This is a genomic window from Streptomyces sp. BA2 (assembly GCF_009769735.1).
Taxonomy (GTDB): domain Bacteria; phylum Actinomycetota; class Actinomycetes; order Streptomycetales; family Streptomycetaceae; genus Streptomyces.
Genome location: NZ_WSRO01000002.1, coordinates 5,443,007 through 5,671,726, shown reverse-complemented (window position 1 = coordinate 5,671,726; position 228,720 = coordinate 5,443,007). Strand labels below are relative to the sequence as shown.

General features: G+C 69.6%; 209 protein-coding genes, 4 tRNA genes, 5 pseudogenes and 1 riboswitch (2 of these 219 only partly in view). Of the genes and pseudogenes, 63 read left to right on the top strand and 155 right to left on the bottom strand.

Going from position 1 to position 228,720, the window contains the following annotated elements; genetic code table 11:
* Positions 1-317: the 5' portion of a phosphoribosylglycinamide formyltransferase gene (gene purN / locus E5671_RS28440; RefSeq protein ID WP_160506740.1), read on the bottom strand. 313 nt of this gene lie to the left of the window's left edge; 317 of the gene's 630 nt are visible here — the first part of the coding sequence; it begins with the start codon at positions 315-317; its stop codon lies off the left edge, out of view.
* A 266-nt stretch (positions 318-583) separates the two neighbouring features.
* On the opposite strand from purN, the gene E5671_RS28435 reads away from it, so the two are divergent.
* Positions 584-1,402, top strand: a complete 819-nt coding sequence (locus tag E5671_RS28435) for a hypothetical protein (protein WP_160506739.1) — start codon at positions 584-586, stop codon at positions 1,400-1,402.
* 593 nt (positions 1,403-1,995) lie between these two features.
* On the opposite strand, the gene E5671_RS28430 is transcribed toward E5671_RS28435, so the two are convergent.
* Positions 1,996-3,600 (bottom strand): cell division protein PerM, encoded by a 1,605-nt coding sequence (locus E5671_RS28430; protein WP_160506738.1) that lies wholly within the window; start codon positions 3,598-3,600, stop codon positions 1,996-1,998.
* Between the two features lie 150 nt (positions 3,601-3,750).
* Between E5671_RS28430 and E5671_RS28425 the strand changes: the two genes are divergently transcribed.
* Complete coding sequence (locus tag E5671_RS28425) at positions 3,751-4,977, top strand: helix-turn-helix domain-containing protein (protein WP_160506737.1); 1,227 nt, start codon at positions 3,751-3,753, stop codon at positions 4,975-4,977.
* 110 nt (positions 4,978-5,087) lie between these two features.
* On the opposite strand, the gene sucD is transcribed toward E5671_RS28425, so the two are convergent.
* The 7 genes from sucD to E5671_RS28390 all read right to left on the bottom strand — a co-directional run bounded on the left by sucD (position 5,088) and on the right by E5671_RS28390 (position 14,788).
* Positions 5,088-5,972 (bottom strand): succinate--CoA ligase subunit alpha, encoded by an 885-nt coding sequence (gene sucD / locus E5671_RS28420; protein ID WP_160506736.1) that lies wholly within the window; start codon positions 5,970-5,972, stop codon positions 5,088-5,090.
* Positions 5,973-5,994: 22 nt separating this feature from the next.
* Positions 5,995-7,173 (bottom strand): ADP-forming succinate--CoA ligase subunit beta, encoded by a 1,179-nt coding sequence (gene sucC, locus E5671_RS28415; protein ID WP_160506735.1) that lies wholly within the window; start codon positions 7,171-7,173, stop codon positions 5,995-5,997.
* A 394-nt stretch (positions 7,174-7,567) separates the two neighbouring features.
* Positions 7,568-8,542: a hypothetical protein gene (locus E5671_RS28410; RefSeq protein ID WP_160506734.1), complete on the bottom strand. Its 975-nt coding sequence runs from the start codon at positions 8,540-8,542 to the stop codon at positions 7,568-7,570.
* A gap of 112 nt (positions 8,543-8,654) precedes the next feature.
* A complete protein-coding gene (locus E5671_RS28405; protein ID WP_160506733.1) occupies positions 8,655-9,635 on the bottom strand; it encodes a hypothetical protein in 981 nt (326 codons plus the stop codon).
* A 153-nt stretch (positions 9,636-9,788) separates the two neighbouring features.
* A complete protein-coding gene (locus E5671_RS28400; RefSeq protein WP_202121287.1) occupies positions 9,789-11,018 on the bottom strand; it encodes a vWA domain-containing protein in 1,230 nt (409 codons plus the stop codon).
* Entirely contained in the window at positions 11,018-13,492 is a 2,475-nt protein-coding gene (locus E5671_RS28395) for a DUF5682 family protein (RefSeq protein WP_160506732.1), read from the bottom strand. The genes E5671_RS28400 and E5671_RS28395 overlap by 1 nt, the downstream gene beginning before the upstream one ends.
* Positions 13,493-13,576: 84 nt before the next feature.
* On the bottom strand, positions 13,577-14,788 hold the full coding sequence (locus tag E5671_RS28390) for an ATP-binding protein (RefSeq protein ID WP_237330255.1): 1,212 nt from the start codon (positions 14,786-14,788) through the stop codon (positions 13,577-13,579).
* Positions 14,789-14,943: 155 nt separating this feature from the next.
* Here E5671_RS28390 and E5671_RS28385 point away from each other — a divergent pair, with 155 nt between their 5' ends.
* Complete coding sequence (locus E5671_RS28385) at positions 14,944-16,326, top strand: SWIM zinc finger family protein (protein WP_160506731.1); 1,383 nt, start codon at positions 14,944-14,946, stop codon at positions 16,324-16,326.
* Positions 16,327-16,575: 249 nt separating this feature from the next.
* Positions 16,576-18,252 (top strand): DUF5691 domain-containing protein, encoded by a 1,677-nt coding sequence (locus E5671_RS28380; protein ID WP_160506730.1) that lies wholly within the window; start codon positions 16,576-16,578, stop codon positions 18,250-18,252.
* A gap of 65 nt (positions 18,253-18,317) precedes the next feature.
* Here the strand turns inward: E5671_RS28380 and E5671_RS28375 are convergent, their stop codons facing one another.
* Positions 18,318-18,734: a cobalamin B12-binding domain-containing protein gene (locus tag E5671_RS28375; RefSeq protein WP_160506729.1), complete on the bottom strand. Its 417-nt coding sequence runs from the start codon at positions 18,732-18,734 to the stop codon at positions 18,318-18,320.
* A gap of 404 nt (positions 18,735-19,138) precedes the next feature.
* On the opposite strand from E5671_RS28375, the gene E5671_RS28370 reads away from it, so the two are divergent.
* Together E5671_RS28370 and E5671_RS28365 are read left to right on the top strand one after the other, a co-directional pair.
* Positions 19,139-19,999: a lipase family alpha/beta hydrolase gene (locus E5671_RS28370; protein ID WP_160506728.1), complete on the top strand. Its 861-nt coding sequence runs from the start codon at positions 19,139-19,141 to the stop codon at positions 19,997-19,999.
* A 206-nt stretch (positions 20,000-20,205) separates the two neighbouring features.
* Complete coding sequence (locus E5671_RS28365; RefSeq protein ID WP_160506727.1) at positions 20,206-21,840, top strand: peptidoglycan DD-metalloendopeptidase family protein; 1,635 nt, start codon at positions 20,206-20,208, stop codon at positions 21,838-21,840.
* Positions 21,841-21,861: 21 nt separating this feature from the next.
* On the opposite strand, the gene pcrA is transcribed toward E5671_RS28365, so the two are convergent.
* Positions 21,862-24,363 (bottom strand): DNA helicase PcrA, encoded by a 2,502-nt coding sequence (pcrA, locus tag E5671_RS28360; RefSeq protein WP_160506726.1) that lies wholly within the window; start codon positions 24,361-24,363, stop codon positions 21,862-21,864.
* Between the two features lie 243 nt (positions 24,364-24,606).
* A riboswitch (cyclic di-AMP (ydaO/yuaA leader) is annotated at positions 24,607-24,763 on the top strand.
* A gap of 8 nt (positions 24,764-24,771) precedes the next feature.
* Here pcrA and E5671_RS28355 point away from each other — a divergent pair.
* Positions 24,772-25,986, top strand: a complete 1,215-nt coding sequence (locus E5671_RS28355) for a C40 family peptidase (RefSeq protein ID WP_160506725.1) — start codon at positions 24,772-24,774, stop codon at positions 25,984-25,986.
* A gap of 93 nt (positions 25,987-26,079) precedes the next feature.
* Here the strand turns inward: E5671_RS28355 and E5671_RS28350 are convergent, their stop codons facing one another.
* Complete coding sequence (locus E5671_RS28350) at positions 26,080-26,433, bottom strand: hypothetical protein (RefSeq protein ID WP_160506724.1); 354 nt, start codon at positions 26,431-26,433, stop codon at positions 26,080-26,082.
* 319 nt (positions 26,434-26,752) lie between these two features.
* Between E5671_RS28350 and E5671_RS28345 the strand changes: the two genes are divergently transcribed.
* Together E5671_RS28345 and E5671_RS28340 are read left to right on the top strand one after the other, a co-directional pair.
* Positions 26,753-27,796, top strand: coding sequence for an NlpC/P60 family protein (locus E5671_RS28345; protein ID WP_160506723.1), 1,044 nt, complete (start codon positions 26,753-26,755; stop codon positions 27,794-27,796).
* A 78-nt stretch (positions 27,797-27,874) separates the two neighbouring features.
* Positions 27,875-28,495: a hypothetical protein gene (locus tag E5671_RS28340; protein WP_160506722.1), complete on the top strand. Its 621-nt coding sequence runs from the start codon at positions 27,875-27,877 to the stop codon at positions 28,493-28,495.
* A gap of 3 nt (positions 28,496-28,498) precedes the next feature.
* Here E5671_RS28340 and E5671_RS28335 read toward each other — a convergent pair whose 3' ends face one another.
* Positions 28,499-29,245: a LuxR C-terminal-related transcriptional regulator gene (locus tag E5671_RS28335; protein ID WP_160510458.1), complete on the bottom strand. Its 747-nt coding sequence runs from the start codon at positions 29,243-29,245 to the stop codon at positions 28,499-28,501.
* An 89-nt stretch (positions 29,246-29,334) separates the two neighbouring features.
* Positions 29,335-30,624 carry an ATP-binding protein gene (locus E5671_RS28330; protein ID WP_160506721.1) on the bottom strand — a complete coding sequence of 430 codons (1,290 nt, stop codon included), beginning with the start codon at positions 30,622-30,624 and terminating at the stop codon, positions 29,335-29,337.
* Between the two features lie 183 nt (positions 30,625-30,807).
* Between E5671_RS28330 and E5671_RS28325 the strand changes: the two genes are divergently transcribed.
* Positions 30,808-32,145 carry a PspC domain-containing protein gene (locus tag E5671_RS28325; protein ID WP_160506720.1) on the top strand — a complete coding sequence of 446 codons (1,338 nt, stop codon included), beginning with the start codon at positions 30,808-30,810 and terminating at the stop codon, positions 32,143-32,145.
* The gene (locus E5671_RS28320; protein ID WP_202122789.1) at positions 32,132-32,419 is read left to right on the top strand and encodes a hypothetical protein; all 288 of its coding nucleotides are present in this window, start codon (positions 32,132-32,134) and stop codon (positions 32,417-32,419) included. The genes E5671_RS28325 and E5671_RS28320 overlap by 14 nt, the downstream gene beginning before the upstream one ends.
* Before the next feature lie 8 nt (positions 32,420-32,427).
* Here E5671_RS28320 and E5671_RS28315 read toward each other — a convergent pair whose 3' ends face one another.
* The 3 genes from E5671_RS28315 to E5671_RS28305 all read right to left on the bottom strand — a co-directional run bounded on the left by E5671_RS28315 (position 32,428) and on the right by E5671_RS28305 (position 35,359).
* A complete protein-coding gene (locus E5671_RS28315; RefSeq protein WP_160506719.1) occupies positions 32,428-32,952 on the bottom strand; it encodes a DoxX family protein in 525 nt (174 codons plus the stop codon).
* 162 nt (positions 32,953-33,114) lie between these two features.
* Positions 33,115-34,380 carry a hypothetical protein gene (locus E5671_RS28310; protein WP_160506718.1) on the bottom strand — a complete coding sequence of 422 codons (1,266 nt, stop codon included), beginning with the start codon at positions 34,378-34,380 and terminating at the stop codon, positions 33,115-33,117.
* A gap of 193 nt (positions 34,381-34,573) precedes the next feature.
* Complete coding sequence (locus E5671_RS28305; RefSeq protein ID WP_160506717.1) at positions 34,574-35,359, bottom strand: class II aldolase/adducin family protein; 786 nt, start codon at positions 35,357-35,359, stop codon at positions 34,574-34,576.
* Between the two features lie 139 nt (positions 35,360-35,498).
* On the opposite strand from E5671_RS28305, the gene E5671_RS28300 reads away from it, so the two are divergent.
* Positions 35,499-35,978 (top strand): pyridoxamine 5'-phosphate oxidase family protein, encoded by a 480-nt coding sequence (locus E5671_RS28300; RefSeq protein WP_160506716.1) that lies wholly within the window; start codon positions 35,499-35,501, stop codon positions 35,976-35,978.
* Positions 35,979-36,039: 61 nt separating this feature from the next.
* On the opposite strand, the gene guaA is transcribed toward E5671_RS28300, so the two are convergent.
* Entirely contained in the window at positions 36,040-37,626 is a 1,587-nt protein-coding gene (gene guaA / locus E5671_RS28295; protein WP_160506715.1) for a glutamine-hydrolyzing GMP synthase, read from the bottom strand.
* A gap of 406 nt (positions 37,627-38,032) precedes the next feature.
* Here guaA and E5671_RS28290 point away from each other — a divergent pair, with 406 nt between their 5' ends.
* Positions 38,033-38,347, top strand: a complete 315-nt coding sequence (locus E5671_RS28290; protein WP_160506714.1) for a chorismate mutase — start codon at positions 38,033-38,035, stop codon at positions 38,345-38,347.
* Positions 38,348-39,074: 727 nt separating this feature from the next.
* Here E5671_RS28290 and E5671_RS28285 read toward each other — a convergent pair.
* Together E5671_RS28285 and E5671_RS28280 are read right to left on the bottom strand one after the other, a co-directional pair.
* Positions 39,075-39,884, bottom strand: coding sequence for a hypothetical protein (locus E5671_RS28285; RefSeq protein ID WP_160506713.1), 810 nt, complete (start codon positions 39,882-39,884; stop codon positions 39,075-39,077).
* A 93-nt stretch (positions 39,885-39,977) separates the two neighbouring features.
* A complete protein-coding gene (locus E5671_RS28280) occupies positions 39,978-40,391 on the bottom strand; it encodes a hypothetical protein (protein WP_160506712.1) in 414 nt (137 codons plus the stop codon).
* A 180-nt stretch (positions 40,392-40,571) separates the two neighbouring features.
* Here E5671_RS28280 and E5671_RS28275 point away from each other — a divergent pair, with 180 nt between their 5' ends.
* A complete protein-coding gene (locus E5671_RS28275; protein WP_336605867.1) occupies positions 40,572-41,678 on the top strand; it encodes an LAETG motif-containing sortase-dependent surface protein in 1,107 nt (368 codons plus the stop codon).
* Between the two features lie 82 nt (positions 41,679-41,760).
* Here E5671_RS28275 and E5671_RS28270 read toward each other — a convergent pair whose 3' ends face one another.
* From E5671_RS28270 to E5671_RS28235, 8 genes are all read right to left on the bottom strand, one after another.
* Complete coding sequence (locus tag E5671_RS28270) at positions 41,761-43,596, bottom strand: GMC family oxidoreductase (RefSeq protein ID WP_160506711.1); 1,836 nt, start codon at positions 43,594-43,596, stop codon at positions 41,761-41,763.
* 57 nt (positions 43,597-43,653) lie between these two features.
* Positions 43,654-45,270 carry a succinic semialdehyde dehydrogenase gene (locus tag E5671_RS28265; RefSeq protein WP_160506710.1) on the bottom strand — a complete coding sequence of 539 codons (1,617 nt, stop codon included), beginning with the start codon at positions 45,268-45,270 and terminating at the stop codon, positions 43,654-43,656.
* A 174-nt stretch (positions 45,271-45,444) separates the two neighbouring features.
* A complete protein-coding gene (locus tag E5671_RS28260; RefSeq protein WP_160506709.1) occupies positions 45,445-47,154 on the bottom strand; it encodes a serine/threonine-protein kinase in 1,710 nt (569 codons plus the stop codon).
* A gap of 82 nt (positions 47,155-47,236) precedes the next feature.
* Positions 47,237-48,871 carry a serine/threonine-protein kinase gene (locus E5671_RS28255; RefSeq protein WP_160506708.1) on the bottom strand — a complete coding sequence of 545 codons (1,635 nt, stop codon included), beginning with the start codon at positions 48,869-48,871 and terminating at the stop codon, positions 47,237-47,239.
* Positions 48,872-48,974: 103 nt separating this feature from the next.
* On the bottom strand, positions 48,975-50,615 hold the full coding sequence (locus E5671_RS28250; RefSeq protein WP_160510456.1) for a serine/threonine-protein kinase: 1,641 nt from the start codon (positions 50,613-50,615) through the stop codon (positions 48,975-48,977).
* 197 nt (positions 50,616-50,812) lie between these two features.
* The gene (locus E5671_RS28245) at positions 50,813-53,878 is read right to left on the bottom strand and encodes a protein kinase (protein WP_160506707.1); all 3,066 of its coding nucleotides are present in this window, start codon (positions 53,876-53,878) and stop codon (positions 50,813-50,815) included.
* A 176-nt stretch (positions 53,879-54,054) separates the two neighbouring features.
* A complete protein-coding gene (locus tag E5671_RS28240) occupies positions 54,055-56,202 on the bottom strand; it encodes a protein kinase domain-containing protein (protein ID WP_160506706.1) in 2,148 nt (715 codons plus the stop codon).
* Between the two features lie 446 nt (positions 56,203-56,648).
* Positions 56,649-58,355, bottom strand: a complete 1,707-nt coding sequence (locus E5671_RS28235; protein WP_160506705.1) for an FAD-dependent oxidoreductase — start codon at positions 58,353-58,355, stop codon at positions 56,649-56,651.
* A 251-nt stretch (positions 58,356-58,606) separates the two neighbouring features.
* On the opposite strand from E5671_RS28235, the gene E5671_RS28230 reads away from it, so the two are divergent.
* A complete protein-coding gene (locus E5671_RS28230; RefSeq protein WP_160506704.1) occupies positions 58,607-59,860 on the top strand; it encodes a nucleotide sugar dehydrogenase in 1,254 nt (417 codons plus the stop codon).
* 97 nt (positions 59,861-59,957) lie between these two features.
* Here the strand turns inward: E5671_RS28230 and E5671_RS28225 are convergent, their stop codons facing one another.
* From E5671_RS28225 to E5671_RS28210, 4 genes are all read right to left on the bottom strand, one after another.
* Positions 59,958-61,082 (bottom strand): GuaB3 family IMP dehydrogenase-related protein, encoded by a 1,125-nt coding sequence (locus tag E5671_RS28225; RefSeq protein ID WP_160506703.1) that lies wholly within the window; start codon positions 61,080-61,082, stop codon positions 59,958-59,960.
* Between the two features lie 142 nt (positions 61,083-61,224).
* Positions 61,225-62,742, bottom strand: a complete 1,518-nt coding sequence (gene guaB, locus E5671_RS28220; protein WP_160506702.1) for an IMP dehydrogenase — start codon at positions 62,740-62,742, stop codon at positions 61,225-61,227.
* 152 nt (positions 62,743-62,894) lie between these two features.
* Positions 62,895-63,470, bottom strand: a complete 576-nt coding sequence (locus E5671_RS28215) for a sigma-70 family RNA polymerase sigma factor (RefSeq protein ID WP_160506701.1) — start codon at positions 63,468-63,470, stop codon at positions 62,895-62,897.
* A 266-nt stretch (positions 63,471-63,736) separates the two neighbouring features.
* Complete coding sequence (locus E5671_RS28210) at positions 63,737-64,348, bottom strand: response regulator transcription factor (protein ID WP_003948568.1); 612 nt, start codon at positions 64,346-64,348, stop codon at positions 63,737-63,739.
* 390 nt (positions 64,349-64,738) lie between these two features.
* Here E5671_RS28210 and E5671_RS28205 point away from each other — a divergent pair, with 390 nt between their 5' ends.
* Positions 64,739-65,107, top strand: coding sequence for a WhiB family transcriptional regulator (locus tag E5671_RS28205; RefSeq protein WP_160506700.1), 369 nt, complete (start codon positions 64,739-64,741; stop codon positions 65,105-65,107).
* Between the two features lie 22 nt (positions 65,108-65,129).
* Here E5671_RS28205 and E5671_RS28200 read toward each other — a convergent pair whose 3' ends face one another.
* Positions 65,130-66,026, bottom strand: a complete 897-nt coding sequence (locus tag E5671_RS28200) for a LysR family transcriptional regulator (protein ID WP_160506699.1) — start codon at positions 66,024-66,026, stop codon at positions 65,130-65,132.
* 79 nt (positions 66,027-66,105) lie between these two features.
* On the opposite strand from E5671_RS28200, the gene E5671_RS28195 reads away from it, so the two are divergent.
* Both E5671_RS28195 and E5671_RS28190 read left to right on the top strand, forming a co-directional pair.
* Complete coding sequence (locus tag E5671_RS28195; protein WP_160506698.1) at positions 66,106-66,783, top strand: MOSC domain-containing protein; 678 nt, start codon at positions 66,106-66,108, stop codon at positions 66,781-66,783.
* A gap of 131 nt (positions 66,784-66,914) precedes the next feature.
* Positions 66,915-67,688, top strand: a complete 774-nt coding sequence (locus tag E5671_RS28190) for an SDR family NAD(P)-dependent oxidoreductase (protein WP_160506697.1) — start codon at positions 66,915-66,917, stop codon at positions 67,686-67,688.
* Between the two features lie 268 nt (positions 67,689-67,956).
* On the opposite strand, the gene groL is transcribed toward E5671_RS28190, so the two are convergent.
* From groL to E5671_RS28175, 3 genes are all read right to left on the bottom strand, one after another.
* A complete protein-coding gene (groL, locus tag E5671_RS28185; RefSeq protein ID WP_160506696.1) occupies positions 67,957-69,585 on the bottom strand; it encodes a chaperonin GroEL in 1,629 nt (542 codons plus the stop codon).
* A 119-nt stretch (positions 69,586-69,704) separates the two neighbouring features.
* Positions 69,705-70,013: a co-chaperone GroES gene (gene groES / locus E5671_RS28180; protein ID WP_006347174.1), complete on the bottom strand. Its 309-nt coding sequence runs from the start codon at positions 70,011-70,013 to the stop codon at positions 69,705-69,707.
* Positions 70,014-70,489: 476 nt separating this feature from the next.
* The gene (locus tag E5671_RS28175; RefSeq protein WP_160506695.1) at positions 70,490-71,413 is read right to left on the bottom strand and encodes a polysaccharide deacetylase family protein; all 924 of its coding nucleotides are present in this window, start codon (positions 71,411-71,413) and stop codon (positions 70,490-70,492) included.
* 82 nt (positions 71,414-71,495) lie between these two features.
* Here E5671_RS28175 and E5671_RS28170 point away from each other — a divergent pair, with 82 nt between their 5' ends.
* Entirely contained in the window at positions 71,496-72,722 is a 1,227-nt protein-coding gene (locus E5671_RS28170; RefSeq protein WP_160506694.1) for a class I SAM-dependent methyltransferase, read from the top strand.
* 50 nt (positions 72,723-72,772) lie between these two features.
* Here E5671_RS28170 and E5671_RS28165 read toward each other — a convergent pair whose 3' ends face one another.
* From E5671_RS28165 to E5671_RS28155, 3 genes are read right to left on the bottom strand one after another with little or no spacing between them, the layout of a single operon-like run.
* Positions 72,773-74,068, bottom strand: coding sequence for a sigma-70 family RNA polymerase sigma factor (locus E5671_RS28165; protein ID WP_160506693.1), 1,296 nt, complete (start codon positions 74,066-74,068; stop codon positions 72,773-72,775).
* Between the two features lie 50 nt (positions 74,069-74,118).
* Positions 74,119-74,475: a YciI family protein gene (locus E5671_RS28160; protein ID WP_160506692.1), complete on the bottom strand. Its 357-nt coding sequence runs from the start codon at positions 74,473-74,475 to the stop codon at positions 74,119-74,121.
* A gap of 42 nt (positions 74,476-74,517) precedes the next feature.
* Complete coding sequence (locus tag E5671_RS28155) at positions 74,518-74,808, bottom strand: hypothetical protein (RefSeq protein WP_202121284.1); 291 nt, start codon at positions 74,806-74,808, stop codon at positions 74,518-74,520.
* 5 nt (positions 74,809-74,813) lie between these two features.
* On the opposite strand from E5671_RS28155, the gene E5671_RS28150 reads away from it, so the two are divergent.
* Positions 74,814-74,957, top strand: coding sequence for a hypothetical protein (locus tag E5671_RS28150; protein ID WP_160506691.1), 144 nt, complete (start codon positions 74,814-74,816; stop codon positions 74,955-74,957).
* 24 nt (positions 74,958-74,981) lie between these two features.
* Here the strand turns inward: E5671_RS28150 and E5671_RS28145 are convergent, their stop codons facing one another.
* From E5671_RS28145 to tsaB, 4 genes are read right to left on the bottom strand one after another with little or no spacing between them, the layout of a single operon-like run.
* The gene (locus tag E5671_RS28145) at positions 74,982-75,239 is read right to left on the bottom strand and encodes a hypothetical protein (RefSeq protein WP_160506690.1); all 258 of its coding nucleotides are present in this window, start codon (positions 75,237-75,239) and stop codon (positions 74,982-74,984) included.
* Positions 75,236-76,360: a tRNA (adenosine(37)-N6)-threonylcarbamoyltransferase complex transferase subunit TsaD gene (tsaD, locus tag E5671_RS28140; protein WP_160506689.1), complete on the bottom strand. Its 1,125-nt coding sequence runs from the start codon at positions 76,358-76,360 to the stop codon at positions 75,236-75,238. The genes E5671_RS28145 and tsaD overlap by 4 nt, the downstream gene beginning before the upstream one ends.
* The gene (gene rimI, locus E5671_RS28135; protein ID WP_160510455.1) at positions 76,353-76,835 is read right to left on the bottom strand and encodes a ribosomal protein S18-alanine N-acetyltransferase; all 483 of its coding nucleotides are present in this window, start codon (positions 76,833-76,835) and stop codon (positions 76,353-76,355) included. Before rimI ends, tsaD begins: the two co-directional genes overlap by 8 nt.
* 29 nt (positions 76,836-76,864) lie before the next feature.
* Positions 76,865-77,521, bottom strand: coding sequence for a tRNA (adenosine(37)-N6)-threonylcarbamoyltransferase complex dimerization subunit type 1 TsaB (gene tsaB / locus E5671_RS28130; protein ID WP_160506688.1), 657 nt, complete (start codon positions 77,519-77,521; stop codon positions 76,865-76,867).
* Between the two features lie 108 nt (positions 77,522-77,629).
* Between tsaB and E5671_RS28125 the strand changes: the two genes are divergently transcribed.
* On the top strand, positions 77,630-78,181 hold the full coding sequence (locus E5671_RS28125; protein ID WP_160506687.1) for a hypothetical protein: 552 nt from the start codon (positions 77,630-77,632) through the stop codon (positions 78,179-78,181).
* Positions 78,182-78,466: 285 nt separating this feature from the next.
* Here the strand turns inward: E5671_RS28125 and tsaE are convergent, their stop codons facing one another.
* The 5 genes and pseudogenes from tsaE to E5671_RS28100 form a co-directional block, all read right to left on the bottom strand.
* Complete coding sequence (gene tsaE, locus E5671_RS28120; RefSeq protein WP_160506686.1) at positions 78,467-78,979, bottom strand: tRNA (adenosine(37)-N6)-threonylcarbamoyltransferase complex ATPase subunit type 1 TsaE; 513 nt, start codon at positions 78,977-78,979, stop codon at positions 78,467-78,469.
* Positions 78,918-80,211 (bottom strand): annotated as a pseudogene (locus E5671_RS28115) (alpha/beta fold hydrolase). Before E5671_RS28115 ends, tsaE begins: the two are co-directional and overlap by 62 nt.
* Before the next feature lie 13 nt (positions 80,212-80,224).
* Positions 80,225-81,376: an alanine racemase gene (gene alr / locus E5671_RS28110; protein ID WP_160506684.1), complete on the bottom strand. Its 1,152-nt coding sequence runs from the start codon at positions 81,374-81,376 to the stop codon at positions 80,225-80,227.
* A 448-nt stretch (positions 81,377-81,824) separates the two neighbouring features.
* Positions 81,825-83,261: an NAD(P)H-hydrate dehydratase gene (locus tag E5671_RS28105; RefSeq protein ID WP_160506683.1), complete on the bottom strand. Its 1,437-nt coding sequence runs from the start codon at positions 83,259-83,261 to the stop codon at positions 81,825-81,827.
* Positions 83,262-83,294: 33 nt separating this feature from the next.
* On the bottom strand, positions 83,295-83,663 hold the full coding sequence (locus tag E5671_RS28100) for a holo-ACP synthase (RefSeq protein ID WP_160506682.1): 369 nt from the start codon (positions 83,661-83,663) through the stop codon (positions 83,295-83,297).
* A gap of 100 nt (positions 83,664-83,763) precedes the next feature.
* On the opposite strand from E5671_RS28100, the gene coaA reads away from it, so the two are divergent.
* Both coaA and E5671_RS28090 read left to right on the top strand, forming a co-directional pair.
* Positions 83,764-84,762 (top strand): type I pantothenate kinase, encoded by a 999-nt coding sequence (coaA, locus tag E5671_RS28095; protein WP_160506681.1) that lies wholly within the window; start codon positions 83,764-83,766, stop codon positions 84,760-84,762.
* Positions 84,763-84,791: 29 nt separating this feature from the next.
* The gene (locus E5671_RS28090; RefSeq protein ID WP_160506680.1) at positions 84,792-85,742 is read left to right on the top strand and encodes a DUF389 domain-containing protein; all 951 of its coding nucleotides are present in this window, start codon (positions 84,792-84,794) and stop codon (positions 85,740-85,742) included.
* Here E5671_RS28090 and glmM read toward each other — a convergent pair.
* From glmM to E5671_RS28070, 4 genes are all read right to left on the bottom strand, one after another.
* The gene (glmM, locus tag E5671_RS28085; protein ID WP_160506679.1) at positions 85,739-87,097 is read right to left on the bottom strand and encodes a phosphoglucosamine mutase; all 1,359 of its coding nucleotides are present in this window, start codon (positions 87,095-87,097) and stop codon (positions 85,739-85,741) included. The genes E5671_RS28090 and glmM overlap by 4 nt on opposite strands.
* A gap of 111 nt (positions 87,098-87,208) precedes the next feature.
* Complete coding sequence (gene rpsI, locus E5671_RS28080; protein ID WP_055548454.1) at positions 87,209-87,730, bottom strand: 30S ribosomal protein S9; 522 nt, start codon at positions 87,728-87,730, stop codon at positions 87,209-87,211.
* A 42-nt stretch (positions 87,731-87,772) separates the two neighbouring features.
* Positions 87,773-88,216: a 50S ribosomal protein L13 gene (gene rplM / locus E5671_RS28075; protein ID WP_160506678.1), complete on the bottom strand. Its 444-nt coding sequence runs from the start codon at positions 88,214-88,216 to the stop codon at positions 87,773-87,775.
* Between the two features lie 211 nt (positions 88,217-88,427).
* The gene (locus E5671_RS28070) at positions 88,428-89,639 is read right to left on the bottom strand and encodes a glycosyltransferase family 87 protein (RefSeq protein ID WP_160506677.1); all 1,212 of its coding nucleotides are present in this window, start codon (positions 89,637-89,639) and stop codon (positions 88,428-88,430) included.
* 74 nt (positions 89,640-89,713) lie between these two features.
* On the opposite strand from E5671_RS28070, the gene E5671_RS28065 reads away from it, so the two are divergent.
* On the top strand, positions 89,714-90,562 hold the full coding sequence (locus E5671_RS28065; RefSeq protein WP_160506676.1) for a hypothetical protein: 849 nt from the start codon (positions 89,714-89,716) through the stop codon (positions 90,560-90,562).
* Between the two features lie 30 nt (positions 90,563-90,592).
* Here E5671_RS28065 and truA read toward each other — a convergent pair whose 3' ends face one another.
* The 31 genes from truA to rpsJ all read right to left on the bottom strand — a co-directional run bounded on the left by truA (position 90,593) and on the right by rpsJ (position 107,920).
* A complete protein-coding gene (gene truA, locus E5671_RS28060; RefSeq protein WP_160506675.1) occupies positions 90,593-91,447 on the bottom strand; it encodes a tRNA pseudouridine(38-40) synthase TruA in 855 nt (284 codons plus the stop codon).
* 80 nt (positions 91,448-91,527) lie between these two features.
* Positions 91,528-92,016: a 50S ribosomal protein L17 gene (rplQ, locus tag E5671_RS28055; RefSeq protein WP_160506674.1), complete on the bottom strand. Its 489-nt coding sequence runs from the start codon at positions 92,014-92,016 to the stop codon at positions 91,528-91,530.
* 114 nt (positions 92,017-92,130) lie between these two features.
* Positions 92,131-93,153, bottom strand: coding sequence for a DNA-directed RNA polymerase subunit alpha (locus E5671_RS28050; protein ID WP_016645160.1), 1,023 nt, complete (start codon positions 93,151-93,153; stop codon positions 92,131-92,133).
* A 147-nt stretch (positions 93,154-93,300) separates the two neighbouring features.
* Positions 93,301-93,705 carry a 30S ribosomal protein S11 gene (rpsK, locus tag E5671_RS28045; RefSeq protein WP_003948617.1) on the bottom strand — a complete coding sequence of 135 codons (405 nt, stop codon included), beginning with the start codon at positions 93,703-93,705 and terminating at the stop codon, positions 93,301-93,303.
* Positions 93,706-93,767: 62 nt separating this feature from the next.
* Complete coding sequence (gene rpsM / locus E5671_RS28040) at positions 93,768-94,148, bottom strand: 30S ribosomal protein S13 (protein WP_160506673.1); 381 nt, start codon at positions 94,146-94,148, stop codon at positions 93,768-93,770.
* 179 nt (positions 94,149-94,327) lie between these two features.
* Positions 94,328-94,441, bottom strand: a complete 114-nt coding sequence (gene rpmJ / locus E5671_RS28035) for a 50S ribosomal protein L36 (protein WP_003948619.1) — start codon at positions 94,439-94,441, stop codon at positions 94,328-94,330.
* A gap of 58 nt (positions 94,442-94,499) precedes the next feature.
* Complete coding sequence (gene infA, locus E5671_RS28030) at positions 94,500-94,721, bottom strand: translation initiation factor IF-1 (protein ID WP_003948620.1); 222 nt, start codon at positions 94,719-94,721, stop codon at positions 94,500-94,502.
* Between the two features lie 262 nt (positions 94,722-94,983).
* The gene (map, locus tag E5671_RS28025) at positions 94,984-95,820 is read right to left on the bottom strand and encodes a type I methionyl aminopeptidase (protein WP_160506672.1); all 837 of its coding nucleotides are present in this window, start codon (positions 95,818-95,820) and stop codon (positions 94,984-94,986) included.
* 121 nt (positions 95,821-95,941) lie between these two features.
* Positions 95,942-96,595: an adenylate kinase gene (locus E5671_RS28020; RefSeq protein ID WP_160506671.1), complete on the bottom strand. Its 654-nt coding sequence runs from the start codon at positions 96,593-96,595 to the stop codon at positions 95,942-95,944.
* A complete protein-coding gene (secY, locus tag E5671_RS28015) occupies positions 96,595-97,908 on the bottom strand; it encodes a preprotein translocase subunit SecY (RefSeq protein WP_160506670.1) in 1,314 nt (437 codons plus the stop codon). The genes E5671_RS28020 and secY overlap by 1 nt, the downstream gene beginning before the upstream one ends.
* 224 nt (positions 97,909-98,132) lie before the next feature.
* Entirely contained in the window at positions 98,133-98,588 is a 456-nt protein-coding gene (gene rplO / locus E5671_RS28010; RefSeq protein WP_098244248.1) for a 50S ribosomal protein L15, read from the bottom strand.
* A 1-nt stretch (position 98,589) separates the two neighbouring features.
* Positions 98,590-98,772: a 50S ribosomal protein L30 gene (gene rpmD / locus E5671_RS28005; RefSeq protein WP_056552385.1), complete on the bottom strand. Its 183-nt coding sequence runs from the start codon at positions 98,770-98,772 to the stop codon at positions 98,590-98,592.
* A complete protein-coding gene (gene rpsE / locus E5671_RS28000) occupies positions 98,772-99,374 on the bottom strand; it encodes a 30S ribosomal protein S5 (RefSeq protein ID WP_160506669.1) in 603 nt (200 codons plus the stop codon). The genes rpmD and rpsE overlap by 1 nt, the downstream gene beginning before the upstream one ends.
* A gap of 46 nt (positions 99,375-99,420) precedes the next feature.
* Complete coding sequence (gene rplR / locus E5671_RS27995) at positions 99,421-99,804, bottom strand: 50S ribosomal protein L18 (RefSeq protein WP_160506668.1); 384 nt, start codon at positions 99,802-99,804, stop codon at positions 99,421-99,423.
* Between the two features lie 3 nt (positions 99,805-99,807).
* Positions 99,808-100,347, bottom strand: a complete 540-nt coding sequence (gene rplF / locus E5671_RS27990) for a 50S ribosomal protein L6 (RefSeq protein ID WP_160506667.1) — start codon at positions 100,345-100,347, stop codon at positions 99,808-99,810.
* Positions 100,348-100,368: 21 nt separating this feature from the next.
* Positions 100,369-100,767, bottom strand: coding sequence for a 30S ribosomal protein S8 (rpsH, locus tag E5671_RS27985; protein ID WP_160506666.1), 399 nt, complete (start codon positions 100,765-100,767; stop codon positions 100,369-100,371).
* A 224-nt stretch (positions 100,768-100,991) separates the two neighbouring features.
* Positions 100,992-101,177 (bottom strand): type Z 30S ribosomal protein S14, encoded by a 186-nt coding sequence (locus E5671_RS27975; RefSeq protein WP_003948630.1) that lies wholly within the window; start codon positions 101,175-101,177, stop codon positions 100,992-100,994.
* Between the two features lie 5 nt (positions 101,178-101,182).
* A complete protein-coding gene (gene rplE / locus E5671_RS27970; protein ID WP_160506665.1) occupies positions 101,183-101,740 on the bottom strand; it encodes a 50S ribosomal protein L5 in 558 nt (185 codons plus the stop codon).
* Positions 101,740-102,063: a 50S ribosomal protein L24 gene (gene rplX / locus E5671_RS27965; RefSeq protein ID WP_160506664.1), complete on the bottom strand. Its 324-nt coding sequence runs from the start codon at positions 102,061-102,063 to the stop codon at positions 101,740-101,742. Before rplX ends, rplE begins: the two co-directional genes overlap by 1 nt.
* A gap of 2 nt (positions 102,064-102,065) precedes the next feature.
* A complete protein-coding gene (gene rplN, locus E5671_RS27960; protein ID WP_003974257.1) occupies positions 102,066-102,434 on the bottom strand; it encodes a 50S ribosomal protein L14 in 369 nt (122 codons plus the stop codon).
* A gap of 108 nt (positions 102,435-102,542) precedes the next feature.
* A complete protein-coding gene (gene rpsQ / locus E5671_RS27955) occupies positions 102,543-102,827 on the bottom strand; it encodes a 30S ribosomal protein S17 (protein ID WP_055564830.1) in 285 nt (94 codons plus the stop codon).
* Positions 102,827-103,051 carry a 50S ribosomal protein L29 gene (gene rpmC, locus E5671_RS27950; protein WP_005481220.1) on the bottom strand — a complete coding sequence of 75 codons (225 nt, stop codon included), beginning with the start codon at positions 103,049-103,051 and terminating at the stop codon, positions 102,827-102,829. Before rpmC ends, rpsQ begins: the two co-directional genes overlap by 1 nt.
* Entirely contained in the window at positions 103,051-103,470 is a 420-nt protein-coding gene (gene rplP, locus E5671_RS27945; protein ID WP_135332557.1) for a 50S ribosomal protein L16, read from the bottom strand. The genes rpmC and rplP overlap by 1 nt, the downstream gene beginning before the upstream one ends.
* A 5-nt stretch (positions 103,471-103,475) precedes the next feature.
* On the bottom strand, positions 103,476-104,318 hold the full coding sequence (gene rpsC / locus E5671_RS27940; protein ID WP_160506663.1) for a 30S ribosomal protein S3: 843 nt from the start codon (positions 104,316-104,318) through the stop codon (positions 103,476-103,478).
* The gene (rplV, locus tag E5671_RS27935) at positions 104,318-104,665 is read right to left on the bottom strand and encodes a 50S ribosomal protein L22 (RefSeq protein WP_016645177.1); all 348 of its coding nucleotides are present in this window, start codon (positions 104,663-104,665) and stop codon (positions 104,318-104,320) included. The genes rpsC and rplV overlap by 1 nt, the downstream gene beginning before the upstream one ends.
* A 41-nt stretch (positions 104,666-104,706) precedes the next feature.
* Entirely contained in the window at positions 104,707-104,988 is a 282-nt protein-coding gene (rpsS, locus tag E5671_RS27930) for a 30S ribosomal protein S19 (protein WP_160506662.1), read from the bottom strand.
* Between the two features lie 12 nt (positions 104,989-105,000).
* The gene (gene rplB / locus E5671_RS27925; protein WP_160506661.1) at positions 105,001-105,837 is read right to left on the bottom strand and encodes a 50S ribosomal protein L2; all 837 of its coding nucleotides are present in this window, start codon (positions 105,835-105,837) and stop codon (positions 105,001-105,003) included.
* Positions 105,838-105,876: 39 nt separating this feature from the next.
* Entirely contained in the window at positions 105,877-106,293 is a 417-nt protein-coding gene (rplW, locus tag E5671_RS27920; RefSeq protein WP_160506660.1) for a 50S ribosomal protein L23, read from the bottom strand.
* A complete protein-coding gene (gene rplD / locus E5671_RS27915) occupies positions 106,293-106,946 on the bottom strand; it encodes a 50S ribosomal protein L4 (RefSeq protein WP_160506659.1) in 654 nt (217 codons plus the stop codon). The genes rplW and rplD overlap by 1 nt, the downstream gene beginning before the upstream one ends.
* 7 nt (positions 106,947-106,953) lie before the next feature.
* Positions 106,954-107,598, bottom strand: a complete 645-nt coding sequence (gene rplC, locus E5671_RS27910) for a 50S ribosomal protein L3 (RefSeq protein ID WP_160506658.1) — start codon at positions 107,596-107,598, stop codon at positions 106,954-106,956.
* 13 nt (positions 107,599-107,611) lie between these two features.
* Positions 107,612-107,920 carry a 30S ribosomal protein S10 gene (gene rpsJ, locus E5671_RS27905; RefSeq protein ID WP_003948644.1) on the bottom strand — a complete coding sequence of 103 codons (309 nt, stop codon included), beginning with the start codon at positions 107,918-107,920 and terminating at the stop codon, positions 107,612-107,614.
* A gap of 849 nt (positions 107,921-108,769) precedes the next feature.
* Here rpsJ and E5671_RS46440 point away from each other — a divergent pair.
* The 5 genes and pseudogenes from E5671_RS46440 to E5671_RS27880 all read left to right on the top strand — a co-directional run bounded on the left by E5671_RS46440 (position 108,770) and on the right by E5671_RS27880 (position 114,238).
* Positions 108,770-109,233, top strand: a pseudogene (locus E5671_RS46440) (ATP-binding protein).
* 55 nt (positions 109,234-109,288) lie between these two features.
* Positions 109,289-110,536 carry an RNA-guided endonuclease InsQ/TnpB family protein gene (locus E5671_RS27895; RefSeq protein ID WP_160506657.1) on the top strand — a complete coding sequence of 416 codons (1,248 nt, stop codon included), beginning with the start codon at positions 109,289-109,291 and terminating at the stop codon, positions 110,534-110,536.
* Positions 110,537-110,607: 71 nt separating this feature from the next.
* Positions 110,608-111,012: pseudogene (locus E5671_RS27890) on the top strand (helix-turn-helix domain-containing protein); the annotation flags it as partial.
* A 560-nt stretch (positions 111,013-111,572) separates the two neighbouring features.
* Positions 111,573-113,741, top strand: a complete 2,169-nt coding sequence (locus E5671_RS45500; RefSeq protein WP_202121283.1) for a hypothetical protein — start codon at positions 111,573-111,575, stop codon at positions 113,739-113,741.
* An 11-nt stretch (positions 113,742-113,752) separates the two neighbouring features.
* Positions 113,753-114,238 carry a hypothetical protein gene (locus tag E5671_RS27880; protein ID WP_160506656.1) on the top strand — a complete coding sequence of 162 codons (486 nt, stop codon included), beginning with the start codon at positions 113,753-113,755 and terminating at the stop codon, positions 114,236-114,238.
* A gap of 205 nt (positions 114,239-114,443) precedes the next feature.
* Here the strand turns inward: E5671_RS27880 and tuf are convergent, their stop codons facing one another.
* From tuf to rpsL, 4 genes are all read right to left on the bottom strand, one after another.
* Entirely contained in the window at positions 114,444-115,637 is a 1,194-nt protein-coding gene (gene tuf, locus E5671_RS27875) for an elongation factor Tu (RefSeq protein ID WP_160506655.1), read from the bottom strand.
* Between the two features lie 152 nt (positions 115,638-115,789).
* Positions 115,790-117,916 carry an elongation factor G gene (gene fusA, locus E5671_RS27870; RefSeq protein WP_160506654.1) on the bottom strand — a complete coding sequence of 709 codons (2,127 nt, stop codon included), beginning with the start codon at positions 117,914-117,916 and terminating at the stop codon, positions 115,790-115,792.
* Positions 117,917-117,955: 39 nt separating this feature from the next.
* Positions 117,956-118,426 carry a 30S ribosomal protein S7 gene (gene rpsG / locus E5671_RS27865; RefSeq protein WP_003974303.1) on the bottom strand — a complete coding sequence of 157 codons (471 nt, stop codon included), beginning with the start codon at positions 118,424-118,426 and terminating at the stop codon, positions 117,956-117,958.
* A 2-nt stretch (positions 118,427-118,428) separates the two neighbouring features.
* On the bottom strand, positions 118,429-118,800 hold the full coding sequence (gene rpsL / locus E5671_RS27860) for a 30S ribosomal protein S12 (protein WP_003948652.1): 372 nt from the start codon (positions 118,798-118,800) through the stop codon (positions 118,429-118,431).
* A gap of 392 nt (positions 118,801-119,192) precedes the next feature.
* On the opposite strand from rpsL, the gene E5671_RS27855 reads away from it, so the two are divergent.
* From E5671_RS27855 to E5671_RS46435, 6 genes are all read left to right on the top strand, one after another.
* A complete protein-coding gene (locus tag E5671_RS27855) occupies positions 119,193-119,912 on the top strand; it encodes a Crp/Fnr family transcriptional regulator (RefSeq protein WP_160506653.1) in 720 nt (239 codons plus the stop codon).
* Positions 119,913-120,048: 136 nt separating this feature from the next.
* Positions 120,049-120,882: a hypothetical protein gene (locus E5671_RS27850; protein WP_160506652.1), complete on the top strand. Its 834-nt coding sequence runs from the start codon at positions 120,049-120,051 to the stop codon at positions 120,880-120,882.
* 128 nt (positions 120,883-121,010) lie between these two features.
* Positions 121,011-123,071 (top strand): hypothetical protein, encoded by a 2,061-nt coding sequence (locus E5671_RS27845; protein WP_160506651.1) that lies wholly within the window; start codon positions 121,011-121,013, stop codon positions 123,069-123,071.
* Positions 123,072-123,102: 31 nt separating this feature from the next.
* Positions 123,103-124,281: a PE-PGRS family protein gene (locus E5671_RS27840; protein ID WP_160506650.1), complete on the top strand. Its 1,179-nt coding sequence runs from the start codon at positions 123,103-123,105 to the stop codon at positions 124,279-124,281.
* On the top strand, positions 124,278-124,841 hold the full coding sequence (locus tag E5671_RS27835) for a Pycsar system effector family protein (protein WP_237330254.1): 564 nt from the start codon (positions 124,278-124,280) through the stop codon (positions 124,839-124,841). Before E5671_RS27840 ends, E5671_RS27835 begins: the two co-directional genes overlap by 4 nt.
* 730 nt (positions 124,842-125,571) lie before the next feature.
* Positions 125,572-126,483: a M48 family metalloprotease gene (locus E5671_RS46435; protein ID WP_336605864.1), complete on the top strand. Its 912-nt coding sequence runs from the start codon at positions 125,572-125,574 to the stop codon at positions 126,481-126,483.
* An 89-nt stretch (positions 126,484-126,572) separates the two neighbouring features.
* Here the strand turns inward: E5671_RS46435 and E5671_RS27825 are convergent, their stop codons facing one another.
* The 11 genes from E5671_RS27825 to E5671_RS27775 all read right to left on the bottom strand — a co-directional run bounded on the left by E5671_RS27825 (position 126,573) and on the right by E5671_RS27775 (position 140,932).
* Positions 126,573-130,472: a DNA-directed RNA polymerase subunit beta' gene (locus E5671_RS27825; RefSeq protein ID WP_160506648.1), complete on the bottom strand. Its 3,900-nt coding sequence runs from the start codon at positions 130,470-130,472 to the stop codon at positions 126,573-126,575.
* A 97-nt stretch (positions 130,473-130,569) separates the two neighbouring features.
* Positions 130,570-134,055 carry a DNA-directed RNA polymerase subunit beta gene (gene rpoB / locus E5671_RS27820; protein WP_160506647.1) on the bottom strand — a complete coding sequence of 1,162 codons (3,486 nt, stop codon included), beginning with the start codon at positions 134,053-134,055 and terminating at the stop codon, positions 130,570-130,572.
* Between the two features lie 589 nt (positions 134,056-134,644).
* On the bottom strand, positions 134,645-135,025 hold the full coding sequence (rplL, locus tag E5671_RS27815) for a 50S ribosomal protein L7/L12 (RefSeq protein WP_160506646.1): 381 nt from the start codon (positions 135,023-135,025) through the stop codon (positions 134,645-134,647).
* A 113-nt stretch (positions 135,026-135,138) separates the two neighbouring features.
* Complete coding sequence (gene rplJ / locus E5671_RS27810) at positions 135,139-135,669, bottom strand: 50S ribosomal protein L10 (protein WP_160506645.1); 531 nt, start codon at positions 135,667-135,669, stop codon at positions 135,139-135,141.
* A 265-nt stretch (positions 135,670-135,934) separates the two neighbouring features.
* Positions 135,935-136,891, bottom strand: coding sequence for a hypothetical protein (locus tag E5671_RS27805; protein WP_160506644.1), 957 nt, complete (start codon positions 136,889-136,891; stop codon positions 135,935-135,937).
* Between the two features lie 65 nt (positions 136,892-136,956).
* A complete protein-coding gene (locus E5671_RS27800; RefSeq protein ID WP_160506643.1) occupies positions 136,957-137,847 on the bottom strand; it encodes a hypothetical protein in 891 nt (296 codons plus the stop codon).
* A 155-nt stretch (positions 137,848-138,002) separates the two neighbouring features.
* Entirely contained in the window at positions 138,003-138,725 is a 723-nt protein-coding gene (gene rplA, locus E5671_RS27795; protein ID WP_160506642.1) for a 50S ribosomal protein L1, read from the bottom strand.
* 112 nt (positions 138,726-138,837) lie between these two features.
* Complete coding sequence (gene rplK / locus E5671_RS27790) at positions 138,838-139,272, bottom strand: 50S ribosomal protein L11 (RefSeq protein WP_160506641.1); 435 nt, start codon at positions 139,270-139,272, stop codon at positions 138,838-138,840.
* 175 nt (positions 139,273-139,447) lie between these two features.
* Positions 139,448-140,371 carry a transcription termination/antitermination protein NusG gene (gene nusG / locus E5671_RS27785; protein ID WP_160506640.1) on the bottom strand — a complete coding sequence of 308 codons (924 nt, stop codon included), beginning with the start codon at positions 140,369-140,371 and terminating at the stop codon, positions 139,448-139,450.
* Between the two features lie 89 nt (positions 140,372-140,460).
* The gene (gene secE, locus E5671_RS27780; RefSeq protein WP_160506639.1) at positions 140,461-140,748 is read right to left on the bottom strand and encodes a preprotein translocase subunit SecE; all 288 of its coding nucleotides are present in this window, start codon (positions 140,746-140,748) and stop codon (positions 140,461-140,463) included.
* Positions 140,749-140,859: 111 nt separating this feature from the next.
* Positions 140,860-140,932: transfer RNA gene (locus E5671_RS27775), tRNA-Trp, on the bottom strand.
* A gap of 191 nt (positions 140,933-141,123) precedes the next feature.
* Here E5671_RS27775 and E5671_RS27770 point away from each other — a divergent pair.
* Both E5671_RS27770 and E5671_RS27765 read left to right on the top strand, forming a co-directional pair.
* Positions 141,124-142,350, top strand: a complete 1,227-nt coding sequence (locus tag E5671_RS27770; RefSeq protein ID WP_160506638.1) for a pyridoxal phosphate-dependent aminotransferase — start codon at positions 141,124-141,126, stop codon at positions 142,348-142,350.
* Positions 142,351-142,480: 130 nt separating this feature from the next.
* Positions 142,481-143,500: an adenosine deaminase gene (locus E5671_RS27765; protein ID WP_160506637.1), complete on the top strand. Its 1,020-nt coding sequence runs from the start codon at positions 142,481-142,483 to the stop codon at positions 143,498-143,500.
* On the opposite strand, the gene E5671_RS27760 is transcribed toward E5671_RS27765, so the two are convergent.
* A complete protein-coding gene (locus E5671_RS27760; protein ID WP_160506636.1) occupies positions 143,490-144,089 on the bottom strand; it encodes a TetR/AcrR family transcriptional regulator in 600 nt (199 codons plus the stop codon). The genes E5671_RS27765 and E5671_RS27760 overlap by 11 nt on opposite strands.
* An 87-nt stretch (positions 144,090-144,176) precedes the next feature.
* Here E5671_RS27760 and E5671_RS27755 point away from each other — a divergent pair, with 87 nt between their 5' ends.
* Positions 144,177-144,809: an NAD(P)-dependent oxidoreductase gene (locus E5671_RS27755; protein ID WP_160506635.1), complete on the top strand. Its 633-nt coding sequence runs from the start codon at positions 144,177-144,179 to the stop codon at positions 144,807-144,809.
* A 15-nt stretch (positions 144,810-144,824) separates the two neighbouring features.
* Here the strand turns inward: E5671_RS27755 and E5671_RS27750 are convergent.
* The 8 genes and pseudogenes from E5671_RS27750 to E5671_RS27715 all read right to left on the bottom strand — a co-directional run.
* A pseudogene (locus tag E5671_RS27750) lies at positions 144,825-145,898 on the bottom strand (UDP-N-acetylmuramate dehydrogenase); the annotation flags it as partial.
* Positions 145,899-145,958: 60 nt separating this feature from the next.
* Complete coding sequence (locus tag E5671_RS27745; protein WP_160506633.1) at positions 145,959-147,398, bottom strand: DHA2 family efflux MFS transporter permease subunit; 1,440 nt, start codon at positions 147,396-147,398, stop codon at positions 145,959-145,961.
* A gap of 76 nt (positions 147,399-147,474) precedes the next feature.
* Positions 147,475-148,032: a TetR/AcrR family transcriptional regulator gene (locus E5671_RS27740; protein ID WP_160506632.1), complete on the bottom strand. Its 558-nt coding sequence runs from the start codon at positions 148,030-148,032 to the stop codon at positions 147,475-147,477.
* A gap of 135 nt (positions 148,033-148,167) precedes the next feature.
* Positions 148,168-148,596 carry a MaoC family dehydratase gene (locus E5671_RS27735; protein WP_160506631.1) on the bottom strand — a complete coding sequence of 143 codons (429 nt, stop codon included), beginning with the start codon at positions 148,594-148,596 and terminating at the stop codon, positions 148,168-148,170.
* 4 nt (positions 148,597-148,600) lie between these two features.
* Positions 148,601-149,065, bottom strand: coding sequence for a MaoC family dehydratase N-terminal domain-containing protein (locus tag E5671_RS27730; protein WP_160506630.1), 465 nt, complete (start codon positions 149,063-149,065; stop codon positions 148,601-148,603).
* Between the two features lie 84 nt (positions 149,066-149,149).
* Positions 149,150-149,314: a 50S ribosomal protein L33 gene (gene rpmG, locus E5671_RS46430; protein WP_004571794.1), complete on the bottom strand. Its 165-nt coding sequence runs from the start codon at positions 149,312-149,314 to the stop codon at positions 149,150-149,152.
* 91 nt (positions 149,315-149,405) lie between these two features.
* Positions 149,406-149,478, bottom strand: a tRNA-Met gene (locus tag E5671_RS27720).
* 47 nt (positions 149,479-149,525) lie between these two features.
* Positions 149,526-149,598, bottom strand: a tRNA-Thr gene (locus E5671_RS27715).
* Positions 149,599-149,940: 342 nt separating this feature from the next.
* Here E5671_RS27715 and E5671_RS27710 point away from each other — a divergent pair.
* The 3 genes from E5671_RS27710 (at position 149,941) to E5671_RS27700 (ending at position 152,519) form a co-directional block, all read left to right on the top strand.
* Positions 149,941-151,251 (top strand): amidohydrolase family protein, encoded by a 1,311-nt coding sequence (locus tag E5671_RS27710; protein ID WP_160506629.1) that lies wholly within the window; start codon positions 149,941-149,943, stop codon positions 151,249-151,251.
* Positions 151,252-151,369: 118 nt separating this feature from the next.
* Positions 151,370-152,026 carry an SDR family oxidoreductase gene (locus tag E5671_RS27705; RefSeq protein WP_160506628.1) on the top strand — a complete coding sequence of 219 codons (657 nt, stop codon included), beginning with the start codon at positions 151,370-151,372 and terminating at the stop codon, positions 152,024-152,026.
* Positions 152,027-152,141: 115 nt separating this feature from the next.
* On the top strand, positions 152,142-152,519 hold the full coding sequence (locus E5671_RS27700; protein ID WP_237330252.1) for a nuclear transport factor 2 family protein: 378 nt from the start codon (positions 152,142-152,144) through the stop codon (positions 152,517-152,519).
* 61 nt (positions 152,520-152,580) lie between these two features.
* On the opposite strand, the gene E5671_RS27695 is transcribed toward E5671_RS27700, so the two are convergent.
* Complete coding sequence (locus tag E5671_RS27695; protein WP_160510451.1) at positions 152,581-152,802, bottom strand: hypothetical protein; 222 nt, start codon at positions 152,800-152,802, stop codon at positions 152,581-152,583.
* An 86-nt stretch (positions 152,803-152,888) separates the two neighbouring features.
* A tRNA-Tyr gene (locus tag E5671_RS27690) sits at positions 152,889-152,970 on the bottom strand.
* A 212-nt stretch (positions 152,971-153,182) separates the two neighbouring features.
* On the opposite strand from E5671_RS27690, the gene E5671_RS27685 reads away from it, so the two are divergent.
* Positions 153,183-153,671 carry a YajQ family cyclic di-GMP-binding protein gene (locus E5671_RS27685; RefSeq protein ID WP_160506627.1) on the top strand — a complete coding sequence of 163 codons (489 nt, stop codon included), beginning with the start codon at positions 153,183-153,185 and terminating at the stop codon, positions 153,669-153,671.
* Positions 153,672-153,835: 164 nt separating this feature from the next.
* On the opposite strand, the gene E5671_RS27680 is transcribed toward E5671_RS27685, so the two are convergent.
* From E5671_RS27680 to E5671_RS27620, 13 genes are all read right to left on the bottom strand, one after another.
* Complete coding sequence (locus E5671_RS27680) at positions 153,836-154,102, bottom strand: GlsB/YeaQ/YmgE family stress response membrane protein (protein ID WP_160506626.1); 267 nt, start codon at positions 154,100-154,102, stop codon at positions 153,836-153,838.
* Between the two features lie 134 nt (positions 154,103-154,236).
* Complete coding sequence (locus tag E5671_RS27675) at positions 154,237-154,629, bottom strand: YccF domain-containing protein (protein ID WP_160506625.1); 393 nt, start codon at positions 154,627-154,629, stop codon at positions 154,237-154,239.
* Positions 154,626-155,489, bottom strand: a complete 864-nt coding sequence (gene htpX, locus E5671_RS27670; RefSeq protein WP_160506624.1) for a zinc metalloprotease HtpX — start codon at positions 155,487-155,489, stop codon at positions 154,626-154,628. The genes E5671_RS27675 and htpX overlap by 4 nt, the downstream gene beginning before the upstream one ends.
* A gap of 187 nt (positions 155,490-155,676) precedes the next feature.
* Positions 155,677-157,215 carry a proton-conducting transporter transmembrane domain-containing protein gene (locus E5671_RS27665; protein ID WP_160506623.1) on the bottom strand — a complete coding sequence of 513 codons (1,539 nt, stop codon included), beginning with the start codon at positions 157,213-157,215 and terminating at the stop codon, positions 155,677-155,679.
* Positions 157,212-158,810 carry an NADH-quinone oxidoreductase subunit M gene (locus E5671_RS27660; protein WP_160506622.1) on the bottom strand — a complete coding sequence of 533 codons (1,599 nt, stop codon included), beginning with the start codon at positions 158,808-158,810 and terminating at the stop codon, positions 157,212-157,214. The genes E5671_RS27665 and E5671_RS27660 overlap by 4 nt, the downstream gene beginning before the upstream one ends.
* A 6-nt stretch (positions 158,811-158,816) precedes the next feature.
* Positions 158,817-160,811 (bottom strand): NADH-quinone oxidoreductase subunit L, encoded by a 1,995-nt coding sequence (locus E5671_RS27655; RefSeq protein ID WP_160506621.1) that lies wholly within the window; start codon positions 160,809-160,811, stop codon positions 158,817-158,819.
* The gene (gene nuoK, locus E5671_RS27650; protein ID WP_160506620.1) at positions 160,808-161,197 is read right to left on the bottom strand and encodes an NADH-quinone oxidoreductase subunit NuoK; all 390 of its coding nucleotides are present in this window, start codon (positions 161,195-161,197) and stop codon (positions 160,808-160,810) included. The genes E5671_RS27655 and nuoK (E5671_RS27650) overlap by 4 nt, the downstream gene beginning before the upstream one ends.
* Entirely contained in the window at positions 161,197-161,844 is a 648-nt protein-coding gene (locus E5671_RS27645) for an NADH-quinone oxidoreductase subunit J (RefSeq protein ID WP_160506619.1), read from the bottom strand. Before E5671_RS27645 ends, nuoK (E5671_RS27650) begins: the two co-directional genes overlap by 1 nt.
* Positions 161,841-162,401, bottom strand: coding sequence for a NuoI/complex I 23 kDa subunit family protein (locus tag E5671_RS27640; protein WP_160506618.1), 561 nt, complete (start codon positions 162,399-162,401; stop codon positions 161,841-161,843). Before E5671_RS27640 ends, E5671_RS27645 begins: the two co-directional genes overlap by 4 nt.
* A complete protein-coding gene (locus E5671_RS27635) occupies positions 162,401-163,369 on the bottom strand; it encodes an NADH-quinone oxidoreductase subunit H (protein WP_160506617.1) in 969 nt (322 codons plus the stop codon). Before E5671_RS27635 ends, E5671_RS27640 begins: the two co-directional genes overlap by 1 nt.
* Entirely contained in the window at positions 163,366-164,448 is a 1,083-nt protein-coding gene (locus tag E5671_RS27630) for an NADH-quinone oxidoreductase subunit C (protein WP_160506616.1), read from the bottom strand. Before E5671_RS27630 ends, E5671_RS27635 begins: the two co-directional genes overlap by 4 nt.
* Positions 164,445-165,161: an NADH-quinone oxidoreductase subunit B gene (locus E5671_RS27625; RefSeq protein WP_160506615.1), complete on the bottom strand. Its 717-nt coding sequence runs from the start codon at positions 165,159-165,161 to the stop codon at positions 164,445-164,447. The genes E5671_RS27630 and E5671_RS27625 overlap by 4 nt, the downstream gene beginning before the upstream one ends.
* Entirely contained in the window at positions 165,152-165,541 is a 390-nt protein-coding gene (locus E5671_RS27620; protein WP_160506614.1) for an NADH-quinone oxidoreductase subunit A, read from the bottom strand. The genes E5671_RS27625 and E5671_RS27620 overlap by 10 nt, the downstream gene beginning before the upstream one ends.
* A gap of 220 nt (positions 165,542-165,761) precedes the next feature.
* On the opposite strand from E5671_RS27620, the gene E5671_RS27615 reads away from it, so the two are divergent.
* The 5 genes from E5671_RS27615 to E5671_RS27595 all read left to right on the top strand — a co-directional run bounded on the left by E5671_RS27615 (position 165,762) and on the right by E5671_RS27595 (position 172,670).
* Complete coding sequence (locus E5671_RS27615) at positions 165,762-166,991, top strand: sensor histidine kinase (RefSeq protein ID WP_160506613.1); 1,230 nt, start codon at positions 165,762-165,764, stop codon at positions 166,989-166,991.
* Positions 166,992-167,125: 134 nt separating this feature from the next.
* Positions 167,126-168,484, top strand: coding sequence for a sensor histidine kinase (locus E5671_RS27610; RefSeq protein ID WP_160506612.1), 1,359 nt, complete (start codon positions 167,126-167,128; stop codon positions 168,482-168,484).
* 228 nt (positions 168,485-168,712) lie between these two features.
* On the top strand, positions 168,713-169,372 hold the full coding sequence (locus E5671_RS27605; protein ID WP_336606067.1) for a response regulator transcription factor: 660 nt from the start codon (positions 168,713-168,715) through the stop codon (positions 169,370-169,372).
* 291 nt (positions 169,373-169,663) lie between these two features.
* Positions 169,664-171,595 carry a 2-oxoacid:acceptor oxidoreductase subunit alpha gene (locus E5671_RS27600; protein ID WP_160506610.1) on the top strand — a complete coding sequence of 644 codons (1,932 nt, stop codon included), beginning with the start codon at positions 169,664-169,666 and terminating at the stop codon, positions 171,593-171,595.
* Positions 171,588-172,670, top strand: coding sequence for a 2-oxoacid:ferredoxin oxidoreductase subunit beta (locus E5671_RS27595; RefSeq protein ID WP_160506609.1), 1,083 nt, complete (start codon positions 171,588-171,590; stop codon positions 172,668-172,670). The genes E5671_RS27600 and E5671_RS27595 overlap by 8 nt, the downstream gene beginning before the upstream one ends.
* Before the next feature lie 36 nt (positions 172,671-172,706).
* On the opposite strand, the gene E5671_RS27590 is transcribed toward E5671_RS27595, so the two are convergent.
* The gene (locus E5671_RS27590; protein ID WP_160506608.1) at positions 172,707-173,078 is read right to left on the bottom strand and encodes a winged helix-turn-helix transcriptional regulator; all 372 of its coding nucleotides are present in this window, start codon (positions 173,076-173,078) and stop codon (positions 172,707-172,709) included.
* A gap of 99 nt (positions 173,079-173,177) precedes the next feature.
* Between E5671_RS27590 and E5671_RS27585 the strand changes: the two genes are divergently transcribed.
* From E5671_RS27585 to E5671_RS27565, 5 genes are all read left to right on the top strand, one after another.
* Positions 173,178-174,038, top strand: coding sequence for an NAD(P)H-binding protein (locus E5671_RS27585; protein WP_160506607.1), 861 nt, complete (start codon positions 173,178-173,180; stop codon positions 174,036-174,038).
* A gap of 188 nt (positions 174,039-174,226) precedes the next feature.
* Positions 174,227-175,138: an EamA family transporter RarD gene (gene rarD / locus E5671_RS27580; RefSeq protein ID WP_160510450.1), complete on the top strand. Its 912-nt coding sequence runs from the start codon at positions 174,227-174,229 to the stop codon at positions 175,136-175,138.
* Between the two features lie 269 nt (positions 175,139-175,407).
* On the top strand, positions 175,408-176,931 hold the full coding sequence (locus E5671_RS27575) for a hypothetical protein (protein ID WP_336605862.1): 1,524 nt from the start codon (positions 175,408-175,410) through the stop codon (positions 176,929-176,931).
* A 159-nt stretch (positions 176,932-177,090) separates the two neighbouring features.
* Positions 177,091-178,032 carry a M28 family metallopeptidase gene (locus tag E5671_RS27570; protein ID WP_160506606.1) on the top strand — a complete coding sequence of 314 codons (942 nt, stop codon included), beginning with the start codon at positions 177,091-177,093 and terminating at the stop codon, positions 178,030-178,032.
* 105 nt (positions 178,033-178,137) lie between these two features.
* Positions 178,138-178,734, top strand: a complete 597-nt coding sequence (locus E5671_RS27565; protein WP_160506605.1) for a flavodoxin family protein — start codon at positions 178,138-178,140, stop codon at positions 178,732-178,734.
* A 3-nt stretch (positions 178,735-178,737) separates the two neighbouring features.
* Here the strand turns inward: E5671_RS27565 and E5671_RS27560 are convergent, their stop codons facing one another.
* The 5 genes from E5671_RS27560 to E5671_RS27540 all read right to left on the bottom strand — a co-directional run bounded on the left by E5671_RS27560 (position 178,738) and on the right by E5671_RS27540 (position 184,370).
* Entirely contained in the window at positions 178,738-179,679 is a 942-nt protein-coding gene (locus tag E5671_RS27560) for an ABC transporter permease (RefSeq protein WP_160506604.1), read from the bottom strand.
* A complete protein-coding gene (locus E5671_RS27555; protein ID WP_160506603.1) occupies positions 179,666-180,631 on the bottom strand; it encodes an ABC transporter ATP-binding protein in 966 nt (321 codons plus the stop codon). Before E5671_RS27555 ends, E5671_RS27560 begins: the two co-directional genes overlap by 14 nt.
* A 91-nt stretch (positions 180,632-180,722) precedes the next feature.
* Positions 180,723-182,006: a LolA family protein gene (locus E5671_RS27550; RefSeq protein WP_160506602.1), complete on the bottom strand. Its 1,284-nt coding sequence runs from the start codon at positions 182,004-182,006 to the stop codon at positions 180,723-180,725.
* Between the two features lie 249 nt (positions 182,007-182,255).
* A complete protein-coding gene (locus E5671_RS27545; protein ID WP_160506601.1) occupies positions 182,256-183,215 on the bottom strand; it encodes a CHRD domain-containing protein in 960 nt (319 codons plus the stop codon).
* A 144-nt stretch (positions 183,216-183,359) separates the two neighbouring features.
* Entirely contained in the window at positions 183,360-184,370 is a 1,011-nt protein-coding gene (locus tag E5671_RS27540) for a polyprenyl synthetase family protein (protein ID WP_160506600.1), read from the bottom strand.
* Between the two features lie 253 nt (positions 184,371-184,623).
* Between E5671_RS27540 and E5671_RS27535 the strand changes: the two genes are divergently transcribed.
* Together E5671_RS27535 and E5671_RS27530 are read left to right on the top strand one after the other, a co-directional pair.
* Positions 184,624-186,138, top strand: coding sequence for a peptide MFS transporter (locus tag E5671_RS27535; RefSeq protein ID WP_160506599.1), 1,515 nt, complete (start codon positions 184,624-184,626; stop codon positions 186,136-186,138).
* Positions 186,139-186,157: 19 nt separating this feature from the next.
* Positions 186,158-188,146 (top strand): CocE/NonD family hydrolase, encoded by a 1,989-nt coding sequence (locus E5671_RS27530; protein WP_160506598.1) that lies wholly within the window; start codon positions 186,158-186,160, stop codon positions 188,144-188,146.
* On the opposite strand, the gene E5671_RS27525 is transcribed toward E5671_RS27530, so the two are convergent.
* Positions 188,143-188,979 carry an HAD family hydrolase gene (locus E5671_RS27525; protein ID WP_160506597.1) on the bottom strand — a complete coding sequence of 279 codons (837 nt, stop codon included), beginning with the start codon at positions 188,977-188,979 and terminating at the stop codon, positions 188,143-188,145. The genes E5671_RS27530 and E5671_RS27525 overlap by 4 nt on opposite strands.
* Before the next feature lie 167 nt (positions 188,980-189,146).
* Between E5671_RS27525 and E5671_RS27520 the strand changes: the two genes are divergently transcribed.
* Positions 189,147-189,401, top strand: a complete 255-nt coding sequence (locus E5671_RS27520; protein WP_237330251.1) for a hypothetical protein — start codon at positions 189,147-189,149, stop codon at positions 189,399-189,401.
* Positions 189,402-189,419: 18 nt separating this feature from the next.
* Here the strand turns inward: E5671_RS27520 and E5671_RS27515 are convergent, their stop codons facing one another.
* Both E5671_RS27515 and E5671_RS27510 read right to left on the bottom strand, forming a co-directional pair.
* Positions 189,420-190,622 (bottom strand): FAD-dependent oxidoreductase, encoded by a 1,203-nt coding sequence (locus E5671_RS27515; protein ID WP_160506596.1) that lies wholly within the window; start codon positions 190,620-190,622, stop codon positions 189,420-189,422.
* 101 nt (positions 190,623-190,723) lie between these two features.
* Entirely contained in the window at positions 190,724-191,980 is a 1,257-nt protein-coding gene (locus E5671_RS27510) for a carboxylate--amine ligase (RefSeq protein ID WP_160506595.1), read from the bottom strand.
* A 194-nt stretch (positions 191,981-192,174) separates the two neighbouring features.
* Between E5671_RS27510 and fahA the strand changes: the two genes are divergently transcribed.
* Positions 192,175-193,470 carry a fumarylacetoacetase gene (gene fahA, locus E5671_RS27505; protein ID WP_160506594.1) on the top strand — a complete coding sequence of 432 codons (1,296 nt, stop codon included), beginning with the start codon at positions 192,175-192,177 and terminating at the stop codon, positions 193,468-193,470.
* Positions 193,471-193,582: 112 nt separating this feature from the next.
* Here the strand turns inward: fahA and recQ are convergent, their stop codons facing one another.
* The 15 genes from recQ to E5671_RS27430 all read right to left on the bottom strand — a co-directional run bounded on the left by recQ (position 193,583) and on the right by E5671_RS27430 (position 211,735).
* The gene (recQ, locus tag E5671_RS27500; protein WP_160506593.1) at positions 193,583-195,523 is read right to left on the bottom strand and encodes a DNA helicase RecQ; all 1,941 of its coding nucleotides are present in this window, start codon (positions 195,521-195,523) and stop codon (positions 193,583-193,585) included.
* A gap of 175 nt (positions 195,524-195,698) precedes the next feature.
* Positions 195,699-197,363, bottom strand: coding sequence for an NADH-quinone oxidoreductase subunit NuoN (gene nuoN / locus E5671_RS27495; RefSeq protein ID WP_160506592.1), 1,665 nt, complete (start codon positions 197,361-197,363; stop codon positions 195,699-195,701).
* Positions 197,360-198,931 carry an NADH-quinone oxidoreductase subunit M gene (locus tag E5671_RS27490; RefSeq protein ID WP_160506591.1) on the bottom strand — a complete coding sequence of 524 codons (1,572 nt, stop codon included), beginning with the start codon at positions 198,929-198,931 and terminating at the stop codon, positions 197,360-197,362. The genes nuoN and E5671_RS27490 overlap by 4 nt, the downstream gene beginning before the upstream one ends.
* Positions 198,932-198,936: 5 nt before the next feature.
* Positions 198,937-200,832, bottom strand: a complete 1,896-nt coding sequence (nuoL, locus tag E5671_RS27485; protein ID WP_160506590.1) for an NADH-quinone oxidoreductase subunit L — start codon at positions 200,830-200,832, stop codon at positions 198,937-198,939.
* A gap of 14 nt (positions 200,833-200,846) precedes the next feature.
* Entirely contained in the window at positions 200,847-201,146 is a 300-nt protein-coding gene (gene nuoK / locus E5671_RS27480; protein ID WP_016640174.1) for an NADH-quinone oxidoreductase subunit NuoK, read from the bottom strand.
* Positions 201,143-201,958: an NADH-quinone oxidoreductase subunit J gene (locus E5671_RS27475; RefSeq protein WP_160506589.1), complete on the bottom strand. Its 816-nt coding sequence runs from the start codon at positions 201,956-201,958 to the stop codon at positions 201,143-201,145. The genes nuoK (E5671_RS27480) and E5671_RS27475 overlap by 4 nt, the downstream gene beginning before the upstream one ends.
* Positions 201,955-202,629 carry an NADH-quinone oxidoreductase subunit NuoI gene (gene nuoI / locus E5671_RS27470; RefSeq protein WP_160506588.1) on the bottom strand — a complete coding sequence of 225 codons (675 nt, stop codon included), beginning with the start codon at positions 202,627-202,629 and terminating at the stop codon, positions 201,955-201,957. Before nuoI ends, E5671_RS27475 begins: the two co-directional genes overlap by 4 nt.
* Positions 202,622-204,004, bottom strand: coding sequence for an NADH-quinone oxidoreductase subunit NuoH (gene nuoH / locus E5671_RS27465; protein ID WP_443032801.1), 1,383 nt, complete (start codon positions 204,002-204,004; stop codon positions 202,622-202,624). Before nuoH ends, nuoI begins: the two co-directional genes overlap by 8 nt.
* Positions 204,004-206,517, bottom strand: coding sequence for an NADH-quinone oxidoreductase subunit G (locus E5671_RS27460; RefSeq protein ID WP_160506587.1), 2,514 nt, complete (start codon positions 206,515-206,517; stop codon positions 204,004-204,006). The genes nuoH and E5671_RS27460 overlap by 1 nt, the downstream gene beginning before the upstream one ends.
* Positions 206,514-207,875 carry an NADH-quinone oxidoreductase subunit NuoF gene (gene nuoF, locus E5671_RS27455; protein WP_160506586.1) on the bottom strand — a complete coding sequence of 454 codons (1,362 nt, stop codon included), beginning with the start codon at positions 207,873-207,875 and terminating at the stop codon, positions 206,514-206,516. Before nuoF ends, E5671_RS27460 begins: the two co-directional genes overlap by 4 nt.
* The gene (gene nuoE, locus E5671_RS27450; protein ID WP_202122335.1) at positions 207,875-208,681 is read right to left on the bottom strand and encodes an NADH-quinone oxidoreductase subunit NuoE; all 807 of its coding nucleotides are present in this window, start codon (positions 208,679-208,681) and stop codon (positions 207,875-207,877) included. The genes nuoF and nuoE overlap by 1 nt, the downstream gene beginning before the upstream one ends.
* A 41-nt stretch (positions 208,682-208,722) precedes the next feature.
* Complete coding sequence (locus E5671_RS27445) at positions 208,723-210,057, bottom strand: NADH-quinone oxidoreductase subunit D (protein ID WP_160506584.1); 1,335 nt, start codon at positions 210,055-210,057, stop codon at positions 208,723-208,725.
* Positions 210,057-210,803 (bottom strand): NADH-quinone oxidoreductase subunit C, encoded by a 747-nt coding sequence (locus E5671_RS27440; protein WP_160506583.1) that lies wholly within the window; start codon positions 210,801-210,803, stop codon positions 210,057-210,059. The genes E5671_RS27445 and E5671_RS27440 overlap by 1 nt, the downstream gene beginning before the upstream one ends.
* Positions 210,800-211,354, bottom strand: coding sequence for a NuoB/complex I 20 kDa subunit family protein (locus E5671_RS27435; RefSeq protein WP_160506582.1), 555 nt, complete (start codon positions 211,352-211,354; stop codon positions 210,800-210,802). Before E5671_RS27435 ends, E5671_RS27440 begins: the two co-directional genes overlap by 4 nt.
* A 21-nt stretch (positions 211,355-211,375) precedes the next feature.
* The gene (locus E5671_RS27430) at positions 211,376-211,735 is read right to left on the bottom strand and encodes an NADH-quinone oxidoreductase subunit A (protein ID WP_003992243.1); all 360 of its coding nucleotides are present in this window, start codon (positions 211,733-211,735) and stop codon (positions 211,376-211,378) included.
* A gap of 892 nt (positions 211,736-212,627) precedes the next feature.
* Here E5671_RS27430 and E5671_RS27425 point away from each other — a divergent pair.
* Positions 212,628-213,443 (top strand): C40 family peptidase, encoded by an 816-nt coding sequence (locus E5671_RS27425; protein ID WP_160506581.1) that lies wholly within the window; start codon positions 212,628-212,630, stop codon positions 213,441-213,443.
* A gap of 86 nt (positions 213,444-213,529) precedes the next feature.
* Here the strand turns inward: E5671_RS27425 and E5671_RS27420 are convergent, their stop codons facing one another.
* The gene (locus tag E5671_RS27420; RefSeq protein ID WP_160506580.1) at positions 213,530-213,856 is read right to left on the bottom strand and encodes a putative quinol monooxygenase; all 327 of its coding nucleotides are present in this window, start codon (positions 213,854-213,856) and stop codon (positions 213,530-213,532) included.
* A gap of 81 nt (positions 213,857-213,937) precedes the next feature.
* Entirely contained in the window at positions 213,938-215,227 is a 1,290-nt protein-coding gene (locus E5671_RS27415; RefSeq protein WP_160506579.1) for a geranylgeranyl reductase family protein, read from the bottom strand.
* Between the two features lie 97 nt (positions 215,228-215,324).
* On the opposite strand from E5671_RS27415, the gene E5671_RS27410 reads away from it, so the two are divergent.
* Both E5671_RS27410 and E5671_RS27405 read left to right on the top strand, forming a co-directional pair.
* Positions 215,325-215,864, top strand: coding sequence for a GNAT family N-acetyltransferase (locus E5671_RS27410; RefSeq protein ID WP_336605861.1), 540 nt, complete (start codon positions 215,325-215,327; stop codon positions 215,862-215,864).
* Between the two features lie 77 nt (positions 215,865-215,941).
* A complete protein-coding gene (locus tag E5671_RS27405; protein ID WP_443032705.1) occupies positions 215,942-216,289 on the top strand; it encodes a PASTA domain-containing protein in 348 nt (115 codons plus the stop codon).
* 38 nt (positions 216,290-216,327) lie between these two features.
* Here E5671_RS27405 and E5671_RS27400 read toward each other — a convergent pair whose 3' ends face one another.
* From E5671_RS27400 to E5671_RS27375, 7 genes and pseudogenes are all read right to left on the bottom strand, one after another.
* A complete protein-coding gene (locus E5671_RS27400; RefSeq protein WP_237330991.1) occupies positions 216,328-218,556 on the bottom strand; it encodes a hypothetical protein in 2,229 nt (742 codons plus the stop codon).
* A gap of 330 nt (positions 218,557-218,886) precedes the next feature.
* Positions 218,887-218,955 (bottom strand): annotated as a pseudogene (locus E5671_RS47090) (zinc-ribbon domain-containing protein); the annotation flags it as partial.
* Positions 218,956-219,145: 190 nt separating this feature from the next.
* Positions 219,146-219,838 (bottom strand): demethylmenaquinone methyltransferase, encoded by a 693-nt coding sequence (locus E5671_RS27395; RefSeq protein ID WP_160506577.1) that lies wholly within the window; start codon positions 219,836-219,838, stop codon positions 219,146-219,148.
* Between the two features lie 174 nt (positions 219,839-220,012).
* Positions 220,013-220,612, bottom strand: a complete 600-nt coding sequence (locus E5671_RS27390; protein WP_160506576.1) for an imidazolonepropionase-like domain-containing protein — start codon at positions 220,610-220,612, stop codon at positions 220,013-220,015.
* 7 nt (positions 220,613-220,619) lie between these two features.
* Positions 220,620-221,819 carry a cyclic dehypoxanthinyl futalosine synthase gene (gene mqnC / locus E5671_RS27385; protein WP_160506575.1) on the bottom strand — a complete coding sequence of 400 codons (1,200 nt, stop codon included), beginning with the start codon at positions 221,817-221,819 and terminating at the stop codon, positions 220,620-220,622.
* 71 nt (positions 221,820-221,890) lie between these two features.
* Positions 221,891-222,616 (bottom strand): prepilin peptidase, encoded by a 726-nt coding sequence (locus E5671_RS27380; RefSeq protein WP_160506574.1) that lies wholly within the window; start codon positions 222,614-222,616, stop codon positions 221,891-221,893.
* Between the two features lie 98 nt (positions 222,617-222,714).
* Entirely contained in the window at positions 222,715-225,684 is a 2,970-nt protein-coding gene (locus tag E5671_RS27375) for a bacterial transcriptional activator domain-containing protein (protein ID WP_160506573.1), read from the bottom strand.
* Positions 225,685-226,172: 488 nt separating this feature from the next.
* Here E5671_RS27375 and E5671_RS27370 point away from each other — a divergent pair, with 488 nt between their 5' ends.
* The 4 genes from E5671_RS27370 to E5671_RS27355 form a co-directional block, all read left to right on the top strand.
* Positions 226,173-226,802 (top strand): hypothetical protein, encoded by a 630-nt coding sequence (locus E5671_RS27370; protein ID WP_336605860.1) that lies wholly within the window; start codon positions 226,173-226,175, stop codon positions 226,800-226,802.
* A 2-nt stretch (positions 226,803-226,804) separates the two neighbouring features.
* Entirely contained in the window at positions 226,805-227,878 is a 1,074-nt protein-coding gene (locus tag E5671_RS27365) for a hypothetical protein (protein ID WP_237330250.1), read from the top strand.
* A gap of 20 nt (positions 227,879-227,898) precedes the next feature.
* The gene (locus E5671_RS27360) at positions 227,899-228,486 is read left to right on the top strand and encodes a barstar family protein (protein WP_160506572.1); all 588 of its coding nucleotides are present in this window, start codon (positions 227,899-227,901) and stop codon (positions 228,484-228,486) included.
* 101 nt (positions 228,487-228,587) lie between these two features.
* Positions 228,588-228,720 carry the 5' end (the start) of a hypothetical protein gene (locus E5671_RS27355; RefSeq protein ID WP_160506571.1) on the top strand. It continues 302 nt past the right edge of the window, so 133 of the gene's 435 nt are visible here — the first part of the coding sequence; its start codon is at positions 228,588-228,590; its stop codon lies off the right edge, out of view.

Below are 228,720 nucleotides of genomic sequence, written 5' to 3'. Positions count from 1 at the left end.
AATTCCTTCCCCACGATCTTCATGAACCCGGCCGACACGATCAGATCGGGGCTGTACGAGGCGGTCGCTTCGGCGAGAGCCGCGTCCCATTCGTCGCGCGTGGCGTGGTCCTTCACCCGGCAGACGAACGTGGGAATCCCCGCGTTCTCGGCACGTTCGAGTCCGACGATGCCGTCGCGGTCGGCGCCGACCGCGACGATCTCGGCGCCGTATCCCGCCGCCCCGTCCGTGGCGATCTTGTCGAGCAGAGCCTGCAGATTCGTACCTGATCCGGAGACCAGCACGACGAGGCGCTTGGCCACAGGGCTCTTGGCCACAGCGGGGCCCTTTCTCGGGAGGTGCGTCTTTGTAGGGTCGTACAAAGGCTTCGCCCCCCGCGATACGGGGAACTCTACGAAGCGGCCGACCGTCAGCAACGATACCGGCACACGGTGCGGCCCCTCACGGGACGGGGGCGCGGCCGGAAGGTAGCGTCTGCACCAGAACGTCACACCGACGTGGACGCCGAGGTGGACGCCGACGTGGACACCGTCCAGAAGCTCGCTCGCCAAGTTCGCTCGACCAAGGGGAAGACGCACACCTGATGCCGGACCGTAGCCTCCGCCTCCCGCTGTCCTTCGCGTTCGGTTCGACGCACGCAGGGGAGCGCGGCTCGACGCTGCTGCGCGACGGCCGCCCGTCGTCCCCGCCGCAGGGCTCCCAGGACTCGGGTTCCTCCGACTCCTCGGGCTCCGGGAAGAAGAAGGACGACGACAACCCCTTCGCGCCGCCGCCGGAGGGAACCCCTGACCAACCGTGGCGGCCCCGCCCCGGCAACGGCGGCGAAAGCCCCGACTCGTCGGACGGCCGGGGGCGTTCCCCCTGGGGCAGCCAGTGGAGCGACCGGCAGCCCGGCCGCTCCCAGGGCGGCGGCTTCGGCGAGCGCCCCGGCAAGGAGGGCGGGCAGGGCCCCGACGGGCCCTCCGGCACCGGCGGCGGCATGCGCTGGGACCCGACGGACCCGGCTCAGCGCCGCGCTCGGTACGCCCTGCTCTCGGGCATGTGGGCCTTCTTCTTCGCCCTCTTCGGCTGGCGGTACGTGGCCCTGCTCCTGGGCGCGCTCGCGCTGAACTGGGGCATCAGCTCGCTGCGGGCGAAGCCGAAGCAGCCGGACCCGACGGCGCCGGTCACCAAGCAGCCCGCGGCCGACCCCGCGAGCACGAAGCCGCAGACCACGGCGGCGGTCAGCGGCCTGGTGACGGCGTCGCTGGCTCTGGCGATGGTGGCGGCGACGTTCGCTGCGCAGCTGGTGTACCGGGACTACTACACGTGCGTTAACGACGCGCTCACGAGCCAGTCGAAGCAGCAGTGCGAAGACCTCCTGCCGAAGCAGTTGCGCCCTCTGCTCGCAGAGCGCGACTGATCCTGGCCGGGGGCCTGCCTGGCCGGGGCTGGCCTTGCCCGGGGCCCTGGCCTGGCTGGCCGGGGCAGGGGCTGACCTGGTTGGGGCTGAGCTGGCCTGGCCTGGCCGGGGGCTGACTTGGTTGGGGCCTGCCTGGGCGGGGCGGGCCCGGCTATTTTTCTCGCCTGTGGGTCGGCTTCACTAGCCCGCCGCTTCGCGGCGGATTCTCCCCGCCCACCCACCCGATTGCCCCGCAGCGTCTGTCGCCTCCGCCACCAAGCCCGCCGCTTCGCGGCGGGTTCTCCCCGCCCACCCACCCGATTGCCCCGCAGCCTCTGCACCTCCGCCACCTGAGCCCGCTTCGCGAGGCCGGGGCACTGCGGGGTAATCGGGTGGGTGGGCGGGAAAGATCCGCCGCGAAGCGGCGGGCTTGGTGGCGGGGCGGGAGCAGCCGGGCGCCCCCGCGGCAGGGCCCCACGGGGCCGCGCCGCAGGGTCACAGGCGAACCCGCCCCCGCGCGGCAGGGGCACAGCGGGGCCCCGCCCGCCCGCGCCGCAGGGGCACAGGCACCCGGCGCCCCTGCGCCCCTGCGCCCCCGGCAGCGCCCCGCCCCCTCAGGCCCCCGGAGGCCGTTCCTCCGGGTTCGCGTTTCTCAGGGCCGCCCAGCGAGCCTCGCGGGACGCCTCGCTGTGCCAGTCGTCCGTCACGCCCGCCGCAGGCGAATGAGGCAGGAAGTCGTAAGGCTCGAACGGCTCCGGCGCAGGCAGCGCCGGCGGCACCGGCTTCTGCCGGCGGCGAGGGACCCGCGGGAGGCGCAGACGAGGGGCCCGCAGGTTCAGCTGGGGAAGACGTGGCCTCGCCAGCCGCAGGCCCCGCAGCCGCAGGCTCGGCAGCCACGTCCAGCGGGGCGCAGCCCGCCGCGTCCGCAAGCGCCAGGCCCGCGCCAGCAAGGCGAACGGCACCCCCACCGCCCCCGTCCACCCCAGCGCCGCCGGCCCCGCCTGCCACCACACCGGCCCGAAGTCGGCCAGGGCGGCCACCCCCATCGGGCCTCCCGCCAGCGCCGCGAGCCCCGCCATGGAAGCCCCGCACAGCGCCGCCGCCGCCACGGCCACCAGCGCCGTCCGCCCCCGGGACCACGCCCCGTCCCGCTCCCCGCGGACAGGCGCCGCCGCCCCCGCCGTGAACCACGCGACCGCGATCCCCGCCGCCAGCGGCACCCCGCCCGCCGCCCACGTCAACGGCGACCCCGGCCCCTCCGCCGGTACCGCGGCGAGCAGCGGGAACGCCGGCAGCATCGGGCCCGAGGTCACCGCGAGCGGCCCCGCCACGCCCCCCGTGCCGAGCGCGAAGCCGGGGCCGAGGCCGTACGCCGCACCCCACACCGCCGCGTTCGGCACCAGCGCCACGGCGAGCAGCAGCACCGCGAAGCGTCCCGACCACACGTCCGTGACCTGCGCGAACGACGCCCTCGCCAGGCCGCCGTGCAGGGCGAGGGACACCGCGACCAGGAGCGCTCCACCGCCGACGAGCACCACCGCCCCCGCCGCTCCGGCCCGCGTGACGGCGCGGACGTGTCGACGTACGAGGAAGGGACGTACCGCCGTGGGCAGCGCGCTCAGACCGCCCCGCACCACGCCCGGCAGCGGCTTCCGGGGCCGCCCGATCGCCGTCCACACCCCCACCGCCGCCGCACCCGCCACCAGCACCGGCAGGTGCATGACCGCGCTCGGCCACGACGGCCGCAGCTCGCCCCCGGCGGCGTACAGCGTCGCGGCGGCGCCGACCAGCAGATAGCCGCCCACCACCCCGCACCACGCGGTCCGCGGCGCCAGGCCCCGCCCCTCCGGATCCGCCGCGTCCCGCGCCGCCCGGTGCGCGAGCCAGCCCGGCAGCACCATCAGGAGCAGGGGCGTGACACCGACCGGCGCGGGAGCCCCGGAGAGCGTGTCCGTCCTGATCAGCTCCGTGCCGTGGGCGATCAGCCACACCGAGGCCGCGACGTGCAGCGCCCCGTCGGGCCCGCTGTCCGGATAGGGCGAGCTGATCCAGAGGACCATCACCAGGACGGCACACGAGCCCAGGCCGAGCCCGGCCGCGACGGCGCCGCCGAACAGGCACGTCGCCAGTCCGGGTGAGCGGTCACGGGCCCGCTCGATCAGCGGCTTGAGGGGCGGCAACGGTGAGCTGCGGTCGGTGATTTGAGTCACACCCGCCATGCTCCCAACGACACGCGCTTTCTCCCCGTAACAGGCGAATACCGGATGTGTCGCTCAATATACGTTTATGTACTTTTTCGTACGGCGGATCGGCCGCGCCCTGCTGCCCGCCGCACGAAGGCCCACGGCCCACGGCGCGGAGAGTCCGACATGACCCAGAGCCCTGCCACCCCGTTGCCGTCCCCCAAGGAACGCCGGCGTCTGCGCGAGGCGAAGCACCTGAGCCAGGCCGCGATCGCCGCGAAGGTGGGCGTCACCCGGGAGACCGTCCGCTCCTGGGAGTCGGGCCGCTCGACTCCGAGCGGCCGCAGGCGTGGCATCTACGCGAAGCTGCTGGCCGAGATCGCGAACGAGCAGACGGTCGCCGACAAACCTTCCGTACGCCGCCCCAGCTGGGCCAAGGACCCGGATTCGGCCGTCGACACCAAGGGCGGCAAGTCCCCCGAGCGCATCCCGGTGGGCGCGGCGATGAACGGCCACGCCCCGCCCGAGCCAGTGGCAGGCGCACCGGCCGTCGCCCGGCCCGAGCCGAAGGCCGGGGCGAAGCCCGAACCGGAGCCGTCCGCGCCCACGCCGGGGGCGACCCCCGCCGAAGCCTTCGACACGCTCTGCGCGACCTGCGCCCCCGGCCTCGTACGCCAGACCTACCTCCTGACCGGCCGCCGCACCCTCGCCCAGGAGTCCGTGGAGCGCGCCTTCCAGCTCGCCTGGCAGCGCTGGCCCGAGGTCGCCGTCGACCGTGACCCGGCGGGCTGGGTCCGCGCGGCGGCGTACGAGTACGCGATGTCCCCCTGGCACCGCCTCCGCCCCACCCACCGGCAGCCCGACGCCCCGCCCGCCGAGGCGGCCGACCGCGCCTTCCTCAAGGTGCTGATGAGCCTGCCGCCCGCGCAGCGCCGCACCCTCCTGCTCTACGACGGCGTCGGGCTCGACCTGCCCGAGACCGCGGCCGAGACGGAGGCGAGCACGCCCGCGGCGGCCAACCGTCTCCTCAACGCGCGCGAGACGATGGCCGAGAAGCTCCCCGAACTCGCGGCGACGCCCGACGCCCTGCCCCAGCGCCTCGGCGAACTCTGCAGAGCGGAGAAACTGCGCCCCCCGAACGCGGGCCGCGTACGCACCGGGAGCGAGCACCGCGCCCGGTTCTGGACCCGCGCGGCGATCGCCTTCACCGCCCTGATCGTCGGCGCGACGGCCCTCACCCTGCGAACGGCCCCCACGCACTACGAGCCACCCCAGGCCCCGGGCAAGGCCATCAGCGGCGTACCGCCCCGGATGGGCCCGGGGCACCTGACGTACGCGGACCAGATCCTCCACAAGAAGCTGCGCGAGGACTTGTCGAGCGGCCCGGAGAGACTGACACCGCAGCTCCGTTAGGGGCGCGGGGAACTGCGCGACCAGCCACAGTCAGCGTGCAGACAAAAAAAGTGGGCCCGCACCTCTCGTGAGAGAGATGCGGGCCCACCTTCAAAGGCTCAGGCCAAGCTTCAGCCGGCCAGAATCGCCCGCGCCAGCTTCGCCGTCTCGGTCGGCGTCTTGCCGACCTTGACGCCCGCAGCCTCAAGCGCTTCCTTCTTCGCGGCAGCCGTGCCGGAGGAGCCGGAGACGATGGCGCCGGCGTGGCCCATGGTCTTGCCCTCGGGCGCGGTGAAGCCGGCGACGTAGCCGACGACCGGCTTCGTCACGTTGGCCTTGATGTAGTCCGCCGCACGCTCCTCGGCGTCGCCGCCGATCTCGCCGATCATGACGATCAGGTCGGTGTCGGGGTCGGCCTCGAACGCCTCGAGGGCGTCGATGTGCGTCGTGCCGATGACCGGGTCGCCACCGATGCCGACGGCCGACGAGAAGCCGATGTCACGGAGCTCGTACATCATCTGGTACGTCAGCGTGCCGGACTTCGAGACCAGACCGATGCGGCCCGGCTTCGTGATGTCGCCCGGGATGATGCCGGCGTTCGACTGGCCCGGGGTGATGAGACCGGGGCAGTTCGGGCCGATGATGCGGGTCTTGTTGCCCTTCGACTTCGCGTACGCCCAGAAGGCGGCGGAGTCGTGGACGGCGATGCCTTCGGTGATGACGACGGCGAGGGGGATCTCGGCGTCGATCGCCTCGACGACGGCGGCCTTGGAGAAGGCCGGCGGCACGAAGAGGACGGACACGTTGGCGCCCGTGGCCTCCATGGCCTCCTTGACCGAGCCGAAGACCGGTACCTCGGTGCCGTCGAAGTCGACCTTCGTGCCCGCCTTGCGCGGGTTCACGCCGCCGACGATGTTCGTGCCGTCACCCAGCATGAGCTTGGTGTGCTTCATGCCCGTGGCACCGGTCATGCCCTGGACGATGACCTTGCTGTCCTTGTTGAGGAAGATAGCCATGGTGGTGTCTTAACCTCTTCCCTTACTTCGCGGCCGCGAGCTCGGCGGCCTTGTCGGCCGCGCCGTCCATGGTGTCCACGCGCTGCACGAGCGGGTGGTTGGCGTCGCTCAGGATCTTGCGACCCAGCTCCGCGTTGTTGCCGTCGAGGCGCACGACCAGGGGCTTGGTGACTTCCTCGCCCTTGGACTTGAGGAGCTCCAGCGCCTGGACGATGCCGTTGGCGACCTCGTCGCACGCGGTGATGCCACCGAAGACGTTGACGAAGACGGACTTGACGTCCGGGTCGCCGAGGATGATCTCCAGGCCGTTCGCCATGACCTCGGCCGAGGCGCCGCCGCCGATGTCGAGGAAGTTGGCGGGCTTGACGTTGTCGTGCGCCTCACCGGCGTACGCGACGACGTCGAGGGTGCTCATGACGAGACCCGCGCCGTTGCCGATGATGCCGACCTCGCCGTCGAGCTTCACGTAGTTGAGGTTCTTGGCCTTGGCAGCAGCCTCGAGCGGGTTGGCTGCGTCCTTGTCCTCGAGGGCCTCGTGGTCGGCCTGGCGGAAGTCGGCGTTCTCGTCGAGCGAGACCTTGCCGTCAAGGGCCAGGATGCGGCCGTCCTTGGTCTTGACGAGGGGGTTGACCTCGACGAGGAGCGCGTCCTCGGCGACGAAGGTGTCCCACAGGGTCACCATCGCCTCGGCGACACCCTCGGCCACCTCGGCCGGGAACTTCGCCTGGGCCACGATCTCGCGGGCCTTCTCGATGTTCACGCCCTCGACGGCGTTGACCGGGACCTTCGCGAGGGCCTCGGGGGTCTTCTCCGCGACCTCCTCGATGTCCATGCCGCCCTGCACCGACGCCATGGCGAGGAAGGTGCGGTTGGTGCGGTCGAGGAGGTACGAGACGTAGTACTCCGCCTCGATCTCGGGAGACAGCTCGGCGATCATCACCTTGTGGACCGTGTGGCCCTTGATGTCCATCCCGAGGATGTCCGTCGCGCGAGCGACGGCCTCGTCCGGGTTGTCGGCCAGCTTCACGCCGCCGGCCTTGCCGCGGCCACCGACCTTCACCTGCGCCTTGACGACCGACTTGCCGCCCAGTCGTTCGGTGGCCTCGCGCGCCGCCTCAGGCGTGTCGATGACTTCACCGGCCAGCACCGGTACACCGTGCTTGGCGAAGAGGTCCCTCGCCTGGTACTCGAACAGGTCCACGCGCGTCCGTCCCTTTTCCGTGATCTCGCTGCGATCTCGCTGCTTTGTGGTCAGCTGTCTGCGTGGGCGTGCCGCGGAGGGCAACGTGACTGCGCTGTCACAAGGGAGGCGTAGGACGGAGTCCGGTACGCGGCATGTCCGTCTCGCAGGTTATCGCCGTGGGCCGTAGGTCCCTAAATCGCAGATCACATTTGGGCGGTGATGACTGTCACAGATTGCGGATGCGGACAGAGGGCGGGCGGCCCCTGTGGTGACAGGGGCCGCCCGTTTGCTCCTGTTACGGCTGGTGAAGCGCTGGTGAAGCCGCTACAGCCATAACAGCCACTGCGGGCGGCAGCCCGCGCCGCCGCACGGGCTGTTGCTCCAGCTGTTGCTCCGGCTGTCGCTCCGGCTGTCAGACGGCGTACGTCGCGTTGTACGCCTGCTCGTACGTCGGCAGGTAGCTCGGGGTGACCGAGTCGGCCACGCCCTGGACGCCCGTGACGGCGTTCCCGGCGAGGGACTGCGCGTCGGGGGTGACGGTGCCCGTCAGGTCCTGCGCGAACGGCGAGACCTGGCCGGCGACACCGTGCGCGAAGGGGTGGACGTCGCCCGTGACGCCGTACGCGAGCTCTTCCGCGCTGCCGCCGACGCCCTGCACGACGGGCCGCACCTGGTCGGTGACGGTCTGCACGAACGGCGAGACCGAGCCGACGACACCGCCCGCGAAGGGCTGTACGTCATCGCTGACGACACCCTGCGCGAACGGCGGGACCTCGCCGACGACCCCGCCCGCGAACGGCTGTACGTCGCCGACCACGCCCTGCGCCAGGTAGCCGGCGTCGCCGACCGCCTGCCCGGCGACCGGCACGGCACCGTCCACCGCGGTGGCGGCGACCGGCGGCAGCACGGCTGCGGCGGTCTCGTCGGCGATGGGGGTGGCGGTCTTCGTGGCGGTCGCGGGGGCCTCCGTCGCGGCGGCTTCGACCTCCGGGGCGAAGGCGGAGAGCGGGCCGAAGAGGTAGTCGACGGAGTCCTCGGGGGTGGTGACGTCGGAGGTGGTGACGTCGGGGGCGGTGACGTCCGGGGTGTCGACCGCGGGGGCCTTGGGGAGGTCGGCCTCGGGGGCGGCGGCCTCGGGAGCGGCGGCCTTCGCTTCGGCGACGGTGGACTTCGCCTCGGTGACGGTGGACTTCGCCTCGCCCTTGACGTCGGCGACGTCACGCTCGATGTCACCGGTGACGTCGGCGACCGTGGCGGACGCGTTGTCCGGCAGGGCGACGGAGTGCTGCTGCGGCAGCTCGTCCGCGCTGGCCGCGGCGGAACCGAGCGCCCAGGCGCCCGTGACACCGGCGGCTATGACGATGGAACGACGGATGTTCTTGTTCATGCGTGCTTCAGATCCTTCGAACTCTGGCTGTGAATCCGACCCGGATACGTCCGGTCGGCGGGCAGACCATTGCCACCCCCGCGCGGCAGGTCTTCGCGGGGAAAGGGCTGCCCTAGCCAGGGAATTCGGGAATGTCCCGGTGCCGTTCGCGGATCTGCGCGGGAACCTGACCGGCCCCGGCACCCTGCAGAAGCCGCACCGGCGCACGGCTGTCCAGCGAGGCGGCACACGGATCGCCGTGCCGCGTCGAGCCACCGTCACCGGCCGACTGCCCGCCCAGCGTCCGCGCGGGATCGCGGGGCACGGACGGAAACGGGAACGGCTCGTGTCCGGTGCGGTGCGCGTCCTCCGAGACGGCGCCGCTCGCCTGCTGACCGGCCAGATACGTGGCGCCGGTACCGGTACGGGTACCGGTACCGACGAGGGCGCGGGCGCCTGTGCCGTACGAGGAATCACCCCGGCCCCGCGCCTCGTGCGTGCGCGAAGCAGCCTCGCCCTGACCGGCATGAGATGACCCGGGCCCGGCGCCGGCCTCCGCACCGCCGCCATCGCCCGCACCGGGGCCGGGCTGCGGCAGCTCAGGCACGCCGGGGACGCCGGGGACGCCGGGGACGCCGGGGACGCCGGGGACGCTAGGCATACCGGGGGCTTCGGGGAGCACCCGCTGCCCCGCACCCCCGATGTCTCCGGCGCCTCCGGCGACTCCGTCCACGACCGGCCGCACGGCACCCCGCACGGTCCGGACCACGGGCTCGGCGGCATCGGCCACGGGCTCGACCGCAGCATCACGCACGGCCTCGTGGCCATCCCGCGCAGCCTCACGCCCGGCCCGTGCGGACTCGCTCACGGTTTCCTTCGCGTGCTCACGCGAGGGCTCGGCCGCCGCCCGCTCACGCACCGGTTCCGCCGACCGTGCCGACTCCACACGCCCCGGAGCCGGTACGGCGTCCACCGCATGCGCGCGCTCGCCGCACAGGAAACCCAGCGCGAGCAACCCGGCCAGCAACAGCACCACTTGCAGCGCACGCCGCCCGGCCACGGCGCGCACCATGCGCGCAGCGGCATCAGGCAGAACGACTGCTGCGGAAGTCAAGACGAGGGGATTCCTCTGCTGGGCCGGGCGGGACCCGGATGCTGGACCCGGGCGGGGGCCCGGAGCTGAACCGGGCGGGCCCGGAGCGCGACGCTCCGGGAGTGGAGCCCGCCGATCCTCGCACGAGCCGCCCGCCCTCGCGCAAGTCCCCCGCTACCGATGCGTATTCATGTCCGGTATGGGCAAAGGGCGCTTCTCGATCGCCGCTGCCATCACCTCGGGGAAGAGGTCGGGGGTGCAGGCGAAGGCGGGTGCGTCAAGCGCCGAGAGCGCCGCCGCGTGTTCGCGGTCGTACGCGGGTGTCCCCTCGTCGGAGAGCGCGAGCAGCGTCACGAACTGCACGCCGGACGCCTTCATCGCCGCGACCCGCTTCAGCATCTCGTTGCGTATGCCCCCTTCGTAGAGGTCGCTGATGAGGACGACGATGGTGTCGGCGGGCCGGGTGATCTGCGACTGGCAGTACGCGAGCGCCCGGTTGATGTCGGTCCCGCCTCCCAACTGTGTGCCGAACAGGACGTCCACCGGGTCGTCGAGCTGATCGGTGAGGTCGACGACATTCGTGTCGAAGACGACGAGCCGCGTGTTGAGCGACCGCATCGAACCGAGCACCGCTCCGAAGACCGAGGCATAGACGACGGACGCGGCCATCGAGCCCGACTGGTCGATGCAGAGGATGACCTCCTTCTTCACGGACTGCGATGCCCGCCCGTACCCGATGAGGCGCTCGGGCACGATCGTCTTGTACTCCGGCAGGTAATTCTTGAGGTTGACCGCGATCGTGCGGTTCCAGTCGATGTCGTGGTGGCGCGGCCTGCTGACGCGGGCGCTGCGGTCGAGCGCGCCGGTGAGGGTGGCGCGGGTCCGCGTGGCGAGCCGCTTCTCCAGGTCCTCGACGACTTTGCGTACGACGGCCCGCGCGGTCTCCTTGGTGGTCTCCGGCATGGCTTTGTTGAGGGAGAGGAGCGTCCCCACCAGATGCACGTCGGCCTCCACGGCCTCCAGCATCTCGGGCTCCAGGAGGAGGGTGGACAGTCCCAGCCGCTCGATGGCGTCACGCTGCATGACCTGAACGACGGAGGAGGGGAAGTAGGTCCGTATGTCCCCGAGCCAGCGCGACACGGACGGCGCCGACGCCCCGAGCCCCGCCGAGCGTTCCCGCCCCCGCTCCTTCTTCCCCGCGTCCCCTCCCCCATAAAGCGCGCCGAGCGCCCCGTCCATGGCCGCATCCCGCCCTCCGAGCTCACACCCGGTCCCGTCGGCCTGCCCCCCTCCCAGCACAAGCCGCCACCGCCGCATCCGCTCCTCCGCGGGGTCCAACGGCTGGCCGCTCCCCGCTTCCGAGGCCGCACCTCGACCGGCGACCACTGTCGCGTCCTGCGTCATCAGCCCACCCCCACAAGCCCGTTACCGTCATCTGCATTCGCCCCGGCCCCAGCCTCAGCTGTACTCGCCCCGGCCCGAGCCTCAGCCCCAGGCGCAACCCCGGGGCCGGGCCCAACCCCCAGCAGCAGACTCAGCACCGGTAGCACCGCGTCCGCGCGCTCGCCGTCCAGTTCCGGTCCGAAGCCAGGTATCCCGCCGGCCACGGTCGAGCCGGAGCCGCCGCCCGCCGCCGGCCCACGCCGCACCAGCTCGCCGAGCGTCCGCCGCACTCCCGGTTCGTACGCCGAGAAGGTGCGCCGCAGCAGTGGCAGAACGTCGGTGAACGCGCGGTCGGGGACACCGGTCAGCCAGTCGTCGACAAGACCGAGCAGTCGCTCGTCGTGCACGAGCAACATGCCGCCCCCTGACCCACCGCCCACGAACCCCTCGATCCAGGCGGCGGCTTCAGCGGGTTCGGTCCCTCGTGACAGGGCGAGCCCCATGAACCGAGCGGCCTCGCCCTCGGCCAATTCCCCGCCGTCCATCAGGAGCCGGACGCACCGCCCCCGCACGACCCCCGCAACGCTGTCCCGCTCCCCGAGCACTCTCAGCACGGAGTACCACCGCCCCCGCATACCGGCGCCGAGTGGAGTCACACGCGGCGTCCCCCCACCCGTGGGCCCGGCGCCCAGCTCCCCCAGCAGGCCCACCGCCTGGTGAACCGCGTCCACGTGCCCCCGCATCTCGAGCGCCGCGTCCTGGTCGAGCCCCGCACACGCAGGCGGCAGCCCGACGAACAGCCGCTCGGCCAGGCCCACAGCCACCTCGCCCAGCGCGGCCGTGTCCGTGCCCCGCACGTCCCCGTACCGAAGGGACCGCACCAACGCGGGCAACGCCTGTGCCAGGTGGCCGACATCCGCGTCCAGTGCCGCCCGGTCGGCGAGGACCCGCATCACCACAGGCAAAGCGTCCGGCAACTCGGCCAGCAGACACCGCTCGGCCAGCGCGGTCACGTCAGCCAGCGCGCCGGGCCCGATGGCATCGGACTCCGCCCGCGCGGTGGCCGCCGCCACCACGGTCGTCCCCCAGACCCCCGCCTCCGCCACCCGCACGGAAAGCTCCGGCTCCCACCGCAGCCGCCAGGTCTCCCGGAACGTACCCGTACTCCCCCGTGACTCGGCCGGCTCGCCCCAGCCGATCCCGAGCAGCCGGAGGCGGTGCAGCAGCCTGCTCCGCGCCGCGTCCGTGTCCTTGCGCAGATCCAGCTCCAACTCCCGCTCAAGCGCCTCCGGTTTGAGCCTGAGCTTCCGCTGGAGGCGGGTGAGATCGCGCTGCAACGGCACCGCCGGCGCCGAGTCCGGCACCTCCCCGAGGACATCTCCGACGACGAGCTTGTCGTGCACGAGGGAGAGCGGCACGTCGGAGCCCTCGCACATCACCGCCCGGATCGCGTCCGTCGTCTCGGTGAGCCCCGGCAGCGGGCGCCCCCGCATCGCGGCGAGCGTGTCCGCGAGCCGTACCGCCTCGATGACATGCGCGGACGACACGAGCCTGTCCTCGTCCCGAAGGAGCCGGGCGACCTTGGTCAGCCATCGCTCGACGGGCCGGTCGGGCGCGCTGAACAGGTGCCCGTACCAACCGGGTGACGCGATCCCCGCGCCGTATCCACTGGCCCTGGAGAGGCGGCGGTGCGTCCAGGGCACCCAGGTCATGTCGACCTTCACCTTGGGCAGCCCCTTGAGCAGCGCCCGGTCGGCCGCCACGGTCACCTTCTGCCGCAGCGCGGGCACATGCCAGGCCCCGCACACGACCGCGACGTCGTCCGCACCGAACTCCCGCTGTGCGGCACGGACTTGGATACGCATGTACGCCTCGCGCACCAGGTCACGGTCATGCCCGCCGGCCCCGTACTCCTCGCGCAGCACCCCCATGGCCTCGCCCAGCGCGTCGAACGGCGCGAACGCGTCCCCGCCCGCACCCCGGTGCTCGACGACGTCCTCCCACCACCGCTCGGGATCGTCGTACCCGGCGGTCTCCGCGAGCACCGCGAGCGGATCGATCCGCACCGCGTTCAAGTCCGTGTTCACGTCCGCGTCCCCCGGAGTTCCGGGTTCGCCCGCCTCCTGCTCCGGCCGTGCCAGCGCATGCGCCGCCGGAAGATCCATGAAGCGGACCGGCACCCCGGCCGCCGCCGCCCACTTGATCGCGACCCACTCCGGCGAGAACTCCGCCAGTGGCCAGAACGCCGACCGTCCCGGCTCGTCCAGCACGTGCGCGAGCAGCGCGACCGGCGGCCGCATCCCCTCGTCCGCCGCGAGCGCCACAAGTCCGTCGGCCTCCGGTGGCCCCTCGATCAGCAGTACGCGTGGCGCGCCCTCATCGAGCGCGGCCCGCACCGCACGCGCCGACCCCGGCCCGTGATGCCGCACCCCGAGCAGCAACGGCCCCTCGCCAGCCCGCGTCGTCGCTCCCCGCGCCTCGTCGCTCACGCTCATGTCCGCCTCTCCCCTTCTCACGCGAACAAGTCACCGTCACGCCCACACCCGATCCACCCGGGCCGCCCTCGTTCGTCCCGTACGTCACGCACTCACCTCGCGGCACGCGCGGTAGAAGTCCTTCCAGCCGTCACGCTCGCGGACCACCGCCTCCAGGTACTCCTGCCAGATCACCCGGTCCGCCGCCGGGTCACGGACGACCGCGCCGAGGATGCCCGCCGCGACATCGCCCGGCCGCAGCACGCCGTCCCCGAAGTGGGTCGCCAGAGCGAGGCCGTTGGTCACGACGGATATCGCCTCGGCCGTCGAAAGCGTGCCGCTCGGCGACTTCACCTTCGTACGCCCGTCTGCCGTGACCCCGTCCCGCAGCTCGCGGAAGACGGTGACGACGCGGCGTATCTCGTCGATCCCCTCGGGTCCGGTCGGCAGATCGAGCGAGCGCCCGATCTGGTCGACGCGGCGCGAGACGATGTCGACCTCGGCGTCGGCGCTCTCCGGCAGCGGAAGGACCACCGTGTTGAAGCGGCGGCGCAGCGCGCTCGACAGGTCGTTGACCCCGCGGTCGCGGTTGTTGGCCGTGGCGATGAGGTTGAAGCCTCGTACGGCCTGCACCTCCTGGCCCAGCTCCGGGATGGGAAGGGTCTTTTCCGACAGGATCGTGATCAGTGTGTCCTGTACGTCCGCGGGGATGCGGGTCAGCTCCTCGACCCGCGCCGTCATGCCGTCGGACATGGCCCGCATGACAGGGCTCGGCACCAGCGCGTCGCGGCTCGGGCCGTGCGCGAGCAGCCGCGCGTAGTTCCAGCCGTACCGGATCGCCTCCTCCGGCGTGCCGGCCGTGCCCTGCACGAGCAGCGTCGAGTCTCCGCTGACGGCGGCCGCCAGATGCTCGGACACCCACGTCTTCGCCGTGCCGGGCACGCCGAGCAGGAGCAGGGCGCGGTCCGTGGCGAGGGTGGTGACGGCGACCTCGACGATGCGGCGCGGCCCCACGTACTTCGGCGAGATCACCGTCCCGTCGGGCAGCGCGCCGCCGAGCAGATACGTCGCGACCGCCCACGGCGAGAGCCGCCAGCGGGCAGGCCGGGGCCGGTCGTCCTGCGCGGCGAGCGCGGCCAGTTCGGCGGCGAAGGCATGCTCGGCATGCGGTCGCAGCGCCTCCGCCTCCCCCGCGGGGGCGGACGCGGCTGCGGGCACGGCAGCGGGCACGGACAGAGCGGACACAGCCGCGGGTTGGTTCTCGGTCGTCGGGTTTGTCGAGTTTGTCGAGGTCGTCGAGTCGACGGACACGGTCATGGAGCGATCCCCCTCCAACTCGTCCGGACGCATCTGGCCCGGATGTGATTCCTACCGTGCACCACGCCACTGACAATCGCCCCTCGCGCACCGCTGACCTGCACGAACACCGAGCGCGGGGTCGATTGTCAGTGGCGGGATCTACCTTCGATGACATGACTCAGCAGGGGGTGCGCTGGACGGCGGATCAGGTGCTGGCCCTGGCGCCTGACGCCCCGTCACGCAAGGCGGGAAGCAAACTCGGCGTCGTCGGCCCATGGTCGGAGGCGGGCAGTTCGGGCGAGGGGACGGTGTGGGGACTGTGCAAGGGGAGTGGCAGCAAGCCGTATCAGACGGTCGTCGACATCGCGGACATCACCGGCGCGGCCGGCCCGGCGTACAAGTGCAGTTGTCCGAGTCGGAAGTTCCCGTGCAAACACGCGCTCGGGCTGCTTCTGCTCTGGGCGGGCGAGGACGGGACAGTCGGCGCGGTGCCGGACGCGCAGCCGCCGGAGTGGGCGGAGGAATGGCTGGCGGGGCGCCGTAAAAGAGCGGAGACGAAGCGGACTTCGGACGCCGAGCCCAGCTCACCGGTCGCCGATCCCGAGGCCGCACGCCGCAGGGCGGAGCGACGGGCCGAGCGGGTCACGGCGGGGGTGACGGAGCTGGAGCAGCGCCTGTCCGATCTGCTGCGGGGCGGTATAGCCGCCGCCGAGCAGACGGGGTACGGACTGTGGGAGGAGACAGCGGCCCGCATGGTCGACGCGCAGGCGCCTGGACTGGCCGCGCGCGTACGGGAGTTGGGGGCCATTCCCTCCTCCGGGCCCGGCTGGCCGGTGCGGATGCTGGAGGAGTGCGCGCTCCTCCACCTCCTCGACCAGGGCTGGCTGCACCGCGAGCGACTGCCGGATGCCCTGGCGGCCACGGTCCGCTCCCGCATAGGCCTGCCCGCACCGGCGGAGGGCCCTCCGGTGCGTGACGACTGGCTGGTGCTCGCGCAGTACGACAGAGCGGACAGCAAGCTCACCACCCGCCGGATATGGCTGTACGGCGCGGAGTCCGGGCGGACGGCCCTGCTCCTGTCGTACGGAGCCGCGGGCCGCGCACCCGCGCTCGCGCTGCCGGTGGGCCTCGCGCTGGACGCCGAGCTGACCTCGTATCCGGGCGCCGGGCAGTCGCGGGCCGACCTGGGCGAGCAATTCGGCGCTCCCACGCCGACGGCCACCCGGCCGCCGGGCGTACGAACGGAAGAGGCCGCGCGCCGCTACGGCGAGGTGCTTCGGCAGGACCCCTGGCTGGATTCCTGGCCGGTGACGCTGAGCGAAGTCATACCGACCCCACACCCGGGGCCCTCCCCCGACAGCTGGCAACTGGCGGACGCGGGAGGCGACATGGCCCTGCCCATCACCGCTTCCACGGTGTCTCAAGCGGGCCTGTGGCGGTTGTTGGCACTCTCTGGAGGCGCTCCGGTGACGGTCTTCGGCGAGTGTGGCCACGAGGGCTTCACCCCTCTGACGGCCTGGCCACGCGGAGCGGGAGAGGCAGTGGCCCTGTGCTGACCATCACGGGGCGGCACCGCCGCCGGGCCCGCTCGGCACACAGCGGGTCCCCGTAATGCCGCAGCACCGCAACGCCCTCCGACAGCCCCAGGACGGCACATCCAAGGAAGCAGATCCAGACGAAGAACGCGAGAGACCTGAAGGACCCGAGGGACCGAAGCACCCGAAGGACCTGAAGGACCCGAAGGATCGGCGAGACCGGCGACACCGGATAGAGCCGGAGAGAACCCGTCCGGGAGAGGAGTCCACATGACCGGCACCACCGCACTCACCGAAGCGACCGTCACCCCCTGGGAAGACCTGGTCACCGCCGCGCTCCTCGGCACCGACCGTCGCACGCCCCCCGTACGCACCCAGGACAAGGACGCGCCGACCGCCCTCCTTGACGCGGCCGCGGTGCAGACCGTGCGGCGCAGAGCCGGGCTGACCCCCGCGCCCGCCGCCGCACCCCCCGAGCCCGCGGCGGACGACCCCAGGCCCCTGGTGCCGCCCTCGGCGCGGCGCAGGCTCGCCACGCTGCTGACCAATCACCCCGGCGCGAGCAGCGGAGGCCGCCGGGGAGCGGTGCCCGACCTGATGGAACTGCTGCCCCAATGGCTGGCGTTGGCCAACGACCGCGGCTTCGCGGCACCGCCCGAGCTGCTTCCGGCCCTCCTGAACGCGGCCCGCGGGCGCACGGATCTCAGGCCGCAGGCCCTCGCCTTCGCGGGCCCGCGGGCCCTGTGGCTCGCGCGGCTCAACCCGGACTGGAAGTTCGCACTCCGCTCCACTCCGGGCGGTGGCGTGGCCCTGCCCGCCCCGGAGGACACGAGGCAGGTCCAACAGCTCTGGGAAGAGGGCTTGTTCGCCGAGCGCGTCGCCCTGCTCGGCGCGGTGCGGTCCCATGACCCGGCCGCCGCACGGGACCTGCTCGCCTCCACCTGGAGCACGGAGCGGGCGGAGGACCGCCTGATGTTCCTCGACTCCCTGCGCACCCACCTGCGCGACGCCGACGAGCCGTTCCTGGAGCAGGCCCTCACCGACCGCAGCCGCAACGTCCGCGCCACGGCGGCCGAGCTCCTCTCCGCACTCCCCTCGTCCGCGCTCGCCGCGCGGATGGCGGACCGGGCAGCGTCCTGCGTGGCCATCGACCACGCGCAGGGCACGAAGAGCATGCCGACGCTCACGGTCGAGGCGCCGCACGAGTGCGACGCGGGCATGGAGCGCGACGGCGTCACCCCGAAGCCGCCGGCCGGCCGGGGCGAACGCTCCTGGTGGCTGGGCCAGTTGGTGGAGGCGGCCCCGCTCGGCACCTGGCCGGAGCGGCTCGGCGGCCGTACGCCCGCCGAGATCGTGGCGCTTCCCGTGGCCGACGACTGGCAGAGCGAGCTGCACGCCGCGTGGTGCCGCGCGGCCGTGCGGCAGCGCGACGCGGTCTGGTCCCGGGCACTGCTCGGGGTTCCCTCGTCCCCCGATGCGGCGGGACCCGGCGCGGCTTCGCTCGCCGAGCGCGCGAAGCTCCTCGCCGCGCTGCCTGCCGGGGAGCGGGCGGACTGGGTCGCGGGGTTCATCGCGACGCACGGCCTGTCCGAGGCGTTCCAGCTGCTCGGCGTGTGCGCGCTGCCCTGGTCGGAGCCGCTGGGCCGGGCGGTCGTGGATGCGCTGAACATCGCGCGGGACGCCGGGAGTTACCCCTGGAGCTTCAGCGGGGTGATGGGCCTGGCCGAGCGCTGCCTGGACCCGGCGGAGGCGGTCCGTCTCGACGTACTGACCGCGATACCGGACGAGCCGGAGGACGCGTCCCCCGGCGCGGGCGGCTACTGGTCGGAGGCCTTCCAGCGCCTGGTCAGTACGTTGCGTCTACGCGCGGCGATGCGGGCGGAGCTGGGTGCGGAGCCCGGAGAGCCGGGCGCGGCACCGGAAGTGACGGAGGTGCCGTCATCTTGAGCACCCCCATCAAGCAGCCGAGGCGGCCAGAAACCTTCACCGCCCCCTCCGCGAACCGGCGCCCGTCAGGCCCCGGCCGGCTGGCGGACGTTCGCCCGGACCCAGTCCACGATCGATGCCGTCGTCGCCCCGGGAGTGAAGATCTCCGCGACACCCTTCTCCTTGAGCGGCGCGATGTCCGCCTCGGGGATGATGCCGCCGCCAAAGACCTTGATGTCCTCCGCGTCGCGCTCCTTGAGCAGCTCGATCACGCGCGCGAAGAGCGTGTTGTGGGCGCCGGAGAGGATGGACAGTCCGATCGCGTCGGCGTCCTCCTGGATCGCGGTGTCCACCACCTGCTCGGGCGTCTGGTGCAGGCCGGTGTAGATGACCTCCATACCCGCGTCACGCAGTGCCCTCGCGATCACCTTGGCTCCGCGATCATGACCGTCGAGACCCGGTTTGGCCACCACCACGCGGATCGGACCGGCTGCCACACCCATCACTGCCTCCATGTACCGATATCCATCTGTCCAAGCACTGGCACCCCGTGCCGCACCGGCCGGGGAAGTGAACGAACGTTATCCCCAGCATCTCGCACCCGGCAGTTTCACGGTGGAGAGCGAGGGGGAAATCACACAAAGGGACACGTTCGCTGCGCGCCACTCCCGTATCCAGCGGCATTAGGACCGCCTCCGGGACGGCGCAAGGGGAGCCGCAACGAGGTCGCCGTGTCACCGCGCCGTCAGCCGCACGCCGTGGTGACGCGACACATCGGCGATCGCGCCGGTATGCGGGGCGCCATCGGCGCTGACCACGCACCGCCGTACGACCTCGCTCACGCCTCCCCACTACGGGCACACGGGGGACAGAGCCGTCCTCCCGCGTGCCGACCGGGAGGTCGACCATGACCATCACGAGGGTCCTGCCCTTTCGCCCGCCCTGCTTCCAGCTGCCCGCCAGACTGGCGGGGCTCTCCGTGGCTCTGCTGAAGGCGACCGCACTGGAGGTGGCGATCCTCGCCGGCCATCTCCTCCTCTACCCCTCGGGCATCGCCCAGGAACGCAGGATCGCCGAGCAACTGCCGTCTCCCGACGCCCCCAGGCTCCCCGCGGAGAGCCGGCCGCCGGTCGTCCTCCTGCACGGCTTCATCGACAACCGCTCGGTCTTCGTCCTCCTGCGCCGCTCCCTGGCCCAGCACGGCGGCCAGCACGTGGAGTCCCTCAACTACTCCCCCCTCACCTGCGACATCCGCACCGCCGCCGAGCTGCTCGGCCGCCACATAGAGGAGATCTGCGAGCGCACCGGCCACCACCAGGTGGACATCGTCGGGCACAGCCTCGGCGGCCTCATAGCCCGCTATTACGCGCAGCGCCTCGGCGGCGACGAGCGCGTCCGCACACTGGTCACCCTCGGTACCCCACACGAGGGAACGCGGGTCGTGCCGCTGGCCGACGCGCACCCGATCGTGCGCCAGATGCGTCCCGGATCGGACGTGATCGAGGAGCTGCGCGAGCCCGCCCCGGGCTGCCGGACCCGCTTCGTGAGCTTCTGGAGCGATCTTGACCAGCTGATGGCCCCTCTCGAGACGGCCTGCGTCAACCACCCCGATCTGATCGCACAGAACGTACGTGTCTCCGGTATCGGTCATCTCGCCCTGCCGGTGCACCCCGCGGTCGCCGCCGGAATCCGTGAGGCCCTCGATCTGGCAACACCGGGGACGGGGACCCCCGCGACAGGCACCGAGAACGGTCTGACCGTGGCCTGAGGAGCAGCTCCCGCACCCCGCAGCGAAGGCAATTTGTCGAACGGAGCTCGAACGCAGGGCCAAAGCTGTGCCCGCAGTCCGCCGAAAGGCGGCCGAATGCCCGTTTCCTGAGAGCGTGAAACCTGCCGAAGATTGTCGCGCCCGCATACCGCCGGGTACAGTCGCCGCACTGCTCTGCCCCTGCTGCCGAGGCGAAAGAGAAGTTGGTGAACGACCGTCACCCGTCGGGGAGCTCGACACCCCCGGCCTCGGCACCCGCCGACTATGCGCCCTACGCGGCGTACGACCCGCAGAGCACCGAGCACGGCGCCTACACCGGATACGACGGCTACTCCACCGGAAGCTTCGACACCACAGGCAGCTATGCGACGGCCGGCCCCGACACCGGAAGCTTCGCGTCCGACCCGCTCTTCGGCGACATGCCCGGCAGTTCGTACGACACCGGCCAGTGGTCCACCACGGGGACGCAGCAGACGCTGAACTACGACCCGTACGCCGCGCAGCACCAAGCCGCGTACGACACCAGTGGTTACGAGACCGGCAGTTACGACACCAGCGCCATGTGGTCGACCGGCGGTTATCAGCACCTCTCCGCCGACATTCCCGCGCAGCCGGGCCCTGACACCACAGGCCACTGGGACGCCACCGCCTGGAACCAGCCGCAGCACCAGCCGCAGCACCAGCCGCAGCAGACCGGCCAGTGGGAGACCCAGGCCTTCGACACCGGCGCGTACGACGCGACCGCGTGGAATTCCGGCGGCCAGGACATGACGTACGGGGCCACGGAGACGCTCGAGGCGTACGACACCCCCGAGACACATGAGGCGCACGAGGCGCACGGCGCGTACGAGGCTCAGGACACGCCCGGAGCGCCCGACACGTACGAGACGCCCGAAACGTACGAGCATTCGCCTTACGACACCGGGTCCTACGCCTCCGAGGCTCACTCCCCCGAGGCCTACGCCCAACCGACCCCCGCCGAGCACGAGTTCACCCCCGACGAGGCTCCCGCCGATGCGCTCGGCCCGGTCGAGCCGAGCCGCCGGGGAGCCGCGGGTGACGACGAGCCGCCGGTCAGGGACCGTACGCACGGCTCCCGCTCGCGGGCCCGCCGCCGCTCCCCCGCCAAGCGCTCCGCGCTCTTCACCGTCGCCGTGCCCTCCGCCTGCGTGATGGGTGTCGCGGGCATCGCCGCCGCCTCCGTGGGCGACTTCGGCGGCGGCGACGAGAAGGAGCCGCAGGCGGCATCGGCCCCGGACGCCACGTCGGTGCAGCCATCGGCCGCCAACAACAAGCTCGACACGCAGCTGGCGAACCTCTCCGCGGACGCCGGTGACTTCGCCGACCGCGCGAGCCGTACCCAGGAGCGCATCGACCTCAAGGCGGAGAAGGTCGCCGCCGAGAAGAAGGCCGCCGAGGAAGCCGCGCGCAAGGAGCGCCTGCGCCCCAAGTTCTCGCTTCCGGTGAAGCAGCACGGTCTGAGCGCGTACTACGGACAGGCCGGCATCAACTGGATGTCCGCGCACTCCGGAATCGACTTCCCGGTGTCGTACGGCACAGAGGTGCTCGCCGCCACCGACGGCACGGTTTCCACGAAGTGGAACAGCGCCTACGGCAACATGGCGATCGTGACCGCCAAGGACGGCACGGAGACGTGGTACTGCCACCTCTCCACGCACAAGGTCTCCAGCGGCCCCGTCAAGGCAGGCGATCCCATCGCCTTCTCCGGGAACTCCGGCAATTCCACAGGACCGCACCTGCACTTCGAGGTGCGCCCCGGCGGCGGCTCGGCGATCGACCCGCTGCCGTGGCTGCGCAGCCACGGCCTCGACCCGACGTAACTCCCGCCGCCGCCCGCGGCGTTACAGCTTCTCCACCGGCGCGTACCGCAGCAGGAGCCGCTTCGGCTTCGGCTCTCCGAAGTCCACCGTCGCCTCGGCGTTCGCGCCCGTCCCCTTCACTCCGACCACGGTGCCGAGGCCGAACTGGTCGTGCGTGACCCGGTCCCCGACCGCCAGCGCGACCACCGGCTTCTCCGAGGCACGGCGCGTGGCGAAGCCCTGCGCGCCCCCGCCGCGCGAGCGCGACGACGACAGGGAGGAGGCGATCGAGGCCGCGGGCCCGGAAGATGCCGGTGCGCCGACGGAACCCTTCCGCTTCCAGTCCAGGTGGGTCTCCGGGATCTCCTCCAGGAAGCGCGACGGCGGGTTGTACGAAGGCTGTCCCCAGGCGCTGCGCATCGAGGACCGTGTCAGGTAGAGGCGCTCCCGTGCGCGCGTGATGCCCACGTACGCCAGGCGGCGCTCCTCCTCCAGCTCCTTGACCTGGCCGAGGGAGCGCATGTGCGGGAAGACGCCGTCCTCCATGCCGGTCAGGAAGACGACGGGGAACTCCAGGCCCTTGGCGGTGTGCAGCGTCATCAGTGTGATGACTCCGGAGCCGTCGTCCTCTTCGTCCGGGATCTGGTCCGAGTCCGCGACGAGCGCGACCCGCTCCAGGAACTCGGAGAGCGTGCCGGACACACCTGTGGCCGCGCCTTCGCCCGCATCCTCACTGTCGTCCTCGGAGCCCGCCTCACCGCTGTCCTGCTCGAACTCCAGGGCCACGGCGGCGAGTTCCTGGAGGTTCTCGATGCGCGTCTCGTCCTGCGGATCGGTCGAGGCCTGCAGCTCGGCGAGATACCCGGTCCGTTCGAGCACGGCCTCCAGGACGACGGCGGGACCCGCGCCGGACTCGACGATGGTCCGCAGCTCTTCCATCAGCACGTTGAAACGCTTGACGGCGTTCGCCGAGCGGGCCGCCATTCCGTACGCCTCGTCGACGCGCTTCAGCGCCTGCGGGAAGGAGATCTTCTCTCGCTGCGAGAGCGCGTCGATCATCGCCTCCGCGCGGTCGCCGATGCCCCTCTTGGGTACGTTCAGAATGCGCCGCAGCGGGACGGAGTCCTCGGGGTTGGCGAGCACCCGCAGATACGCGAGGACGTCCCGGACCTCCTTGCGCTCGTAGAAGCGGACGCCGCCGACGACCTTGTAGGGCAGGCCGACGCGGATGAAGATCTCTTCGAAGACACGGGACTGCGCGTTCGTCCGGTAGAAGATCGCGACGTCTCCCGCCTTCGCGTCCCCCGCGTCGGTGAGCCGGTCGATCTCGTCGGCGACGAACTGCGCCTCGTCGTGCTCGGTGTCGGCGACATAGCCGATGATGCCCGCGCCCGCGCCCGCGTTGGTCCACAGGTTCTTGGGGCGGCGGCTTTCGTTGCGCTCGATGACGGCGTTGGCCGCGGTCAGGATCGTCTGCGTGGAGCGGTAGTTCTGCTCCAGGAGGATCGTGGTCGCGTCGGGGTAGTCCTCCTCGAACTGGAGGATGTTGCGGATCGTGGCGCCGCGGAAGGCGTAGATCGACTGGTCCGCGTCACCCACGACACACAGCTCGGCGGGGTCGTCACCCTCGCCTCCGGAGGGGCCGACCAGCTCGCGCACCAGGGCGTACTGGGCGTGGTTGGTGTCCTGGTACTCATCGACCATCACGTGGCGGAAGCGGCGGCGGTAGTGCGCGGCGACGTCCGGGAACGCGCGGAACATGTTGACCGTCGTCATGATCAGGTCGTCGAAGTCGAGGGCGTTCGCCTCGCGCAGCCGCGACTGGTACATCGCGTACGCCTGGGCGAGCGTCCTCTCGAAGCCGTCGGCGGCCTGGCCCGCGAAGGTCTCCTCGTCGATCAGCTCGTTCTTCAGGTTCGAGATCTTGGCGCTGAAGGACTTCGGCGGGAACTTCTTCGGGTCGATGTCCAGATCGCGGCAGACCAGCGCCATCAGCCGCTTGGAGTCGGCGGCGTCGTAGATCGAGAAGGAGGAGGTGAAGCCGATCGTCTTCGACTCGCGGCGCAGTATGCGCACGCACGCGCTGTGGAACGTCGACACCCACATCGCGTTGGCCCGCGGTCCGACGAGCTGCTCGACGCGCTCCTTCATCTCGCCCGCGGCCTTGTTCGTGAACGTGATCGCCAGGATCTGTCCCGGGTGCACATGCCGCTCGGCCAGGAGATACGCGATGCGGTGCGTCAGGACCCGGGTCTTGCCGGAGCCTGCGCCCGCGACGATGAGCAGCGGGGAGTCCGCGTGCACGACGGCCGCGCGCTGGTTCTCGTTCAGCCCGTCTAGCAGGGCAGCCGGGTCGAGCACGGGGCGCGGGGCGCCGCCGCGGTAGTGCGCGTCCCGGGGCACGGGCGCGTCGAACTTCCCGTCGAACAGATCATCCGGAACGGACTCCGGAGCACTGTCCTCGGGCGGCGGCGGGGGCTCTTCCTCCGAAGCCCGCGAGGGCTTGAGGTCCGCCAGGAAGCTGTCATCAAAGAGGCTGCTCATCGCCTCCCGAGTCTAGGCGGCCCCACTGACAACCCGCCCCGGGTTCCGGCCAGGTCGACCCGGCTACGCCTCGCTCGCGTCCGGTCACTCTCCGCCATGGCACGGCGTGCCCGCGTCAAGAGCTTCGTAAAGTAACGAAAATGTATCGGGCATATCGAACATCAACCTTCACACGGGCCACACGAGTTGGCTAGCGTGCTCCGCGGGCTGCTCGTACTCCCACCGGCGAACCCCGCCGGGAACGGGCGGCCTCCGCCGAGTTCGATCTCCTCGGAGCCGGGGACCCACGATGAACTTGGGGTGAATCGGTCCCGTACGAAGTACGGGACTGTAGGGCAACCTTCCGGAACCACCCGCCCGAACCCGACAGCTAACCCGGTAGGCGGTCTACGGAAGGAGTCGCCTCCCTTGGCGTCGCACCGCAAGCCGCGGACCCGCATTGCCGGCCTACGCGCCACCCCCGCCATCGGCATCACGACGGCAGCCCTCACCTCCGTGGCCCTCCTGTCACAGAGCGCGCAAGCGGCACCGTCCGCGCCGCAGAAGCCCAGTCTCGAAGAGGTCCAGAAGAAGGTCGACGACCTCTACCACCAGGCGGGCGTGGCCACCCAGAAGTACAACTCGGTCAAGGAGCGCACCGACAAGCAGCGCAAGAAGGTAGACACCCTTCTCGACGATGTGGCCAAGCGCACCGACAAGCTGAACGAGGCCCGCCAGCAGCTGGGCACGTTCGCCGCGGCGCAGTACCGCACCGGCGGCGTCTCCGAGACCGCCACGATGATGCTCGCCGACGACCCGCAGAGCTTCTTCGACCAGAACCACCTGTCGGACAGGCTGACCGCGCGCCAGAAGAAGGCGGTCGACGACTACCAGACGCAGCAGGTCTCGGCGACGAAGCAGCGCACGAAGGCCGCCAAGAGCCTGGAGACGCTGAGCGACTCGCGGGACGATCTCAAGACGAGCAAGCAGACCGTCCAGAAGAAGCTGGGCCAGGCGCGCACGCTGCTCTCGGAGCTGACGGCCGAGGAGAAGGCACGGCTCGCGGCGATCGAGAAGAAGAAGGAAGAAGAGGCCAAGCGCAAGGCCGCCGAGCTGGCGCGCAAGCAGGAGGCCGAGGCGGAGGCCAAGCGCAAGGCGGCGGAAGAGGCCGCGGCCAAGGAGCGCGAGAAGGACAAGGAGACCCCGGACTCGGGCTCCGGTTCCGGTTCCGGTTCCGACACGGGCTCCGGCACTGGCTCCGGCTCCGGCTCCGGCGACACGGACAGCGGTTACGCGACGAAGGCCGCGAAGGTGATCAACTTCGCCGAGGCCCAGATCGGCAAGCCGTACGTGTGGGGCGCCACCGGCCCCGACTCCTACGACTGCTCCGGGCTCACCCAGGACGCGTGGAAGGCCGCGGGGATCTCCCTGCCGCGTACGACGTGGGACCAGGTGAAGGTCGGCACAACCGTGAAGACCGCCGACGCCAAGCCGGGTGACCTGGTCTTCTTCTACGACGACATCAGCCACGTAGGGATCTACATAGGCGACGGCAAGATGATCCACGCCCCGAAGCCGGGTACGAACGTCCGCGTCGAGTCGATCTACTACATGCCGATCCACAGCGTGGTGCGCCCCGCGTAACCGCCGCCCACGAGAACCCTTCACACGAGAAACGGCCCTCCACGCGCGCGTGGAGGGCCGTTTTCTGCGGGTCGTGTCAGGTCCCGGGTCGTGTCAGGTCCACAGCACCGCGATGAAGATGTTCGCGACGGTCAGCAGCCCGACGGCGCCGAACATCCCCTTGTCCACCTTCTCCTCGTCCCGTTTCACATAGACCAGCGCGAGGATCACGATCAGGACGGCCATCTTGATGCCGATCTTGACGTTGTTGACGGGGTTGTCGTCCGCCTGGTTGAGGCCCACCAGGATCACGCCCGTGACGAGCATCGTGAGCGCGCCGTGCAGCATCGCGGGGCTGAAGCGGGCCGTGCCCTGACCCATCTGCTTCATCTGGGTGAGGAAGCCGCCCAGGAGGGAGGCGATGCCGATGATGTGCAGGCCGACGAAAAGATGGGTGAGTACGTCCATGGGCCCGGAGCCTAGCCGGGCCCCTATCACCACTCCGTAGCCAGGTGGGCCCCAAGCCCCGCATCGGTCACACGCGCATGCGAAGAGTGCCGACCCGACAGATCACGCAGTCACATACGGTCACCGACCCGCGCACTTCCGCCAGTTGTGCACAATCCGTCACCAACCCGTGACGGTCAGGTTTAGCGTCCTTCGTCAGGTGACCGGCTCCCCACCGCCGCCCGGACCAGGGGCGGCATCCGGACACCACCGCCGAGAATCCGGCGGCGGTCCGCTCCCCCTGTGCGGGCCGCCGCCGGAACCTTAAGGAGCCCCCTTCGTGGCAGCGCACCGCAAGCCGAAACAGCGCTCGCTCAGTGGCCATACGGCCCGCACCGCCGCCACCATCGCCCTCGCCGGGGCCGCCACGGCCACCGCCTTCGACGGCACGGGACACGCGGATCCACGCATCGGTCCGGCCGAGGTGAAGTCCAAGGTCGACGCGCTCTACCGCGAGGCGGAGGTCGCCACCGAGAAGTACAACGGCGCCAAGGAGAAGGCCGAGAAAGCGGAGAGGTCCCTGGGCGAGCTGCGGGACGAGGCGGCCCGCAAGACGGAGAAACTCAACTCGGCGCGCGAGGGGCTCGGTTCGATCGCCGCCGCGCAGTACCGCAGCGGCGGCATCGACCCGGCCGTCCAGCTCGCGCTCTCCTCCGACCCCGACCAGTACCTCGACCGCGCCGCGCTCGCCGACCGGGCGGACAGCCGCCAGGCCGCGGCCGTCACCGGCGTACAGAAGCAGCTCCAGGAGATCGACCAGCTGCGCACCGAGGCCGACGACACCCTCGCGCACCTCAAGTCCCGCCAGGCGGAGCTGAACAAGCACAAGAAGACCGTCAACGGAAAGCTCGACACGGCCAAGCGGCTCCTCTCGCAGCTCACCGGCGGCCAGCGCGCGGAGCTCACGGGCGAGGACAGGGCGTCCCGTACCGCGGACCGCGACGACGCCTCGGGCGCTCCGGCCAAGGCACCCAACTCCCGTGCCTCAGCGGCCGTCTCGTACGCCCACAAGGCCCTCGGCAGCCCATACGTCTGGGGCGCCACCGGCCCCAACGCCTTCGACTGCTCGGGGCTCACCCAGGCCGCCTACCGGTCGGCGGGGGTCGATCTGCCGCGCACGACGTATGCGCAGATCGCCGCGGGCGAACGCGTTCCGCGCTCGCAAATCCAGCCAGGTGACCTGGTCTTCTTCTACCAGGGCATCAGCCACGTGGGCATCTATGTGGGCAACGGCCAGATGATCCACGCCCCGAACCCGAGCGCGCCGGTTCGCCTCGCACCGATCAGCCAGATGCCGTTCGCGGGGGCGACGCGGGTGGTGTGAGGGGGCGACGCTGGTGGCTTGAGCGGGGGCGACGCGGGGCGTGAGAGGGCTCGCAGGCCCGCGGGTAATGTCAGGGCCATGCCCCGCCGTACGTTGCCGCCGCCCCCGCCGCCTGTCCATCTGCGCACCTGGCCGGACCGGAACGCGCTCCTGTACGACCGCGGCATGGCCCTCGAAGAACTGCGCAGACGAAGCCTTGGCGTGCACCGTCTCCTGCTGCTCTGGCTGTTCGCACTCGGCTGCGTCATCGGCTGGGCGCTCCTGACGGTGCCGTTCGGGATGATCGAGGACCACGATCCGATGGCCTTCGTGATGGGCCCGATATGCGCGGTCCTGGGCCTCGGGGCCCTCGCTCCCTCGGTGATCGGCGTCGTCGTCGGCATCCGGAACGACCGGAGGATCCGCGAACTCACCGACAGCTGGCTGGCGCTGGACAGCCACCCGGCGTCGGACTCCGCTCTGCGCTCCCCCGGCCTGAGCCTCTGCTGGCTCCTGTCGTCCCTCACCGTGTGCGCACTCGGCCTGTGGGCCTCTTTCGCGGCCGCCGCCTACGCCGAGCCCGGCCGGGACTCGTACAGCGACGTCATGCTCGGCATGGGGGCGGGCCTCATCCTGTGGCTGACGGGCCTCATCGGCATCACCAAGGCGGCGGGCCACTACCGCTGGGCGATACGGAAGTTGGCCCCCGCCCCGGCCTGACCGTCAGACCAGTCGCCGCGCCGTCGCCCACCGTGTCAGCTCATGACGGTTCGACAGCTGGAGCTTCCTCAGCACCGCCGACACATGCGACTCGACCGTCTTCACGGAGATGAAGAGCTGCTTGGCGATCTCCTTGTACGCGTATCCACGCGCGATGAGCCGCAGCACCTCCCGCTCGCGCTGCGTGAGGCGGTCCAGGTCCTCGTCGACCGGGGGCGCGTCGGTCGAAGCGAAGGCGTCGAGGACGAACCCGGCCAGGCGCGGCGAGAACACCGCGTCGCCGTCCTGCACACGGAAGATGGAGTCGACGAGATCGGTGCCGGTGATCGTCTTGGTGACATAGCCGCGGGCACCGCCACGGATGACTCCGATGACGTCCTCGGCCGCGTCCGAGACGGAGAGCGCGAGGAATCGCACAGGGCGCTCGGCGTCGGACATCAACGGCGCGCAGCGGCGCAGCACTTCGACACCGCCGCCGCCCGGAAGGTGCACGTCGAGGAGCACGACCTCGGGGCGCGTCGCGGTGATGACGGTGACCGCCTCGTCGACGTCCGCGGCCTCTCCGACGACCTCGACACCGGTGATCGTCGTCCTGCCGATCTCCGCCTGGACACCCGTGCGGAACATCCTGTGGTCGTCGACCAGGACGACGCGCGCACGGCGGCCCTCCGGGACACCGCCTGCGGCGGCACCGGCCGCGTCAGCGGTAGCATCGGCCGTCGCATCGGCGGGCTGAGTCGATTCGGGCATTCCGGCCGATGTGGTCGGTTCGGCCGACGTGTTCGGCTCGGCCGCACCGTCCGGTCCACCCCTGGGCCCCACGGGCTCACTCGCGTCGCTCATGTCGTCGCCGTCCTCTCCATCTCCAGCTCGACTTCCGTGCCGCCCCCCGGCACCGCGCGCAGCCGCGCCGTGCCGCCGTTGCGCTGCATACGGCCGATGATCGATTCTCGTACGCCCATGCGGTCGTCCGGCACGGAATCCAGATCGAAGCCGGGGCCACGGTCCCGGACGGACACGAACACCGTCTCCCCCTCGACTTCGGCGAAGACCTGCACCGCACCGCCCTCGCCACCGTACTTGGCGGCGTTCACCATTGCTTCCCGCGCGGCCTGCGTCTGCGCCGTGAGACGGTCGTCCAGCGGGCAGTCGCCGACTATGACGACCTCGATGGGGACGCCGTGCTTGTCCTCCACCTCCGCGGCGTCGCGCCGGACCGCTTCGGCGAGGGTGTCGGGCTCGTCCGCCTCGTCCTTGCCCGTGCCCTCTGGTTTGTAGAGCCATTGGCGCAGGTCGCGCTCCTGGGCGCGGGCCAGGCGGCGGACCTCTCCCGCGTTCTCGGCGTTGCGCTGGATCAGGGTCAGGGTGTGCAGGACCGAGTCGTGCACATGGGCGGCGACCTCCGCCCGCTCCTGGGCACGGATACGCATCAGCCGCTCCTCGGAGAGGTCCTGCATCATGCGCACGAGATAGGGGCCGGCGAGCAGCGCGACGCCGACGAGCACGGCGAGCGCGGCCTGCAGCACGGAGCTGAGGTGCGAGGTGGAGCCCTGCAGCACGACGATCCCGGAGACACCGGCGCCGACCAGCAGCACTCCGGCCCCCGCGCGGGCGATGGTCAGGGTGCGCCTGCGGCGGCCGACGGCCATCCAGCGGGCCCGGCGGGCGTTGTCGGCCTGGCGCCAGACCAGGGCGACACCGGCGGCGACGAGCAGGGTCGGCCAGAGATAGGCCTTGGTCGAGCTGCCCAGGTCCACGTTGCCCACGAAGACCATGGCGACGATGACCATCGCGAGCAGCGCGACGAGCTGGCCCTTGTCCGGCTTGCGGGCCACGAGTCTGCGGCGCCCGTCGGGCGACGTCTCGGCGGAGACGGCTGACGGCGGGCGCTGGGCGTCGACCCCGCCGACGCCCAGCGGCACGAAGAACCAGAACGCCGCGTACAGCAACGCACCGAGCCCGTCCGCCATGAACAGGCCGACGAAGATCAGCCGCACCCAGACGACGGGCAGGCCGAGGTGGCCGGCGAGGCCGCGCGCGACACCGCCGAGCCAACGACCGTCACCGCTGCGATAGAGCTTTCGCAGCGGCCGCTCGTCTTCGATGGATACTGCTGCGGCTTCCGGCATGTCTCCGATATTCACACGTGTACGCGGGCGCGGGCATCAGGGTCGACCCCCGAGACGTCCCTGATCTCCGACCCGGACGTCAGGGCGTGGAGGTCAGGGCAGGGGCGTGTCAGGGACGATCTCAGGGTTCGGCCAGGGTTGTCCCGACTGCCGCGGCGGCCTCCGGCCCGTCACCATGGACACATGACAGACGAGCAGCCCGCCGGGACGGGCCCACAGGCCGCGCCGCGCGATCCTCTCACCGCCACGGCGCAGGAGCCGGGCGGGCCGATGGTCGTGCGGGCCTTCCGCCGCGACCGCCGGCACAAAAAGCTGGGCGGCGTGTGCGCGGGGCTCGGTCAGCACTGCGACATGGATCCGGTGATCTTCCGGATCGGGCTCGCGCTCCTCTCTGTCACCAGCGGGCTCGGCCTTGTCTTCTACGGCTTCGCGTGGTTGTTCGTGCCCTACGACGACGAGGAGGAGAACGAGGCGCGCAGGCTCCTCTCCGGCCGGGTGGACGGCCAGGCCCTGACAGCCGTGCTCTTCGCGCTCGTCGGCTGCGGCGTCTTCCTCTCCCTGCTGAACAACGGCGGTGCGCTCACCTTCGCGGCCGTCCTCGCGCTGCTCCTCGCGGGCGCGGGGTACTGGTCGGAGCAGCGCGGCACGACCGACCCCGACCCGGTGGCGGCCCAGGCCGTGTCGGACGCCCCGCCCGAGGCGAAAGCACCGCCGGTGGCCGGCGCCCCTTCGTGGTGGCGGGACCCGATCGTCAAGGACGGCACGCACGACGGGATCTCGGGCTACTTCTGGGGGCCGGAGGGAGTGGCCGTCCAGTATCAGCCCGACCCTCCGCACGGACGCACACCGCAGCGTGCCCCCGAGGCGGCCCCTCAGCCCAAGCCGCGAGGCCCGCGCTGGATCGGCGGCTTCGTCTTCCTGGGAGCGCTGCTCGCCGGCGGTCTCGGCACCGGCCTCACATGGGAGGAGCAGCCGCTCGGCACCAGCCTGCAGACCGGCCTCGCCCTCGCGCTCGGCGTGTTCGGCATAGGCATCGCCCTCAGCGCCTTCCTCGGGCGCACCGGCGTGGGCTCGATCGTGCTCGCGGTGATCACAGCAGGGCTGCTCGCGGGCGCGGCCGCGCTGCCCAAGGACATCAGCACCACCTGGGCGGAGACGGAGTGGAAGCCGACCGCGGTGGAGAAGGTCCGGCCTCAGTACGAACTGGGGACAGGCGTCGGCACGCTCGACCTGACCCGCGCCGGCCCCGGCAAGGGCCGGACGCTGAGCACCAGTGCCGAGGTGGGAGCGGGGCAGCTGAAGGTGATCCTGCCGAAGGACAGCACGGTGAAGCTGGACATCGAAGTGGGCGTCGGCGACATCCAGTTGCCGGACGACCGCAAGGGAGACGTGGACATCGCTCCGGGCAAGGAGAAGTCGGTGACGCTGGCCCCGGTCGCGGGCGGCAAGGACGGCGGCACGCTCGAGCTGCACGTCGAAGTGGGTATCGGACAGGTGGAGGTGACCCGTGCTACGTCATGAGTTCCATCCCGGCAAGCTGGTCCTTGGCCTGTTCCTGCTGATAGCGGCCATCGCCTACGCGGGCGACGCGGGCGGCATCTGGGACACGCCGTGGTTCGTGGCGTTCCCGCTCCTGCTGGCGGGCCTGCTGCTCGGGGGCGCGGCGGCAGCGGTGTCCTACGGCATACGCGGCCGGCCCACCGCCCGCACGGCGAACCGCACCTCGGACCGCACGACGGACCGCGCGACGGACCGCACCACGGACCGCTCGGTCGACGGCTCCCGGGACGCCTAGCCGGACGCCTAGCCGAGTCCCGAAGAGTGCCTGCGCCGGGCCGCGAGCATCGCGTCGACCGAGAAGATGGACGCCCCCGCGAGGATCAGCGGGAGCCAGGCCATCAGGTAGGCCAGGTCGTTGCCGTAGTAGTAGGGCTCGATGGACCAGCTCATGGTCAGCCAGAGGCTGAGCGAGATCAGCGCACCGCCGAGCGCGGCGATCCGGGCGAACAGGCCGATGAGGGTGCCGATGCCGACGGCCAGTTCACCCAGGGCGATGGCGTAGCCGAAGCCGACGGGGCTCTTGAGGGCGAGGTCGACGAGGTCAGGGACGGCGGAGAGGCTGCGGATGTCTTCCATCTGCTGGCCGATGGATCCGTCTCCGTCGGCCGACATGAAGGCGCTGTCGGTGAGCTTGTCCAGGCCCGCGTAGATGAACGTCACGCCGAGGAAGATCCGGAGCGGGAGCAGGGCGTATCGGGAAGCGCTCTCCCGCCAGCCGCTGCTTCTGACGTAGCTGGTGTGGCTGTCGTTGCGCATGCCGTGAGCCATCGCCCTGGCCGCCTCTCCCGTTGACCCGCCTCGCCCATTGACCCGTCATCTGACGATACGTACGAAGAGGGGGCCCTGCTCAGTGGCTTGCACCGAATTCGCGATGCCCGACCCGGAGCCGGGCCGGGGGAGCTCAGTCCGTCGTTTCGTCCGCCGCGCCGCTCAGTCCGTGACGTCGATCGTGCAGCGGTTCGTCTCCACGCCCGCCGCCGTGATCACTTGGACGTCGACGCGCCCCGGCTCCACGTCGACCGGCACGGGGACGATCAAGGCCGCGTCGGTCGGGTTGGTGAATCCGCCGGGCACGGGGACGAGCGGCACATGGACGTGCACGGCGCCGATGCGAACGACCATCCGGGCGAGACGGTCGGCGGTCTGCGCGCCGGGAGGCACGAATCCGGCGCCGCGGATCTCGATGTCGTCGCCCGTGCGGATGGGGGCGTCGAGATCGCCCGCCTCCCGGGCGCGCACCACGGAGAGGATCACGGGCCGGCCGCCCTCGGCGTACTTGCCCGCGAGGTACGTCGCCGCAGACACCAGGACGAGGAGGGCAAGGCCCCACGGCAGGTCGGGCAGCTGCTCGGGACGGCGCGCGAGCCGTACGGCGGCGAAGATCATGGCGACGGCGCTGACCAGGACGTACTGCGCGTCCGCGAAGCTGCCGCGGCCCGCGTCGTCGGTGAGCAGGTCGGCGGCCCGGGGCCGGTCGGCGGGCACCTTCTGCAGCCGCTGGCCGAGGACGCGCAGGCCCACCACGCGGCGTACGAGCACGGCGACCCCGCAGACCACGGCGAGGACGGTCACGGCACCGGCTGCGCGGGCGAGCTCGAGCCCGGCGATCAGTTCGTCCCGCTCACGGTGGCCCGACGCCCCGGCGAGCTCGCCGACGAGGACGAGCACCGCGAAGACGACGAGGAGGACCCAACAGGCGGCCACCGCACGGGAGGTGGAGAGGCGGTTGTCCTCCCCTATCAGCGGCGCGAGGACACCGCCGCGCGCCCGGTGCACGTATCCGGCACCGGTCAGCAGGCCGGCGACGACCACGGCCGCGAGCACCCCGGCGGTCCGCGCGAGGGTCCACCCGGTGCCGATCGCGGTGAGCGCCTGGACCAGGAGCAGGACGCCCACGGCCACCCAGACCACGCCGGCCGTGCGGCGCCAGAGGCGGCCGAGCCAGGCCTCGCCCTCGGCCCTGCCGCGTTCGGCGACAGCGCGCGCGGACTGGGTCAGCTCGTCCGACACCCACTGCCGGGAAGCGCCCGCCGAGTGGGCGACCGCCGCGGGCAGCCCCTGCCCCGCCGCCAACTCGTCGCGCTTGGCGAGGAATGCGGCCACGGCACGCCGATGCCCCTCGCGCGCACCGTGCGGGCAGTCGCCGCATGTGCAGCCGCCCCCGTGTGCGCCCTGCCGCGCCTCCTGCACCGCCACCGCGTACGCCACCTTCCCCGCCCTCGTTCGAACAACGAAACGTGAACTTCCTTGCGATGGAAGGGGATTGTGCCGTACTGGAAGACGATCGGGTTCCCCGGGTCAGGTCAGCGAGGGTGATTTCCCCGTACGCGGGTTGACGGCGGGAGCCGTCGGCCCAGGCCCAGGGCCAGGGCCAGGGCCAGGATCACACTCAGGCCAGGAGATCCGGTTCACTGCGGCTGATGTCCTGCCACAGGGACTGGTAGTTGATCCACGCTACGAGATCACTGCCGAGCTGCTCGCGCGTCGCCACCGCCTGCTTGTGGCCGATGAGGATCGGGCGGCCCGCGGCCCGCGCGCTCAGCTGTACCTGGCAGGAGCGCTCCATCGTGAGGAACCACCAGGCGGCGGCGTCGACGGAGTCGCCGACGGTGAGCAGGCCGTGGTTGCGCAGGATGACGGCCTTGTGGTCGCCGAGCGCGGTGGCGATCCGCCGGCCCTCGTCCGAGTCCACGACGACGCCCGTGTAGCCGTCGTACAGCGCATGGCTCTCGTAGAAGGCGCAGGACTCCTGGGTGATCGGGTCGAGGAGTTCGCCGAGTGTGGACAGGGCGCGGCCGTGCAGCGAGTGGCAGTGCGCGACGGCGACCACGTCGGGCCGCGCCAGGTGCGCCTGCGCGTGGACGGTGAAGGCGGCCTGATTGACGTGGTGGCGGCCCTCGACGACCTGCCCCTCCGCGTTGGCGAGGACCAGATCGCCCACGGTGACGTGCTTGAAGGGCATCCCGAAGGGGTTCACCCAGAAACAGTCCTCGTGCTCCGGGTCCCGCGCGGTGATGTGCCCGGACACCCCGTCCTCGTATCCGAGCCGCCCGAAGATCCGCAGCGCCCCGGCGAGCCGTTCCTTGCGGTAGAGCCGTTCGTCCGCCAACGAGTCGTGCACCGGCGGCATCGCGAACTGCAACCGCTCGACGGGTATCGGTGTGGGCGCCTGCATGTGTCCTCCATCCCTGGCTGTACGGAGCGGAAGTTACCGCCGGTCAGCGCAGGAAGACAGGGGCTCCCTGTGAAGAGAGTGCGCAATCGGGGCGCAATGCCGGACAGTAGGTGTCGGGTATTGGCGGGACACTCGGTGTATGACGACGAACTGGGCAGACTTCACCGCGGCAGAACCCACCTTCGCGCGGACCGCCGAAGAGCGGTTCGGCCAGTTCACACACCACATCCTGGCGACCCTGCGCAAGGACGGGTCGCCGCGCACGACGGGGCTCGAAGTCCGCTTCCTGTACGGGGAGTTGTGGCTCGGCATGATGCCGAACTCGATGAAGGCGCTCGACCTGCGCCGCGATCCGCGCTTCTCGATCCAGGCGAACCCGGGAGCGGGCACGGAGATGGCCGGCGGCGACATCCGGATCTCCGGGCGGGCGATCGAGGCCGACGACCCCGAGCTCATCGCGCGGTACACGGGCGAGGTGGACCCGCCGGACCCGGACGCGTTCCACCTCTTCCGTACAGAACTGACGGAGGTGGTCCGGACGTACATCGAGGACGAGAAGTACATGGCGGTGCAGCTGTGGAAGCCGGGCGCCCCCACGCGGACGACCAGGCGGACCTGACATACGGGGACTGGCGCCGCCCACCTCGGTGGACGGCGCCGTGTCAGCTCTGCGGGGAGGACTACTCCCACTCGATGGTGCCCGGCGGCTTGCTCGTCACGTCGAGGACGACGCGGTTGACGTCGGCGACCTCGTTCGTGATGCGCGTCGAGATCTTCGCGAGGACCTCGTACGGCATGCGGGTCCAGTCGGCCGTCATGGCGTCCTCGGACGAGACGGGCCGCAGCACGATCGGGTGGCCGTACGTCCGGCCGTCGCCCTGCACGCCCACGCTGCGCACGTCCGCGAGCAGCACGACGGGACACTGCCAGATCTCACGGTCGAGACCGGCCGCGGTCAGCTCCTCGCGGGCGATGGCGTCGGCCTCACGGAGCAGGTCGAGGCGCTCCTTGGTGACGTCGCCGACGATGCGGATGCCGAGGCCGGGGCCGGGGAAGGGCTGGCGCTGGACGATCTCGTCCGGCAGACCGAGCTCCTGTCCGACCATCCGCACTTCGTCCTTGAAGAGCTGGCGCAGCGGCTCGATCAGCTGGAACTCAAGGTCCTCGGGGAGCCCGCCCACGTTGTGGTGGGACTTGATGTTCGCGGTGCCGGTGCCGCCGCCGGACTCGACGACGTCGGGGTAGAGCGTGCCCTGGACCAGGAACTCGACGGGCTGGTCACCCGGCGCCTCGGCGACGATCTCCGCCTGGGCCTGCTCGAAGACGCGGATGAACTCGCGGCCGATGATCTTCCGCTTCTGCTCGGGGTCGGAGACCCCGGCGAGGGCGCTGAGGAAGCGCTCCTGCGCGTCGACGACCTTGAGCTGCACGCCCGTGGCCGCGACGAAGTCCTTCTCGACCTGCTCGGTCTCACCCTTGCGCATCAGACCGTGGTCGACGTACACACAGGTCAGCTGCGAACCGATGGCCTTCTGTACGAGGGCGGCGGCCACGGCGGAGTCGACGCCGCCGGACAGACCGCAGATCGCGCGCTTGTTGCCGACCTGCTCGCGGATCGCGGTGATCTGCTCCTCGACGATGTTGCCGGTGGTCCAGTCGGGCTTCAGGCCAGCGCCCCGGTAGAGGAAGTGCTCGAGCACCTGCTGGCCGTGCGTGGAGTGCATGACCTCGGGGTGGTACTGCACGCCGTACAGCTTCTTCTCGTCGTCCTCGAAGGCCGCGACCGGCACGACGTCCGTGGACGCGGTGACGGAGAAGCCCTCGGGCGCCGCGCTGCACGCGTCGCCGTGCGACATCCACACGGACTGCTCGGTCGGGGTGCCCTCGAAGAGCGTCGAGCCGGGCTTGGATACGGCCAGGGGCGTACGTCCGTACTCCCGCGCGCCCGTGTTGTCGACGGTGCCGCCGAGGGTGGTCGCCATCAGCTGGAAGCCGTAGCACATGCCGAAGACGGGGACGCCGGCCTCGAAGATCGCGCGGTCCAGGCGCGGGGCCTCGTCCGCGTACACCGACGAGGGGCCGCCGGAGAGGATGATCGCGGCGGGGTTCTTCGCGAGCATCTCGGAGACCGGCATGCTGCTCGGCACGATCTCGCTGTAGATCCGGGCCTCACGGACGCGGCGGGCGATGAGCTGGGCGTACTGCGCTCCGAAGTCGACGACCAGAACGGTGTCGGGGGCGGCGGCAGCGGGGGACGCTGATGGCACGGCGGCGGCCTTCCGGCGTTGAGCGTGAGCTTGAGCGTGAGCTGGGGCTCGTGCGTGAGCAGGGGGTCTGTTTTGTCGATTCTAACGGGCTCGCGGGCACCCCCTTCGTCGCATCCGACGGAGCCCCGCCCCACGCGCGGGCTGCCGGCGGACGTCTCAGCATCCGAGCCGCCACGGAACCCGTGTTGACCAGGCACGCGCGCCGGGGGGCATACTGGCCTCGTGACCAAGCACCTCAGCTTCCTCTTTACCTATGGCAACCGGCCCGCCGGCTGCCATGGTCGAGCTGCTTGATCCACTGACAAGCGACTTCCCAGGCGCCCCGGGCCGACAAGGCCCGGGGCGTTCTGTCATTTCCGGACCTTGTCGCTCCGGGGCTGCCTCCCCATCCGACGAGGAGCCCCAGATGACCATCGCCACGACCCACAAGACCCACAAGACCGACCAGGCCGACAAGACCGGCGCCCGCACCCCCGAGGCCGCCGATGTGATCGAGGGCGCACGCGACCGCATCGACGCACTCGACGACCGCATCATCGGTCTCGTACAGGAACGGATGGCCGTGTCGGCCGTCATCCAGGAGGCCCGGATCGGTTCGGGCGGCCGCCGCGTCAATCTCTCGCGCGAGATGGAGGTCCTCGCCCACTACAGGGACGCACTCGGCAAGCCCGGTACGTCGCTCGCGATGACGCTCCTCGAGCTGTGCAGGGGCCGGGTCTGACCGCCTCCGGCGCCCTCCAGCCGCCACCGGACCTGAGTTCGGGCCCGCTCTCACCCGTACGGCGCGTGACCAGGCCCGGAGGGACTTCGTTGGTCCCGATGTCCGTGCCAGCCAGGGGCGGGCACGGAAAAACCACGCGTGGCTCCGCTGGAGCGATGAGGCGCACACCTCGTGTGCGCCGTGGGACCTCGCTCCAGAGACGTGACCGGACGGCAGGGGACAGCAGCCCGGTCACCCAGGGAACGGTCGGCTTCGGGGACGCCCGGAGCCGACCGGCCTCCGTCCCCCCCCCCCCCCCCCCCCCCCCCCCCCCCCCCCCCCCTGATCCGTCCCCGGCCCGTCCCGTCCCCGGCCGTCTTCCCAACCGTCTCCCAGTCCCCAGGCCCCTCAGCTCTTGGGCTCTCCCGCCCCCGCGCAAGGACCCAGCCGCCCCTGTTCGTCTGGATCATGTCGAACCGGTTGCGCGGGTCACGGCGCATCCAGCACGATGCCTAGCAGGACAGGCCGCACATACGGTTCTGCACAACTCCATTGCCATTGGTCGAGACCACCCGTGCGCCCCTCGTGCGCCGGGTAGGCCACCAGCGCCCCTCAGGCTCGCGGCGCACTCCCCCCGGCGCCGCTCCGTGGCACCGACGCTGCCCTGACGTCGGTGCTGACGGCCAAGGGCCCCGCGGATCCGTCCCGCGGGGCCCTTCGCTCTGCCGTCACCCTGCTCCGGGCGCCGCTACTTCTCTCCGGCCAGCTTCCCCAGCTTCGCGAGCTGCGCGTCGACGATCGCGTCGGCCACCTTCGGGTCGCCCTTCACGCCGTCACGGAACTTCTCGGGCAGCCCGGCGGCCTCGCCCTGCTGGTCGTCACGGGCCGACTCGGGGTCGAAGATGTTCGAGGCGCGGAAGGCGATCAGCGTCGAGCCGCTGCGTACGACCGTGACGCGGTCCCGGTGGAGGAACTCACCGGCACGGCTCGCGAGCTTGTACGAGACGGCCTCGTCGCCGCCGACCGGCCCGGGCTGCGGCCTGACGCCGATGTACCGGTGGCCGCCGTCCCCGAACGTGGCGCACTTCCTCGACTTCGTCGCCGTACGCAGCGCGTCCATGGTGTTCTCGGCGTCGGCCTTGCCGTACGCCAGCAGCACGACCTCGGTCGTCGTGGTGTCCGCGACATCGGTGCTGGTCAGCGTGCGGCTGACGTGAGCCTTCGACTTCGGCGGGGCGTCGGCCATGAGCATCTCGGACAGCGGGCGGCACTCGGCCGGGTTCACGCGTCCGGCGGGAGGCGTGGCCTTGCCCCCGGACTTCCCGGAGTCCCCGGAGTCCCCGGACTGCCCGGCCTCCTTCGTGGCCTCCACCTTGTACTTCTTGACGTCGCCCGAGGCGAGCGCCGCCTTCTCCAGCTTCGCCGTGGCGGAGGTCGCGTCCGCCCGCGCCGGCTTCTTGTCCTTGCCGTCGCCGCCGCTTCCGCTGCACGCCGCCGTCAGGCCGAGCACCGCCACGGTCGAAACGGCCACCACGCCACGCGACACAGCTGACTTCACGTTCCCGCTCCCCCACTTTCGTACGCATCGTGCGGAGTCACCCGCACCCCTTCTACGACGGAAGATCGTTCCGGTCGGTTCCCCAGGATCCGTCTACTGCCACATCCAGAACCGGAACGGACTCAGGAGCGCGATCGCCAGCGCCATGCCGCCCACCACGATCACCACGCTCCACACCCGGCGGCTGCGCTCCGAACGCGCGCTGCGCCGCGGCCCTGTCGGTGCTGCACGCCACTCGTCCGGGCGCCACGCCCCGGCGGCACCCTCCCCCCGCGCCGCCTTGCGCTTCCTGCGCCGGCGGCCCAGCGCCCGGGAGTCCGCCGCCTGTTGGCGCGCCGCCTCCTCGTCGAGGCGCCGCAGCCGTTCGGCCACCATGCGCGCCCGCGCGGACGGCTCCTTCGGCGCCGAGGTACGGATGTCACGCAGGCTGTCCCGCTCGAACCGCTCCCACACGTCGTCCGGTATCTCTCCCGGCATCTCGTCCCGTATCTCATCCGGCTCCGCCACGCCGCCCCCTCCTGACGCCACTCGCTCACCGGCGGGTCGCCGTCGAGCGGAGGAATTTCTACGGCACCCGGCGACGACCGCACAAGCTCTGTGATCCACGCCGCGCAGGCCATGTGATCCAAGCCACATAAGAATTCTGTGAGTTCGAGGACAACCATTCACAGGGGACACAGGTCATGCATGCGTAACAACGGCCACACCCGCGTCCCCACCGCGGAGGCCTCCACCTCCGTATCGCCCACCAGGTGGTACGCCGGACTCCCTGAGGTCTTCATGAAGCTTCGCTGTGTCATGGCCGCCGCGGCCGCGACCGCCGCCATAGCCCCGCTCGCGCTGCTTTCGGCCCCTGCCGCCTTCGCGACCGACGCCACCACGCCGAGCCCGAGCACGTCGGCCACCGAGTCGGCCACGCCCAGCGCGACGGCCACCGAGTCCGCGACGCCCACCGGGTCGGCCACGCCCAGCGCGACGGCCACCGAGTCGGCCACCCCGGCGCCGAGCGCGACGGCCACCGAGTCGGCCACGCCCACGAAGCAGCCCACCGGATCGGCCACGCCGACCGGGGAGCCCACCGCGGAGCCCACGGACTGCCCGGTCGACGAGAACGGCGAGGACGCCGACTCGAAGCTGGAGCTCGGGCTCTCGGGCCTGCCCGGCAAGATCGTCGCGGGCAGCGGCTGGCACCAGTTCAAGCTGACCGCCTCCAACCCGAGCGACGAGGACCTCGGCGAGGTCCAGTGGCTCGCCGCCGTGGACAACTTCACGGAGAGCGAGGACGAGAAGGACTGGCTCGCGAACTACGCGCAGATCCAGTACTTCAACCCCGACTCCAAGGCCTGGGAGTCCATCGCGGACGAGGTCTCGGGCGGCCTCTACTTCGGCAGCACCGAGCTGGGTGCCAAGGAGAAGGTCGACATCAAGCTGCGCGTCAACGTCAGCGCCGAGGCCCCGGCCGGTGACGGCTACGCGCTCGGCCTCGGCGGCTACCTCGACTCCGAGCAGAACTGCGTGCACAACGCGTTCGCGTTCTACGAGTTCACCGTCCTGAAGGCCGGCAGCAACAACGAGAACCCGGGCGAGGCCGAGGAGAACAAGGGCGGCAAGACGCCCGCCGGTGGCAAGACGCCCACCGGTGGCGCCAAGGAGATCCCGACCACCGGCAACCTCGCCGAGACCGGCTCCAGCTCCATGCTGCCGACCATCGGCCTCGTCGGCGGTGTCGCCGTCATCGCCGGTGCGGGCGCGGTCTTCGTCGTCCGCCGCAAGAAGGCCGACGCCACCGCGTAAGCGGCACCTGAACACGCGAAAGGACCTGCGCTCGGAGGGGGGTGCAGGTCCTTTCGCGTACGCGGGGGAAGTCGCCGCCCGGCTACTTCTTCGCCGGCATCGCGGGCATCCCCAGGAAGGGAAGCCTCAGCGCGCCGAACGCGTCCGCCGGTACCGCCGGGGACTTCGGCTCGACGGCGGCGAGACGCACGTACTCCGTGCCCTGCGCGGGACGCGTGTCCTCGGCGCCCTTGTTGGGCCAGAACGACATCGCGCGCTCGGCCTGCGCGGTGATCGTGAGGGACGGATTCACACCCAGGTTCGCGGAGATCGCGGCGCCGTCGACGACCGAGATGCCGGGGTGGCCGTAGAGGCGGTGGTACGGGTCGATGACCCCGGTGTCGGCCGAGTCGCCGATCGGGCAGCCGCCCAGGAAGTGCGCGGTCAGCGGGGTGCCCATCAGCTCGCCCACGTTCGACCCGGCGAAGCCGTTGATCTCCTTGGCGAGCAGCGTCGCGGCCTCGGTGGCCTCGGGGATCTGCGTCGGGTTGGGCGCGCCATGGCCCTGCCGGGCGGTCAGCAGGCCCTTGCCGATGCCCTTCTCCTTGCGGTACGTGGTCAGGGAGTTGTCGAGCGTCTGCATGACGAGGCCGATGATGGTCCGCTCCGACCAGCGCCGGTTGGAGAGTGAACGGACCGTCAGCCACGGGTGCTTGGCGACGTTGCCGAGCCATCCGGCGACGCGCGCCTTGCCGCCCTTGATGCTGTACGGCACTTGCAGGATCGTCATGCCGCCCATCGCGTTGGACTTCTTGCCGTAGCGGACCGGCTCGATGTGCGTGGTGGCGTTCGGGTGGATGGACGAGGTGATCGCGACGCCCTTGGTGAAGTCCACCTTCTCGGCGCCGTGCTGCTTGCGGTAGCGGCGGTCGGTGGTCTGGGATCCCACCAGGGCCTCGGAGTTGGTGCGGGTCAGCGCGCCGAGCCGCCCCGAGATGCGCGGGAGCAGGCCGGTGTCCTTCATACGGTGCAGGAGCGTCTGCGTGCCGTAGGTGCCCGCAGCGACGACGACCTCGCGCGCCGTGAACGTACGGCCGTTGCCCTTGCGCTTGTTGTCCGTGGGCAGGGTCGCCACGGCGAAACCGCCCCGCGAGTCCTCCGTGACGGTGACGACGGACGTCATCGGGTGGATGACGGCGCCCGCCTTCTCCGCCAGGTAGAGGTAGTTCTCATTGAGGGTGTTCTTGGCGCCGTGGCGGCAGCCCGTCATGCACTCGCCGCATTCGCTGCAGGCCTTGCGCGACGGGCCCGCGCCCCCGAAGTAGGGATCGGGAACTTCCTCGCCGGGCCTGGCCGTTGAAGTACCTGAGGCGTCCTGCCCGTCTCCGAAGAAGACGCCGACCGGCGCCATGTGGAAGCTGTCGCCCACTCCCATGGCCTGGGCGGTCGCCTTCAGGTGGACGTCGGACGGAGTCGTGGTCGGGTTGAGCCGCACCCCGAGCATGCGCTTGGCCTGCTCGTAGTAGGGGGCGAGCTCGTTCTGCCAGTCCGTGATGTCCTTCCACTGCGGGTCGTTGAAGAACGGCGCGGGGGGTACGTAGAGCGTGTTCGCGTAGTTCAGCGAACCTCCGCCGACGCCCGCCCCCGCGAGCACCATCACGTTGCCGAGCAGATGGATGCGCTGGATGCCGTAGAGGCCGAGCGCCGGTGCCCAGAGGTAGTTCTTGAGGTCCCAGGAGTTCTTCGGGAGCGACTCGCGGGTGAAGCGGCGCCCCGCTTCGAGCACGCCGACGCGGTAGCCCTTCTCCGTCAGACGCAGAGCGGAGACGGAGCCGCCGAAGCCTGACCCGACGACGAGGACGTCGTAGTCGTACGACGCTTCGGCGTGCCCACCCGCCTCGCTGTCCGGCTGTTTCTGGACAGAGCTCTCCTGTGACATCGACTCTCCTCGTTGAGAATTAGCCCGTTCGTAGGGATCCGGCGGCGGCCGGGGCGACTAGCGCAGGCGCAGGGACTTCATGACCTTCAGGCTCAGGCTCATGAACGCCGCGTACTTCTCGTCGTCCATGCCGAAGGACGGCGCGAGCGGCATCAGCCGCTGGTGCGCGACGGTCTGCGCCTCGGTGTACTTCAGGATGCCCTCGGAGCCGTGCCGGCGGCCGAGGCCCGAGTCCTTCATGCCGCCCATCGGCGACTGCACGCTGCCGTAGGCGGGCGCGAAGCCCTCGTTCACGTTGACCGTGCCGGTGCGCAGGCGGGCGGCGAGCTTGCGGCCGCGGCTGCCGTCCTTCGTCCAGACCGAGGAATTCAGGCCGTACGACGTGGAGTTGGCGAGCTCGACCGCTTCGTTCTCATCGGTGAAGCGGTAGATGGAGACGACAGGGCCGAAGGTCTCCTCGCCGCACACCGCCATCGGGGACTCGACGCCGTCCAGGATCGTCGGCTCGAAGAAGAACGGGCCGATGTCGGGCCGGGCGACGCCGCCCGCGAGCACCGTCGCGCCCTTGGCGACCGCCTCGTCGACATGCCGCTTGGTGGTCTCCAGCTGCCGCTCGCCGACCAGCGAGCCCATCTCCGCTCCGTACGCGAGGGAGCGGCCGAGCCGCATAGCCTTCGTCCGCGCCGCGAAGCGCTCCACGAACTCGTCGGCGATCGACTCGTGGACGTACAGCCGCTCGATGGAGATGCACAGCTGGCCTGCGGACGAGAAACAGGCCCTCACGGCACCCGCGGCCGCCTTCTCGATGTCGGCGTCGTGGAGCACCAACATGGCGTTCTTGCCGCCCAGTTCGAGCGAGACGCCGACGAGGCGGCCCGCGGCGCCCTGTGCGACCTCGCGGCCGGTGCGGGTGGAGCCGGTGAAGGAGACGTAGTCGGCGTGCTTGACGATCTCGGGTCCGACGACGGGCCCGTCACCGATGACGACCTGGAAGACCTCGGCGGGCAGACCGGCCTCGATGATGAGGTCGCGGGCCCACAGGGCGGTCAGGCAGGTCTCCGTGTCGGGCTTCATCACCAGCGCGTTGCCCGCGACGAGCGCGGGCAGGGCGTCGCCGATGGACAGCTCGAAGGGGTAGTTCCAGGGCGCGATCTGGCCGACCACACCGCGCGGCTGACGGTTCTCGGTGACCTTCGTGAGGGTCGGTACGACGCCGGTGTGCCGCTTGGGGTTCAGGTACGCGGGGGCCTTGCGGCCGTAGTGCCGCGCGGCGACGGCGACGGCCTGCAGCTCCTCGTGCGCGTGCAGCCTGGCCTTGCCGGTCTCCAGCTGTATGAGGTCGAGGACCTCGGCCTGGCGCTGCAGGACCAGGTCGTGGAAGCGGAGCAGGACCGCGGCGCGGCGGCGGACCGGGGTGCGCTCCCAGGCGATCTGGGCGACCCGCGCCCGCTCGAAGGCGGTGGCCACGTCCTCGGGGGTGGACTCGGGCAGGTCGGCCAGCTTCTCACCGGTGAACGGCGTGTGGTTGGCGGTCCGTCCCGAACCGATCACGTCCCGGGTGAGCTGCGCGATGAGCTCGGGAGTCACCACGTCGGCGGCGGTGCGCGCGCCTTCGGGGGCGGTGGCTGTCGGGTTCGTTCCGAGGGGCGCTGCGGTGGCCTGCGAGTCCGTCATGGAGGTGAGCGTAGGCCCAGGTCAGGGTTTTGGGTACCCGTCGGTAATCCACTTTCACCGGGCGGACACACGCTGCCAGCGATTGCTGGCGGCAAAGCCCCTGATCAGGGGCTTAACCGGAGTTGATCAACAAGGCGTCACCATGTTCGATGGCAGCGGCGGAACGGACCCGGGTCAGGGCTTCGTGATCTCCAGTTCGGCGATCGCGGTCTTGGCGACCTCGCGGCCGCGCTCGGTGAAATCGCCCTTGCTCGGGTAGTCGATCCAGAGCTTGTACATGTCGCCGGACTTGGTCTTGTAGTAGAAGACCTTGGCCTCGCGCGGCTTCTGTCGCTCCGAGTCCGAATCGTCGACGTAGGTGACCGTGTTCTCGGCGGCTTCCCGGTCCTTGTACGTGGTCTTCGCCGTCCTGCTCCGGGGAGCGGGCGTCTCGGCCATGTTGCTCTTGTCGCCGCTCTCGATCCCGTCGGCTTCGCTGTACGCCTGCGCGGCCGAGGACCCCGCGATCTCGCCGACGCTGTCCTCGGACTTCTTCGCCAGGTACAGAGTGATCGAGACGGCGGTGCTCGGGTCGGTGTAACTGACCCAGTGCTCCGTCTTGTTGATGCCGTCCGGCACGGACTTCACATAGTCCGGCGGCGCCGACAGCGTCGCGCCCAGCGCCTTCTCCTCGTGCTGCTTCCAGCTGTCCGCCTCGGCCGCCGCGAACGGGTTCGTGACCACGAGGACGCCCGCGACCACGGCGGCGACGACCACCGCGCCGATACCCAGGAGCCCCTTGCGGCCGATGGTGACGCCCTTGCCGCCCGCGGCACCGCCGCCACCGACCTGGACGACCCGTGTCGGCGCCGTCTGCGGCGGCCGGGCCACTTCCTCCAGGAGGGCGCGGACCTGCGCTGCGCGCGGGCGCTGGCCGGGGTCCTTGGTCAGGAGCCCGTTGATCGCCTGCGCGAGCGGGCCCGAGGCCGAGGCGGGCGCCGCGGGGGTCGCGTTCAGGACGGACTGCAGTGTCGCGGGGGTGTTGTTGCGCCGGAACGGCGATACGCCCTCCGTCGCGGCGTAGAGGACCACGCCGAGCGACCAGAGGTCCGACGCCGGCCCTGGGCGCTGGCCGAGCACCCGCTCGGGGGCGATGAACTCGGGCGAACCGACGAAGCCGCCGGTGTCCGTCAGGTTCGTCTCGCCCTCGATCTGGGCGATGCCGAAGTCGGTGAGGACGACGCGGTCGTGCTGCCCCAGCATCACGTTGTCCGGCTTGACGTCACGGTGCAGGATTCCCGCCTGGTGGGCGGCGTCCAGGGCGCCGAGCACCTCAAGGCCGATGCGGGCGGCGTCGCGGGCGCCCAGGGTGCCCTCCTGGAGCGCGGCGCCGAGCGAGCGGCCCTGGACCAGTTCCATGACGATCCACGGCTGGCCGTCCTCCACCGCCACGTCGTGGACGTTGACCACGGCGGGGTGGTCGAGGCGGGCCGCGGCGCGCGCCTCGCGGCGCATCCGCTCGAAAGCGTTGGACCGTTCGCGCTCGGGCAGGTGGTCGGGGATGCGGGGTTCCTTGACGGCGACCTCGCGGTCCACCGTCTCGTCCTTCGCGCGCCAGACCGTGCCCATGCCGCCGTGCCCGAGCTTGGACAGCAGGCGGTAACGGCCCGCGATCAGACGGCCCGCGCCCGGATCCGGCTCGGATGGCTGATTCGGTACCACTTGGGTGAACTGAGCGTACGGCGACGGGGGCGGCGTCGGCGCCCCGGGCTGCTGCGGTCCTGCGGGCTGCTGCGGTCCGGCGGGGTGCTGCGCAGTCGGCTGGTAAGGCTGCGGCTGCGGCGGCTGCAGTCCGAAACTGGTGGGTTCGTACGGGCCGTAGGAGGCTCCCCCGTCATTACTCATGCACACATCAGTACCTTGCCGACGGTCTCCCGTTCCACTCGGGTCACTGACTTGTGACCGGGGTGATGCACCCGGCGGAACTTCAACGGCGTACGAACGAGTCCACCGCCGTGTCGAAGTACCGTCGGCCTTCCTCGGCCTTGTCGATCGGCGCCGAGACCCACACGTCGTACATCCGGCCGCCCTCCTCCCAGCAGAGGTCGTACGTGTGCCGGTCGCCCTCCGCAGCCGTGAAGCCGTCCCAGCTGAACTGCCAGAGGGCGGCGGGCCGTCCGTTGTGCGAGGTCTCGGTGACCTCTCCGTCCCGGTAACCCGGGTTGTTCTCGGGCCCTTTGGCGTCGGAGCGGCGCTGCACGGCGAGCGGCCCGCCCGGCTCGGGGGCCGACTCCTTGATGCCGATGCGGAAGGTGCCGCCCGCCGACTTGTAGAAGACGCGGGGCCCGTCCACCTCGCGCGTGAAGCCGTGGGGCACGGCGAGCGTGAAGCCGCGGCGGTCCTTCGTCACGCGGTAGCCCTCGGGGGCCTCGGGCGTGGAGGGCTTGGGGGTGCGCGAGCCGCGCGTGACCGTCACCGTCGGGGTCGGCGATGGCGAGGGGCTCACCGTCTTCGTCGGCGCGGACTGCGTGGCCGTCGTCGTGGGCTCACCGCGGTCGCCGTCGCCGTCCCTGCCCATCAGGAGCGCGGCGGACACCCCGGCTCCGGCCACCGCGGCCACGAGCGCGGCCGCGATCAGCATGATCCGGCGACGGCCGCGGGAAGGCCCCGCCGACTGCGCGGGCGGGCGCGTGGGCAGGTCACGGTAGGTGGGCGTGTAGCCGCCGAGCCGCCCGCCCGGCAGCGCCGACGGCTGACCGCCGGCCCGGCCCGCGGGCGTCGACGGCATCCGTCCCGTCTCGACGTACGTCCGCAGCAGCCGCTCCGCGTCCTCCACGCCGAGCCGCCGCTCCGGGTCGCGTTCGAGGAGGCCGAGGATGACGGGCAGCAGCGGCGCGGCGGCGGGCGGCGGGCGGATCTCGTCGAAGACGACGGCGTGCAGCACACCGCTGATCGAGTCCCGGCGGAAGGGCGACTCTCCGGTCATCGCCGTGACGAGGAGCGCGCCGAGCGACCAGAGGTCGGACTCGGGCCCCGTCCGCTCGCCCGACATCCGCTCGGGCGCGGTGTATTCGGGAGAACCCACGAACGACCCGATCTCCGTGAGCGTCGTCGCCCCGCTGACCTGCGCGATCCCGAAGTCGGTGAGGACGACACGGCCGGTCGCCTCCTCCATGAGGACGTTCGCGGGTTTGATGTCGCGGTGCAGAACCCCGGCGGCATGCGCGACGCGCAGCGCGCCAAGAAGCGCGATGCCCATCCGGGCGACCTCACGCGCGCTCATCGGACCCGCTCGCGAGATCCGCGCGGCCAGCGAGCCGCCCTCGATCAACTCCATGACGATGTACGGATGGTCGCTCTGCACGACGACGTCATGGACGACGATGATGTGCGGATGCCTGAGCTGCGCCGCCGCCCGGGCCTCGCGCAGGGTCCGTTCGCGCTGCTGCATCGCGTCGGATTCGGAGAGCGTGTCGTCGAGGGCGAGTTCCTTGACGGCGACCCGGCGGCCGAGGAACTGATCCGTGGCCTGCCAGACCACGCCCATGCCACCCCGGCCGAGCCGCGCATCCAGGCGGTAACGGCCAGCTATGACCCGGGCGTTGTCCCCCACGCTCCCCATGCGGCCATCATGCCCCACACGTGTGCGGACGGACCCTGTGGGCCTGCGAGGCGGACTGGTTCCGGCCGCTTGTCCCAGACATCCCGGCTGCGGACGGCCGCATTCAGCGCTCCCGCCAGCCCCGGAGCATCGCGTCGAACTGCTGGCGCGCCGTGTTCCAGTCGTCGGCGGGGGACGACATGTAAATCACGTACTCGACGCCGTCACGGCTGAGATAGGACTGTGAGATGGCGCGGCGCGGGCCCGCTGTCGTGTCGTTCGCCCCCGCCGTCCAGCTGAACTCCCAGAGCGCGCCGGGCCGGTCGCGGAAGGTGTTCTGGTCCAGCTGCAGCCGCTTGTAGCGGGGCAGTTTGACCTTGAGGTTCTTCTCCAGGTCCAGCTGGTGCGTGTAGGGGCTCTCCCACGTCGAGTTGCGGTCGATGGCGACGCGTACGAAGTGGCGGCCGTGGTCGGGCGTGTAGTCGATCTGGCTGCCGTCGGCCTCGCGCTCCCAGTCCTTGGGCAGCATCATGCTGAAGCCCTCGGCGTCGTGCACGCGCTGCCAGTCCTCGGGGATGCCGCCGACAGTCTTGCCCGGCCCTCCGTCGCTGGACTGCTGCGTACTGCCGTCGTCGCCGTCGGCGTAGTACAGGTAGCCGGCGGTTCCGCCGCCGAGCAGCACGACCGCGGCGACCGCCGCGACGATCGCGGGCAGCTTGCGGCGCTTCTGGGGGCTGGGCGGGGACTGGTGGGTGCCTTGGACGACAGTGCCGGAGGTGTGGGGTGCGGGGCCGGAGCCGTTTCCGTGGACGACGGTGCCGGGCTCAATGGGGTGGTGGCCGAACTGCGGGGTGTGGACCTGCGGCTGCGGCTGGTGCTGCGGCCGCGGGCTCGGCTGCTGGGGCGTGGCGTGGATCTGCGTCGGCACGTACGCCTCCGCCGCGCTGGGCAGTCGCCCCTCCGCCGCCTCGGCCAGCATCAGCTCGGCGACCTCCGCGGTCGGCCGGGTGTCCGGGTCCTTGCGCAGGAGGGCGCCGATGACCGGGGCGAGCGCCCCCGCGTACTCGGCCGGCGCGGGCTCCTCCGTGACCACGGCCTGCATGGTGCCCAGCGGAGACGTGCGCCGGAAGGGGGAGTTCCCCTCGACCGCCGTGTAAAGCGTGGCGCCGAGGGCCCACAGGTCGGACGCGGGCCCGGGGTTGGCGCCGCTGACCCGCTCGGGCGCCAGATAGTCGACGGAGCCGACGACCTCGCCGGTCCGCGTGATCGTCGTGTCCCCCTCGATCGCGGCGATCCCGAAGTCGGTGAGCAGGATGCGCCGGTCGTCCGCCAGGAGTACGTTGCCGGGCTTGACGTCGCGGTGCAGAACCCCGGCGGCGTGCGCGGCGCGCAGGGCCTTCAGGGTCCACAGGCCGATGCGGGCGGCCTCGACGGGGTCGATGCGGCCCCGCTCCTTGACGGCGTCCGCGAGCGAGCGGCCCTCGACCAGCTCCATCACGATCCAGGGGCGGTCGTCGTACTCAAGGACGTCGTGGACGGTGACGACGGCGGGGTGGTTGATCCGGGCGGCGGCCCGCGCCTCAGCGTGCGTACGGGCGAAGAGGATCGCGCGGTCGGCCTCCGCCACGAACTGCGCTGCCGTCAGTTCCTTGACGGCGACGGTCCGGTGCAGCACCTCGTCCTGTGCGCGCCACACCCGTCCCATGCCACCGCGGCCGATGGACTCTCCGAGCCGGTAGCGGCCCGCGAGGAGCAGGCCCTGCATCTGATTCACGATCCCCCGCAATGGTTCTGACATGGCACAGATTAGGGAGCGGTCGGCGTACGCGGAACCTCCGGGGGTGCTAGGAGACCTCACTGTGACGCGTGACGCAACGGCGACGGGCCGCTCGACGCACCCGAAGAGCGGTCAAATCCCGTACTCAAAGGGGCACATGATGACCTTCGGACGATCCGGCGACGTCAATCAGTGACTTGATAGGTCGACGAGGCCTGCTCATAGAGCCGGTCCACTTCATCACGCTCGGCCTCGGGCCCCCGGATCTGCACGACGTGGTACTTCCCGCCGACGATCATCGCGAGATTGCGTACGAAGATTTCGCCGCCGCCCGGTCCCTGCCAGGTGAACTGCCCCTCGCCCATGACCCGTCCGCCCACGTCGATCCTGCGCATTCCGGACGACTCCGCCCAGGTCGAGTCGCGGAACGGCTGCAGCTCGCGCTCGTGCTCGCGCTGGTACTTCATGGGGTCGCTGCCGTACTCGTCCGTGCCGTCACGCCCCGGCACGACGATCAGCTCGAAGTCGCCTTTCGTGTAAACGACCTGGCCCCGCCCGTTCTTGGGCTGCCGGTCCCAGCCGCTGGCGACAGCGACCCTGAAGCCCTCGGCGTCCTTGCGGAGCGTGAAGCCCTGCGGCACCTCGGGCCCGCTGGTCTGCGGCTTCTGCGAGCCGGGGCTCTTCTCGGGCTTGTCGCTGGGCTTACCGGACTTGCCGTCCTCTCCGCCGTCCTCGCTGGGCCGGGCGCTGGAGGTGCTGCCGGGGTCGGGCGCCTGGCTGGTGCCGGGGTCGCCCGCGGAGCCCGCGCGCTCGCCGCCCTCGTTCTCCCCCGCCTTGGGCATGAAGACCATGGCGTACGCGACCGCCGCGGCGAGGCCGACCAGGATGAGGAGGAGCAGGAGGCGCCCCAGGGAACGTGGCCGCCCCGTACCGCTCCGCTTGGGCGCGGGGGCCGTCCGCTTGGGCATGGAGACGGTCCGCTTGGGCATGGGCGCGGTGGCTGCCTGCCTGGCTTCCCGCCCTCGCTTGTGTTTGTGCTTGTGGCGCCCGTTCTGCCGGGAGTTCGGCAGGGGGGTGGTGGCCGCGGGCGCGGGGGCGCGCCGCTTCTTGCGGCGTACGAGATCACCGCGACGGCGTACGACGGGCAGCCGCCGGGCGTCGAACGGCGGCGCGGGCACGACGTTCGCACCGGCTTCCGGCTCGGGCGCGGAGCGGACCAGCGAGCGAAGCCAGCCGCTCAGCTCCTCGATGTCGAGCCGCTCGGTGGGGTCCTGCCGTAACAACGACTCGACGACGGGCCGGAGCGGCCCGCACTCCTCCGCGAAGGCGGGCGGCTCGGCGCACACCAGCTGGACGAGCTCGAAGGTGCTCTCCTCCGGGTAGGGCGCGTGACCCTGCACGGCCCGGAACAACAGCGCGCCCAGCGCCCAGAGATCGGTGGCGGGCCCGATGGGCGGGGCAAGCTGCCAGTTCTCGTGCACGGGCCCGGCCTGCTCGGGCGCCCACCGCTCGGTCACGCCCCCGACCACGGTCATCCGGGCGTGCCGGGCCCGCTCGGCGGCAAGAGCGGTGGCGGGCCCACGCCGCCCCCCACGCCGCTCGGCGACGAGGGCGTCCCAGTAGCTGTGGCCGGATGATGCCGGGGTGGCGGGTGCCGCGCCATGGCCGGAGCCAGCTCCCGGCCCACCAAGGCCAACTGCGGAACCAGACGCACCCGGACGCGAGACGGAACGGCCGGACACGGCCCCCGGCCCGCCCTGCCCCGAAGCCGAAGCGGGCAGCCCCTGCTCCCCACGCCCGCCCACGGAGCGGTACGCACCCGAACCCTCCGCGGGACGCCCTTGCCCACCACGGCTTTGCGCGGGGCGCGGAACACCGGAGCCATAGCTTTCCCCACCACGGCCGGAAGCGGGGCCCAAGTCACCGTAGCCAGAGCCCTCCCCACCACGGCCAGGCGCGGAACCCGCAACACCGTAACCAGCGCCTCGCCCACCACGAGCAGCCGTCGTGCTCTGCCCACCGTGGCTCGGCCCGGAACCCAGCCCCTCGTAGCCAGGCCCGGCGTCCTGCCCGCCGCGGCCGCCGCCCTCGGGGGCTACCTCGCCGCGGCCGGTCTCAAAGCCTCGCTCTGCCCTGCCAGGAGCGCCCTCTGCGGGGCCTCCAACACCCCTGCCCGCGCCGGAACTCCCCCTCGGCACAGCCCCGTGCCACGGCTTCGTACCCCCGACGCCGTACGGGTCCAGGATCCGCCCCGCAGCCTCGGCCTCGCCGCCGCTCCTGCCGCCCTCGTCGTACCCCTCGGCCCCCGCCGAGTCACCGCCTGCCCTGGGCCCCGGCAACTCCGGGCCCCGGCGCCCCTCGTCCTCGCTCACCCGCGCCGCGGCCCGCGCCCCGGCGCGATACGCGGCTATGGCGCTGGTCCGTGCGGCCCGCGCGTCACCCGCGGGCTCCGGGGGCTCCGAGGGCGCCGGGGCCGGGGCGACCTCGTACGCCTCATAGGGCCCGTACGCCTCATCGGGCTCATCGCCGCGCTCGTCCGCAGCGGGCTCGTCCGCAGCGCGCTCGTCCGCAGCGCGCTCGTCCGCAGCGCGCTCGTCCGCATCGGGCCCCCCGAAGAGCTCCTCAGGCCGAGGGTCGTACCCGCACAGCGCCTCTTCCGCCGCGCCCGCCGCGAGGCCCGTCAGGACCACCCGGCCGTCGTCGCAGACCAGGACCGTGCGAGCGGTGATGTTCCGGTGGACCCACCCATGCGCGTGCAGCACCCGCAGCGCCGTCACCACGTCCGACGCGACCTCAGCCGCGCGGTACGGACTCAGCGGCCGGTCCGCGAGCAGCGCGGCCAGCGGCCTCGCCGCCACCAACTCGCTGACTATCCACAGCGAACCGCCCTCGGCGAACACGTCGAAGACCTGGTCGAGCCGCGGATGGTCGGGAATCTGCGCGGCGGCCTGCGCCGCCTCTATCGCGCGGCGCACCGCCGGATCCGAGGGCCGCCGGGTCGTGCGCGCCGAAAGCCGCCGCACCGCCCCCGCGCTCACGAACCCTGCCGGAAGCTCCCCCTCCGGCAGGTCCCGCTCATCGAGCTCAAGCACTTCCGCGTCGACGACCTCGGGCAACGGCACCTGCCTGACCAGGACTTCCTGCCCGCTGTACGTGTCGAAGGCCCGCGTCTCCGCGAGTTCGTACTCATCCGCAGGAGGCAGCGGCAGGCGGTAGCGGTCGGCGAGTACCCGCCCCGCGTATTCGTCCACGACGCCTCCCCCGTCCGACCGGTGGTCAATTCCGTTCGCCTTATGCCCTGTTGCGGCTGCGTACGGTCCGCAAGCACTCACGATACGTGCCGGAGGCAAACCACATTGAGGGGATGCGAGATCTCACCGGATACACCGGACGCGTACCGCGGGCCCCCTCGATCGCTACTCGATCGCTACTTCTTCGGCTCGAACGACTTCGTGAAGGTCCGCCACGCGTCCTTGCGCTCGTCGCTGTCCCACTTGGCCGCCTTGGCCGTATACATCAGTCCGTAGCCCAAGTTGTCGTTCACGACGAAACCGCGGTCTATCGAGCGGTACTTCGTGCCGCCGTCGACGTACGTGAACTCCCAGTCGGCCGTGTTCCAGCCGCGGAAGTCGACCTTCTCTATCCGGATGCGCTTGTACTGCGACCGGACCATGTACGACTCCTGGTTCTTCCAGTCGCCCACAGGGTCCGACTTGGGCGTGGGAGTCCAGCCGATCAGCAGCTTCTGCCCGTCCGGCCCGGTGAAACGCGCGCCCGCGGCACCCGTGGACTGGTACTTCCACCCCTTGGGCAGCCCCACGGAGAAGCCTTGGGAGTGCTTGTACGTCGACTCGGCGCCGTCTTCCGGCTTCTTGCCGGAGTCGTCGCCACCGTCGCCACCGTCGTCGCCGCTCTCACTCGGATCGTGGCCGTCACCCGAACCGGGGCTCGACCCCGCACCCGCTTCCGTGTCGCCCTTGCCCTTGTCCTCCCCGGCGCCGCCGTCCTGCCCGGCGCCCTTGTCCTCCTCCTTCTCGCCGCTGCCCGCGGTCGCCCCGCTGGACGCGGCCTTGTCGCCGCCGTTCTTGCTGTCCCGCGCACCGCTCTCGTCCCCGTTGCTCAGCGCGAACGCGAGCACGGTTCCGAGCACGGCGAGCGCGAGGGCCAACGAGAAGATCACGAGCGTGCGCCGAGGCACCACGTCGGTGAGCGAGGCCCTGGGAGGCGCCGCACGTGGCGGCGTCGCGGGAACCGGCGGAGTATTCGAAGAAGCGGAGGCTCCTCCAGCCGCCCCGGAGCGCGAAGGCTTCTCCGTCACCGCCCCAGAAGCAGAGCCGGAACCGGAATTGGCACCGGAACCGGAAGCACCCGAACCGGCCCCCGCGCCCCGCGCGGTAGCCGCAGCCGCGGCCTTCCGCACCGACCGGAGCGCACCCTTCAGCCGCTCGGCGGCCTCCTCGCCCTTGCCACCGGAATCCGCGGAGGACCCGACGGTCCCAGAGGCCCCGGAAGACCCAGCCGCCCCGGAGGACTCAGCCGTATCCGCCGAACCAGCGGCCCCAGCGGCACCCACAGCGCCGCCACCGGCCACGCCCGCACGGCCGGAGGAGCCGCCCTTGCCCTTGCCCTTTCCGAACCGCTTCCCCACGCCGGAAGTCGGCGGCACCGGAGGCAGCGGCACGACCTTCGTCGCGTCGACCGGCTCCGGCTCGTCCTTGACCTCCGGCGCGTGAATCACGTCGATCAGGAGCGCCCGCGCCCCCGCGTCGTCGAGCCGCTGCTCGGGGTCCTTGGCGAGCAGGCCGTAGATGACCTTCTCCAACGGCCCCGCGTTCGTCGGCTGTTCGACGTCCTCGGTCATGACCGCGGTGAGGGTCGCGATCGCCGACCCCTTGTCGTACGGAGGCACGCCTTCCACAGCCGCGTACAGCAGACCGCCGAGCGACCACAGGTCGGCCGCCGGGCCCGGCTTGTGACCGCGCGCCCGCTCCGGCGAGATGTACGAAGGAGCGCCGACGAGCATGCCGGTGGAGGTGATCGACGGGTCGCCCTCGACCTGCGCGATGCCGAAGTCCGTGAGGACGACTCGCCCGTCCTCGGCGATCAGCACGTTCGACGGCTTCACGTCGCGGTGCAGAATTCCCTCGCGGTGCGCGGACCGCAGTACGTCGAGCACCGCGAGCCCGACCTCGGCCGCGCGCCTCGGCGTGAGCAGCCCGTCCTCGCGAATGGCCTCGGCGAGCGACTTGCCCTCGACCAGCTCCATCACGATCCACGGCCGGTCGTCCTCGTCGACCACGTCGTACACGGTCACCGCACTGGTGTTGCGGATCCGCGCGATCGCCTTGGCCTCACGCAACGTACGCGTGATGAGCCGCCGCTTCTCTTCCTCGTCGATGCTCGAGGGAAAGCGCAGCTCCTTCACCGCGACCGTACGGCCGAGTGTCTCGTCCTTGGCGCGCCAGACGGTTCCCATTCCGCCGCGGCCGAGCACTTCTCCCAGCCGGTAGCGCCCGGAGAGGAGACGTTCGCTCTTGTCCTGACGGGACTGACCCGTCTTCTCCGCGTCCGACATGCGTCCCCTCTGCTGCTACCGCTGCTACCCGCGCAACCCGCCCTGACAGAGCCTCCATTGTCCCTCACTCGGGGACCGGTCTACGCCCAGGGTCCAACGTCCCTCATGACGGGCTCCGTACAAGGAGGGACCGCCACGCCCAATCCACGGACACTGCTGGCCATACCCCTCGCGATGGCCCTTTTCGGCCTGACTTCCGCCAGTGCGCCGTTGGCCGCGAAACCGGCCCGGACGCCACTCTTCCGTCGCTCGTCACCCGGGGCAAGGCCCCCGCCGCGGCTCCACACTCGCCCACCACGAGATAGCGGACCCGGAACTCGAACGCACCCTCCTCACAGCCGAGTTCCACACGTAGCGTGGCGACTTGGCGTCCCGAAGGGGCGCGGGGAACGGCGCGACCAGCCGCAACGCACCCGCAGACACCAATCCGGTCAACCAGCGGAGCGCTAGAGCGGCACGATGTCCGGCGCCCCCAGCCTCGCCGCGTCCGCCGTCAGGTCGTCCGGCTGCCGCTGCGACTCCCGCTCCGCCTCCACCCTCTTCTCGTAGTGCTGGACCTCCTTCTCCACCTGGTCCTTGTCCCAGCCCAGGACCGGCGCCATCAGCTCGGCGCACAGCCGCGCACTGCGCGTGCCCCGGTCGAACGTCTCGATCGAGATGCGCGTGCGCCGGGTCAACACGTCGTCCAGGTGCCGTGCGCCCTCGTGCGACGCGGCATAGACGATCTCGGCGCGCAGATAGTCGTCCGCGGCGGGCAGTGGCTCGCCCAGGGTGGGATCGGCCGTGACGAGGGCGAGGACCTCTTCCGCCAGTGAGCCGTACCGGTTCAACAGGTGCTCCACGCGCACCACATGGAGCCCGGTGCGGGCCGCGATCCTGGCGCGCGCGTTCCACAGCGCCTTGTACCCCTCGGCGCCGACCAGCGGGATGTCCTCGGTGACACAGTCGGCGACCCGCTGGTCGAGGCCGTGCACGGCCTCGTCCACGGCGTCCTTCGCCATCACGCGGTACGTCGTGTACTTGCCGCCCGCGATGACCACCAGGCCCGGGGCCGGATGCGCCACCGTGTGCTCACGCGACAGCTTGCTCGTGGCGTCCGACTCGCCGGCGAGCAGCGGCCGCAGCCCCGCGTACACCCCTTGGACGTCGTCCCGTGAAAGGGGCACCCCGAGCACCGAGTTCACATGCTCGAGCAGATAGTCGATGTCGGCGCTGGACGCAGCGGGATGCGCCTTGTCCAGGTCCCAGTCGGTGTCGGTCGTCCCCACGATCCAGTGCCGCCCCCACGGAATGACGAAGAGGACGCTCTTCTCCGTCCGCAGGATCAGCCCGGTCGTCGAGTTGATCCGGTCCTTGGGCACGACCAGATGGATGCCCTTGGACGCCCTGACGTGGAACTGCCCCCGCTCGCCGACCATCGCCTGGGTGTCGTCCGTCCACACACCGGTGGCGTTGACCACCTGCTTGGCCCGGACCTCGTACTCCCCGCCGCCCTCGACGTCCTGCACCCGGGCGCCGACGACCCGTTCGCCCTCGCGCAGGAAGCCCGTCACGCGCGCGCGGTTGGCGACCTTCGCGCCGTACGCCGACGCGGTGCGCACCAGGGTGGCCACATAGCGGGCGTCGTCCATCTGCGCGTCGTAGTACTGCATCGCCCCGACCAGCGCGTCCTTCTTCAGACACGGGGCGACGCGCAGGGCGTGACGCCGGGTCAGGTGGCGGTGCATGGGCAGGCCGCGGCCATGGCCTCGCGACATCGACATGGCGTCGTACAACGCGACGCCCGATCCGGCGTAGATCCTCTCCCAGCCCTTGTGCTGCAACGGGTACAGGAACGGCACCGGCTTCACGAGATGCGGGGCGATCCGCTCCAGGAGCAGGCCGCGCTCCTTCAGCGCCTCCCGCACCAGCGCGAAGTCGAGCATCTCCAGATAGCGCAGTCCGCCGTGGATCAGCTTGCTCGACCGGCTCGACGTGCCCGACGCCCAGTCCCGTGCCTCGACCAGGCCGGTGGACAGGCCGCGGGTCACGGCGTCAAGTGCGGTGCCCGCACCGACCACTCCCGCGCCCACGACCAGGACATCCAGCTCCCGCTCGGCCATTCCCGCAAGTGACTCGGCACGCTCCGCCGGTCCCAAGGTCGCTGTCCTCACCGCTGCCTCCCGTTTAGCTGTCGGGTGTGGTCGCGCTCACATCATGCCCAGATTCTGGTCAGGTCCGCTGAGTTCGGCCGCCGCCTGTGGACAACCTCCGGCCAACCCGGGGCCAACACTCCGACGCCCGGCGCAGCGCAATGCCGCATAACGGTCATATTTACTCCTAGTCTGACATTGCGCTGGTCCACCTTGTCCACAGGACTTGCGCGCTCGTCCCGCTCCGGCTATTGGGAGGACGGCCCACCGCCATGCCCGCAGATCTCGCCGTCATCGGTCTCGGCCACCTCGGCCTGCCCCTCGCCCAGGCCGCCGTCTCCGGCGGCATCGCCACCATCGGCTACGACCCCGCGCGCGCCGTCGACCTGGCAGGCGGCCGCCTGCCCTGCGACGGCGCCGAGGGAACCCTCACCGCCGCCGATGTCCGCCGGATGCTCTCGGGGGGTTTCCGGCCCACCACCGACCCGGTCGAGCTCGGCAGGGTCCGCACCGCGGTCATCTGCGCTCCCACTCCTCCGGCGGCCGACCGCAGCCTCGACCTGAGCCAGGTGGCCGACGCCGCCCGCGCCCTGGCCGCGCGACTGCGCCCGCACACCACGGTCATCCTTGAGTCACCCGCTTACCCGGGAACCACGGAGGAATTCCTGCGCCCCATCCTCGAAGAGGGCTCAGGCCTGCGCGCGGGCCGCGACTTCCACCTCGCGCACTCGCCAGGACGCCTCGACCCGGGCAACCGCACCCACGGCTACGCCGGCACCCCCAAGGTCATCGGCGGCCTCACCCCGGCCTGCACCGAATCGGCCGCCGCCTTCTACGGCCGCCTCACCGACAAGGTCGTACGCGCGCGTGGCCCACGCGAGGCCGAGACCGTGCACCTCCTGGAGACCAACTACCGGCACGTGAACATGGCCCTGGTCAATGAGATGGCCGTGCTCTGCCACGACCTGAGCATCGACCTGTGGGACGTCATCCGCTGCGCCGAGACCAAGCCCTTCGGCTTCCAGGCCTTCCGTCCCGGACCCGGCGTCGGCGGCCACGGCGTCCCCCTGGACATCCCGGGCCCCGGCCGCGGCGCGCACCCCCTGCGCATGGTCGAACTGGCCCAGCAGGTCAACGACCGCATGCCCCGGTACGTGATCCAGCGCTCGGCGACCCTGCTCAACGAACACGGCAAGTCCGCGCGCGGCGCCCGCGTCCTGCTCCTCGGCGTCACCTACAAGCCCGACCTCGCCGACCAGCAGGGCTCCCCCGCCCAGGAGGTCGCGACCCGTCTGATGGAGATGGGCGCCGCCGTCAGCTACCACGACCCTTACGTCCCCACCTGGCGCGTGCTCGGCCATCCCGTCCCCCGCGCGGACTCCCTCTACGAGGCGGCGGCCGACGCCGACCTCACGATCCTGCTCCAGCACCACCGCACGTACGACCTACAGGGCCTCGCTGTGAAAGCTCAGCTGCTCCTGGACACCAGGGGCGCGACCCCGGCGGGCGCGGCCCACCGTCTGTAGCCGGGCACGCGCGCGTGCGGCTCCCCGCACACGAGTGGGGCCCGGACGCATCAGCGTCCGGGCCCCACCTCAGTCACACGCTCCGCTCAGCGCGGCGTCACCGCTTGTGCTGCGAGTCCGCGACCGTCACCTCGACGCGCTGGAACTCCTTGAGCTCGCTGTAGCCCGTCGTCGCCATCGCGCGGCGCAGCGCCCCGAAGAAGTTCATCGAGCCGTCCGGGATGTGCGAGGGACCGCTGAGGATCTCCTCCGTCGTGCCGACCACACCGAGGTCGACGCGCTTGCCGCGCGGCACGTCCTCGTGCACGGCCTCCATGCCCCAGTGGTGGCCCTTGCCGGGCGCGTCCGTGGCGCGGGCCAGCGGGGAGCCGATCATCACCGAGTCGGCGCCGCAGGCGATGGCCTTGGGCAGGTCGCCGGACCAGCCCACACCGCCGTCGGCGATGACGTGCACGTACCGGCCGCCGGACTCGTCCATGTAGTCACGGCGGGCGGCGGCGACATCCGCGACAGCGGTGGCCATCGGCACCTGGATGCCAAGGACGTTGCGCGTGGTGTGCGCGGCGCCACCGCCGAAGCCGACGAGGACACCGGCCGCGCCGGTACGCATCAGGTGCAGCGCGGCGGTGTACGTGGCGCAGCCGCCGACGATCACCGGCACGTCGAGCTCGTAGATGAACTGCTTGAGGTTGAGCGGCTCGGCGGCACCGGAGACGTGCTCGGCGGAGACGGTGGTCCCGCGGATGACGAAGATGTCGACGCCCGCGTCCACGACGGCCTTGGAGAACTCGGCGGTGCGCTGCGGGGAGAGCGCGGCGGCGGTGACCACACCGGAGTCGCGCACCTCCTTGATGCGCTGCTTGATCAGGTCGGCCTGGATCGGCGCGGAGTAGATCTCCTGGAGGCGCCGGGTCGCGTTGTCGGTGTCCAGCTCCGCGATCTCGTCGAGCAGGGGCTGCGGGTCCTCGTACCGCGTCCACAGGCCTTCGAGGTTCAGGACGCCGAGTCCACCCAGCTCACCGATGCGGATCGCGGTCTGCGGCGAGACGACCGAGTCCATCGGCGCCGCCAGGAAGGGCAGCTCGAAGCGGTAGGCGTCGATCTGCCAGGCGATCGAGACCTCCTTCGGGTCGCGGGTACGACGGCTAGGCACGACGGCGATGTCGTCGAAGGCGTACGCCCGGCGGCCGCGCTTGCCGCGCCCGATCTCGATCTCAGTCACGTGGGTGGCCCTTCAGCTTTCTTCGGTACTTCGCACTTCTTCGGCACTTCGGCACTCGGTCTGCCGCTCCAGTATCCCCGACGCGCGCAAAGGGGGCGGCCCCGGGAATCCGGACCCGCCCCCACGCGCGCGTGGATCGCCGTCAGCGCTTGTTCGTGTAGTTCGGCGCTTCGACCGTCATCTGGATGTCGTGCGGGTGGCTCTCCTTGAGGCCCGCCGAGGTGATCCGTACGAAACGGCCGTTCCTCTGGAGCTCCGGAACCGTCTGGCCGCCTACGTAGAACATCGACTGGCGCAGACCGCCGACCAGCTGGTGCACGACCGAGGAGAGCGGGCCGCGGTAGGGCACCTGGCCCTCGATGCCCTCGGGCACCAGCTTCTCGTCGGAGGCGACGCCCTCCTGGAAGTAGCGGTCCTTGGAGAAGGACTTGCGGTCGCCGCGGGTCTGCATCGCACCGAGCGAACCCATGCCGCGGTACGACTTGAACTGCTTGCCGTTGATGAACATCAGCTCACCCGGCGACTCCTCGCAGCCTGCGAGCAGCGAGCCCAGCATGACCGTGTCCGCGCCGGCGACGAGCGCCTTGGCGATGTCGCCCGAGTACTGCAGGCCGCCGTCGCCGATGACCGGGACACCGGCTTCCTTGGCGGCGAGCGACGCTTCGTAGATGGCCGTCACCTGCGGTACGCCGATACCGGCGACGACACGCGTCGTACAGATGGAGCCGGGCCCGACGCCGACCTTGATGCCGTCGACACCGGCGTCGATGAGGGACTTGGCGCCGTCACGGGTGGCGATGTTGCCGCCGATGACGTCCACGCCCGAAGCATTGGACTTGATCTTGGCGACCATGTCGCCGACCAGGCGGGAGTGGCCGTGCGCGGTGTCGACGACGATGAAGTCGACGCCCGCCTCGATGAGGGCCTGGGCACGCTCGAAGGCGTCGCCCGCGACACCGACGGCGGCGCCCACCAGGAGGCGGCCTTCGCTGTCCTTGGCTGCGCCGGGGTACTTCTCGGCCTTGACGAAGTCCTTGACCGTGATGAGGCCCTTGAGGACACCGCTGTCGTCGACGAGCGGAAGCTTCTCGATCTTGTGGCGGCGCAGCAGCTCCATGGCGTCGACGCCGGAGATGCCGACCTTGCCGGTGACGAGCGGCATCGGCGTCATGACCTCGCGCACCTGGCGCGTGCGGTCCGACTCGAAGGCCATGTCGCGGTTGGTGACGATGCCGAGCAGCTTGCCCGCCGGGTCGGTCACCGGGACGCCGCTGATGCGGAACTTGGCGCAGATCGCGTCGGCCTCGCCGAGCGTCGCGTCCGGGTGCACCGTGATCGGGTCGGTGACCATGCCGGACTCGGAGCGCTTCACGAGGTCGACCTGGTTGGCCTGGTCCGCGATGGAGAGGTTGCGGTGCAGCACGCCGACGCCGCCCTGTCGCGCCATGGCGATCGCCATGCGGGACTCGGTGACCTTGTCCATAGCCGCGGAAAGCAGCGGGACGTTCACGCGGACGTTCTTCGAGATGAGCGAGGAAGTGTCGATCTGGTCCGGCGCCATGTCCGACGCGCCGGGCAGCAGCAGCACATCGTCGTAGGTCAGCCCGAGCGTCGCGAATTTCTCGGGCACCCCAGTCGAAGAACCGCCGTTTGCAGTCATGACACCTTCCCCAAATGGCCTTGATCGGTGCGGATGTCCATGCTAACGGGAACGGAGGGTGTCTCATTCCACGATCAAGATCATCGACTAGGTTTGTACGTTCATACGGCATGAACGGCCGCTGAAGTCACATGTCGAGCAAGTCGTGATCGCTACTGCTCGGCCAGCGCCCGCAACCGACTCAACGCGCGATGCTGCGCGACCCGCACGGCGCCCGGGGACATACCGAGCATCTGCCCGGTCTCCTCGGCCGTGAGCCCGACCGCGATCCTCAGGAGCAGCAGCTCGCGCTGGTTCTCCGGAAGGTTCGCCATCAGCTTCTTGGCCCACTCGGCGTCGCTGCTGAGCAGCGCGCGCTCCTCGGGACCGAGGGAGTCGTCGGGCCGCTCCGGCATCTCGTCCGACGGCACCGCCGTGGACCCGGGGTGGCGCATCGCCGCGCGCTGCAGGTCGGCGACCTTGTGCGCGGCGATGGCGAAGACGAACGCCTCGAAGGGGCGCCCCGTGTCCTTGTAGCGCGGCAGCGCCAGCAGGACCGCGACGCACACTTCCTGCGCCAGGTCCTCCACGAAATGCCGCGCGTCGCCCGGGAGTCGGGAGAGTCTGGTGCGGCAGTACCGCAGCGCCAGGGGGTGCACATGAGCCAGCAGATCGTGCGTCGCCTGCTCGTCACCCTCGACCGCGCGAAGGACGAGGGCACCGATCACCGTCGTCCTGTCATCGCGCATCGGTCCATGGTGCCTTGGCGCTGATTGATCCGCGGCACCACGTCCGTAGTTGTGCACCGAAGCGTTATGAGCGGGTGCGCCGGAACTCATCTCGTGCGCCCTCCCCTCCCGCTCGACCGACCTGTCCCCGAGGAACTCCACACCTCAAGGATGCGGCATCGGCGGCGAAGCAACGGCAACCGCTCCCGCGAGAGGGAGCGACGGGCGTCCGTCACCCCGCCCACCACACGGCGGGCGGGGATCGCCGTGCCCGCACGGCGGCACACCTATCGGACCAGGCCCCAGCGGAAACCGAGCGCCACGGCATGCGCGCGGTCCGAGGCGCCGAGCTTCTTGAACAACCGCCTGGCGTGGGTCTTGACCGTGTCCTCGGAGAGAAAAAGCTCACGTCCGATCTCGGCGTTCGACCGGCCGTGGCTCATGCCCTCGAGCACCTGGATCTCACGCGCGGTGAGCGTGGGCGCCGCGCCCATCTCGGCCGAACGCAGTCTGCGCGGAGCCAGTCGCCACGTCGGGTCGGCGAGCGCCTGCGTGACGGTCGCGCGCAGTTCGGCGCGCGAGGCGTCCTTGTGGAGATAGCCGCGGGCACCGGCGGCGACCGCGAGTGCGACCCCGTCCAGGTCCTCGGCCACGGTGAGCATGATGATGCGCGCACCGGGGTCGGCGGACAGCAGCCGCCGGACCGTCTCCACGCCGCCCAGACCGGGCATGCGTACGTCCATCAAAATCAGGTCCGAGCGGTCGGCACCCCAGCGGCGGAGGACTTCCTCGCCGTTGGCCGCTGTCGTCACACGCTCGACGCCGGGCACGGTCGCGACCGCGCGGCGGAGCGCCTCTCGGGCGAGCGGGGAGTCGTCGCAGACGAGGACGGATGTCATGACTGTCCTCCGCGGCTCTCACAGCTGCTGCGCGTCACCTTGAGCCTCCAGGCTGGTACTTATTCGTCACCTGTGCGGTTGACGCTCTCGGACATCTGCCCGAGCGCTTGTTCTTTCAACCGCCTCCGCACTCTCAACGACGGTCACCCGAAAGAGTTACGGGGCGGTGGGCCACCTTCGGCACTCTACGTGAGGGCGCGGACACGGAGCAGGCAGCGCAAGAGACCCTCAACGTTTCATCACAACCCATGCCCCATTTAGCCCTCTTCCTTCCCTTTTGCTGGTGTCTGTGGCTAGATTTTCCAATGAGTCATATTTTCATCTCCTTAGACAGTAGATGTACGGTCGTGGGCACCGTATCCGCGCAGAACGGCTACCAGGAGACAAGCAATGGCAGATTTCTCCCGCCTTCCCGGACCGAACGCAGATCTCTGGGACTGGCAGCTCCTCGCCGCCTGCCGCGGGGTCGACAGCTCGCTCTTCTTCCACCCCGAGGGTGAGCGGGGCGCGGCACGCAGCGCGCGTGAGAACTCCGCCAAGGAGGTCTGCATGAGGTGCCCGGTACGCGCGGAGTGCGCAGCTCACGCCCTCGCGGTACGGGAGCCGTACGGCGTGTGGGGCGGTCTTACCGAGGACGAGCGCGAGGAACTCATGGGCCGCGCCCGCAACCGCCTCGTCACGACGTCCGCACCCTCGGCATCGGCGTCGGCGTCGGCCGCGGCCAGGGCATCAAGCGGCGGCATGGTCACGCACAACTGAAGGAACGTTTCTTCAGAAGAGCTCAGCGCTCCGCGGCGCGCGCGAGGTGGTCCAGCGTGGCTGCCACAGCGGGCACTTGCGCCAGATCCGGCAGGGTGAGCGCGACGATCTCGCGCTGGACGGCAGGCTCCACCGTCACTGTGCGTGCACCTTTGGGGCGTACGGACTCGATGGCGAGCTCGGGCATCACCGCGACCCCCAGGCCCGCGCCGACCAGTCCGATCACCGCCGGGTAGTCGTCGGTCGCGAAATCGATGCGGGGCACGAAGCCCGCCCCTTCGCAGACCTCGACCAGCTGCCTGCGACAGCGCGGACAGCCCGCGATCCACGGCTCGTCGGCCAGCTCCCCGATGGCGACCGCCTCCGCCTTGGCGAGCCGATGCCCCTCGGGCACCAGACCGACGAGCCGGTCGGCCAGAAGCGGACGTACGACCAGGTCGTCCCATTCCTCCGCGGCCGACGCGCCCTCGTACCGGAAGGCGAGTGCCACGTCGCAGTCGCCCTCGCGCAGCATCTCGACCGAGCGCGGCGGCTCGGCCTCCACGAGCGATACCCGGGTGCCGGGGTGCGCCGCGCGCAGGGCGGCCAGTGCGCTCGGCACCAGCGTCGAGCTGCCGCTGGGGAAGGAGACGAGGCGGACCCGGCCCGCCCGCAGGCCCGCGATCGCGGCGACCTCCTCCTCGGCGGCCGTCAGCCCCGCCAGGATCCCGGCAGCGTGCCGGACCAGGGCCTCGCCCGCCTGGGTCAGGCGCATCTCACGCCCTGTGCGGATCAGCAGTGTCGTGCCCGCGGAGGCTTCGAGCGCCTTCATCTGCTGGCTGACGGCGGGCTGGGTGCAGCCGAGCTCGCGCGCCGCGGCGGAGAAGGAGCCGGTGGCGGCGACCGCACGCAGGACGCGGAGATGACGGGCCTCGATCATGACGCAAGCATAAGCGACGCTTGGGTCGGGCAGCGAATAATGTGTCGACCCTTTGAGCGAGCTCGCCTAGCCTTTCGCCATGAAGCTTCTCTCCGTGAATCTGGGCCGGTACAAGGCCGTGGAGTACACCGACGCCCCCTCGGGCGGCACCGGCATCGACAAGCAGCCCGCCGAAGGGGCCGTACGGGTGACGGCTCCCGGCACGAAGGGGGTCGGCGGGAGCGGGGTGGCGGGGGACGAGGTCTGCGACCTGCGGCACCACGGCGGCGACGACCAGGCCGTGTACGCCTACGCGCGCGAGGACCTCGACGAATGGGAGCGGCTGCTCGGCCGCCCGCTGCCCCCTGGCTCCTTCGGCGAGAACCTCACGACGTCCGGGCTCGACGTGAGCGGCGCGAAGATAGGCGAGCGCTGGCGCGTCGGCCCCGATCTGCTCCTCGAAGTGACATCGGGCCGCATTCCCTGCCAGACGTTCCAGGGCCACCTCGGCGAGACGCGGTGGGTCAAGCGTTTCACCCAGCAGGGCGCTCCCGGCGCCTATCTGCGGGTGATCGAACCGGGTGAGATCCGCGGCGGGGACGCGATGGAGATCGTGCACCGGCCTGCGCACGACGTCACCGTCGCCCTCCAGTTCAGGGCCGTCACGACGGAGAGGCACCTACTGCCGAGCCTGCTCGCCGCCGGGGACGCGCTGCATCCCGAGTCGGTCGATGCGGCTCGGAAGTACGCGGAGAAGTACGGCTCCCAAGCTTCATAACCGGCATGACCGGCGTAACTGGCCGTCGGGCCCGGCGACTTGGTCCTGGCCCGACGCGAAAACGGAAGCAGAGCAGGCCGGGAGGGCCTCCGGGCACCACAGCGGTCACCGGATCTCACTAGCCTTGGTCCATGACTACGGCTCTGATTACGGGATCGACCGCCGGTATCGGCGCAGCCTTCGCACGGCGGCTCGCCGGTGACGGCCACAACCTGGTCCTGGTGGCACGGAACACCGAGCGGTTGCGGGAACAGGCGACCGAACTGCACGACCGGCACGGCATCGAGGCGGAGGTGCTCACCGCGGACCTCGCGACCGACGACGGGATCGCCGCCGTCGAGAAGCGGCTCGCGGACCGCAGGAACCCGGTCGACCTCCTTGTGAACAACGCCGGGTTCGGCAACAAGGGCCAGTACCTGGAGGTGCCGATCGAGGACGAGCTGACGATGCTCAAGGTGCACTGCGAGGCGGTGCTCCGGCTGACGTCGGCGGCGACGGAGTCGATGCGGGAGCGCGGCCGCGGTGGCGTCGTCAACGTCGCTTCGGTGGCGGCGTTCGTGCCGCGCGGGACGTATGGCGCGTCGAAGGCGTGGGTCGTGCAGTTCACGCAGGGGGCGGCGAAGGACCTGGCCGGCTCCGGGGTGCGGCTGATGGCCCTGTGCCCCGGATTCGTACGGACCGAGTTCCATGAGCGCGCCGGGATGGGGACGTCCAACATCCCCAAGTGGATGTGGCTCGACGCGGACAAGCTGGTCGCGGCCGCGCTGACCGACTTGGCGCGGGGCAAGACCCTCTCGATCCCGGACCCCAAGTACAAGGCGATGATGGGCGTGGTGAAGGTGACCCCGAGGGCGCTGCTCGGCGGCGTGACATCCCGTACCGGCCGCAAGTACGGCCCGCAGTAACCCTGATGGACGGGGCTGCGTCTGCCGAAGCCCCTCAGTCGCCGACTGCGAGTCGTGGTCCGTCCTCGCGCAGTTCCCCGCGCCCCTGACGGGGCGCTCGCCGAAGTCGGCCTCAGGGGCGCGGGGAACTGCGCGACCAGCCGAAAACGGCTCGCGGCCGGCAACGAAGAACAACCCGGCAGACGCTCCCCCCAGAAAAGGCCGAGGCCCGGCTTCCCTTGTGAAGGGAAGCCGGGCCTCGGTCACCGTTCAAGCCGAGCGCAGCGGGTCAGTGGGAGTGCCCGTGCCCGTGGCCGTGACCGGCCTCGCCCTCTTCCTCGGCCGGCTTCTCGACGACCAGGGTCTCGGTCGTCAGCAGCAGCGAAGCGATAGAGGCGGCGTTCTCCAGCGCGGAGCGCGTCACCTTGACCGGGTCGATGACGCCGGCCTTGACCAGGTCGCCGTACTCGCCGGTCGCGGCGTTGAAGCCGAAGCCCTTGTCGAGCTCGGCGACCTTCGAGGTGATGACGTAGCCCTCGAGGCCGGCGTTCTCGGCGATCCAGCGCAGCGGCTCGACGGCGGCGCGGCGGACGACGGCGACACCGGTGGCCTCGTCGCCCTCCTTGCCGAGGTTGCCCTCGAGGACCTTGACGGCGTGCACCAGAGCGGAGCCACCACCGGAGACGATGCCCTCCTCGACCGCGGCGCGGGTCGCGGAGATGGCGTCCTCCAGACGGTGCTTCTTCTCCTTGAGCTCGACCTCGGTCGCGGCGCCGACCTTGATCACGCAGACGCCACCGGCGAGCTTCGCCAGGCGCTCCTGCAGCTTCTCGCGGTCCCAGTCCGAGTCCGTGGACTCGATCTCGGCCTTGATCTGGTTGACGCGGCCCTCGACCTCAGCAGCGTTGCCGCCGCCGTCGACGACGGTGGTGTCGTCCTTGGTGATGGTCACGCGGCGGGCGGTGCCGAGCACGTCAAGGCCGACCTGGTCGAGCTTGAGGCCGACCTCTTCGGCGATGACGGTGCCGCCGGTGAGGGTGGCGAGGTCACCGAGCATGGCCTTGCGGCGGTCGCCGAAGCCGGGGGCCTTCACCGCGACGGCGTTGAAGGTGCCGCGGATCTTGTTCACGACCAGGGTCGAAAGGGCCTCGCCCTCGACGTCCTCGGCGATGATCAGGAGCGGCTTCGAGGCGTTGGTCTGGATGACCTTCTCGAGCAGCGGCAGCAGGTCCTGGATGGACGAGATCTTGCCCTGGTGGATGAGGATGTACGGGTCGTCGAGGACGGCCTCCATACGCTCCTGGTCGGACACCATGTACGGGGACAGGTAGCCCTTGTCGAAGGCCATGCCCTCGGTGAAGTCCAGCTCAAGACCGAAGGTGTTGGACTCCTCGACGGTGATGACACCGTCCTTGCCGACCTTGTCCATCGCCTCGGCGATGAGCTCGCCGACCTGCGGGTCCTGGGCGGACAGACCGGCGACGGCCGCGATGTCGGCCTTGTCGTCGATGGGGCGCGCGGTGGCGAGGAGCTCCGCGGAGACGGCCGCGACGGCGGCGTCGATGCCCTTCTTCAGGGCGGCCGGGGATGCACCGGCGGCGACGTTGCGCAGGCCTTCCTTGACCAGGGCCTGGGCGAGCACGGTCGCGGTGGTGGTGCCGTCACCCGCGATGTCGTTGGTCTTGGTCGCCACCTCCTTGACGAGCTGCGCGCCGAGGTTCTCGTACGGGTCCTCGACCTCGACCTCACGGGCGATGGTGACGCCGTCGTTGGTGATGGTGGGGGCGCCGAACTTCTTGTCGATGACGACGTTGCGGCCGCGGGGGCCGATCGTCACCTTGACCGTGTCGGCAAGCTTGTTGACGCCGCGCTCGAGGGCGCGACGGGCGTCCTCGTCGAACTTCAGGATCTTCGCCATGGGAGCGGTTCAGCCCTCTCGGAAACTCGGGTTTGACGAACGAACTGCGCCCCTCGCCGCCCGGCAATCAGCAGGGGTGGCCAGGGGCGCAGCTCAAAGCATGTTTCTGCTCGGGTGAATTACTTCTCGACGATCGCGAGCACGTCGCGAGCCGAGAGGACGAGGTACTCGTCGCCGTTGTACTTCACCTCGGTGCCGCCGTACTTGCTGTACAGCACGACATCGCCGACCTTGACGTCGAGCGGCAGGCGCTCGCCGTTCTCGAAGCGGCCCGGGCCCACTGCGAGGACAGCACCCTCCTGGGGCTTCTCCTTCGCGGTGTCCGGAATGACCAGGCCGGAGGCCGTGGTCTGCTCGGCGTCGAGCGGCTGGACCACAATGCGGTCCTCGAGCGGCTTAATGGCAACCTTGGAGCTGGCGGTCGTCACGATCCGGTCTCCCCCTTCGGAGATCTACGGGGTTAACAGTCTGGGGTGGCGACCAGGTGGATCCGTCGTCGCGGGTGCCGGACCTGCCCGTCGCTGTTGGCACTCTCCAGTGGTGAGTGCCAAGGCCGAGACTAGGACGACGATTAGCACTCGGTCAAGCGGACTGCTAATTCACTGACGCGGGTCTTATCCGGGTGGAGGCGTGGGGGATCCCCCACGCTCCTCCGGGCAACGCTTCCCCGCGACGGGCGGTTCCGTCTCCGTTGGCGTGTGCCGCCCCGTTTTCGGCGCACCCGCGGGCGGGGGAGCACAGCTGGGCGAGGCCGCGGGTTTCCTCGGCGGGACCTTCTCCGCCGCCTTTCTGCCCAGGCGTTCGATCGGGTCCACCGACTGCGCGCACCCCGTGAGCAGTGCGGGCGCGAGCACGCCTGCCGCGAGCGCGCCGACGAGGAACCTCCGCGCCCGCGCCCGCCCGGTCACAGGTAGTCCTCCAGCCTGGCCACGGCGTACCCCTTGTCGGTGACCGTCTTCATGACCTTGCGGATCATGTCGGGCATCGTGCCCTTCCAGTCCTCGCGCCCCCGGAAGTGGGTGAGGATGATGTCGCCGGGGTGCAGGTCCCGGTCCCACTCGCGCCAGTCCATGCGGTTGGGGAAGGCCTCGGACGCCCACAGCGGCACGGCCTTGATCCCGCAGGACTTGGCGGCCCGCAGCGTGTCCGCGTTGTAGTTGCCGTACGGCGGGCGGAAGAGCTCGGGCCGCTTGCCGTAGCGCTTCTGGATGGTGTCCTGCATGCCGCAGATCTCCCGGCGCTGACTCGCGTACGAAAGCCCCGGCATATAGCGGTGGTTGAGGGTGTGGTTGTTCAGCACGACGCCGCGGGACTGCATCTTCTTGAAGTAGCCGTAGTCCTCCTTGACCAGGTAGTCGCTGAGGAACGCGGTGTACGGGATCTGCAGTTCGCTCATCATCTTGAGCAGCGCCGGGTCCTTCTCCGCGCCGTCGTCGATGGTCAGGAAGACGATCTTCTTCTTGGTCGGGATGGTCGTGAACACGGGCGGAAGACCCGCCTGCCCCTTGACCTCGAACCCCTTGCGCGTGGTGATCTTCGGCTTCTTGGCCGGGGCTGGCGGCGCCGCCAGCGGGGTCTTCGCCAGGCCCCAGCGTTTCGCGGCGGCGGCACGGGCGACCTGGGTGACGCGGAGTTTGTGGGCGTAGGAGTCGAGGGCGCGGGCGGGCGGCGCGTCCAGACGCTGCTGACCGGGGGCGGGGCTGGCTCCGCCGTCGTCGCCCGAGGCACAGCCGGAGGCGATCGCGGCGACGACGAGAGCGGCCACTGCGGCCCGTACATGGCGCGTCCGCCTTCTGCCGTATTTTACGTTTTGTCGTACTAGTTGCATGGCGCCGGATCCTTGCAGCTCACAGCCCCGCTGTTGGGCCGACACCGCCACCGGAGGCACACCATCCACCGACTGGCCCACAATGGGCCGGGTGAACGACCTCGACCGCGACTCGACCGCCCTGACCTCCTTCTCGGCGCTGCTCACCCCAGAAGGCCGGTCCCTGCTCGAACTCGACGAGGTGCGGGAGGCCGATCCGGCCCGGGAGCTGGCTGTCGCCACCCGTCTGCGCCGCGACCACCCAGCGGAGCTGGTCACGGCGGTCCTCGCGCAGGCGCGGCTGCGGCGGCGGGCCGTGGCGAAGTTCGGCGCCAAGGACGCGGGGCGGATGTTCTTCACGCCGAACGGCGTCGAGCAGGCGACCCGGACGAGCGTGGCCGTGCACCGCGCCGCGAGCTTCAAGGCCCTCGGCGTACGGAGTGTGGCCGATCTCTGCAGTGGCGTCGGCGGCGACGCGATCGCCCTCGCCCGCGCCGGGATCGCCGTCCTCGCCGTCGACCGCGACCCGCTGACCTGTGCGGTGGCGCGGGCGAACGCGGAAGCTCTGGGGCTCGCGGAGTTGATCGAGGTACGCGAGGCCGATGTCACGGAGGTCGACACGTCCGCGTACGACGCGGTCTTCGTGGACCCCGCTCGGCGTGGGGGGCGGGGCCGCATCTTCGATCCCGAGGCCTACTCGCCGCCCCTCTCCTGGGCGATCGAGGCCGCCCGCCAGGCTCCGCACGCGGCGCTGAAGATCGCTCCCGGCATTCCGCACGAGGCGGTTCCCGCCGATGCCGCGGCGGAGTGGATCTCGGACGGCGGGGACGTGAAGGAGGCCGTGCTGTGGTTCGGCACGGACACCCCGTCCTCGCACCGCGCGACCCTGCTGCCCTCGGGGGCATCCCTGTGGTCCTCGCTCGACGCGATGCTGCCGGATCCGGAGGTGCGGGCGGTGGGACGCTATCTGTACGAGCCGGACGGCGCCGTCATCCGTGCCCATCTGGTGGCGGAGGTGGCCGCGCGGGTGGAGGGCGGTCTGATCGACGAGACCATCGCGTACGTCACCTCCGACGCGCCGCACACGACGCCGTACGCGGTGGCGTACGAGATCACCGATCAACTCCCCTTCGGGGTGAAGAAGTTGAAGGCGGTGCTGCGGGAGCGGGAGGTCGGGATCCTGACGGTGAAGAAGCGGGGCTCGGCGGTGGAGCCGGAGGAACTGCGACGGAAGGTGAAGCCGCAGGGCAAGAACTCCGCGACGGTGTTCCTGACGAGGGTGGCGGGGGCGCCGGCGATGCTGATCGGGCGCCCCGTGGCGGAAGCCTGAAGCCCCCGGGTCCTGGGCACCGTCGATCACCGGCTCCGCCGAGTTCGTCCTCAATCGCCGGACAGGCTGGAAGATTCAGCTCGCCCCAGCAACAACTCCCGCTCCCGCTCGTTCCGCGTGAGCCCCGCCGCCCGCTCGAACTCCGCCCGCGCCTCCGCCACCCGCCCCAGCCTCACCAGCAGGTCACCCCGCACGCTCGGCAGCAAGTGGTAGTCCTTCAGGGCGGGTTCATCCGCGAGCGCGTCCACGAGCAGCAGCGCCTCCGCGGGACCCGAGGCCATGGACACCGCCACCGCGCGGTTCAGTTCGATCACCGGCGACGGAGTGCGGGCGGCAAGCAGTTCGTACAGGGTGGCGATCCGGGGCCAGTCCGTCTCCTCGTACGACAGCGCGTTCGCGTGGCTCGCGGCGATCGCGGCCTGGAGTTCGTAGGGGCCGGGGCCGCCCGTCGACACGGCCCGCGCACGGGCGAGTGCGGTGAAGCCCCGCCGGATCAGCGGCCGGTTCCAGTGGCGGCGGTCCTGGTCCGCGAGGAGCACCGGCTCGCCCTTCGACCCCGTCCGCGCCGCCGACCGGGACGCCTGGAGCTCCAACAGCGCCGCCAGGCCGTGCACTTCGGCCTCCCGCGGCATGAGCCCTGCCAGCACGCGGGCGAGGCGGAGCGCGTCCTCGCACAGCGATGGTCGCAGCCAGTCGTCGCCCGCCGTGGCCGCGTACCCCTCGTTGAAGATGAGGTAGATGACTTCGAGCACCGATCCGAGCCGGGCCTCGCGCTCACCCCCGTACGGCACTTCGAAGGGCACGCCTTTGGCTGCGAGGGTGCGCTTCGCGCGCACGACGCGCTGGGCCACCGTCGACTCGGGGACCAGCATCGCGCGGGCGATCTCCGCCGTCGTGAGGCCGCCGAGGAGCCGCAGCGTGAGCGCGATGCGGGCCTCGGCGGAGAGCACCGGGTGGCAGGCGGTGAAGACGAGGCGGAGCAGGTCGTCGTCGATGTCGTCGGGGTCGGCGGGCTCGTCGGCGTGGGGCGGCGCCGCCTCCAGGTCGCGGCCCACCTCCTCCAGCTTGCGCGCGTAGCGCTCCCTGCGGCGTACGAGGTCGATGGCGCGGCGCTTGGCGGTGGTCATCAGCCAGGCGCCCGGGTTGTCGGGGACGCCGGCCCGCGGCCACTGTTCCAGCGCGGCGACCATCGCGTCCTGCGCCAGCTCTTCCGCGATGCCCACGTCGCGCACGATCCGCGCGACCCCCGCGATCAGGCGCGGGGACTCGATGCGGAAGACGGTCTCGATGGCGCGGTCAGGGGCGTCCGGGCGGGGGTGCTCTGAGGAGTGGGCCGTCACGGCCACCCATCAGAGCACCCTCCGCGGGGCACCGCAAAGGGTCGGCGCCGGGGGCGTCAGCCCTCGATGATCTCCCGGACCTCCGCCGTCACGGTCCACTGCTCGTCGTGGGTCTTCAGGAACCGGCTCGCCCACTCGACGGCCTCGGCCTTGTCCTTGCACTGGGAGATCGAGTAGCCGCCGACGACCTCCTTGGCCTCGGTGAACGGGCCGTCCGTGACGGACAGTCGACCGCCCTTCCAGTGCACCTGGGTGGTCTGGGCGCTCGGGGTGAGACCCGCGGTCTCGAGCATCACTCCCGCCTTGGTGATCTCTTCGAGCAGCGCGCCCATGCGCTCGCCCATCTCGGGGCTCGGGCCGCCCTCGGGGGAGTTCTTCTCGTCGACGCGGATCAACGTCAGAAAGCGCGGCATGGTGGTCTCCCAACAGGTGGTGGCGGGGTTTCTCCTCGCCTCTCACCCATGCGTCGAACGGGAGACGCCCGGATCGACATCGTCGCCCAGATTCTTCGAAGAATTTTCTCGGGCATACGTTTCCGCAGGTCGCGGCCGTGCGGGGGCCCGATGCAGCACCGCCGTCGCGACGGCTGCCGCCACGAGCAGCGCCGCGGCGACGCCGAACGCGGTCGCGTACCCGTCCGCGAGCGCACCCGGCCCCCGGCCAGGCCCCGTGACCCCCGACGCCATGCCGGTCTCCTCGGCGGCGACACCGGAGGTCGCCGCCGTGCCCAGCGGCACGAAGCACATGCCGCATGCTCACCGAGGCGGACGCCGAGGAGCTGCCCCACATGACCGCGCTCGCCGGCCGCTGGCTGGAACTGACGGCGGAGTACGACGTGTCCAGGCAACTGGCAGCGGTCATCGACGGGCTCCTGGGGCAGGCGCGGCGCGCCTGAACGACCCCCGGCCGGTGCGGGGCGTCAGCCCAGGCCGACCGACTCGAACCGCCACCTGTGCACGGCCCGCGTCACCAACTCAGGTGCGGGCTCCGGGAGTTCGGGGAGGTCGGCGTCGTACGGCGCGTCCCACCACGTCAGGACGAGCACCCGGTCCTGCGGGGCGCGGAAGCTCTCCCGGCGGACCGGGTCGCCGTCCAGGGGCTGTGCCCGCGCCCACGCGAGCAGTTCATCGCCCCGTCCGTCGGCGGCGCGGGCCTCCCACATCAGCGCGACGGTCACGAGTACAGATTCTCCTTGCTGACCTCGTGCACGTGGTCGTGGTCGTGGTCGTGGCCGTGGTCGTGGGAGTGGCCCGGCACATGCGGCTCCGTCACCGGGAGCGAGGAGTCCGCCGACAGGTCCCAGTCGGATGCCGACCGGTTGCGTGCCACCATCTCCGCGCCGAGTGCGGCCACCATCGCGCCGTTGTCCGTGCACAGCTTCGGCCGCGGCACCCGCAGCCGGATCCCAGCCGCCTCGCACCGCTCCTGGGCGAGGGCGCGCAGCCGCGTGTTCGCGGCCACCCCGCCGCCGATCATCAGGTGGTCGACGCCCTCGTCCTTGCAGGCCCGCACGGCCTTGCGGGTCAGCACGTCGACGACCGCCTCCTGGAAGGACGCCGCCACGTCACGGACGGGGACGTCCTCGCCCGCGGCCCGCTTGGCCTCGATCCAGCGCGCGACGGACGTCTTCAGACCGGAGAAGGAGAAGTCGTACGCGGCGTCGCGCGGCCCGGTGAGGCCGCGCGGGAACGCGATCGCCTTCGGGTCGCCCTCCTTCGCGTACCGGTCGATGACGGGGCCGCCGGGGAAGCCCAGGTCGAGCACCCGCGCGATCTTGTCGAAGGCTTCGCCCGCCGCGTCGTCGATCGTCGCGCCGAGGGGGCGTACGTCCGATGTGATGTCGGTGGAGAGCAGCAGCGAGGAGTGGCCGCCGGAGACGAGCAGCGCCATGGTCGGCTCGGGCAGCGTGCCGTGCTCCAGCTGGTCGACGCAGATGTGCGAGGCCAGGTGGTTGACTCCGTAGAGCGGCTTGCCGAGCGCGTACGCGTACGCCTTGGCCGCCGAGACGCCCACGAGCAGCGCGCCCGCGAGGCCGGGCCCCGCGGTCACCGCGATGCCGTCCAGGTCCTTCGCCGTGACGCCCGCTTCCTTCAGGGCGCGGTCGATGGTCGGCACCATCGCCTCCAGGTGCGCGCGCGAAGCGACCTCGGGCACGACGCCGCCGAAGCGCGCGTGCTCGTCGACGCTGGAGGCGACGGCGTCGGCGAGCAGGGTGGTGCCGCGGACGATGCCGACGCCGGTCTCGTCGCAGGAGGTCTCGATGCCGAGAACGAGAGGTTGGTCGCGCGAGTCAGCCATGGATGTCGGTTCCTTGTACGGGATTGACTGAAGTTGATGGATCGGTCAGGCGCATCACCAGGGCGTCCACGTTGCCCGGCTGGTAGTAGCCGCGCCTGAAGCCGATGGGCTCGAAGCCGAAGCGCTCGTACAGCTTCTGCGCCCGGGTGTTGTCGACCCGCACCTCGAGCATGACCTCGGCGCACTCGAAGGCGGTCGCCGCGTTCAGCAGATCGGTCAGGAGCCGGGAGCCGAGCCCCGTGCCCCAGTGGCTGGGGGCCACCGCGATGGTCTGGACGTCGGCTTGGTCACCGGCCGAGGCGAGCCCCGCGTACCCGACGAGCCGCTCGCCGTCCATCGCCACCACGTACCGGCGGGTGGCCAGCGGTCCGCGCGCGTGGGAGAGCTCGGACCAGAACATGCCGCGCGACCAGGCGTCGTCCGGGAAGAGTTCCTTCTCCAGGACGAAGACGGGCTCGATGTCCCACCAGCGCATCTCGCGCAGGACGACTGTCGTCACGGATGTCACTTGGGGGTGACCACCTTGTAGTTCTTGGGGACCTGCGCGTCAGGGCGGCGCAGGTACAGCGGCCTGGGGGCCGGCAGTTCCTCGCCCGCGGCGAGCTTCTCCGCTGCGAGGGAGGCGAGCGAGGCCGCCGAGACGTTCTCGGGGGCGCGGGCGTCCGGGAAGGTCTCGGGGTAGAGAAGCGCGCCCGCGCCGACGGCGGGCACGCCCGCCACCGCGTCCGCGATGTCCGCGGGGCGGTCCACCGCGGGGTCGGTGAGGCGGGTGCGCGGGTCCGCGTACCGCGCCCAGTAGACCTCCTTGCGGCGCGCGTCCGTGGCCACGACGAACGGGCCGCCCTCGATGCCGGACTCGTACGCGAGGCCGTCGAGCGTGCACACGCCGTGCACCGGCACGCCGAGCGCGAGGCCGAAGGTGTCGGCGGTCATCAGGCCGACGCGCAGACCCGTGTACGGGCCGGGGCCCACGCCGACGACGACGGCGGTCACGGCGTCGAGTCTGAGCCCGGCGTCGGCGAGCACCCGGTCGACGGCGGGAAGCAGCAGCTCGCCGTGGCGGCGGGCGTCCACCTGGCTGGAGGCTGCGACGACGGACGAGCCGTCGTGCAGCGCGACGGTAACGGCGGGGGTGGCGGTATCCAGAGCGAGCAAGAGCACGCGAATAGCCTACGGCTCCGACGCCCGGAGCACGGCCGACCGTGGTTGCCGCACACCTGCTGCTAACGTCACCCCGTAGCCGTACGGAGTACGAAGAGGGTGGCGCAGGTGTCCAGGAGCAGCTCGGGATTCGTGGCCGGGCTCACCGCCGCTGCGCTCGCCGCGGTCGGCTTCCTCGCTTACCAGGCATCGGCCAGCGCGCCGGACAGCCTGGGCAAGAAACCGGACACGTCCCCTTCCGCTTCGGCCTCGCGCTCCCCCAAGGACAAGGCCGACCCCACGGCGGTCCCGGCACAGTCCGGTACGGGCGAGCGGGTCGTCTACTCGGTGGGCGAGGACCGCGTATGGCTGGTCGGCGGCTCCGGCAAGGCGCAGCGCACCTTCAAGGTCACGCCGAGCACGGTGGACCCGGTCCCCGGTACGTACGCCGTCACCTCTCGCTCGGGCACCGTCACCGGAACGGACGGTGTGGCGATCGAGCACGTCGTGCGCTTCGCGAGCGTCGAGGGGATCGCGATCGGCTTCAGCGCGGCGGTGGACGGCTCGACGCCGAAGCCGGACCCGTCGAAGAAGACCGGCGGCATCCGCGAGTCCCGCAAGGACGGCAACGCGATGTGGGAGTTCGCGACGATCAGCAAGAAGGTCGTCGTCGTTCCGTAGGCGCCTCGCCCCTGGGCGCCGGATCACGCGGCGGTGTGGAGACCGCGCTCGCGGCCGCGCAGGACGCCAGCAGATCGCGCATGGAAATCCCCGATGGCCCCGACAGCCCGTGCGGTCGGGGCTGTGCGTCACGTTCTGAAGCCGACATGGATGCCTCCTGGGCTCCGGGGGCAGACGTGGTTAGGTAGACCTAACCAGTACTGGTATCCATGTGACCACGCGCGACGCACGCCGCGCAACATCTTCCCGACGCCCTGTCGGAAAGTTCGGGCGAAAAGACGAGGATCAGGCCGAAAGCAGTGTGAGGTCGGCCTCCGCCCACCGCGTTCCGACCCCGGTCAGCGTCACTTCCCGTACCTCGTCCGTCGTGTCGCCGACGGCCCGGTGGATGACGACGCGCAGCCGGTCGTCCGAGAGCTCCTCGACCTTGCCGTCGCCCCACTCGACGACGATCACCGATTCGGGCAGCGAGACGTCGAGGTCGAGGTCCTCCATCTCGTCGAGACCGCCGCCCAGGCGGTACGCGTCCACGTGCACCAGGGGCGGGCCCTCGGAGAGGGAGGGATGGACGCGGGCGATGACGAAGGTCGGCGATGTGACGGCGCCGCGTACGCCGAGACCCTCGCCCAGGCCGCGGGTCAGTGTCGTCTTGCCGGCGCCGAGCTCGCCGGTGAGCATCACGAGGTCGCCGGGGCGGAGCAGCTTGGCCAGGCGGCGGCCCAGGTCGCCCATCTGCTCAGGAGAGGTGACGGTGATGCCGAGGGAGTTCACGGGGGCCGGGTTGTGCGGTGCTTCCATGCCCACCCACGTTAGCCGCTGGAGGTCCGTGCGTCGGCCGCCGTCGGCAGGGCTCCCGTGCGGGCGAGGAGGTCGGCGAGGCGGTCCGTGACGACCTCGGGGTGCTCCAGCATGACCAGGTGCCCGGCGTCCGGGACGAGCACGAGCTCGGCGTCCGGGAGCAGATCGGCGATGGCCTCGCTGTGCTCGCTGGGCGTCACCAGGTCCTTGTCCCCGGCCAGGACGAGCACAGGAAGCTCGGCGAAGTGCTTGAGCGCCTCCGCCTTGTCGTGCTCGGCGAACGCCGGATAGAACTCCGCGACCACGTCGATGGGCGTCGACTCGATCATCCGCTCGGCGAACCGCGAGATCGCCGGGTCCACGTCCTTCGACGAGAACGAGTAGCGCTTGATGATGCCGGCGAAGAGATCCGCGGTGGCACGCCGCCCCTTCTCCACAAGATCGGCCTGCGAGCCGAGCGCCTTCAGCACACCCGGAAGCACACGCCGCACGGCGTTCATCCCCGCGACCGGAAGCCCGAAGTTGACCTGGCCGAGCCGCCCGGACGACGTACCGACGAGGGCGACGCCGACGACGCGCTCGCGGATCAGCTCCGGGTAGTGGTCGGCGAGGGCCATCGTCGTCATGCCGCCCATGGAGTGCCCGACGAGGACCAGCGGCCCCTCGGGAGCCGCCGCGTCGATGACGGCCTTCAGGTCCCGCCCCAGCTGGTCGATGGAGACCGGCGTCCGGTCCGTCAGCTGCGCCACGCCGCGACCCGAACGGCCGTGGCTGCGCTGGTCCCAGTACACACAGCGCACGACACCGCGCAGGGCCGCCCGCTGGAAGTGCCAGGAGTCCTGGCTCAGGCAGTAGCCATGGCTGAAGACGACGGTGACGGGAGCGGGCGCCTTGCGCCCGAAGAGCCTGCGGCGGCGCGGCGCCTGCGCGCTGTCCGCCGAAGCCTTGTCGACCTCATCCACCTCGTACGAGAGTTCCGTGCCGTCATCGGCGTACGCCACGCCTGGCATGCCGCGCAGCGAGCCGTACGGGCCGGACGCGTCGAGTGCGAGCCGCGCCTTCTTGCGCATGCCGCGGCCGACGGTCAGCCGCTCGATGGCGACACCGGCGGCCGCGCCCGCGGCGACGACACCTATCGCGGCACCGGCGAAGCCGGCTCTGCGCCAGTTACCGGCCGCCGCGGCGACTTCCGTCACCGCGTCCGCGGCCGCCCCCGTGCTGGTCTCGCTCACGTGCCGCTCCTCCTCACTCGTCGGGTCGCTCATTCACATAGACGCGCGGAACTCGCGATCCGATGCGGGTGACGATCTCGTACGCGATGGTGCCCGCCGCCTGCGCCCAGTCCTCGGCGGTCGGCTCGCCCCCGTCACCGGGACCGAACAGGACGGCTTCGGAGCCCACCGCGGGCTCGTCACCGCCGAGATCGACCACGAACTGGTCCATCGCGATGCGCCCCGCCACCGTCCGCAGCTTGCCGCCGACGAGCACGGGACCGGTGCCGGACGCGTGGCGCGGGATCCCGTCCCCGTACCCGACCGGGACGAGTCCGAGGGTCGTCTCGCCGGGTGTGACGTAGTGATGCCCGTAACTCACGCCGTGACCCCCCGGAGCGTGCTTCACGAGGGCGAGGGAGGCGCTGAGCCGCATGACGGGCCGCAGCCCGAACTCCTGCGACGTGCCGACCTCGGGACTCGGCGAGATCCCGTACATCGCGATCCCGGGACGTACGAGATCGAAGTGGGTCTCCGGAAGCGTGAGCGTGCCGGGCGAGTTGGCGATGTGCCGCACCTCGGGCCGGACTCCCCGCTCCTCAGCGGCGGCGACCATCTCGCGGAACAGCGTGAGTTGAGCGGCGATGGACGGATGCCCCGGCTCATCAGCACACGCGAAGTGCGACCAGAGGCCGGTGACGCGGACCAGGCCCTCGGCCTCGGCCTGCAACGCCTGCGAGACGAGTTCGGGCCAGTCGGCGGGCATACATCCATTGCGCCCGAGCCCGGTGTCGGCCTTCAACTGAATACGCGCCGTACGCCCCACGGCGCGGGCGGCGGCGGACACTTCACGCAACGCCCAGAGCCCGCTCACCGACATGTCGAGATCGGCCTCGACGCCCTCGCGCCAGGGCCCGCCGGGAGTCCACAGCCAGCACATCAGACGCCCCCGGATCCCGGCGGCCCGCAGCGCGAGGGCCTCCTCGGGGGTCGCGGTGCCCACCCAGGTGGCTCCCGCCTCGACGGCCGCGCGGGCGCAGGGCACCATCCCGTGGCCGTACGCGTCCGCCTTCACGACGGCCATGAAGGCGGCTCCTGGGGCGTGGGCGCGCAAAGTCCGCACGTTGGCCCGGAGGGCGGCCAGGTCGATCTCGGCGCGGGCACGCAAAGGTGCGGTCTCAGTCATAACGCCGACCAGTGTCTCAGAGCATCCCTGGCCGCCTGGCCCATGCCCTCCCCCGCATCCACCCCTGCCCGAACAGACCTCCCCACCCACCCACCCGATCACCCCGCATCCGACCCTGAACGAACAACCTTTCCCGCCCACCCACCCGATTGCCCCGCAGCGACCAGCGAAAAGCCGCAGTCGGCGACGCTCGGGAGGGGACGTGCCGGTATGTCTGCCCGGAGCACGGCTCCCGAAGTCTCCGGAGCCGAAGCAACCCAGCGGCCACCGGACGATAGCGAGGACGGACATACCGGCGCGGCCCCGCACCCACACACGCACCGACCCCGCACCCCGCACGCACCCGCAGCCGACCGCGAGACGCCAGGGGACTCCAGCGGCCAGCCCCGCGCAGCGCCCCGCAGCGCCCCGCAGCGCCCCGCACCGGAGCCCGCCCAAGCCGACCCCCCTAGTCCCCCCGAACATCCCGCCAAGCCGCAGGAATCGCCTCCGCAACGTCATGCGCCCCCACCGGCGCCCCATCCGCCGCATGCCGCCCAGCAAGGCCGTGCAGATACGCGCCCACCGCCCCCGCGTCCCCCGCCCCGAGCCCCGCAGCGAGCAACGCCCCCGCGAGCCCCGAAAGCACGTCCCCGCTGCCCGCGGTGGCCAGCCACGGCGTCCCCGTGGGATTGACCCGCACGATGCCCTCCCGGCCGGCGGCCACCAGCGTCGTGGACCCCTTGAGCAGCACCGTCGCCCCATACCGCCCCGCCAGCTCCCGCACAGCGGCCAGGCGCCCCCGCTCGACCTCCTCCCGCGCAACCCCCAGCAGCGCCGCCGCCTCCCCCGCGTGCGGCGTCAGCAACGTAGGCGCGCCACGCCCCCGCACGGCCGAGGCGTCGGCAAGGCGCAGCCCGTCCGCGTCGATCAGTACGGGTACATCGGCACCGACCACCTCCGCGAGCCGCTCGGCGTCGTCCCCCAGCCCAGGACCGACCACCCAGGCCTGCACGCGCCCCGCCTTCGAGGGCGGGCCCGCGGACACGAGGGTCTCCGGGTACCGCGCGATGACGGCATCCGCCGCGTGCCCCACGTACCGCACGGCCCCCGCGCCGCCCCGCAGCGCCCCGGCGACGGAGAGCACCGCCGCTCCCGGATACCGGTCGGACCCGGCGACGATCCCCACGACACCCCGCCGGTACTTGTCGCTCTCCCCGGTAGGCATCGGCAACAGCGAGGCCACATCGGCGTACTGAAGGGCCTCGACCCGACCCACGTCTTCCCCGAGGTCGAGCCCGATGTCCACGAGCCGCACCACACCCGCGTACTCCCGCCCGGGATCGATCAACAGCCCCGGCTTGTACGCCCCGAAGGTCACCGTCACATCGGCCCGCACCGCATCGCCGTCCACGACCCCGCTGTCCGCGTCGACCCCGCTCGGCAGGTCGACGGCGACCACAGGGGCCCCCAAACCCCGTACAGCACTCACCAGTTGAGAAGCCTCGGCCCGCAGCCCGCCCTTCCCCCCGATGCCGACGATCCCGTCCACGACAAGATCAGCCCCGCGAAGAACGCCTTCCGCGTCCACACCCCCGGTGACCCTGCCTCCAGCCGCCCGAAAGGCTGCGAGCCCGCCCCCATGCACCCGTTCGGGCGAAAGCAGCACCGCGGACACGCCAGCCCCACGCCGGGCGAGCCGCGCCCCGGCGTACAGCGCGTCGCCGCCGTTGTCCCCGCTCCCCACGAGCAGCACGACCCGGGAGCCGTACACCTTGCCGAGCACCTCGGCGCAGACCACCGCGAGCCCGGCGGCCGCCCGCTGCATCAGGGCACCTTCCGGCACCCGCGCCATCAACTCCCGCTCAGCGGCCCTTACCGTCTCCACCGGATACGCAATACGCATACCCCGAGTGTCACCCAGCGCCGCGAACAGCGCCTATCCCTCGGCAATCACCACGGCGGAGGCCACCCCCGCGTCATGGCTGAGCGAGACATGCCAGGACCGCACGCCCAACTCGGCGGCCCGCGCGGCGACCGTCCCCTTCACCCGGAGCCGCGGCTGCCCGCTCCCCTCGACGTACACCTCCGCGTCCGTCCACCGCAGCCCAGCAGGGGCACCGAGCGCCTTGGCCAGCGCCTCCTTGGCAGCGAACCGCGCCGCCAGCGAGGCGATCCCCCGCCGCTCCCCGCTCGGCAGCAGCAACTCCCGCTCCACGAAGAGCCGCCCGGCCATCCCGGACGTACGTTCCATCGCCGCCTCGAACCGATCGATCTCGGCCACGTCGATTCCGACCCCAATAATCACGAGCAGCAGCCTACGAGCCCGGGCACCCCGGCCGTTCAAGCCCCGCAGGGGGTGACGCACCCCACCCCCCGGCCCGTTCAAACAGCCGTAACAATGGACTGTGATCTCTTCGGTCTCCGTACCCCCGACGACCGCGCGGAGCGCCCACCGGCACAGGCCGGAGGCGACTCCCTACGTCGACCTCACCCGCACCGAGTGGAGCGCCCTGCGTGACAAGACGCCGCTTCCGCTGACCGCCGCCGAGCTGGAGGAGCTGCGCGGCCTGGGTGACGTCATCGACCTGGACGAAGTGCGGGACATCTATCTGCCGCTCTCCCGCCTCCTGAACCTCTACGTGGGCGCCACGGACGGCCTGCGCGGCGCCCTCAACACCTTCCTCGGCGAGAAAGGCTCCCAGTCGGGCACGCCCTTCGTCATAGGAGTCGCCGGCTCGGTGGCCGTCGGCAAATCGACCGTCGCCCGCCTCCTCCAGGCCCTGCTCTCCCGCTGGCCCGAGCATCCCCGCGTCGAGCGCGTGACGACCGACGGCTTCCTCCTGCCCACCAGGGAGCTGGAGGCCCGCGGTCTGATGTCCCGCAAGGGCTTCCCCGAGTCGTACGACCGCCGCGCCCTCACCCGCTTCGTCGCCGACATCAAGGCGGGCAAGGACGAGGTGACGGCGCCCGTCTACTCCCACCTGATCTACGACATCGTGCCGGACCAGCGCCTCACGGTCCGCCGCCCGGACATCCTCATCGTCGAAGGCCTGAACGTCCTCCAGCCGGCACTCCCCGGCAAGGACGGCCGCACCCGCGTGGGCCTCGCGGACTACTTCGACTTCAGCGTGTACGTGGACGCGCGCGCGGAGGACATCGAGAGCTGGTACCTGAACCGCTTCAAGAAGCTCCGCGCCACGGCGTTCCAGGACCCGTCCTCGTACTTCCGCAAGTACACGCAGGTCTCGGAGGAAGAGGCCCTGGACTACGCCCGCACGACCTGGCGCACGATCAACAAGCCCAACCTCCTGGAGAACGTGGCCCCCACGCGGGGCCGCGCCACCCTGGTCATCCGCAAGGGCACCGACCACAAGGTGCAGCGGCTGAGCCTGCGCAAGCTGTAGACGCCCGGGGCCCCGACTACGCTGCGCGCATGCTGCATCTGCGCCTGATCACCCCGGCGGACAAGACGGACGACGTGGTGCGCCTGATCGAGAGAACGGTCGGCGCCACGCACCTGACCGTCATGCCGGGCGCGGCCCGCTCCCCCGCGGGCGACGTCGTGATGTGCGACGTCGCCCGCGAGGCGGGCGACACGCTCATCGGCGGCCTGCGCGCCCTCGGCATCGACAAGTCGGGCTCGATCGCGCTGGAGAACATCGACCTGTCGCTGTCCCTGCGGGCGGACAAGGCCGCGGACGACGCCCCGGGCGAGGGCGCCGACGCGGTCCTGTGGGAGCAGCTCACCGACGCCACCCACGAGGAGTCGACGCTCTCGATCACGTACGTGGCCTTCATCACGCTGGCCACGATGATCGCGGCCTGCGGCGTGGTCCTCGACAACGCGATCCTGATCGTGGGCGCCATGGCGGTGGGCCCGGAGTTCGGCCCGCTCGCGGGGTTCTGCACCGCGCTCGTCCAGCGCGCCCCACGCCTTGCCCTGCGCTCACTGATCGCGCTGCTGGTGGGGTTCGCGGCGGCGATGGTGGTGACGGTCGGCTTCAGTTACTTCATGGACGCGATGAACCTGTTCAGCGACGGCGCCCTGAAGTCGGAGCGCCCGAACACGAACTTCATCTACCGCCCCGACTGGTTCTCGTTCGTCGTGGCCGTCCTCGCGGGCTCGGCGGGCACGCTCTCGCTCACCTCGGCCAAGTCGGGCGCACTGGTGGGCGTGGCGATCTCCGTGACGACGGTCCCGGCCGCGGCGAACGCCGCCGTCGCCTTCAGCTACGCCGAGTACAAGCAGGCGTGGGGCTCCACCGAGCAGCTCCTGCTCAACCTGCTCGGCATCGTCCTCGCCGGCACCCTCACACTGCTGGCCCAGAAGATTCTCTGGGCCAGGCAGCATGAACGTACGGCCAGAAAGGCCCGACTGACCTAGCCCAGCGCGGACTTCACCACATCGGCGAGGCGGCCGGCCACGGACCGGGCCTGGTCGATGTCGGCGGCCTCGACCATGACGCGCACCAGCGGCTCCGTGCCGGACGAGCGCAGCAACACCCGCCCGGTGGCGCCCAGTTCACGCTCGGCCTCGGCGACGGCGGCCGTCAGCTCGGCGGAGGTCGTGACGCGCGACTTGTCGACGTCGGGCACGTTGATCAGGACCTGGGGAAGCCGCTGCATGACCCCGGCGAGCTCCGCGAGGCTGCGCTTGGTCTCGGCGACGCGCGCCGCGAGCAGAAGCCCCGTCAGGGTGCCGTCGCCCGTGGTCGCGTGGTCGAGGACGATGACGTGCCCGGACTGCTCGCCGCCGAGGGCGAAGCCGTGCTCCTTCATCGACTCCAGGACATAGCGGTCGCCGACGGCCGTCTGCACGAGGGAGAGGCCCTCGCGCTCCATGGCGAGCTTGAAGCCCAGGTTCGACATGACCGTCGCGACAACGGTGTCCTCGCGCAGCGTGCCGTGCTCCCGCATGGCGAGCGCGAGGACGGCGAGGATCTGGTCGCCGTCGACCTCGGCGCCCGTGTGGTCCACGGCGAGGCAGCGGTCGGCGTCACCGTCGTGCGCGACACCGAGGTCGGCGCCGTGCTCGACGACGGCGGCCTTGAGCAGGTCCAGGTGCGTGGACCCGCAGCCGTCGTTGATGTTCAGGCCGTCCGGCTTGGCGCCGATCGTGATGATCTCGGCACCGGCGCGGGCGAACGCCTCGGGCGAGACGCGGGCGGCCGCGCCGTGCGCCTCGTCGAGGACGATCTTCAGTCCGTCGAGGCGGTTGGGGAGCACACCGAGGAGATGCGCCACGTACTGGTCGAGGCCCTGGTCGTACGTCCGCACGCGGCCGACGCCCGCGCCCGTGGGGCGCTGCCAGGGAGCACCGGTGCGGTGCTCCTCGTACACGGACTCGATGCGGTCCTCCAGCTCGTCGGCCAGCTTCTGGCCGCCGCGCGCGAAGAACTTGATGCCGTTGTCCGGCATGGCGTTGTGGCTCGCGGAGAGCATCACGCCGAGGTCGGCGCCCAGCGCACCGGTGAGATGCGCCACCGCGGGGGTGGGCAGCACACCGACGAGCTGGACGTCCACGCCCGCGCTCGCGAGACCGGCGACCACCGCGGCCTCCAGGAACTCCCCTGACGCGCGGGGGTCCCGGCCGACCACCGCGACCGGCCGATGGCCCTCGAACGTGCCCACTTCGCCGAGCACATGAGCCGCCGCCACGGAGAGCCCGAGCGCGAGCTCGGCCGTCAGATCCGCGTTGGCGACACCGCGCACGCCGTCCGTGCCGAAGAGTTGTCCCACTGCTGTCCTCCTCCGGACTTCTGCCCCGGGGGTCACCGGGGTCCCGATAAACGAACGCCCCGGCAGCACACAACGTGCCGCCGGGGCGAACGAAAAGTACAAGCAGGCAGATTAGCGCTTGCTGTACTGCGGAGCCTTACGGGCCTTCTTGAGACCGGCCTTCTTGCGCTCGACCGCACGGTCGTCACGCTTGAGGTAACCGGCCTTCTTGAGGGCCGCACGGTTGTTGTCGACGTCGGCCTCGTTCAGCGCACGGGCGACACCGAGACGGAGCGCACCGGCCTGACCGGAGACGCCGCCACCCGAGATGCGGGCGATGACGTCGTAGCGGTCGTCGAGCTCGAGCACCTTGAAGGGCTCGTTGACTTCCTGCTGGTGGACCTTGTTCGGGAAGTAGTCCTCGAGCGTGCGCCCGTTGACCTTCCACTTGCCGGTGCCCGGGACGATCCGGACGCGGGCGATGGCGTTCTTGCGACGGCCCAGGCCGGCGGCCGGCTGCGGGTCGCCGAAGCGCGCGGCGTTCGACTCCGAGGTGTACTCGCCCTCGACGGGCGCCTCGGACTCGGTGGTGTACTGCTCGACGTCAACAACCTCGGTCTCTTCGACCGGCTGCTCAACGGTGGTCTCGGCCACGATTCTCCTCAGATTTCTTTACGTCTTTGGGGGTGGCCGGAACTACTGCGCGACCTGGGTGATCTCGAACGGGACCGGCTGCTGAGCGCCGTGCGGGTGCTGGTCGCCCGCGTAGACCTTCAGCTTCGAGAGCATCTGACGGCCCAGGGTGTTCTTGGGGATCATGCCCTTGATGGCCTTCTCGACGGCCTTCTCGGGGTTCTTCTCAAGAAGCTCGTCGTAGCGGACGGAACGCAGACCACCCGGGTAGCCGGAGTGGCGGTACGCCAGCTTCTGAGTCTTCTTGTTGCCGGACAGGTGAACCTTGTCGGCGTTGATGATGATGACGAAGTCGCCCATGTCCATGTGGGGGGCGTAGATCGCCTTGTGCTTGCCCCGCAGGAGGTTGGCGGCAGTGGTCGCCAGACGACCCAGGACGATGTCCTGAGCGTCAATGACGTGCCACTGGCGGGTCACATCGCCGGGCTTGGGGCTGTACGTACGCACTTCGTAGCCTTCGCTTCTTCAGTGGATGGGGTCCAGACACACGGCACCCAGGAAGCGATCATGCAGCTGGGGCTCACAATGCCGGGGACGCTGCCCGTATGCGAGCCACTGGTAACTGCTCCAGGGAACCTACGTATGTGCCCATCGCGTGAGAACGACGACACCAATACGCATAACAATCCCCGAGAGTACCCGCGCCGCCCCGTACGGGTCAAAACGCGGACCTGGAGACCGGCACAGCCGACTCCGCCGCCTCAGGCGGTTCCGCGCCATCCAGGGTAACCACCCTCGGGCGCAGACAGGAGCGGCCGACCGTAAAGGCCAGCACACACAGCGTTACGGAGTCCTTGAAGGCCCGCCGGGTGCCGGGTTCGAGCCAAGGCCAGGTGAACCCCGGAATCTGCGGGACGAGTGCCAGCCAGAACCACTTCTCCCGGGCCGCCGCCCCCGGCACGAGCGCCCCCGCGAGGAGCAGCGGCACGACGACGAGCAGATAGTGGTCGTACGACGGCCTGGACACCAGGAAGGCCGCCAGCATCAGCATCACGGCCGTCTCGACCACCCGCAGCTCCCGCGGCCCCCCACCGCCCCGCCAGCGCCGCCACGCACACCACACCCCCGCCCCCGCGGCCACGAGGGCGAGCAGCGAAGCCGCCCCCTGCGGCACCCCGAGCCGCGGCAGAACAGCGGCGGGCGAAGCCTCGTAGAGCCGTACGAAGCTGTCGTCGCCCCGCAGCAGGAACGGCAGCGTCCGGGTGAAGAACCCCGCGGGGTCCGGCATCGCGAGCGCCGTCACCGCCGACACCACCGCCGGCACGAGCACCGCGTCCGCGAGCGCCCGCCACCGCCGCGCGAAGACGAAGAGCAGCACCACGGGCGCGAGCAGCGGCTTCACGGCGACGGCAGCCCCGATCACAAGCCCGGCGGCCACCCACTTCCCCCGGCACACGAGGAGCAGCGCGAGCGGCAGCGTGGCCGCCGAGGCCACGGTCCAGTTGCCGAGGCTGACGAGGTGCCCGAACGGCGCGAATCCCACCGCGAGCGCGAGCAGCCCGAGCACCGCGAACCGGCTGCGCCACTGCACCCCGTAGATCCGCAGCGCACACCCCCACCCGAAGACGAGCGAGGCCGTGACCCCCGCAGGGACGAGGAAGCGCACGACGGACTGCGGGAGCAGCGCCTGCGGTACCGCGGCGAGCACGGCACCCGGCAGATAGAGGAAGTGCCGGTCGGCATAGGGCGAACGCCCCTCAAGCCAGGCCTCGGCCGCCCGCACCACGATGGCGTTGTCCATACCTCCGCCCGAGCTCTTCAGCCCCACCCGGACGACCGCGGCGAGCAGCACGGCCCCGAGCGCCGCCCAGGCGTGCCAGGTCACCGGCCGCAGCAACCACCCGCTAACAGCTACTTTGCCCGTATTCATAGGGATCAGGCTAGGTCGGGCGCCTCCCCCGGCCCCCGCTCAACATCCCCAACTGCCCGTCTAAGATGCGGCGCATGAGCTTTGGGCAAGGGGGACCTCAGTGGGGTCCAGGGGATTCGCGGACCCCTGACTGGGCGGCGCTCGCCGAGGCGTCCGAATCGCGCACCCGGCGCCGCAAATGGCTGATGATCGGCGGCGGCGCGCTCGCCACCGTCGTGGTCGCGGCCGCCGTCGCCGTCGCGGTCGTCTCCGCGAACAGCGACAACTCCACCGCGTCGAACAAACCGGCGAGCGAGCTGCCCTCGACCGCGGACATCCCCGGCGCGAGCGAGAACCCCGGCCCGTCCTTCGAGGAGACGACGCCGCCGCCTCCGCCGGACCCCAAGGAGTTCATCTCCAGCGCCAAGAAGGACAAGGCGCCGCTCAGCGCCGACACGCTCTTCCCCGGCAAGTCGCTGACCTCGGGCGACCGCGTCTACAAGAAGGGCGCCACCAGCGGCACGAAGAAGTGCGCGGACGTCACCCAGGCCAAGCTCGGCGCGATCCTCACCAAGAACGACTGCACGCAGCTCTTCCGCGCCAGCTACGTGAAGGACAACATCGCCGTGACGGTCGGCGTCGCCGTCTTCGACACGGCGGCCCAGGCCGCCAAGGTCAACGAACAGGCGAAGGAAGGCCTGGTCGTCGCCCTGCCCGGCAAGGGCGTGCCCGCCTTCTGCCGTACGGCGGTCTGCCGCGGCACCTACAACGCCCACGGCCGCTACGCCTACTTCACGACGTCCGGCTTCACCAGCGACAAGGACGTCACGACCAAGGAGCGCAAGGTCTACACGGTCGGCGACGACCTGGCCCGCTTCGCCTTCGGTCAGATCCAGCGGCGGGGCGAGGCCCAGGCTTCCGCCGCGGCCAACGCCCCGCAGTAGTCCGGCAGTCCGCGTTCCGGCAGCCGGGGCTCAGCAGCACCCGGCGCCGGGCAACGTCCGCTTGTTGCGCGCTTCTTTGCTGCGCGCGGCGAGCAACTCGTCGGCGGGGTAACCCACTTCCTCAAGGGTCAGACCGTGCGGCCGTACGACATGCACGGCGGAGTCACGCACTCCCGCGGCAAGAACCTTGGCAGGCCACTCCACGGGCCGATGCCCGTCGCCCACGAACAACATGGCGCCGACGAGCGAGCGCACCATGTTGTGACAGAAGGCATCGGCCCGCACGGTCGCTTCGAGGATCCCGTCGTCCCGCCGCTCCCACCGCAGTTCCTGCAGCGTACGAATGGTGGTGGCACCCTCGCGCCGCTTGCAGTAGGCAGCGAAATCGTGCTCACCGAGAAGCTTCTCGGCAGCGGCGTTCATGGCGTCGAGGTCCAACTCCCAGTCGTGCCACAGCACATGACTACGCAACAGCGGATCGACACCGCCCGGGTGGTCGGTCACGCGATAGGCGTAACGCCGCCACACGGCCGCGAACCGGGCGTTGAAGCCCGCGGGAGCCTCGGCCACCTTCCAGACCCGCACGTCGTGCGGCAGCCGCCCGGCAAGCCTGCGCAGCAGCTTGTCACTGTGCTCGGCCCACACGCTCTCCGGCAGATCGACATGAGCGACCTGCCCCCGCGCGTGCACCCCGCTGTCGGTCCGCCCGGCGACGGTCAGCTCGTACGTCTCCTGCGACCGCGTCACGGTCCGCAGCGCGGCCTCGATCTCCCCCTGGACGGTCCGCTGCCCCTGGCGCTGCTTCGCCCAGCCGGAGAAGTCCTTGCCGTCGTACGAAAGGTCGAGCCGCACCCGCACGAACCCGGGCTCTACTTCATCACTCACACCAACATCCTCTCAGCACCAGGTGCACGCGAAAGCGGGCCCGCCCCGAAGGGCGGACCCGCTCACAGCAAGGCAGAGCCTCAGGCGTCCTTCGACTCCTCGGCGGCCTCGTCACCCTTGGTCGTGTCGACCTTGGGCTCGGAAACCTCGGCGTCCTTGGCGGCACGCTTGGTGGCCGCCTCGGCCTCACCGGTGGCCTCCTGGGCCACGGTCAGGGCCTCCACCAGCTCGATGACAGCCATGGGCGCGTTGTCGCCACGGCGGTTACCGATCTTGGTGATACGGGTGTAGCCACCCGGGCGGTTCTCGTAGCGCGGGCCGATCTCCGTGAAGAGCGTGTGCACGATGCTCTTGTCGGTGATGACGGACAGCACCTGGCGGCGGTTGTGAAGGTCACCCTTCTTCGCCTTGGTGACCAGACGCTCCGCGTAGGGACGCAGACGACGGGCCTTCGCCTCGGTGGTGGTGATGCGGCCGTACTCGAAGAGCTGCTTGGCGAGGTTCGCAAGCAAAAGCTTCTCGTGCGCGGCGCTGCCGCCCAGACGGGCACCCTTGGTGGGCTTCGGCATGGTGTTTCTCCTTGATGTCTGCCCCGGCCGTATCAGGTACCGGGGTCAGCGGAATCCGAGCCCCGAAGGGGCGCGGGGAACTGCGCGACCAGCCCGAGCCGGTCCGCAGAAAAATCAGTACTGCTCGGTCTCGACGAACCCGGCGTCGGCGTCGTCGTCGGCGCCGAAGGCGTCAGCGGCGGCGGTCGGGTCGAAGCCGGGAGGCGAGTCCTTCAGCGCGAGGCCCATGCCGTTCAGCTTCATCTTGACCTCGTCGATCGACTTCGCACCGAAGTTGCGAATGTCGAGCAGGTCCGCCTCGGAGCGGGCCACGAGCTCACCCACGGAGTGGATGCCCTCGCGCTTGAGGCAGTTGTACGACCGAACGGTGAGCTCGAGCTCCTCGATCGGCAGGGCGAGATCAGCGGCAAGGGCGGCGTCCGTCGGGGACGGGCCCATGTCGATGCCCTCGGCGTCGATGTTGAGCTCACGGGCCAGGCCGAAGAGCTCGACCAGCGTCTTACCGGCAGACGCCATGGCGTCACGCGGACGCATGGCCTGCTTGGTCTCGACGTCGACGATCAGCTTGTCGAAGTCGGTGCGCTGCTCGACACGCGTGGCCTCGACCTTGTACGTGACCTTCAGGACCGGCGAGTAGATGGAGTCGACCGGAATACGACCGATCTCCTGGCCCACCTGCTTGTTCTGAACGGCGGAGACGTAGCCGCGACCGCGCTCGACGGTCAGCTCCATCTCCAGCTTGCCCTTGCCGTTGAGCGTGGCGAGGACCAGGTCGGGGTTGTGCACCTCGACACCGGCCGGCGGGGCGATGTCAGCGGCGGTGACGAGACCGGGACCCTGCTTGCGCAGGTACATCACGACGGGCTCATCGTGCTCGCTGGAAACGACCAGCTGCTTGATGTTGAGGATGAGGTCGGTGACGTCTTCCTTGACGCCCGGCACGGTGGTGAACTCGTGCAGGACACCGTCGATGCGGATGGACGTGACGGCCGCACCCGGGATCGAGGAGAGCAGGGTCCGACGCAGGGAGTTGCCGAGGGTGTAACCGAAGCCCGGCTCCAGCGGCTCGATCACGAACCGGGAGCGGAATTCGTCGACGACCTCTTCGGTCAACGAGGGACGCTGAGCGATCAGCATGAAGTGTTTCCTTCAGTCAGGGGCACCCACTATTTGATGCCCTGATGCCACCGGGCGGTAGCCCGATGTATACGCAGTACAAGGGTACGGGCGGTACGGCTCCGGAGAGCCGCACCGCCCGAAAATCCCTGAGTCAAGCGACGTGCGTCAGACGCGACGGCGCTTGGGGGGACGGCAGCCGTTGTGCGGCGTGGGGGTGACGTCCTGGATCGAGCCGACCTCAAGACCGGTCGCCTGAAGCGAACGGATGGCGGTCTCGCGACCCGAACCCGGGCCCTTCACGAAGACGTCAACCTTGCGCATGCCGTGCTCCTGGGCGCGACGCGCGGCCGACTCGGCGGCCATCTGCGCGGCGAACGGAGTCGACTTGCGCGAGCCCTTGAAGCCGACGTGGCCGGCGGAGGCCCAGCTGATCACGTTGCCCGTGGGGTCCGTGATCGAGACGATGGTGTTGTTGAACGTGCTCTTGATGTGGGCGTGCCCGTGAGCGACGTTCTTCTTTTCCTTGCGGCGCACCTTCTTGGCAGCGCCCTGACGACCCTTGGGGGGCATCTATTAACTCCTACGCGAGGTGGTCGGTCCTGCAGCGACAGCTGTCGATCGACCGCTGAGGACTACTTCTTGCCCGGCTTCTTCTTACCGGCGATGGCGCGACGCGGGCCCTTACGGGTGCGGGCGTTGGTGCTGGTGCGCTGACCGCGGACGGGCAGGCCACGACGGTGACGAAGACCCTGGTAGCAACCGATCTCGACCTTGCGGCGGATGTCGGCCTGGATCTCGCGACGGAGGTCACCCTCGGTCTGGATGTTGGCGTCCACGTACTCGCGGATCTTGATCATGTCCTCTTCGGACAGATCGCGAACACGGGTGTTGCGGTCCACACCGGTGGCGTCCAGCGTCTGCTGGGACAGCGTGCGGCCAATGCCGAACACGTACGTGAGGGCAACCTCAACACGCTTATCGCGCGGGAGGTCAACACCTTCAAGGCGTGCCATTCAAGGCTCCTGTTGATTTTCGGAGGTCTTCAGCAGGACCGGTCCCAGGTGCCGTACGAGGTACATCCTGGGTCCCCGGCCTCCGACCGGGGGTGTCGCCCTCCATCACTGAAGAGGGACGGGTCCTGCACATGTGCTTTACGTGCGTCGCGCGAAAATCTGCGAACTGCAGTCGTGCGTCAGCCCTGGCGCTGCTTGTGGCGCGGGTTGTCGCAGATGATCATGACCCGGCCGTGACGGCGGATCACCCTGCACTTGTCGCAGATCTTCTTGACGCTCGGCTTGACCTTCATTGGGTGAGGTTCTCCGGGTCAGTGCCATCACCCCACGTGAATGGGGTGCGGGCAAGATCTACTTGTACCGGTAGACGATCCGGCCACGCGTCAGGTCGTACGGAGACAACTCCACCACGACCCGGTCGTCAGGGAGGATGCGGATGTAGTGCATACGCATCTTGCCGCTGATGTGTGCCAGGACCTGGTGGCCGTTCTGGAGCTCAACCTTGAACATGGCGTTCGGAAGAGACTCAACGACAGTGCCCTCGATCTCGATGGCACCTTGCTTCTTGGCCACGCTTTGCCCTTCGAATCGACTACCTTGATCGACTTCGTACGCCGCATGCAGGCACACGGATGCACGAGAGCCGACGAGTCAGTCTACGTCAGGCACCCCGGAAAGACGAATCGAGGAAGAATGCCCCATCGGGATGATCCTTAAGCACCCGGCGTCCGCACCGCTCCCGCTGTGGGCAGGCGTTCCGCAGGGCGGAACGGGTGGGCACAGCCCACCGCTGCGGGTACCGACGAGACAGGCGTCCCGTCCAGCGCAGGCGGGTTCAGCCCAGCGGGTCAGGAGCGACAGTAACGCCGTACTCCGCCAGCTTCGCCTTGCCGCAGTCAGGAGACGTGAGGACGATCGGGCCCTCCTCCGTCAGCGCGATGGAGTGCTCCCAGTGGGACGACCAGGTGCCGTCCGTCGTGATGACCGTCCAGTCATCCTCCAGGACCTCCGTGCGCGGGGTACCGAGGGAGACCATGGGCTCGATGGCGAGGCAGAGGCCGGGGACCAGCTTGGGGCCCTTGCCGCGGCGGCGCTCGACGTAGTTCAGGACGTGCGGGTCCATGTGCATCTCGGTGCCGATGCCGTGGCCGCCGTAGTCCTCGACGATGCCGTACTTGCCGCCGCCGGGCTTCGGCTGGCGGCGGATGTACGTCTCGACCGCGCGGGAGATGTCCACGAGCCGGTTGCCCTGCTTCATGGCGGCCAGGCCGGCCCACATCGACTCCTCGGTCACCCGGGAGAGCTCCACGAGCTCCGGGGCGTGACCGGTGCCCACGAACGCGGTGTACGCCGCGTCACCGTGCCAGCCGTCGATGATCGCGCCCGCGTCGATCGAGATGATGTCGCCGTCCTTCAGGACGGTCTTGTCGTCCGGGATGCCGTGTACGACGACCTCGTTGACCGAGGTGCAGATCGTCGCGGGAAAGCCGCCGTACCCGAGGAAGTTCGACTTCGCGCCGTGCTCGGCGATCACCTTGCGGGCGACGTCGTCCAGGTCCTTCGTGGTGGCACCCGGCACCGCCGCCTCGCGCGTCGCGGCGTGGATGGCGGCGACGACAAGGCCCGCCTCACGCATCTTCGCGATCTGCTCGGGGGTCTTGATCTGCACCATGGGGCTTCCGCTCTCCGTCATCCGTCCAACAACCGGCTACGCACGTAACCGCTACGTACACAACACTACGGCCGCGGTCCCCCGAGGGGCACCGCGGCCGAGACAGCGTACTGGCTACGTGCTACTTGTCGCCCTTGAGGGCGTCCATCGCGCGCTTGGTGACCTCGTCCACCTTGCCGAGCGCGGAGATCGTGACCACAAGACCCTGGGCCTTGTAGTGGTCGATGATCGGCTCGGTCTCGCGGTGGTACACGTCGAGACGCTTGCGCACGGTCTCTTCCTGGTCGTCACCGCGCTGGTAGAGCTCGCCGCCGCAGACGTCACAGACGCCCTCGGTCTTCGGCTTGCTGTACGTCACGTGGAAGACGTGGCTGGAATCGTTCCGGCAGATGCGGCGGCCGGCGATGCGCTTGACCACCTCGTCCTCGGGGACCTCGAGGTCGAGCACCGCGTCGAGCTTCTGGCCGTCCGCCTTGAGCGACTCGTCCAGGGCCTCGGCCTGCGACACGTTCCGCGGGAAGCCGTCGAGCAGGAAGCCGTTCTCGGCGTCCGGCTGCGTCATGCGGTCGTGGGCCATGCCGATGGTGACCTCGTCGGGGACGAGGTTGCCGGCGTCCATGAAGGCCTTCGCCTGCTTGCCCAGCTCCGTGCCCTGGCTGATGTTGGCGCGGAACAGGTCGCCCGTGGAGATGTGCGGAATCTTCAGGTTCTTGGCGAGGAACGCGGCCTGCGTTCCCTTGCCCGCACCGGGCGGCCCGACGAGGACGATTCGCATCAGCGGAGGAACCCTTCGTAATTGCGCTGCTGGAGCTGGCTCTCGATCTGCTTCACGGTCTCCAGACCCACACCCACGATGATCAGGATGCTTGTCCCGCCGAACGGGAAGTTCTGGTTCGCGCCGAAGCCCACCAACGCCATCGTCGGTACGAGAGCGATCAGACCCAGATACAGCGAGCCCGGCCACGTGATCCGGTTGAGTACGTAGCTCAAGTACTCAGCGGTCGGACGGCCAGCCCGGATGCCCGGGATGAAGCCACCATACTTCTTCATGTTGTCCGCGACTTCCTCGGGGTTGAACGAGATAGCCACGTAGAAGAAGGCGAAGAACACGATCAACAAGAAGTACGTCGCGATGTAAATCGGGTGGTCGCCCTTGGTCAGGTTCGCCTCGATCCACTGCTTCCACCCGGAGTTGCCACCCGCGAACTGGGCGACGAGAGCGGGGATATAGAGCAGCGAAGAGGCGAAGATCACAGGGATGATGCCCGCCTGATTGACCTTCAGCGGAATGTACGTCGACGTACCGCCGTAGGACCGGCGGCCGATCATGCGCTTCGCGTACTGGACCGGAATGCGGCGCTGAGCCTGCTCCACGAAGACGACCAGACCGACCATGACGAGACCGACCGCGATGACGGTGCCGAACTCGATCCAGCCGTCGGCCAGCGAGCCCTGCTTCTTGATCGCCCACAGGGCGCTCGGGAAGGTCGCGGCGATCGAGATGAACATCAGGATCGACATGCCGTTGCCGATGCCGCGGTCGGTGATCAGCTCACCGAGCCACATGACGCAGGCCGTGCCCGCGGTCATCGTGATGACCATGGTGACGGTCACGAAGATGGACTGGTCCGGCACGATCTCGGTGGCGACGGGACAGCCGGAGAACAGCGAGCCCGTGCGTGCGGTGGCCACGAGGCCGGTGCCCTGGAGGATCGCGAGCGCGACGGTGAGATAACGCGTGTACTGCGTGATCTTCGCCGTGCCGGCCTGGCCCTCCTTCTTGAGCGCCTCGAGCCGCGGGATCACCACGGTCAGCAGCTGCAAGATGATGCTCGCCGTGATGTACGGCATGATGCCGAGCGCGAAGATCGTGATCTGCAGCAGCGCCCCGCCACTCATCATGTTGACCAGACCGAACAACCCCTGGTTGGAGTTGGCCTGGTCCATACATACCTGGACGTTTTTATAGCTCACGCCCGGGATCGGAATGTGCGTTCCGAGCCGGTAGATCACGATGATGCCGAGAGTGAAGAGCAGCTTCTTGCGCAGGTCGGGCGTCTTGAACGCCCGGGCGAACGCGGTGAGCACGGTGCCTCCTGCGACCCCCGCGCGCGTGCGTCAGAGGTAGTGGTCTGAGGAATGACGAATACGTATCAGTCACAAAAACCGCACGGGCAGACCGCACGGAGCTTAGACAGTGCACGCCACCTTACCGGCGACCGTGCCCCCCTAGGAACGACCAACCGGGGATGCCCCTTTTGTGGGGCATCCCCGGCTGGGAATCGCTCAAGTCATCGAGTGGCCTGAAGAATTCAGACGAGCTCGGTGACGGTACCGCCGGCGGCGGTGATCTTCTCCTTGGCGGAGCCGGAGACGGCGTCAACCGTCACCTGCAGCGCCACGGTGACCTCACCCTGGCCGAGGACCTTGACGAGGCTGTTCTTGCGAACCGCACCCTTGGCCACGAGGGCCTCGACGGTGACCTCGCCACCCTCGGGGAACAGCGCGCTCAGCTTGTCGAGGTTCACGACCTGGAACTCGGTCTTGAACGGGTTCTTGAAGCCCTTGAGCTTCGGGAGACGCATGTGGAGGGGCATCTGCCCGCCCTCGAAGCGCTCCGGAACCTGGTAACGGGCCTTGGTGCCCTTGGTACCACGACCAGCGGTCTTACCCTTGGACGCCTCACCACGACCCACACGGGTCTTGGCGGTCTTGGCGCCCGGGGCGGGCCGGAGGTTGTGGACCTTCAGCGGGTTCTGCTCCGCCATGTCAGTCGACCTCCTCAACCGTCACGAGGTGGCGGACGGTGTGCACCATTCCGCGGAACTCGGGGCGGTCTTCCTTGACGACCACGTCGTTGACCCGCTTGAGGCCAAGCGAACGCAGCGTGTCGCGGTGGTTCTGCTTGCTGCCGATGTACGACTTCGTCTGCGTGACCTTGAGGCGAGCCATTACGCACCCGCCCCGGCACGTGCACGCAGCAGAGCCGCGGGGGCCACGTCCTCGAGGGGCAGACCACGGCGAGCCGCGATCTCCTCGGGACGCTGCAGGCCCTTGAGGGCCGCCACGGTCGCGTGCACGATGTTGATCGCGTTCGACGAACCGAGCGACTTCGACAGGATGTCGTGAACGCCGGCGCACTCGAGCACCGCACGCACCGGGCCACCGGCGATAACACCGGTACCGGGGGAAGCAGGCTTGAGCAGGACGACGCCCGCGGCCTTCTCGCCCGTGATCGGGTGCGGGATGGTGCCCTGGATACGCGGAACCTTGAAGAAGTTCTTCTTGGCCTCTTCAACGCCCTTGGCGATGGCCGCGGGAACTTCCTTGGCCTTGCCGTATCCGACACCTACGGTGCCGTCACCGTCGCCCACCACGACCAGCGCGGTGAAGCTGAAGCGGCGACCACCCTTGACAACCTTGGCGACACGGTTGATCGCGACAACGCGCTCAACGTATGCGGTCTTCTCGGCGGCAGCGCCACCGTCGCGACCCTTCCGGTCCCGCCGCTCGCCGCCACCGGCACCGCTCCCGCGGCGCTGGGGTCCAGCCATTGGAATTACCTCTCTCTGTTACGTCCGCTAGCTCCGGAACCGGGGCTTAGAACTTCAGCCCGGCTTCGCGGGCGGCGTCCGCCAGAGCGGCAATGCGCCCGGCGTACTTGTTGCCACCGCGGTCGAACACGACGGCCTCGACACCCGCAGCCTTGGCACGCTCGGCGACGAGCGCGCCGACCTGCTTGGCCTGCGCGGACTTGTCGGCCTCGCCACCGCGGATCGTCGCGTCCAGGGTCGACGCCGACGCAAGGGTGTGACCCTTGAGGTCGTCGATGACCTGAGCAACGATGTTGCGGTTCGAGCGAGTCACGACGAGGCGCGGACGCTCCGCCGTACCCGACACGTTCTTGCGGATGCGGATGTGGCGGCGGGCCTTGGCGGCACGCTTGTAAGCGTCGCCCTTGGCGATCTTCACACCGTATGCCATGGCTTACTTACCTGCCTTTCCGACCTTGCGCCGGATGACTTCGCCCTCGTACTTGACGCCCTTGGCCTTGTACGGGTCGGGCTTGCGCAGCTTGCGGATGTTGGCCGCAACCTCGCCGACCTTCTGCTTGTCGATGCCCTCGACCGAAAGCTTGGTCGCGGACTCCACCTTGAAGGTGATGCCCTCGGGGGCCTCGACCAGGATCGGGTGGCTGTAACCCAGCGAGAACTCCAGGTTGGAGCCCTTCGCGAGGACGCGGTAACCGACACCGCTGATCTCGAGCTTCTTCACGTAACCCGTGGTCACGCCGGTGATCATGTTCGCCACCAGCGTGCGGGACAGGCCGTGCAGGGCCTTGTTCTGACGCTCGTCGTTCGGGCGGGTGACGTTCAGGACGCCGTCCTCACCCTTAGCGATGTCGATCGGCGCGACAACGGTGTGGGAAAGGGAGCCCTTGGGACCCTTAACCGAGACCGTCCGGCCGTCGATGGTGACGTCCACGCCGGCGGGAACCGTGATGGGGAGCTTGCCAATACGCGACATTAGCTATTCCTCCGTTCCCGACTACCAGACGTAGGCGAGGACTTCCCCACCTACGCCCTTCTTGCCTGCCTGCTGGCCGGTGAGCAGACCGTGGGACGTGGAGATGATCGCCACGCCCAGGCCGCCGAGCACCTTCGGCAGGTTGGTGGACTTCGCGTAAACCCGGAGACCGGGCTTGGAGATCCGCTTGATGCCCGCGATGGAGCGCTCACGGTTCGGGCCGAACTTCAGCTCGAGGACGAGGTTCTTGCCGACCTCGGCGTCCTCGGTCTTCCAGCCCGTGATGAAGCCCTCCTGCTGGAGGATCTCCGCGATGTGAGACTTGATCTTGCTGTGCGGCATCGCCACGGAGTCGTGGTACGCCGAGTTCGCGTTACGCAGACGAGTCAGCATGTCCGCGATCGGATCAGTCATGGTCATGAATTGGCCTTCGGCCTCTCTCGCCGTGGTTTCCTATCTGCGCCATCCCTCTCCCCACTCAGAGGCGGGACGGGTGCGGCGCGGGGACCTACGGCGTAGTAAGTCGGTCAGGGCGGCAGGCGCCCAACCCTCCTAGCCTAAGCCATGGAGAGGTGGGCCACCTACCGACCAGATACTTACCGAGAGCGTCCGGAAATTCCCAAGTCCCTAAGGACAGAGGGGAATTACCAGGAGCTCTTGGTCACGCCCGGCAGCTCGCCACGGTGAGCCATCTCACGAAGGCAGACGCGGCACAGGCCGAACTTGCGGTACACGGAGTGCGGACGGCCGCAGCGCTGGCAGCGGGTGTAGCCGCGCACACCGAACTTGGGCTTACGAGCAGCCTTGGCAATAAGAGCCTTCTTCGCCATCTCGCTTACGCCTCCTTGAAGGGGAAGCCGAGGTGACGGAGAAGGGCACGGCCCTCAGCGTCGTTGGTCGCCGTGGTGACCACGGTGATGTCCATACCCCGGACGCGGTCGATCTTGTCCTGGTCGATCTCGTGGAACATGACCTGCTCCGTGAGACCGAAGGTGTAGTTGCCACGGCCGTCGAACTGCTTGGGGGACAGACCACGGAAGTCGCGGATGCGCGGAAGCGCGAGCGACAGGGTGCGGTCCAGGAACTCCCACATGCGGTCGCCACGGAGCGTGACGTGGCAGCCGATCGGCTGACCCTCGCGCAGCTTGAACTGCGCGATGGACTTCCGGGCCTTCGTGATGGCCGGCTTCTGACCCGTGATGGTGGTCAGGTCACGGACGGCACCGTCCATGAGCTTCGAGTCACGGGCGGCGTCGCCGACACCCATGTTGACCACGATCTTGACGAGGCCCGGCGTCTGCATGACGTTCTCGTACGAGAACTCTTCCTGCAGCTTCGCCGCGATCTCCTCGCGGTACTTCGTCTTCAGACGCGGGCTGGTGGTGGTCGTCATCAGATGTCCTCACCCGTCCGCTTGGCAACGCGGATCTTGTTGCCGTCATCGTCGAAGCGGAAACCGACACGCGTGACAACCTTGTTGCCGTCCTTCTCCACGACCAGCTGGACGTTGGAGACGTGGACAGGGGCCTCGGTGGTCACGATGCCGCCGGCCTGCGAACCGCTGGCGGTCGGGCCGGCCTTCGTGTGCTTCTTGACCCGGTTGACACCCTCGACCAGGACGCGCTCGTCGCGCGGGTAAGCGGCAATGACCTTGCCCTGCTTGCCCTTGTCCTTACCGGTGATGACCTGGACCAGGTCGCCCTTCTTGATCTTCATGCTTACAGCACCTCCGGCGCGAGCGAGATGATCTTCATGAACTTCTTCTCGCGCAGCTCACGGCCCACCGGGCCGAAGATACGGGTGCCGCGAGGGTCGCCGTCGTTCTTCAGAATGACGGCGGCGTTCTCGTCGAAGCGGATGTACGAGCCGTCGGGACGGCGGCGCTCCTTGACGGTGCGAACGATGACCGCCTTGACGACGTCACCCTTCTTCACGTTGCCACCGGGGATCGCGTCCTTGACGGTGGCGACGATGACGTCACCGATGCCCGCGTAGCGGCGACCCGAGCCACCGAGAACACGGATGGTGAGAATTTCCTTCGCACCCGTGTTGTCGGCGACGCGCAGTCGCGACTCCTGCTGGATCACGTCTATCTCCTGATTGTCTGCCGGTTCCCGGCGGGGGCTTCATCCCTTGCGGGAATTGGCCCCCACCGAGCCTGGCGGAACGAACTCTGAGGAAAATCCCTCAGAGAATTACTTGGCCTTCTCGAGGATCTCGACGATGCGCCAGCGCTTGGTCGCCGACAGCGGACGCGTCTCCATCAGGAGGACGCGGTCGCCGACGCCGGCAGCGTTCTGCTCGTCGTGCGCCTTGAGCTTGTTCGTACGGCGGATGACCTTGCCGTACAGCGCGTGCTTCACGCGGTCCTCGACAGCGACGACGACGGTCTTGTCCATCTTGTCGCTGACGACCAGACCCTCACGGGTCTTGCGGAATCCGCGGTCGGTCTTCGTCTCAGTCACGTTGCTCTCGCTCATCAGGCGCTCTCCACCGTCTCGATGCCCAGCTCGCGCTCACGCATCAGGGTGTAGATCCGCGCGATGTCCTTACGGACGGCCTTCAGCCGACCGTGGTTCTCGAGCTGACCGGTCGCCGCCTGGAAGCGGAGGTTGAACAGCTCTTCCTTGGCTTCGCGGAGCTTGTTGAGAAGCTCCTCGTCACCCAGTTCGCGCAGCTCGGACGCCTTGGTACCGGCCGACATCACGACTCACCTGCCTCGCGCCGAACAATCCGGCACTTCATCGGAAGCTTGTGAGCAGCGCGGGTAAGCGCCTCACGCGCAGTCTTCTCATTCGGGTAGGACAGCTCGAACATCACCCGTCCGGGCTTGACGTTCGCGACCCACCACTCGGGGGAACCCTTACCGGAACCCATGCGGGTCTCGGCGGGCTTCTTCGTCAGCGGGCGGTCCGGGTAGATGTTGATCCAGACCTTGCCGCCACGCTTGATGTGGCGGGTCATCGCGATACGAGCCGCCTCGATCTGGCGGTTGGTCACGTACGCCGGAGTGAGGGCCTGAATGCCGTACTCGCCGAACGCAACCTGCGTACCACCCTTTGACATACCGCTGCGCTTGGGGTGGTGCTGCTTGCGGTGCTTGACCCTACGAGGGATCAGCATGTCGGTCAGGCCTCCGTTCCGGTGCTCTCAGCCGGAGCGGCAGCTGCGGCGGGAGCGTCGGCCTTGGGGGCCTCGGCAGCCGGCGCGGACTGCTGCTGCGGCTTGCGGCCGCGGCCGCCACGCTCGCCACCACGGCCACCACGGGCCGGGCGGTCGTTGCCGCCACCACGGGCCGGGCGGTTACCCGCACGGGCCGCGGCGTTCTCGGCGCGGACCTCGGCGATGTTCTTGACGTCGCCCTTGTAGATCCAGACCTTCACGCCGATACGGCCGAAGGTCGTCTTGGCCTCGAAGAAGCCGTAGTCGACGTTCGCACGGAGGGTGTGCAGGGGCACGCGGCCCTCGCGGTAGAACTCCGAGCGGGACATCTCGGCGCCGCCGAGACGGCCACCACACTGGATCTTGATGCCCTTGGCGCCGGCCTTCATCGTCGACTGCATGCTCTTACGCATGGCGCGACGGAAGGAGACGCGGGAGGACAGCTGCTCTGCAACGGCCTGCGCGACCAGCTGAGCGTCGACCTCGGGGTTCTTGACCTCGAGGATGTTCAGCTGAACCTGCTTGCCCGTGAGCTTCTCGAGGTCACCGCGGATGCGGTCGGCCTCGGCGCCACGGCGGCCGATGACGATGCCGGGACGCGCGGTGTGGATGTCCACCCGCACGCGGTCACGGGTGCGCTCGATCTCAACCTTCGAGATGCCGGCGCGCTCCATGCCGGACGTCATCATCCGACGGATGGCGACGTCTTCCTTGACGTAGTCCTTGTACAGCTTGTCGGCGTACCAACGCGACTTGAAGTCGGTGGTGATGCCGAGCCGGAACCCGTGCGGGTTTACCTTCTGGCCCATTACCGGGTTCCTTCCTTGCTGCTGACGACCACGGTGATGTGGCTGGTCCGCTTACGGATCCGGTAGGCACGGCCCTGGGCACGCGGACGGAACCGCTTCAGGGTCGGGCCCTCATCCACGTACGCCTCGCTGATGACCAGCGAAGAGGCGTCACTGTGGTCGTAGTTGTGTGCAGCGTTGGCGATGGCGCTGTCAAGCACCTTGCCAACCGGCACGCTCGCGGCCTGCGGGGCGAAACGCAGGACCGCCTGAGCCTCCGTGGCATCCATGCCACGGATGAGGTCCACCACTCGGCGGGCCTTCATGGGCGTGACGCGGATGTACCGCGCCTGGGCCCTGGCTTCCATGGTTGTCCCTTCGGTGTAAGTCATAGTCGTTCCACCCCGCGCTAGCGGCGCTTCGACTTCCGGTCGTCCTTGACGTGGCCGCGGAAGGTGCGAGTCGGCGAGAACTCGCCGAGCTTGTGGCCGACCATCGCCTCGGTGACGAACACCGGGATGTGGGTCTTGCCGTTGTGCACCGCGATCGTGTGGCCCAGCATGGCCGGGACGATCATCGAGCGACGGGACCAGGTCTTGATGACGTTCTTGGAACCAGCTTCGTTCTGGACATCCACCTTCTTGATGAGGTGTCCGTCGACGAAGGGCCCCTTCTTGAGACTGCGCGGCATCTAAACCCGCTCCTAGCGCTTCTTGTTCGTCTTGCGGCGGCGGACGATGTACTTGTTGCTCGCCTTCTTCGGCGAACGAGTACGACCCTCCTTCTGACCCCAGGGCGAGACCGGGTGGCGACCACCGGAGGTCTTGCCCTCACCACCACCGTGCGGGTGGTCGACCGGGTTCATCGCCACACCGCGAACGGTCGGGCGAACGCCCAGCCAGCGCTTGCGGCCGGCCTTGCCCCAGTTGATGTTCGACTGCTCGGCGTTGCCGACCTCGCCAATGGTGGCGCGGCAGCGGACGTCGACCAGACGGATCTCACCGGACGGCATACGAAGGTGGGCCATGGAGCCCTCCTTCGCAAGCAGCTGCACGGAGGCACCCGCGGAGCGGGCGAACTTCGCGCCGCCGCCGGGCCGCAGCTCGATGGCGTGGATGGTCGTACCGACCGGGATGTTGCGGAGGGCCAGGTTGTTGCCCGGCTTGATGTCCGCGCCCGGTCCGTTCTCGACCCGGTCACCCTGCGACAGGTTGCGGGGGGCCAGGATGTAGCGCTTCTCGCCGTCCGCGTAGTGCAGGAGCGCGATGCGCGCGGTGCGGTTCGGGTCGTACTCGATGTGCGCGACCTTCGCCGGCACGCCGTCCTTGTCGTGACGACGGAAGTCGATCACTCGGTAGGCGCGCTTGTGTCCGCCACCCTGGTGGCGAACGGTCACACGACCGGCGTTGTTACGGCCGCCCTTGCTGTGCAGCGGGCGGACCAGCGACTTCTCCGGCGTGGACCGCGTTACCTCGACGAAGTCGGCGACGCTGGAGCCACGACGGCCCGGCGTAGTCGGCTTGTACTTGCGGATTCCCATTTCTCAGTCCTCGTCCGATATTCGGACCAGGGCGCTCCGTTAGGAGGCCTGGCCGAAGATGTCGATACGGTCGCCCTCAGCAAGGGTCACGATCGCGCGCTTGGTGTCAGCGCGCTTACCGAACCCCGTGCGGGTGCGCTTGCGCTTGCCCTGGCGGTTGATCGTGTTGACCCCAGTGACCTTGACCGAGAAGACCGCCTCGACGGCCTGCTTGATCTGGGTCTTGTTGGCGCCGGGCGCGACGACGAAGGTGTACTTGCCCTCGTCGAGGAGCGCGTAGCTCTTCTCAGAGACGACCGGCTTGACGAGGACGTCACGGGGGTCCGTGAAGCTCTTGCTCAGCGGCGTCTCAACGGTGTTCTTGCCCTCGGTGGCGTGGCGCTTCGCCTTGGCGACGCGCGCGGCCTTGGCGGCCTTGGCCGCCTTGGGGGCGATGCTCGGGTGACGCGTAGCCATCAGGCTTCGCTCCCTTCGGTCTCATCGGCCTTGGGGCCAGACACGAAGGACTCGAAGGCGGCCTTGGTGAAGACCACGTCGTCCGAGACGAGCACGTCGTACGTGTTCAGCTGGCCCGGCTCCAGGATGTGCACCTGGGGCAGGTTGCGGGCGGAGAGCAGCGAAGTCTCGTCCGCGCGGTCGATGACCAGGAGCACGTTCTTGCGCTCGCTGACCTTGCCGAGCAGCGTCTTCGCGGCCTTCGTGGAGATGTCGCCCTCGACCACGTTGGTGACAACGTGGATACGAGCGTTGCGGGCCCGGTCGGTGAGGGCGTGGCGCAGGGCCGCGGCCTTCATCTTCTTCGGGGTCCGCTGCGAGTAGTCACGCGGCTGCGGGCCGTGGACGACGCCACCGCCTGCGAACTGCGGCGCACGGGTCGAACCCTGGCGCGCGCGGCCGGTGCCCTTCTGGCGGTACGGCTTCTTACCACCACCGCGGACTTCACCGCGGCGCTTGGTCTTGTGCGTGCCCTGACGGGCAGCTGCCAGCTGAGCGACGACGACCTGGTGGAGAAGCGGGATGCTGATCTTCTCTACGTCGAAGATCTCCGCGGGGAGCTCGACCGTCCCGGCCTTGTCGCCTGCCGGCGAAAGGATGTCAATGGTGCTCATCGGTTCCTCAAACCCCCTTGGCCGCGGTACGGACCAGGACGAGGCCACCGTTCGGACCGGGAACTGCGCCCTTGATGAGGAGCAGGCCCTTCTCCGCGTCAACGGCGTGAACGGTCAGGTTCTGGGTGGTGACCCGCTCGTTGCCCATACGCCCCGCCATGCGGAGGCCCTTGAACACGCGACCCGGGGTGGCGCAGCCACCGATCGAGCCCGGCGAGCGGTGCTTGCGCTGGGTGCCGTGACCGGCGCCGAGTCCCTTGAAGTTGTGACGCTTCATGACACCGGCGAAGCCCTTGCCCTTGCTCTTGCCCGTGACGTCGACCTTGACGCCGGACTCGAACACCTCGGCAGTCACCTCCTGGCCCAGCGTGTACTCGCTGGCGTCAGGGGTGCGGATCTCCACCAGGTGGCGGCGGGGAGTTACGTCGGCCTTGGCGAAGTGACCCTTGAGGGGCTTGTTCACCTTGCGAGGGTCGATCTCGCCGAAGGCGATCTGGACCGACTCGTAGCCGTCGGAGTCATTCGTACGGACCTGGGTAACGACGCAGGGCCCGGCCTTGACGACGGTGACCGGGACGACACGGTTGTTCTCGTCCCAGACCTGGGTCATGCCGAGCTTCTCGCCCAGGACGCCCTTGATCTGCTTAGTCATCTGTCCGCGCCTCTCAGAGCTTGATCTCGATGTCGACGCCGGCCGGAAGGTCCAGGCGCATCAACGAGTCAACGGTCTTGGGCGTCGGGTCGAGAATGTCGATCAAGCGCTTGTGCGTGCGCATCTCGAAGTGCTCGCGCGAGTCCTTGTACTTGTGCGGCGACTTGATGACGCAGTACACGTTCTTCTCAGTGGGCAGCGGCACCGGGCCTGCGACCGACGCACCAGTGCGAGTCACCGTCTCGACGATCTTCTTCGCCGAAGAGTCGATGACCTCGTGGTCGTAGGCCTTGAGCCGGATGCGGATCTTCTGTCCCGCCATGGCTACTTGGTAGTCCTTTGTCTCGAACGCTCTGGCTCCCGGGAGGCCCTTTTTTCTACTTCCTCCGACCCACGCGGTCGGGCGTGTCGCAGTCCCGCTCACGGAGATTTCCCGAAGGATTTCCCTGCTAGGGGCTGCGGCCCAGATGACCGCCGGTCCGGGGGAAGAAACCCACCGGGCGCCTGGCCGAGCCTCCGCGCTGCACTTCCCGAAAGATTCCCGTACGTCCGCTCCAGCGCTGCCTGCGGGCTTTTTACGACCGTTTGACAGATGGGGCGACGAGTACTGTGGGACTCGCTTTCAGTCCTCCCGGCGGGAGGCGCACAGCATCGGCACTCAACCGAGCAACCCCGACAGTCTGCCATACGGGGCACGGGCCTGGCCAATCGAAGCTTGAGAGAGTACCTCGCGGACAGCGGCGGTCAAACCCGGGGCTCGGACTCCACGGGCCCCGGCGCGCGAGCACCGGCCTGGGGGGCCGACTCGCGCGACTGCTGGTCTCGTACGGTGAGTGCCCGATTACGGTGCGGTCGGGATCGATGATCTCGTGGCTTGACCGCGGCCAGCGCTCCGAGCCGGGCGCGCGCCTGGCCCGGGACCGCCCGCAGAGGAGTCAGACCTCGCGGGCGTACGCCACGGAGTCCGCCCACCCCGTGCCGCCCACCGCGGCCCGGAGTCCTTGTGCGGTCTTGGAGTCGCGGACGTGGACCGCGCCGCCGACGCGGCGACCTCGACGCAGTCACCCTCGCTGCCGTTGCTGCTGTAGCTGCTCGTGCGCCGTCCCAGTTCCGCGCCGGAACCGCCGAACTCCCGTGCACCACCCGCCACTTCAGCGCCCAACTCTCCCCCATGCCCCGCGGCGCCCGCCTCGCTCGCCTACTCGCCACCGAGCAGCTCCGCTCGTGGGGGCTGCCGCTGGACCCGGCCCGCCAGATCGCCGCGGAGCTGTCCGCCAACGCCGCAGCCCACGGCCTTCCCCCGGGCGCGGCTTCCGTCTCGCGCTCAATGCGTCCCCCGACACCCTCCGCGTCGAGGTCACCCACGCCCGCTCGAGCGTCTCCCCCGCGCCCCAACTCCCGGACCTAGACGCCGAATCAGGGCCCGGCCTGATCCTCGTAGAAGCACTGGTACAGCGCTGGGGAGTGACCGAGGACCGCTTCCCCCGAAAGACCGTCTGGGCCGAACTGAGCCTCACGCTACTGGAACCCGCCCCCTCATTGCTCCGGTACCACTGGCGCGGTGCGCCCTGCGCCGCTCACGGGGCGGAGGCCCGGAAAGCGAACATCCGTCCGTGCGGGTACCTCGCGAGCTGAGCGGGTGTACGAAAGGGGTGCGGACGTACGACGGTGGCCTCTACGGTCTCGTGCCATGGCGACAGTGGCGGGGACCGAGCGGGGCCAGGAGACCGGTGGCGGCGGGCATGCCCGGTTCACCTATCGGCTGCGTGTGTCTTCCTCCGCCTGTGCTGGTCTGTTGGCGGAGTGGAGCCGGTGTCGCTGGGTGTGGAACGAGTGCGTCGCCAAGTCCAAGCAGACCCACGAAGCGAACAAGACCCGGCCCGAGGGGGCCGCCAAGCAGACCTGCGGTCCGGCGCAGCTGGACCGGATGCTGACCGAGGCGAGAAAGCGGACCACCTGGTTGAGGGAGGGCTCTTGCGTTCCGCAGCAGCAGGTCATCCGGGACTTCGGTAGGTCGCGGGCCAAGGCGCAGAAGGACGTAGGGGCCGGTGGGCCGGTCGCGAGGCGAGCTGGGATGCCCCGGTACAAGAAGAAGCGTGAGGCGCTGCCGTCACTGAACTACACCACGCGGGGGTTTCGTCTCAGGGACGGCCGTCTGCATCTGGCGGGCGGAATCGTGCTGCGGCCGGTGTGGTCGAGAGAGCTGCCGGACGCGCCCTCCAGTGTCCGGATCTACCAGGACAGCCTCGGTCACTGGTACGCCTCCTTCGTCGTCCCGGTCAAGGTGCAGCCGCTTCCCGCGACCGGCACGGTGATCGGTATCGACTGGGGCGTGATGGAGACCGCGACCACAACGTCGGACACCCACGATCTCCCGCACGCTGGGTACGGCATGAAGGCCCGGGCCAAGGTGGGCCGGTATGACCGGATGATGGCCCGTCGCAAACCGGCCAAGGGCCACCCGGCCTCGAAGGGATATCAGGAGGCCAGGCACCTGCGCGCGAAGGCGTACAAGCAGGTCGCCCGCCAGCGCCAGGACACCGGCAGGAAGTGGGCGAAGAAGGTTGTCCGGAACCACGACGCCCTCGCGGTCGAAGACTTCCAGCCGAAGTTCCTTGCCAAGAGCACCATGGCCAGGAAGGCTGCGGACGCCGCCATCGGCGCCACCAAGGCAGCCCTGCTCGAGATGGGCCGCAAGCACGGCCGTGCCGTGCATCTGGTCCACCCCGCGTACACCACGATGGACTGCGCGCAGTGCGAAGCGAGAGCCAAGCACGTACTGCCGCTGGGGATGCGCACCTACACCTGCACCGCCTGCGGAGCCGAATCCCCCAGGGACAAGAATTCCGCACGCGTGATGCTCATCCGGGCTGGTCTCAACCCGGCTGGTATTGATCGCGGAAGACCCGGCCAGGCGCTGCCTGGCCAGGCAGCGTGAGCCAGGAATCCCCTCCCGTCGGGGAGCGGAGGATTCAAGGTGATCGGCAACCACCCTCCCCCCGCAACCGCCCTCGCCCCCTCCTCGCCGTCCCCTACCCCGCCTACCCGGCCCCGCCCCTCTTCCCGCAGTCCACCGACCTCCTCACCGACCTGCGCCACTACGACCCCCGCCTCCTCCTCACCACCCACGACACCGCCCACCTCGCCCCGGCATCGCCGCCTGGCTGGAACGCGACGTCGCACCCACCGCGGTACGCCACGCCCTCACCCACGATCTGCCACCCGAGGGCCCGCGCCGCCCAGCCGCCCTCCCTCGCGCACCGCCTGACAGCGCTCCTCCCACCCCCGCCCCCGTTCCACGGCCCGCCGCCCGCCCGGCATCCGCTCCAGAACTGCGATGCCTGCGACCGTGCCTTCCGCTCCCCCGAACCAGGCCGTTGCCACGACTGCCGCAGCCATCCATACACACATTGACCAGGGGAAACACTCAGCAATGTTCGCGTCTCATCACCCCGCGAGCCCATGAGCCCCGCCCCGAGCACACCCCGGACGCCCTTCGCGCTGCCCTCGGCGTCGTGGCCCCCGCGCAGGATCTGGAGCATGAAAAGGCGACTGCCGCCCGTGAAGCACTGCGCGAGCTGAGCGTGGTCCTTGATGAGGCCATGAAGGCAGCGCACCGCGCCACCGGCCTTTCTCGTCGAAGTGGAGCGTAAGGCCGAATAATTGGTCAAGGCAGCCGAGGCTGCTGTACGTGCGCGGCCGCAGTCACGAAGACGTCGATTCGAAGGGCGGGGACATTACCGTCCCCGGCGGGATGTTCCGGTACCAGATCGTCGTACGCAGCGAATGCGTCTACGTCATCCAAATGACGCACCTTGGCTTCTGAACCCCGAGTTCTCGAAGTTGGCGAATGGGGTAAATCCCCCCACATGCCCGACAACAGCACATCCAATACTGTGGCCATTCGCGGCTGTAAGGCTTGCTGTTAGCCTCCTGAAGGTTGAGTTAGCTGTTTGCTATCGGGGGGTTTGCGCGTGACGCTCATTATGGCGGCCGCTGCGATATACGGCGTGCTGCAATTGGCTTTGCTGGCGTCACCGGTGCGGTCGCTGAAACTCACCACAGTTCTGGTGACGGTCGCGGTCGGCGTGTACGGCAGTGGCGTCATGGCAGTGCTCATCGAATACATCTACGCGCGCGCCGCCATCTCGAATCCGGGCCAATCGCTGACCGAGGCGATGGGGAACGGCTCCTACACCCTGGTACCCGTGGTCGAGGAACTCGCGCAAATCGCCCCGCTGGTGCTGGCAGGGGTGAACCTGAAGATCCGATCCCAGCTGGGCTACACCGACTTCGTCCTCCTGGGCGCGGCGACCGGCGCCGGACTCGGCCTCCTGGAGGTCCTGCTCTCGCACATGCTGGATGCCCAGCGGGCCTTCCCACTGCCGGGCGGCGGGGGCTGGATGCTGTCGGGCGGGATCGGCAGCATCGGCAAGGGCTCCCCCTACATTCCCGACTGGTCGACCGTGCTGAGCACTTGGCTGCCGAACTCGTTGGGCACCCTGGACTTCAGCTTCACGGAGACGAGCCTGGGCATCAACCTGCACCTGGTCTGGGGGGCCATCGACGGGCTGGGCGCGGCTGTGCTGTTGCGGGCGCGCGGCTGGCGCCGGCTGCAGGGCCTGCTGCCCCTGGCGTACGCGATCGGACACCACACACTGTTCAACTACACCGGCGGCGGGTCGGGCGGTGCCGGGTGGGCGAAGACTCTGTACAGGTTCCCCGACGCCCTCCTGGACTGGGCGCCCTTGGTCTGCCTGGCGCTCGCCATGGCCCTGGACTACGCGGCGATACGCCGGGGCCGCGGCGCCATGCCCGCCATCCTGCTGGACGCCGAACGCGTTGAGGGCCGCTCCGGCCTTGCCGCGCTGGGCGGGTTCGCGGCCTGGCGCGTGCCATGGAGCCTGCTGATCGCGCTGCGCTTCGCCCGCATGCGCAGGTCCCTCTGCTATGCCGCAGGACGCGTTCCCCCCGAACGCCTGGAGAGCCTGCACGCCGCCGTCGCGAACACCGCGGCGCGGATGAACGCCTCCAACCACGAAGGCGCCTGGGAGACGGCCCGGGTCCGCAGCCTGCTCAAGTCGGCTCGCCGCCTGCGGCCTTGGCGGCGCCGCTGGCCACTGGTGGTCATCCCGCTGATCCTGATGACACCGACGCTGCTCTTCCTCGGAGTGGGCTCGTTCACGTCCACAAAGGATCTCCAGAAGTGGTTCACCACCGGTAACGGCCCGCGGATTCTGCTGTGGTTCGGTATCACGGCCCTGGCCTGGACGGTGCTGCAGCTGGTGCTCCTGCTGCGCGCCTGGCGGAAGTCGAGACAGCAACCGCTCGCCGAGATCGTCGCGCTGATACGGCTGCGCGTGTGGGCGGCGGCGGGATCGATCCTGACCGGAGGCCTGCTGCTGTTCGTCCACTACCGCCAGGGCGAGCCGCTGGACGGGGATGCCACCGGCCCAGCGGCGATGCTCCTGGCATTTCTGGAGGACCTTGAGCTGTATCTGGGGATCGCCTTCACCATCCTGGCTCTCTTCGGGCTCCTCATGCTTTTCCCGCCCGCCGGGTTGGCCCTGGCCGGCGGTGGTGTGGCCGCGGGTGCGGCGGGATCCCCGGGAGTCGCCGAGGTCAGCGTCCTGGGGGTGTCTGGTATTGCCCTCATGGCGCACAGCGGTGGGGGCAGTAGCGACAGTGGCGGGCCGTCGAGTTCGGGTGGCGGGAAGAGTGGCCCCCCGCAGTGGTTGCGCGACAGGTGGAAGAAGGGTGACCAGTTCAACAGGGACAACTGGCACCGCTATCCCGCCAATGAGATCACGCTGGAAAACGGCAAGCGACTGGACTCATATCGCCCTGGCAAGGAGATCGTGTCCCGCAAGCTGACGCAAATATCCGAGATCAAGAAGAGCACTTTCAAGAATTACATGCGCGAGATAACCCAGAAGTACAGCAGAGGCACGAAGATTCCCGACACTCCAAAGGCGCGCAATGAGTTCCCGAAGCTGATCGGGAAGCCTTTGAGGGGCGAGTACTATTTGGAAGTTCCAGTGCAGTCTGAGGCTGTGCCAGACTGGGCCCTCAAGGAAGCGATGAAGAGCCGCGTGATCATCCGAGACATAATCGGTCACGTATACCGACTCCCGAAGGGTTAGGTCAAGAGGGAATGATCTGGATCTACTGCGAGGATTGGAACACCCTCACCGAGGAGCCGATGGAGCCGCTGAAGCCCAAGGAGGCTCAGGCCCGCCACTCTTCCGGAGAGCTGTACACAGCCGTCGCCTACCCCTCAGAAGGCTCAGCTCCAGAACTGCGCGTGCACATCCGGCTCGAAACAGGCTACGCCGCTGTTGTCTTCATGGATGGCTACGGCCGCACATCCCTGGAGTACACGTTCACTGTTATCGACGGGTCACTATTCCTTGAAACAGTGACCTCGTACGAGTACGGAAACTCTGTCGAACGCGGCGGATACGCGGACTCCGAGCGCATGGAATCCTACGACTTCACGCCTGACGGAATTGTGGTCCAGGAGATCGAGATCGGAGACGAAGTCTCCAGCGAGAGTCGTCGGAACATCGACATGACCAGCAACTGGGAGCCGATCCCCCAGTTCGGCGCCTACGACTCCCTGATCCGACGCGAGCGATGACCGGCCGCGCCCGCTGAGCGAACCCCGCCGAAGATCACGCTCCTGGCCTGCGGCATCCAGCCGAGCCCCGGGTGCGGCAAGCACGCAAAAGGGCCCGCACGACCGAAGTCGTACGGGCCCTCCCGTTACTGCGTGTACTGCGTGTACTGCGATGCTCTCAGTTCAGAGCAACCGGGTTACCCCGATCCGCAAGCAAGCGAGAAGCTTACTTGTTGATCTTGGTGACCTGGCCGGCGCCGACGGTCCGGCCACCCTCACGGATGGCGAACTTCAGGCCCTCTTCCATCGCGACGGGCTGGATGAGCTCAACGGTCATCTCAGTGTTGTCGCCCGGCATGACCATCTCGGTGCCCTCGGGGAGGGTCACGACGCCGGTCACGTCCGTGGTGCGGAAGTAGAACTGCGGGCGGTAGTTGTTGAAGAAGGGGGTGTGACGGCCACCCTCGTCCTTCGACAGGATGTAGGCCTGGGCCTCGAACTCGGTGTGCGGCGTGACCGAACCGGGCTTGATGATGACCTGGCCGCGCTCGACGTCCTCGCGCTTGATGCCACGGAGGAGCAGACCGACGTTCTCACCGGCCTGGCCCTCGTCGAGCAGCTTGCGGAACATCTCGATGCCGGTGACCGTGGTGGTGGTCTTCTCGGTCTTGATGCCGATGATGTCGACGGTCTCGTTGACCTTGAGGATGCCGCGCTCGATACGACCGGTGACGACGGTGCCACGACCGGTGATCGTGAAGACGTCCTCGATCGGCATCAGGAACGGCTTGTCGACGTCACGCTCGGGCTCCGGGATGGACTCGTCGACAGCCTTCATCAGGTTGAGGACGGACTCACCCCACTCCTTGTCGCCCTCGAGCGCCTTGAGCGCCGAGACCTTGACGACCGGCAGGTCGTCGCCCGGGAACTCGTACTCGGAGAGGAGCTCACGGACCTCGAGCTCGACGAGCTCCAGGATCTCCTCGTCGTCCACCATGTCGGCCTTGTTCAGGGCGACGACGATGTACGGAACGCCGACCTGGCGGGCCAGGAGCACGTGCTCCTTGGTCTGCGGCATCGGGCCGTCGGTGGCGGCGACCACGAGGATGGCGCCGTCCATCTGCGCGGCACCCGTGATCATGTTCTTGATGTAGTCCGCGTGACCCGGGCAGTCGACGTGCGCGTAGTGACGCGTCTCCGTCTGGTACTCGACGTGCGCGATCGAGATCGTGATACCGCGCTGGCGCTCCTCGGGAGCCTTGTCGATCTGGTCGAAGGCCGAGGCCTCGTTCAGCTCGGGGTACGCGTCGTGCAGCACCTTGGTAATGGCGGCCGTGAGGGTCGTCTTACCGTGGTCAATGTGACCGATGGTGCCGATGTTGACGTGCGGCTTAGTCCGCTCGAACTTTGCCTTCGCCACTGAATCCTCCTGCGGAGTGGTTCTGTACGCCTTGCTTCATCGGCGCCAGGTGATCTTTGCTGGGATGCCCGGGGCCCGGGGCACCCGACCCGAAGAGGGTCGGAATGCCCCGGAGACTCCGGAGTCAAGCCTAAAGCGTGAACTCGGGTGAGTTACTCGCCCTTGGCCTTCGCGATGATCTCCTCGGCGACGTTCCGCGGAACCTCGGCGTAGGAGTCGAACTGCATTGAGTAGCTTGCGCGACCCGACGTCTTGCTGCGGAGGTCTCCGACGTAGCCGAACATCTCCGAGAGGGGCACGAGGCCCTTCACGACGCGAGCGCCGCTGCGCTCCTCCATGGCCTGGATCTGGCCACGACGGGAGTTGATGTCACCGATGACATCGCCCATGTAGTCCTCGGGCGTGGTGACCTCGACGGCCATCATCGGCTCGAGCAGCACGGGCTTGGCCTTACGCGCGGCCTCCTTGAAGGCCTGCGAACCGGCGATCTTGAAGGCGAGCTCGGAGGAGTCGACCTCGTGGTAGGCGCCGTCGAGAAGCGTGATGCGAACACCAGTCATCTCGTAGCCCGCCAGGATGCCGAACTGCATGGCCTCCTGCGCACCGGCGTCCACCGACGGGATGTACTCCCGCGGGATACGGCCACCGGTGACCTTGTTCACGAACTCGTACGAAGCGTCGCCGCTGTCGATGGGCTCGATCGCGATCTGCACCTTGGCGAACTGACCGGTACCACCGGTCTGCTTCTTGTGGGTGTAGTCCACGCGCTCGACGGCCTGACGGATCGTCTCGCGGTACGCGACCTGGGGCTTGCCGACGTTCGCCTCGACGCGGAATTCGCGCTTCATGCGGTCGACGAGCACCTCGAGGTGAAGCTCGCCCATACCACCGATGATGGTCTGGCCGGTCTCCTCGTCCGAGTGGACCTGGAAGGAGGGGTCCTCCTCCGAGAGACGCTGGATGGCTACACCCAGCTTCTCCTGGTCACCCTTGGACTTGGGCTCGATGGCGACCTGAATGACCGGCGCCGGGAAGTCCATGGACTCCAGGATGACCGGCTTCTTGTCGTCACACAGCGTCTCACCGGTGGTGGTCTGCTTCAGGCCCATGACGGCGACGATGTCGCCGGCGCCCACCGAGTCGATCTCCTCACGCTTGTTCGCGTGCATGCGGTAGATCTTGCCGATGCGCTCCTTCTTGCCCTTGACGGAGTTCAGCACCGCGGTGCCGGCCTCCAGGCGACCGGAGTAGATCCGGACGAAGGTGAGCTTGCCGAGGTGCGGGTCGCTCGCGATCTTGAACGCGAGAGCCGAGAGCGGCTCCTCGTCCGAAGGCTTGCGCTTGACGACGGTCTCGGGGTCCTTGACGTCGTGGCCCTCGATGGCCTCGACGTCCAGGGGCGAAGGCAGGTAACGCACGACCGCGTCGAGCAGGGGCTGGACGCCCTTGTTCTTGAACGCGGTGCCACAGAACACGGGGGTGACGGTGGTGTCGCCGCCCTTGCCCGAGGCGATGGTGACGCGGCGGATGGCCTCGTACAGCTGGTCCTCGGTGGGCTCCTGGCCCTCGAGGTACAGCTCCATCATCTGCTCGTCGTTCTCCGCGACGGCCTCGAGCAGCTTGCCGCGGTACTCCTCGGCAGCCTCGGTGTGCGTGTCGGGGATGTCGACGATGTCGTACGCCTCGCCCATCTTGGTCTCTGCGGACCAGACGAACGCCTTCATGGTGACGAGGTCGACGACGCCCTTGAAGTCAGCCTCTGCGCCGATGGGCAGCTGCATGACGATCGGGGTCGCACCGAGGCGCTCGACGATCATGTCGACGCAGCGGTGGAACTCGGCACCCGTACGGTCGAGCTTGTTGACGAAACAGATGCGCGGGACGCCGTAGCGGTCCGCCTGACGCCACACGGTCTCGGACTGGGGCTCAACACCGGCGACGCCGTCGAACACCGTCACGGCACCGTCGAGGACACGGAGCGAACGCTCTACCTCGACGGTGAAGTCGACGTGGCCCGGGGTGTCGATGATGTTGATGGTGTGGTCGACATCGTTCAGCGGCCAGTGACAGGTGGTGGCAGCAGAGGTGATCGTGATGCCACGCTCCTGCTCCTGCTCCATCCAGTCCATGGTCGCGGCACCGTCGTGGACCTCACCGATCTTGTACGAGACACCGGTGTAGAACAGGATCCGCTCGGTGGTCGTCGTCTTGCCCGCGTCGATGTGGGCCATGATGCCGATGTTGCGCACCTTGGCCAGGTCAAGTGAAGTGGTAGCCATATCGGCTCAGTCTTCTCTCGGTCTCGATGTGGGTAGCGACTACCAGCGGTAGTGCGCGAAGGCCTTGTTGGACTCGGCCATCTTGTGGGTGTCCTCACGCTTCTTCACAGCGGCACCAAGGCCGTTGGAGGCGTCGAGGAGCTCGTTGAGGAGACGCTCGGTCATCGTCTTCTCGCGACGGGCGCGGGAGTAACCGACCAGCCAGCGCAGGGCCAGCGTGTTGGCACGACCGGGCTTGACCTCGATCGGAACCTGGTAGGTCGCACCACCGACGCGGCGGGACTTGACCTCGAGGGTCGGCTTGATGTTCTCGAGCGCGCGCTTGAGCGTGATGACCGGGTCGTTGCCGGTCTTCTCGCGCAGGCCCTCCATGGCGCCGTACACGATGCGCTCGGCGGTGGAGCGCTTGCCGTTCAGCAGCACCTTGTTGATGAGGGAGGTCACCAGAGGAGAACCATAGACCGGGTCGATGATGACCGGGCGCTTCGGGGCGGGGCCCTTACGAGGCATTTCTACTTCTCCTTCTTGGCGCCGTAGCGGCTGCGGGCCTGCTTGCGGTTCTTGACACCCTGGGTGTCAAGGGAGCCGCGGATGATCTTGTAACGAACACCCGGCAGGTCCTTCACACGGCCACCACGCACGAGCACGATGGAGTGCTCCTGCAGGTTGTGTCCCTCACCCGGAATGTAGGCCGTGACCTCGATCCCGGAGGTCAGACGCACACGCGCGACCTTACGGAGGGCCGAGTTCGGCTTCTTCGGGGTGGTCGTGAACACACGCGTGCAGACGCCGCGGCGCTGGGGCGAACCCTCGAGTGCGGGCGTCTTGTTCTTCTCGACCTTGTCCTGCCGGCCCTTCCGGACCAGCTGCTGGATCGTAGGCACTACTTCTCCGGTTTCTGTGTGCCGAATAGTAAAGCTAACCTGGAACGTCGCCGACCCACGCGGTCGGGTGTGTCGAATGCTGCAGACTCCCGCCGCAAGGCGAGGAGGGGCGCAGATTACGGTGGCCGTTCACGGACTCACGCTGCGGTTGAGGACACGCGCGCGAGCCCAGGCACACCCCAGGCACAAGGTCTGAGCGTACCTACCTCATCGAGTTCGGTCAAAACAAATGCGGTGGGGGCCGACACGCCGGGCTTTTCGCACCTCCGACCCGACGCGTCCGACGCGATTTCAGCCGTTCAGGGCGGCCGGGCAGCAGCTTTCAGCCGTTCCCGCTCGTGCGACGGCAACCTTCACTACGTTCATCGGTCGGCTCAATGATCGGGGGACGTATGACGGCTGCGCAGCTACCGGGCGACGGAGGCCTCGACGACAGGGTGCCGTTCCTCGCCCGCCTGGAGCGGGAGGACCGTTCCGCGCTGCTCGCGCTCGGCAGCACCCTGCCCTTCGCGGCCCGCGCGGCACTGATCCATCAGCACGAACCCTCGTCGCACGTCCTGCTGATCCTGCACGGCTGGACCAAGGTGACCGCCTCCGCCGCCAACGGGTACGAAGCGCTGCTCGCCCTGCGAGGCCCCGGTGACATCGTCGGCGAGTCCGCCGCGCTGACCGGGCGCCCGCGCTCCGCGACGGTCACCGCACTCGAACCGGTCCGTGCCGTGGCCGTCGAGCTCGCGCAGTTCACCGGCTTCCTCGCCCGCTCCCCCACGGTCTCCTTCGCCCTGCTCGGCCTCACCTCCGACCGGACACGGGCCGCGGACCGGCGCCGCCTGGAGTTCGCGTCGATGACCGTGCGCGAGCGCTTCGCGGCGCTGCTCCTCGACCTGGCCCGCACCCATGGGCGACGTACCGATGAAGGCATCGAGCTCGCCGTCCCCCTGAGCAAGCAGGAGCTCGCCGGTTCCGTGGGCGCCTCCCGGGAGATGGTGCAGCGACTGCTCAAGGAACTGCGGGACCGGGAGGCGGTGGCCACCGGCCGCCGGGAGCTGGTGATCATGCGGCCTGACGTGCTGCGGCGGATCGCACGGGCGGGTCACACAGGCCCGTCGTGACTCTCGGTGCCCGCCTGCTCCCGTAGGGCGACTCTGTGCACACGGTCACAGTTCGAGTGCGTCATCCGCCCTCACGACGACGGCTCCCGCACGGCCACGCTGCTGGTCAGTTCGGATTCCCCACCGAAGGGCGACCATGACCGACCCCGTGAGCCGCACGATCCTGCTGCTCGACATCGAGAAGTTCAGCGACCGTGACGATGTCGAGCAGGCCTATCTGCGACGCATGCTCTACGACATCACCGACCGCGCCCTGGAGAACGCCTGCATCGACGAGACGCTGCGCCTGCGCGCCGACCGCGGTGACAGCGTGATGGAGCTGATCGACGCCAACGCCTCCCTGACCGCGCTCCTGCGCGCCCTGCTCACCGAGGTGCCGGTGCAGCTGCGGGCCGTCAACCGGATGGCTTCGAGCTCCGCGCAGATCCGGCTCCGGGCGGTGCTCGCGACGGGGTACGTCGCGGTGGACGAACTCGACGGCTGGGTCGGCTCCGACCTCAACCATGCGTGTCGGCTGCTGGACGCCGACGTACTGCGTGCGGCACTGCGGGAACGCACGAACGATTTCGCGCTCTGTGTCTCCGAGAGCGTGTACGCGGGGGTCGTCCGGCACGACAGGCCCGGCGTACCGGCCGATGACTTCCGCGCCGTGACCGTGGCCGGCAAGAACGGCCCGCTGCGGGCCTGGCTGCACGGTCCGGTGCCCCCGGGCGCCGAGGCCGACGACCACAGTGAGAGGGGGGCCGGGGGAGCCCCGGCGCCGGACGCCGGCTCGGGGGAGCGTCCGGCGCCGGGGCAGGGGGCGGCCCCCGCGGGCGGCGCCAGCTTCACCTTCAACGGCGGCGCGCCGAGCTTCGGCGGCAGCCTGGTCGGCGGCGACCAGCACATCGTGTCCGGCGGGACCGTGCACGGCGACATCCACATCGGCGGCTCCGGCAACACCGCCCCCGACCGGGGCGAGGCCTCGTGAACCTCCCCCCGCGTGCAACGCCACCACAGCCGCAGGCCGGCCACGCGCGCCCGGGCGGACCGGCGCGGAACCAGGGCCAGAGCCCGCCGATCAGGACCGAGGCGCCCGATCCGCACACCGCCGAACCCATGGAGCCGGAGGAGCAGGCCCAGGAGGCACGCGCGGCGCAGCGCGAACTGTTCGCGCACGCCCCGGAGTTCATGCTCGGCTCGGCGGCATCCTTCGGTGGGTCCTTGGTCGGCGGGGCCCAGCACGGCGTGTCCGGCGGGCACGTCGGCCGCGACGTCGTGATGGGTGCCAAGACGGAGATCCACCATCACGGCGCCGCGACCTCGTCCGCGTACGCCTCCGGAGAGATCCCGAGCGCGCGCCTTGACACCCTCGCCGAGGTGTTCGTCGAGGGCCCCGCCTTCGCGCTCGCCCTGCGACGCCTGCGTGAGGAGCAGGTCCTTGTGCTCCGCGGTGCCCACGCCACCGGGCGCAGCGCGGCGGCCCTGATGCTCCTGCGCCGCGTCGGTGCCCCTGCCGTGCGTGCCCTGCAGCCCGAGACCAGCCCCACCGAGCTGGCAGGTCAGCTCGCCAACGGCGGCGGCCACGTGCTGTGCGACATGCCGCTGAGCAGGAACAAGCCGCTGCGCGACACCCATCTCTACGCGGCGCGCGACCAGCTCAGGCAGACCGGCGGGCACCTCGTGATCACCGTCGAGAACTCCCCCCATCTGCTGGGCGTCACCCCGGTCGGCTGGGAGGCCCCGGACGCCGCCGACGTGCTGCGCGCACACCTGTCCGCGCGCCTCCCGGAACCGGCCGACGTCGACCGGCTCCTCGACCTCGAACCGGTGCGGGACTTCCTCGGGCACGGCCACCGCAGGCCCGCCGAGGCCGTCGACCTCGCCACCGGTCTCACCGCGTACGACGGCACTGAGCAGGCGCTCGACCGGCTGCGGGGGTTCAGCCTCGCCTCGGTCGAGAAGCAGTGCAGGGACTGGCTGAGCGATCCCGCGCTCGGCCTGCGCGACAAGGCGTTCCTCATTTCGCTCGCGGTCTTCGACCAGGCGCCGTATGTGCTGGCCGCCGAGTTCGCCGACACGCTCTTCGTCCACTTCCAGCGGCTCCAGCATCCCGAACAGCCGCCGGAGATCCCGGTGTTCGGTCCCGCGCCGGGCGACCGCCTCGACCTCGCGCGAGCTGTCGGCGAGCTGCGCAGCGAGGCGACGGACTGGGGGCCCGTACCTCAGTACCTGGCTCAGTTCAGTGAGGCCCGCATGCCGGGCGCGCTGCTCACCGAGGTGTGGACGGGCCATCCCTCGACGCGTCCCGCCCTGGTCCCCTGGCTCAAGCAGCTGGCCCGCGACGGCCGACCGCTGGTGCGCACCCGTGCCGCCGCAGCGACCGCGCTGCTCGCAGCCGCCGATCTGCCCTCGACCGTGGCTCTGCTGGTCGACGGCTGGTCGGCCTCCGGCTCCTTCGGGCCGCGGGTGACGGCGGCCAACACGCTCACCCTGGCGCAGCTCTCCGGCGCCCCGGTGATCCCGCAGTTGCTCTCGCAGTGGTGCACCGACCGCCACTGGGCGCGCCGCTGGACGGCGATCCGGGCCTTCGCGCTGCTCGCGCCGCTCCGGCCCGACCTGGCCGGGCCCGCCCTCGACGCGCTGTCCTCGCGGGCGCGCGCCGACGACAGCAGCGACGCCGAGCGCCACAACCTGATCGAGTCGACGGCGCTGCTCCTGTCCGCGGGGAACCGCGGAGAGATGCTCGCGGAGCTGGTGCGGCTGCTCCACCTGGACACCCCCGCCGTCCGGGCGCTCGCCCTCGGCGCCTTCGTCCGCGCCTGCGACAACCGCGAGGAGGGGAGCCTCGTCGAGTGGTACGCGGACTCCGGGATGCACAGTCCGGAGTGGGCCCGCGACCTCGCGACGCTATGGCACACGGCCCTGGGCGAGCGTGCCCACACGCGCGAGGCCCTGGCCGCGCTGCGGACCTGGGTGTACGTCGCCGTGCGGCGCCCCGACGCCGAGCGGGCGCTTGCCCTGCTGCTGCCCTCCCTGGTCAGAACGGCGGCCGACCGGGACCGCCTGGCGCACCTGCTGCAGACCCTGCGCGCCGAGGACGGCGGGCCCCGCCCCGAGGTCGCCGACCGGCTCCTTGCCGCGGTGCACCCGGCGGGCGCCACGGCCGTCGCTCACTGACCCCTGCCCGATCCACCGAGGAGTTGAGCCCATGGCGGAGTTCCGCCGTCAGCCGGAGTGGCAGCAACATGCCGACCGGCACAGCCAGTTGATCGACCCAGTGCTCACCGTCCGGCCGATCTCCCGCTTCGACTACACGGCCCGCAGACCCGTCACCGCGATCGACCACGCCCTGGTCTTCGCCACCGCCGCGGGCGTCTACGACGTCTACATCCCTCCGCACCGGCCCACCCGCACGGACGCCGCGACCCGGCGCTACGTATCCGTGTACGAGGTCGACATGGGCAGCCATCCGGTTCAGCTGGAGCTGGAACTGCCCAGCGACGACGACGCGTTCTCCTTCGGGGCCACCGCCGATCTGACCTGGCGGGTGGCTGATCCGATCGCGTACGTGCGCAGCGGTGAGCGGAACCTGCCCGCCCGGCTCACCCGTGAGCTGCACCAGTGCGCGCGACCGGTCAGCCGCCGGTTCTCCATCGAGGACAGCCCGGCCGCCGAGGAGGCGGTGCAGCAGACCGTGGAGGCCGGGGTCTTCGCCGCGGGGATCGGGGTCGCCGTCACCTGCATGCTGCGGCTGCGGCTCGACGACGAGGCGGTCGCACACCGGCGGCGAAGGCGCAGTCTGCGCTACGAGCACGAGATGCTGGCCCCCGAGCACCAGTACCACCTGCAGCAGGCGCGTCAGCAGCACGAGCTGGAGGTCCTGCGCCAGCAGCAGGCGCAGGAGCTGACCGCACGGAAGATCGAGTTCTACCGCTATCACCTCCAGCACAGCGGGGTCGGGATGTGGGCGCTGCATCTCGCCGAGCACCCCGAGGACACCCAGCTCGTGATGAGCAGCATCCGCAAGGACCAGCTCTCCCTCATCCAGAGCCAGTTGGAGCTGATCAGCGGTGACGGCCTGGAGGACTACCAGAAGGCCGAGTCGGCGAAGTTCGCCCTGCACGCGGTCAACGAACTCATCCACCAGCAGGGCCTCGCACCCACCGCACCTCCGACCGACGCGGAAGCGGAACCGGCGGCCCTGCCGCAGCAGCCTGGGGCGTACACGGAGCAGCCGTACGCCCCTCAGGCACCGGAGGGTGCGCCGCCCGGGCCCGCAGCCACGTACGCCTGGGCACCGCCCCCGGCCGGGCCGCCCGCCGAGGGCGAGGCCGGCACACCAGCCTCGGATCCGCGCACGCCTCCGCACGACCCGACGCCCGCATGAGCACGCCGGACGCGCCCCCGTCAGCGCCGGTCTCGCCGCCGGACACAGCACCGGCCTTCCCACCCCGGCCGCCGGGCGAGAAGACCGCCGAGCGCCTCCTCGCCGACCTGCGGTCCGAGATCGCCCGAGCCGACAGCAAGGCGTCGGTCCTGGTGGCCGCCCTGGGCATGACGGCGGGCGTCTTCACCGGGCTGCTGGCGGGACGGAACTGGCAGCCGGGCACGCTGTCCGCGGCCGGTGCGGCGGTCTGGTGGGCGGGCGTCCTGGCTTTTACGTCCGCCCTGCTCGCCCTGCTGCTCGCGGTGCTGCCTCGCTTACGAGGTACGACGTGGACGGCCGGGCGCCCTCTGTCCTACTTCGGGGACATCCAACAGGCCGTACGCGAGGGGCAGTTGACCCATGCCCTCGCCGAGACCGAGCGCGATCCCCTGTCCGGGCTCACCGCGGCGCTCACCGAGACGAGCCGCATCGCCGTGCGCAAGCACCAGTGGATTCGCGTGGGGCTGATCGCCTTCTGCGCCGGCACCGCGCTGCTGCCCGCGGCTCTCCTCATCGGCTGACGACCACACAAAGCGAAGGAGCCGGCCCATGGCCCCGCCCCACCCAACAAACCCTCCCCAACCAGAACCACCGACGGGCCCGGAGCCTACGTATCCGGGGACGGCGCACCAGGAGCCTACATATCCGGTGACAGCCCACCCGGAGCCTACGCACTCGGGGCCCGTGGACCCTGAGCCTGCGTACGAGGGTCCCGTGGACCCGAAGACCACCCGCCCGGAGCCCTCGCCCCCGAGTACCACTCATGCGGACCCCGGGGGCCCGGCACCCACGTACCCCCAGCCTGCACACCCGGCACCGACCTACCCGCAGGCCACGTACCCCCAGCCTGCACACCCGGCACCGACCTACCCGCAGGCCACGCACCCGGCACCGACCTACCCGCAGGCCACGCACCCGGCACCCACCTACCCCCAGCCCACTAACCCCGCACCCGCTTACCCCGAGCCCGCGTACCCCACATCCCCCGAGCTCACCTACCCGGCCCCGGGCTCAGCCCCAGCCCCATATCCAGCCCCGCCCCCAGACCCCCCATACCCGCACCAGGGCCCGCACCCGACCCACCCAGGCACCATCACCCCTCCACCCCAAGGCCCACCGCACCCCCGCCCCGGGTCGCCCCTCCCGCAAGGGAGTGCGGTTCACCCGGCAGGGCCTCCCCCGTCGCGACCGCCGATGGTCCCCCAGGGCGCCGATGATCTCGACTACAGGCACCAAGGCTCGCGGCTGCACGTGGCTGCCCATCAGCGGGGGGCCGATGCCACCGCCGTGGGACGCCTCCTCGTGCAGGTGCCGGGGTTTCTCGTCAGCTTCCTCATCGTCGGCGGTCTCTCCGTCAGCCTGTTCGGCAACGCCGGATGGCTCGTCGTCCTGGCCTGGCTCGCATCCGGCGCCCTCGTCTTCCACCGGCCGACCGAGCTGGCCTTCGCCCGGCACGTCCTCGGCCTGCGGCAGCCGCTGGCCGAGGAACGGATGCGGCTCGAACCCGTCTGGCGTGAGGTCACCGCACGTGCGGGCATCGAACCGCAGACGTACGAGCTGATGGTGGAGCACAGCGACGACCTGAACGCCATGGCGGCCGCCGGCCACGTCGTCGGCGTCACGACGTTCTCCCTGAACCGGCTGCCCAGCAGCCGGCTGGCCGCCGTACTGGCCCATGAGCTGGGCCACCACACGGGCGGGCACGCCTGGGCGGGACTGCTCGGCTACTGGTACTCGACGCCCGGACGCGTCGTCTGGGCCGTGGCCCGGCGCATCACTTGGCTCGCGTTCTTCGTGGCGCGGCACATCTCGCTCGCCGCGACCGGCGTCGTCTTGTTGTGCCTGGGCGCCCTCCTGATGGCCGTGACGGCTGCCCTGTGGTTCGTCGTGATCCCACTGGTCTTCACCCCGTACCTACTCGCCCACTTCGGCCGCCGCGGCGAACTCCGCGCCGACCAGCAGGCCGCCGCCCTGGGCTTCGCCCCCATGCTGGCGGAGGTCCTGCACGAGATGCAGGCGCAGGACGACGCCGAACGCGCGCGGGCCGTCGCCGCCGGACGCAGGGTCAAGAAGCCGGGCAAGCTGGCCCAGCTGCTCTCCAGCCACCCCGAGACGCACACCCGGCTGCTGGCCCTTGAGCCCTATCTGCGGACGCACCTCTGAGCCACGCCCGAAAACGCCGAAGGGCGCCCACCCCGTAAGAAACGGAGTGAGCGCCCTTCAGTTCAACTCAAGCGACTAGCAAGCCACGCCTACTGGTTGTAAGGCCCGTAGTCGTAGTCCTCCAGCGGAACAGCCTGACCCGACCCCGTCCCGAAGGGCGAGTAGTCGATGTCGTCGTAGCCGACGGCCGAGTACATCGCGGCCTTGGCCTCTTCGGTCGGCTCGACCCGGATGTTGCGGTAGCGGGACAGACCCGTACCGGCCGGGATGAGCTTACCGATGATGACGTTCTCCTTGAGGCCGATCAGGGAGTCGGACTTGGCGTTGATCGCCGCGTCCGTCAGGACCCTGGTCGTCTCCTGGAAGGAGGCGGCCGACAGCCACGATTCCGTTGCCAGCGAGGCCTTGGTGATACCCATCAGCTGCGGGCGGCCGGAGGCCGGGTGGCCACCTTCCGTCACGACCCGACGGTTCTCGGTCTCGAACTTCGAGCGCTCGACGAGCTCGCCCGGCAGCAGCTCCGCGTCGCCGGACTCGATGATCGTCACGCGGCGCAGCATCTGCCGGATGATGATCTCGATGTGCTTGTCGTGGATCGACACGCCCTGGCTGTTGTAGACCTTCTGGACTTCGCCGACCAGGTGGACCTGGACCGCGCGCTGACCGAGGATCCGCAGCACGTCGTGCGGGTTGGTGGCACCGAAGGTGAGCTTCTGGCCCACCTCGACGTGGTCACCCTCACGCACGAGGACCTTGGCACGCTTCGAGATCGGGAAGGGAGTCTCGTCGCTGCCGTCGTCCGGCGTGACGACGATCTTCTTGGTCTTCTCGGTCTCCTCGATACGGATGCGGCCTGCCGCCTCCGAGATCGGGGCGACACCCTTGGGCGTACGAGCCTCGAAGAGCTCGACGACACGGGGCAGACCCTGGGTGATGTCGTCACCGGCCACACCACCGGTGTGGAACGTACGCATCGTCAGCTGCGTGCCGGGCTCACCGATGGACTGGGCGGCGATGATGCCGACCGCCTCACCGATGTCGACCAGCTTGCCGGTGGCGAGCGAACGGCCGTAGCAGAAGGCACAGGTGCCGACCGCGGACTCACAGGTCAGGACCGAACGGGTCTTGACCTCCTCGACGCCGTTGGCGACCAGGGCGTCGATGAGGACGTCACCGAGGTCGACGTTCGCCGGCGCGATGACCTTGCCGTCGATGACGACGTCCTCGGCCAGCATGCGGGCGTACACCGAGGTCTCGACGTTCTCCGTCTTGCGGAGCACACCGTCCTCGCCCTTGACCGCGATCTTCAGCTTCAGACCGCGCTCGGTGCCACAGTCCTCCTCGCGAATGATGACGTCCTGCGAGACGTCGACCAGACGACGGGTGAGGTAACCGGAGTCGGCGGTACGGAGAGCCGTGTCCGCCAGACCCTTACGGGCACCGTGCGTGGAGATGAAGTACTCAAGGACCGAGAGGCCCTCGCGGAACGAGGCCTTAATCGGACGCGGGATGGTCTCGTTCTTCGCGTTCGACACCAGACCACGCATACCGGCGATCTGACGCATCTGCATCATGTTTCCTCGGGCACCCGAGTCAACCATCATGAAGATGGGGTTCGTCTTGGGGAAGTTCGCGTTCATCGCCTCGGCAACCTCGTTGGTCGCCTTGGTCCAGATCGCGATGAGCTCCTGCGTGCGCTCGTCCTTGGTGATCAGACCGCGCTCGTACTGCTTCTGGACCTTCTCGTCCTGCGCCTCGTAGCCCGCGACGATCGCCTTCTTGGCCTCGGGGACCACGACGTCGGAGATGGCCACGGTGACACCGGAACGGGTCGCCCAGTAGAAGCCCGCCGCCTTCAGGTTGTCGAGCGTCGCCGCCACGATGACCTTGGGGTAGCGCTCGGCCAGGTCGTTGACGATCTCGGAGAGCTGCTTCTTGCCCACCGAGTAGTCGACGAACGGGTAGTCCTCGGGCAGCAGCTCGTTGAAGAGCGCGCGGCCCAGGGTCGTACGCAGCCGGAAGCTGTCGCCCTGCTGGTACTCCTGCTCGCCCTCTTCGACGGCCGGCGGGGTCCAGCCGCGCGGCGGGATGGTGCCCACCGGGAAGCGGATGTCGACCTTCGCCTGGAGCGAGAGCTCCTTGGCGTCGAACGCCATGGTCGCCTCGGCGGAGGAACCGAACGAACGGCCCTCACCGATGACCTTGCGCTCTTCCTCGTCCGTCGTGAGGAAGAAGAGACCGAGAACCATGTCCTGGGTCGGCATGGTGACGGGACGGCCGTCTGCCGGCTTCAGGATGTTGTTCGAGGACAGCATCAGGATGCGGGCCTCGGCCTGCGCCTCCGCGGAGAGCGGCAGGTGCACGGCCATCTGGTCACCGTCGAAGTCCGCGTTGAACGCGGTGCAGACGAGCGGGTGAATCTGAATGGCCTTGCCCTCGACCAGCTGCGGCTCGAAGGCCTGGATGCCGAGGCGGTGCAGCGTCGGCGCACGGTTCAGGAGAACCGGGTGCTCGGCGATGACCTCTTCCAGGACGTCGTACACGACCGTGCGGCCGCGCTCGACCATGCGCTTCGCCGACTTGATGTTCTGCGCGTGGTTGAGGTCAACCAGGCGCTTCATCACGAACGGCTTGAAGAGCTCCAGCGCCATGGCCTTCGGCAGACCACACTGGTGCAGCTTCAGCTGCGGGCCGACGACGATCACGGAACGCGCGGAGTAGTCCACACGCTTACCGAGAAGGTTCTGACGGAAACGACCCTGCTTGCCCTTGAGCATGTCGCTCAGGGACTTCAGCGGGCGGTTACCGGGACCGGTGACCGGGCGACCACGACGACCGTTGTCGAAGAGGGCGTCCACGGCCTCCTGGAGCATGCGCTTCTCGTTGTTCACGATGATCTCGGGCGCACCGAGGTCGAGAAGCCGCTTCAGGCGGTTGTTGCGGTTGATGACGCGGCGGTACAGGTCGTTCAGGTCGGAGGTCGCGAAGCGGCCACCGTCCAGCTGCACCATCGGACGCAGGTCCGGCGGGATGACCGGCACGCAGTCGAGCACCATGCCCTTGGGGCTGTTGCTGGTCTGCAGGAACGCGGAGACGACCTTGAGGCGCTTGAGCGCACGGGTCTTCTTCTGGCCCTTGCCGGTACGGATGATCTCGCGAAGCCGCTCGGCTTCCTCATCCAGGTCGAACGACTCAAGGCGCTTCTGCAGTGCAGCGGCACCCATCGAACCGTCGAAGTACGTGCCGAAGCGGTCACGCAGCTCGCGGTAGAGCAGCTCGTCACCCTCCAGGTCCTGGACCTTGAGGTTCTTGAAGCGGTTCCACACCTCGTCGAGACGGTCGATCTCGCGCTGCGCACGGTCACGCAGCTGCTTCATCTCACGCTCGGCACCTTCGCGCACCTTGCGGCGTACGTCGGCCTTGGCGCCCTCGGCCTCGAGCTCGGCCAGGTCGGTCTCGAGCTTCTTGGCGCGGGCTTCGAGGTCGGAGTCGCGACGGTTCTCGACCTGCTGACGCTCCACGGAGACGTGCGCCTCCAGGGAGGGCAGGTCACGCGTACGGCGCTCCTCGTCCACGAACGTGATCATGTACGCCGCGAAGTAGATGACCTTTTCGAGGTCCTTCGGGGCGAGATCAAGCAGGTAGCCGAGGCGCGACGGGACGCCCTTGAAATACCAGATGTGCGTGACAGGGGCGGCCAGCTCAATGTGGCCCATCCGCTCACGACGCACCTTGGCGCGAGTGACCTCGACGCCGCAGCGCTCGCAGATGATGCCCTTGAAGCGGACACGCTTGTACTTACCGCAGTAGCACTCCCAGTCCCGGGTCGGACCGAAGATCTTCTCGCAGAAGAGTCCGTCCTTTTCGGGCTTGAGCGTGCGGTAGTTGATGGTCTCCGGCTTCTTGACCTCGCCGTGCGACCACTGTCGGATGTCGTCCGCGGTGGCAAGGCCGATCCGCAGCTCGTCGAAGAAGTTGACGTCGAGCACTTGTCGTCAATCCCTCTTTCGGGGTCGTGTCTCAATCATGGTCTGTACGGGTCCGGGGCAGGGCCGGGACCTCACGAGGAGGTCCCGGCCAGACCCGTCAGACCTCTTCGACGCTGCTCGGCTCGCGCCGGGACAGGTCGATACCGAGCTCCTCCGCCGCGCGGAAGACGTCCTCGTCGGTGTCGCGCATCTCGATGGACATGCCGTCCGAGGACAGCACCTCCACGTTGAGGCAGAGCGACTGCATTTCCTTGATGAGCACCTTGAAGGACTCGGGAATGCCGGGCTCGGGGATGTTCTCGCCCTTGACGATGGCCTCGTAGACCTTCACGCGGCCGGTCACGTCGTCGGACTTGATCGTCAGGAGCTCCTGGAGTGCGTACGCGGCGCCATAAGCCTCCAGCGCCCACACCTCCATCTCACCGAAGCGCTGACCACCGAACTGAGCCTTACCACCCAGCGGCTGCTGGGTGATCATGGAGTACGGACCGGTCGAGCGAGCGTGGAGCTTGTCGTCGACCAGGTGGTGCAGCTTGAGGATGTACATGTACCCGATCGAGATCGGGTCCGGGAACGGCTCGCCGGAGCGCCCGTCGAACAGCCGCGCCTTGCCGGACGGGAGGACCATGCGGTCGCCGTCGCGGTTCGGGATGGTGTGCTCGAGGAGGCCGGACAGCTCGTCCTCGCGGGCGCCGTCGAAGACCGGAGTCGCGACGTTCGTCCGCGGGCCGACCTGGTCGGCGCCGATGCGCTGCAGGCTCTGCGCCCAGTCCTCGCTGAGACCGGAGACGTCCCAGCCCTGGCTGGCGAGCCAGCCGAGGTGGATCTCCAGGACCTGACCCGGGTTCATTCGGGACGGGACACCCAGCGGGTTGAGGATGATGTCGACGGGCGTGCCGTCCTCAAGGAAGGGCATGTCCTCGATCGGAAGGATCTTGGAGATGACGCCCTTGTTTCCGTGCCGTCCTGCCAGCTTGTCGCCGTCCGTGATCTTGCGCTTCTGCGCCACGTAGACACGAACCAGCTGGTTCACGCCCGGCGGCAGCTCGTCGCCCTCTTCACGGTCGAAGACGCGTACGCCGATGACCTTGCCGATCTCACCGTGCGGCACCTTCAGCGAGGTGTCGCGCACCTCGCGCGCCTTCTCACCGAAGATCGCGCGGAGCAGGCGCTCCTCGGGGGTCAGCTCGGTCTCACCCTTGGGCGTGACCTTGCCGACGAGGATGTCGCCGGCGACGACCTCGGCACCGATACGGATGATGCCGCGCTCGTCGAGGTCGGCGAGGACCTCTTCGGAGACGTTCGGGATGTCCCGGGTGATCTCCTCCGGGCCCAGCTTGGTGTCACGGGCGTCGACCTCGTGCTCCTCGATGTGGATCGAGGAGAGGACGTCGTCCTGCACGAGGCGCTGCGACAGGATGATCGCGTCCTCGTAGTTGTGACCTTCCCAGGGCATGAACGCGACGAGCAGGTTCTTGCCGAGGGCCATTTCGCCCTCTTCGGTCGCGGGACCGTCGGCCAGGACCTGGCCCTCGATCACGCGGGCGCCCTCGTCGACGACAACCTTCTGGTTGACGGAGGTGCCCTGGTTCGACCGGGAGAACTTGGCGATGCGGTACGTGGTGTACGTGCCGTCGTCGTTCGTGACGGTGACGTAGTCCGCGGAGACCTCCTGGACCACACCCGCCTTCTCGGCCTTGATCACGTCACCGGCGTCGACCGCACAGCGGTACTCCATGCCGGTGCCGACGAGGGGAGCCTCGGCGGTGATCAGCGGCACGGCCTGACGCATCATGTTCGCGCCCATGAGGGCACGGTTGGCGTCGTCGTGCTCGAGGAACGGGATCATCGCGGTCGCGACCGACACCATCTGGCGCGGCGAGACGTCCATGTAGTCGACGTCGTCGCCGGGGATGTAGTCGATCTCGCCGCCACGACGGCGGACGAGGACGCGCGACTCGGTGAAGCGCATGTCCTCACCGAGCACGGCGTTGGCCTGGGCGATCACGAAGCGGTCTTCTTCGTCGGCCGTGAGGTAGTCGACGTCGTCGGTGACGACGCCCTCGACGACCTTGCGGTACGGCGTCTCGACGAAGCCGAACGCGTTGACGCGGCCGTACGAGGCGAGCGAACCGATCAGACCGATGTTCGGGCCTTCAGGGGTCTCAATCGGGCACATGCGGCCGTAGTGAGACGGGTGCACGTCACGGACCTCGAAGCCGGCCCGCTCACGGGAGAGACCACCCGGGCCAAGCGCCGACAGACGGCGCTTGTGGGTGAGACCCGACAGCGGGTTGTTCTGGTCCATGAACTGCGACAGCTGCGAGGTGCCGAAGAATTCCTTGATCGACGCCACGACCGGGCGAATGTTGATCAGGGTCTGCGGCGTGATCGCCTCGACGTCCTGCGTCGTCATGCGCTCGCGGACGACGCGCTCCATACGAGCCAGACCCGTGCGGACCTGGTTCTGGATGAGCTCGCCGACGTTGCGCAGACGACGGTTGCCGAAGTGGTCGATGTCGTCGGTCTCGACGACGATCGACGTACCGCTGTCACCAACGGTCTCGACCTCACCGGCGTGCAGCTTCACCAGGTACTTGATCGAGGCGATGATGTCCTCGACCGTGAGGATGCCCGCGTCGAGCGGAGCGTCCGCACCCAGCTTCTTGTTGACCTTGTAGCGGCCGACCTTCGCGAGGTCGTAGCGCTTGGGGTTGAAGTAGAGGTTCTCAAGCAGAGTCTGAGCGGCCTCACGCGTCGGCGGCTCGCCCGGACGGAGCTTGCGGTAGATGTCGAGCAGCGCGTCGTCCTGGCCCTGGGTGTGGTCCTTCTCCAGGGTGGCGCGCATGGACTCGTACTCGCCGAACTCCTCGAGGATCTGCTCGGTCGTCCAACCGAGAGCCTTGAGCAGAACGGTGACCGACTGCTTGCGCTTGCGGTCGATGCGGACACCGACCATGTCGCGCTTGTCAATTTCCATCTCCAGCCAGGCACCCCGGGACGGGATGATCTTGGCGGAGAAGATGTCCTTGTCGGACGTCTTGTCGATCGAGGAATCGAAGTAGACACCCGGCGAACGGACCAGCTGCGACACGACGACACGCTCGGTGCCGTTGATGACGAAGGTGCCCTTGTTCGTCATGAGCGGGAAATCGCCCATGAAGACCGTCTGGGACTTGATCTCGCCGGTCTCGTTGTTGGTGAACTCGGCAGTGACGAAGAGCGGGGCGGCGAACGTGAAGTCGCGCTCCTTGCACTCGTCGATGGAGTTCTTCGGAGGCTCAAAACGGTGGTCGCGGAACGTCAAGGACATCGACCCAGAGAAGTCCTCGATCGGGGAGATCTCCTCGAAGATCTCCTCCAGACCTGACTTGGTGGGGACGTCCTGTCCGCTGTCCAGAGCCGCCTCGACACGAGCCTTCCACGCTTCATTCCCGAGCAGCCAGTCAAAGCTCTCGGTCTGCAGCGCAAGAAGGTTCGGAACCTCGAGGGGCTCCTTGATCTTTGCAAAGGAGATGCGCAGCGGGGCGGTGCTGGCGCCGTTGTTCGTATTCGCGGTCGAGGCAGTGCGCGAGGCGGCCAAGAGGGGGTCCTTCCGAGGGCTCGGACTCACTACGCGCGTACCGGTCCCAGGCTGGACGCAGAGACGGAACATCCCAGGTCAGGGAAAGTCCAGTCCACTGTGCTCAAGCATGGGCATGCCCCTGGTGACGGGCAGGAGGCAGCTAACAGGCAGCGCAAAGGGTCAGTGTAGCCACTAGGCCCACTGATGTCCAGTGCGGGTTTTTGAAGACCCTCGTTGTTCTCAACCCCTGCTGCAAGCCACGCCCTCGATGCACATCGATACTGCCCTCTTCGCCGTCGATCCATGCCTCGGATGCGGATCGTTGTGACGACGCGTCCTGAGAATTGCGCGCTGCGTGCGGTTCGTCAAGGCCCCCCTGCCCCGACTTGGCTCTCAGATCGTCACCGTCACGGCCGTTCCGAGGCACGACGAAGATCACCATACTCGTCGGCGCGGGCTACGCAAGGCAGCCGTAGGGGTGCGCCGGAGAACGCCGAAGGGCGACCACCCAGATGGGTGATCGCCCTTGACGCGCGCTGCCTGAGCAGCGCTGGAAAGTCCTGCCACCTACACGCCCGCAGGCGCGCGGCAGACGACTCGCGAGGTGTTACTTGACCTCGACGGAGGCGCCGGCGGCCTTGAGGGACTCGGCAGCCTTCTCGGCGGCCTCCTTGGCGACCTTCTCGAGGACCGGCTTCGGGGTGCCGTCGACGAGGTCCTTGGCCTCCTTGAGGCCCAGGGAGGTGAGCTCGCGCACGACCTTGATGACCTGGATCTTCTTCTCGCCGGCGCCGGTGAGGATGACGTCGAACTCGTCCTGCTCCTCGGCAACCTCGGCGGCGGCGGCCGGGCCGGCCGGGGCAGCGGCGACGGCCGCGGCGGCGGTGACGTCGAACTTCTCCTCGAAGGCCTTCACGAACTCGGAGAGCTCGATGAGGGTGAGCTCCTCGAACTGAGCAAGCAGGTCTTCCTGGCTGAGCTTCGCCATGATGGGCGATCCTTCCACTAATTCGGCTGGTGCCGGGTGTATATGAAGGCGGGCGTACGTTCGGCCCGCTGCGACCGTCGCCCTAGCGGGCGGCGATCAATGCGCGAGCCGAATTACTCGGCACCGCCCTGCTCGGCCTGCTTGGCACGAAGCGCCTCCGCGGTGCGGACGAACTTCGAGGGAAGCGCCTGGAAGAGCTGCGCGGTCTGCGTCTGCTTGCCCTTCATGGCGCCCGCCAGCTTGGCGAGCAGAACCTCGCGGGACTCGAGGTCCGCGAGCTTCTTGATCTCGTCGGCGGACAGCGCCTTGCCGTCAAGGACACCGCCCTTGATGACGAGGTTGGGGTTGTCCTTGGCGAAGTCACGAAGACCCTTCGCCGACTCCACCGGGTCACCGGTGACGAAGGCAACAGCCGTCGGACCCGAGAACAGGTCGTCCAGCGTGTTGATCCCGGCCTCGTTGGCCGCGATCTTGGTCAGCGTGTTCTTCACCACGGCGTACTCGGAGTTCTCACCGAGCGAACGGCGCAGCTGCTTGAGCTGGGCCACGGTGAGACCCCGGTACTCGGTCAGCACGGCGGCGTTCGAGCTGCGGAACTTGTCCGTGAGCTCGGCTACCGCGGCAGCCTTGTCGGGCGTCGGCATAGAGCGTCAGCCTCCTTCCGGGTGATGAGGACCGCTCAAAAGGGGCTGACAAAACAAAACGCCCCGGCGCAGGCGCCGGGGCATGAGCTCGACCTGACGGAATCCCGTCCGGGAGCACTCACTTCCACAGTCACCTACGCGGGTCGTCCGCAGTTTCAGCGGATCCTTCGGCCACCGCACCCTCTTACGAGCACACGGCAACGACCAGCGGTCTTTGGCTTCTGTGGAAGAGTACGCGAACGGGTTCGCGTCAAGCAAATCGGCGTCAGAAGCCGCTGTCGGAGCTACCGGAGCTGCCGGAGTCCGGCTTCCCCATGCCCTCGAGCTCCTTGAACATCTCCATCAGGTCGAAGGTCTCCCCGGCCGGCGGCGGGGTCACCTTGGCGGCCGCGCCGTACTCGGAGAACTTCTGGGACGTCTTCATCGTGCCTTCGGGGGACTTGATGTCGATGTCCATACGGACGGGGTAGTCGTCCTCGTTCACCCAGACCTCGGTGTCGTACCCCTTGATGCCCGACTTCTCGATGTTCTTGAGGAGCTGTTCGCGCTCGCTCTTGCCGAGCATCTCGTCGAGGCCCTTGTTGGACTCCATCATCTCCTTGACGGAGAGACGGCCCTTGTAGCGCTGGGTCGAGACGCCGTCGACCTTGGCCGGTCCGACATGCTTCAGGTTCGGCGAGTCCAGGAGCATCGCGAGCTGCTGCGCCGGGTCCTGGTTCATGCTGTCCAGGCCGCCGGTCAGCTGCTTGGCGGCCTTCTCGTCACCGACCTGCTCCGCGATGGTGTTCAGGTCCATCTTGACCCACTGCTTGCCGTCCATGTCCTTGGCGGCGACAGCCCCCATGTCCATGTACATCACGTTGTCGAGCCAGAGCATCCGGACCTTCTCCGGCGCCTCCGGGTCGCTGTCCGTGAGCGCCGAGCCCGACATCGTCATATCCATGACGGTCGGGTCCCAGCCCATGACGCCGGACATCTTCATGTCTTCGGAGCCGCCGCCCATCGACTTGGGCGCCGTCATCGTCATCTCGACCTTGGCCGACTTCGCCTTCGCGGTCTTCTCGTACGCCGCCGTGATGACCTCGGTCACCTGCGACCGGGACTGGGTCTCCCCCGAGCCCGCCCCGGCCTTGCCGTCCTTGTCGGAGCCTCCACAGGCCACCGCACCCGTACACAGCAGCGTGGTGGCGAGCACGGCGCCCGCCATTCTCTTCACAGTCATGACCCCACCCCTAGGAACACATGATCGACACAATTCAGTCTGGCGAGAATACCCGACGTCCGAGGTCAGGCCTGCGGCTGCTGGTTCATGAGGTCCTTGAAGCTCATCGTGTCCGAGGCCGGGGGCTTCTCGGCGGAGACCGGGGTGCCGTAGTCGCTGTAGTAGACCGTCTGTGAGAAGGAGCCGGTCTTCATGTCGGCCTTCTCGGTCTTCTTGACCAGCAGGTCGTCGCCGTTGACCCAGATGTCGATCTTCTCGGTGCTCATGCCGGCCTGCTTGAACTGCTTCTTCAGCTCGGACATCTGCTCGGCGTCGAGGTCCGTGTTCTTGCCGGTGAGGTCCGCGACGTCGACGGTGCCCGAGTAGTGGGTCGCCTCCGTCCCGCGGACCTTCTCCTGGCCCACGCGCTTCACGTCGCCGGACGCGAGGAGCATCTTCACCGACTGGTTGGGCGTGGTGTTCTGCATCTGGTCCTTGAAGGCCTCACCGGCGGCGCCGCCCATCTCGGCCAGCGTGGCGTAGTCGTACTCGATCCAGTGCTTGCCGCCGGACTGGGAAGCGAACTTGTCGCCCATGTTGGCGTAGTACGCGTCGGGCAGATAGCGGTAGTCGATGGTGGACTGGCCGAGCTGTTCCATCTGGTCGGCCGCGGTGCCGCCGGTGAGGGTCGCCGTCACCTCGCCGGTCACCCCGTCCTTCCAGCCCATGACGCCCTTCATGTCCATCGACATCTGGGTGCCCATGACCGTCTTGCCCTCGACCTTGGCCGAGTCTGCGTTGTCGGTCTTGTTCTCGATGGTGCGCAGGGCGGCTATCGGGCTCAGAGCGACGGAGCCCTTCTTCTTGCCCTTCGCGTCGCTGTCGCCGCCGCCGGAGGAGCCACAGGCCGCGACCCCGGTCAGCGCCGCGGCCACCGCGATCGACAGGCCCGCGCGTCGCATGGTCGTGCTGTTCATGACATCCCACCCCTTGTAATCGTGTGAATCACGCACGCTAGCGCAGTCCCCGAACGCTCCGACGGACATGCACGCATACGAGGACGGGCCCCGCACCTCGAAAGGTTGCGGGGCCCGTCATCACAAACGCGTACACGACGCGACTGCCGTCACATTCAGACGGCGGCCGGGTCCTCCTCGACGAGGAGGTTGCGGGTGCGGTTGCTGTCCAGCGGAATGCCGGGGCCCATCGTGGTGGTGAGCGCGGCCTTCTTGATGTAGCGACCCTTGGCGGCCGACGGCTTCAGACGGAGGATCTCCTCCAGCGCCGCGGCGTAGTTCTCCACCAGCTTGGTGTCGTCGAAGGACACCTTGCCGATGATGAAGTGCAGGTTCGAGTGCTTGTCGACGCGGAACTCGATCTTGCCGCCCTTGATGTCGTTGACAGCCTTCACGACGTCGGGGGTCACGGTGCCGGTCTTCGGGTTCGGCATCAGACCACGCGGACCGAGCACGCGGCCGAGGCGGCCGACCTTGCCCATGAGGTCCGGGGTGGCGACGACGGCGTCGAAGTCCAGACGACCCTTGGCGACCTCGTCGATGAGCTCGTCGGCGCCGACGATGTCGGCCCCAGCGGCTTCCGCGGCCGCAGCACGGTCACCGGTCGCGAAGACCAGGACCCGGGCGGTCTTGCCGGTGCCGTGCGGGAGGTTCACGGTGCCACGGACCATCTGGTCGGCCTTGCGCGGGTCGACACCCAGGCGGAAGGCGACCTCGACGGTGCCGTCGAACTTGGTCGCGGAGGTCTCCTTGGCGAGACGGACGGCCTCGAGCGGGGCGTAGAGCTTGTCCCGGTCGATCTTGGCGTCCGCAGCGCGGAGAGTCTTGCTGCGCTTCACTTCTGCTCCTGTTGCGGTTACATCATGCGGCTCCGCCGCGTGACAGGTGTGGAGTCGTGGTGCGGGCCGGCGCGTGGCCCTACCACTGAGAAAGGTCAGACGGGGAAAGCTCTCAGCCCTCGACCGTGATGCCCATGGAACGGGCGGTGCCGGCGATGATCTTCGACGCGGCGTCCAGGTCGTTGGCGTTGAGGTCTTCCATCTTGGTGGTGGCGATCTCGCGGACCTGCGCCTCGGTGATCTTGGCGACCTTGGTCTTGTGCGGCTCGCCGGAGCCCTTCTCGACACCCGCGGCCTTGAGGATCATCTTGGCGGCCGGCGGAGTCTTGGTCACGAAGGTGAAGGAGCGGTCTTCGTAGACCGTGATCTCCACCGGGATGACCCAGCCACGCTGCGACTCGGTCGCGGCGTTGTAGGCCTTGCAGAACTCCATGATGTTGACGCCGTGCTGGCCCAGGGCGGGGCCGACCGGCGGGGCCGGGTTGGCTGCGCCGGCCTGGATCTGGAGCTTGATAAGCCCCGTGACCTTCTTCTTCTTGGGAGGCATTGCTCTCTCCGGGTCCTAGTGAGAGTTTCCAGCCACCATCCAGTCATCCGGATGGAGGCATACCGCACAACGATAACGGGTATAGTCGCGCGGCCAAAAACCGAGCAGGTCAGACAGGCTTTGAGAGCCCGTCTGACCTGTTCGGAGGCGTATGTTCCAGAGGGAGCCGCGAGGGCTAGTTCTTCTGGATCTGGTCGAAGCTGAGCTCGACCGGGGTCTCGCGGCCGAAGATCTCGACGAGACCCTTGACCTTCTTCGAGTCGGCGTTGATCTCGTTGATCGTCGCCTGCAGCGTCGCGAACGGGCCGTCGGTGACGGTGACCGAGTCCCCGACCTCGAAGTCGAGCACCTGAACCTCGACCTTGCGGGACGGAGCCGGCTTGCCCTCGGCCTCGGCGGCCTCGCGGGCCGCCTTCTCCTCGGCCTCGGGGGCGAGCATCTTGACGATCTCGTCCAGGGTCAGCGGGTACGGGTCGTAGGCGTTGCCCACGAAGCCGGTGACGCCGGGGGTGTTGCGGACGACGCCCCAGGACTCGTTCGTCAGGTCCATGCGCACCAGGACGTACCCGGGGAGCTTGTTCTGACGGATCGTCTTGCGCTCGCCGTTCTTGATCTGCGCGACCTCTTCCTGCGGCACCTCGGCCTGGAAGATGAAGTCCTCGACGTTCAGCGAGACGGCACGCTGTTCGAGGTTGGTCTTCACGCGGTTCTCGTAACCGGCGTAGGTGTGGATGACGTACCACTCGCCGGGCAGGGTGCGGAGCTCGTCGCGCAGGGCCACGATCGGGTCGACCGGCTCGGCCTCCTCCTCGTCCTCTGCGGACTCGTCGGACTCGGCGGCCTCGGTGCCCTCTTCGGTCTCGTCCTCTTCGGACTCGGCGGCGGCTTCGTCGCCCGCCTCCGCGTCGTCGGCAGACTCGGTGTCGGTCTCGACGTGCAGCGCCGACTCCTCGGCGGGAGCGCCAGCGGCGGCGTCAGCAGCCTCGGCCTGGTCCGGGTCCTCGGCGTCCGCCGCCTCGACGATGTCGAGCTGGTCCTCCACGGACTCCTCGGAATCCACGCGCGGCTCAACGGCGTCGTTCAGGTTCGGGTCAGACACGGTGGCTGCTTCTTCCTGGATACAGAGGGGTGGAACGCGCGAAACGGGCGCCGGGTACGGCGCCCTTCGCTCTCGGCTGTGCCATCGGCTCAGCCGAAGACGTACTTGACGGCCTGGTTGAACCCATAGTCAATCACGGTCACAAGGCCGATCATGATGACGACGAAGACAATCACCACGGTGGTGTACGTCGTGAGCTGACTGCGAGTCGGCCAGACGACCTTGCGGAGCTCCGCGACGATCTGGCGGTAGAAGAGCGCGAGACGGCCGAAGGGGCCCTTCTTGCCGCGCTTGCCGCCCTTGCGGGCCTTCTTCTTGGAATCCGGCGCCTCGTCCTGGGCATCAGGCATGTCGATGGAGCCCACGGCGTCCGTCACTCGTCCTCACCTGATTCCGGGTCGTGGCCGTGCCGCGCCCGGTATGAGCCGCACGGCGGTGCAATGCAGTACGTACATGTGCGCACACGTCCTGGCGAGAGGAGTGTGTAGCAGGGCCGGAGGGACTTGAACCCCCAACCGCTGGTTTTGGAGACCAGTGCTCTACCAATTGAGCTACGACCCTTTGATTTCCCCCAACCTACCGCATCCACCCGGGTGCACAGAGTGCGAGGAGAAGGTGCGGCCGGTGAGGGCCAACGAGCAGTGAGTGTACGTGCTCTGCGGCGCCCCGTCGAACAGAAACGGATCCGGCGGCCCCCGGCAAACACCGAAAGCCGCGTGCCGGGGGCCTTTGGGGTCTGGAACGATGGGGCGATGAGCGCTTCCACTTCTCCCACCGAGCGCCGGGTCTCCGCCCGCATCGGCGCGATCTCCGAGTCCGCGACCCTCGCTGTCGACGCCAAGGCGAAGGCCCTCAAGGCCGCCGGGCGGCCGGTGATCGGTTTCGGCGCGGGTGAGCCCGACTTCCCGACGCCCGACTACATCGTCGAAGCCGCCGTCGAGGCCTGCAAGAACCCGAAGTACCACCGCTACACCCCGGCCGGCGGGCTCCCCGAGCTCAAGGCCGCGATCGCCGCGAAGACGCTGCGCGACTCCGGCTACGAGGTCGACGCCTCGCAGATCCTGGTGACCAACGGCGGCAAGCAGGCGATCTATCAGGCGTTCGCCGCGATCCTCGACCCGGGCGACGAGGTCATCGTCCCGGCTCCCTACTGGACGACATACCCGGAGTCGATCCGTCTCGCGGGCGGTGTGCCGGTCGAGGTCGTCGCCGACGAGACCACGGGCTACCGCGTCTCCGTGGAGCAGCTGGAGGCCGCGCGCACGGAGCGCACGAAGGTCGTCCTCTTCGTGTCGCCGTCCAACCCGACGGGCGCCGTCTACAGCGAGGCCGACGCCGAGGCGATCGGCCGCTGGGCCGTCGAGCACGGCCTGTGGGTCATGACCGACGAGATCTACGAACACCTCGTCTACGGAGACGCGAAGTTCACCTCGCTCCCGGCGATCCTGCCCGAGCTGCGCGACAAGTGCATCGTGGTCAACGGCGTGGCCAAGACGTACGCGATGACCGGCTGGCGCGTGGGGTGGATCGTCGGCCCGAAGGACGTCGTGAAGGCCGCGACGAACCTCCAGTCGCACGCCACGTCGAACGTCTCCAACGTCGCGCAGGTGGCGGCCATCGCGGCCGTCTCCGGCGACCTGGCCGCCGTCGAGAAGATGCGCGAGGCCTTCGACCGGCGCCGCAAGACCATTGTGCGGATGCTGAACGACATCGACGGCGTGCTCTGCCCCGAGCCGGAGGGCGCCTTCTACGCCTACCCCTCGGTGAAGGGCCTCATCGGCAAGGAGATCCGCGGCAAGCGCCCGCAGGACTCCGTGGAGCTCGCGGCGCTGATCCTGGAGGAGGCCGAGGTCGCGGTCGTTCCGGGCGAGGCCTTCGGGACGCCGGGTTACCTGCGTCTTTCGTACGCCCTGGGTGACGAGGACCTCGTCGAGGGCGTCTCGCGGATCCAGAAGCTGCTGGCCGAGGCGCGCGACTGAGCGCCTCCCCATGTGGGTATGTGCGGGCCGTCTCCCTCTCCGGGGAGGCGGCCCGTTTCTTCGTTCGGGGTAGGCCACGAAGGGGGAAAGTGGCTATCGGCGCGACGCGTGCGTACGGCAAGATCCTCGAATGGAGCGTGTACGTGACGTAAGAGAGCTGCCCAAGGCCCATCTGCATCTGCACTTCACCGGGTCGATGCGGCCCACGACCCTGCTGGAGCTCGCCGACAAGTACGGGGTGCGGCTGCCCCCGGCGCTGACCGGCGGTGAACCTCCGCAGCTGCGGGCGACCGATGAGCGCGGGTGGTTCCGCTTCCAGCGGCTCTACGACATGGCGCGGTCCTGCCTGCGGGAGCCCGAGGACATCCAGCGCCTGGTCCGGGAGGCCGCGGAGGAGGATCTGCGGGACGGGTCGGGGTGGCTGGAGATCCAGGTCGACCCGACCTCGTACGCGCCGCGGCTCGGCGGGCTCATTCCGGCCCTGGAAATCATCCTGGACGCCGTCGAGAGCGCCTCGCGGGACACCGGCCTCGGAATGCGCGTGCTCGTTGCCGCGAACCGCATGAAGCACCCTCTGGACGCCCGCACGCTGGCCCGGCTCGCGGTGCGGTACGCCGATCGCGGAGTCGTCGGCTTCGGGCTCTCCAACGACGAGCGCCGGGGCTTCGCACGGGACTTCGACCGGGCCTTCGCGATCGCGCGGGACGGCGGCCTGCTCGCCGCGCCGCACGGCGGTGAGCTCAGCGGGCCCGCCTCGGTGCGGGACTGCCTCGACGACCTGCACGCGGGGCGGATCGGGCACGGGGTGCGGGCGGCCGAGGATCCGCGGCTCCTGAAGCGTCTTGCCGAGCGGGGCGTGACCTGCGAGGTGTGTCCGGCGTCGAACGTGGCCCTCGGCGTCTACGAGAAGCCCGAGGACGTACCGCTGCGCACCTTGTACGACGCCGGGGTGCCGATGGCTCTGGGGGCCGACGATCCGCTGCTCTTCGGGTCACGGCTGGCCGCGCAGTACGAGATCGTGCGCAAGCACCACGCCTTCGACGACAGCGACCTGGCCGAGCTCGCCCGGCAGTCGGTGCGCGGCTCGGCCGCCCCCGTCGGCGTACGGGAGAAGCTGCTGTCGGGGATCGAGGAGTGGCTCAGCGGCTGATGCCCGCGAGGAGGGTGCGGGCGAGGGCGGCGGCGAACTCCTCGACGGGCTGCGGGGGTTGCTTGCCGACCGTGGAGTCGTAGGCGAAGGCGCGCTGGGCGCAGGCGCCCAGGAGCAGCGATGCGGCCGCGAAGGTGTCGGCTCCGGGGGCGATCCGGCCGGCGTCGCGTTCGGTGCGCAGATAGGCGTCGAGGGCCTCGATGGGCATGTGCGGGCCCGTGCCCATCGCCCGCATGGAGTCCTCGTGGCGGCGCTTGAGTTTGGTCTCGGCGTAGAGGGACGCGGCGATCGGGAAGCTCTGGACGTAGAAGTGGCTGGCCAGACGGGCGATCTCGGCGAGGTTCTCCTCCACGGAGCGCTCCCCCGGGTCCTCGGCGAGGCGGTGCAGGAGCGGGCCGAGCCGGGGCAGCCGCTCCTGGAGGACGGCCACGAACAGCTCCTCCTTGCTCGCGAAGTGCTTGTAGAGGGCCGCTTCGGAGCAGCCCGCCGCCTTGGCGATCTCCTTGGTGGTGGCACGGGCGAGGCCGATGGTGAGCATGAGGTCGTGCGCCGCGTCGAGGATGCGGGCCCGGGTGGGCTTCTGCTGCATGTGCCGTCCAACCAACCTTGACGAAGAGGTGAGTGGATACTCACCCTAGGGGTGAGTGAATACTTACCCACGTGGGGAGGGTGCGCAATGAAGCTCACGGTGTTCGGTGCGACCGGGGGTGTCGGCGGGGAGATCGTCCGACAGGCGCTCGGGGCGGGCCACGAGGTCACGGCCGTCGTGCGTGACCCCGCACGGCTGAGTGCGACAGGCGAGGGCCTTGAGGTGTTCCGGGCCGACCTGACCGACCCGGAGGCCCTGCGGGCGGCGGTGGCAGGCCGGGACGCGGTGCTCTCGGGCCTCGGGGCGCGCAAGAAGGCGGACGCGGGGATCGCGGCCCGGCTCACGCGGTCGGTGGTGCGCGCGATGGAGGACGAGGGGGTGCGCAGGCTGGTGGTGGTGAGCGCGGCGCCGGTGGGCCCTCCGGCCGAACGCCAGCCGACGGCCGACCGGATCATGGGAGCCCTGGTCAGCAAGATCCTGAAGCCTGTGTACGACGACCTGCGGACCATGGAGGCCGGGCTTGCGAGCAGCGCGACGGACTGGACGTCCGTACGCCCGCCGAGGCTGCAGGACAAGCCGGCCACGGGCGTCTACCGCAAGGTCGTCGGGGGCACGCCTGCCAGCGGGCGGTTCATCGGGAGGGCGGATGTGGCGCACGCGATGCTGGCGGCGATCGACGACCTGTCGACGGTGAGGCAGGGCGTGGGCGTCGCCTACTAGCCGCCCCTCAGGGGCTCAGAGGCTGACGCCCACCGTCACCGGCTCGTTGACCAGCGTGACCCCGAAGGCGTCCCGTACTCCGGCGACGACCTCACGGGCCAGGGCCAGCAGGTCCTCCGTGGTCGCGCCGCCGCGGTTGGTCAGGGCGAGCGTGTGCTTGGTGGAGATGCGGGCCGGGCCATCTCCGTAGCCCTTGGTGAAGCCCGCCCTGTCGATGAGCCAGGCGGCGGAGGTCTTCACACGGCCGTCCTCCGTCGGGAAGGCGGGGGGTGCCACGTCCGCGCCGAGACGGTCCACTACGCGCGCGTGGAAGGCGGCGAACTCCTCCTCCGTGAGGATCGGGTTGGTGAAGAAGGACCCGGCCGACCAGCTGTCGTGGTCCTCGGGGTCCAGCACCATGCCCTTGCCCGCGCGCAGCTTCAGGACGGTCTCACGGGCGACGGCCGCGGGGACCCGGTCGCCCGCCTCGACGCCGAGCGTGCGGGCCGTCTCCGGGTACTTGAGGGGAGCGCTCATCCCCCGCGCGTCCTCCAGTGCGAAACGGACGCGCAGCACTACGAAGCGGTCGGGTTCGGCCTTGAAGCGGCTGTGGCGGTACGAGAAGTCGCACTCGGCGTTCGCGACGGTGACCGTCTCGTGCGTCTTCCTGTCGTACGCGATCACTTCGGTGATGGTCGACGAGACCTCCTGGCCGTACGCCCCCACGTTCTGGATCGGCGTCGCCCCCGCGGAGCCCGGGATCCCGGCGAGGCACTCGATGCCCGCGAGGCCCGCCTCCACGACGCGGGCCACGGCGTCGGTCCATACCTCACCGGCCGCCAATTCGAGCTTGGTGCCGTCGAGTTCGAAGCCCTTCGTGGCGATGCGCAGGGCGGTGCCGTCGAAGCCCTTGTCTCCGATGACCAGGTTCGAGCCGCCGCCGATGAGCAGCAGCGGGGTCCCGGAGTCGTCGGCTTCGCGGACGGCGGCGATCACCTCGGCGTCGGTCGTCGCGGTGATCAGACGGGCCGCGGGACCGCCGAGCCGGAAGGTGGTCAGCGGGGCGAGGGGGGCATCGTGGAGTTCCTGCACGTGCTCAAGGGTACGGTCCGTGGCCCCGCCGCTCGGGCGGGGCCACGGACCGTACGCGTGGGACCGGACGGCGCGGCTTCAGACGCCGGCCGGAGTGCGCTCTTCGGTCACTGCCGGAACGCCGCCGGCCTGCTTCTCGGCCGCGCCCCTCCCCGGGAGCAGCGCCGCCGCCACCGCGCCCACGCCGACCAGCGCGGCGCCGGCCCACAGCGCGGGGCCGAGGCCGTCCACGAAGTGCTGGGCGGGCCCGTAGCCGCCCTGGGCGGAGAAGACCGAGGCGAGGATCGCGATGCCGAGGGCGCCGCCGACCTCCCGCAGGGCGTTGTTGGCGCCGGACGCGATGCCCTGCTCGGAGGGGCGGACGCTGGACATCACCAGGTTCGCGGCGGGGGCGAAGTACAGCGCCATGCCGATCCCGCTGACGATCAGGGCGGGAAGCTGGGCGGCGTACGACATGTCGGGCTCCACGATGACCGCGAACCAGGCGAGGCCGATGGCCTGGAGCGCGAGGCCCGCGGTCACGACGGGGCGGCCGCCGAACCGGTCCGCGAGATAGGCCGCGATGGGAGAGACGATCATCGGCATGCCGGTCCAGGGGAGCATCCGCAGGCCCGCTTCGGTGGGCGAGTAGCCGACGACGTTCTGCAGGAACTGGGCGAGCAGGAAGATCGACCCGAACATCCCGACGAACATCAGCAGGCTCGCGGCGTTGATCGCGGAGAACGCACGGCTGTGGAAGAGCCGCATCGGCAGCATCGGGTTCTCGCTGCGGATTCCGTGCCGCACGAAGAGGGCCAGGAGGGCGCCGCCGCCGATCAGACCGATGAGGACGGTCGCGCTGGTCCAGCCGTCGAGGTTGCCGCGGATCAGCGCGTACACGATGCCGAAGAGGCCGCCGCTGGCAAGCAGCGTTCCGGTGATGTCGAGCGGCGCTCCCGTGCCGTACGACTCGGAGAGCCGGAGCCGGGCGAGAGGCAGCACCGCGAGGCCGAGCGGGACGTTCAGCCAGAAGATCCACTGCCAGGACGCGTGTTCGGTGAGACTGCCGCCGATGAGAGGTCCGCTGGCGACCGCGAGGCCGTTGACGGCGCCCCAGATCCCGTACACCATCCCGCGCTTGGCCACCGGGACGGCCGCCGTCAGCAGGGTCAGCGTCAGCGGCATCATGATCGCGGCGCCGACGCCCTGGACCGCGCGGGCGGCGATCAGTGCCTCGATGCCGGGCGCGAGGGCTGCGGCGGCGGAGGCTCCGGTGAAGACCGCGAGGCCGACGATGAAGAGCTTGCGGCGTCCGAAGCGGTCCCCCAGGGCCGCGCCGAACATCAGCAGCACGGCGAAGGTGAGGGTGTAGGCGCTCACCGTCCATTCGAGGTCGTGCAGCGCTCCCCCGAAGTCCTCGCGGATGGCGGGCAGGGCCGTGGTGACGACGAGATTGTCGAGGGCCGCCATGAATCCGGCGACGCTGGTGATGGCGATGGCCCAGGCCGCTTCCCCGCGCCGCGCTGTCTGCTGTGACATTGCTTTCCCCTGTGGTTAGTTATTGATGACTAACTTTCGTGGGCGCAAAAGTACGCACCCCCCTGCCCCGCACGGCTCACGCCTTGGGCTGCACCGACTCGTAGAAACCGGTCCACACCCGATGGTCGGGCCGGTACCCCATCGACACCAGGACGTTGATCAGCATCCCGTACGCCAGGAACTGCGTCGTCTCACCGACGTCCGCTCCCAGCGCGAGGCGGACCGTGTCGTACATCTCCATCCAGGCGGCCCGCAGCGCCTCGCCGAACTCCCGGTCACCGGACGCCTCCGCGGAGGCCACGGCGACGTACATCTGCATCTGCATGAGCAGCTTGTCCGGGTCGTCGGCGATGAGCGCCTGATAGGCCTCACCCATGGCGTGCAGGGCCTCCTCCCCCTCGAACCCCTCCGCTGCCTTCCGGAAGACCTCGGTGACCTCCTGGCAGCAACGCCCGGACGCGGCGAGGAAGATCGCCTGCTTGCTCGGGAAGAGGCGGAAGAGATACGGCTGCGAGACGCCCACGCGCTTGGCGATCACCTCGGTGGACGTGCCGTTGTAGCCACCGCGGGCGAACTCGATCATCGCCGCGCGGATGACGCTCTCGCGTCGCTCCTCTGCGCTCATCCTGACCATGCGATTAAGTTAGTGGCCAATCACTACCTACGTCAACCACTACCTACGTCAACCGGTCCTCCCTGGCAGAGCAGCGCACGAGTAAGGGGCACCCGCTATGGGCGGGTGCCCCTTACTCATTCACGCCTACGAAGATCAGGCGAGCTGCACCACCGCGCGCGACATGCCAAGCACCTTCTGATCCCCGCTCTTCGCCACCAGGTCCACGCGGACCCGGTTGTCGTCGAGCTTCTGGGCGACCTTGGCGCTGACCTCGATCAACGCGCCCTTGTCGTCGTTCGGGACCACGACGGGCTTGGTGAAGCGCACGCCGTACTCGACGACGGCGGCCGGGTCACCCACCCAGTCGGTCACCACACGGATCGCCTCGGCCATGGTGAACATGCCGTGCGCGATGACGTCGGGAAGGCCGACCTCGACCGCGAACTTCTCGTTCCAGTGGATCGGGTTGAAGTCACCGGAAGCGCCCGCGTACCGCACGAGCGTGGCACGCGTCACAGGGAAGCTCTGGGCCGTCAGCTCGGTGCCGACCTCGACGCTGTCGTACGAAATCTTGGCGGTCATCGCGTCACGCTCCCTCTGCCGCGGGCTCCGCCGCACGCGCGACGAGCTTGGTCCAGGCGGTCACGACGTGCTCGCCGGCCTCGTCGTGGACCTCGCCGCGGATATCCAGGATGTCGTTGCCCGCCAGCGACTTGATGGCCTCGATGGTCGAGGTGACCGTGAGCCGGTCCCCCGCGCGCACCGGGCGGGTGTACGCGAACTTCTGGTCCCCGTGCACGACACGGCTGTAGTCGAGCCCCAGCTGCGGGTCCTCGATGACCTGGCCCGCGGCCTTGAAGGAGATGGCGAACACAAAGGTCGGCGGGGCGATCACATCAGAGTGCCCGAACGCCTTGGCGGCCTCCGCGTCGATGTACGCGGGGTTGGTGTCGCCCACCGCCTCGGCGAACTCACGGATCTTCTCCCGGCCGACCTCATAGGGATCGGTGGGCGGGTAGGACCGCCCTACGAAGGACTGGTCGAGCGCCATGGACTCGGTACCTCCTGCAGGTGTGGGTGAACGACGCGAGGCCGCCCCCAGAAATCGGGGACGGCCTCGTGTACGAGCCTGTATCTAGCGCGTTTCGCGGTGCGCAGTGTGCGCGTTGCAGCGCGGGCAGTGCTTCTTCATCTCAAGACGGTCCGGGTCGTTACGCCGGTTCTTCTTGGTGATGTAGTTCCGCTCCTTGCACTCCACGCAGGCCAGCGTGATCTTCGGGCGGACGTCTGTGGCAGCCACGTGAGTGCTCCTTGACGGACGGATGGACGGATGAACGCAAAAAAAGAGTAGCCGATCGAAGGTCCGACCCCACAATCGGCTACCAATTGAGTAGCGGTGACCGGACTTGAACCGGTGACACAGCGATTATGAGCCGCTTGCTCTACCGACTGAGCTACACCGCTGCGATGCCGGATCCCCTCGCCCGAAGGCGAGGATCACTCGACATCAGAGCCCCAATACGGAATCGAACCGTAGACCTTCTCCTTACCATGGAGACGCTCTACCGACTGAGCTATTGGGGCGAGCGATGAAGACATTACACGGTCGGTCGCCGATCGCCCAAATCCGTTTCGCCGGGGCTGTCCGGGGGCATCTCGGACGGCGTCCCAGCCGTCTCACCACGTCACTTCGGCGCCTCGCGCCACACCGGTTCGGTGGCTCGTGGAGCGGCTGTTCGCTGGCTCGTGGCGTGCCGGTTCGTAGCTCCACACCACGCCGGTACGACTATTCCGCTCCTCCTCGAAGAGGGCCGGTCGCCGCCCTAGGCTCGACCCACTCTGCGTGATCTTGGACGTCTTGGTCCCGGACGCCTCCGCCCCGGACGACGCCATGCCCCGCAGCCGCCCCCGAACCTCAGGAGCGCGATGCCCGACAGCCAGCCGCAGCCCCACTCCTCCGGGCCCTCCGGTTCTTCCGGCTCTTCCGGCTCCTCCGGCTCCTCAGGTGACGACGACGCCTCCGCGCTGCTCCTGTGCGGCGCCCGGCTGACCGACGGCCGGACCGTGGACGTGCGGCTCGGCTCCGGGCGCATCGAAGCGGTCGGCACGGCGGGCAGCCTGACCGCACACACCGCGCGCGTGGACCTCGGCGGCTATCTCCTGCTGCCGGCCGCCGCCGAACCGCACGCGCACAGCGACACGGCACTGTCCGCGGACGCGGAGGGCCCTGTCTCGTACGAACTCGCCGACGTCCAGCGCCGCACCACCGAGGCCGCCCTGCTGCAGCTCGGGCACGGCGCGACGGCGCTGCGCTCGCACGTGCGGATCGGCGACGTCCCCGGGCTCACCTCGATGGAGGCGGTGCTGCAGGCACGGCGTTCGCTGCGCGGCCTCGTCGACCTGGCGGCCGTGGCCGTGCCGCGCCTGCTGACCGGGGTGGCCGGTGCCGACGGGCTCGCGATGCTGCGGGACGCGGTGAAGATGGGCGCCTCTGTGGTGGGCGGCTGCCCCGACCTGGATCCCGATCCCACCGGGTACGTGGAGGCGGTGCTCGAGGTCGCCGCCGAGCACGGCTGCCCCGTCGACCTGCATACGGACGGCAGCGATCCGGCGCGGCTCGGGCGGCTCGCTGCGATGGCGGGCGGGCTGCGGCCCGGGGTGACGATCGGGCCGTGCGGCGGGCTCGGGCGGCTGCCGTCGGACGTGGCCGCGCGGACGGCGGAACAGCTGGCGGCGGCCGGCGTGACGGTGGTGTGCCTGCCGCAGGGCGGGTGCGGAAGCGTGGACCGGCGGGGCGCGGTGGCTCCGGTGCGGCTGCTGCGGGCGGCCGGGGTGCGGGTGGCAGCGGGCAGCGGGGCCTTGCGGGACGTGTCGAACCCCGTGGGGCGCGGGGATCCGCTGGAGGCCGCCTATCTGCTGGCCTCGCGGTGCGGGCTGCGCCCCGAGGACGCGTACGGCACGGTCAGCTCGGCGGCACGGGCCGCGATGGGGCTCCCCCAGGTCCGGGTGGAGGCGGGCTTCCCCGCCGAGTTGCTCGCGGTGCGCGGCGACCATCTCGCGGGGGCGCTCTCGCTCGCGTACAGCCGCGTCGTGGTGCACCGGGGGCGCGTGGTGGCACGGACGAGCGCGGTGCGGGAGTACTGCGATTCGGCGGCCGCCGTGGCGCTCGACCTGCCGCGGCAGGGCCGCTCGAAGGGGAGCGGTCCGGGGCGGGCGACGGGGGCGGAACCGTCGTGAGGGCGGGCGGCGTGAGGGCAGGCGACGTGAGGGCGGGCGGCGCTTCCTGACGCGCTCCCGCGTGCGTGCTCCCGCGTGCGCGGGGCGATCTTGCGGGGGCTGCCGTACGGTCGGAGACATGCGCATTGTCATCGCTGGAGGTCATGGTCAGATCGCGCTGCGGCTCGAGCGGTTGCTCGCCGCGCGGGGTGACGAGGTCGTCGGGCTCGTCCGCAGAGCCGGACAGGAAGCCGATCTGCGGGAAGCGGGCGCCGAGGCGGCCCTGTGCGACCTGGAGTCGGCGTCCGTCGACGAGGTCGCCGGGCTTCTGGAAGGCGCCGACGCGGCTGTCTTCGCGGCGGGCGCGGGCCCGGGGAGCGGCGCCGACCGCAAGATCACCGTGGACCGCGACGCAGCCGTGCTCTTCGCGGACGCGGCGGAGCGCGCGGGCGTGCGGCGCTACGTCGTCGTGTCGTCGATGGGCGCGGACCCCGCGCACGAGGGCGACGAGATCTTCGATGCCTACCTGCGGGCCAAGGGCGAGGCCGACGCAGCCGTACGCGGCCGCAAGGCCCTGGACTGGACGATCCTGCGCCCCGGCATACTGACGGACGACGCGGGCACCGGTCTCGTACGCTTGGAGGCGTCGACCGGACGGGGGCCGATCCCGCGTGACGACGTGGCCGCGGTCCTCGCCGAGCTCGTGGATTCCGCGGCGACGGCAGGCCTGACGCTGGAGCTGGTGAGCGGGTCCACGCCGGTGTCCGTCGCGGTCAAGTCCGTTGCGGGGAACTGACGTCTGCTCCTTTACGGCATCTGACATCCGTACGGCGAAGTCGGCCTCCTGAGGGATGTCCCGCGCGCGGGGCGGTGATTGTCTTGAGCTGCCGCCTACGTGAGGAACGCCCGCCATGCCCGCTTCCGATGTGCCCGCCGCGCACGAGGCCCTCTTGCGGCAGATGTACGCCGTCTTCAGTACCGAAGAGCGCGATGCGTTCATCCCCCGCTCCCTGGCACCCGACGTGGACTGGCCGAACCTCCTGGACAACACCCGCGCCCGCGGCATCGCGGCGGTCCGCGCCTACTGGGCACGGCAGTTCGCGGTGATGCACCCCTTGGTGCACCTGGAGCGGCTGCGGCTCGACGACGACGGGCGGCGGGTCGTGGCGACCGTGCGGCCCGGACTGCGGGACGAAACGGGCGACCACTGGGCGCCGGCGACGGTCGAGCACGTCTACACGTTCCGGGAGGACGGCCTGGTGAGCCGGATGGACGTCAGGCAGCCGTGACGCACGGCCGTGACGCACGCCCCAGGCCGCGTCAGGCGCCCTGGAGGGCCATGAGAGCGCCTCAGAAAAGCGGGAGCTGGCCGGGGAAGTCCGGGACGGTGTAGCCGTCCAGAGAGGGCTGTGCGGCGCCCAGCATGGCCTGCCTGCGCGAGCCGGGGCAGGAGACGAGATCGCCGCTGCCGCGCTGACCCGGCGGATCGTGACGTGCGAACCGTCCCCCGACGACCGCGATTTCACGGCGGCACTCGGGGCAGTTCCTGCGGCGTGAGGACCCTGACGGCATGGACTGCGTGAACGGCATGGCCTCAGCGTACGAAAAGACCCCCTCCGACTTGCGTTTCCGCAAGATCGGAGAGGGTCTCCTTCGTGTGGCGGCGCCAGGATTCGAACCTGGGAAGGCTGAGCCGGCAGATTTACAGTCTGCTCCCTTTGGCCGCTCGGGCACACCGCCTGGGTCGCTGCCTGGAATCGACCGCTTTGGGGCGGCGCTCCGTGGCAACGACGTAAACGATACCTGATGGACAGGGGTGCTTCGCCACCCGATTGATCGGCCCCCGGCACGGGGGCGATGGCTAGGCTTTGCGGATGCGGCCAGGGACCGAAGGCCGTGCACCAGCTCAGTACGCAGACGTACGCAGACCCCGATACAAGGAGCCACAGGACATGGCCGACTCCAGTTTCGACATCGTCTCGAAGGTCGAGCGGCAGGAGGTCGACAACGCCCTCAACCAGGCCGCCAAGGAGATCTCGCAGCGCTACGACTTCAAGGGGACGGGCGCCTCGATCGCCTGGTCCGGCGAGAAGATCCTGATGGAGGCGAACGGCGAGGAGCGGGTCAAGGCGATCCTCGACATCTTCCAGTCCAAGCTGATCAAGCGCGGCATCTCGCTGAAGTCGCTGGACGCGGGCGAGCCGCAGCTGTCCGGCAAGGAGTACAAGATCTTCGCCTCGATCGAAGAGGGCATCACCCAGGAGAACGCGAAGAAGGTCGCCAAGATCATCCGCGATGAGGGCCCCAAGGGCGTCAAGGCGCAGGTCCAGGGCGACGAGCTGCGGGTCAGCTCGAAGAGCCGCGACGACCTGCAGGCCGTGCAGGCGCTGCTCAAGGGGCAGGACTTCGACTTCGCGGTGCAGTTCGTCAACTACCGGTAATTGCCAGTAGGTGCTCAGTAAGTACTGGTGTTTGCTCGTCAAGTACTGGTGATTGCTCGTCGTCCTACGCCGAAGGGCGGGCACCCGGCTCGGGTGCCCGCCCTTGCTGCTGGCCGCAGATCGGGGGACGACGCCTCAGGCGGCGTGGGTGGCGCGTGCGCGGCTCAGCGGCGCGAGTGGCCGAAGAGGATGCGGTAGGCGACGAGCAGGACGAGTGAGCCGCCGATGGCCGCCGCCCAGGTGGCGCCGTCGTAGAAGTCGTTGGCTATCGGGCGGTCGAGATAGCGGGCGGAGAGCCAGCCGCCGATGAAGGCGCCAGCGATGCCGATGACGGTCGTGCCGATGAAGCCGCCCGGGTCGCGGCCGGGCAGCAAGACCTTGGCCACGGCACCGGCGAGCAGCCCCAGAACGATCCAGCTGATGATGCCCATGCGGTGAACCTGCCCCTCGTCGTGCCCTCTTTGTGCTGTTGTCCTGGAGGACGACACGAGGGCGGGGCGTGGTTGCGGTGATCAGCCAGGTGGGGTGTACGACACACCGGTCGCGGCACGGCCCGGCACGCGCGCTAGCGCGACGCGAACGGCTGGTCCGTGCGCACGATTTCGCGGCCGAGGGGCATCAACGACACCGGGATCAGCTTGAAGTTGGCGACGCCCAGCGGGATGCCGATGATCGTGACGCACAGGAGGAAGCCGGTCACGATGTGGCCGAGCGCGAGCCACCAGCCCGCGAGGATCAGCCACAGGATGTTCGCGACGCAGGACGGCGCGCCCGCGTCACGGCGCTCGACTGTCGTGTAGCCGAAGGGCCACAGGGCATAGCGGCCGATCCGGAAACTGGCGACTCCGAAGGGGATGCCGATGACCGTGATGCACAGGAGCACACCGGCCAGGAGATAGCCGAGGAACATCCAGAAGCCGCACAGGACGAGCCAAATGACGTTCAGGATTGTCTTCACTGTTGGCGACCTGCCATCTGCTCGAGCCGGGCAATGCGCTCCGCCATCGGCGGGTGCGTGGAGAACATCTTGGACATGCCCTGCCCCGGACGGAAAGGGTTCGCAATCATCATGTGACTTGCCGTCTCAAGGCGTGGCTCGGGCGGCAGCGGAAGCTGCTTCGTCCCCGCGTCGAGCTTGCGCAGGGCGCTCGCGAGCGCCAACGGGTCCCCCGTGAGCTGCGCACCGGACGCGTCGGCCTCGTACTCCCTGGAGCGGCTGATCGCGAGCTGGATGATGGAAGCCGCGAGCGGGCCGAGAAGCATGATCAGGAGCATGCCGAAGATGCCGGGGCCGTCGTTGTCGTTCGACCTGCCGATCGGGATCAGCCAGGCGAAGTTGACCAGGAACATGATCACGGAGGCAAGTGCGCCGGCGACCGACGAGATCAGGATGTCGCGGTTGTAGACGTGGCTGAGCTCGTGCCCGATAACGCCCCGCAGCTCACGCTCGTCGAGGAGGCGCAGGATGCCGTCGGTGCAGCACACCGCGGCGTTGCGCGGATTGCGGCCCGTCGCGAAGGCGTTCGGCGCCTCTGTGGGTGAGATGTAGAGCCGGGGCATGGGCTGGCGGGCCTGGGTGGAGAGCTCACGGACCATGCGATACAGCTCGGGGGCCTCGAATTCGCTCACCGGGCGCGCGCGCATGGCGCGCAGGGCGAGCTTGTCGCTGTTCCAGTACGCGTACGCGTTGGTGCCGAGCGCCACGAAGAGCGCGACGATCAAGCCCGTACGTCCGAAGAAACTGCCGATGACGAGGATGAGAGCGGACAGTCCCCCGAGGAGTACGGCGGTCTTCAGCCCGTTGTGCCGGCGGTGCACGGTACGCCCTCCTGTGGTGCGTGGGGGAACCCTCTGTCTACTGGTGCTTCCACTCTTCAGTGGACCCTCCCGTACTGGTCAACGCCAGGCGGGGAGCACTAGTTCCCTTGTGCGCGCAGGAGCGGCGCAGGTGTGACGTGGGCCGCTCGGGTGACGGCCCGAGCGGCCCTACGGAGAAGGCGGCCCGTCAGAACAGGCCGGTGTCGGAGAACCTCAGGACGAGTTGAGGCGCTCCGGAGAGCGCGATGCCGAGGACCGCGGCCAGGGCGATGGCCGCCGTCAGGGGGGCCGGCACGCGGTGCCTGACCGGCTCGCCCTCGGGGGCGCGGAACAGCAGCGCGGTCCACTGGAGGTAGTAGAAGAGCGCGATCACCACGTTCACGGCCATCACCACGGCGAGCCAGCCGAGGCCCGCGTCGACCGCCGCCGAGAAGACGGTGACCTTCGCGAAGAGGCCGATGATGCCCGGCGGCAGGCCCGCGAGGCAGAGCAGGAAGAAGCCGAGCACCAGGGCCGCGAGGGGGCTCCTGGCGTACAGGCCCCGGTAGTCGCTGACTCGGTTCAAGCGCTGCGTGCGGCCGACGAGCGCGGCGACGGCGAAGGCGCCGAGGTTCACAGCCGCGTACATGAGGGCGTACGCGACGGTGGAGCCGACGGCTTTCTCTGCCTCGGCGGGGTTGTCGGCGTATCCGGCCGCGGCGATCGGCACCAGGAGGTATCCCGCCTGGCCGACCGAGGACCAGGCGAGCAGTCGGACCGCGCTGTACGCGCGCGTGGCCTGCTGGCGCAGCGCCGCCACGTTGCCCGCGGTCATGGTGAGGGCGGCGAGCACGGCGAGTGCCGGGCCCCACACGTCCGCGTACGAGGGGAAGGCGACGACGGTGACGAGGATCAGGCCGGTGAAGCCGACCGCCTTGCCGACCACGGAGAGGTAGGCCGCCACCGGCAAGGGGGCGCCTACGTAGGTGTCGGGCACCCAGAAGTGGAAGGGCACGGCGGCCACCTTGAAGGCGAAGCCGACGAGGGTGAGGGCGACGCCGGTCTGGGCGAGGGTGTCCAGCTGCCCGTCGACGTGCTGGAGCTCTTCGGCGATCTCCGTGAGGTGCAGGGTGCCGGTAGCCGCGTACACGAAGCTGACGCCCATCAGCGTGACGGCGGTCGCGGTGACGGAGGAGAGGAAGAACTTCAGGGCCGCTTCGGAGGACCGCTTGTCGCCGTGCCTGAGGCCGACGAGCGCGAAGGCGGGGAGGGAGGCCACTTCCAGGGCGACGATGAGCGTGGCCAGGTCACGCGAGGCTGGCAGCAGCGCGGCGCCCGCCGCGGAGGACAGCAGCAGGAACCAGAACTCCCCTTCGGGGAGTTCCTTGGCGGTGCCGTTCGCGTCCTTGAGCGTGCTCATCGAGAGCAGGGCGGCCAGCAAGGCGCCGCCGAGTACGAGGAGTTGGATGACGAGCGTGAAGCGGTCGGCGGTGTAGCTGCAGGCCTCGGCGCCGCCGGTCAGGCAGAAGGTCGACCGGTCGTCGTTCAGGATCGGCAGCAGGAAGAGCGCGGCGACGGCGAGTCCCGCGACGGAGATCCAGCCGAGCAGTGCCTTCTTCCGGGCGTCCACGAAAAGGTCGGCGACGAGCACGAGGAGACCGACGACCGCCGCGATGGTGGGCGGAGCGATCGCGAGCCAGTCGACGGACTGGACGACGCCGGCGGCGCTTTCGGCGGCCACGGTCACGACTTGCCTCCTGAGAGGAGCTGCTGCACGGCCGGGTCGGTGAGGCCGAGCAGAGCGGCGGGCCAGAGTCCGGCGAGGACGGTGAGGGCGACGAGCGGGGTCCAGGCGGCGAACTCGTAGCCCTGGACGTCGGCGAGCGCCGGGGATTCGGTCTTGGCGGCGCCCTGGGGCCCCTGGGCCACCGGGCCCATGCAGACGCGGCGTACGACGACGAGCATGTACGCGGCGGTGAGCAGGGTGCCGAAGGCGGCGATCGCCATGAAGGTGAGGAAGGCCGGGCGGCTCAGTTCGTCGGCGGGCTTGAACGCGCCGAACAGGGCGAGCATTTCGCCCCAGAACCCGGCGAGGCCCGGAAGCCCGAGCGAGGCGACCGCGCCGAAGGCGAGGAGACCGCCGAGGCGGGGTGCCTTGCCGTAGAGCGCGGCGCCCGACTCCTGCGCGAGGGTGTCGAGGTCGCTGGTGCCCGTGCGGTCCTTCAGCGCGCCGACGAGGAAGAACAGCAGGCCGGTGATGAGGCCGTGCGCGATGTTGGCGAACAGCGCGCCGTTCACGCCGGTCGGGCTCATCGTCGAGATGCCGAGGAGCACGAAGCCCATGTGGCCCACGGACGAGTACGCGATGAGGCGCTTGAGGTCGCCCTTCGCGCCCTGCTTGGCGAGGGCGAGGCAGGCGAGCGAACCGTAGATGATCCCGACGACCGCGAAGGCCGCGAGGTACGGCGCGAAGGTCCGCATCCCGTCGGGCGTGATCGGCAGCAGGATCCGGACGAATCCGTACGTGCCCATCTTCAGCAGCACGCCGGCCAGCAGGACCGAGCCGACGGTCGGCGCGGCGGTGTGCGCGTCCGGCAGCCAGCTGTGCAGCGGCCACATCGGCGTCTTGACCGCGAGCCCGATCCCGATCGCCAGAACGGCGATGACCTGCACGGATGTGCTCAGGCGAGGGCCGTTGTCAGTGGCGAGTGCCACCATGTCAAATGTGCCGGACTTGAGGCCGATGAGGAGGAGACCGAGCAGCATCACGACGGAGCCGAGAAGCGTGTAGAGGATGAACTTCCAGGCGGCTTGCGTGCGTTGGGCGCCGCCCCAGCGTGCGATGAGGAAGTACATCGGGATGAGGACCATCTCGAACGCCAGGAAGAACAGCAGCAGATCGAGGACGGCGAAGGTCGCGAGGGTGCCGGACTCGAGCACGAGGATCAGCGCGACGAATGCCTTGGGAGACGGGCCCGTTGGCATTTTGAAGTAGGAGTACAGCGCGCAGAGGAAGGTCAGGAGCGCGGTCAGGACCAGAAGGGGGAGCGAGATGCCGTCGATGCCGAGGTGGATGCGCACGTCGAGTGCGGGGATCCAGCTGATATCGGTCGTGGCCTGCATCTTTGACGGGTGGTCATGGTCGAAGCCGAGGGTCAGGACGAGCGCGGCGATGAGGATCGCGCCGGTCACGATCACGCCGTGGCGGAGTACGGCCTGGTCGGGCGACTTCCCCTTCAGTCCGGGCGGGGCCGGGAGCAGGGCGGCCACGGCGCCGATGAGCGGGCCGACCACGATCAACGCCAGAAGAAGCTGCATCACGGATTCACTGATATCGATCACGGCTGCTCACGCTCCGGCGGTGGCGACGAGGACGGCGGCGACAGCCAGGACGACGGTGCCTGCGAGCAGCGCGCTCAGGTAGGTCTGCACGTTGCCGGTCTGCGCGCGGCGGACTGCCGCGCCGAGCCATCGGGGTGCGGTGCCCGCGCCGCGTACGTAGGTGTCGACGACCTCGCGGTCGAGGAACCGGACGAGGCGCGCGGCGGCCTGGACGGGGCGCACGAACAGGGCGGCGTAGACGGCGTCGAGGTGGAAGCCGACGGCGGCGTGCCGGTGCAGCGGGCCGAGCAGGAGGCGGCCGGGGTCGGCCGGATCGTGGGCCTGGGCCACGTCTCCGTAGGCAGGGGCGTGCGTGGCGATGGCCTCGGCCTCGACCAGGCCTCCGTCGGCTCCCGTGTCGGCGGCGACCGCGCCCATCGGGTGGCGGACGGCCAGCGCCGTGGTGTGGCGCCACGCTCCGTACGTGACGAGCCCGCCGACGAGGGCGAGTCCCGTGCCGAGGACGGAGGTGGTGAGGGTCGGGTTGAGCGAGTGGCCGTCGAACCAGTCCGGCAGGACTCCGACGGTGAGGCCGAAGGCGAGTGAGGGGACGGCGAGCACCCAGAGCACGGCGGTCATCGTGACGGGCTGGCGGCCGTGGGCCGGGGCTTCGGGGCCCTGTCCGTTGAAGGCGAGCAGCCACAGACGCGTCGCGTAGGCGGCGGTGAGGAGGGCGGTCAGCAGACCGGCAACCAGGACGATCCAGCCCGCCGCGGTGGGCGCGGTCTCGGAGTGTCCTGTGGCCGCGTGCTCGGCGGCGCCCAGGACGGCTTCCTTGGAGAAGAAGCCGCTGAAGGGCGGGATCGCGGCGAGCGCGAGGAGCGCCACGGTCATCGTCCAGAAGGCGTCGGGCACCCGGTCGCGCAGGCCCCTCATACGGGACATCGCGGCTAGGGAGTTGGTGCCGGCGGCGTGGATGATCACGCCCGCGCCGAGGAAGAGGAGCGCCTTGAACGCGCCGTGCGAGAGGAGGTGGAAGACGGCGGCACCGCGGTCGCCGACGGCGAGGGCGCCGGTCAGATAGCCGAGCTGACCGATCGTCGAGTAGGCGAGTACGCGCTTGATGTCGTCCTGGGCGAGCGCCGCGAGGGCCGAGCCGGCCATCGTGACGGCGGCCATGACGGCGAGGACGACCAGGGCCGCCGCCGACTCGGCGAAGACCGGGAGGAGCCGGGCCACGAAGTAGACACCGGCGGCGACCATCGTCGCGGCGTGGATGAGCGCGGAGACGGGGGTGGGGCCCGCCATCGCGTCGGGCAGCCAGGTGTGCAGCGGGAACTGCGCCGACTTGCCCGCCACACCGGCCAGGAGCAGCAGGGCGATCAGCGTCGGATGGTCGAGGCCGCCGTCCGCGACCGTCGCGAGGATCGTCGTGATGCGGAACGACCCCGTGTCGACGGCGAGCGCGAACAGGCCGATCAGGAAGGGGACGTCGCCGAGCTTGGTGACCAGGAAGGCCTTGAGGGAGGCGGCGCGGGCTTCGGGCGTCTCCCAGTAGTGGCCGACGAGGAAGTACGAGCAGATGCCCATGATCTCCCAGCCGACCAGGAGCACCATCAGGTCGCCGGAGTAGACGACGAGCAGCATCGCGGAGGTGAAGAGGGAGACCAGAGCGGCGTACGAGGGGTAGCGCGGGTCGTCGCGCAGGTAGCCCGTCGAGTAGATCTGCACGCAGGAGGCGACGACGCCGACCAGGACGGCGACGAGGGCGGCGAAGCCGTCGACGTGCAGGGCGAGTTCGATGGGGACCGAGCCGGTCGGGGTGAGCTCGGTGGCGGAGTCGATGTCGGCGCCGCCGCCGTGGCGGGCGGCGACAAGCACGGCGAGGACCAGCGCCGCCAGGGTGGGCAGCACCGCGAGGGGGCGTACGAGTCCCGGGACGGTGCGGCCGAGCAGCAGGCCGGCGACCGCGCCGAGGAACGGCAGGAGGGGGACGAGTACGGCGAGGGTGGTCGTGGTCACGCGGTGGCCTCAGCCTTCTGTGCCGGGGCGGGCTCTTCTCCGGCGGCGTCTTCGGCGGCGTCTTCGGCGTCATCGTCGGGGCCCTCGGCGGTGTCGCGGAGGTCGTCGACGGCGGAGGAGCCGCGGTTGCGGTAGACCGACAGGACGATCGCGAGGCCGATGCCGATCTCCGCGGCGGCGATGGCGATGGTGAAGAGGGTCAGGGCCTGGCCGGAGTGGAGGGCGTCGCGGAGCCAGACGTCGAAGGCGACCAGGTTGAGGTTGACGGCGTTGAGCATGAGCTCGACGGACATCAGGACCAGGATCGCGTTGCGGCGGGCGAGCACTCCGTACAGGCCTACGCAGAAGAGGAGGACGGCCAGGACGGCGGGATAGGCGAGGTGCATCAGCGCTGCTCCTTGTCGCTGGGGGCGTCGCTGGGGGCACCGGTCGTGCGGGGAGCACCGGTCGTGCGGGTGTCGCCGGGGGCTTCGTTCAGGCGGGTCATGCGGGCGTTCCTGCGGGAGAGGACGATCGCGCCGACCAGGGCGGCGAGGAGCAGGACCGAGAGGGCCTCGAAAGGCAGCACCCAGTGCTGGAAGAGGAACTTTCCGGTCACCGCGGTGGAGCCCTGGGCCTCGTCGGCGGCGCGGTCGAGGTCGATCCAGGTCGTCCGGAAGGCGTCGACGACCACCCAGACCAGGGAGGCCGCGGCGAGGACGGCCACCGCGAGCGCGACCGGGCGGTTGCCCGAATCGGCGTCCGGGGAGCGGCCGATGGGGGCCCGCGTCAGCATCAGACCGAAGAGCAGGAGGACGACGACGGAGCCGACATAGATCAGGACCTGCACCCAGGCGATGAACTCGGCGGTGAGCAGGAGGTACTCGACGGCCAGGCCACCGAGCGTCGCCACGAGCCACAGGGCGGCGTGCACCAGCTGCTTGGTGGTGACGGTGACGATCGCCGAGCCGAGGGTGACGAGGCCGACCAGGAGGAAGGCGATCTCCACTCCTGTCGGGGAGAGGAAGCCCTGAGCTTCCGCAGCGATGTTCACGACTCCCCTTCCCGCGCGCCGGACTGGGTCTCCTGGGCGGCCGCCAGCTTCTCCGCCGCCTTGCGGGCGGTGGCGATCTCCTTGGGCTCCTCGGCCGCGGGGTCCAGGGCGGGCGGGGCCGGGACGGTCCACATCCAGTCGCGGAGCTTGTCGCGCTCGTGGGTGAGTTCGTGGATGTCGGTCTCGGCGTACTCGAACTCCGGGGACCAGAACAGCGCGTCGAAGGGGCAGACCTCGATGCAGATGCCGCAGTACATGCAGAGGGAGAAGTCGATGGCGAAGCGGTCGAGGACGTTGCGGCTGCGCTCGCGGCCGCCCTCGACGGCCGGCGGGACCGTCTCCTTGTGGGAGTCGATGTAGATGCACCAGTCCGGGCACTCCCGGGCGCAGAGCATGCAGACCGTGCAGTTCTCCTCGAAGAGCCCGATGACGCCGCGGGTGCGGGGCGGGAGTTCGGGCTGGTGCTCCGGGTACTGCTCGGTGACGGTCTTCTTCGTCATCGTGCGGAGGGTGACGGCGAGGCCCTTGGCCAGGCCGGACCCGGGGATGGGAGCCATCAGTTGATCGCCACCTTCACGATTCCGGTGAGCGCGATCTGCGCGAGGGCGAGCGGGACGAGGAGGGTCCAGGAGAGCTTCTGGAGCTGGTCCTCGCGGAGACGGGGGTAACTGACGCGCAGCCAGATCACGAGGAAGGCGAGTACCGCCGTCTTCAGGAGGGTCCAGACCCAGCCGAGGCCGTCGGCGCCCCAGGGCCCGTGCCAGCCGCCGAGGAAGAGGACGGTGGTGAGGCCGCAGAGGACGACGATCCCGGCGTACTCGGCGAGGAGGAAGAGGGCGAAGCGGAGGCCCGTGTATTCGGTGTACGCACCGAAGATGATCTCCGAGTCGGCGACCGGCATGTCGAAGGGCGGGCGCTGGAGTTCGGCGAGGCCCGCGACGAAGAAGACGAGGGCGCCCACGATCTGCCAGGGCAGCCACCACCACTCGAAGGCGTTGAGGATGCCGGGGAGCGACACCGTCCCGGCCGCCATCGCGACCGAGGCCGCGGCGAGCAGCATCGGGAGTTCGTACGCCAGGAGCTGGGCGGCGGTGCGCAGGCCGCCGAGGAGGGAGAACTTGTTGGCGCTGGCCCAGCCCGCCATGAGCGAGCCGAGTACGCCGACGCCCATGACCGCGAGCACGAAGAAGATGCCCGCGTCGACGAGTTGGCCGACGGCGCCTTCGCTCGGGCCGATCGGGATGGCGACCAGGACGAGGAGGTAGGGCAGCAGGGCCACGGCGGGGGCGAGCTGGAAGATGCGGCGGTCGGCCTCGGCCGGTACGACGTCTTCCTTCTGCGCGAACTTGACTCCGTCGGCGACGAGCTGGGCCCAGCCGTGGAAACCGCCCGCGTACATGGGGCCGAGGCGGCCCTGCATGTGGGCCATCACCTTGTGCTCGGTCTGGCCGATGACCAGGGGCAGGACGAGGAAGACCGCGAAGACGATGAGGAGACGCAGGGCGACGTCGAGCGCGTCGGTCACTCCGAGCCTCCTGGGCGGTCGTTGTCTTCGGGGTCGTCGTTGTCTTCGGGAGCGTCGGCCGTGCCCGGTGCGGTGCCGGCGGGCTTCTCCGTGTCCTCGAACGCCGGGCGGGCCTGGTGCCACGGGGCGTCAGAACTGGGCGCGGGCGACTCGGGCTTCGCCTCAGACGCTGGAGCAGCCTCGGGTGCCGGAGCAGCCTCGGGTGCCGGAGCAGTCTCCGGGGCCGGAGCAGTCTCCGGGGCCGGAGCAGCCTCAGGCGCCGGAGCAGTCTCCGGAGCCGGGGCCGTCGGTGGGGTCTTCGCGGCCTGAGCAGGCTCCTCCGCCGCCCGCTGCGACGCCGACCCCTGGCTCACACTCCGTGCCCGGCGCGGAGTCGGTGCCTCGCCCTGGCCGGCCGCCGGCTGCGCGCCCGCCGCCTGGCTCGCCGAGCCCTCCCCCGCCGTGCGCGTCCGGCGGGCCGGGCGGTCGCCTGCCGCGCGGGCGGCGCCGCGGGCCGGGCGGGCCGGGGCCGCGGGGAGCTGGCCCTTCAGGGGGCCCCATTCGTTCGGGTCGGGTACGCCGGGCGGCAGCATCTGGCGGCGCTTGGGCCCGCCGTGCTCCGACTCCCCCGGCTCCTTGGCTCCGGGCCACGCCTTCGCGACCCGGGCCGCCAGAACGAAGTCCTTGCGCAGGGGGTGGCCTTCGAAGGTGTCCGGCAGGAGCAGCGGCACCAGGTGCGGGTGGCCCTCGAAAGCGACGCCGAACATCTCGTGCGTCTCGCGCTCGTGCCACGCCGCGCCCGCGTAGACGTCGACCGCGGTCGGCAGGACCGGGGCGTCGTGCGGAACGGTCGTACGGATGAGGAGGCGACGTACCGGAGAGAGGGCGACGACGTGGGCCGAGACGTGGAAGCCCGTGCCCGGTTCGTCGACGGCGCTCAGCCAGTCGAAGTAGGTGCAGGTCAGGGTCGTGCGCGCGGTTTCGAGCGCCGCGATCCACGAGCTCGGCGGGACGTCGACCGTCAGGAGGTCGTACGACTCGTCGGCCGTGGCGTCCGCGCCGAAGAGCTCCTCGACGGGGCTCGGCAGCCAGCCGGTCATGCCTTGCCCTCCCCCGGAGCCGGAGCCGGAGCCGAGGCTGAGGCCGAGGCTCCCGTTGCCTCCGGCGGCTTCACAAGTCCGCTCTGGAGGGCCGCCGCCGAAGGCCGATTGCCACCGCCGAGCCCACCGCCGTTGCCCTTCCCGCGGCCGTACCGCTCGCCGAGCGACTCCGCCGCGATCTTCTCCTGGAGCTTGAGGATGCCCTGGAGCAGCGCCTCGGGCCGGGGCGGGCAGCCGGGTACGTACACATCGACCGGAATGATCTGGTCGACGCCCTTGGTCACCGCGTACGAATCCCAGTACGGGCCGCCGCAGTTGGAGCAGGCGCCGAAGGAGATGACGTACTTGGGCTCGGGCATCTGCTCGTACAGGCGCTTCACGGCGGGGGCCATCTTGTCCGTCACCGTGCCCGACACCACCATCAGGTCGGCCTGGCGCGGACCCGGCGCGAACGGAATCACGCCGAGCCGGATGAAGTCGTGCCGGGCCATCGAGGCGGCGATGAACTCGATGGCGCAACAGGCAAGGCCGAAGTTGAAGACCCACAACGAGTACCGACGGCCCCAGTTGAGGACCACCTTCATCGGCTCGGGAGCCAGGCGCGAGAGCACGCCCAGCTTCTGCGGCTCCGGCGTGGGGAGCACGGTCGGCTCGGGCAGGAGCACGGGCTCCGGGGTGACGTCCGTGGAAGGACGCTCCGGGGTCACGTCCATGTGAGGACGCCCTTCTTGTATGCGTACAGCAGGCCCACGGTCAGGAAGCCGAGGAAGACGAACATCTCCACCAGCGTCGTCGCACCGTAACCGGGCGCGGCGAAAACCGTCGCCCAGGGGAAGAGGAAGATCGAGTCGACGGCGAAGATGACGTAGAGGAACGCGTAGACGTAGTAGCGGACCTGGGTGTGGGCCCAGCCTTCGCCGACGGGGTCGACGCCGCACTCGTACGTCAGGAGCTTCTCGGGTGTCGGCACGACGGGACGCAACAACCGCCCCGCGCCGAAGGCGACGGCGACGAACAGCACGCCGACGACGGCGAGCAGTCCGACGACGGAGTACGACTGGTAGTAGCTTGCCGCGACATTCGTCACGTGCACGTCAGCCCCTCACTCCCTGACCGCCTCTGACACTCATCACTGTTCGACGATCTGTACGCACGGGAGTCTAGGGCCTGCTAAAGACGAGGTAAGCAGAGCGTCACGCATCGGCAAGGACTGATCCCCCCATGGCGTTCCCCCCACGGGTGGGGTTATCCCCCGAGTGTCCGGGCGGCCCTCCTCATGGCATCGCCGCGGCGAGCCGTGCACCCTAGCGCTTATGACCGCACGCGCCATGTCCTCAGCCACGTCAGCCACGTCCTCGCCGCCCCCCGCTCGCTTCGCCGCGTACGACCGGCAGACCTGGAAGGAGATCGCGCATCTCCTCGCCAACCTGCCGATCGGCGTGGCCGGTTTCGTCTACGTGATCGTGACGCTCGCGGCCGGCGGCGGTCTCTCCGTGACGGTCGTCGGCCTGCCGCTCCTCGCGGGCGCGCTCCTCGGCGCCCGGCAGATCGGCAGGGCGGAGCGGGCGCGGGCGCGGGGGCTGCTCGGGCTGCGGATCGACGAGCCGAGCCCGATGCCGAAGCAGCGCGGGCACGGCTTCTTCAGCTGGCTGTGGTCGAGCCTGAAGGATCCGGTGGGCTGGCGCACGATGCTGTACTCGTTCATGCGGCTGCCCTGGGGCGTGGTGACGTTCGCCGTCACGCTGACCGGGCTCTTCGTGCTCTGGCCCGTGCTCCCCTACATCGTGCGCGGCCTGACCAACGCCGACCGCGTGATGGTGCGGGGGCTGCTCTCGCCCTCCGACGAACTGGAGCGGCGCATCGTGGAGTTGGAGTCGGACCGCGGTGTCGTCGTCGACACGGCGGCGGCCGACCTGCGCCGCATCGAGCGCGACCTGCACGACGGTGCGCAGGCCCGCCTGGTGGCGCTCGCCATGGGGCTCGGCCTGGCCAAGGAGAAGCTCCTGGAGGGCCAGGCCGACGACACCGTGGCGGCGATGGTCGACGAGGCGCACGGCGAGGTGAAGCTCGCCCTCCAGGAGCTGCGCGACCTGGCCCGCGGCATCCACCCCGCGGTCCTGACCGACCGCGGCCTGGACGCGGCGCTGTCCTCGGTGGCCTCGCGGTGCACGGTCCCGGTGAAGGTGACCGCCGATCTGCCGGCGCGCCCGGCCGCCGCGATCGAGGGCATCGCGTACTTCACGGTCTCCGAGCTGCTGCAGAACGTCAGCAAGCACAGCGGGGCGCGTACGGCGTCCGTGGACGTGTGGCGTGCCGACCAGCGGCTGCTCATCCAGGTGGGGGACGACGGCAGGGGTGGCGCGAACCTGGACGGGGGCTCTGGCATGGCGGGGCTCGCGGACCGGCTCGGCGCGGTCGACGGCCTGTTCGTGATCGACTCGCCGGAGGGCGGGCCCACGACGATCACGGCGGAACTGCCGTGGCGGGACCGGGACCACGACCGGGACGACCGGGACGACGGGGACCGCGATGCCCGGGGGTAGGGAAAACCCCCGGTCGAAGACACCCACGCACCACATGGTCCGGATCACCTGCGGCCAGCACTCTTGAGATACGACGCCGAACCAGCGCGTAACCCAAGAGGCAGCGCACGACCGAGCAGAAACGGACGACACCGATGGCCACGGAGTACGGACAGGAGTACGGGCGCATGGACCGTTCGGAGTTCCGGGGATCCGACCTCGATGAACGGCGGCCTCGTATCCCCGCCGGGCTGCGCGCGCCGATCGAGGCCCGCGCCTGGAAAGAGTTCGGCTACGTCCTCCTGAGCCTGCCGATCAGCATCGTCACGTTCACGTTCGCGGTCACGATGCTCTCGCTCGGCGTCGGGCTCCTGATCACGTTCATCGGCATCCCGGTGCTCGCCGCCGGGCTCGCCGCCTGCCGCGGCATCGGCTCCCTCGAGCGGGTGCGGGCGCGGGCGCTCCTGGGCGTCGAGGTGGCCAACCCCGAGCCGCTGCGGCCCAAGAACGGCGGCGGGCTCATGGCGTGGATGGGCGCCGTGCTCAAGAGCGGCGTCTCCTGGCGGCACGTCCTGTTCGCCATCCTCCACATGCCGTGGGCGATCTTCTCCTTCACCGTGTCGGTGGTCTTCTGGACGTACGGCTGGGCGATGCTCACGTACCCGCTGTGGCAGTGGCTCTTCCCGCTCTACGGCGGTCAGGGCGGTATCCAGCTCTACGGCGACGACGGTCACCGCGTCTACCTGGACAATCCCTTCGAGATCGGCGCGACGGCCCTCACCGGCCTGCTGATCACGCTCGCCACGCCCTGGATCATCCGGGCCCTGACCACCGTCGACCGCGTCATGGTGGCCGGTCTGCTCGGCCCCTCCAGCCTGGCGTCGCGCGTCGTCGAGCTGGAGTCGGACCGCGGTGTGGTCGTCGACACGGCGGCGGCCGACCTGCGCCGCATCGAGCGCGACCTGCACGACGGTGCGCAGGCCCGCCTGGTGGCGCTCGCCATGGACCTGGGTCTGGCCAAGGAGAAGCTGACGGAGGATCCGGAGGCCGCGGCGCGCATGGTGGGCGAGGCGCACGGCGAGGTGAAGGTGGCCCTCCAGGAGCTGCGCGACCTGGCCCGCGGCATCCACCCCGCGGTCCTGACCGACCGCGGCCTGGACGCGGCGCTCTCCGCGCTCGCCGCCCGGTGCACGGTCCCGGTGCAGGTCGAGGTGGACCTGCCCGCGCGTCCCGCCGCCGCGATCGAGGGCATCGCGTACTTCACGGTCTCCGAGCTCCTGCAGAACATCAGCAAGCACGCGCGGGCATCCCGCGGCTCGGTCGACGTGTGGCAGGTCGAGGACCGGCTGATGCTCCAGGTCTCCGACGACGGGGCCGGGGGTGCGGATGTGAGCGGTGGCTCCGGTCTTGCCGGGCTCGCCGAGCGACTCGACGCGGTCGACGGGATCCTGGTCGTGGACTCGCCCGCGGGCGGGCCTACCACCGTGACGGCTGAGCTGCCCTGGCGGGCCTAGCCCGTCCCGCCGCTTCGCGGCGGATCTTCCCCACCCACACCCACCCGATTGCCCCGCGGCACGGGCGATCGGGTGGGGTTCCGCGTGCCCGCCAGGAAGCGAACACGGGCAAGCGGTTGTCCGCGAACGCCGTAACGCCCCTTCGTACGCGTTCGTACGCGCGATACTGAGGTGCCGGGGGACACCCAGAACCACATATGCCGGGGGGCCGTGAACGTGGAGGACAAAGTGCGGGTCGTCATCGCCGAGGATTCGGTGCTGCTCAGGGAGGGCCTGACCCGGTTGCTGACCGACCGCGGGCACGATGTCGTCGCGGGGGTGGGCGACGCGGAAGCGCTGATCAAGACGATCAACGAACTCTCCTCGGCGGGCGAGCTGCCCGATGTGGTCGTCGCCGATGTGCGGATGCCTCCGACGCACACCGACGAGGGTGTGCGGGCCGCGGTGCATCTGCGCCACCAGTTCCCGGGGCTCGGGGTCCTCGTCCTCTCGCAGTACGTCGAGGAGCAGTACGCCACCGAGCTGCTCGCCGGGTCCAGCCGTGGCGTCGGCTATCTGCTCAAGGACCGCGTCGCCGAGGTGCGCGAGTTCGTGGACGCGGTGGTGCGCGTCGCGCAGGGCGGTACCGCGCTCGACCCGGAGGTCGTGGCGCAGCTGCTCGGCCGCAGCCGCAAGCAGGACGTGCTCGCGGGGCTTACTCCGCGCGAGCGCGAGGTACTCGGTCTGATGGCCGAGGGGCGGACGAACTCGGCGGTGGCCCGGCAGTTGGTGGTGAGTGACGGCGCGGTCGAGAAGCACGTCAGCAACATCTTCCTGAAGCTGGGACTCTCCCAGAGTGACGGGGATCACCGGCGCGTACTGGCGGTCCTCACCTATCTCAATTCCTAAATAGCTGACAGCCTGTCAGCTATTTGACACCCGCAGAAGCAACGGCAACAGCACGAGCACGACACGAGCACGGAGAACAGTCCTAGAACCAAAGGATGAGTGGGGGGCGTCTTCCATGACTGAGTGGAGGGCGAGGCAGACCATGGCAAAACGGGGCATAGAAGCGTCTCAAAAGTGCGTCCGTCATGCGATCAACCCCAGGAAGGCGACCCTTACCGACGTAGGGTGGGCCTTGGGGAAGGCCGGTCGCCCAGCCCTTCCCGCTCAGCCGCCCGAGGGAGGTCCAGTTCAGTGACCAGCCAGGTCAGTAGCCCAGCCGAGCAGGCCGATGGGGCAGTCGTCGGAGAACAGCGCAAGCCTGCTGGTGAGAAGGATGTACGCCGTCTGGACCGGGTGATCATTCGCTTCGCGGGTGACTCCGGTGACGGTATGCAACTCACCGGTGACCGGTTCACTTCGGAGACGGCGTCCTTCGGGAACGACCTCTCGACTCTGCCGAACTTCCCCGCCGAGATCCGTGCTCCTGCCGGGACCCTGCCGGGCGTCTCCTCCTTTCAGCTGCACTTCGCCGACCACGACATCCTCACGCCGGGCGACGCGCCGAACGTCCTGGTCGCGATGAACCCGGCCGCGCTGAAGGCGAACATCGCCGACGTGCCGCGCGGCGCGGAGATCATCGTCAACACGGACGAGTTCTCCAAACGGGCGATGCAGAAAGTCGGCTACGAGGTCTCGCCGCTGGAAGACGGTTCGCTGGACGGATACAGCGTCCACCCGGTGCCGCTGACGACGCTGACGGTCGAGGCGCTCAAGGAGTTCGACCTCTCGCGCAAGGACGCGGGGCGCAGCAAGAACATGTTCGCGCTCGGCCTCCTTTCGTGGATGTACCACCGGCCGACCGAGGGCACCGAGAAGTTCCTGCGGGCGAAGTTCGCGAAGAAGCCGGACATCGCCGAGGCGAACATCACCGCCTTCCACGCGGGCTGGAACTTCGGCGAGACGACAGAGGACTTCGCGGTCTCGTACGAGGTCGCCCCCGCCTCCCATGCCTTCCCGCCCGGCACGTACCGCAACATCTCGGGGAACCTCGCCCTCTCGTACGGCCTTATCGCCGCGGGCCGGCAGGCGGACCTGCCGCTCTACCTCGGCTCGTACCCGATCACTCCCGCCTCGGACATCCTGCACGAGCTGTCGAAGCACAAGAACTTCGGCGTGCGGACCTTCCAGGCGGAGGACGAGATCGCGGGGATCGGTGCCGCGCTGGGTGCCGCGTTCGGCGGCTCGCTCGCGGTGACGACGACTTCGGGGCCCGGTGTGGCGCTGAAGTCGGAGACGATCGGGCTCGCGGTCTCGCTCGAACTGCCGCTGCTGGTCGTGGACATCCAGCGCGGCGGGCCTTCCACCGGTCTGCCGACCAAGACGGAGCAGGCGGATCTGCTGCAGGCGATGTTCGGGCGCAACGGCGAGGCGCCGGTGCCGATCGTGGCGCCCAAGACGCCGGCGGACTGCTTCGACGCGGCACTGGAGGCGGCGCGGATCGCGGTCACCTACCGCACGCCGGTGTTCTTGCTGAGCGACGGCTATCTGGCCAACGGCTCCGAGCCGTGGCGCATCCCGGACACCGATGAACTCCCGGACCTGCGCGTGCAGTTCGCCTCGGGGACCAATCACACCGAGGACGACGGCACCGAGGTCTTCTGGCCCTACAAGCGTGACCCGCAGACCCTGGCCCGCCCCTGGGCGATCCCCGGCACGCCCGGACTTGAGCACCGCATCGGCGGCATCGAGAAGCAGGACGGCACCGGCAACATCTCGTACGACCCCGCCAACCACGACTTCATGGTCCGCACCCGCCAGGCCAAGATCGACGGCATCGAGGTCCCCGACGTCGAAGTCGACGACGCGACCGGCGACGCCAAGCTGCTCGTCCTTGGCTGGGGTTCGACCTACGGCCCCATCACCGCTGCGGTACGGCGCCTGCGGGCGGTCGGCGAGAGCGTGGCGCAGGCCCATCTGCGCCACCTCAACCCCTTCCCGCGGAATCTGGGCGAGGTCCTGAAGCGTTACGACAAGGTGGTGATTCCCGAGATGAACCTCGGGCAGCTCGCCACGCTGCTGCGCGCCAAGTACCTCGTGGACGCGGTCTCGTACAACCAGGTCAATGGAATGCCGTTCAAGGCCGAGCAGCTCGCCACGGCTCTCAAGGAGGCCATCAATGGCTGACACGAAGACCGAAGGCACGGGGAGCACGATCGAAGCGCTCTCGTTGGTGCCCAAGGCCGAGGCCAAGCAGTCCATGAAGGACTTCAAGTCCGACCAGGAGGTGCGTTGGTGCCCCGGCTGCGGTGACTACGCGGTCCTGGCGGCCGTGCAGGGCTTCATGCCCGAACTGGGCCTGGCCAAGGAGAACATCGTCTTCGTCTCGGGCATCGGCTGCTCGAGCCGCTTCCCGTACTACATGAACACGTACGGGATGCACTCCATCCACGGCCGTGCGCCCGCCATCGCCACCGGACTCGCCTCATCGCGGCGGGACTTGAGCGTGTGGGTGGTCACCGGCGACGGGGACGCCCTGTCCATCGGCGGCAACCACCTCATCCACGCCCTGCGCCGCAACGTGAACCTGAAGATCCTGCTCTTCAACAACCGGATCTACGGACTTACCAAGGGCCAGTACTCCCCGACCTCCGAGGTCGGCAAGATCACGAAGTCGACGCCGATGGGGTCGCTCGACGCGCCCTTCAACCCGGTGTCGCTGGCGATCGGCGCGGAGGCGTCGTTCGTGGCGCGGACCGTGGACTCCGACCGCAAGCACCTCACCTCGGTCCTTCGCGAGGCCGCCGAGCACCCCGGCACCGCCCTGGTGGAGATCTACCAGAACTGCAACATCTTCAACGACGGCGCCTTCGAGGTGCTGAAGGACAAGCAGCAGGCCGAGGAGGCGGTGATCCGCCTGGAGCACGGGGAGCCGATCCGCTTCGGCGCCGACGGCTCCAAGGGCGTCGTACGCGACCCGGCGACCGGTGATCTCAAGGTCGTCCCGGTCACGCCTGAGACGGAGTCTCAGATTCTGGTCCACGACGCGCACTCCACCTCACCCACGCAAGCCTTCGCGCTGTCCCGGCTCGCCGACCCCGACACCCTGCACCACACCCCGATCGGCGTCTTCCGCAACGTCGAGCGCCCGGTCTACGACACGCTGATGTCCGACCAGCTCGACACCGCCATCGAGCAGAACGGCAAGGGCGACCTGGCCGCGCTCCTCGCGGGCGGCGACACCTGGACCGTCGTCGGCTAGCTCGACTCGCTGTCTCCGAAGCCCGGTTCTGATGCTTCAGGACCGGGCTTCGTCGTACGCCAAGCGCGCTTCCTGTACGTCCTCCAGGCGCCGCTCGGTCCACTCGGCGAGCGCCCGTACTTGCGTACCGACCTCACGTCCGAGGTCGGTGAGCGAGTAGTCGACGCGCGGCGGAATGACCGGCTTCGCGTCGCGGTGCACGAGGCCGTCCCGCTCCAGGGTCTGCAGGGTCTGCGTCAGCATCTTCTCGCTGACCCTGCCGAGGGCCCTGCGCAGCTCACTGAAGCGGTACGAGCGCTCGTCCAGGGCGATCAGGACGAGCACGCCCCAGCGGCTCGTGACGTGCTCCAGGACGAGGCGCTGCGGGCACATCCCCTCGTCCCCGAGGTTCCAGTTACTTACTGCCATGCCAGTACCTTACTTCAAAGTGGGTACTTTCCAATAGTTAGCGCCCGACGTAGGCTCATTGTCAGATCACACCAAAGGCATCAAAGGGAGATACAGGACATGAGCATCGTCGTCACCGGAGCCACCGGAAACCTCGGCCGCCTCGTCATCGACGGGCTGCTCGACGCGCGGATACCCGCCGGGCAGATCGCCGCCGTCGTACGCGACAAGGAGAAGGCCGCCGATCTCGCCGCGCGCGGCGTCGAGCTGCGGATCGCGGACTACTGCACGCCCGGGACCCTCGCCGGTGTCTTCGCCGCGGGCGACAGGGTCCTGCTGATCTCCGGCAGCGAGGTCGGGCAGCGTGTGCCGCAGCACGCGGCGGTGATCGACGCGGCCCGCGCGGCGGGCGTCGCGCTGCTCGCGTACACCGGTGTCCTTGGCGGGCCCGACGCCGACTTCGACCTCGCGGCCGAGCACAAGGAGACCGAGCGGCTCATCCTCGAATCCGGGCTTCCGCACACGTTCCTGCGCAACGGCTGGTACCACGAGAACTACACGGCCAACCTCGCCCCCGTCCTGGAGCACGGCGCCGTCGTCGCCTCCGCGGGCGAGGGCAGGGTCGCCTCCGCCTCGCGCGCCGACTACGCGGCTGCCGCCGTCGCCGTGCTGACCGGTGAGGGCCACGAGGGCAAGGCGTACGAGCTGAGCGGCGATGTCGCGTGGAGCCTGGCCGAGTACGCCGCCGAGATCGCCCGGCAGACCGGCAAGGACATCTCGTACGCGAACGTCCCCGCCGAGCAGAACCTCGCGATCCTGACCGGCGCCGGGCTTCCGGAGCAGTTCGCCGCGATCCTCGTGGACGTGGACTCGGCGATCGAGCGAGGCCTGCTCGCCGGTACGAGCGGCGATCTGGCCCGGCTCATCGGGCGGCCCACGACGCCTGTCGCCGACGCGATCTCGGCCGCGCTCAAGGGCTGAGGCCCGGCGAGGCCGAGGTCATGACCGTTCCCGTGAGACGGGCATGACACGGGGGTGTCTGTGCCGCTACCTTCTTGGGGGCAGTGTGGGCTGCCGCGCACCAAGGAGGGGCCGTGAACGCTGCCGCAGCTGAGCAGTCGAGGGGCGAGCAGCGCATAGGACTCCTGAACGGCTTCGCGGCCTACGGGATGTGGGGCCTCGTGCCCCTCTTCTGGCCCCTGCTCAAGCCGGCCGGGGCGGGCGAGATCCTCGCGCACCGCATGACGTGGTCGCTCGTCGTGGTGGGCATCGCGCTCCTTGTCGTGCGGCGCTGGGCCTGGGCCGGCGAGCTGATCCGGCAGCCGCGCAAACTGGGCCTCGTGACGATCGCCGCGGCGGTCATCACGATCAACTGGGGCGTCTACATCTGGGCCGTGAACTCCGGCCACGTCGTGGAGGCCTCCCTCGGCTACTTCATCAACCCCCTGGTCACCATCGCGATGGGCGTCCTGCTCCTCGGCGAACGGCTGCGTCCCGTGCAGTGGGCGGCCGTCGCCGTCGGCCTCGCGGCGGTCCTCGTACTCGCCTTCGGGTACGGGCAGCCGCCGTGGATCTCGCTCTGCCTCGCCTTCTCCTTCGCCACGTACGGCCTGGTGAAGAAGAAGGTCGGGCTCAGCGGTCTGGAGTCGCTCGCCGCCGAGACCGCCATCCAGTTCCTGCCCGCGGTCGGATTCCTGGTGTGGCTGAGCGTGCGGGGTGACGCCACGTTCGGCGCGGAGGGCTTCGGGCACGGGGCGCTGCTCGCGGCGACCGGTGTGGTCACCGCCATCCCCCTGGTCTGCTTCGGCGCCGCGGCGATCCGGGTGCCGCTCGCGACGCTGGGGATGCTGCAGTACCTGGCGCCCGTCTTCCAGTTCCTGCTGGGCATCCTGTACTTCCATGAGGCGATGCCGCCCGAGCGGTGGGCCGGGTTCGGGCTTGTGTGGCTGGCGCTGACGTTGCTGACCTGGGACGCGGTGCGCGGCGCTCGGCGTAATGCGGTTCGGCTTGCCGCGGTGCGTCAGGCTGCTGTTACGGGGGCCTCCCCCGCCGCCGGGCGGAAGACTGAGCCCGCGGCTTGATGCTGCCGCCTGCCGCCTGCCGTTTTGCGGCTGCGGGTGCGTCGTGGCTGAGCGCGCAGTTCCCCGCGCCCCTTACGGGGCGGTCGCTGGCTCGCTGCGGGCGGTGGGGTGACCGGTTGAGCGGGAGGCGCCGCCGGGCCGTCGGGCGAAACACGTCGGCCCCACCTCCTGCGATTCGGGCGTCATCGTCGCTACCTTCACCCATAAGGGAACAGAAGTGATCGAAAGCGACATGATCTGACCGAGCCCGGCGGGAGGTCGAGGCCCTCGTGTCCGAGACGACGCGTTTGCCTGGCCGCCGCCCCGGCGGTCTCCCCCGCGGCCTCTCCAGCCGGCTCCCCCGCCGCGACGACCTCCCCCTCCTCGCCGTCTGCGCCGCCTTCGCCCTTCTCTCGTCGGCTCTCGTCCCGCTCACCCTGTCTCTCGGCTGGGACGAGATCGTCTACGCCAGCCGCTTCCCGCCGTACGCGCCCGCCACCCCCTTCAGCGCTCCCCGCACCCGCGGCGTCCCGCTGCTCATCTCTCCCGTGGCGACCTGGAGCGACTCGACCGTCCTGCTCAGGGTGTGGCTGACGCTGCTCTCGACCGCCGCCCTCTACCTGGGCTTCTGCCCCTGGCTGCGCGTCCTCGCGCACCGTCCCGCCGCCGTCGGCGTGGCCGCCGGGCTCTACGGAAGCCTCTGGTTCGTGCTGTTCTACGCGAACGCCGCGATGCCGAACCACTACACCGCCATGGGCGTCACGGCGGCGGTCGGGCTCTTCCTCGGGGCACGCCCCGGACGCCTCGCCCTCGCGGGGGTCGCGGCGGGGCTCGCCCTCGCCGCCCTCATGCGCCCCAACGACGGTGCCGCCGTCGCCGCCCCGCTGCTCGCCGCCGCCCTGTTCGTGCCCGCCTGGCGGACACGGGGGCGCGTCCTCGCCGTGGCGGGCGGCGCCCTGGCGGGTCTGCTGCCGTGGGCGGTCGAGGCGTACGTGCGCTTCGGCGGCGTACGCGAACGGCTCAGCGCCGCGAGTGACGTGCAGGGCGGGCTGCGTCCCCTCGCCGCCATCGAGGCCCAGTTCACCGCGCTGGACGGCCCGTTGCTCTGCAGGCCGTGCGCCGCCGACCAGCTCAGGATCGTGGCCGCGGGGTGGTGGATCCTGCTGCCGCTGCTCGTGGCCGCCGGGCTGTGGGCCACGGGGAGGGCGGTCGACGCCGCGGGGCGGGCCGAGCAGGGGACGGCCGACACCACCCGGCGGGCAACCCGCCGCGCCCTCTGGCTGACCGTGGCCGTCGCCCTGGCTGTCGCCCTGCCCTACTTCCTCCTCGTCCCCTACGGAGCCCCCCGCTTCCTCCTCCCCGCCGACGCCCTCCTCGCGATCCCCGCGGCGCTGGGGCTCCTCGCCCTCCTCGACCGGACGAAGCGCGCCGTCACCGTCGCCATCGCCGCCCTCCTCGTCGCCCACCTGGCGGTCCAACTCCCCCTGGCCTTCGGCAACGCCCGTATCCAGGCCGGTGCCCGCGGCGACTGGGCCCGCATCACCGACGTCCTGTACGAGCACGGGGTCCGCGCTCCCTGCCTCCTGAAGGGCAACACCTCGGTGATCCCCATCGCGTACGTCTCCGGATGCTCGGCCGCCGACCACGGGGACCGGCGGCTGCCCGCCGCCCTGGTCCTGCGCGGGCAGGAGCCCCCGCGCTGGGCACGCGACTGGCGGCGCCACCCCGTGCCGGACACCTACGCCCCCGGATGGACCGTGCTCGTGCCGCCGGCGACCGCCTTGCGGAACACGTCGACCGATATGCGCTCTTGACGCACGGTCAAGCTCACCCGCACCATCAGGCACGCCAATTCCGTTCGACGCTCACGGAATTGGCGTAACCCGAGCCCCCGAGCCCCGCACCCCCGAAACTCCCGAACCCTCCGAACCCCCCACGCAACGAACGATCCAACAGAACACGGAGCCCCCCACATGAAGCTCTCCGTTCCCGGACGCGCCACGGCAGCCGCCGTCATAGCCGTCACCGGACTCTTCACCACCAGCGCGATATCCTCCGCGGCCCCCACCCCCACGGCGGCCGCCCCCGACGTCTCCGTGGCCAACGTCCAGGCCCACCTCTCGCAGCTGCAGTCCATCGCCTCGTCCAACGGCGGCAACCGCGCCCACGGCAGCGCGGGCTACAAGGCCTCCGTCGACTACGTGAAGGGCAAGCTGGACGAGGCCGGATTCACCACCTCGCTCCAGGAGTTCACCTCCAACGGCAAGACCGGCTACAACCTCATCGCGGACTGGCCCGGCGGCGACGCCGACCAGGTCGTCATGGCCGGCTCGCATCTCGACAGCGTCGGTTCGGGCCCCGGCATCAACGACAACGGCTCCGGTTCGGCCGCGGTCCTGGAGACCGCGCTCACCGTGGCGCGCGAGCGGTACAAGCCCACCAAGCACCTGCGGTTCGCCTGGTGGGGAGCGGAGGAGCTGGGGCTCGTCGGCTCCTCGCACTACGTCGACAAGCTGCCCGCGGGCGAGCGCTCGAAGATCAAGGACTACCTGAACTTCGACATGATCGGCTCACCGAACCCGGGTTACTTCGTCTACGACGACGACCCCACGATCGAGAAGACCTTCAAGGACTTCTACGGCGGCCTCGACCTCGCCACGGAGCCCGACGAGGAGGGCGACGGCCGCTCGGACCACGCGCCGTTCAAGGACGCGGGCATCCCGGTCGGCGGCCTGTTCAGCGGCGCCGACTACAAGAAGACCGCCGAGCAGGCCCAGAACTGGGGCGGCACGGCCGGCGAGCCCTTCGACAAGTGCTACCACTCCGCGTGCGACACGGAGTCGAACATCGACGGGACCGCGCTCGACCGGAACAGCGACGCCGTGGCGTACGCGGTGTGGGGGCTCTCCGCCTGAAGCCCCCGGCTCGGTTGCCCCCGGACTACCCCCTGGACGCAATTACCTGCGCGTGCATATAGTGCATGCGCAGGTAATCGCACGCCTCACACCCAGGGGGACCCCATGACCCGCAAGTTCCTGTTCGTACTCGGCAGCGCCCGCGCCGACGGCAACTCCGAGACCCTCGCCCGCCAGGCCGCCGAGCAGCTCCCGTCGGACGTCGAGCAGCGCTGGCTGCACCTCGCCGACCACCCGCTGCCCGACTTCGAGGACCGGCGTCACGACAGCACCCGCCCCCGCGCCCGGCCCCGGCCCGTCGGCGACAACGAGGCACTGCTCCTGGACGCCACCCTCGACGCCACGGACATCGTCATCGTGTCGCCCCTGTACTGGTACTCGCTGTCGGCCACCACCAAGCGCTACCTCGATTACTGGGACGCCTGGCTGGAGGTCCCGGAGGTCGACTTCAAGAACGCGCTTGGGGGCCGTGCCCTGTGGGGCGTGACGGCGCTCGCACACAGCGAGGAGGAGGTCGCGGAGCCGCTGATCGGAACGCTGAACCACACCGCCGCCTTCTTCCCGATGCGCTTCGGCGGCGTCCTGCTCGGCAACGGCTCAAGGCCGGGCAACGTGCTCGACGACTCCGGGGCCCTCGCCCGCGCCAAGACGTTCTTCGCGCAGGAACCGCCGCTCGCCCGCTACCCGTACGACAAAGACTGATACTCAGGCAGTGATGTCCTTCGCCCCGAACCTCGCCCACGCCGCCGAGCCGAACAGGGCCGCGTACAGGCCCTGGAGGCCGAGGTTCTTGACCAGCTCGTCCCAGTAGACGGGCTCGCGCATCAGGTCCGCGAAGGACAGCCAGTAGTGCGAGAAGAAGTACGGCTGGATGGCGCCCAACTGGGGGATCTGGTCGAGGATCTGGATCGTGATGAGCAGGCCGACGGTCGTCGCCATCGCCGCGATGCCGCTGCTGGTCAGCGTCGACACGAAGAGGCCGAGCGCCGCCACACCGATCAGTGACGCGGCGACCACGAGGGCGATGAGCAGCGCTCTCAGCAGCCCTTCGCCGAAGCCGATCTGAGTGCCGGAGATCGTGGTGACCTCGCCGACCGGGAAGAGCAACGCCCCGACCGCGAGCGCGGAGACGGCCACGACGAGCGTCGCGACCAGGCAGAACGTCATCGCCGTCGCGTACTTGGCGAGCAGCAGCCTCGTGCGTCCCGCGGGCGCGACCAGGAGATAGCGCAGCGTCCCCGCGCTGGATTCGCCCGCGATGGAGTCGCCGGCGACGACGCCGACCGCCATGGGCAGGAAGAAGGGGAGGGTCGCGGCGAGCGCGGTGAAGACCAGGAACAGGCCGTTGTTGGTCACCTGCGCGATGAACGCCGGGCCCCCTGCCTCGCCGCCCCCGCCCATCGTCGAGCCGTCGCTGGTCTCGATCTTGACGGCGACGCCCACGAGGATCGGCACGGCGGCCAGCACGCCGAGCAGGGCGAGGGTGCGCCAGCGGCGGAAGGTGATGCCCAGCTCACTGCGGAAGAGGCCGAAGGTCCAGATCCGCCGCACTTCCCGCGGGCCGCTCACCTCTCGTACGTCATCGGCTCGTACGTCGTTGCCTCGTGCGTCATCGGCTCGTACGTCATCGACCTCAGCCCGCGACATCGAAACCCTCCCCCGTCAGCGCCACGAACGCGTCCTCCAGCGAGGCCCGTTCGACGCCGAAGCCCCGTACTCGTACGCCCGCCCCGACCAGGGCGGCGTTCAGCTCCGCGAGGTCCGTGCCGGTCTCCGCGCCCGGCGGTTCGCCCGTCACGCGGTCCTCCGTCACGACGAGATCCGTCACGCCGAGCTCCTTCAGGACGCGGGCCGCGTCGCCCGTGTCCGGCGTCGTCACGACAAGACGCCCCCGCGCGCCGGCGGCGAGTTCGGCGACAGGACCCTGGGTGATCAGGCGGCCCTGGGCCATCACCGCCGCATGCGTACAGACCTGCTCGATCTCGTCCAGGAGGTGCGAGGAGAGAAAGACGGTCGTGCCCTCGGACGCCAACTCCCTCACCAGCGCCCGGATCTCGCGCATGCCCTGCGGATCCAGGCCGTTGGTCGGCTCGTCGAGCACGAGGAGTCTGCGCGGCTGGAGCAGCGCGGCCGCGAGGCCGAGGCGCTGCTTCATACCGAGCGAGTACGCCTTCGCCTTCTTGCCCGCGGCGGCCGTCAACCCCACCCGGTCCAGGGCCGATTCGGCGCGGGCGCGGCGGGTGCGCGGGTCCGCGGTCGGGTCGGCGGCGTCGTACCGCAGGAGGTTGTCGCGGCCGGAGAGGAAGCCGTAGAGGGCGGGGCCCTCGATGAGTGCGCCCACGTGCGGGAGCACGGAGCGCGTGTCGCGCGGCATGGGGCGGCCCAGGACCCTGGCCCGGCCGGACGTTGGCTCGATCAGGCCCATCAGCATCCGGATGGTGGTCGTCTTGCCCGAGCCGTTCGGACCGAGGAACCCGAAGACGCTGCCCGCGGGGACGGTGAGGCTCAGGCGGTCCACGGCCAGTTGCTTGCCGTAGCGCTTGGTGAGCGCGGAGGTCTCGATCACGCTGGGCGTCGGGCTGCCGTTCCTTGCCGGCATCTTGTCCTCCCCCGCTCGAAGTCGTGACGGCGGGCCCGAGGTACCTGCCAGGCACCTCGGACCCGCCGCTCAATCGTCGTACCGCACCGCGCTACTTCGCCGCGTTCGCTGCCTTCACCAGCGCGTCCTTCGTTACCGCGCCGGCGTAGACCTTGCCGTCCTCGGTGATGAGGGCGTTGATCAGGCGCGTCTTGAAGACCGTGCCCGAGCCGAAGTCGCCCGTCACCTTGTCGCCGAGCGAGTCGAGGAGCCGCTGCGCGTCCGGCGGAACGTCGCCGGAGCCGCCCGACGGGATGCCCTGGCCGCCCGGCAGTTCCAGCTCGGCGATGGAGTTCCAGCCCTTGCCGATGACGTTCAGACCGTTCAGGCCCTCCTCGCCCTTGAACTCCTCGCCCTTGAACTCCTTGCCGCCGTCCTTGAAGCCGTGCTTCTCGCCCTCGGCCTCGTCGCCTTCCGTGACCTTCGCGCCCTTGGGCGGCGTGAAGTCGAAGGTCGACGCGGCCGGCTTGCCGAAGTCGACCTTGGTGAAGCCCGCGTCGACGACCGCGCTGCCGCCGCCCGCCGGGGTGAGCGTGAACTTCAGCGGCGTACCGGTCTTGGAGTCCACGGCGACCGTGATCTGGCCGACCGTCGAGCCGGACTGCTTGGGCTTGATGACCAGGCGGTAGGCGTCACGTCCCGCGACCTGCGCGGTGCCGTCCACCTTCACCGACGTCGTGTCGTCGACCGCCTTCAGTGCTTCCTCGGCCAGCTCCTTGGGCGTGGACGGGACGTCCTTGGGGAGGTCCTTCTTGCCGGAACCCTTGCCGGAATCCTTGCCGGAGTCCCCGGCCTTGCCCGCCGACTTGGAGTGGTACGCCTCGTTCGACTTGCTGTCGTAGGCCCACACGTCGTCGCCGTTGTGGATCAGGCTGTACTCGGCCGCGTCGTCCAGGACGGACAGCTTCTGCTTGTCGGGGCCGTCGGCGGCGACGCGCAGGGTGTGCGTGCCGGTGGCCAGCTCCATCAGCTTGGACTGCGGGTCCGCGGCCGAGCCCTCGCCGTCCCCGCCGCCGCCATCGCCGCCCGAGCCGCTGCCCGGAGCGAAGCCGCCGGCCATGTCGCCGCCGAAGGACGGAAGACCGAGGTCGGTGCTGATCTTCACGGTGCCCGAGAGGTGCTCCGTGTCCGACGCGGCGATCTTCTCGATGAGTTCCTGCGCGGTGACGTCGGGCAGCTTGGGGTCGCCCGACGTGGCGAGCGCCGGGACGAGCCCGATGGTCGCCGCCGCCACCCCCGCCACCGCGACGGGAACCACGTAACGCGCCGCCTTGCGGCGGGCCGCGCGCAGCTCCCCGGTCTCGCTGGTGTTCTGCTCCGGTTCGTACGGTGCCATTGTGTGCCCTACCTCCGTGGTCGGCGGCGGCCTTCCCAGTACGTGCGTGCGTCCACTCCGCGCCGCCATTCTCACCCGAATAGGTCAGGAGTGGTTGTTCTTGCTGGACCTTGTTGTTCTCCATACGACCAAATCGGCCAGCCAGAAGCGTCAGACCCCGGGATCAACTCCACGTACTGCTCTGGGATGACACAGAGGGGCGGCACCTCCCCCAACCAGTAGGGGAAGCGCCGCTTCAGCCTCAGGGGCTCAGCGCTGCACGAACACGTAATCCGCCTTGTACGGCACCTTCGCGATGGCGCCCGGCTTGCAGGAACCCGCCGGTGCGACCCCGCCCTCGGTGTTCAGGCGCAGGGTCTCCGCGGTGCCCGCGAGCAGCCCGCGCGGCTTTCCGGTCTGCGTTGCGGCCAGGTCGAGTTCGGGGATGTTCTTGTCGCCGTTCGGGGTCCTGGAGATCAGCTTGCCGGTGACCTGGCTGCGGTCGGGGGCGGTCCAGCGCGGGGTGCCCGAGTTGGGGGCGACGAAGTCGTGCGCGATGCCGGCGCCGAGCCTCGCCCGCACGTCACGCTGGGCGAAGGCGAACTTGCCGGAGCCGTCATCGGCCTTCTTGCACTCGTAGATCTGCTCGCCCTGGAGCACGGGCGCCTGGAAACTGGCCGCCGCGTCACGGAAGTCGAAGTCCGTGGTCACCTTGTGGAGCTGGCCGCGGACCGCGCCGCCGGGGAACTGGGTGGTGTGCAGATTGGCGTAGAAGCTGCCCGGGTCCGTCTTCAACTGCTTGAGCAGTGCCGCGTCGTGGACCTTGACCGAGCCGCTGACGCGATGCCCCTTGCTCTTGCCGAGCAGCTCGGTGAAGTCGACCTTGACGCCGCCGTTGGTGCCCTTGGCGCCCTGGTGGATGTGGAGGGCGGTCGGCTTGCCTGTGCCGCTCCACTTGACGGTGACCGACACCTTGTCGCCCTCGACCTTGACGAATTCGAGCGCCCGGCCGTCCTTGTCGCCGACCGCGGGGCCGCCCTGCGTCGGCACCTCGTTCGCGCCGTTCATGCTCGCCGCGAAGATCGCCCCGCCGGTGTCACTGCCGCCGTGCGCGGCTGCGGGCGTCGCCACGACCGCCACGCCCGCCACGCCCGCCACGGCGACCACGACGGCGGAGCCCAAAGTGCCCAATGTGCCCAGGGTGCCCAAAGTGCCCAGAGTGCCTGTCATCCGAAATCTCCCCGTACCTGAGCCGACGCCCCACTGCGTCAGCTTCCGGGCATAGGTACGGAATGACCCCGATCCTGGACTCAATCCAAGACAGACGAGGGAATGTGACCTCAGTCACACATCAGCCACATCCCCGACCGGGCCTCAGCCCGCCCGGTGCACCACCAGATCGCAGAGCTCGACGAGCGCCGCCTTCGCGTCGCAGTCCCGCAGCGGCGCGAGCGTGTCCCGCGCCTCCTCCGCGTACCGCACGGTGTCCTTGCGCGCCTGCTCAAGAGCCGGGTGGACCCGCAGTCGCGCCAGCGCCTCCGCGTGCCGCGCGTCGTCCGTCAGGTCGGAGTCCAGGAGCTCGCACAGGGCGATGTCCTCGGGGAGCCCGAGCTTCTCCACCCGCTCACGCAGGCGCAGGACCGGAAGGGTGGGAATGCCCTCGCGCAGATCGGTGCCGGGGGTCTTGCCCGACTCGTGCGAGTCGGAGGCGATGTCCAGTACGTCGTCGGCGAGCTGGAAGGCGACGCCGAGCCGCTCGCCGTACTGGGTCAGGACGTCCACGACGGTCTCGTCGGCGCCCGACATCATGGCGCCGAAACGACACGCCACGGCGACGAGCGAGCCGGTCTTGCCGCCGAGCACGTCGAGGTAGTGGTCGACCGGGTCGCGGCCCTCGCTCGGCCCAGCCGTCTCCAGGATCTGGCCGGTGACCAGGCGTTCGAACGCCTCCGCCTGGATGCGGACGGCGTCCGGGCCGAGGTCGGCCAGGATGTACGAGGCGCGGGCGAACAGGAAGTCACCCGTGAGGACGGCGACGGAGTTGCCCCAGCGCTGGTTGGCGCTCTCGACCCCGCGGCGCACGTCCGCCTCGTCCATCACGTCGTCGTGGTAGAGCGTCGCGAGGTGCGTGAGCTCGACGACGACGGCGGAGGGCACGACGCCCGGCGCGTACCGATCGCCGAACTGCGAGGCGAGCATCACGAGGAGCGGCCTGAACCGCTTGCCGCCCGCGCGCACCAGATGCTGCGCGGCCTCCGTGATGAAGGGGACCCCGCTTTTGGTGGCGTCGAGCAGACCTTCCTCGACGGCCGCCAATCCGGCCTGGACATCGGCTTCGAGAGCCTGGTCCCGCACGCTGAGGCCGAAGGGCCCGACGACGGTCACGAGGGGTTCTCCTGTCTGCTGACGATCACAAGTCGGTCACTCGGTCGATCATCACTCGGTCGATCTTTGCGTGATGATCGCTTCGATGACACGGTTTGTCGATGTGTCGCTGCCATCACTCAAGTCAGCGTATCCGGTCGCCTTTCGATCACAGTGGGCACCCGCCTGTGCAATGCCGCCCAGGCGACGCGTAGTGACCACCGGTATGTTCTTGATCAGCTGATACGACCCAGAACTACCGGGAGCAGACCCTTTGTCCCGCACTGAGCCCGACACCGAGCCGCCCGCGGAGCCGCCGACGGAGCCGCCGCCCGGCGACGACCACGCCTTCTTCGGGCAGCCGCGCGGGCTGCTCACCCTGTCGGGTCTCGAGGTCTGGGAGCGCTTCTCGTTCCTCGGCATGCAGGCCATCCTCGTCCTGTACTTCGCGGACTCCGTCGCCAACGACGGAATGGGCATGGATTCCGGAACCGCCGCCTCGGTGTCGGCGGCGTACGGAACGCTCGTCTATCTGGTGTCGGTGGCGGGCGGCTGGCTCGCCGACCGCATCCTCGGCTCGTACCGCGCGGTCCTGTGGGGCGGCATCCTCATCGCCTGCGGCCACTACTCGATGGCCGTGCCGACGGCGACGATGACCTGGGTCGGGCTCGGCCTGATCAGCGCGGGCACCGGCCTCCTCAAGCCGAACGTCGCCTCGATGGTCGGCAAGCTCTACCGCACCGACGACGACCGGCGCGACGCGGGCTTCGCGCTGTACTACATGGGCATCAACATCGGCGCCTTCGCGGGACCGCTGATCACCGGCTGGCTCGGCGACCACAAGGGCTGGCACTGGGGCTTCTCGGCGGCCGCGATCGGCATGACCTTCGGTCTGATCCAGTACGTCCTCGGCCGCCGTCACCTCGCCGGACGCAAGGCGGCGGCCGAGTTCGCGCTGCCCAAGGACGCGATGCGCCGCGCGGTCGTCCTGATCGTCGCGGGCGTCGTCGTGTTCGCCGCCCTCGCGGGTCTGCTCGCCGCCGTCGGCTGGCTGACGATGGACCGCTTCGTCGACCTGCTCACCCTGATCTCGGTGATCGCGCCGATCGTCTACTTCGTGGTGATGTTCCGCAGCCCACGGGTGACGTCCGAGGAACGCGGCCGCCTCAAGCCGTACGTGGTGCTCTTCGTCGCCTCGGTCGTCTTCAACTTCATCCTCTTCCAGGCGTACTCGACGATGATCCTGCTGGCGTCGACGAACGCCGAGACCGCGATCTTCGGCTTCACGTTCCCCGCGAGCTGGTACGCCTCCGCGCTCGGGGCGTTCGAGGTCGCGCTCGCCCCCGTCGTCGCCGCGGTCTGGGCCCGGATGGGCCACAGCCAGCCGCACGCCTCCAACAAGATCGCGTTCGGCGTGATCCTGGGCGGCCTGTCGTTCCTCCTGATGGTCCTGCCGACCTCGGGGCACAGCGACGACACGTACAAGATGGCGGTCTGGTGGATCGTCGGCTCGTACCTGCTGCTCGGTCTCGGCGACATCCTCGTGGAGACCTCGGGCATGTCGGCCACGACGAAGCTCGCTCCCAAGGCGTTCGCCAGTCAGACCATGGCCCTCTGGTTCCTCTCGCTCGCCCTCGCCAACGGCATCCAGGCGCAGATCGTGAAGCTCTACGGAGAGGTCTCCAACCCGGCGTACTTCGGCGTGAACGGCGCGATCGCGGTGGCCGCCGGTGTGGCCGTCGTCCTGCTCGCCCCGTGGCTCCGCCGCACCATGCACCCCGTCCACTGAGGACACTGAGGTTCCCGCCATGCAGATTCGCACTTCCTTCCCGTACGAGACCACCCACGAGGACGTCCAGGTACCCCTCCAGGACGGGACCAAGCTGTACGCGCGCATCTGGCGCCCGGTGACGGACGAACCCGTCCCCGCGCTCCTGGAGTACCTCCCCTACCGCCTGAGTGACTGGACGGCGCCGCGCGACTGGCAGCGCCACCCCTGGTACGCGGGCCACGGCTACGCCTCCGTGCGCGTGGACGTGCGGGGCCACGGCAACTCGGAGGGCATGCCCGGCGACGAGTACGACGCCGTGGAGCTTGCCGACGGGGTCGAGGTCGTCAACTGGCTCGCCGCGCAGCCCTGGTGCTCCGGCAAGGTCGGCATGTTCGGCATCTCCTGGGGCGGCTTCAACTCCCTCCAGATCGCGGCCCTCGCGCCCGAGCCGCTCAAGGCGGTCATCACGGTCTGCTCCGCGGACGACCGCTATGACAACGACGTGCACTACATGGGTGGTTCCGTCCTGGCCGTGGACATGCACGCGTGGGCGGCGACGATGCTCGCCTTCGTCTCCCGCCCCCCGGACCCGCTGTTCGTCGGCGACCGCTGGCGTCAGATGTGGGAGAACCGCCTCGAAGCGGTCGATCCCTTCATCCACACCTGGCTGGACCACCAGACCCGTGACGCCTACTGGCAGCACGGCAGCGTCTGCGAGGACTACTCGGCGATCAGCGCGGCGGTGCTCGCGGTGGGCGGCTTCCACGACCCCTACCGGGACACGGTCCTGCGCCTGGTCGAGCATCTGCCGGGGGACGTACGGGGGTTGATCGGGCCGTGGTCGCACCAGTACCCGGACCGGGGTCTGCCGCCGGGCCCGGCGATCGGCTTCCTCCAGGAGACGCTGAGGTGGTGGGACCACCACCTCAAGGGCATCGACACGGGCATCATGGCGGAGCCGAAGCTCCGCTCCTGGATCAGCGACTCGCACCCGCCGGCGACGGTGTACGCGGAGCTGCCGGGCGGCTGGGTCGGTGACCCGTCCTGGCCGTCCCCGAACGTCACCCCGACCTCGTACGCCCTCCAGGGCACGCCCATGGTGGTCAACTCCCCCCAGCACACGGGCCTGGACGCGGGCCGCTACTTCCCCTTCGGCAACGACGCGGACCTGCCGCCGGACCAGCGGGACGAGGACGCGAAGTCGGCGTGCTTCGAGTTCGAGGTCCCCTCGGCCGTACGCATCCTGGGCCGCCCCAAGGTGACGCTGCGCCTGAAGATGGACGTCCCGGCCGGCCAGGCGATCGCGCGGGTGTGCGACGTGGCCCCGGACGGTTCGTCGACCCTGGTGACGAGGGGCGTACTGAACCTCTCCGCCCGCAACGGCCGTGACCGTGTGACTCCGTGGCCGGTGGGTGAGACGGAGGAAGTGGCCTTCGAACTGAACGCGATCGGCCACACGTTCCCGCCGGGACACCGGATCAGGCTCGCGGTGTCGTCGGCGTACTGGCCGTGGATCTGGCCGCAGGCCGACTCGGCGGGCTTCGTCCTCGACCCGGCGGGCAGCGCGCTGGAACTCCCGGTGCGGGAGGGTGACTTGGACCCCTCCATCTCCTTCGCCGCTCCCGAGCAGTCGGAGCCGCTGGAGGTGGTCCACCCGGCGACGCTCGACGAGCCGCGCCCCGAGCGCCTGGTCGTACGCGATGTGGCGAAGGGCGAGTGGCGCCTGGAGGTGGACCCGCGCTACGGCGGTACGCGCGTCTACCCGGACGGCCTCGAATTCACCGAGGACGCGGTGGAGACGTACACGATCAACGAGTCCGACCCCCTCAGCGCCCGCACCCGCTCCGACTGGACGATCCGCCTGCACCGGCCGGAACTGGCGTGGGACGTGTCGATCAAGTCCCGCTCCGAGATCACGTGCGACGCGACGGACTTCATCACCTCGAACGAAGTGGTGTGCAAGGACGGCGACGAGGTGGTGTTCCACAGGACGTGGGAGAAGCGCATCCCGAGGACGGCGGGCTAGCGGCCTTCACTCCCCGCGCGGGCCTCGCGCGGGAACAGCCGCTCGAGCACGACGGCCACGCCATCGTCCTCATTGGACGAAGTCACCTCGTCGGCGGCCGACTTGAGGTCGGGGTGGGCGTTGGCCATGGCGACACCGCGGGCCGCCCACACGAACATCGGCACGTCATTGGGCATGTCCCCAAAGGCGATGGTGTCTTCCGCCGCCATCCCGAGCCGCTCGGCGGCGAGGGCGAGCCCGGTCGCCTTCGTCACCCCGCGCGGCTGGAGCTCGACGGTGCCGGGACCGGACATGGTGACGGTGGCGAGGGGCCCGACGGCCTCGCGCGCGACGGCGGCCAACTCGTCGTCGGTCAGCTCGGGATGGCGCAGGAGCACCTTGCTGATGGGCTCGGCCCACAGCGCGTCCCGCCCCTTCACGCGCACGGCGGGCAGGGTGGGGTGCGGCATCAGATATCCGGGCTCGATGAGGGTGAGCCCGTCCACGCCGTCCTGGTCGACGGCGGCGTAGACCTGCCCGACCTCCGCCTCGATCTTCCCGAGCGCGGCCTCGGCAAGCTCGCGGTCGAGCGTCACGGACCAGACCATGCGGTCGGCCCCGGAGTCGTACAACTGCGCGCCCTGCCCACAGACGGCGAGGCCTCCGCTTCCCAGATCGTCGAGGAGCGGCTTCACGCGCGGCGCGGGCCGCCCGGTCACGACCAGGTGGCGCGCCCCCGCCGCGGCCGTCGCCGCCAGCACGGCCAACGACCGGTCGGAGACGGTGTCGTCACCGCGCAGCAGCGTTCCGTCCAGGTCAGTGGCGATGAGTGAATATGCGAGGGGTGCAGCCATGATCCAGAGAATACGGATCCCGAGCGATGCTGAAAGCAACGTCACAGGAGCTGTGACGAGCGGAGTGCGCTGGTCGCACAACCGGCGCTCGGAGGATTCACTTGGACGTGTCGCCAAGAACGGCTCCTACGGTAGGACTTGACCTCGACACCCGCCCGGAGAAGAGCATGACGAACGAGTCCGTCGCATCCGTCGCACCCCTGAAGCGGTCAGCATTCCTGATGCCGCTCGACGACGGCATGCTCGAATACTTCCGAGAGATCGTCGACGAAGCGGTGACCCGCTTCGGGGTCTCCCGTGCGGAGGCTGTGGCCCGCGTGAACGAGAGGTACGGAGAGCTGGAGATCTCCCCGTACCCGGACCTCATGTGCCACGAACTGCCGGAGTACTGGGTCTACGGCTTGTACGAAGACGACCGCTGATACGCGCCGCACGTCACCTCAGCCGTACGCCCGCCCCAGATGCCCCGCCAAGCGCGGCGAGGCGAACTCCGTGCCGCACACGAAACGCATCACCGGGCCGTACGACGCTGCCGCGGGAAGGCCCGTGAAGTAGAGGCCCGGAACCGATGAGACATAGCCCGGGCCCAGCTTCGGTGTGCCTCGGCTCACCGCCAGGCGGGCGCGGAGGGCCGGGCCCAGGAAGTCCATCGCGGCGATGTCCACGCGGTAGCCCGTCGCCGCTATGACGTGATCGGCGGAGAGATCCCGGATGCGGCCGCCCAGGGTCTCAAGGCGCAGGACGGGGCCGCCGTCCCGGACGTCCGCCGATATGAGGCGGCGGACCTCGTGCGTCTCGACCTTGCCCTCGAAGCGGTCGCGCAGCCACCACGCGCCCAGGGGGCCGAGGATGCGGCGGACCAGGAAGTGGCGGGCCTGCGGGGGCAGATAGCGGTAGGGGTGGGGGTAGTAGCTGATCGCGTACAGCGACCAGGCGCGGCCGAAGGGCGACTCGGGGCGCAGCTTCGGCTGCTCCCACGGAGGCGCCCCGAAGGCCACCGATCCCTTGCCGCGCGCCACCACCCGTACGTTCGCGCCCGCTTCGGCGGCGAGCGCGGCCGTCTCCAGGGCCGACTGACCCGCGCCGACCACGATCAGCTCACGCCCCGCGAACCGCGACAGGTCACTGTGCTGCGAGCTGTGCGAGACGGGCCCTGTGGGGGTCGGCCCGTCCGGTGCCGCGGCGGCGAGCGCTGGCGGCAGCTGTGCGAGGCCCGAGAGGCCGGTCGCGACCACCACCGCGCGGGCGGTGAACTGCTCGCCGGAGTCGAGCTTCAGGTCGAAGCCCGCCGTGCCCCTGCGGTCGATCGACACCACCCGCACCTGCTCCAGGTCGGGCACGAGCTTCTCCTTGAACCACTCCCCATAGGCGACGAAGGTCTCGATCGGGATGATGTCCTCGTCGGTGACGAGACGCGGTATGCCCGCCGCGTCGCAGTAGTCGACGAGGTTGTGGCCGCGCTGCGGCGCGTCGATGTTCGAGGCCACGGGGGTCGATTTCAGGAGCATGCCCGCGGGCATGTTCGCGCGCCAACTCACCATCGGGTCGCCGAAGACCCGCACCGGAATGCCCCGGGCCCGCAGATGGGCCGCGGTGGACAGGCCGAACGGCCCCGCTCCGATGACTGCTACTGGATGGATCACGAAGTCCCTCCCCAGGACGTCACTTACCGCGTGTGCCTACTTCGTGTGGTGCTGGATTCAGTTGTGTCGCTCTGCCCGGTCAACTGTGCCGCTCTGCGCGGTCAACTCGTCGTACTGCCGTGTTTGTTGGTCCGCCACAGCTGATACAGATGCTTCGCCCCCGGCCGCACGAACCGCGCGAGCATCGTGAAGAACGGCTTCATGTCGTCCGCCGCGAGCCACGCCAGTTCCGTGCCGCTCGCGTGCGGGGGCGCGTGCGGCGTCGTGTAACCACTGCGGCGGTAGGCGAGGAGAGCGGGCAGGTCGATGTTCTCCACGATGTACCGATGGCCGGCGCGCTGTTCCCCCTCGGGAACCGGGCGGCCAGTCAGGTGCAGGTGCATCGCGCGGACGACGTCGATCCCGGACTCGCTCTCGAAGAGCCGGAACTGCGCGCCCATGCGGGGGTTGAAGTCGAGCAGTTTGTACTGACCGTCGCGCCGGTCGAAGCGGAGGTCGAGGTCGATGACGCCGGTGAAGCCGATCTGTTTGATGAAACGTGCGGCGAGGTCCGCGAGTTCCGGATTGTCGACGACGTACGCATTCGCCGTCATTCCCGCGTGCGGCGGCCAGGAGCGCACCTTGACGCCCGTGAACAGCGCGCGCGGCTCCGAATCCGCGTCGAAGTACGCGTGCACGATCCAGTCCTCGGCCTGCTCCCGCGGCAGATACTCCTGGAGTATCACGCCGGGCCGCTCGCCCCAGTCACGGGCGAGGCCTAGCAGGCCCTCAAGGGTCTCTATGCGCGTCGTCCCGTTCACCGCGGGCCGGGAGCGGCGCGTGAACGCCTCGCGGTTCTTGGCGACCACCGGGAATGCCGCCGCGGCGGCGAACTTCACTATGTCCCCGTAACTTTCGGGGAAGGACGTGGCAGGCGAGGCGATGCCGTGCTCGACGCACAGCTCGTGCAGGCCCTGCTTGCTGGCGAGGCGGCGGGGTAACTCCGGCTCCACGCGGGGGAAGAGGAACCCCGCCCCGCTCAGCGGCTCCTGGTGCTCGGCGATGAGGACGGCCGCTTCCTCGTCGGTCGGGATCAGGACCGTGGGCCTGCCGATGCGGCGCGCGACGCGCAGCATCCCGTCGACGAGCCGCTCCGGTTCCTCCGCCCCGGTGGTCGGCCAGGGAAAGGCGCCGGTGAGATGGCGGGAGGCCGCGGCCGGTGTGTAACGGTCCTCCGTGATCGCGTACATGGGCACGCCGAGCCGCCCGAGGCTGCGGATCGCTCCCACACCGCCGTGGTGCAACGGATAACTGCCGAACTTCACGATCAGGCCGGGCACCTCACGGTCCACCGCGAAGGGCACGCTGTCATTCCCCATGGCCACGGGTCCCCCCACGTGTCCCTCCGTATGACCCGGACCCACCCCGTCCGCGTCCCCCAAAAGGACGCTAAGCCGGAACTGACCACTCCAGCAAGGTTTATTCGGACATTGCGAACTCTTTAGACACTGCCCCAACCGGAGGTTCCCACGTAACGTGTGGCACACCCATATGGAAAGCGAGGCAGGTACGCATGTCCGAGCACACCCCGCTCGATCCGGCCGGGAGCGACCCTTCCGTCCGCTCCGTAGGCGACCCCTTCGCTCTCGCGGAGGGCGATCCCTTCGGGCCGCACAATCTCCCGTACGGCGTGTTCTCCCTGGCCGGGGACGCCGCCGGGGCCGCGGAGCGCCGGGTCGGCGTACGACTCGGTGATCATGTCCTCGACGCGGGCGCCGCTGCCGCGGCGCTCGGCTCGCCCTATGTCTCGCTGCTCGCCAGGCCCACGCTCAACCCGCTGCTCGCCGCGGGCCGCACGGCATGGTCCGATGTGCGACGCGCGCTCACCGCGTGGGTGACGATCCCGGCGCACCGCGAGGTCGTGCGCCCCCTTCTGCACCCCCTGTCCGAGGTCACGCTGCACCTCCCCTTCGAGGTCGCGGACTATGTGGACTTCTATGCCTCCGAGCACCACGCGACCCACCTGGGGCAGATCTTCCGCCCGGACGCACCGACCCCACTGACCCCCAACTGGAAGCACCTGCCGATCGGTTACCACGGCCGGTCCGGCACCGTTGTGGTCTCGGGGACTGAAGTGGTACGCCCGACGGGGCAGCGCAAGGCTCCCGCGGAGACGGCGCCGGTCTTCGGACCCTCCGTCCGCCTCGACATCGAGGCCGAGGTCGGCTTCGTCGTGGGTACGCCGTCGGAGCTGGGCACTCCGGTGCCGCTCGCGGACTTCCGGGAGCATGTCTTCGGGCTGACCCTCCTCAACGACTGGTCGGCGCGCGACATCCAGGCCTGGGAGTACGTGCCCCTCGGCCCCTTCCTCGGCAAGTCCTTCTGCACATCGGTCTCGGCGTGGATCACCCCCCTGGAGGCCCTGGACGCGGCGCGGGTCGCCCCTCCGGAGCGCACACACGAACTCCTCCCCTACCTGGACGACTCGGCGGAGTCCGTCGCCGACGAGCCCGGCGGCTACGACCTGCGCATCACCGTGACTCTGAACGGCCACGTCATCTCCGAGCCGCCCTTCTCCACCGTCTACTGGACGGCCGCCCAGCAGCTGGCCCACATGACGGCGAACGGCGCGTCCCTGCGCACGGGCGACCTGTACGGCTCGGGCACGGTGAGCGGACCCGCCGAGGGGCAGTACGGCTCCCTGATCGAGATCACCTGGAACGGCCGCGACCCGCTTGTCCTTCCGGACGGGAAGCGGACGTTCCTTGAGGATGGCGACGAAGTCACGCTCACGGCGTGGGCCCCGGGTCCGGACGGGACGCGGGTGGGCCTCGGCGAGGTTTCTGGCAGGGTCGCCTCGGCGCGGTGAGGTTGCCGGCCGGGGGTGTAGCCACCCCCGGCCCCTTGCGCACGGGGTCGCCGCAGCATCGTCGTGGCTGGGCGCGCAGTTCCCCGCGCCCCTCCGGGGCCCGAGCCGCGGTCTAGAAGTCGTCCGGGGGCTCCGGCCACTCCTCCTCAGGGGGCGCCGGAGCCTCGGTCGGCGCCGGAGCAGCCGTGCCGTCCAGCTCCGCCAGGACCTCCAGCACGCCCTCCCCGTACGTCGCCAGCTTCTTCTCGCCTAGGCCACTGACCCCGCCCAGCTCCGCCAGGGTCGTGGGCCGCAGCGTGGCGATCTCCCGCAGCGTGGCGTCGTGGAAGATCACGTACGCGGGCAGGCCCAGCTCCTTGGCCTGCGCACCGCGCCACGCCCGCAGCGCCTCGAACACCGGCACCGCTTCCTGAGGCAGCTCGGCGACGGCCGCAGCGGCCTTCGCCTTCCGTTCCCCCTTCGCGGCCTTCGCCGCGGCGGGCCGCTTCGGCTCCTTGCGCAACCGCACCTCCCGCTCCCGGCCGAGGACGGAACCGCTCTCCTCGGTCAGGACCAGCGTGCCGTACTCCCCCTCGACCGCAAGGAGACTCTGCGCCAGCAACTGCCGCACCACACCCCGCCATTCGGCCTCCGCGAGCTCCTCGCCGATGCCGAAGACCGAGAGCTGGTCGTGGTCGAACTGGATGACCTTCGCGGTCTTCTTGCCGAGCAGGATGTCGATGATCTGGCCCGCGCCGAACTTCTGGCCGCGCTCACGCTGGAGCCGCACGATCGTGGAGAGGACCTTCTGCGCCGGGACCGTGCCGTCCCAGGTCTCCGGGGGTGTGAGGCACGTGTCGCAGTTGCCGCAGGACGAGCCGTCCGCATCCTGGCCGAAGTACGTGAGGAGCTGGGCCCTGCGGCACTGGGCCGTCTCGCACAGCGCCAGCATCGAGTCCAGATGCGAGGCCGCCCGGCGGCGGAACGCCTCGTCGCCCTCGCTGCCCTGGATCATCTTCCGCTGCTGGACGACGTCTTGCAGGCCATACGCCATCCAGGCCGTGGAGGGCAGTCCGTCGCGTCCCGCGCGGCCCGTCTCCTGGTAGTACCCCTCGACCGACTTCGGCAGGTCGAGGTGGGCGACGAACCGGACGTCCGGCTTGTCGATGCCCATGCCGAAGGCGATCGTGGCGCAGACGACCAGGCCCTCCTCGCGCAGGAAACGGGACTGGTGGGCGGCGCGCATCCTGCCGTCCAGACCCGCGTGGTAGGGCACAGCCTCGATGCCGTTCTTGCACAGGAACTCGGCGGTCTTCTCGACCGAATTGCGCGAGAGGCAGTAGACGATTCCCGCGTCGCCCGCGTGCTCCTCCTTGAGGAAGGACAGGAGCTGCTTCTTCGGCTCGGCCTTCGGCACGATGCGGTACTGGATGTTGGGCCGGTCGAAGCTCGCCACGAAGTGCTTGGCGTCCGGCATGCCGAGCCGCTCGGTGATCTCCCGGTGCGTGGCGTGCGTCGCCGTCGCCGTCAGGGCGATCCGCGGCACGTCGGGCCAGCGCTGGCCGAGCAGGGAGAGCGCCAGGTAGTCGGGGCGGAAGTCGTGGCCCCACTGCGCGACGCAGTGCGCCTCGTCGATCGCGAAGACGGAGATCTTGGCGCGCGAGAGCAGATCGAGCGTCCCCTCCAGGCGAAGCCGCTCCGGCGCCAGATACAGCACGTCGAGCTCCCCCGCGAGGAACTCGGCCTCCATCACGCGCCGCTCGTCGAAGTCCTGCGTGGAGTTGATGAACCCGGCCCGCACGCCGAGTGCCCGCAGCGCGTCCACCTGGTCCTGCATGAGCGCGATGAGGGGCGAGATGACCACGCCGGTGCCGGGCCGGACCAGGGCCGGGATCTGATAGCAGAGCGACTTGCCGCCACCGGTCGGCATCAGCACGACGGAGTCCCCGCCCGCGACCACATGCTCGATGATCGCTTCCTGCTCACCGCGGAACGCGTCATACCCGAAGACGCGGTGCAGCGTCCGCAGGGCGTCACTCTCCGCCACCGCGCTCGGTACGGCCACCTCACTCATGCCATCGATCCCATCCATCGCCCTGCCCCCGTACGTCGCGCTTCGACCACAGACTCCACGATAGGGCTCCGCACCGACACCTCAGGAAGTTATCCACAGGCCGCAGCCCGGCACCCCTGTCGGACGGGGTGCCGGGCGGCGGCGAGTAGAACAGGTGGACTACTGGAACAGGGGGCTACCGGACGAAGACCCCCGCCTGGTTCGCCAGATCCAGGAAGTACTGCGGGGCCACGCCAAGGACCAGCGTCACCGCGACGCCCACGCCGATCGCCGTCATGGTCAGCGGCGAGGGCACGGCGACGGTCGGACCGTCCGCCTTCGGCTCGCTGAAGAACATGAGCACGATCACGCGGATGTAGAAGAAGGCGGCGATCGCGGACGAGATCACACCGACCACGACAAGGGCACCGGCTCCGCCCTCCGCCGCCGCCTTGAACACCGCGAACTTTCCGGAGAACCCGGAGGTCAGCGGAATGCCGGCGAAGGCGAGCAGGAACACCGCGAAGACGGCGGCGACCAGTGGCGAGCGCCGCCCGAGCCCCGCCCACTTCGACAGGTGCGTGGCCTCGCCGCCCGCGTCCCGCACCAGCGTGACCACCGCGAACGCGCCGATCGTCACGAAGGAGTAGGCCCCCAGGTAGAAGAGGACCGACGAGATGCCGTCCGGCGTCATGGCGATGACACCGGCGAGGATGAAGCCCGCGTGGGCGATCGAGGAGTACGCGAGGAGCCGCTTGATGTCGGTCTGCGTGATCGCGACGATCGCGCCGGCCAGCATCGTGAGGATCACGACGCCCCACATCACCGGGCGCCAGTCCCAGCGAAGGCCCGGCAGGACCACGTACAGGAGCCGGAGCAGCGCGCCGAAGGCGGCGACCTTCGTCGCGGCTGCCATGAAGCCGGTGACCGGGGTGGGCGCGCCCTCGTACACGTCCGGGGTCCACATGTGGAACGGCACCGCGCCGACCTTGAAGAGCAGACCCATGACGATCATCGCCGCGCCGATCAGGAGCAGCGCGTCGTTGCCCATGGTGTCGGCGAGCGCCGGGTTGACCTCCTGGATGCTGCCGTCGATGACCTTGGCGATCGTGCCGTACGACACCGAGCCCGCGTACCCGTAGAGCAGGGCGATCCCGAAGAGCAGGAACGCCGAGGAGAACGAGCCGAGCAGGAAGTACTTGACGGCGGCTTCCTGGGACATCAGGCGCTTGCGGCGGGCGAGCGCACAGAGGAGGTAGAGCGGCAGTGAGAAGACCTCGAGGGCGATGAAGAGCGTCAGGAGGTCGTTCGCCGACGGGAAGACGAGCATGCCGCCGATCGCGAAGAGCGCCAGCGGGAACACCTCGGTGGTGGTGAACCCGGCCTTCGTGGCGGCCTTTTCACCCTCGCTGCCCGGCACCGCACCGGCCTGCGCCACGAACGAGTCGACGCGCTTGCCGTGCGCCACCGGGTCCAGCCGCCGCTCGGCGAAAGTGAAGATCGCGACGAGCCCTGCCAGGAGGATCGTGCCCTGGAGGAAGAGCGCGGGTCCGTCGACGGCGATCGCGCCCATCGCCGCGATGTGCGCCTTCGTCGTGCCGTACCCGGTCGCGGCGAGCCCGACGACCGCGGCGAAGGCCGCGGTGAGGGCGACGACCGCCAGGAACACTTGCACGTAATAACGGGATTTGCGCGGCACGAAGGCCTCGATGAGGATCCCGAGAACCGCCGCGCCGATGACGATCAAGGTCGGTGACAGCTGCGCGTACTCGATCGTGGGAGTGTCGATCTTGTCGATCTGATCCTGGGGCGCCGCGGCCGACGCCATTGTCCACAGGCTGTGGACGGCTGATGCGCTCACTTGGCCGCCTCCACGTCGGGCTTCGGGTCCTTCTGCTGTACGTCGGACATGGTGTGCTTGACCGCCGGGTTGACCAGGTCGGTGAGCGGCTTCGGGTAGACGCCGAGGCCGATCAGGAGCGCGATCAGCGGTGCGACGACCACGAGTTCACGCACCCGCAGGTCCGGCATGGCCGAGACCTCCGGCTTCACCGGGCCCGTCATCGTCCGCTGGTAGAGGACGAGGGTGTAGAGCGCGGCGAGCACGATGCCGATGGTGGCGATGATCCCGACCACCGGATAGCGCGCGAACGCGCCCACCAGGACCAGGAATTCACTCACGAACGGCGCGAGACCCGGCAGCGAGAGCGTCGCGAGGCCGCCGATCAGGAAGGTGCCCGCGAGCACCGGCGCGACCTTCTGCACCCCTCCGTAGTCCGCGATGAGCCGCGAACCGCGCCGCGAGATCAGGAAGCCGGCCACCAGCATCAGGGCGGCGGTCGAGATCCCGTGGTTGACCATGTAGAGCGTCGCGCCGGACTGGCCCTGCGAGGTCATCGCGAAGATGCCGAGAATGATGAAACCGAAGTGCGAGATCGACGCGTACGCCACCAGGCGCTTGATGTCGCGCTGGCCGACCGCGAGCAGCGCCCCGTAGATGATGCTGATCAGCGCGAGCACGAGGATGACCGGCGTCGCCCACTTGCTCGCCTCGGGGAAGAGTCCGAGGCAGAAGCGCAGCATCGCGAAGGTGCCGACCTTGTCGACGACCGCCGTGATCAGTACGGCGACCGGGGCCGTGGCCTCGCCCATCGCGTTCGGCAGCCAGGTGTGCAGCGGCCACAGCGGCGCCTTCACCGCGAAGGCGAAGAAGAAGCCGAGGAAGAGCCACCGCTCGGTGCTCGTCGCCATGTCCAGGGTGCCGTTGGCCCGCGCCTCGGTGATCTCCTGGAGCGAGAAGTTCCCCGCCACCACGTAGAGCCCGATGACGGCGGCCAGCATGATCAGACCGCCGACCAGGTTGTAGAGGAGGAACTTCACGGCCGCGTACGAGCGTTGCGCCGAGGCCTTCTCGTCGCTGCCCGCGTGGGCACGGTCCCCGAAGCCGCCGATGAGGAAGTACATCGGGATGAGCATGGCTTCGAAGAAGATGTAGAAGAGGAAGACGTCGGTGGCCTCGAAGGAGAGGATCACCATCGCCTCGACGGCCAGGATCAGGGCGAAGAAGCCCTGGGTCGGCCGCCACCGCGAGGACTTCGTCTCCAGGGGATCGGCGTCGTGCCAGCCCGCGAGGATGATGAAGGGGATCAGGAGCGCGGTGAGCGCGATGAGGGCGACACCGATGCCGTCCACACCCAGTTCGTACCGCACCCCGAATTCCGCGATCCACGAACGGGACTCGGTGAGTTGATAGCGGGCCCCGTCGGGGTCGAACCGCACGAGCACGGTCACGGCGAGCGCGAGCGTGGCGAGCGACACGAGCAGCGCGAGCCACTTGGCGGCGGTGCGCCGGGCGGCCGGGACGGCCGCCGTGGCGATCGCGCCGATCGCGGGCAGGGCCGCCGTCGCTGTCAGCAGAGGAAAGGACATCGGTATCAGACCGCCCTCATCAGCAGGGTCGCGGCGATGAGTACCGCAACGCCGCCGAACATCGAGACCGCGTAGGAGCGGGCATAGCCGTTCTGCATCTTGCGCAGCCGCCCGGAGAACCCGCCGACCGAGGCCGCCGTGCCGTTGACGACTCCGTCGACCAAGGTGTGGTCGACGTAAACCAGGGAGCGGGTGAGGTGTTCTCCGCCGCGGACCAGGACGACGTGGTTGAAGTCGTCCTGGAGGAGATCGCGCCGGGCCGCCCTGGTGAGCAGCGAACCGCGCGGGGCAGTGACCGGGACGGGACGGCGGCCGTACTGGACGCAGGCGAGGCCCACACCGATGAGCAGGACGACCATGGTGGCGCCCGTGACCGTGGCGGCGCTCAGCGGCGAGTGGCCGTGGTCGTGGCGGGTGACCGGCTCGAGCCAGTGCATGAAGCGGTCGCCGATGCTGAAGAAGCCACCCGCGAAGACCGACCCGAAGGCCAGCACGATCATGGGGATCGTCATGGACCTGGGCGACTCGTGCGGGTGCGGCTCGTTGCCGTCCGCGTCGGGCTGCCAGCGCTTCTCACCGAAGAAGGTCATGATCATTACGCGTGTCATGTAGAACGCGGTGATCGCGGCGCCGAGCAGCGCGACCGAGCCGAGGATCCAGCCCTCCGTGCCGCCCTTGGCGAACGCCGCCTCGATGATCTTGTCCTTGGAGAAGAAGCCGGACAGACCGGGGAAGCCGATGATCGCCAGATAGCCGAGCCCGAAGGTCACGAAGGTGACCGGCATGTACTTCCTGAGGCCGCCGTACTTCCTCATGTCGACCTCGTCGTTCATGCCGTGCATGACCGAACCGGCCCCGAGGAAGAGCCCGGCCTTGAAGAAGCCGTGCGTCACCAGGTGCATGATCGCGAAGACGTAGCCGATGGGGCCGAGGCCCGCGGCCAGGATCATGTACCCGATCTGGGACATCGTCGACCCGGCGAGGGCCTTCTTGATGTCGTCCTTCGCGCAACCGACGATCGCACCGAAGAGGAGCGTGACGGCACCCACGACGGTGACGACGAGCTGCGCGTCCGGGGCTCCGTTGAAGATCGCGCCGGAGCGGACGATCAAGTACACGCCGGCGGTCACCATCGTCGCCGCGTGGATGAGGGCCGAGACCGGGGTCGGGCCCTCCATCGCGTCGCCGAGCCAGGACTGCAGCGGCACCTGGGCCGACTTGCCGCACGCCGCGAGCAGCAGCATCAGGCCGATGGCCGTCAGCTTGCCCTCCGACGTCTCACCCGTGGCCTCCAGGACCGGACCGAAGGCGAACGTCCCGAAGGTGGTGAACATCAGCATGATGGCGATCGAGAGGCCCATGTCGCCGACCCTGTTGACCAGGAAGGCCTTCTTCGCGGCGGTGGCCGCGCTGGGCTTGTGCTGCCAGAAGCCGATCAGGAGGTACGAGGCGAGGCCCACGCCCTCCCATCCGACGTACAGGAGCAGGTAGTTGTCGGCGAGGACGAGAATGAGCATCGCCGCGAGGAACAGGTTCAGATAGCCGAAGAAGCGGCGGCGCCGCTCGTCGTGCTCCATGTACCCGATGGAGTAGATGTGGATCAGGGTGCCCACACCGGTGATCAGCAGGACGAATGTCATCGACAGCTGGTCGAGCTGGAAGGCGACGTCCGCCTGGAAACCCTCCACGGGGATCCAGCTGAACAGGTGCTGCGACAGGGAGCGCTCATCGGCGCCCTTGCCCAGCATGTCGGCGAAGAGCACGACGCCGACGATGAAGGATGCGGCCGCGAGCAGCGTGCCGAGCCAGTGGCCCACACGGTCCAACCGCCGCCCGCCGCACAGCAGTACGGCCGCTCCGAGCAGAGGCGCCGCTACGAGCAGCGCGATCAGGTTCTCCACTTTTCAGCGACCCCTTACAGCTTCATCAGGCTGGCGTCGTCGACCGAGGCCGAGTGACGGGAGCGGAACAGCGACACGATGATCGCGAGGCCGACCACGACTTCCGCCGCGGCGACGACCATCGTGAAGAAGGCGATGATCTGGCCGTCGAGATTGCCGTGCAGCCGGGAGAAGGCGACAAAGGCGAGGTTGCACGCGTTGAGCATCAGCTCGATACACATGAACACCACGATCGCGTTCCGCCTGATCAGCACGCCGGTGGCGCCGATCGCGAACAACAGCGCCGCGAGGTACAGGTAGTTGACCGGATTCACTTCGACGCCTCCTCGGACTTGGGCGACCGCTCCAGACGCTCCTCGGAGCGCTGTTCGAGGGCCCGCAGGTCGTCAAGCGCCTCGTCCGACACATCGCGGATCTGGCCGCGCTCACGCAGCGTCTTGTTGACCGTGAGCTCGGAGGGGGTGCCGTCGGGGAGCAGTCCCGCGATGTCCACGGCGTTGTGCCGGGCGTAGACACCGGGGGCGGGCAGCGGCGGCAGGTGCTTGGACCGCACGCGCTCCTCGGACATCTCACGCTGCGTCTTGGCGCGCTCCGTGCGCTCGCGGTGGGTGAGCACCATCGCGCCGACCGTGGCGGTGATGAGCAGCGCGCCGGTGATCTCGAACGCGAAGACGTACTTCGTGAAGATGCTCTCGGCGAGGCCCTCCACGTTGCCGCCCGCGTTCGCCTTGGCGAGTCCGGCGAATTCGTTCACCGAGGCGTTCCCGATCCCCGCGAAGAGCAGGATGGCGAAGCCGAAGCCACAGAGGCCGGCCAGCCAGCGCTGCCCCTTGATGGTCTCCTTCAGGGAGTCGGCGGCGGTGACACCGACGAGCATGACCACGAAGAGGAAGAGCATCATGATCGCGCCCGTATAGACGACGACCTGGACGATGCCCAGGAAGTACGCGCCGTTGGCGAGGTAGAAGACCGCCAGGATGATCATGGTGCCGGCGAGACAGAGCGCGCTGTGCACGGCCTTCTTCATGAGGATCGTGCACAGGGCGCCGATCACGGCGACCGTGCCGAGCACCCAGAACTGGACGGCCTCACCGGTGGATGTGGTGTAGGCGGCGAGCTGCGTCATCGGTTGATCACCTTCCCCGACGCGGGCTCGTCTTCCCCGAAGGTGGAAGCGGCCTCCTGGGGCGTCTCCCCCTTGGAGAGGGCCACTTGGGGCACCGTGCCGGGCGCGGCCTCCGTCACCAGACCGCGGTAGTAGTCCTGCTCGTCCGTGCCGGGGAAGATCGAGTGCGGTGACTCGACCATGCCTTCCTCCAGGCCCGCGAGCAGCTGCTCCTTGGTGAAGATGAGCTTCTCGCGGCTGCTGTCGGCCAGCTCGAACTCGTTCGTCATCGTCAACGCGCGCGTGGGGCACGCCTCGATGCACAGGCCGCACAGGATGCAGCGGGCGTAGTTGATCTGGTAGACGCGGCCGTACCGCTCGCCCGGGGAGTAGCGCTCCTCCTCGGTGTTGTCCGCGCCCTCCACATAGATCGCGTCCGCGGGGCAGGCCCAGGCGCAGAGCTCACAGCCGATGCACTTCTCCAGGCCGTCCGGATGGCGGTTGAGCTGGTGCCTGCCGTGGAAGCGGGGAGCGGTGGTCTTCTCCTGCTCCGGATACTGCTCGGTCAGCCGCTTCTTGAACATGGCCTTGAAGGTCACGCCGAAGCCTGCGACGGGGTTCTGGAACCCCTGCTTCGATTGGTTCGACTCGTGGTGTGGCTCGTGGTGCGGCTCTTTCTTCGACTCAGCCATCGGACGCCTCCTTTCCGTCACTTCGGGTTCCGTCACTTTGAGTATCCGGCCCACCACTGACAATCAACTCCCGCTCCTGGCGCGAGCGTCGTCGCGGTACGGGCGGCAGGCTCTGTCCCGGCAGCGGCGGGACGGGGAAGCCGCCCGCCATCGGGTCGAACGCAACCGGCTCCTCGCCCTCGGATCGTGCCGCCGCTTCCTTCTCGCGCTTGTCGCGGAAGATGTCGACGACGACGGAGAGCAACAGGAGCGCGATGACTCCGCCGCCCACATAGAGCGCGATCGAGGTGAAGTCGTACTCCTCGTTCCGCATCGCCCTGACCGTGGCCACGAGCATCAGCCAGACGACCGAGACCGGGATCAGGACCTTCCAGCCGAGCTTCATCAGCTGGTCGTAGCGGACGCGTGGCAGCGTGCCGCGCAGCCAGATGAAGAAGAACAGCAGCAGCTGGACCTTGATCACGAACCAGAGCATCGGCCACCAGCCGTGGTTCGCGCCCTCCCAGAAGGTGCTGATGGGATACGGGGCCCGCCAGCCGCCCAGGAAGAGGGTGACCGAGACCGCCGAGACGGTGACCATGTTGACGTACTCGGCGAGCATGAACAGCGCGAACTTGATCGACGAGTACTCGGTGTTGAAGCCGCCGACCAGGTCGCCCTCGGACTCCGGCATGTCGAACGGGGCGCGGTTGGTCTCACCGATCATCGTCACGATGTAGATCAGGAACGAGACCGGGAGCAGCAGGATGTACCACCGGTCCGCCTGCGCCTCCACGATCGCCGAGGTCGACATCGACCCGGAGTAGAGGAACACCGAGGCGAACGCGGCGCCCATCGCGATCTCGTACGAGATCATCTGCGCGCAGGAGCGAAGACCGCCGAGGAGCGGATAGGTGGATCCAGAACTCCAACCCGCGAGGACGATGCCGTAGATGCCGACCGAGGCGACCGCGAGGATGTAGAGCATCGCGATCGGCAGGTCGGTGAGCTGCATCGTCGTGCGCTGGCCGAAGATCGAGATTTCGTTGCCCGCGGGGCCGAAGGGGATCACCGCGATCGCCATGAACGCCGGGATGGCCGCGACGATCGGCGCGAGGACGTAGACCACCTTGTCCGCGCGCTTGACGATCACGTCTTCCTTGAGCATCAGCTTGATGCCGTCCGCGAGGGACTGCAGCATGCCCCAGGGGCCGTGCCGGTTCGGGCCGATGCGCAGCTGCATCCAGGCGACGACCTTGCGCTCCCACACGATGGAGAAGAGCACCGTCACCATCAGGAACGCGAAACAGAAGACCGCCTTGATGGCGACGAGCCACCACGGGTCACGGCCGAACATGGACAGGTCTTCCGCCGCAAGCGGCACCATGTGGTGCATCACGACGTCACCTCCGGGGCCTCAGAGGGCTCCGGCAGGAGCGCCGGGCCGATACGGACGAGGTCGCCGGGGCGCGCACCGGTGTCGGAAGTGACGCCTCCCCCGGTCGAGTTCAGCGGCAGCCACACCACGCGGTCGGGCATCTCGGTGACCACAAGGGGCAGTTCCGTCGCCCCCGCCGGGCCGGTGACGGCAAGGACGTCGCCGCCCTTGACGCCGGCCTCGGCCGCGGTGGCCGCGGAGAGCCTGGCGACCGCGGCGTGCCGCGTACCGGCGAGCGCCTCGTCGCCCTCCTGGAGGCGGCCCTGGTCGAGCAGCAGCCGGTGCCCCGCGAGAACGGCCTCTCCGGAGGCGGGCCTCGGCGGCTGAGCAGCTGTCTCCACGGGGTCGGTGGCGTGCGTGCCCGCCCAGCCGCCGAGCCGGTCAAGCTCGCGCCGGGCCGTCGCCAGGTCGGGAAGAGCCAGATGTACGTCCCCGGCCTCGGCCAGCATGTGCAGCACACGCGCGTCCGTCGGGGCCAGCGTGCGTGTCATGTGGTCGGGCTTGAGCGCGGCGTCGAACATCCGCGCCCTGCCCTCCCAGTTGAGGAAGGTGCCGGGCTTCTCCGCGACCGCGGCCACGGGGAGTACGACGTCGGCGTGCTCGGTGACCTCACTGGGCCGCAGCTCGAGCGAGACCAGGAACCCGACCTCGGAGAGTGCTTCACGCGCGCGTGGCGGGTCGGGAAGGTCGGCGACCTCCACGCCCGCCACCAGGAGCGCGCCCAGTTCGCCGGTCGCCGCGGCCTCGATGATCTGGCCGGTGTCGCGGCCGTAGCGGTGCGGGAGTTCGGCGACGCGCCAGGCGGCCGCGACCTCGTCCCGCGCGCGCGGGTCGGTGGACGGACGCCCGCCGGGGAGCAGCGAGGGCAGCGCACCGGCCTCGATGGCACCGCGCTCTCCCGCCCGGCGCGGAATCCACACCAGCCGGGCACCGGTCGCGGACGCGGCCCGTACGGCAGCGGTGAGCCCGCCCGGCACGGCGGCAAGACGCTCGCCGACCACGATCACCGCACCCGAAGAACGCAGTGCCTCGGCCGCCTTCGCGCCGTCGCCCTCAAGTCCGGCCCCGCCCGCGAGGGCGTCGAGCCACTCCGTCTCGGTGCCGGGAGCCGCGGGCAGCAGCGTGCCGCCCGCCTTCTCCAGGCCCCGCGTCTGATGCGTGGCGAGGGAGAACGTCCGCTGTCCGTGCTTGCGCCAGGCCTTGCGAAGGCGCAGGAAGACCCCGGGCGCCTCCTCCTCGGCCTCGAAGCCGACGAGCAGGACCGCGGGCGCCTTCTCCACTTCCGCGTACGTGACTCCGGCGCCGTCGAGGTCCCGGCCCCGGCCCGCGACTCGGGCGGCGAGGAAGTCGGCCTCCTCGCTGCTGTGCACGCGCGCGCGGAAGTCGATGTCGTTCGTGTCGAGCGCCACGCGCGCGTACTTGCTGTACGCGTAGGCGTCCTCGACGGTGAGGCGACCACCGGTCAGCACACCGGCCCGGCCGCGCGCGGCGGCGAGCCCGGCGGCCGCGGCTTCGAGAGCCTCGGGCCAACTGGCCTTCTCCAGCTCACCCGTCTCCGCGTTGCGCACCAGCGGCGTGGTGAGCCGGTCCGGCTTCTGCGCGTAACGGAAGCCGAAGCGGCCCTTGTCGCAGACCCACTCTTCGTTGACCTCGGGGTCGTCCGCGGCGAGGCGCCGCATGACCTTGCCGCGCCGGTGGTCGGTGCGGGTCGCGCAGCCGCCCGCACAGTGCTCGCAGACCGACGGCGACGACACCAGGTCGAAGGGACGGGAGCGGAAGCGATACGCCGCCGAGGTCAGCGCGCCCACCGGGCAGATCTGGATGGTGTTCCCGGAGAAGTACGACTCGAAGGGGTCGCCCTCGCCCGTGCCGACCTGCTGGAGCGCGCCGCGCTCGATCAGCTCGATCATCGGGTCGCCCGCGATCTGGTTCGAGAACCGGGTGCAGCGCGCGCACAGCACACACCGCTCGCGGTCGAGCAGCACCTGGGTGGAGATCGGCACCGGCTTCTCGAACGTCCGCTTCTTGCCCTCGAAGCGGGAGTCCGTGTCACCGACCTGCATCGCCTGGTTCTGCAGGGGGCACTCGCCGCCCTTGTCGCAGACCGGGCAGTCCAGCGGGTGGTTGATGAGGAGCAGCTCCATCACACCGCGCTGGGCCTTCTCGGCGACCGGCGAGGAGAGCTGCGACTTCACGACCATGCCGTCGGTGCAGGTGATGGTGCAGGAGGCCATCGGCTTGCGCTGGCCCTCCACCTCGACGATGCACTGGCGGCAGGCGCCCGCCGGGTCGAGCAGCGGGTGGTCGCAGAACCGCGGGATCTCGATGCCGAGGAGCTCGGCGGCCCGGATCACCAGCGTCCCCTTCGGGACGCTGATCTCGATGCCGTCGATCGTCAGCGACACGAGATCTTCCGGCGGAACCGCCGCCTCGCCGCCCCCGGAGGGAGCGCTGTTGGTGGTCACTGTCATGCGTTCACCTCCGAATGTGCGGAGGGCCTGTCGGCCCAGAGAGTCGACTTGGCCGGGTCGAAGGGGCAGCCCTTGCCGGTGATGTGCTGCTCGTACTCCTCGCGGAAGTACTTGAGCGAGGAGAAGATCGGCGACGCGGCGCCGTCACCGAGAGCGCAGAAGGACTTGCCGTTGATGTTGTCGGCGATGTCGTTCAGCTTGTCGAGGTCGGACATCACGCCCTTGCCGGCCTCGATGTCGCGGAGCAACTGCACCAGCCAGTACGTCCCTTCGCGGCAGGGTGTGCACTTGCCGCAGGACTCGTGGGCGTAGAACTCGGTCCAGCGCGTGACCGCCCGCACGACGCACGTCGTCTCGTCGAAGCACTGCAGGGCCTTCGTGCCGAGCATCGACCCGGCGGCGCCCACGCCCTCGTAGTCCAGCGGGACGTCGAGGTGCTCGTCGGTGAACATCGGCGTCGACGAGCCGCCCGGCGTCCAGAACTTGAGCCGGTGGCCCGCCCTCATTCCGCCGCTCATGTCGAGCAGTTGGCGCAGGGTGATGCCGAGCGGGGCCTCGTACTGGCCGGGGCTCGTGACGTGGCCGCTCAGCGAATAGAGCGTGAAGCCGGGGGACTTCTCGCTCCCCATCGACTTGAACCAGTCTTTTCCGCGATTCAGGATCGCGGGAACCGACGCGATGGACTCGACGTTATTGACAACAGTGGGGCATGCGTAGAGGCCCGCGACGGCAGGGAAAGGGGGACGCAGTCGCGGCTGGCCACGGCGGCCTTCGAGCGAGTCGAGCAGCGCGGTCTCCTCACCACAGATGTACGCGCCCGCGCCCGCGTGCACGGTGAGTTCGAGGTCGAGTCCGCTGCCCAGGATGTTCTCGCCCAGGAATCCCGCCTCTTTCGCCTCACGCACGGCCTCGTGCAACCGCCTGAGCACGGGGACGACTTCACCGCGCAGGTAGATGAAGGCATGCGACGAGCGGATCGCGTAACAGGCGATCACAATGCCCTCGATGAGGCTATGCGGATTGGCGAAGAGGAGCGGGATGTCCTTGCAGGTCCCCGGCTCCGATTCGTCGGCGTTGACAACTAGATAGTGCGGCTTTCCATCTCCCTGCGGAATGAACTGCCATTTCATTCCGGTGGGGAATCCCGCGCCGCCCCGGCCACGCAGACCGGAGTCCTTCACGTACGCGATGAGGTCGTCCGGCGCCATGGCCAGGGCCTTGCGGAGGCCTTCGTACCCCTCGTGCCGCCGGTAGGTGTCCAGCGTCCAGGACTTCTCCTCGTCCCAGAACGCCGAAAGCACCGGTGCGAGCAGTTTCTCCGGGCTCGTCTCGTGGTCGATCTCGGCTGCCAAGGTCATCACTCCCCCTCCTCGGCGGTCGGTCCGGCCGGGTGGGCCGGGTCGGATGCCGAGGTCTCCTGCGGTGCGTCGTGCGAGCTGAGGTGCTCGGCAGGTGCCTCGTCCTGCGGACCGCCCGTCCGCGGGTGGACAACCCTCGGCTGCGGCAACTCGCCCTTGGCGAGGCGCAGTCCGATCAGCGAGGCCGGGCCGGCGCCGCCGCTCGCCTCGACGGCGCCCGCGCGCTCGTCCGGGAAGCCCGCCAGGATCCGGGCCGTCTCCTTGTACGTGCACAGGGGGGCGCCGCGGGTCGGCTCGACCTGCACGCCCGCGCGCAGGTCGTCGACGAGCCGCTTGGCGGTCTCGGGAGTCTGGTTGTCGAAGAACTCCCAGTTGACCATCACGACGGGAGCGAAGTCGCAGGCCGCGTTGCACTCGATGTGCTCCAGCGTGACCTTGCCGTCCTCCGTGGTCCCTTCGTTGCCGACGCCCAGGTGCTCCTGCAGCGACTCGAAGATCGCGTCGCCGCCCATGACGGCGCACAACGTGTTCGTACAGACACCGACTTGGTAGTCACCGGAGGGCTTGCGTCGGTACATCGTGTAGAAGGTCGCGACCGCGGTGACCTCGGCGGTGGTCAGGCCGAGCGCCTGCGCGCAGAAGGCCATGCCCGTGCGCGTGACGTGGCCCTCCTCCGACTGCACCAGGTGCAGCAGCGGGAGCAGTGCGGACCGGGAGTCCGGGTAGCGGGAGATGAGCTCCTTGGCGTCCGCGTCGAGCCTGGCCCGTACGTCGGCCGGGTAGTCGGGGGCGGGGAGTTGGGGCATGCCGAGGCTGACGCCCGCGCCCTGCTGGGAAGGGGTGGTGGTCACCGGTCGACGCCTCCCATCACGGGGTCGATGGACGCGACGGCGACGATGACGTCAGCGACCTGGCCGCCCTCGCACATCGCCGCCATGGCCTGCAGGTTGGTGAAGGACGGGTCGCGGAAGTGGACCCGGTAGGGGCGGGTGCCGCCGTCGGACACGACATGCACCCCGAGCTCGCCCTTGGGCGACTCGACCGCGGTGTACGCCTGCCCGGCCGGGACCCTGAAGCCCTCGGTCACCAGCTTGAAGTGGTGGATCAGGGCCTCCATGGAGGTGCCCATGATCTTCTTGATGTGATCGAGCGAGTTGCCCAATCCGTCCGGACCGAGCGCCAGTTGCGCGGGCCAGGCGATCTTCTTGTCGGCGACCATGACCGGGCCCGGTTCGAGGCGGTCCAGGCACTGCTCGACGATGCGCAGCGACTGGCGCATCTCCTCCAGGCGGATCAGGAAGCGTCCGTAGGAGTCGCAGGTGTCGGCGGTCGGCACGTCGAACTCGTAGTTCTCGTAGCCGCAGTAGGGCTGCGACTTGCGCAGGTCGTGCGGCAGACCGGCCGAGCGCAGGACGGGCCCCGTGGCGCCGAGTGCCATGCAGCCGGCGAGGTCGAGATAGCCGACGTCCTGCATGCGGGCCTTGAAGATGGGGTTCCCGGTGGCGAGCTTGTCGTACTCGCCGAGGTTCTTCCGCATCTTCTTCACGAACTCGCGGATCTGGTCGACCGCGCCCGGGGGCAGGTCCTGGGCGAGTCCGCCGGGCCGGATGTACGCGTGGTTCATGCGCAGCCCGGTGATCAACTCGAAGATGTCGAGAACGAGTTCACGATCACGGAAGCCGTAGATCATGATCGTCGTCGCGCCCAGCTCCATGCCGCCGGTGGCGATGCACACCAGGTGCGAGGAGAGCCGGTTGAGCTCCATCAGGAGCACGCGGATGATCGTTGCGCGGTCCGGGATCTGGTCCTCGATGCCGAGGAGCTTCTCGACCCCGAGGCAGTACGCCGCCTCGTTGAAGAACGGCGTCAGATAGTCCATGCGCGTGACGAACGTCGTGCCCTGCGTCCACGTGCGGTATTCGAGGTTCTTCTCGATGCCCGTGTGCAGATAGCCGATGCCGCAGCGGGCCTCGGAGACGGTCTCGCCCTCGATCTCCAGGATGAGCCGGAGCACACCGTGGGTGGAGGGGTGCTGCGGACCCATGTTGACGATGATGCGCTCGTCGTCGGACCTGGCCGCGGACTGGACGACCTCGTCCCAGTCGCCGCCGGTGACTGTATATACAGTCCCCTCGGTCGTCTCACGGGCGGAAGCGTGGGAAGTTCCCTGAGTGGCAGACATCAGCTGTACGACCTCCGCTGGTCCGGAGCCGGGATCTGGGCGCCCTTGTACTCGACGGGGATGCCGCCGAGGGGGTAGTCCTTGCGCTGCGGGAAGCCCTGCCAGTCGTCCGGCATCATGATCCGCGTAAGGGCTGGGTGACCGTCGAAGATCAGGCCGAAGAAGTCGTACGTCTCGCGCTCGTGCCAGTCGTTGGTCGGATAGACCGCGACCAGCGAGGGGACGTGCGGATCGGCGTCAGGGGCACTGACTTCGAGCCGGATCAGGCGGTTGTGGGTGATCGAGCGCAGGTGGTAGACGGCGTGCAGCTCGCGGCCCTTGTCCTCCAGGAAGTGCACCCCCGAGACGCCCGTGCAGAGCTCGAAGCGCAGGGCCGGGTCGTCGCGCAGGGTCTGGGCGACCCGCACGAGGTGCTCGCGCGCGATGTGGAAGGTGAGCTCGTCACGGTCGACGACCGTCTTCTCGATCGCGTTCTCCGGCAGCAGCCCCTGCTCTTCCAGGGCCCCCTCCAGCTCGTCCGCGACTTCGTCGAACCAGCCGCCGTACGGGCGCGCGGAGGCGCCCGGCAGGGTGACCGTCCGAACGAGCCCGCCGTAACCGGACGTGTCGCCGCCGTTGCTGGCGCCGAACATGCCCTTGCGGACGCCGATGACCTTGCCTGCCTCGTCGCGGGGGGCGGGAACGCCGTTGCCGTTCGCGCTCCCGTTCGCGTTCCCGTTTCGGTGCTCGTCGTGCGCGTCGCTCACCGCAGCAGCCCCTTCATCTCGATGGTGGGGAGCGCCTTGAGGGCCGCTTCCTCCGCCTCGCGGGCCGCTTCCTCGGCGTTGACCCCGAGCTTTCCGCCCTGGATCTTCTGGTGGAGCTTGAGGATGGCGTCCATCAGCATCTCGGGCCGCGGCGGACAGCCGGGCAAATAGATGTCAACAGGGACAATGTGATCCACACCCTGCACAATCGCGTAATTGTTGAACATCCCGCCGGATGAAGCGCAAACCCCCATGGAAATGACCCACTTGGGGTTGGGCATCTGGTCATAGACCTGCCGCAGGACCGGCGCCATCTTCTGGCTCACACGCCCGGCCACGATCATCAGGTCGGCCTGCCGCGGTGAACCGCGGAAGACCTCCATGCCGAAGCGGGCCAGGTCGTAACGCCCGGCCCCCGTCGTCATCATCTCGATGGCGCAGCACGCGAGGCCGAAGGTCGCGGGGAAGACGGATGACTTGCGCACCCAGCCCGCGGCTTGTTCGACGGTGGTCAGCAGAAAACCGCTCGGCAGTTTCTCTTCGAGTCCCATGCTCTTTGGCCCCTCAGACCTTTAGTCCCATTCCAGGCCGCCGCGCCGCCATACGTACGCGTACGCGACGAAGACGGTGAGCACGAAGAGCAGCATCTCCACGAGCCCGAAAATCCCCAGGGCGTCGAAGGTGACGGCCCAGGGGTAAAGGAAGACGATCTCGATGTCGAAGACGATGAAGAGCATCGCCGTCAGGTAGTACTTGATCGGGAATCGCCCGCCGCCGGCCGGAGTCGGCGTCGGCTCGATACCGCACTCATACGCCTCGAGCTTGGCGCGGTTGTACCGCTTTGGACCGATAAGCGTGGCCATGACCACGGAGAAGATCGCAAAGCCTGCCCCGAGGGCTCCCAGCACGAGGATGGGCGCATAGGCGTTCACGCTCCTCGCTCCTCTCAGTCGGCACTGACTGTTGGCGGTTGCATTGGACCGGGGACCCGCCCTCACGAAGATCGCTTACATGTGAAGCAGGTCACAAGCCCAACTGCCCCGCATCTTATGCCCGCCGGTCTGTGATCTGCGACACGGGGTGCGACAACGGCTTTGTGATCTCCACCACCTGACGAAGGATCATGAAGTCGGATGAGCGGTGATCTTCATACGCGAAGCGCCTGAGTGATCACCAGAGGTGACATCTCAGCGAGTTACCGCTGGTCGGGAGGGGGTCGCCCTATCAAGCGTCGCCCGCAGTAAGCAAATTGGCGCTGGACACGCTGGCTTGATACTGGCGGCTCATTCACACTTTGGCGGGAGCGGTGTGGACGCGAGTGGACAACCGCGGACGCGTGCACCGATTCACGAGCGGCCGGAGCGGCATCTCACGAGCAGCCGGGGCGACATCCACGCGAAGGCGGCATGAGGGTGAATCGGCACCCCTCCCACACCGGCCCGTCGTCGATCCACCGTCGATTCGCCGTCGATCCGTCACCGATCCCCCATACGGGCAACACCCCTGAATTCTTCGGGAGATCTCAGGAAGGTCTCGGCGGGATCTCGGAGAGATCCCCTGGGGCTACACCTGTGACCTGCGCCACACACCAATGTGCGGCAGAGAAACCGGGCTTGGCCAACCGGCTCAACCGGTGGTAGACCACGGGCAATTCGGGCGTATCACGGAAAACCCATGATCACAGGCGTGATCACCGTTGTCCGCATTGCCCGTTACGGCGTCAATAAGAAGTGACACGCCCGGGATTCGCGGCCGTCGCGAGCAACTGTGGCGCAGCCCACGTTTCTTGATGGGAACCCTGACTCCCTGATAGCGGTTGTTCTCATGTCCCACACCGCTCACATACCCAGCCACCGGAAGCCCCGTCGTAGCGCCTCGAAGATGGCCCTGCGCGCCGGAGTTGCCGGTGGCGTCCTCAGCACCCTGGCAGTGGCCGCGGCCGCTGGCACGGCGAACGCCGCCGAGCCGGTGACCGAGACCATCGAAATGCCCACGCTCACCGCGGACCTCTCCACGCAGATCGCGCAGTCCGCTGAAGTCACGCAGCAGACCGCCGACAGCTACGAGCTCCGTGCCGAGCAGGACGCGGCCGCCGTGAAGGCCGCCAAGCAGGCCAAGGAAGACCAGGCCGCCGCCGAGAAGAAGGCGGAGGCCAAGGCGAAGGCCGAGGCCGCCGCCAAGAAGAAGGCGGAGGAGGAGCGCGCCTCGCGTTCCGCCGAGCGCACGACGCTCAGCGCCGCCGGCGGCTCCAGCGCCTCGTCCGCCGATGTGGCCGCCCCGGCCAGCGGCAGCGTCGGGTCGGTCATCAGCTTCCTCAAGGCCCAGCTCGGCGACGCGTACGTCATGGGTGCCTCAGGACCCAACGCCTGGGACTGCTCCAGCCTCGTCCAGGCCGCGTTCAAGCAGGCGGGCGTGGACCTTCCGCGCGTCTCGCAGGACCAGTCGGTCTCCGGTACGCCGGTCTCGCTCGACAGCGTCCAGGTGGGCGACATCCTTTACTGGGGTGGCGCGGGCTCCGCGTACCACGTGGGTGTCTACATCGGTAATGGCCAGTACCTCGACGCCGCCAACCCCAGCAAGGGCGTTGTCATCCAGGATCTGTCGGGTTACCCGGCCGACGGCGCCGTGCGCGTCCTCTAAGGGCCCTCACAGCCACACACAGCCACAGAGAAGGGCCGGGAACCCCAGCGGGGTTCCCGGCCCTTCTGTGCGCTTCTGGTGAAGGCTCAGCTCTTCGGGGAGAGCTCGCCCATCTCGGACCAGCTGTTGCCCGGGATCTCGGTGTGGATGATCTCGGGAGTCGAGGCGATCGCCTCGGACATCGTCTCCATGGCCGCCTTGAAGTGCTCGGAGCCAACGTGCACGGCGCCCGCCTCCTGCGAGGCGAAGCCCTCAAGGAGGACGTACTGGTTGGGGTCGTCGACGCTGCGGGACCAGTCGTAGAAGAGGTTGCCCTCCTCCGCGCGCGTGGCCCGGGTGAACTCGGCGGTCCGCTCCAGCCAGCTGTCGGCGTACTCGGGGCGGACGGTGAACTTGACGGCAATAAAAATCATGCGACCACCCTCGTACTACCCACGGGGTAAGGGCAAATCGGACAGAGCCCCGCGCCTGCAGACGGGCACGCCCACAGACCCTCACGCCTTCGGCGCCACCTTGCTCAAGCCGTTGATGATGCGGTCCATCGCGTCGCCGCCCGTCGGGTCGGTGAGGTTGGCCAGCATCTTCAGGGTGAAGCGCATCAGCATCGGGTGCGTAAGGCCGCGCTGCGTGGCGATCTTCATGACCTTCGGGTTGCCGATGAGCTTCACGAAGGCGCGGCCCAGCGTGTAGTAGCCGCCGTAGGTGTCCTTGAGGACCTTCGGGTAGCGCTGGAGGGCGAGTTCGCGCTGGACGGGGGTGGCGCGGGCGTGCGCCTGGACGATGACGTCCGCCGCGATCTGCCCTGACTCCATGGCGTACGCGATGCCCTCGCCGTTGAAGGGGTTCACCATGCCGCCCGCGTCGCCCACCAGGAGCAGGCCCTTGGTGTAGTGCGGCTGGCGGTTGAAGGCCATGGGCAGGGCGGCACCGCGGATCGGCATCGTCATGTTGTCCGGGGTGTAGCCCCACTCCTCCGGCATCGAGGCGCACCAGGCCTTCAACACCTCGCGCCAGTCCAGCTCCTTGTAGGCCGAGGAGGAGTCGAGGATGCCGAGCCCCACGTTCGACGTGCCGTCGCCCATGCCGAACACCCAGCCGTATCCGGGCAGGAGCCGGTCCTCGGCGCCCCGGCGGTCCCACAGCTCCAGCCAGGACTCCAGGTAGTCGTCGTCGTGGCGCGGCGACGTGAAGTACGTACGGACCGCGACGCCCATCGGGCGGTCGTCGCGGCGGTGCAGACCCATCGCGAGGGAGAGCCGCGTCGAGTTGCCGTCGGCGGCGACCACCAGCGGGGCGTGGAAGGTGACCGGGGTCTTCTCCTCGCCGAGCTTGGCGTGCACGCCGGTGATGCGGCCCGTGCGGTCGTCGACGATCGGGGCGCCGACGTTGCAGCGCTGGTGCAGGCGGGCGCCCGCCTTCTGGGCCTGGTTCGCGAGCTGCTCGTCGAAGTCGTCGCGCTTACGGACCAGGCCGTAGTTCGGGTAGGCGGCAAGTTCCGGCCAATCGAGCTGGAGCCGGACGCCGCCCCCGATGATGCGCAGGCCCTTGTTCCGCAGCCAGCCCGCCTCCTCGGAGATGTCGATCCCCATGGACACGAGCTGTTTGGTGGCGCGCGGCGTCAGGCCGTCGCCGCAGACCTTTTCCCTTGGGAACGCGGTCTTCTCCAGGAGGAGTACGTCGAGTCCGGCCTTCGCCAGGTAGTAGGCGGTCGTGGAACCGGCTGGCCCGGCCCCGACGACGATCACATCAGCGGTGTGTTCGGTGAGGGCCTTGGCCTCAGTCACGGCGGGTTCTCCCCAAGGCTCGAAATCTGTGTGCCGGCGGGCACGGGATATGGGCAGTCTATGCAGCGGTACTGATCCGTAAGCCGAAGGGCCACCCGTGACAAAGCAGGCACTGCCGACCGAGACCCTGCCCGCCGTACACCTGCGCGTTCCGACCCACGAGGACGCCTTCGTCTGGCACCGCCTCTTCGACGACCCGGACGTCATGGAGTTCCACGGCGGCGCGCCGGCCGAGCTCTCCGTGTACGAGGAGCTCACCGCCCGGCAGCGCAGACACGACGCCGAACTCGGCTTCTGCCTCTGGACGTTGCTCGACGCCGAGGGCGAGCCGCTCGGCTTTGTCGGCGCGCAGCCCTGGCCGCGTGACTGGGGGCCCCAGGGCAAGATCGAGATCGGCTGGCGGCTGGGGCGCGCCGCTTGGGGTAAGGGGTACGCGACGGCCGCGGCGCGGGCCACCCTGGAGCGGGTGCGCGCGGCGGGCATACCGGACGTGGTGGCGATGGTGGACGTTCGTAATGAGCGGTCGGTGGCTGTGACGCGGCGGCTGGGGATGCGGCTCGAGGAGACGTATTCGCTTCCGGGGGGTCCGCTTCCGGAGGGTCCGCGGCAGGCGCATCGCTTCGGTCTCGTCCTCTGACGCGGCGCCATTTGGGCTGAGCGCACAGTTCCCCGCGCCCCTTCGGGGCACTTACCCTTCCGGTACTGCTGGGGGGGGTGACATCCGTGGCGAACGCGCCCAGGACAGACGAAGTGCTCGTACCGCGGCTGATCGGTCTCATGGCCGTGGACGCGCGCGAGTCGGCGGCGAAGCACGGCGTGCTGCTCGCGGCGCCGGACCGCCCCGACTTCCACCTGGTCGTCCTCGATCACGTGGTCCGGCAGTACCCACTCCCCGGCACGTGGATCCCGCGCGGCGCCGTCGTCACCGTCTGGTTCGAACTCGGCCCGAGCGAGGGCGAGGGCGGCGCGGGCGTACGCGAGCCGCGCCGCCCGGGGCCTCCGGACGGCGGGCTGCGGCGAGAGCTGGACGAGCCGGAGAGCGAGGTCGGCGCCGTGCTGTAGGGCCGGGACGCCGGGCGGCTCAGCCGACGCCGGGCGGCTCAGCCGTTGAGCCGCCAGTGTTCGAGCGCGGTCCCGTGGACCTTCTCGCCCTCGCCCGCGGGCCAGAAGTCCGCGCGCCAGGAGAGCTGGATGGCGTACTCGGTGCCGTTGTCCGCGACGTAACTCTGGTTCAGCGCATGGATCTCGCGGCCCGCCGTGTCGGTGTACGTGTACTCCCAGATCGCGCCGCTGCGCCCCTGGAAGGTGTTCGGCTCAAGCCGGATCCGCTGGTAGTCCGACTTCTTCGGGTCCTTCTTGGCGTCCTTCTCGATGGTCGTGAAGTTCTCGTACGAGGTGTACGTGGCGTTCGGGACCACGCCGACGATGAACCCCTCCCGTCCGGTCGACCCGGCGTACACGATCTGCCCCGGCCGCTCCTCGCCCTGCCGGGTCCAGCCCTCGGGCACGGCGAACTCGAAGCCGCTCACGTCGGACACCAGGTCGGAGCCCGCGGGCAGTTCGGGCGCGTCGTCCAAGGCGTCCGGGCTCGCGCTCGGCGCGTCCGTGGGGGTCTCGTCCGTGGAGATCTCATCCGTGGGGGTGGCCGAGGGGGACGGCGAAGGCGGCTGCGTGGGGTCCTCGGAGCGGCTGACGGAGGGCTTGTCGTCCTTGCCTCCCGCCTTGTCGGCCGCGCCGTCGTCGTTGTTCTGCCAGAGCAGGACACCGGCCGCGATGCCGCTGCCGATGAGGAAGGCGGCGGCGAGGGTGCCGGCCCAGAGGGCGGTGCGGCGGGGCTGGGACGGGGTGGGGGGCTGCTGGCCCAGCTGGAAGGTGCGGGGGTCGTAGGCGGCGGGGGCGTAGGCGGGGTTCGCGGCCGGGTCGTAGGCGGGTTGGGGCGCGGGCGAGGCCTGCGGCTCGGGGGTGGCGCCTCCGTGCATCGGGGCGTCCATGGTGACGGCAGCCGCGGCGTCCACGGCGTCCACGGCGCCACCGGACGCGCCCGCGGGGCCGCTCGGCATCGGCGGGACCTGCGGCATCGGTGCCGCGCCGGTCCCGGCCCCCTGCCCCGTCATCTGTCCCGGCACCTGCCCTGTCATCTGCCCCGTCATCTGCAGCAGGAACGGGGCGACGAGCGCGGCGGCGAAGACCCAGAGCAGCCCGAACAGCAGCGCGTCCGGCACGCTCACGCCCGCCTCGAAGCTGCCATTGCCCGTGCCGCCCGCGCTGCCGCCTCCGCCGAACTCCGACGAAGCGCTTCCGGTCGCGTCGACACTGAACCCGCCGACTCCGGCCAGGAGCAGGAAGAGCCCGAAGAAGGCGCCCGCGGCGAGCAGTTGCTCCCCCCGGTGCGCGGAACGGCGCGCGGCCAGGAGGCCGAGGCCCAGCGCGCAGACGAGCCCGAGCGCCAACGCCCCCACGATCGCCCAGTCGTTGGTGACGTCCCCGAGCTCGGAGAGCCCGAAGGATTCACTCTGGTAGCCGCCGCCGTACGCCGAACTGCTGCCTTCCACCGATGCCTTGAGCGGCGCGCCCCAACCGAGCCCGAGGGCCGCGATGCCGAGGTTCGGCAGCATGAGCAGGGCGATGAGCAGCGGGGACACATCGGCGTCGTCGAGGTCGGTGAGGCCTTCGAGGTCGTCGACCTGGGCGAGGCTGATGAACGCGACGACCGAGCAGAGGGCAAGCACGATCCCGAGCGCGCGCAGCGCGGTGCCGGTGGCGCGGAACGCCGCCTGCCAGCCGGGCCGCGCGGCCAGCCACTGGGCCAGGTCGTGGCGGTGCAGCACACCGCAGGTGACGGCGAGTCCCAGTACGAGCGCGCCGAGCGCGGCGAGCACCGGCGACGAGGAGAGCTCGACGCCCTCGATCTCGGGCTGCGCGAAGAGGCTGAGCACGAGGGTGCACACGGTCACCAACAGCGTGACGCGCACGGCCGCTTCGAGCCCGGCCGTGCCACCGCCCTGTCCTCCGGCGCGCAGGAGAACGCGGCTGCGCAGGATGCGTACGCCGATGAAGAGGGCCCCGACCCACAGGGCGGTGGCGGTGAGCGGAATGAGGTGCAACGTGGCGCTGCCGTCGAAGGCGACGTCGACACTGGAGCTCTCACCGCCGAAGAGGGACGACTGCTGCCGCTCGCTCCCCGAGATCTCGAAGCCGCCGCCGACTGCCTGGAGCAGCAGCGCGAGGGCGATCCGGAGCCGGTCGCCGAACCCCACGACGACGTCACCGTCGTCCTGCCCGTACGAGGGAATGGCCAACGCGACGGCCGCGACGAGCACCAACCCCACGGGCCACAGGGCGGCTTGGGCGGCGCCCGCCCAGTCCCCCCGGAGCGCACGCCCGAAGAAGGCACCGAGCGGAGAGGGAGCTGAGGGCGCTGCGGGCGCCCCCGGAACGTATGCGGGAGGGGCGGGGAGGGACGGCGCGGGGAAGGACGTCTCGGTGAACCCGGGCCCGGCTGGGGACGCCTCACTGCCGGGTGCGTCAGCGTCAGCGTCAGTCTCAGGGGCCGCCGACGCCGCAGGGGGGTCCTCCCCAGCAGACGTGGGAACGCCCAGCTCTGCCGCGGGCAGTTCCGCGGGCCCCGCGTCCACCGTCGTGTCACGCGGACGCTCTCGCCCGCACTTCATGCAGAAGCGGGCCTCGTCGGGGGTGGGTGCCCCGCAGTGAGGGCAGTACGACGCCATGGGAACGCTCCGTCATTGGGGAGATGACCAGCAAGACCGACACCGACCCGTGCCGAGCGATCCCGCGGCGGCCGATGCGAAAGAGCGGCTTCGCATCGCTCCGTCGCGTCGGCGGAGTCGTATCACAACGGACACATCTTGCCCGGTGGCTGGTTCCCGTCAACTCGGGCCAGGACGCCCCGAGATGGGCCTACGCCTTGAACCCCCGGTGCAGGGCCACGACCCCGCCCGTCAGATTCCGCCACGCCACCTTCGACCAGCCCGCGTCCTGAAGCCGCGCGGCCAGCGTCGGCTGGTCCGGCCAGGAGCGGATGGACTCCGCGAGATAGACGTACGCGTCGGGGTTGGAGGAGACCGCGCGCGCCACCGGCGGCAGCGCCCGCATCAGGTACTCCTCGTAGACCGTGCGGAACGGCGTCCACGTCGCGTGCGAGAACTCGCAGATGACGACCCGGCCGCCGGGCTTCGTCACGCGGTACATCTCCCGCAGCGCCTCGTCCGTCTCGTGGACGTTGCGAAGCCCGAAGGAGATCGTGACGGCGTCGAACGTGTCGTCCTTGAACGGCAGCTTCGTCGCGTCGCCCGCCGTGAACGGCATCCAGGGGTGGCGCGCCTTGCCGACCTGGAGCATGCCGAGCGAGAAGTCGCAGGGCACGACGTACGCTCCCGCTCGGGCGAACGGCTGGGACGAGGTCGCGGTGCCCGCGGCGAGGTCCAGCACCTTCTGCGCGGGGCGCGCGTCGACCGCCTTCGCGACCTCCTTGCGCCACAGCCTCGCCTGGCCGAGCGACAGCACGTCGTTCGTCAGGTCGTACCGTTCCGCCACGTCGTCGAACATGGAGGCGACTTCGTGCGGCTGCTTTTCCAGGGTGGCTCGGGTCACCCCGCTATTGTGGCAGGCCGCCGCCGCCTCGCCTGCGGCGGGCGATTTCGCGGTGCGTCTGCCTGGTGCGGCCCGTCTGCGGGTGCGGGTCCGTCGTGGTTGCTCGCGCCCACGCGGCGGAGCCGCAAATCGACACAGCCCCGCGCCCCTGAGGCATGCCCCTCCGGGGCTGTCTTAGCGGGCTCGGTACACCATTCGGCCTGCAATCACCGTTGCCACGCACGTCGTCGCGCCCTGGCGCACCAGCTCCGCCCGGTCGGCGACGTCGAAGATCGCGAAGCGGGCCGGGGCGCCCTCGCTCAGGGGTGGCAGGAGGACCAGTGGGGTCGGTGACAGGGACGCCGGACCCGGCAGCTGTGGTGGACGCCGGCCGACCGCCAGGCCCGCCCTGCGGACGGTGTCGACGACGGGCCTGGCCCGCAGTTCGCCCGCGATGGCCACCGTGCCGTGCGCGAAGAGCCGCTGTACGCCGCGGCGGGCGCTGGCGCCCACCCGGGACGGGTCGACGCGGAAGAGGGCCCGCGCCCGCTCCCCGCCGATGGGCTCGGTGCCGAGCCAGTCGGCCTCGCGCGGGTCGGGGTGGTAGGTGGCCTCAAGGAGTTCGGGACCGTACGGGTTGAGCAGGCCCGGCGTGAGGATGCCGGGCCAGCGCCGCACGCGCGCGGCAGGGTGCGCGGCGGTCAGCTCCTCGTACGGGCCGACGGCGGCGACGCTCGCCCCGTCGACCAGGACAGCCGCCTCCGGTGTGCCATCGGCGACGTGAAGTGTGCGCACGACAGCCTCAGTTGGAGGCGAGGAGCTTCAGCTCGGGGTGCGCCGTGCCGCCCTCGATCGCCGTGGAGGAGATGTGCGAGGCGACTCGGTCGTCGGTCGGGTCGTTCGCCGGGTCGTCGTGCACGACGAGGTGCTCGTACGTCGTGGCGCGCTGGGCCGGGACGCGGTCCGCGGTGCGGATCATGTCGATCATGTCGCGCAGGTTGTTGCGGTGCTTGGCGCCGGCCATGGAGACGACGTTCTCCTCCAGCATCACCGAGCCGAGGTCGTCCGCGCCGTAGTGCAGGGTGAGCTGACCGGCCTCCTTGCCGGTGGTCAGCCAGGAACCCTGGATGTGGGCGACGTTGTCGAGGAAGATCCGCGAGATCGCGATCATGCGGATGTACTCGAAGATGCTGGCCTGCGTCCGGCCCTTGAGGTGGTTGTTCTCGGGCTGGTACGTGTACGGGATGAAGGCCCGGAAGCCACCGGTCCTGTCCTGTACGTCGCGGATCATCCGCAGGTGCTCGATGCGCTCGGCGTTGGTCTCGCCCGTACCCATGAGCATCGTGGACGTCGACTCGACGCCCAGACCGTGCGCGATCTCCATGATCTCCAGCCAGCGCTCACCGCTCTCCTTGAGCGGGGCGATGGCCTTGCGCGGGCGGGCCGGGAGCAGCTCGGCGCCGGCCCCGGCGAAGGAGTCGAGCCCGGCGGCGTTGATCCGCTGGATGGCCTCCTCGGCGGAGACCTTCGAGATGCGGGCCATGTGCTCGATCTCGGAGGCGCCGAGGGAGTGGATGACCAGCTGCGGGAAGTTCTTCTTGATCGCCGAGAAGTGCTCTTCGTAGTACTCGACGCCGAAGTCCGGGTGGTGCCCGCCCTGGAACATCACCTGCGTGCCACCGAGCTCGACGGTCTCGGCGCAGCGCCGCAGGATGTCGTCGAGGTCGCGCGTCCAGCCCTTCTTGGTGTCCTTCGGGGCGGCGTAGAAGGCGCAGAACTTGCACGCCGTCACGCAGACGTTCGTGTAGTTGATGTTCCGCTCGATGATGTACGTCGCGATGTGCTCGGTCCCGGCGTACCGGCGGCGGCGGATCGCGTCGGCGGCGGCGCCGAGCGCGTGCAGCGGGGCATCGCGGTAGAGGTCGAGCGCCTCTTCGGCGCTGATCCGCCCACCTGCGGCGGCACGGTCGAGGACGGACTGAAGGTCGGCCTTCTCGGTCACCGGGGCGTCCCTTTCGTAAGGGTTGTGGGCGGACTGATTCAGCGTACGCCAGGGGATCTCGCCGCCTGACGTCAGGCGGCGTACGCCCCGATGAGCAGCCCCACGAACGCGCCGCCGATCAGGAACGGCCCGAACGGGATGGCCGTCTTGCGCCCGGCGCGGCGGGCGACGACCAGGAACCCGCCGTACAGCGCGGCGAGCAGGAACCCGGCGAAGGTGCCGAGCAACACCGCGCCCCACCCGTACCAGCCGAGGGCGGCCCCCAGGCCGAGCGCCAGCTTCACGTCGCCGAAGCCCATGCCGTTCGGGCTGATGAGGAAGAGCACGAAGTACGCACCGCCGAGGCCGAGCGCCCCGTACAGCGCGTTGGCCCAGTTACCGCCGTGTTCGGGAAGCAGCGCGGCGCCCCCGAGGAGCACCAGCGCGGCCGCGGCGAGCGGCAGGGTGAGCACGTCGGGCAGCCGGTGCACCCCGAAGTCCACGACGGCCAGCAGCACGCCGAAGGGCGCGAGCAGCAGCCAGACGCCGAGCTCGGGCCGCGGGCCCGTGGCGGCGGCGAGGGCGGCGGAGACGAGGGCGGTGGACAGGGCGACGGCGACGGCCCGGGGCCCGTAGCGGTCCCCTTCCCCGCACCGCGCGAGCCCGACCCAGCCGCCGAGGGGATGCCCCTCGGGACAGCTGTCCCGCCAGGCCTCGTCGGGCGAGACGGCCAGCCGATAGACGGCACGCGGCACGAACAGCCCGGCAACGGCGCCCCAGAGGGCGCCGCCGACGACGACGTACAAGAACGGGTCCAACGGTCACCCTCTAGACGCGGAGATACGGGTGGGTGGGAGGGAGAGATCCGCCGCGAAGCGGCGGCCTCGAAACCGCCCCACCCCCCGCAGCGAAGGAACTACCCCACGGCGGTGAGCCCACTGCGCCAGGTAGGCAGGAGCTCGTCCAGCAGAGCCTCGGTCCGGGGCGGCACGCCCCGAGCCCCACTCCGGGCAACGAGGTCAGCGGCCACCTGCCGGAGGCGCGCGGGCTCACCCACCGCATGAGTCGCCCGCAGCAACTCGTTCCAGAGCCGCTCATCCCCCGGCGCGGAATTCAGCGAAGCGTTCAACGCCTCGATGGCCTTCTCCGCGCGCCCCTTCTCCAGGTGGAACTCGGAGAGGGCGAGCCCGATGTCGGCGACGAGCAGCGGCAGCTGCGCGTCGATGATCTCGTGCGTGAGCCACGCGTACCGCCCCTGCGGCCGGTCCGCGAGCAACGGCCCTCGTACGAGCACCAGCGCGTCGGTGAGCATCCGCCCGCGCACGGCCCGGCTGTTGGCCCCGCGCCCCTGAGTCGCCTCGTGGTAGAGCGACCGCAGAACATCCAGATCAGATACGACGGACTTGGCGAGCGTGAGCCGCCCGCTCCGGTCGGCCCGCAGCCGGGGCGACCCGTCGGGCTCGGTGCCGAGCCACTCCCGCAGCCGGTCGATGAGTGCGTCCCGTACGTCCTCGGTGACCCCGCGCGGCCACAGCGCGGAGGAGAGCACCCGGGGGTGCACGCCCTCGCGGTGCAGCAGGAGCAGCGCCAGCGCCTCGTGCATCAGCGGGCTGCGCTCACCGTCCGGCGTGTCGAGGCCGATGATCTCGTACGTACCGACGAGGCGCGCGTAGACCGCGGGCCGGCCCTGCTCGGTGACGTCGACGAGGAACGGCGGGGTGGCGCCCGTACGACCGGAACCGGCAGAACCAGCGCCCTCACCCTCGCCCGGGTCGGCGTCGACGAAGAGCTCCACGACGGCCCGCTGCTGGGCCTCGGGCAGCGCCTGCGCCTCCAGCTCAAGACCGAGCAGCGGGGCGAGCAGCTTGCCCTCGGGGGTGATCTCCATCTCCCACGCGGCACCCGGCAGGTCACCGGACTCGGTACCGACGAGGTACCCGATGCCCAACCGGCTCGCGTCGGCGGCCAGTTCGGCGAGCTTCACCGCGTCGTCCCCTTCGGGCTCAGCGGCGAGCAGCACCAGGTGCGGCGCCCAGCGCGTGTGCTGGGCGGGCCCCGTACGGCCGGTGAGCACGGAGTCGTGCCCGGCGGCGCCCAGGGCTCCGCGCCGCTGCCGCGTCTCCGCCTCCATCGTCTCGATGAGCGCCTCGATGTCGTCGAGGTGCCGAAGGCGGTTGGGCGCGAGCGGCGTCAGGTCCTGCCCGAAGCCGACGAGGGTGATCGTCATGCGGTCGGACCAGCCGTTGGTGGCGAGCTCGGCGGCGACGGAGGCGAAGACGGCGGCACGGTCGGCCTCGCGCCCGCTCAGCGACACGACACCGGGCACAGCTTCGAGATTGAGCAGCAGCCGCGAGTCGTCGAGCGTTCCCAGGCTGACGAGACCCGGGTAGGGAGCGGCGGTTTCCACTTCCTCGTACCGCTCGGCATCGGTGCGCGCCAGCATCCAGAACGTCTGATCCTGCCCCAACTGCCAAGGAGCGGGGGGCCGTCCGGCGGGCTGGGCGAGCTGGAGATGCAGATCGCCGTTGCTGAGCCAGGCGGCGTAGACGGTCGGCAGAGCCCGCGATTCCTCGGCGAGCGCGGCGGCGAGCCCCCTCAACGACAGATCAAGAAGGCGTACGCCCTCGGGGTCGGCGCCCACGAGCAGCGCGTCCTGCACATCGGCCGCGCCCCCGGTCGGCGTCGGCGGCTCCATGCCGCGACGGCCGCCGACCGCACCCATGGCCGACTGCCACAGCGCGTGACGGCGGCGGCGTCCGAGCGCGCCGAGGAGCCCGGCGGCGAGGAGCGGAGCCCCGATGAGCGCCTCGGGCAGCCCGAAGGAGGACTCCTCGGACTGACTGCCGGCAACGGGAGTTTCCTGCTGCCCCTGCCCCTTGCCCGCGTCGGAGGGCCGCTGCTCAGGAATGGTGATGTGGGCAGTATCGCGGTCACCCTGCTGACCGCCGCCCTGCTGACCGCCGCCCTGCTGGTGATCCCCGGACTTGGCGTAGTCGGAGATCTGCTCCTTCACGTCCTGCGAGACCTTGGGCGCCTCGTCGGGCATTTCGACGAGCTCGCCGCCGTGCGCGTCCGCGGGCATCTCCATGATCCAGCCGGGCCGGATGAGGCTGGCCTCGGACAACCGCGAGCCGTCGGGCTGCTCGCGGTCCTTGTTGAGCTGGTAGATCTCCTTGTACCGGCGCCCGTCTCCGAGGTGCCGCTCAGCGATCTCCCACATGGAGTCGTGATGACGGCCCTCGGGAGGCTGGATCCGGTAGTACTTCGTGTCCCCGTCCTTGGCGTTGCTGCCCGCCTGGGCGGCCGCCTGCTCGGCCTGCTCGGCGACGGCACTCGCGGCGCTGCCTGCCTGCTCCTGCCCGAAGAGACCGCCGGGGGTCTGCTGGGCGGAAGCGGCGGAGGCGGGCTTCTGATTCCCCTCCAGGGACTGCCCGAACTGCGAGAGCCCCGGCGCGAAGCTGGCGGCGGTGGCGCCGACGAGGAGAAGGGCGGCGACAAGCTGACGCGCAAGCAGCTGACTGCCCCCGGCGCCGGGAACGCGGCCCGGCATACCCACACCGGAGAGCGCGGCCTTGACCTCGACCAGCACACAGGCGGTGAACTGGGCCCAGGCGAGCCAGACGACGACGGTCAGTACGTTGATGAACGTCCCGACCGTGATCTCCTGCTGCAACCAGTCCAGCGAGGGCGCACCGCCCGGAAGAGGCCACCCCACGGCGTACGCGAGGGCACCAGGCACGCCGAAGACGAGCGCGGCCAACGCCACAAAGGCGAGGAACGCCTTGACGAAGTCCCCGAACGTACGACGACGCCGGGGCAGCGGCTGCGGCGTCCGATTCCGTGGAGCCGACGGGCCGCCTGTCGAACTTGAAGTGGTGCGCGCCATGGCGGGTGTCCTGTTGTCCTCTGAGAGGGAGCGGATGGGGATCAGCGGTCTGTGCCGCGGTGGGCTGAGCGTACTGAGGCGATGGTACGGAAGGGGCCGAAGGTCAGACAGAGGCAACGGCTTCCAAGGGCTCCCAAGGGGCTTGGGCGGATGCCCGTTTACACCCGAGTTGCTCCATAAGCCCACCTATCAGCGCACGGAGCGTGCCCGATCCCACCCCGCGATTCCCCCGTGATGACCCGCCGATTACCCGCGATGACCCGCGATTACCCGCCCAGGACGGGCATTCATCCCCGCCCGTCACAGTTCCGGCACGGATTCGCTGCACGCGCGTAGCACTTGAGGACCCTTCGCTTCCGTCACCGCACAGAACGCGAGAGCCTTCACAAAGCCCACCAGTACTGGTAACCCACGCCTGGTAGCGTCGTCCGGCTCCATTCTCTCCTGCACACATGTCCAACTCTGCCGAACTCTGGGGGACTGCAATCGTGGCCCGTCGCACCATGCCCATCGCTGCCACTCTGGTGGCGAGCGCGGCTCTGCTCCTGACTGCCTGTGGGGGCGGTGGGAGTGATGACTCCTCGGACAAGATCGAGGGGGCGGGGCAGGGGTCGAGCAAGCCGTCGCCCACCGCGTCGGAATCCTCGGACGTCGACCGCCCCAAGATCACTCTGCCGAAGTCCTTCAAGGCTGACTTCGAGGGCTGGACGGACAGCGATCCGAAGGTTCAGTCGATCCTGAACGACGGCAAGGAACGACTCCGCGGTACGTACGCCGCGATCGGCGAAGCCAACCCCAAGGCCGACTACTTGGCCTTCTACAGTGCCCGGGGCGCCCTCACCACCGGCGAAGACTGGGTAAAGGGCTACAAGGGGCTGACGATCACCGGCGAGGTCAAGGCCTTCAACCCCGAGGCGGAGATCCGTGAGAAGGGCCGTGCGACCCTCTTCTACTGCGTGGACGAGAGCAAGGGCTTCAGCAAGGACCTCAAGACCGGCAAGAAGGAAGGGACTCCCGAAGGCGAGTCCCCCAAGGTCCAGTACCGCACGGCCCTCGAGAAGGGCGACAACGGCGTCTGGATGACCACCTCGGTAGAGACCGAACCTGGGGGATGCTGATCATGCGCTCCACTCGCAGCACCATGGGCACCGTTGTCGTCCGGGTGATCGCCCCCTTGGCGATCGCCTCCGCTCTCGTTCCGACCCCCGCGTTCGCGCTGGGCGGCCCGGGCCACGAAGGCGGCGGCAGCGTGGACGACAAAGGCAACCTCGGGGCCGGTGTCACGCACTCGTCGATCCAGATCTCGTACAAGAGCGGCGGAGACGGCGGGGGCAAGAAGGGGAACCTGGCATCGATCGACCCCAACTGGGAGCCTCCGGTCTGCTGGTACGAGCCCGTCTACACGCCCGAGCAGCTCAAGAAGGCCGCAGAAGCCGGGGAAGTCGACGACGCCGGTATCCACGAGTTCTGGTCGGACGCGATCTTCATCGATCACTACGACAAGGGCGAGGCAAACGACAACTTCGACGACGAGAACAGTTACGCCGAGGGCTACAAGAACTACAACATCGGCAAGGACGGCTACTTCTGGCGCGGTGTCGCACCGGACGACACCCACCCGGATTCCTGGGACTGCGGCCGCATCATGTTCTGGCAGGACGCGGGAACGGTCCCCGACATCCCGAACGCCCCGACGCCGGAGATGCTCGCCGAGTACGCCTACGACAAGGTGAAGGTCCCCGAGACCGAAGTCGAGTTGAAGCCCGAGGCCAAGTCGACGGTGAATCTGCCGACTTGGGTGTGGCTGGACAAGGGCACCTTCAAGGACGTCAAGGTCCGCGCGGAACTCCCGAACACGGGCCTCTGGGCAGAGACCACGGCCAAGCCGAAGAGCCTTCACCTGGAGCCAGGCACGGCTGACGCCGAGACCTTCCCCGCATCCGCCGAATGCACGATCAACGACGACGGAAGCATCGGCACGCCGTACACCAAGGGCAAGTCGAAGCAGGACCCGCCGTGCGGCATCAAGTACCTCCGGGCGACCGACGGAAAGCCGTACGAGCTGAAGGCATCGATCACCTGGGAAATCTCCTGGGAGGGCTCGGACAACGACGGCAAGCACGACTTGCCGAACGGCACCTTCGAGACGACCCAGGACATGAACGTCCAGGAAATCCAGTCGATCAACCGCTGACCTGACCCAGGATCCCCACCGTGGGCGCCACCCTCACCCAGCGTCGTTCGCCATGGGTCGTCTTCACACGCCACGACGACCCATGGCTGAGCATCGAGACGGCCGAGCTCCAGAAGCAGGGCGGACGCCTGATCCGCTTGGACGGCAGGAAGCTGCGAGATCCGGGCACCCTGTTCGCCACGTTCGCCCGGGAACTCTCCTTCCCGGGCCACTTCGGCCACAACTGGGACGCGCTCGTGGACTGTCTCCATGACTGGCACGGCCACGGGGGCGACACGAAGGACATCGCGGTCCTGATCGACAACGCCGACTGCCTGCTGAGTGTCGAATTCCTGGGACTCTTCGTCTCAGTCCTTTGCCAGGCGGCTTGGAGGGCCAATCTTCAGCTCGACGCCGATGGAGTACGCGACCAGGACACACCGCCCTTCACTCTGCACTTCGTCTTCCTCCTGGACAGCACCGCACTCACCGCCTTCGCCATGGCCGCAGCAAACGGCACGGACGTCGGCGTGGAACGCGAAGAGGGGCGTCTGACGGCGACATTGACCGGCGAGGACTGGCCCGACGCCGGCTCGGAACCGAGTGGATCACCACCAACGTCCCAGTAGCTGCACGGGCGCGATAGCTTCGCATGTGCTTTCGGGCGCAAACAGTTTAGTTCCTAAGGGAGTTGGCCTTCATGGCGGGGAATGGGCCGGCGGATAAGGGCATGGGATATACCGACCACGACCATCTGCGGGAATGGCTCGCCGAACACGGCCACCGCATTCTTGACCCCGCGTACTCCGCCACCTTTGAGCGCTACCTGGAATCCCTTCCCTGGACCTCCAGCCGGATCCGGT

What these genes read in the sequence shown, in the direction of transcription:
- E5671_RS27755 (WP_160506635.1), top strand. Translation starts at nt 144,177, where the DNA reads ATGAAGCTCACGGTGTTCGGTGCGACCGGGGGTGTCGGCGGGGAGATC.
- E5671_RS27740 (WP_160506632.1), bottom strand. Translation starts at nt 148,032, where the DNA reads ATGGTCAGGATGAGCGCAGAGGAGCGACGCGAGAGCGTCATCCGCGCG.
- E5671_RS28275 (WP_336605867.1), top strand. Translation starts at nt 40,572, where the DNA reads ATGCGTAACAACGGCCACACCCGCGTCCCCACCGCGGAGGCCTCCACC.
- E5671_RS27705 (WP_160506628.1), top strand. Translation starts at nt 151,370, where the DNA reads ATGCGCATTGTCATCGCTGGAGGTCATGGTCAGATCGCGCTGCGGCTC.
- E5671_RS27510 (WP_160506595.1), bottom strand. Translation starts at nt 191,980, where the DNA reads ATGGGGAATGACAGCGTGCCCTTCGCGGTGGACCGTGAGGTGCCCGGC.
- recQ (WP_160506593.1), bottom strand. Translation starts at nt 195,523, where the DNA reads ATGAGTGAGGTGGCCGTACCGAGCGCGGTGGCGGAGAGTGACGCCCTG.
- E5671_RS28400 (WP_202121287.1), bottom strand. Translation starts at nt 11,018, where the DNA reads ATGACGCAGGACGCGACAGTGGTCGCCGGTCGAGGTGCGGCCTCGGAA.
- E5671_RS28380 (WP_160506730.1), top strand. Translation starts at nt 16,576, where the DNA reads ATGACCGGCACCACCGCACTCACCGAAGCGACCGTCACCCCCTGGGAA.
- rarD (WP_160510450.1), top strand. Translation starts at nt 174,227, where the DNA reads ATGTGGGGCCTCGTGCCCCTCTTCTGGCCCCTGCTCAAGCCGGCCGGG.
- E5671_RS27595 (WP_160506609.1), top strand. Translation starts at nt 171,588, where the DNA reads ATGGCTGACACGAAGACCGAAGGCACGGGGAGCACGATCGAAGCGCTC.
- nuoH (WP_443032801.1), bottom strand. Translation starts at nt 204,004, where the DNA reads ATGCACCACATGGTGCCGCTTGCGGCGGAAGACCTGTCCATGTTCGGC.
- rplQ (WP_160506674.1), bottom strand. Translation starts at nt 92,016, where the DNA reads ATGCCGAAGCCCACCAAGGGTGCCCGTCTGGGCGGCAGCGCCGCGCAC.
- E5671_RS28375 (WP_160506729.1), bottom strand. Translation starts at nt 18,734, where the DNA reads ATGGGTGTGGCAGCCGGTCCGATCCGCGTGGTGGTGGCCAAACCGGGT.
- E5671_RS28430 (WP_160506738.1), bottom strand. Translation starts at nt 3,600, where the DNA reads ATGGCGGGTGTGACTCAAATCACCGACCGCAGCTCACCGTTGCCGCCC.
- E5671_RS28190 (WP_160506697.1), top strand. Translation starts at nt 66,915, where the DNA reads ATGACTACGGCTCTGATTACGGGATCGACCGCCGGTATCGGCGCAGCC.
- E5671_RS28305 (WP_160506717.1), bottom strand. Translation starts at nt 35,359, where the DNA reads ATGCAGGCGCCCACACCGATACCCGTCGAGCGGTTGCAGTTCGCGATG.
- E5671_RS27520 (WP_237330251.1), top strand. Translation starts at nt 189,147, where the DNA reads ATGACGAACGAGTCCGTCGCATCCGTCGCACCCCTGAAGCGGTCAGCA.
- E5671_RS27615 (WP_160506613.1), top strand. Translation starts at nt 165,762, where the DNA reads ATGACCGCACGCGCCATGTCCTCAGCCACGTCAGCCACGTCCTCGCCG.
- E5671_RS27610 (WP_160506612.1), top strand. Translation starts at nt 167,126, where the DNA reads ATGGCCACGGAGTACGGACAGGAGTACGGGCGCATGGACCGTTCGGAG.
- E5671_RS27555 (WP_160506603.1), bottom strand. Translation starts at nt 180,631, where the DNA reads ATGCCGGCAAGGAACGGCAGCCCGACGCCCAGCGTGATCGAGACCTCC.
- E5671_RS28065 (WP_160506676.1), top strand. Translation starts at nt 89,714, where the DNA reads ATGAGCTTTGGGCAAGGGGGACCTCAGTGGGGTCCAGGGGATTCGCGG.
- E5671_RS27545 (WP_160506601.1), bottom strand. Translation starts at nt 183,215, where the DNA reads ATGACAGGCACTCTGGGCACTTTGGGCACCCTGGGCACATTGGGCACT.
- E5671_RS27735 (WP_160506631.1), bottom strand. Translation starts at nt 148,596, where the DNA reads ATGACCGCCAAGATTTCGTACGACAGCGTCGAGGTCGGCACCGAGCTG.
- E5671_RS28410 (WP_160506734.1), bottom strand. Translation starts at nt 8,542, where the DNA reads ATGAACAAGAACATCCGTCGTTCCATCGTCATAGCCGCCGGTGTCACG.
- E5671_RS28070 (WP_160506677.1), bottom strand. Translation starts at nt 89,639, where the DNA reads ATGAATACGGGCAAAGTAGCTGTTAGCGGGTGGTTGCTGCGGCCGGTG.
- E5671_RS28105 (WP_160506683.1), bottom strand. Translation starts at nt 83,261, where the DNA reads ATGCGTATTGCGTATCCGGTGGAGACGGTAAGGGCCGCTGAGCGGGAG.
- E5671_RS27565 (WP_160506605.1), top strand. Translation starts at nt 178,138, where the DNA reads ATGACCCGCAAGTTCCTGTTCGTACTCGGCAGCGCCCGCGCCGACGGC.
- E5671_RS28170 (WP_160506694.1), top strand. Translation starts at nt 71,496, where the DNA reads ATGGGCCGGGTGAACGACCTCGACCGCGACTCGACCGCCCTGACCTCC.
- E5671_RS28250 (WP_160510456.1), bottom strand. Translation starts at nt 50,615, where the DNA reads ATGCAGGGCCTGCTCCTCGCGGGCCGCTACCGGCTCGGAGAGTCCATC.
- E5671_RS28390 (WP_237330255.1), bottom strand. Translation starts at nt 14,788, where the DNA reads ATGACCGTGTCCGTCGACTCGACGACCTCGACAAACTCGACAAACCCG.
- E5671_RS27445 (WP_160506584.1), bottom strand. Translation starts at nt 210,057, where the DNA reads ATGTCTGCCACTCAGGGAACTTCCCACGCTTCCGCCCGTGAGACGACC.
- E5671_RS28155 (WP_202121284.1), bottom strand. Translation starts at nt 74,808, where the DNA reads ATGTGCTTCGTGCCGCTGGGCACGGCGGCGACCTCCGGTGTCGCCGCC.
- map (WP_160506672.1), bottom strand. Translation starts at nt 95,820, where the DNA reads ATGGTGCAGATCAAGACCCCCGAGCAGATCGCGAAGATGCGTGAGGCG.
- E5671_RS28255 (WP_160506708.1), bottom strand. Translation starts at nt 48,871, where the DNA reads ATGGGGAGCGTGGGGGACAACGCCCGGGTCATAGCTGGCCGTTACCGC.
- E5671_RS27745 (WP_160506633.1), bottom strand. Translation starts at nt 147,398, where the DNA reads ATGTCACAGCAGACAGCGCGGCGCGGGGAAGCGGCCTGGGCCATCGCC.
- pcrA (WP_160506726.1), bottom strand. Translation starts at nt 24,363, where the DNA reads ATGAGCAGCCTCTTTGATGACAGCTTCCTGGCGGACCTCAAGCCCTCG.
- E5671_RS27685 (WP_160506627.1), top strand. Translation starts at nt 153,183, where the DNA reads ATGGCCGACTCCAGTTTCGACATCGTCTCGAAGGTCGAGCGGCAGGAG.
- E5671_RS28435 (WP_160506739.1), top strand. Translation starts at nt 584, where the DNA reads ATGCCGGACCGTAGCCTCCGCCTCCCGCTGTCCTTCGCGTTCGGTTCG.
- E5671_RS27525 (WP_160506597.1), bottom strand. Translation starts at nt 188,979, where the DNA reads ATGGCTGCACCCCTCGCATATTCACTCATCGCCACTGACCTGGACGGA.
- E5671_RS28090 (WP_160506680.1), top strand. Translation starts at nt 84,792, where the DNA reads ATGCTGCATCTGCGCCTGATCACCCCGGCGGACAAGACGGACGACGTG.
- E5671_RS27435 (WP_160506582.1), bottom strand. Translation starts at nt 211,354, where the DNA reads ATGGGACTCGAAGAGAAACTGCCGAGCGGTTTTCTGCTGACCACCGTC.
- E5671_RS27800 (WP_160506643.1), bottom strand. Translation starts at nt 137,847, where the DNA reads ATGAACAGCACGACCATGCGACGCGCGGGCCTGTCGATCGCGGTGGCC.
- E5671_RS28425 (WP_160506737.1), top strand. Translation starts at nt 3,751, where the DNA reads ATGACCCAGAGCCCTGCCACCCCGTTGCCGTCCCCCAAGGAACGCCGG.
- E5671_RS27560 (WP_160506604.1), bottom strand. Translation starts at nt 179,679, where the DNA reads ATGTCGCGGGCTGAGGTCGATGACGTACGAGCCGATGACGCACGAGGC.
- rpsE (WP_160506669.1), bottom strand. Translation starts at nt 99,374, where the DNA reads ATGGCTGGACCCCAGCGCCGCGGGAGCGGTGCCGGTGGCGGCGAGCGG.
- rpsK (WP_003948617.1), bottom strand. Translation starts at nt 93,705, where the DNA reads ATGCCCCCCAAGGGTCGTCAGGGCGCTGCCAAGAAGGTGCGCCGCAAG.
- E5671_RS28020 (WP_160506671.1), bottom strand. Translation starts at nt 96,595, where the DNA reads ATGCGAATCGTCCTCGTCGGGCCGCCCGGTGCGGGCAAGGGAACGCAG.
- E5671_RS28300 (WP_160506716.1), top strand. Translation starts at nt 35,499, where the DNA reads ATGACGACGAACTGGGCAGACTTCACCGCGGCAGAACCCACCTTCGCG.
- E5671_RS27585 (WP_160506607.1), top strand. Translation starts at nt 173,178, where the DNA reads ATGAGCATCGTCGTCACCGGAGCCACCGGAAACCTCGGCCGCCTCGTC.
- groL (WP_160506696.1), bottom strand. Translation starts at nt 69,585, where the DNA reads ATGGCGAAGATCCTGAAGTTCGACGAGGACGCCCGTCGCGCCCTCGAG.
- E5671_RS28335 (WP_160510458.1), bottom strand. Translation starts at nt 29,245, where the DNA reads ATGCCCGAATCGACTCAGCCCGCCGATGCGACGGCCGATGCTACCGCT.
- rplV (WP_016645177.1), bottom strand. Translation starts at nt 104,665, where the DNA reads ATGGAAGCCAGGGCCCAGGCGCGGTACATCCGCGTCACGCCCATGAAG.
- E5671_RS27425 (WP_160506581.1), top strand. Translation starts at nt 212,628, where the DNA reads ATGTCCCACACCGCTCACATACCCAGCCACCGGAAGCCCCGTCGTAGC.
- E5671_RS28050 (WP_016645160.1), bottom strand. Translation starts at nt 93,153, where the DNA reads ATGCTGATCGCTCAGCGTCCCTCGTTGACCGAAGAGGTCGTCGACGAA.
- E5671_RS27730 (WP_160506630.1), bottom strand. Translation starts at nt 149,065, where the DNA reads ATGGCGCTCGACCAGTCCTTCGTAGGGCGGTCCTACCCGCCCACCGAT.
- E5671_RS27695 (WP_160510451.1), bottom strand. Translation starts at nt 152,802, where the DNA reads ATGCCGTCAGGGTCCTCACGCCGCAGGAACTGCCCCGAGTGCCGCCGT.
- E5671_RS27760 (WP_160506636.1), bottom strand. Translation starts at nt 144,089, where the DNA reads ATGCAGCAGAAGCCCACCCGGGCCCGCATCCTCGACGCGGCGCACGAC.
- fahA (WP_160506594.1), top strand. Translation starts at nt 192,175, where the DNA reads ATGTCCGAGCACACCCCGCTCGATCCGGCCGGGAGCGACCCTTCCGTC.
- nuoI (WP_160506588.1), bottom strand. Translation starts at nt 202,629, where the DNA reads ATGGCTGAGTCGAAGAAAGAGCCGCACCACGAGCCACACCACGAGTCG.
- E5671_RS27625 (WP_160506615.1), bottom strand. Translation starts at nt 165,161, where the DNA reads ATGGACGTGACCCCGGAGCGTCCTTCCACGGACGTCACCCCGGAGCCC.
- E5671_RS28260 (WP_160506709.1), bottom strand. Translation starts at nt 47,154, where the DNA reads ATGAGTAATGACGGGGGAGCCTCCTACGGCCCGTACGAACCCACCAGT.
- E5671_RS27530 (WP_160506598.1), top strand. Translation starts at nt 186,158, where the DNA reads ATGCAGATTCGCACTTCCTTCCCGTACGAGACCACCCACGAGGACGTC.
- rpmC (WP_005481220.1), bottom strand. Translation starts at nt 103,051, where the DNA reads ATGTCGGCCGGTACCAAGGCGTCCGAGCTGCGCGAACTGGGTGACGAG.
- E5671_RS27845 (WP_160506651.1), top strand. Translation starts at nt 121,011, where the DNA reads ATGGAGCCGGAGGAGCAGGCCCAGGAGGCACGCGCGGCGCAGCGCGAA.
- rplK (WP_160506641.1), bottom strand. Translation starts at nt 139,272, where the DNA reads ATGCCTCCCAAGAAGAAGAAGGTCACGGGGCTTATCAAGCTCCAGATC.
- E5671_RS28325 (WP_160506720.1), top strand. Translation starts at nt 30,808, where the DNA reads ATGACAGACGAGCAGCCCGCCGGGACGGGCCCACAGGCCGCGCCGCGC.
- nuoE (WP_202122335.1), bottom strand. Translation starts at nt 208,681, where the DNA reads ATGCCCCAACTCCCCGCCCCCGACTACCCGGCCGACGTACGGGCCAGG.
- alr (WP_160506684.1), bottom strand. Translation starts at nt 81,376, where the DNA reads ATGACTGAGACCGCACCTTTGCGTGCCCGCGCCGAGATCGACCTGGCC.
- rplB (WP_160506661.1), bottom strand. Translation starts at nt 105,837, where the DNA reads ATGGGAATCCGCAAGTACAAGCCGACTACGCCGGGCCGTCGTGGCTCC.
- E5671_RS28210 (WP_003948568.1), bottom strand. Translation starts at nt 64,348, where the DNA reads ATGACATCCGTCCTCGTCTGCGACGACTCCCCGCTCGCCCGAGAGGCG.
- nuoK (WP_160506620.1), bottom strand. Translation starts at nt 161,197, where the DNA reads ATGCACCTCGCCTATCCCGCCGTCCTGGCCGTCCTCCTCTTCTGCGTA.
- E5671_RS27840 (WP_160506650.1), top strand. Translation starts at nt 123,103, where the DNA reads ATGGCGGAGTTCCGCCGTCAGCCGGAGTGGCAGCAACATGCCGACCGG.
- guaB (WP_160506702.1), bottom strand. Translation starts at nt 62,742, where the DNA reads ATGACTGCAAACGGCGGTTCTTCGACTGGGGTGCCCGAGAAATTCGCG.
- rplF (WP_160506667.1), bottom strand. Translation starts at nt 100,347, where the DNA reads ATGTCGCGTATTGGCAAGCTCCCCATCACGGTTCCCGCCGGCGTGGAC.
- tsaD (WP_160506689.1), bottom strand. Translation starts at nt 76,360, where the DNA reads ATGGCTGACTCGCGCGACCAACCTCTCGTTCTCGGCATCGAGACCTCC.
- rplL (WP_160506646.1), bottom strand. Translation starts at nt 135,025, where the DNA reads ATGGCGAAGCTCAGCCAGGAAGACCTGCTTGCTCAGTTCGAGGAGCTC.
- E5671_RS28270 (WP_160506711.1), bottom strand. Translation starts at nt 43,596, where the DNA reads ATGTCACAGGAGAGCTCTGTCCAGAAACAGCCGGACAGCGAGGCGGGT.
- E5671_RS27550 (WP_160506602.1), bottom strand. Translation starts at nt 182,006, where the DNA reads ATGGCACCGTACGAACCGGAGCAGAACACCAGCGAGACCGGGGAGCTG.
- E5671_RS28205 (WP_160506700.1), top strand. Translation starts at nt 64,739, where the DNA reads ATGGCAGATTTCTCCCGCCTTCCCGGACCGAACGCAGATCTCTGGGAC.
- E5671_RS27880 (WP_160506656.1), top strand. Translation starts at nt 113,753, where the DNA reads ATGATCTGGATCTACTGCGAGGATTGGAACACCCTCACCGAGGAGCCG.
- E5671_RS27855 (WP_160506653.1), top strand. Translation starts at nt 119,193, where the DNA reads ATGACGGCTGCGCAGCTACCGGGCGACGGAGGCCTCGACGACAGGGTG.
- rpsG (WP_003974303.1), bottom strand. Translation starts at nt 118,426, where the DNA reads ATGCCTCGTAAGGGCCCCGCCCCGAAGCGCCCGGTCATCATCGACCCG.
- E5671_RS28265 (WP_160506710.1), bottom strand. Translation starts at nt 45,270, where the DNA reads ATGACGGACTCGCAGGCCACCGCAGCGCCCCTCGGAACGAACCCGACA.
- E5671_RS27850 (WP_160506652.1), top strand. Translation starts at nt 120,049, where the DNA reads ATGACCGACCCCGTGAGCCGCACGATCCTGCTGCTCGACATCGAGAAG.
- E5671_RS28175 (WP_160506695.1), bottom strand. Translation starts at nt 71,413, where the DNA reads ATGCAACTAGTACGACAAAACGTAAAATACGGCAGAAGGCGGACGCGC.
- E5671_RS28340 (WP_160506722.1), top strand. Translation starts at nt 27,875, where the DNA reads ATGCCCCGCCGTACGTTGCCGCCGCCCCCGCCGCCTGTCCATCTGCGC.
- E5671_RS27640 (WP_160506618.1), bottom strand. Translation starts at nt 162,401, where the DNA reads ATGGCTCCCATCCCCGGGTCCGGCCTGGCCAAGGGCCTCGCCGTCACC.
- E5671_RS28200 (WP_160506699.1), bottom strand. Translation starts at nt 66,026, where the DNA reads ATGATCGAGGCCCGTCATCTCCGCGTCCTGCGTGCGGTCGCCGCCACC.
- rpsC (WP_160506663.1), bottom strand. Translation starts at nt 104,318, where the DNA reads ATGGGCCAGAAGGTAAACCCGCACGGGTTCCGGCTCGGCATCACCACC.
- E5671_RS27975 (WP_003948630.1), bottom strand. Translation starts at nt 101,177, where the DNA reads ATGGCGAAGAAGGCTCTTATTGCCAAGGCTGCTCGTAAGCCCAAGTTC.
- E5671_RS27895 (WP_160506657.1), top strand. Translation starts at nt 109,289, where the DNA reads ATGGCGACAGTGGCGGGGACCGAGCGGGGCCAGGAGACCGGTGGCGGC.
- E5671_RS27835 (WP_237330254.1), top strand. Translation starts at nt 124,278, where the DNA reads ATGAGCACGCCGGACGCGCCCCCGTCAGCGCCGGTCTCGCCGCCGGAC.
- E5671_RS28215 (WP_160506701.1), bottom strand. Translation starts at nt 63,470, where the DNA reads ATGCGCGATGACAGGACGACGGTGATCGGTGCCCTCGTCCTTCGCGCG.
- E5671_RS27570 (WP_160506606.1), top strand. Translation starts at nt 177,091, where the DNA reads ATGAAGCTCTCCGTTCCCGGACGCGCCACGGCAGCCGCCGTCATAGCC.
- rplP (WP_135332557.1), bottom strand. Translation starts at nt 103,470, where the DNA reads ATGCTGATCCCTCGTAGGGTCAAGCACCGCAAGCAGCACCACCCCAAG.
- rpsM (WP_160506673.1), bottom strand. Translation starts at nt 94,148, where the DNA reads ATGGCACGCCTTGAAGGTGTTGACCTCCCGCGCGATAAGCGTGTTGAG.
- rpmD (WP_056552385.1), bottom strand. Translation starts at nt 98,772, where the DNA reads ATGGCTCGCCTCAAGGTCACGCAGACGAAGTCGTACATCGGCAGCAAG.
- E5671_RS27765 (WP_160506637.1), top strand. Translation starts at nt 142,481, where the DNA reads ATGGAGCGTGTACGTGACGTAAGAGAGCTGCCCAAGGCCCATCTGCAT.
- E5671_RS28385 (WP_160506731.1), top strand. Translation starts at nt 14,944, where the DNA reads ATGACTCAGCAGGGGGTGCGCTGGACGGCGGATCAGGTGCTGGCCCTG.
- rplX (WP_160506664.1), bottom strand. Translation starts at nt 102,063, where the DNA reads ATGAAGATCAAGAAGGGCGACCTGGTCCAGGTCATCACCGGTAAGGAC.
- rimI (WP_160510455.1), bottom strand. Translation starts at nt 76,835, where the DNA reads ATGCGCTGGTGGGACATCGAGCCCGTCTTCGTCCTGGAGAAGGAACTC.
- E5671_RS28290 (WP_160506714.1), top strand. Translation starts at nt 38,033, where the DNA reads ATGACCATCGCCACGACCCACAAGACCCACAAGACCGACCAGGCCGAC.
- E5671_RS27630 (WP_160506616.1), bottom strand. Translation starts at nt 164,448, where the DNA reads ATGACCGGCTGGCTGCCGAGCCCCGTCGAGGAGCTCTTCGGCGCGGAC.
- rpsH (WP_160506666.1), bottom strand. Translation starts at nt 100,767, where the DNA reads ATGACCATGACTGATCCGATCGCGGACATGCTGACTCGTCTGCGTAAC.
- rplJ (WP_160506645.1), bottom strand. Translation starts at nt 135,669, where the DNA reads ATGCCGACGCCCGACAAGGCTGCCGCGGTAGCCGAGCTCACGGACAAG.
- E5671_RS27805 (WP_160506644.1), bottom strand. Translation starts at nt 136,891, where the DNA reads ATGACTGTGAAGAGAATGGCGGGCGCCGTGCTCGCCACCACGCTGCTG.
- rplO (WP_098244248.1), bottom strand. Translation starts at nt 98,588, where the DNA reads ATGGCGGAGCAGAACCCGCTGAAGGTCCACAACCTCCGGCCCGCCCCG.
- E5671_RS28315 (WP_160506719.1), bottom strand. Translation starts at nt 32,952, where the DNA reads ATGGCTCACGGCATGCGCAACGACAGCCACACCAGCTACGTCAGAAGC.
- E5671_RS28370 (WP_160506728.1), top strand. Translation starts at nt 19,139, where the DNA reads ATGACCATCACGAGGGTCCTGCCCTTTCGCCCGCCCTGCTTCCAGCTG.
- rplE (WP_160506665.1), bottom strand. Translation starts at nt 101,740, where the DNA reads ATGACGACCACCACCAGCCCGCGTCTGAAGACGAAGTACCGCGAGGAG.
- tsaE (WP_160506686.1), bottom strand. Translation starts at nt 78,979, where the DNA reads ATGGAAGCACCGCACAACCCGGCCCCCGTGAACTCCCTCGGCATCACC.
- rplD (WP_160506659.1), bottom strand. Translation starts at nt 106,946, where the DNA reads ATGAGCACCATTGACATCCTTTCGCCGGCAGGCGACAAGGCCGGGACG.
- E5671_RS28195 (WP_160506698.1), top strand. Translation starts at nt 66,106, where the DNA reads ATGAAGCTTCTCTCCGTGAATCTGGGCCGGTACAAGGCCGTGGAGTAC.
- rplC (WP_160506658.1), bottom strand. Translation starts at nt 107,598, where the DNA reads ATGACTAAGCAGATCAAGGGCGTCCTGGGCGAGAAGCTCGGCATGACC.
- E5671_RS28395 (WP_160506732.1), bottom strand. Translation starts at nt 13,492, where the DNA reads ATGAGCGTGAGCGACGAGGCGCGGGGAGCGACGACGCGGGCTGGCGAG.
- nuoF (WP_160506586.1), bottom strand. Translation starts at nt 207,875, where the DNA reads ATGACCTTGGCAGCCGAGATCGACCACGAGACGAGCCCGGAGAAACTG.
- rplW (WP_160506660.1), bottom strand. Translation starts at nt 106,293, where the DNA reads ATGGCTACGCGTCACCCGAGCATCGCCCCCAAGGCGGCCAAGGCCGCC.
- E5671_RS27700 (WP_237330252.1), top strand. Translation starts at nt 152,142, where the DNA reads ATGCCCGCTTCCGATGTGCCCGCCGCGCACGAGGCCCTCTTGCGGCAG.
- E5671_RS27710 (WP_160506629.1), top strand. Translation starts at nt 149,941, where the DNA reads ATGCCCGACAGCCAGCCGCAGCCCCACTCCTCCGGGCCCTCCGGTTCT.
- rpsQ (WP_055564830.1), bottom strand. Translation starts at nt 102,827, where the DNA reads ATGAGCGAGAGCAACGTGACTGAGACGAAGACCGACCGCGGATTCCGC.
- rplR (WP_160506668.1), bottom strand. Translation starts at nt 99,804, where the DNA reads ATGGCATACGGTGTGAAGATCGCCAAGGGCGACGCTTACAAGCGTGCC.
- E5671_RS27770 (WP_160506638.1), top strand. Translation starts at nt 141,124, where the DNA reads ATGAGCGCTTCCACTTCTCCCACCGAGCGCCGGGTCTCCGCCCGCATC.
- E5671_RS27460 (WP_160506587.1), bottom strand. Translation starts at nt 206,517, where the DNA reads ATGACAGTGACCACCAACAGCGCTCCCTCCGGGGGCGGCGAGGCGGCG.
- E5671_RS28330 (WP_160506721.1), bottom strand. Translation starts at nt 30,624, where the DNA reads ATGCCGGAAGCCGCAGCAGTATCCATCGAAGACGAGCGGCCGCTGCGA.
- E5671_RS28350 (WP_160506724.1), bottom strand. Translation starts at nt 26,433, where the DNA reads ATGGACGTACTCACCCATCTTTTCGTCGGCCTGCACATCATCGGCATC.
- sucD (WP_160506736.1), bottom strand. Translation starts at nt 5,972, where the DNA reads ATGGCTATCTTCCTCAACAAGGACAGCAAGGTCATCGTCCAGGGCATG.
- E5671_RS27420 (WP_160506580.1), bottom strand. Translation starts at nt 213,856, where the DNA reads ATGATTTTTATTGCCGTCAAGTTCACCGTCCGCCCCGAGTACGCCGAC.
- rpsS (WP_160506662.1), bottom strand. Translation starts at nt 104,988, where the DNA reads ATGCCGCGCAGTCTCAAGAAGGGGCCCTTCGTCGACGGACACCTCATC.
- rpsJ (WP_003948644.1), bottom strand. Translation starts at nt 107,920, where the DNA reads ATGGCGGGACAGAAGATCCGCATCCGGCTCAAGGCCTACGACCACGAG.
- E5671_RS28240 (WP_160506706.1), bottom strand. Translation starts at nt 56,202, where the DNA reads ATGTCGGACGCGGAGAAGACGGGTCAGTCCCGTCAGGACAAGAGCGAA.
- rpmJ (WP_003948619.1), bottom strand. Translation starts at nt 94,441, where the DNA reads ATGAAGGTCAAGCCGAGCGTCAAGAAGATCTGCGACAAGTGCAGGGTG.
- E5671_RS27375 (WP_160506573.1), bottom strand. Translation starts at nt 225,684, where the DNA reads ATGGCGCGCACCACTTCAAGTTCGACAGGCGGCCCGTCGGCTCCACGG.
- E5671_RS27590 (WP_160506608.1), bottom strand. Translation starts at nt 173,078, where the DNA reads ATGGCAGTAAGTAACTGGAACCTCGGGGACGAGGGGATGTGCCCGCAG.
- E5671_RS27475 (WP_160506589.1), bottom strand. Translation starts at nt 201,958, where the DNA reads ATGACGCAGCTCGCCGCCTACACCACATCCACCGGTGAGGCCGTCCAG.
- fusA (WP_160506654.1), bottom strand. Translation starts at nt 117,916, where the DNA reads ATGGCTACCACTTCACTTGACCTGGCCAAGGTGCGCAACATCGGCATC.
- E5671_RS27365 (WP_237330250.1), top strand. Translation starts at nt 226,805, where the DNA reads ATGCGCTCCACTCGCAGCACCATGGGCACCGTTGTCGTCCGGGTGATC.
- E5671_RS27490 (WP_160506591.1), bottom strand. Translation starts at nt 198,931, where the DNA reads ATGTCCTTTCCTCTGCTGACAGCGACGGCGGCCCTGCCCGCGATCGGC.
- E5671_RS28230 (WP_160506704.1), top strand. Translation starts at nt 58,607, where the DNA reads ATGCCCGCAGATCTCGCCGTCATCGGTCTCGGCCACCTCGGCCTGCCC.
- E5671_RS28150 (WP_160506691.1), top strand. Translation starts at nt 74,814, where the DNA reads ATGCTCACCGAGGCGGACGCCGAGGAGCTGCCCCACATGACCGCGCTC.
- E5671_RS28160 (WP_160506692.1), bottom strand. Translation starts at nt 74,475, where the DNA reads ATGCCGCGCTTTCTGACGTTGATCCGCGTCGACGAGAAGAACTCCCCC.
- E5671_RS27680 (WP_160506626.1), bottom strand. Translation starts at nt 154,102, where the DNA reads ATGGGCATCATCAGCTGGATCGTTCTGGGGCTGCTCGCCGGTGCCGTG.